This is a genomic window from Amycolatopsis sp. PS_44_ISF1, assembly GCF_032335455.1.
GTDB lineage: Bacteria > Actinomycetota > Actinomycetes > Mycobacteriales > Pseudonocardiaceae > Amycolatopsis.
Genome location: NZ_JANUXO010000002.1, coordinates 171,313 through 401,998, shown reverse-complemented (window position 1 = coordinate 401,998; position 230,686 = coordinate 171,313). Strand labels below are relative to the sequence as shown.

Annotated in this window: 190 protein-coding genes, 2 pseudogenes and 1 riboswitch (1 of these 193 cut by a window edge); of the genes and pseudogenes, 77 read left to right on the top strand and 115 right to left on the bottom strand. The window is 72.9% G+C overall.

The annotated features are described in order from the left end of the window. Both NYF13_RS16585 and NYF13_RS16580 read right to left on the bottom strand, forming a co-directional pair. A protein-coding gene (locus NYF13_RS16585) for a cytochrome P450 (RefSeq protein WP_315657875.1) crosses the window boundary here: on the bottom strand, window positions 1-924 show its 5' portion. The gene continues 291 nt to the left of window position 1, outside the view; the window shows 924 of its 1,215 coding nt (coding positions 1-924); the start codon lies at window positions 922-924; its stop codon lies beyond the left edge, outside the window. Continuing rightward, entirely contained in the window at window positions 921-1,448 is a 528-nt protein-coding gene (locus tag NYF13_RS16580; RefSeq protein ID WP_315657874.1) for a PadR family transcriptional regulator, read from the bottom strand. Before NYF13_RS16580 ends, NYF13_RS16585 begins: the two co-directional genes overlap by 4 nt. 587 nt (window positions 1,449-2,035) lie before the next feature. Here NYF13_RS16580 and NYF13_RS16575 point away from each other — a divergent pair. Next, on the top strand, window positions 2,036-2,458 hold the full coding sequence (locus NYF13_RS16575) for an STAS domain-containing protein (RefSeq protein WP_315657872.1): 423 nt from the start codon (window positions 2,036-2,038) through the stop codon (window positions 2,456-2,458). Between the two features lie 226 nt (window positions 2,459-2,684). Here NYF13_RS16575 and NYF13_RS16570 read toward each other — a convergent pair whose 3' ends face one another. Further along, window positions 2,685-3,458, bottom strand: a complete 774-nt coding sequence (locus tag NYF13_RS16570; RefSeq protein WP_315657871.1) for a DUF899 family protein — start codon at window positions 3,456-3,458, stop codon at window positions 2,685-2,687. Window positions 3,459-3,835: 377 nt separating this feature from the next. On the opposite strand from NYF13_RS16570, the gene NYF13_RS16565 reads away from it, so the two are divergent. Further along, a complete protein-coding gene (locus NYF13_RS16565; RefSeq protein ID WP_315657869.1) occupies window positions 3,836-4,189 on the top strand; it encodes an STAS domain-containing protein in 354 nt (117 codons plus the stop codon). A 171-nt stretch (window positions 4,190-4,360) separates the two neighbouring features. Here NYF13_RS16565 and NYF13_RS16560 read toward each other — a convergent pair whose 3' ends face one another. The 4 genes from NYF13_RS16560 to NYF13_RS16545 all read right to left on the bottom strand — a co-directional run bounded on the left by NYF13_RS16560 (window position 4,361) and on the right by NYF13_RS16545 (window position 7,860). Next, window positions 4,361-4,912, bottom strand: coding sequence for a bifunctional nuclease family protein (locus tag NYF13_RS16560; RefSeq protein ID WP_315657868.1), 552 nt, complete (start codon window positions 4,910-4,912; stop codon window positions 4,361-4,363). 129 nt (window positions 4,913-5,041) lie between these two features. Beyond that, window positions 5,042-5,593, bottom strand: coding sequence for a hemerythrin domain-containing protein (locus NYF13_RS16555; RefSeq protein ID WP_315657867.1), 552 nt, complete (start codon window positions 5,591-5,593; stop codon window positions 5,042-5,044). 81 nt (window positions 5,594-5,674) lie between these two features. Further along, the gene (locus tag NYF13_RS16550; RefSeq protein ID WP_315657866.1) at window positions 5,675-6,406 is read right to left on the bottom strand and encodes a GAF and ANTAR domain-containing protein; all 732 of its coding nucleotides are present in this window, start codon (window positions 6,404-6,406) and stop codon (window positions 5,675-5,677) included. Between the two features lie 461 nt (window positions 6,407-6,867). After that, window positions 6,868-7,860: a Clp protease N-terminal domain-containing protein gene (locus tag NYF13_RS16545; RefSeq protein WP_315657865.1), complete on the bottom strand. Its 993-nt coding sequence runs from the start codon at window positions 7,858-7,860 to the stop codon at window positions 6,868-6,870. Between the two features lie 68 nt (window positions 7,861-7,928). Between NYF13_RS16545 and NYF13_RS16540 the strand changes: the two genes are divergently transcribed. Continuing rightward, window positions 7,929-8,288, top strand: a complete 360-nt coding sequence (locus NYF13_RS16540; protein WP_315657863.1) for an excisionase — start codon at window positions 7,929-7,931, stop codon at window positions 8,286-8,288. Window positions 8,289-8,454: 166 nt separating this feature from the next. Here the strand turns inward: NYF13_RS16540 and NYF13_RS16535 are convergent, their stop codons facing one another. Beyond that, complete coding sequence (locus NYF13_RS16535; protein WP_315657861.1) at window positions 8,455-9,420, bottom strand: TIGR03557 family F420-dependent LLM class oxidoreductase; 966 nt, start codon at window positions 9,418-9,420, stop codon at window positions 8,455-8,457. A 112-nt stretch (window positions 9,421-9,532) separates the two neighbouring features. On the opposite strand from NYF13_RS16535, the gene NYF13_RS16530 reads away from it, so the two are divergent. The 5 genes from NYF13_RS16530 (at window position 9,533) to NYF13_RS16510 (ending at window position 13,803) form a co-directional block, all read left to right on the top strand. Continuing rightward, on the top strand, window positions 9,533-9,988 hold the full coding sequence (locus NYF13_RS16530; RefSeq protein ID WP_315657859.1) for an ATP-binding protein: 456 nt from the start codon (window positions 9,533-9,535) through the stop codon (window positions 9,986-9,988). After that, window positions 9,985-10,773: a SigB/SigF/SigG family RNA polymerase sigma factor gene (locus tag NYF13_RS16525; RefSeq protein WP_315657858.1), complete on the top strand. Its 789-nt coding sequence runs from the start codon at window positions 9,985-9,987 to the stop codon at window positions 10,771-10,773. Before NYF13_RS16530 ends, NYF13_RS16525 begins: the two co-directional genes overlap by 4 nt. A gap of 102 nt (window positions 10,774-10,875) precedes the next feature. Next, the gene (locus tag NYF13_RS16520; protein WP_315657857.1) at window positions 10,876-11,286 is read left to right on the top strand and encodes a VOC family protein; all 411 of its coding nucleotides are present in this window, start codon (window positions 10,876-10,878) and stop codon (window positions 11,284-11,286) included. 139 nt (window positions 11,287-11,425) lie between these two features. Then, window positions 11,426-12,475, top strand: coding sequence for an LLM class flavin-dependent oxidoreductase (locus NYF13_RS16515; protein WP_315657856.1), 1,050 nt, complete (start codon window positions 11,426-11,428; stop codon window positions 12,473-12,475). Window positions 12,476-12,600: 125 nt separating this feature from the next. Then, entirely contained in the window at window positions 12,601-13,803 is a 1,203-nt protein-coding gene (locus tag NYF13_RS16510; RefSeq protein WP_315657855.1) for an SGNH/GDSL hydrolase family protein, read from the top strand. Here NYF13_RS16510 and NYF13_RS16505 read toward each other — a convergent pair. From NYF13_RS16505 to NYF13_RS16490, 4 genes are all read right to left on the bottom strand, one after another. After that, entirely contained in the window at window positions 13,790-15,124 is a 1,335-nt protein-coding gene (locus NYF13_RS16505) for an MFS transporter (protein ID WP_315657853.1), read from the bottom strand. The genes NYF13_RS16510 and NYF13_RS16505 overlap by 14 nt on opposite strands. A gap of 199 nt (window positions 15,125-15,323) precedes the next feature. Next, complete coding sequence (locus tag NYF13_RS16500) at window positions 15,324-15,896, bottom strand: YbaB/EbfC family nucleoid-associated protein (RefSeq protein WP_315657852.1); 573 nt, start codon at window positions 15,894-15,896, stop codon at window positions 15,324-15,326. Between the two features lie 163 nt (window positions 15,897-16,059). Then, complete coding sequence (locus NYF13_RS16495) at window positions 16,060-17,865, bottom strand: hypothetical protein (protein WP_315657851.1); 1,806 nt, start codon at window positions 17,863-17,865, stop codon at window positions 16,060-16,062. Window positions 17,866-17,917: 52 nt separating this feature from the next. Beyond that, window positions 17,918-18,772 (bottom strand): ESX secretion-associated protein EspG, encoded by an 855-nt coding sequence (locus tag NYF13_RS16490; RefSeq protein ID WP_315657849.1) that lies wholly within the window; start codon window positions 18,770-18,772, stop codon window positions 17,918-17,920. Window positions 18,773-19,059: 287 nt separating this feature from the next. On the opposite strand from NYF13_RS16490, the gene NYF13_RS16485 reads away from it, so the two are divergent. Beyond that, the gene (locus tag NYF13_RS16485) at window positions 19,060-19,536 is read left to right on the top strand and encodes a DIP1984 family protein (protein ID WP_315657848.1); all 477 of its coding nucleotides are present in this window, start codon (window positions 19,060-19,062) and stop codon (window positions 19,534-19,536) included. 325 nt (window positions 19,537-19,861) lie between these two features. Here NYF13_RS16485 and NYF13_RS16480 read toward each other — a convergent pair whose 3' ends face one another. Continuing rightward, window positions 19,862-20,626, bottom strand: coding sequence for a sulfite exporter TauE/SafE family protein (locus tag NYF13_RS16480; protein WP_315657847.1), 765 nt, complete (start codon window positions 20,624-20,626; stop codon window positions 19,862-19,864). 148 nt (window positions 20,627-20,774) lie between these two features. Here NYF13_RS16480 and NYF13_RS16475 point away from each other — a divergent pair, with 148 nt between their 5' ends. Continuing rightward, the gene (locus NYF13_RS16475) at window positions 20,775-23,921 is read left to right on the top strand and encodes a discoidin domain-containing protein (protein ID WP_315657846.1); all 3,147 of its coding nucleotides are present in this window, start codon (window positions 20,775-20,777) and stop codon (window positions 23,919-23,921) included. 51 nt (window positions 23,922-23,972) lie between these two features. Here the strand turns inward: NYF13_RS16475 and NYF13_RS16470 are convergent, their stop codons facing one another. Both NYF13_RS16470 and ribA read right to left on the bottom strand, forming a co-directional pair. Continuing rightward, on the bottom strand, window positions 23,973-28,652 hold the full coding sequence (locus NYF13_RS16470) for an RHS repeat-associated core domain-containing protein (protein ID WP_315657845.1): 4,680 nt from the start codon (window positions 28,650-28,652) through the stop codon (window positions 23,973-23,975). A 174-nt stretch (window positions 28,653-28,826) separates the two neighbouring features. Continuing rightward, window positions 28,827-29,516 carry a GTP cyclohydrolase II gene (gene ribA, locus NYF13_RS16465; RefSeq protein WP_315657843.1) on the bottom strand — a complete coding sequence of 230 codons (690 nt, stop codon included), beginning with the start codon at window positions 29,514-29,516 and terminating at the stop codon, window positions 28,827-28,829. 101 nt (window positions 29,517-29,617) lie between these two features. On the opposite strand from ribA, the gene NYF13_RS16460 reads away from it, so the two are divergent. Further along, complete coding sequence (locus NYF13_RS16460; RefSeq protein WP_315657842.1) at window positions 29,618-30,091, top strand: MarR family transcriptional regulator; 474 nt, start codon at window positions 29,618-29,620, stop codon at window positions 30,089-30,091. A gap of 69 nt (window positions 30,092-30,160) precedes the next feature. Here NYF13_RS16460 and NYF13_RS16455 read toward each other — a convergent pair whose 3' ends face one another. Further along, complete coding sequence (locus NYF13_RS16455; RefSeq protein WP_315657841.1) at window positions 30,161-30,952, bottom strand: FHA domain-containing protein; 792 nt, start codon at window positions 30,950-30,952, stop codon at window positions 30,161-30,163. After that, window positions 30,949-32,772 carry a serine/threonine-protein kinase gene (locus NYF13_RS16450; RefSeq protein WP_315657840.1) on the bottom strand — a complete coding sequence of 608 codons (1,824 nt, stop codon included), beginning with the start codon at window positions 32,770-32,772 and terminating at the stop codon, window positions 30,949-30,951. The genes NYF13_RS16455 and NYF13_RS16450 overlap by 4 nt, the downstream gene beginning before the upstream one ends. 301 nt (window positions 32,773-33,073) lie before the next feature. Here NYF13_RS16450 and NYF13_RS16445 point away from each other — a divergent pair, with 301 nt between their 5' ends. From NYF13_RS16445 to NYF13_RS16425, 5 genes are all read left to right on the top strand, one after another. After that, window positions 33,074-33,343, top strand: coding sequence for a DUF3040 domain-containing protein (locus NYF13_RS16445; RefSeq protein ID WP_315657839.1), 270 nt, complete (start codon window positions 33,074-33,076; stop codon window positions 33,341-33,343). Window positions 33,344-33,403: 60 nt separating this feature from the next. Next, window positions 33,404-34,426, top strand: a complete 1,023-nt coding sequence (locus NYF13_RS16440; protein WP_315657837.1) for a DNA polymerase IV — start codon at window positions 33,404-33,406, stop codon at window positions 34,424-34,426. 45 nt (window positions 34,427-34,471) lie between these two features. Then, entirely contained in the window at window positions 34,472-35,251 is a 780-nt protein-coding gene (locus tag NYF13_RS16435; RefSeq protein ID WP_315657836.1) for an ANTAR domain-containing protein, read from the top strand. A 437-nt stretch (window positions 35,252-35,688) separates the two neighbouring features. Continuing rightward, complete coding sequence (gene ahcY / locus NYF13_RS16430; RefSeq protein WP_315657835.1) at window positions 35,689-37,194, top strand: adenosylhomocysteinase; 1,506 nt, start codon at window positions 35,689-35,691, stop codon at window positions 37,192-37,194. Window positions 37,195-37,376: 182 nt separating this feature from the next. Then, window positions 37,377-37,532, top strand: a complete 156-nt coding sequence (locus tag NYF13_RS16425; RefSeq protein ID WP_315657834.1) for a DUF6131 family protein — start codon at window positions 37,377-37,379, stop codon at window positions 37,530-37,532. Window positions 37,533-37,764: 232 nt separating this feature from the next. Here NYF13_RS16425 and NYF13_RS16420 read toward each other — a convergent pair whose 3' ends face one another. Both NYF13_RS16420 and NYF13_RS16415 read right to left on the bottom strand, forming a co-directional pair. Next, window positions 37,765-37,977, bottom strand: coding sequence for a hypothetical protein (locus tag NYF13_RS16420; protein ID WP_315660335.1), 213 nt, complete (start codon window positions 37,975-37,977; stop codon window positions 37,765-37,767). A gap of 175 nt (window positions 37,978-38,152) precedes the next feature. Further along, on the bottom strand, window positions 38,153-39,034 hold the full coding sequence (locus tag NYF13_RS16415) for a Ku protein (protein ID WP_315657833.1): 882 nt from the start codon (window positions 39,032-39,034) through the stop codon (window positions 38,153-38,155). A gap of 203 nt (window positions 39,035-39,237) precedes the next feature. Between NYF13_RS16415 and NYF13_RS16410 the strand changes: the two genes are divergently transcribed. The 3 genes from NYF13_RS16410 to NYF13_RS16400 all read left to right on the top strand — a co-directional run bounded on the left by NYF13_RS16410 (window position 39,238) and on the right by NYF13_RS16400 (window position 43,957). Next, window positions 39,238-39,882, top strand: coding sequence for a TetR/AcrR family transcriptional regulator (locus tag NYF13_RS16410; protein ID WP_315657832.1), 645 nt, complete (start codon window positions 39,238-39,240; stop codon window positions 39,880-39,882). A gap of 83 nt (window positions 39,883-39,965) precedes the next feature. Then, entirely contained in the window at window positions 39,966-41,699 is a 1,734-nt protein-coding gene (locus NYF13_RS16405; protein ID WP_315657830.1) for an ABC transporter ATP-binding protein, read from the top strand. 221 nt (window positions 41,700-41,920) lie between these two features. Further along, window positions 41,921-43,957, top strand: coding sequence for an ABC transporter ATP-binding protein (locus tag NYF13_RS16400; RefSeq protein ID WP_396287384.1), 2,037 nt, complete (start codon window positions 41,921-41,923; stop codon window positions 43,955-43,957). 119 nt (window positions 43,958-44,076) lie between these two features. Here NYF13_RS16400 and NYF13_RS16395 read toward each other — a convergent pair whose 3' ends face one another. After that, entirely contained in the window at window positions 44,077-45,825 is a 1,749-nt protein-coding gene (locus NYF13_RS16395; RefSeq protein ID WP_315657828.1) for a pyruvate dehydrogenase, read from the bottom strand. Between the two features lie 174 nt (window positions 45,826-45,999). Between NYF13_RS16395 and NYF13_RS16390 the strand changes: the two genes are divergently transcribed. After that, the gene (locus NYF13_RS16390; RefSeq protein ID WP_315657825.1) at window positions 46,000-47,037 is read left to right on the top strand and encodes a DNA polymerase ligase N-terminal domain-containing protein; all 1,038 of its coding nucleotides are present in this window, start codon (window positions 46,000-46,002) and stop codon (window positions 47,035-47,037) included. A gap of 80 nt (window positions 47,038-47,117) precedes the next feature. Here the strand turns inward: NYF13_RS16390 and NYF13_RS16385 are convergent, their stop codons facing one another. The 8 genes from NYF13_RS16385 to NYF13_RS16350 all read right to left on the bottom strand — a co-directional run bounded on the left by NYF13_RS16385 (window position 47,118) and on the right by NYF13_RS16350 (window position 56,165). Then, window positions 47,118-47,504 (bottom strand): RidA family protein, encoded by a 387-nt coding sequence (locus NYF13_RS16385; protein WP_315657822.1) that lies wholly within the window; start codon window positions 47,502-47,504, stop codon window positions 47,118-47,120. Between the two features lie 100 nt (window positions 47,505-47,604). After that, the gene (locus NYF13_RS16380) at window positions 47,605-47,997 is read right to left on the bottom strand and encodes an SPW repeat protein (RefSeq protein ID WP_315657819.1); all 393 of its coding nucleotides are present in this window, start codon (window positions 47,995-47,997) and stop codon (window positions 47,605-47,607) included. 325 nt (window positions 47,998-48,322) lie between these two features. Then, window positions 48,323-49,279, bottom strand: a complete 957-nt coding sequence (locus tag NYF13_RS16375) for a hypothetical protein (RefSeq protein ID WP_315657817.1) — start codon at window positions 49,277-49,279, stop codon at window positions 48,323-48,325. Between the two features lie 208 nt (window positions 49,280-49,487). After that, window positions 49,488-50,165, bottom strand: a complete 678-nt coding sequence (locus NYF13_RS16370; protein ID WP_315657815.1) for a trypsin-like serine protease — start codon at window positions 50,163-50,165, stop codon at window positions 49,488-49,490. Between the two features lie 198 nt (window positions 50,166-50,363). Further along, window positions 50,364-50,837 (bottom strand): DUF4190 domain-containing protein, encoded by a 474-nt coding sequence (locus NYF13_RS16365; RefSeq protein WP_315657812.1) that lies wholly within the window; start codon window positions 50,835-50,837, stop codon window positions 50,364-50,366. A gap of 156 nt (window positions 50,838-50,993) precedes the next feature. After that, the gene (locus tag NYF13_RS16360; protein ID WP_315657810.1) at window positions 50,994-51,506 is read right to left on the bottom strand and encodes a hypothetical protein; all 513 of its coding nucleotides are present in this window, start codon (window positions 51,504-51,506) and stop codon (window positions 50,994-50,996) included. Between the two features lie 128 nt (window positions 51,507-51,634). After that, window positions 51,635-55,345, bottom strand: coding sequence for a BTAD domain-containing putative transcriptional regulator (locus NYF13_RS16355; RefSeq protein ID WP_315657808.1), 3,711 nt, complete (start codon window positions 55,343-55,345; stop codon window positions 51,635-51,637). A gap of 118 nt (window positions 55,346-55,463) precedes the next feature. After that, window positions 55,464-56,165 carry a DJ-1/PfpI family protein gene (locus NYF13_RS16350; protein ID WP_315657806.1) on the bottom strand — a complete coding sequence of 234 codons (702 nt, stop codon included), beginning with the start codon at window positions 56,163-56,165 and terminating at the stop codon, window positions 55,464-55,466. Between the two features lie 98 nt (window positions 56,166-56,263). On the opposite strand from NYF13_RS16350, the gene NYF13_RS16345 reads away from it, so the two are divergent. Together NYF13_RS16345 and NYF13_RS16340 are read left to right on the top strand one after the other, a co-directional pair. Continuing rightward, on the top strand, window positions 56,264-57,289 hold the full coding sequence (locus NYF13_RS16345; RefSeq protein ID WP_315657803.1) for a GlxA family transcriptional regulator: 1,026 nt from the start codon (window positions 56,264-56,266) through the stop codon (window positions 57,287-57,289). A gap of 705 nt (window positions 57,290-57,994) precedes the next feature. Further along, complete coding sequence (locus NYF13_RS16340) at window positions 57,995-59,461, top strand: YibE/F family protein (protein WP_396287685.1); 1,467 nt, start codon at window positions 57,995-57,997, stop codon at window positions 59,459-59,461. Window positions 59,462-59,640: 179 nt separating this feature from the next. Here the strand turns inward: NYF13_RS16340 and NYF13_RS16335 are convergent, their stop codons facing one another. Continuing rightward, the gene (locus NYF13_RS16335) at window positions 59,641-60,285 is read right to left on the bottom strand and encodes a hypothetical protein (RefSeq protein ID WP_315657799.1); all 645 of its coding nucleotides are present in this window, start codon (window positions 60,283-60,285) and stop codon (window positions 59,641-59,643) included. After that, window positions 60,282-60,875 (bottom strand): MBL fold metallo-hydrolase, encoded by a 594-nt coding sequence (locus tag NYF13_RS16330; protein WP_315657797.1) that lies wholly within the window; start codon window positions 60,873-60,875, stop codon window positions 60,282-60,284. The genes NYF13_RS16335 and NYF13_RS16330 overlap by 4 nt, the downstream gene beginning before the upstream one ends. Before the next feature lie 135 nt (window positions 60,876-61,010). Between NYF13_RS16330 and NYF13_RS16325 the strand changes: the two genes are divergently transcribed. Then, entirely contained in the window at window positions 61,011-61,904 is an 894-nt protein-coding gene (locus NYF13_RS16325; RefSeq protein ID WP_315657795.1) for a peptidylprolyl isomerase, read from the top strand. 85 nt (window positions 61,905-61,989) lie between these two features. On the opposite strand, the gene NYF13_RS16320 is transcribed toward NYF13_RS16325, so the two are convergent. The 12 genes from NYF13_RS16320 to pdxT form a co-directional block, all read right to left on the bottom strand. After that, window positions 61,990-62,769: an enoyl-CoA hydratase-related protein gene (locus NYF13_RS16320; protein ID WP_315657793.1), complete on the bottom strand. Its 780-nt coding sequence runs from the start codon at window positions 62,767-62,769 to the stop codon at window positions 61,990-61,992. A gap of 133 nt (window positions 62,770-62,902) precedes the next feature. Then, window positions 62,903-65,263, bottom strand: a complete 2,361-nt coding sequence (locus NYF13_RS16315) for a bifunctional (p)ppGpp synthetase/guanosine-3',5'-bis(diphosphate) 3'-pyrophosphohydrolase (protein ID WP_315657791.1) — start codon at window positions 65,261-65,263, stop codon at window positions 62,903-62,905. 142 nt (window positions 65,264-65,405) lie between these two features. Further along, window positions 65,406-65,924, bottom strand: coding sequence for an adenine phosphoribosyltransferase (locus tag NYF13_RS16310; protein WP_315657789.1), 519 nt, complete (start codon window positions 65,922-65,924; stop codon window positions 65,406-65,408). A gap of 5 nt (window positions 65,925-65,929) precedes the next feature. Then, window positions 65,930-67,102, bottom strand: coding sequence for a protein translocase subunit SecF (gene secF / locus NYF13_RS16305; protein ID WP_315660333.1), 1,173 nt, complete (start codon window positions 67,100-67,102; stop codon window positions 65,930-65,932). 172 nt (window positions 67,103-67,274) lie between these two features. After that, entirely contained in the window at window positions 67,275-69,011 is a 1,737-nt protein-coding gene (gene secD / locus NYF13_RS16300; RefSeq protein WP_315657787.1) for a protein translocase subunit SecD, read from the bottom strand. Window positions 69,012-69,191: 180 nt separating this feature from the next. After that, entirely contained in the window at window positions 69,192-69,617 is a 426-nt protein-coding gene (gene yajC / locus NYF13_RS16295) for a preprotein translocase subunit YajC (RefSeq protein ID WP_315657784.1), read from the bottom strand. 177 nt (window positions 69,618-69,794) lie between these two features. After that, entirely contained in the window at window positions 69,795-70,871 is a 1,077-nt protein-coding gene (ruvB, locus tag NYF13_RS16290) for a Holliday junction branch migration DNA helicase RuvB (RefSeq protein WP_396287684.1), read from the bottom strand. A gap of 45 nt (window positions 70,872-70,916) precedes the next feature. Next, a complete protein-coding gene (gene ruvA, locus NYF13_RS16285) occupies window positions 70,917-71,522 on the bottom strand; it encodes a Holliday junction branch migration protein RuvA (RefSeq protein WP_315657783.1) in 606 nt (201 codons plus the stop codon). Next, entirely contained in the window at window positions 71,519-72,169 is a 651-nt protein-coding gene (ruvC, locus tag NYF13_RS16280) for a crossover junction endodeoxyribonuclease RuvC (protein WP_315657780.1), read from the bottom strand. The genes ruvA and ruvC overlap by 4 nt, the downstream gene beginning before the upstream one ends. Before the next feature lie 184 nt (window positions 72,170-72,353). Continuing rightward, entirely contained in the window at window positions 72,354-72,890 is a 537-nt protein-coding gene (locus NYF13_RS16275) for a DUF4262 domain-containing protein (RefSeq protein WP_315657777.1), read from the bottom strand. Window positions 72,891-73,059: 169 nt separating this feature from the next. Continuing rightward, window positions 73,060-73,815, bottom strand: a complete 756-nt coding sequence (locus NYF13_RS16270; RefSeq protein ID WP_315657774.1) for a YebC/PmpR family DNA-binding transcriptional regulator — start codon at window positions 73,813-73,815, stop codon at window positions 73,060-73,062. Window positions 73,816-73,874: 59 nt separating this feature from the next. Further along, entirely contained in the window at window positions 73,875-74,522 is a 648-nt protein-coding gene (gene pdxT / locus NYF13_RS16265) for a pyridoxal 5'-phosphate synthase glutaminase subunit PdxT (protein ID WP_315657772.1), read from the bottom strand. A 435-nt stretch (window positions 74,523-74,957) separates the two neighbouring features. Between pdxT and pdxS the strand changes: the two genes are divergently transcribed. Beyond that, the gene (gene pdxS / locus NYF13_RS16260; protein ID WP_315657769.1) at window positions 74,958-75,899 is read left to right on the top strand and encodes a pyridoxal 5'-phosphate synthase lyase subunit PdxS; all 942 of its coding nucleotides are present in this window, start codon (window positions 74,958-74,960) and stop codon (window positions 75,897-75,899) included. A gap of 169 nt (window positions 75,900-76,068) precedes the next feature. On the opposite strand, the gene NYF13_RS16255 is transcribed toward pdxS, so the two are convergent. Next, entirely contained in the window at window positions 76,069-77,202 is a 1,134-nt protein-coding gene (locus tag NYF13_RS16255; RefSeq protein ID WP_315657766.1) for an NAD(P)/FAD-dependent oxidoreductase, read from the bottom strand. Between the two features lie 196 nt (window positions 77,203-77,398). Here NYF13_RS16255 and NYF13_RS16250 point away from each other — a divergent pair, with 196 nt between their 5' ends. From NYF13_RS16250 to NYF13_RS16240, 3 genes are all read left to right on the top strand, one after another. After that, window positions 77,399-78,004, top strand: a complete 606-nt coding sequence (locus NYF13_RS16250) for a TetR/AcrR family transcriptional regulator C-terminal domain-containing protein (protein ID WP_315660331.1) — start codon at window positions 77,399-77,401, stop codon at window positions 78,002-78,004. 187 nt (window positions 78,005-78,191) lie between these two features. Continuing rightward, window positions 78,192-78,851, top strand: a complete 660-nt coding sequence (locus NYF13_RS16245) for a response regulator transcription factor (protein ID WP_315657764.1) — start codon at window positions 78,192-78,194, stop codon at window positions 78,849-78,851. Further along, on the top strand, window positions 78,848-79,945 hold the full coding sequence (locus tag NYF13_RS16240) for a histidine kinase (RefSeq protein WP_315657761.1): 1,098 nt from the start codon (window positions 78,848-78,850) through the stop codon (window positions 79,943-79,945). The genes NYF13_RS16245 and NYF13_RS16240 overlap by 4 nt, the downstream gene beginning before the upstream one ends. A 24-nt stretch (window positions 79,946-79,969) precedes the next feature. Here the strand turns inward: NYF13_RS16240 and NYF13_RS16235 are convergent, their stop codons facing one another. The 3 genes from NYF13_RS16235 to NYF13_RS16225 form a co-directional block, all read right to left on the bottom strand. Beyond that, window positions 79,970-80,779 carry a BPL-N domain-containing protein gene (locus NYF13_RS16235; RefSeq protein WP_315657759.1) on the bottom strand — a complete coding sequence of 270 codons (810 nt, stop codon included), beginning with the start codon at window positions 80,777-80,779 and terminating at the stop codon, window positions 79,970-79,972. A 279-nt stretch (window positions 80,780-81,058) separates the two neighbouring features. After that, window positions 81,059-81,496 carry an SRPBCC family protein gene (locus NYF13_RS16230; RefSeq protein ID WP_315657757.1) on the bottom strand — a complete coding sequence of 146 codons (438 nt, stop codon included), beginning with the start codon at window positions 81,494-81,496 and terminating at the stop codon, window positions 81,059-81,061. 180 nt (window positions 81,497-81,676) lie between these two features. Next, entirely contained in the window at window positions 81,677-82,255 is a 579-nt protein-coding gene (locus tag NYF13_RS16225) for an XRE family transcriptional regulator (RefSeq protein WP_315657755.1), read from the bottom strand. A 55-nt stretch (window positions 82,256-82,310) separates the two neighbouring features. On the opposite strand from NYF13_RS16225, the gene NYF13_RS16220 reads away from it, so the two are divergent. Then, entirely contained in the window at window positions 82,311-83,018 is a 708-nt protein-coding gene (locus tag NYF13_RS16220; protein WP_315657753.1) for an AzlC family ABC transporter permease, read from the top strand. Then, on the top strand, window positions 83,018-83,338 hold the full coding sequence (locus tag NYF13_RS16215; RefSeq protein WP_315657750.1) for an AzlD domain-containing protein: 321 nt from the start codon (window positions 83,018-83,020) through the stop codon (window positions 83,336-83,338). The genes NYF13_RS16220 and NYF13_RS16215 overlap by 1 nt, the downstream gene beginning before the upstream one ends. A 313-nt stretch (window positions 83,339-83,651) precedes the next feature. Here the strand turns inward: NYF13_RS16215 and NYF13_RS16210 are convergent, their stop codons facing one another. Further along, on the bottom strand, window positions 83,652-84,614 hold the full coding sequence (locus tag NYF13_RS16210; RefSeq protein ID WP_315657747.1) for a DUF5937 family protein: 963 nt from the start codon (window positions 84,612-84,614) through the stop codon (window positions 83,652-83,654). Between the two features lie 316 nt (window positions 84,615-84,930). On the opposite strand from NYF13_RS16210, the pseudogene NYF13_RS16205 reads away from it, so the two are divergent. Next, a pseudogene (locus NYF13_RS16205) lies at window positions 84,931-87,031 on the top strand (elongation factor G-like protein EF-G2). A gap of 21 nt (window positions 87,032-87,052) precedes the next feature. Here the strand turns inward: NYF13_RS16205 and NYF13_RS16200 are convergent. From NYF13_RS16200 to NYF13_RS16150, 11 genes and pseudogenes are all read right to left on the bottom strand, one after another. Continuing rightward, window positions 87,053-87,559: an XdhC family protein gene (locus NYF13_RS16200; protein WP_315657745.1), complete on the bottom strand. Its 507-nt coding sequence runs from the start codon at window positions 87,557-87,559 to the stop codon at window positions 87,053-87,055. Between the two features lie 19 nt (window positions 87,560-87,578). Continuing rightward, entirely contained in the window at window positions 87,579-88,076 is a 498-nt protein-coding gene (locus tag NYF13_RS16195) for an NUDIX hydrolase (RefSeq protein WP_315657744.1), read from the bottom strand. Between the two features lie 40 nt (window positions 88,077-88,116). Next, window positions 88,117-89,262 carry a glycosyltransferase family 4 protein gene (locus NYF13_RS16190; protein ID WP_315660330.1) on the bottom strand — a complete coding sequence of 382 codons (1,146 nt, stop codon included), beginning with the start codon at window positions 89,260-89,262 and terminating at the stop codon, window positions 88,117-88,119. A gap of 28 nt (window positions 89,263-89,290) precedes the next feature. Further along, window positions 89,291-90,217, bottom strand: coding sequence for a phosphatidylinositol mannoside acyltransferase (locus NYF13_RS16185; RefSeq protein ID WP_315657742.1), 927 nt, complete (start codon window positions 90,215-90,217; stop codon window positions 89,291-89,293). Between the two features lie 152 nt (window positions 90,218-90,369). After that, window positions 90,370-90,984: pseudogene (gene pgsA / locus NYF13_RS16180) on the bottom strand (phosphatidylinositol phosphate synthase); the annotation flags it as partial. Between the two features lie 100 nt (window positions 90,985-91,084). Next, window positions 91,085-91,627 carry a MarR family transcriptional regulator gene (locus tag NYF13_RS16175; RefSeq protein ID WP_315657740.1) on the bottom strand — a complete coding sequence of 181 codons (543 nt, stop codon included), beginning with the start codon at window positions 91,625-91,627 and terminating at the stop codon, window positions 91,085-91,087. 74 nt (window positions 91,628-91,701) lie between these two features. Beyond that, window positions 91,702-92,250, bottom strand: coding sequence for an HIT domain-containing protein (locus tag NYF13_RS16170; RefSeq protein WP_315657738.1), 549 nt, complete (start codon window positions 92,248-92,250; stop codon window positions 91,702-91,704). Next, complete coding sequence (gene thrS / locus NYF13_RS16165; protein ID WP_315657736.1) at window positions 92,247-94,274, bottom strand: threonine--tRNA ligase; 2,028 nt, start codon at window positions 94,272-94,274, stop codon at window positions 92,247-92,249. The genes NYF13_RS16170 and thrS overlap by 4 nt, the downstream gene beginning before the upstream one ends. Window positions 94,275-94,432: 158 nt before the next feature. Continuing rightward, complete coding sequence (locus tag NYF13_RS16160; protein ID WP_315657733.1) at window positions 94,433-95,047, bottom strand: malonic semialdehyde reductase; 615 nt, start codon at window positions 95,045-95,047, stop codon at window positions 94,433-94,435. A 108-nt stretch (window positions 95,048-95,155) separates the two neighbouring features. Continuing rightward, the gene (locus NYF13_RS16155) at window positions 95,156-96,673 is read right to left on the bottom strand and encodes a sugar transferase (protein ID WP_315657731.1); all 1,518 of its coding nucleotides are present in this window, start codon (window positions 96,671-96,673) and stop codon (window positions 95,156-95,158) included. 330 nt (window positions 96,674-97,003) lie between these two features. Further along, window positions 97,004-98,266 (bottom strand): NAD(P)/FAD-dependent oxidoreductase, encoded by a 1,263-nt coding sequence (locus NYF13_RS16150; protein WP_315657729.1) that lies wholly within the window; start codon window positions 98,264-98,266, stop codon window positions 97,004-97,006. A gap of 88 nt (window positions 98,267-98,354) precedes the next feature. On the opposite strand from NYF13_RS16150, the gene NYF13_RS16145 reads away from it, so the two are divergent. Together NYF13_RS16145 and NYF13_RS16140 are read left to right on the top strand one after the other, a co-directional pair. Continuing rightward, window positions 98,355-98,786, top strand: a complete 432-nt coding sequence (locus NYF13_RS16145) for a MarR family transcriptional regulator (RefSeq protein ID WP_315657727.1) — start codon at window positions 98,355-98,357, stop codon at window positions 98,784-98,786. Then, entirely contained in the window at window positions 98,783-99,400 is a 618-nt protein-coding gene (locus tag NYF13_RS16140) for a VC0807 family protein (RefSeq protein WP_315657724.1), read from the top strand. Before NYF13_RS16145 ends, NYF13_RS16140 begins: the two co-directional genes overlap by 4 nt. Before the next feature lie 38 nt (window positions 99,401-99,438). Here the strand turns inward: NYF13_RS16140 and NYF13_RS16135 are convergent, their stop codons facing one another. The 15 genes from NYF13_RS16135 to NYF13_RS16065 all read right to left on the bottom strand — a co-directional run bounded on the left by NYF13_RS16135 (window position 99,439) and on the right by NYF13_RS16065 (window position 122,317). After that, complete coding sequence (locus tag NYF13_RS16135) at window positions 99,439-101,841, bottom strand: condensation domain-containing protein (RefSeq protein WP_315657722.1); 2,403 nt, start codon at window positions 101,839-101,841, stop codon at window positions 99,439-99,441. After that, entirely contained in the window at window positions 101,838-103,001 is a 1,164-nt protein-coding gene (locus NYF13_RS16130; RefSeq protein ID WP_315657721.1) for a 3-deoxy-7-phosphoheptulonate synthase, read from the bottom strand. The genes NYF13_RS16135 and NYF13_RS16130 overlap by 4 nt, the downstream gene beginning before the upstream one ends. A gap of 61 nt (window positions 103,002-103,062) precedes the next feature. Next, window positions 103,063-104,322 (bottom strand): MFS transporter, encoded by a 1,260-nt coding sequence (locus tag NYF13_RS16125; RefSeq protein ID WP_315657720.1) that lies wholly within the window; start codon window positions 104,320-104,322, stop codon window positions 103,063-103,065. Window positions 104,323-104,372: 50 nt separating this feature from the next. Beyond that, complete coding sequence (locus NYF13_RS16120) at window positions 104,373-105,356, bottom strand: prephenate dehydrogenase dimerization domain-containing protein (protein ID WP_315657718.1); 984 nt, start codon at window positions 105,354-105,356, stop codon at window positions 104,373-104,375. Continuing rightward, window positions 105,343-107,421 carry an aminodeoxychorismate synthase component I gene (gene pabB, locus NYF13_RS16115; RefSeq protein ID WP_315657716.1) on the bottom strand — a complete coding sequence of 693 codons (2,079 nt, stop codon included), beginning with the start codon at window positions 107,419-107,421 and terminating at the stop codon, window positions 105,343-105,345. The genes NYF13_RS16120 and pabB overlap by 14 nt, the downstream gene beginning before the upstream one ends. Next, entirely contained in the window at window positions 107,418-107,756 is a 339-nt protein-coding gene (locus NYF13_RS16110) for a chorismate mutase family protein (protein WP_315657714.1), read from the bottom strand. The genes pabB and NYF13_RS16110 overlap by 4 nt, the downstream gene beginning before the upstream one ends. A 5-nt stretch (window positions 107,757-107,761) precedes the next feature. Continuing rightward, window positions 107,762-110,077 (bottom strand): FAD-dependent oxidoreductase, encoded by a 2,316-nt coding sequence (locus NYF13_RS16105; RefSeq protein ID WP_315657713.1) that lies wholly within the window; start codon window positions 110,075-110,077, stop codon window positions 107,762-107,764. Window positions 110,078-110,120: 43 nt separating this feature from the next. Then, window positions 110,121-111,668, bottom strand: a complete 1,548-nt coding sequence (locus NYF13_RS16100) for an amino acid adenylation domain-containing protein (RefSeq protein WP_315657711.1) — start codon at window positions 111,666-111,668, stop codon at window positions 110,121-110,123. 70 nt (window positions 111,669-111,738) lie between these two features. Next, complete coding sequence (locus NYF13_RS16095) at window positions 111,739-112,899, bottom strand: pyridoxal-phosphate dependent enzyme (protein ID WP_315657709.1); 1,161 nt, start codon at window positions 112,897-112,899, stop codon at window positions 111,739-111,741. Window positions 112,900-112,959: 60 nt separating this feature from the next. Then, window positions 112,960-113,649, bottom strand: coding sequence for a hypothetical protein (locus NYF13_RS16090; RefSeq protein ID WP_315657707.1), 690 nt, complete (start codon window positions 113,647-113,649; stop codon window positions 112,960-112,962). A 91-nt stretch (window positions 113,650-113,740) separates the two neighbouring features. Next, entirely contained in the window at window positions 113,741-118,690 is a 4,950-nt protein-coding gene (locus NYF13_RS16085) for a non-ribosomal peptide synthetase (protein WP_315657705.1), read from the bottom strand. A 50-nt stretch (window positions 118,691-118,740) separates the two neighbouring features. After that, window positions 118,741-118,944, bottom strand: coding sequence for an MbtH family protein (locus tag NYF13_RS16080; protein ID WP_315657704.1), 204 nt, complete (start codon window positions 118,942-118,944; stop codon window positions 118,741-118,743). 47 nt (window positions 118,945-118,991) lie between these two features. Continuing rightward, window positions 118,992-120,116, bottom strand: a complete 1,125-nt coding sequence (locus tag NYF13_RS16075; protein ID WP_315657702.1) for a KR domain-containing protein — start codon at window positions 120,114-120,116, stop codon at window positions 118,992-118,994. A gap of 45 nt (window positions 120,117-120,161) precedes the next feature. Then, window positions 120,162-120,965 carry an HAD-IIA family hydrolase gene (locus tag NYF13_RS16070; protein ID WP_315657700.1) on the bottom strand — a complete coding sequence of 268 codons (804 nt, stop codon included), beginning with the start codon at window positions 120,963-120,965 and terminating at the stop codon, window positions 120,162-120,164. Between the two features lie 896 nt (window positions 120,966-121,861). Next, window positions 121,862-122,317 (bottom strand): MarR family winged helix-turn-helix transcriptional regulator, encoded by a 456-nt coding sequence (locus NYF13_RS16065; RefSeq protein WP_315657698.1) that lies wholly within the window; start codon window positions 122,315-122,317, stop codon window positions 121,862-121,864. Between the two features lie 120 nt (window positions 122,318-122,437). On the opposite strand from NYF13_RS16065, the gene NYF13_RS16060 reads away from it, so the two are divergent. Beyond that, window positions 122,438-123,364, top strand: a complete 927-nt coding sequence (locus NYF13_RS16060) for an alpha/beta hydrolase (RefSeq protein ID WP_315657696.1) — start codon at window positions 122,438-122,440, stop codon at window positions 123,362-123,364. Between the two features lie 40 nt (window positions 123,365-123,404). Here NYF13_RS16060 and NYF13_RS16055 read toward each other — a convergent pair whose 3' ends face one another. From NYF13_RS16055 to NYF13_RS16045, 3 genes are all read right to left on the bottom strand, one after another. Then, window positions 123,405-123,695 carry a hypothetical protein gene (locus NYF13_RS16055; protein WP_315657694.1) on the bottom strand — a complete coding sequence of 97 codons (291 nt, stop codon included), beginning with the start codon at window positions 123,693-123,695 and terminating at the stop codon, window positions 123,405-123,407. Window positions 123,696-123,778: 83 nt separating this feature from the next. Continuing rightward, window positions 123,779-124,549 carry a PRC and DUF2382 domain-containing protein gene (locus NYF13_RS16050; protein ID WP_315657692.1) on the bottom strand — a complete coding sequence of 257 codons (771 nt, stop codon included), beginning with the start codon at window positions 124,547-124,549 and terminating at the stop codon, window positions 123,779-123,781. A gap of 56 nt (window positions 124,550-124,605) precedes the next feature. Further along, the gene (locus tag NYF13_RS16045; RefSeq protein ID WP_315657690.1) at window positions 124,606-125,202 is read right to left on the bottom strand and encodes a hypothetical protein; all 597 of its coding nucleotides are present in this window, start codon (window positions 125,200-125,202) and stop codon (window positions 124,606-124,608) included. A gap of 384 nt (window positions 125,203-125,586) precedes the next feature. Between NYF13_RS16045 and NYF13_RS16040 the strand changes: the two genes are divergently transcribed. Together NYF13_RS16040 and NYF13_RS16035 are read left to right on the top strand one after the other, a co-directional pair. Next, complete coding sequence (locus NYF13_RS16040; protein WP_315657688.1) at window positions 125,587-126,186, top strand: DinB family protein; 600 nt, start codon at window positions 125,587-125,589, stop codon at window positions 126,184-126,186. Between the two features lie 84 nt (window positions 126,187-126,270). Next, a complete protein-coding gene (locus NYF13_RS16035) occupies window positions 126,271-126,681 on the top strand; it encodes a RidA family protein (protein ID WP_315657687.1) in 411 nt (136 codons plus the stop codon). A 117-nt stretch (window positions 126,682-126,798) separates the two neighbouring features. Here NYF13_RS16035 and NYF13_RS16030 read toward each other — a convergent pair whose 3' ends face one another. The 3 genes from NYF13_RS16030 to NYF13_RS16020 all read right to left on the bottom strand — a co-directional run bounded on the left by NYF13_RS16030 (window position 126,799) and on the right by NYF13_RS16020 (window position 130,922). Further along, the gene (locus tag NYF13_RS16030) at window positions 126,799-127,788 is read right to left on the bottom strand and encodes a zinc-binding alcohol dehydrogenase family protein (protein WP_315657685.1); all 990 of its coding nucleotides are present in this window, start codon (window positions 127,786-127,788) and stop codon (window positions 126,799-126,801) included. A 38-nt stretch (window positions 127,789-127,826) separates the two neighbouring features. Continuing rightward, a complete protein-coding gene (locus NYF13_RS16025) occupies window positions 127,827-128,804 on the bottom strand; it encodes an Acg family FMN-binding oxidoreductase (protein WP_315657682.1) in 978 nt (325 codons plus the stop codon). Window positions 128,805-129,206: 402 nt separating this feature from the next. After that, window positions 129,207-130,922, bottom strand: coding sequence for a GAF domain-containing sensor histidine kinase (locus NYF13_RS16020; protein ID WP_315657681.1), 1,716 nt, complete (start codon window positions 130,920-130,922; stop codon window positions 129,207-129,209). 164 nt (window positions 130,923-131,086) lie between these two features. On the opposite strand from NYF13_RS16020, the gene NYF13_RS16015 reads away from it, so the two are divergent. Next, window positions 131,087-131,953, top strand: coding sequence for a hypothetical protein (locus tag NYF13_RS16015; RefSeq protein WP_315657679.1), 867 nt, complete (start codon window positions 131,087-131,089; stop codon window positions 131,951-131,953). A 50-nt stretch (window positions 131,954-132,003) separates the two neighbouring features. Here NYF13_RS16015 and NYF13_RS16010 read toward each other — a convergent pair whose 3' ends face one another. From NYF13_RS16010 to NYF13_RS15995, 4 genes are all read right to left on the bottom strand, one after another. Then, window positions 132,004-132,666 carry a response regulator transcription factor gene (locus NYF13_RS16010; RefSeq protein WP_315657677.1) on the bottom strand — a complete coding sequence of 221 codons (663 nt, stop codon included), beginning with the start codon at window positions 132,664-132,666 and terminating at the stop codon, window positions 132,004-132,006. 74 nt (window positions 132,667-132,740) lie between these two features. Further along, window positions 132,741-133,421: a CBS domain-containing protein gene (locus NYF13_RS16005; RefSeq protein WP_315657675.1), complete on the bottom strand. Its 681-nt coding sequence runs from the start codon at window positions 133,419-133,421 to the stop codon at window positions 132,741-132,743. A gap of 208 nt (window positions 133,422-133,629) precedes the next feature. Then, window positions 133,630-135,696 carry a phosphocholine-specific phospholipase C gene (locus tag NYF13_RS16000; RefSeq protein ID WP_315657673.1) on the bottom strand — a complete coding sequence of 689 codons (2,067 nt, stop codon included), beginning with the start codon at window positions 135,694-135,696 and terminating at the stop codon, window positions 133,630-133,632. Window positions 135,697-136,108: 412 nt separating this feature from the next. Further along, a complete protein-coding gene (locus NYF13_RS15995; RefSeq protein WP_315657671.1) occupies window positions 136,109-136,723 on the bottom strand; it encodes a GNAT family N-acetyltransferase in 615 nt (204 codons plus the stop codon). A 292-nt stretch (window positions 136,724-137,015) separates the two neighbouring features. Here NYF13_RS15995 and NYF13_RS15990 point away from each other — a divergent pair, with 292 nt between their 5' ends. The 7 genes from NYF13_RS15990 to NYF13_RS15960 all read left to right on the top strand — a co-directional run bounded on the left by NYF13_RS15990 (window position 137,016) and on the right by NYF13_RS15960 (window position 146,721). Further along, window positions 137,016-138,416 (top strand): aminotransferase class I/II-fold pyridoxal phosphate-dependent enzyme, encoded by a 1,401-nt coding sequence (locus tag NYF13_RS15990; protein ID WP_315657670.1) that lies wholly within the window; start codon window positions 137,016-137,018, stop codon window positions 138,414-138,416. 512 nt (window positions 138,417-138,928) lie between these two features. After that, window positions 138,929-139,462: a hypothetical protein gene (locus tag NYF13_RS15985; RefSeq protein WP_315657668.1), complete on the top strand. Its 534-nt coding sequence runs from the start codon at window positions 138,929-138,931 to the stop codon at window positions 139,460-139,462. Between the two features lie 99 nt (window positions 139,463-139,561). Then, window positions 139,562-140,752, top strand: coding sequence for a cytochrome P450 (locus tag NYF13_RS15980; RefSeq protein ID WP_315657666.1), 1,191 nt, complete (start codon window positions 139,562-139,564; stop codon window positions 140,750-140,752). A gap of 349 nt (window positions 140,753-141,101) precedes the next feature. Next, window positions 141,102-143,045 carry a family 20 glycosylhydrolase gene (locus NYF13_RS15975; RefSeq protein WP_315657664.1) on the top strand — a complete coding sequence of 648 codons (1,944 nt, stop codon included), beginning with the start codon at window positions 141,102-141,104 and terminating at the stop codon, window positions 143,043-143,045. Window positions 143,046-143,219: 174 nt separating this feature from the next. Then, window positions 143,220-143,741 (top strand): PadR family transcriptional regulator, encoded by a 522-nt coding sequence (locus NYF13_RS15970; RefSeq protein WP_315657662.1) that lies wholly within the window; start codon window positions 143,220-143,222, stop codon window positions 143,739-143,741. After that, entirely contained in the window at window positions 143,741-144,430 is a 690-nt protein-coding gene (locus tag NYF13_RS15965; protein ID WP_315657661.1) for an ABC transporter ATP-binding protein, read from the top strand. The genes NYF13_RS15970 and NYF13_RS15965 overlap by 1 nt, the downstream gene beginning before the upstream one ends. Next, a complete protein-coding gene (locus NYF13_RS15960; RefSeq protein WP_315657660.1) occupies window positions 144,430-146,721 on the top strand; it encodes an FtsX-like permease family protein in 2,292 nt (763 codons plus the stop codon). The genes NYF13_RS15965 and NYF13_RS15960 overlap by 1 nt, the downstream gene beginning before the upstream one ends. 103 nt (window positions 146,722-146,824) lie before the next feature. On the opposite strand, the gene NYF13_RS15955 is transcribed toward NYF13_RS15960, so the two are convergent. Continuing rightward, window positions 146,825-147,589, bottom strand: coding sequence for a DUF3472 domain-containing protein (locus tag NYF13_RS15955; protein ID WP_315657657.1), 765 nt, complete (start codon window positions 147,587-147,589; stop codon window positions 146,825-146,827). Between the two features lie 65 nt (window positions 147,590-147,654). Further along, on the bottom strand, window positions 147,655-150,729 hold the full coding sequence (locus tag NYF13_RS15950; RefSeq protein WP_315657656.1) for an alpha-N-acetylglucosaminidase: 3,075 nt from the start codon (window positions 150,727-150,729) through the stop codon (window positions 147,655-147,657). Window positions 150,730-150,975: 246 nt separating this feature from the next. On the opposite strand from NYF13_RS15950, the gene NYF13_RS15945 reads away from it, so the two are divergent. Continuing rightward, window positions 150,976-151,191: a hypothetical protein gene (locus tag NYF13_RS15945; RefSeq protein ID WP_315657654.1), complete on the top strand. Its 216-nt coding sequence runs from the start codon at window positions 150,976-150,978 to the stop codon at window positions 151,189-151,191. 175 nt (window positions 151,192-151,366) lie between these two features. Next, a complete protein-coding gene (locus NYF13_RS15940; RefSeq protein ID WP_315657651.1) occupies window positions 151,367-152,965 on the top strand; it encodes an alkaline phosphatase D family protein in 1,599 nt (532 codons plus the stop codon). Between the two features lie 385 nt (window positions 152,966-153,350). Here the strand turns inward: NYF13_RS15940 and NYF13_RS15935 are convergent, their stop codons facing one another. The 6 genes from NYF13_RS15935 to NYF13_RS15910 all read right to left on the bottom strand — a co-directional run bounded on the left by NYF13_RS15935 (window position 153,351) and on the right by NYF13_RS15910 (window position 158,860). Then, window positions 153,351-154,052 (bottom strand): type 1 glutamine amidotransferase domain-containing protein, encoded by a 702-nt coding sequence (locus tag NYF13_RS15935; protein ID WP_315657649.1) that lies wholly within the window; start codon window positions 154,050-154,052, stop codon window positions 153,351-153,353. Next, the gene (locus NYF13_RS15930; RefSeq protein ID WP_315657647.1) at window positions 154,049-155,071 is read right to left on the bottom strand and encodes a cupin domain-containing protein; all 1,023 of its coding nucleotides are present in this window, start codon (window positions 155,069-155,071) and stop codon (window positions 154,049-154,051) included. The genes NYF13_RS15935 and NYF13_RS15930 overlap by 4 nt, the downstream gene beginning before the upstream one ends. After that, window positions 155,037-156,554, bottom strand: a complete 1,518-nt coding sequence (locus NYF13_RS15925; RefSeq protein WP_315657645.1) for a pyridoxal-dependent decarboxylase — start codon at window positions 156,552-156,554, stop codon at window positions 155,037-155,039. Before NYF13_RS15925 ends, NYF13_RS15930 begins: the two co-directional genes overlap by 35 nt. Continuing rightward, window positions 156,547-156,858, bottom strand: a complete 312-nt coding sequence (locus NYF13_RS15920) for a hypothetical protein (RefSeq protein WP_315657643.1) — start codon at window positions 156,856-156,858, stop codon at window positions 156,547-156,549. Before NYF13_RS15920 ends, NYF13_RS15925 begins: the two co-directional genes overlap by 8 nt. A 4-nt stretch (window positions 156,859-156,862) precedes the next feature. Further along, window positions 156,863-157,678 (bottom strand): hypothetical protein, encoded by an 816-nt coding sequence (locus NYF13_RS15915; RefSeq protein ID WP_315657641.1) that lies wholly within the window; start codon window positions 157,676-157,678, stop codon window positions 156,863-156,865. Between the two features lie 225 nt (window positions 157,679-157,903). Then, window positions 157,904-158,860, bottom strand: a complete 957-nt coding sequence (locus tag NYF13_RS15910; RefSeq protein ID WP_315657639.1) for a DMT family transporter — start codon at window positions 158,858-158,860, stop codon at window positions 157,904-157,906. Window positions 158,861-158,933: 73 nt separating this feature from the next. Here NYF13_RS15910 and NYF13_RS15905 point away from each other — a divergent pair, with 73 nt between their 5' ends. From NYF13_RS15905 to NYF13_RS15880, 6 genes are all read left to right on the top strand, one after another. After that, window positions 158,934-159,824, top strand: a complete 891-nt coding sequence (locus NYF13_RS15905) for a LysR family transcriptional regulator (protein WP_315657636.1) — start codon at window positions 158,934-158,936, stop codon at window positions 159,822-159,824. A 49-nt stretch (window positions 159,825-159,873) separates the two neighbouring features. Beyond that, a complete protein-coding gene (locus NYF13_RS15900; RefSeq protein ID WP_315657634.1) occupies window positions 159,874-162,165 on the top strand; it encodes an ATP-binding cassette domain-containing protein in 2,292 nt (763 codons plus the stop codon). Continuing rightward, complete coding sequence (locus NYF13_RS15895; protein ID WP_315657633.1) at window positions 162,162-162,515, top strand: hypothetical protein; 354 nt, start codon at window positions 162,162-162,164, stop codon at window positions 162,513-162,515. Before NYF13_RS15900 ends, NYF13_RS15895 begins: the two co-directional genes overlap by 4 nt. A gap of 115 nt (window positions 162,516-162,630) precedes the next feature. Continuing rightward, the gene (locus NYF13_RS15890) at window positions 162,631-163,179 is read left to right on the top strand and encodes a hypothetical protein (protein ID WP_315657630.1); all 549 of its coding nucleotides are present in this window, start codon (window positions 162,631-162,633) and stop codon (window positions 163,177-163,179) included. Between the two features lie 194 nt (window positions 163,180-163,373). Further along, on the top strand, window positions 163,374-164,453 hold the full coding sequence (locus NYF13_RS15885) for a glycosyl hydrolase (protein WP_315657629.1): 1,080 nt from the start codon (window positions 163,374-163,376) through the stop codon (window positions 164,451-164,453). 737 nt (window positions 164,454-165,190) lie between these two features. Next, window positions 165,191-165,826: a MerR family transcriptional regulator gene (locus NYF13_RS15880; RefSeq protein ID WP_315657627.1), complete on the top strand. Its 636-nt coding sequence runs from the start codon at window positions 165,191-165,193 to the stop codon at window positions 165,824-165,826. Here NYF13_RS15880 and NYF13_RS15875 read toward each other — a convergent pair. The 7 genes from NYF13_RS15875 to NYF13_RS15845 are packed head-to-tail and all read right to left on the bottom strand — an operon-like array spanning window position 165,810 to window position 172,240. Continuing rightward, the gene (locus NYF13_RS15875; protein ID WP_315657626.1) at window positions 165,810-167,339 is read right to left on the bottom strand and encodes an FAD-dependent oxidoreductase; all 1,530 of its coding nucleotides are present in this window, start codon (window positions 167,337-167,339) and stop codon (window positions 165,810-165,812) included. The genes NYF13_RS15880 and NYF13_RS15875 overlap by 17 nt on opposite strands. Next, the gene (locus NYF13_RS15870; RefSeq protein WP_315657624.1) at window positions 167,336-168,043 is read right to left on the bottom strand and encodes a class I SAM-dependent methyltransferase; all 708 of its coding nucleotides are present in this window, start codon (window positions 168,041-168,043) and stop codon (window positions 167,336-167,338) included. The genes NYF13_RS15875 and NYF13_RS15870 overlap by 4 nt, the downstream gene beginning before the upstream one ends. Further along, on the bottom strand, window positions 168,040-168,357 hold the full coding sequence (locus tag NYF13_RS15865) for a lycopene cyclase domain-containing protein (protein WP_396287354.1): 318 nt from the start codon (window positions 168,355-168,357) through the stop codon (window positions 168,040-168,042). Before NYF13_RS15865 ends, NYF13_RS15870 begins: the two co-directional genes overlap by 4 nt. Further along, window positions 168,357-168,704: a lycopene cyclase domain-containing protein gene (locus tag NYF13_RS15860; protein ID WP_315657622.1), complete on the bottom strand. Its 348-nt coding sequence runs from the start codon at window positions 168,702-168,704 to the stop codon at window positions 168,357-168,359. The genes NYF13_RS15865 and NYF13_RS15860 overlap by 1 nt, the downstream gene beginning before the upstream one ends. Window position 168,705: 1 nt before the next feature. Continuing rightward, on the bottom strand, window positions 168,706-169,653 hold the full coding sequence (locus tag NYF13_RS15855) for a phytoene/squalene synthase family protein (protein ID WP_315657619.1): 948 nt from the start codon (window positions 169,651-169,653) through the stop codon (window positions 168,706-168,708). Continuing rightward, window positions 169,650-171,164: a phytoene desaturase family protein gene (gene crtI, locus NYF13_RS15850; protein ID WP_315657618.1), complete on the bottom strand. Its 1,515-nt coding sequence runs from the start codon at window positions 171,162-171,164 to the stop codon at window positions 169,650-169,652. Before crtI ends, NYF13_RS15855 begins: the two co-directional genes overlap by 4 nt. After that, on the bottom strand, window positions 171,161-172,240 hold the full coding sequence (locus tag NYF13_RS15845; RefSeq protein WP_315657617.1) for a polyprenyl synthetase family protein: 1,080 nt from the start codon (window positions 172,238-172,240) through the stop codon (window positions 171,161-171,163). The genes crtI and NYF13_RS15845 overlap by 4 nt, the downstream gene beginning before the upstream one ends. Before the next feature lie 140 nt (window positions 172,241-172,380). Between NYF13_RS15845 and NYF13_RS15840 the strand changes: the two genes are divergently transcribed. The 14 genes from NYF13_RS15840 to NYF13_RS15775 all read left to right on the top strand — a co-directional run bounded on the left by NYF13_RS15840 (window position 172,381) and on the right by NYF13_RS15775 (window position 187,728). Continuing rightward, window positions 172,381-173,451, top strand: coding sequence for a DUF5914 domain-containing protein (locus NYF13_RS15840; RefSeq protein ID WP_315657614.1), 1,071 nt, complete (start codon window positions 172,381-172,383; stop codon window positions 173,449-173,451). A gap of 523 nt (window positions 173,452-173,974) precedes the next feature. Next, entirely contained in the window at window positions 173,975-175,201 is a 1,227-nt protein-coding gene (locus NYF13_RS15835; RefSeq protein WP_315657612.1) for a cytochrome P450, read from the top strand. A gap of 66 nt (window positions 175,202-175,267) precedes the next feature. Then, a complete protein-coding gene (locus tag NYF13_RS15830) occupies window positions 175,268-176,797 on the top strand; it encodes an MFS transporter (RefSeq protein WP_315657609.1) in 1,530 nt (509 codons plus the stop codon). Window positions 176,798-177,047: 250 nt separating this feature from the next. Next, on the top strand, window positions 177,048-177,605 hold the full coding sequence (locus NYF13_RS15825) for a hypothetical protein (protein ID WP_315657607.1): 558 nt from the start codon (window positions 177,048-177,050) through the stop codon (window positions 177,603-177,605). A gap of 93 nt (window positions 177,606-177,698) precedes the next feature. Next, on the top strand, window positions 177,699-178,997 hold the full coding sequence (locus tag NYF13_RS15820) for a SidA/IucD/PvdA family monooxygenase (protein WP_315657605.1): 1,299 nt from the start codon (window positions 177,699-177,701) through the stop codon (window positions 178,995-178,997). Next, complete coding sequence (locus NYF13_RS15815; protein WP_315657603.1) at window positions 178,994-180,349, top strand: diaminobutyrate--2-oxoglutarate transaminase family protein; 1,356 nt, start codon at window positions 178,994-178,996, stop codon at window positions 180,347-180,349. Before NYF13_RS15820 ends, NYF13_RS15815 begins: the two co-directional genes overlap by 4 nt. 19 nt (window positions 180,350-180,368) lie before the next feature. After that, a complete protein-coding gene (locus NYF13_RS15810) occupies window positions 180,369-180,728 on the top strand; it encodes a cupin domain-containing protein (RefSeq protein WP_315657602.1) in 360 nt (119 codons plus the stop codon). Further along, window positions 180,725-181,981 (top strand): cytochrome P450, encoded by a 1,257-nt coding sequence (locus NYF13_RS15805; protein ID WP_315657601.1) that lies wholly within the window; start codon window positions 180,725-180,727, stop codon window positions 181,979-181,981. The genes NYF13_RS15810 and NYF13_RS15805 overlap by 4 nt, the downstream gene beginning before the upstream one ends. Next, on the top strand, window positions 181,978-183,102 hold the full coding sequence (locus NYF13_RS15800) for an FAD-dependent oxidoreductase (protein ID WP_315657599.1): 1,125 nt from the start codon (window positions 181,978-181,980) through the stop codon (window positions 183,100-183,102). Before NYF13_RS15805 ends, NYF13_RS15800 begins: the two co-directional genes overlap by 4 nt. A gap of 22 nt (window positions 183,103-183,124) precedes the next feature. Further along, the gene (epsC, locus tag NYF13_RS15795) at window positions 183,125-183,778 is read left to right on the top strand and encodes a serine O-acetyltransferase EpsC (RefSeq protein ID WP_315660328.1); all 654 of its coding nucleotides are present in this window, start codon (window positions 183,125-183,127) and stop codon (window positions 183,776-183,778) included. Beyond that, window positions 183,775-185,406, top strand: a complete 1,632-nt coding sequence (locus NYF13_RS15790; RefSeq protein ID WP_315657598.1) for a class I tRNA ligase family protein — start codon at window positions 183,775-183,777, stop codon at window positions 185,404-185,406. Before epsC ends, NYF13_RS15790 begins: the two co-directional genes overlap by 4 nt. A gap of 4 nt (window positions 185,407-185,410) precedes the next feature. Continuing rightward, the gene (locus NYF13_RS15785; RefSeq protein ID WP_315657596.1) at window positions 185,411-186,565 is read left to right on the top strand and encodes a hypothetical protein; all 1,155 of its coding nucleotides are present in this window, start codon (window positions 185,411-185,413) and stop codon (window positions 186,563-186,565) included. Continuing rightward, window positions 186,537-187,277, top strand: coding sequence for a hypothetical protein (locus NYF13_RS15780; RefSeq protein WP_315657594.1), 741 nt, complete (start codon window positions 186,537-186,539; stop codon window positions 187,275-187,277). The genes NYF13_RS15785 and NYF13_RS15780 overlap by 29 nt, the downstream gene beginning before the upstream one ends. Before the next feature lie 40 nt (window positions 187,278-187,317). Next, window positions 187,318-187,728 carry a hypothetical protein gene (locus NYF13_RS15775; protein ID WP_315657592.1) on the top strand — a complete coding sequence of 137 codons (411 nt, stop codon included), beginning with the start codon at window positions 187,318-187,320 and terminating at the stop codon, window positions 187,726-187,728. A gap of 19 nt (window positions 187,729-187,747) precedes the next feature. Here the strand turns inward: NYF13_RS15775 and NYF13_RS15770 are convergent, their stop codons facing one another. Continuing rightward, entirely contained in the window at window positions 187,748-189,028 is a 1,281-nt protein-coding gene (locus NYF13_RS15770) for an amino acid permease (RefSeq protein ID WP_315657590.1), read from the bottom strand. Between the two features lie 89 nt (window positions 189,029-189,117). On the opposite strand from NYF13_RS15770, the gene NYF13_RS15765 reads away from it, so the two are divergent. Together NYF13_RS15765 and NYF13_RS15760 are read left to right on the top strand one after the other, a co-directional pair. Beyond that, window positions 189,118-189,657: a CGNR zinc finger domain-containing protein gene (locus tag NYF13_RS15765; protein ID WP_315657587.1), complete on the top strand. Its 540-nt coding sequence runs from the start codon at window positions 189,118-189,120 to the stop codon at window positions 189,655-189,657. After that, window positions 189,654-190,037 carry a hypothetical protein gene (locus tag NYF13_RS15760; protein WP_315657585.1) on the top strand — a complete coding sequence of 128 codons (384 nt, stop codon included), beginning with the start codon at window positions 189,654-189,656 and terminating at the stop codon, window positions 190,035-190,037. The genes NYF13_RS15765 and NYF13_RS15760 overlap by 4 nt, the downstream gene beginning before the upstream one ends. Before the next feature lie 198 nt (window positions 190,038-190,235). On the opposite strand, the gene NYF13_RS15755 is transcribed toward NYF13_RS15760, so the two are convergent. From NYF13_RS15755 to NYF13_RS15745, 3 genes are all read right to left on the bottom strand, one after another. Next, on the bottom strand, window positions 190,236-190,901 hold the full coding sequence (locus NYF13_RS15755) for a TetR/AcrR family transcriptional regulator (RefSeq protein ID WP_315657584.1): 666 nt from the start codon (window positions 190,899-190,901) through the stop codon (window positions 190,236-190,238). 72 nt (window positions 190,902-190,973) lie between these two features. Continuing rightward, window positions 190,974-192,311 carry a lipase family protein gene (locus tag NYF13_RS15750; protein WP_315657582.1) on the bottom strand — a complete coding sequence of 446 codons (1,338 nt, stop codon included), beginning with the start codon at window positions 192,309-192,311 and terminating at the stop codon, window positions 190,974-190,976. 228 nt (window positions 192,312-192,539) lie between these two features. Continuing rightward, a complete protein-coding gene (locus NYF13_RS15745) occupies window positions 192,540-193,403 on the bottom strand; it encodes an alpha/beta fold hydrolase (protein WP_315657580.1) in 864 nt (287 codons plus the stop codon). 117 nt (window positions 193,404-193,520) lie between these two features. Here NYF13_RS15745 and NYF13_RS15740 point away from each other — a divergent pair, with 117 nt between their 5' ends. Both NYF13_RS15740 and NYF13_RS15735 read left to right on the top strand, forming a co-directional pair. Then, on the top strand, window positions 193,521-194,645 hold the full coding sequence (locus NYF13_RS15740; RefSeq protein WP_315657578.1) for a helix-turn-helix domain-containing protein: 1,125 nt from the start codon (window positions 193,521-193,523) through the stop codon (window positions 194,643-194,645). A 195-nt stretch (window positions 194,646-194,840) separates the two neighbouring features. Further along, the gene (locus NYF13_RS15735) at window positions 194,841-196,070 is read left to right on the top strand and encodes an FAD-dependent monooxygenase (protein ID WP_315657575.1); all 1,230 of its coding nucleotides are present in this window, start codon (window positions 194,841-194,843) and stop codon (window positions 196,068-196,070) included. A 131-nt stretch (window positions 196,071-196,201) separates the two neighbouring features. On the opposite strand, the gene NYF13_RS15730 is transcribed toward NYF13_RS15735, so the two are convergent. The 3 genes from NYF13_RS15730 to NYF13_RS15720 are packed head-to-tail and all read right to left on the bottom strand — an operon-like array spanning window position 196,202 to window position 197,470. Beyond that, window positions 196,202-196,828 carry a hypothetical protein gene (locus NYF13_RS15730; protein ID WP_315657573.1) on the bottom strand — a complete coding sequence of 209 codons (627 nt, stop codon included), beginning with the start codon at window positions 196,826-196,828 and terminating at the stop codon, window positions 196,202-196,204. After that, window positions 196,828-197,151, bottom strand: a complete 324-nt coding sequence (locus tag NYF13_RS15725; RefSeq protein ID WP_315657571.1) for a hypothetical protein — start codon at window positions 197,149-197,151, stop codon at window positions 196,828-196,830. The genes NYF13_RS15730 and NYF13_RS15725 overlap by 1 nt, the downstream gene beginning before the upstream one ends. Window positions 197,152-197,167: 16 nt before the next feature. Further along, the gene (locus NYF13_RS15720; protein WP_315657569.1) at window positions 197,168-197,470 is read right to left on the bottom strand and encodes a hypothetical protein; all 303 of its coding nucleotides are present in this window, start codon (window positions 197,468-197,470) and stop codon (window positions 197,168-197,170) included. Window positions 197,471-197,566: 96 nt separating this feature from the next. Here NYF13_RS15720 and NYF13_RS15715 point away from each other — a divergent pair, with 96 nt between their 5' ends. Beyond that, on the top strand, window positions 197,567-198,109 hold the full coding sequence (locus NYF13_RS15715; protein WP_315657566.1) for a hypothetical protein: 543 nt from the start codon (window positions 197,567-197,569) through the stop codon (window positions 198,107-198,109). A gap of 9 nt (window positions 198,110-198,118) precedes the next feature. Further along, window positions 198,119-199,336 carry a serine/threonine protein kinase gene (locus tag NYF13_RS15710; RefSeq protein WP_315657565.1) on the top strand — a complete coding sequence of 406 codons (1,218 nt, stop codon included), beginning with the start codon at window positions 198,119-198,121 and terminating at the stop codon, window positions 199,334-199,336. 210 nt (window positions 199,337-199,546) lie between these two features. On the opposite strand, the gene NYF13_RS15705 is transcribed toward NYF13_RS15710, so the two are convergent. From NYF13_RS15705 to NYF13_RS15685, 5 genes are all read right to left on the bottom strand, one after another. Beyond that, window positions 199,547-200,473, bottom strand: coding sequence for an oxidoreductase (locus NYF13_RS15705; RefSeq protein ID WP_315657563.1), 927 nt, complete (start codon window positions 200,471-200,473; stop codon window positions 199,547-199,549). Between the two features lie 39 nt (window positions 200,474-200,512). Further along, window positions 200,513-201,103, bottom strand: a complete 591-nt coding sequence (locus NYF13_RS15700; RefSeq protein WP_315657560.1) for a TetR/AcrR family transcriptional regulator — start codon at window positions 201,101-201,103, stop codon at window positions 200,513-200,515. A gap of 156 nt (window positions 201,104-201,259) precedes the next feature. Further along, window positions 201,260-201,442 carry a hypothetical protein gene (locus tag NYF13_RS15695; protein ID WP_315657558.1) on the bottom strand — a complete coding sequence of 61 codons (183 nt, stop codon included), beginning with the start codon at window positions 201,440-201,442 and terminating at the stop codon, window positions 201,260-201,262. A gap of 30 nt (window positions 201,443-201,472) precedes the next feature. Further along, entirely contained in the window at window positions 201,473-202,129 is a 657-nt protein-coding gene (locus NYF13_RS15690) for an NAD(P)-binding domain-containing protein (protein WP_315657557.1), read from the bottom strand. Between the two features lie 101 nt (window positions 202,130-202,230). After that, a complete protein-coding gene (locus NYF13_RS15685) occupies window positions 202,231-202,971 on the bottom strand; it encodes a glucose 1-dehydrogenase (RefSeq protein ID WP_315657556.1) in 741 nt (246 codons plus the stop codon). A gap of 87 nt (window positions 202,972-203,058) precedes the next feature. Between NYF13_RS15685 and NYF13_RS15680 the strand changes: the two genes are divergently transcribed. Further along, window positions 203,059-203,667 carry a TetR/AcrR family transcriptional regulator gene (locus NYF13_RS15680; RefSeq protein ID WP_315657555.1) on the top strand — a complete coding sequence of 203 codons (609 nt, stop codon included), beginning with the start codon at window positions 203,059-203,061 and terminating at the stop codon, window positions 203,665-203,667. A gap of 140 nt (window positions 203,668-203,807) precedes the next feature. Here the strand turns inward: NYF13_RS15680 and NYF13_RS15675 are convergent, their stop codons facing one another. From NYF13_RS15675 to NYF13_RS15665, 3 genes are all read right to left on the bottom strand, one after another. Further along, a complete protein-coding gene (locus tag NYF13_RS15675) occupies window positions 203,808-204,500 on the bottom strand; it encodes an SDR family NAD(P)-dependent oxidoreductase (RefSeq protein ID WP_315657553.1) in 693 nt (230 codons plus the stop codon). A gap of 56 nt (window positions 204,501-204,556) precedes the next feature. Next, window positions 204,557-204,949 carry an ester cyclase gene (locus NYF13_RS15670; RefSeq protein WP_315657552.1) on the bottom strand — a complete coding sequence of 131 codons (393 nt, stop codon included), beginning with the start codon at window positions 204,947-204,949 and terminating at the stop codon, window positions 204,557-204,559. A gap of 297 nt (window positions 204,950-205,246) precedes the next feature. Next, the gene (locus tag NYF13_RS15665) at window positions 205,247-205,483 is read right to left on the bottom strand and encodes a DUF2180 family protein (protein WP_315657551.1); all 237 of its coding nucleotides are present in this window, start codon (window positions 205,481-205,483) and stop codon (window positions 205,247-205,249) included. 298 nt (window positions 205,484-205,781) lie between these two features. Continuing rightward, a riboswitch (Fluoride riboswitch) is annotated at window positions 205,782-205,849 on the bottom strand. Between the two features lie 206 nt (window positions 205,850-206,055). Between NYF13_RS15665 and NYF13_RS15660 the strand changes: the two genes are divergently transcribed. Next, a complete protein-coding gene (locus NYF13_RS15660) occupies window positions 206,056-206,754 on the top strand; it encodes a type II CAAX endopeptidase family protein (RefSeq protein WP_315657550.1) in 699 nt (232 codons plus the stop codon). A 20-nt stretch (window positions 206,755-206,774) separates the two neighbouring features. Here NYF13_RS15660 and NYF13_RS15655 read toward each other — a convergent pair whose 3' ends face one another. Together NYF13_RS15655 and NYF13_RS15650 are read right to left on the bottom strand one after the other, a co-directional pair. Next, window positions 206,775-207,500, bottom strand: coding sequence for a MerR family transcriptional regulator (locus NYF13_RS15655; RefSeq protein ID WP_315657549.1), 726 nt, complete (start codon window positions 207,498-207,500; stop codon window positions 206,775-206,777). Between the two features lie 134 nt (window positions 207,501-207,634). Beyond that, on the bottom strand, window positions 207,635-209,137 hold the full coding sequence (locus tag NYF13_RS15650; protein ID WP_315657547.1) for an alpha/beta hydrolase: 1,503 nt from the start codon (window positions 209,135-209,137) through the stop codon (window positions 207,635-207,637). Between the two features lie 540 nt (window positions 209,138-209,677). On the opposite strand from NYF13_RS15650, the gene ccrA reads away from it, so the two are divergent. The 4 genes from ccrA (at window position 209,678) to NYF13_RS15630 (ending at window position 230,158) form a co-directional block, all read left to right on the top strand. Then, window positions 209,678-211,012, top strand: a complete 1,335-nt coding sequence (gene ccrA / locus NYF13_RS15645; RefSeq protein WP_315657545.1) for a crotonyl-CoA carboxylase/reductase — start codon at window positions 209,678-209,680, stop codon at window positions 211,010-211,012. A 20-nt stretch (window positions 211,013-211,032) separates the two neighbouring features. Next, a complete protein-coding gene (locus NYF13_RS15640) occupies window positions 211,033-212,730 on the top strand; it encodes a 3-hydroxyacyl-CoA dehydrogenase family protein (protein ID WP_315657543.1) in 1,698 nt (565 codons plus the stop codon). 108 nt (window positions 212,731-212,838) lie between these two features. Further along, window positions 212,839-223,971, top strand: a complete 11,133-nt coding sequence (locus NYF13_RS15635) for an SDR family NAD(P)-dependent oxidoreductase (RefSeq protein ID WP_315657541.1) — start codon at window positions 212,839-212,841, stop codon at window positions 223,969-223,971. A gap of 40 nt (window positions 223,972-224,011) precedes the next feature. Beyond that, a complete protein-coding gene (locus NYF13_RS15630) occupies window positions 224,012-230,158 on the top strand; it encodes a type I polyketide synthase (protein WP_315657539.1) in 6,147 nt (2,048 codons plus the stop codon). Window positions 230,159-230,686: the final 528 nt, after the last annotated feature.

The window sequence follows — 230,686 nt, the reverse complement described above, 5'->3', positions numbered from 1 at the left end:
GATGGTCACCCCGCCGACCTCGACGTCGGCGTGGGCGTAGCGGAGCAGGCCCAGCCCACCCGGCGCGGACATCCGCAGGATCTCCTCGACGGTGTTGTGCACCCGGCCCTCGGGGTCGGCCACCAGCGCGTCGCGCCGGTCCGGGTCGGTGAGCAGGAGCAGCACCCCGAGGTCGATGCGGTTGGAGGTGGTCTCGTGCCCGGCGAAGAGCAGGCCCGCGGCCAGGCGGGCGAGGTCGCCATCGGTGAACGCCGGGTCCTCGGCCTGCGCGGCCACCATGTCGGAGACGACGTCCTGGCCCGGCTCGATCCGCTTCGCCGCGGCCAGCCCGCCCATGTAGTCCGCGAACTCTTCCATCGCCACCTGGGCGTCACCGTCGCTGTCGAGCACGCCGATGCGGTCGGACAGGTCGCGGAACCGGGCGCGGTCCTCGTACGGCACGCCGAGCAGCTCGCAGATCACCAGCACCGGCAACGGGAACGACAGGTGCTCGTGCAGGTTCACCGGCTCGCCCGCCGCCGCCTCGTGCGCCGCCGCGAGGTCGTCGAGGCAGCGGTCGGCCAGCTCCTGGATCCGGTCGCCGAGGCGGCGCATGCGGTTCGCGGAGAAGGCGGGCACCAGCGTCTTGCGCAGCCGGGAATGGGCCGCTTTCTCGGTGTCGTAATCACCCTGCGGACCGGACATCACGGCGGCGCCGGAGATCATCGACGCCTGCTCCGGAGCCGGGTGCGAGCGGCCGAAGCGCGGATCGCCGAAGATCTCCCGCGCCTGCTCGAAGGCGGTCACCAGCCAGGCCGGGTCGCCGGCCGGCGTGGTCACGCGCACCAGCGGGCCCTCGCGGCGCAGCACCCGGTACAGCGGCGCGATGTCCAGCACGTTCGGCCGCTCGAACGGCAGTTGGGGCGCGCGCTCCGTGGTCGTCATCGAAGTTCCTCCTCGGATAAGGGTTCTCCCGCCCGCACACGCACCGTGGCGAGCCAGTCCTGTTCGGCGGCCAGCCGGCGGCCGACCTCGTCGAGCACCAGCCGGCTCCACGGGTCCGGCTGCGCCGCGGCCAGCTTGGCCATCCGCTCGGCCTGCGCGGTCAGCGCGGCGGCGCGGGCGTCGAGCACCGCGGTGCGCTCCGCCGGGGCCAGGAAGCGGAAGCTGGCCAGCCGGGCCAGGAACTCCGCGGAATCGCCGGCCAGCTCGGCCGGCAGGTCGGCGAGCAGGTCGTGCAGCAGCTCCCGGCCGATGTCGGTGATCGTGTAGATGTGCCGCGGCGGCTTGCCCGCCTGGGGCTCGGCGGCGTGGGTGACCGCCCCGGCCTCGGCGAAGCGGCGCAGCGCCGGGTAGAGCGAGTTGTTGGACAGCGCCCGCCCGGTCGATTCTTCGACCTGCTTGCGCAGTTCGTACCCGTGCAGCGGCTGCCGGGCGAGCTTGGCGAGCAGCAGGATTTCGATCCACACATAGGTCAACGTAACTTAGGTCTCGGTGACCCAGCAACCACTCGAAGGTGGAGACCGGGTGGAGATTTCCCCTCGCCGAACCCGCGGTGGACGGAGCGGTCGAACCGCCGCGCTCCACGGTTCGGCGGGACCAGTGGCCGCCCACGGGAAGGTCGCGTCCAACGTTTCCGCCAGCGGTGTCGTTGCCACAGCCGTCCCGGTTCTGCGACGGACGGCCTTGGCCACCCGGGCGGGGCTCCGCGAATCGGCCGACGAGCGCCGTGCGGTGACACTGGAAACCGCTGCACCACAACCGATTCCGAGCCGGATCGGGGTACCGGCCCTCACTCGCGAGGGCTTCTCCCCCGGGCCCCGGACGAGCCGGGGATGACCCGGTCGAGGGAGGCGTTCGTCCAGTTCGACTCGCTGGAGGTCGTCGGCGCCGGCTCGCCGTGAGAGGAGGAGAACACTCATGCTGCCCACCGGGAGTGCGGCTGTTAACGTCTGGGGTACCGCGGTTAAGAGGTTAGCCGTCACCATCCCGTGTCCCCCGCCGTTGGCGCGCCGGGGATCAGGCCCGTGCCGGCGTGTGACGCAGTCGGGCCCGCATGCTTTCCGAAAGGGCCACCGTGACCGAAGACCTCAAAACACCCTCGACGACCGGAGCGGGCCGGCGGTGGCACCCGGCGATCGCCGTGACCGTGACCGCCACCTCCGGCGCGACGGTCGTCAAGGTCTCCGGCGAAATCGACGCCGCCGTCTCCGGCGAGCTGCGCGAACGGCTCTCGGTCGAACTCGACGTCGGACCGGAGGCACTGATCGCGGAGCTGGCCGAGGTGCCGTTCTGCGACTCCAGCGGGCTGGCCGTACTGCTGGACACCCGTACGCGAGCCGAGGAGTCGGGCGTCCCGTTCCGCATCGTCACCGAACAGCGCGCGCTGCTGCGCCCGATCAGCCTGCTGCACCTGGACGCGGTGCTGGAAGTCCACCCGACGCTGGAGTCGGCGCTGGAAAGCCTCCGCCCGGAGTAGCGGGATCGCGGCGCTCTCCGGCGCGAGACTGCGAGACGCTGTCGCCGAAGAATGGCCGGGAAACGCATTCCCGGTCGCCCGGTCTTCCCTTGACTTCGGAATCGCGGCATTCCCCGCTCGTGAAATCCGGCCAAGCCTGGGTAACCGAGCAACGCGGGCAAGCCATTCATCGCCGTCAGCACCACTCCAGCGTCAGCACCACCCCGCCATCAGCACCACCCCGCCGTCAGCACATGGGCCCGTTCCGGCCGAGGTCGTCCACCGGCGTCGCTCCGGGGCGGGTCCACTGGGCCACCGGGCGGCTGGTCGGGCCCCAGGTCGCGGTGCCGTCCGCGGCCGAGCGCCAGTACCAGCACGGGTGCCGGCCCTCGGGACGGTCTTCGGGGTGGTCCTCCCAGGCTTCGCCGCGGCCGAAGGGCGTGGCGTCGAGCAGGGCGAAGGTCCCGTTGAACGGCTCGATGCCCCGGCCCGTGGTCGAGTAGGTGAGGAACACGCGCTCGCCCGAGCGGAGGAAGACGCTGAGGTGGCCCATGCGGTCGCCGATCGGCGCCGGTACCTCGCGCACCGAGTACCACGGCTGGCGGTAGCCCATGAACTCGACGAACGGCGCCACCTCGTCCCATCGGCCCGCGGTCAGCATCGCGAAGGAAACACCGCGGGCGTTGAGGTAGGTGGCGTCCTGCAGATTCCAGGCCGCGAAAGTGCAGCCCTCGCACTGACCTTGCAGCGGTGCGCCCTCGTGCCACATGTGCTGGTAGGTGATGAGCTCCTCGCGGCCCTGGAACAGCTCCAGGAACGGGACCGGGCCCTCGGAGCCGGTCACCTCGACGGTTCCGTCCAGCTCCACCATCGGCAGCCGCCGGCGGGCCGCGGCCAGCGCGTCGCCCGCACGGGTGTGGGCCTTCTCGCGGAGCAGCAGCTCGTCTCGGGCAGCCTGCCAGGTGGCGAGGTCCGCCACCGGCGGGCGGCCCGGTACCTCGATGATCGGCTCGGTGGTCATGGCTGCCTCCGCGTCTCTTCCGGCCTCGTGTCTCGTTCGGTCTCGATGGCCGACCCTAGGACACGGCACCGACAATTCGGCGAAAACGCGCAGTACCCTGCGCCGCCGGCCCTTCCGCCCCGAACCCGGTCCGCGTAACCCGCACGGGGCCGGTTGCTGGCCGCCGCCGGGCCGATGCATTAGGCTGAAAGTGGTTGAGCCATCAGCCGCCGTGTTTTCCCGCGGGCCGGGACGGCCGGTTCCGCTGCCTGAGGTCTTTGCGCTCCGGCCGGACACCGCCCGGTGCGTGGCCGAAGAGAGGCGGGCCGCGAATGAGCGCCCAACGCCAGCTGGAGAATCGACGCACACCGGCTCCCGAAATCGCCGGGGGCCTTCACTTGCACGTACACCGCCTGGCCGAGGGCGCCGCCGTGATCGAGGTGAACGGCGAGGTGGATCTGTACACCGCCCCGCGGCTGGCCGAAATCGCCGAAGCGCGGATCCGCAGCACCATCGGCATGGTGATCATCGACCTCGGCCCGACCACGTTCCTGGCCGTCAGCGGTCTGCGGACCCTGCACCACCTGCAACTGCTGGCCCGCGTCCACCAGGTCGAGTTCTACGTCGACCCCGGCGAATCCCGCCCCGTGCGGCGGCTGCTGGAAATCCTGCCCCTGCCCTGCGCGCGCCCGGGCATGGTCGCGAGCCTCGGCCTCAGCCGGCTGCCTTCACCGCGCGGCACCGGGAACTGAGCCGGGCGGTCCATTTCAGACGGAGGACACCCGTCCCCGGAAGCGAGGATGCCCCCGGCCGGAACCCGACCGGGGGCATCGCCTCGTGGTCGTGGCGGGCTCGTCCAGGGCGTGGATCTCGGAAACCCGCCGTCCGCGGCAACGGCCACCGCCCGAGACCGGCACTCGCGCTCAGGTCGGACCGGGGTCGCGAAAATCGTCCGGGCTGACCTCGTCGAGCAGGTCGCGGAACTGGCGGATCTGGTCCTCGCTGGTCTCCGGCGACTCTTCGAGCGCCCCGCCATCCAGGTCCGCCCCCAGGACGTCGCCCGCCTCTTCGGCGTTGGCCACGGTCACATCGACGGCGGCTTCTTCCAGCACCGCCTCGGCCACTTCGATCGGCGCCTCCGCGCGCAGTCCCACCGCGATCGCATCGCTCGGGCGCGCCGAAACGCGCACCCCGTCGGCCAGCACCAGGTCGGCGTGGAAGATGCTGTCGCGCAGCTCGGTCACCTCGATCTGCACCACCCGCTGGCCCAAGGCCGAAACCACGTCGAGGAGCAGTTCGACCGTGCCCGGCCGCGGGGAAGCCGTCCGCTCCTGGGCCGCGGCCAGCTCCTGCGCCTCGGGCGCACCGATCGTGATGGCCAGCCAGCGCCGCAGGCCGGCTTCCTCCCGCAGCAGCACCACCGGCGCCACTTCCTGCGCGACGACGGCCAAGCCCTGGACCCGAACCTGCACCATGTGGTTCACCCGCTTCCGAATGAGGTCTTGCCGAAGTGGACTGTTCAGCGGCCCCCGCTCCGGCCCCCAGTTTATTCGCCCGGCGGGAGCTTCGTGCCGGGCCCGGCCGGCCGGAGCCCTCCCCCACCCTCAGCGACGGTCTTTCAGGCTGCCGATGCCGAGCGAACTGTCCGGCGGCGTCTTGCCCTCGATCTCGGCGACGTAGCGCTCCGGGTCGACGTCGCTGGTGTCGAGGTCACGGGCGCCCGCGTGCTTCTTCTTGAACTCCAGGAACCTCCGGCCCAGCTCGTCACGAAGGGCGGCACCGGCGTTGCGGCGGAAGTCGGCGAGTGCGTCGTCCTCCTCCTCGGCCATGTGCTCGCTGTTGGCCTCCCGGGTCCGCCGGACCGCGGCCAGCCACGGCGCACTGCCGACCGGGTGCAGTGCGGCGTCGCGGACGCCGTCGCGGATGTCGTTGTGGTCACCGACGGCGTCGACGGTTTCGTCCTCCGCGTTGTCCCCGCGCGGGATCAACTCGGGGTAGAAGATTTCTTCTTCGGCGGCGGCGTGCACGTCGAGCAGGTCGGCCAGCCGCTGCCACACCTCGGCCATCCGGGCCGGGTCGTCGAGGTCGTCGAGCGCGGCGAACTGCCGGCGAAACCAGTCGTGGTCGTCGAGGATCAAGCTTGTGATGTCCGGCATGCCCTTGACTTACCCCGGACCGCACCCGGGGGAAACCCGGACCCCCCGCGGCGGTGCCCGCGAGTTCCCCGGGTGGGAGGGCTAGGTGAACTGCGAGACCGCCGCGACGAACTCGGCCGCCACGTCGTAGAGCTTCTGGTTGCCGTCCTGGGAGCGTTTCACCAGGCGCCGGAAGGCTTCCTCGGCGTCGATCCGGTGCGCGGCCATCAGGATGCCCTTCGCCTGATCGATCACCGCCCGCGTCTCCAGCGCGCGGTTGAGCTGCGCGACGAGCTCCTTGGCGTCGAAGTACCGGCGCGCGCTGCGGAGCCCGAACACGACCGCCGCCGTGTACAGCTCGAGGACCTTCACCTCCAGCTCACCGAACCCGTGCTCGCCGAAGCCGAACAGGTTCACCGAGCCGCTCATGTCCTCGTCCACGGTGAGCGGCGCGGCCAGGAAGCTGGACACCCCGAGGTCCCGCGCGGAGGAGGCGAACTGGGGCCACTGGTCCGCCACCGCGCCGACCCCGACGCGTACGGGCGTGCCCGTCCGGGCCGCCTGCAGGCAGGGCCCGTCGCCGAGGCGGTACTGCTCACGGTCGAAGTTGACCGCCCGCTGATCGGTGCTCGCGACGGTCTCCGCGGCCCCGTCGCGCACCAGGGTGATGCTGGCCATGTCGGCCCCCGCGACCACCCGCACGACGTGCTCGCACACCGCTTGCAGCATCTGCCCGAGGTCGAGCTCGTGCTGATCCAGCATCGCGGTCAGCGACTCCATCGCCGCGGTGACCTCGTCGAGCCGCGCGGATAGCCGTTCCCGGCCGCCGGTCATGGATTGGGTGCCCCTTCTCGTGGTAACCGAAGGGCGCTGCTGACCAGGCAAGACCCGGGCGCGCGCCAGTAGTGGCCGCTAGCGCTTTAACGGGTCCGCGAAGACATTACTGCATCCCGGCGGCCTGGCCGCCGGGCCCCACCACCGACACCCCGGCGAAATTCGCACCCGTCGGCCCGGGCCGTCCGGGGTCCCCGCGCGGCGGCCGAAGACCGGGATGGCCGGACCCGGCCGCCGCTTCCGCCGGACCGGAAAACGCGAGCATCGTCCGGCAGATCCTGCGTACGGACGGGCCTTTCCGTTCGCATTCCCGGACCACGGCCGGAGAGAGGACGAGCGGAGCGCCGTCGAGCAGCGCCAGGCGGCACTGCGGCCCTCGGCGGAGGTGAACTCGACGCCGTTCACGTGCGGCGCCCGCGCCGGGGCCAGTCCGCTCAGACCGGCCCCGGCGATTCCCGGGGTCAGCCAGCCCTTCGGCGCAACCGCGGCGCGAGGACCGAGCGCACCGCCTTGGCCACGGCGTCGGTGTCGTCGGTGGACACCTCCTCTTCTCCCGACTCCGGCTCCACTGTGCGCCGGAGTTGTTGCAGCACCTGGTTGGTGGCGCGCCAGAGCGGGACGAACAGACCGGCGACCGGGCCCGCGCCCTGGATCGGCCCGCCGGACAGCTCGGTGACGGACCGGGCCAGCGCCAGGGTGGCCGGGTCGCGCAGGACCAGGTGCACCTCGTCGCCGGTCAGCCGGATCTCCATCCGGCGGGCGGCGGTCTCCTCCGGGTTGGCGTCCGTGGTGGTCTCCGGGTCCAGCTCGTCGATCTTGGCGGCGACCGCGGCCGGGTCGACGCCGAGTTCGCGCAGCACCCTGGCCGCCATGCTGTTCTCCGCCCGCAGCATCGCTTCGAGCAGGTGGTGGCTGCCGACCGGGGCGCCGCCGGCCAGCGCGCTGGCGGTGGAGACCGTGACCTCGGTGGCCTCCGTGGCCGGGGTGCCCGCCGGCCACGAACCGCCCGGCGCGCCGGGCGACTCCTCCAATGCCGCCAGCACCGCGGCCCGGACGCGGCTCACCGGGTTGATCCGCTCGGCCAGCACCTTCGGGCCGGCGCCCTCGCCTTCGGCGAGGAGGGCGAGCAGGATGTGCTCGGTGCCGATGTAGTCGTGGTGCAGCTGCACCGCCTCGCGCAGGGCGAGTTCGAGCGTCTTCTTCGCCCGCGGGCTGAACGGGATGTGGCCGCTCTTCTCTTCGGTTCCGGGTCTGACCACCGCGGCGACGTCGGCCCGCGCGGTCTCCCGGTCGTAGCCGAGCTGGTGCAGGACTTTCGCCGCGACGCTGTCCGACGGGTCGAGCAGCCCCAGCAGGATGTGCTCCGTGCCGATGTGGCCGTGCTTGAGCAGCCTCGCCTCTTCCTGCGACGCGACGACCACCTGACGAGCCTTGACGGTGAATTTTTCGAACATGCTTCCATGGTTGCAACCCTGTCAATACACTGGTACTGACAGGGTCACCGTGACGAAGGAGGGGTGGGGTGGAGACACCTTCGGACTGGGACGACCGGCTGGCGCGCTGGCAGAACGAGCTGGAGCTGTTCGAGCGGCTGGAGGAGACCCCGTGGGTGACCCTGGCCAAGGCGGAGATCGAGACCGGCGTGTCCCGTTCGGCCCTGCGGTCCTGGTACCGCAACGGCGAGATCGAGTCCCGGCTGGTGGACGGCCCGAACGGTCCGCAGCGCCTGGTCCCGCTCGAAGCCGTGGTCAAGCGCGCCGCGGAATCACCCCGCATCCAGCGCCGGGCGGAACGGGAGGTCAGCCTGGAGGCCCAGGTCACCCTGCTGCGCCACCGGGTCGATCAGCTCGAGCTCAGGCTGGCCGCGCTGGAGCGGAAGTGAGCCGCCGAAGGGCGCGGTGAATCGCGTGGCGCAGACGGGCCCACCCCGTCCGAACTCATCCCACGGCTCGGTCCTTGTCGACGGCGGCCCTACCGCCGTCGCGTGCTACAGCTCGCATTCCGGCGTCCGGCCCGAAGTGACCGGACGCCGGGAAACGAGCATCGGCCTAGATCTCGCGCAGCGCCGGGAGGAGTTCCTTCTCGGCGAAGTCCAGGAAACCGTCCTGCTGGTCTCCCCCGATCTGGACCAGGGCGACGTCGGTGAAACCCGCCTCGGCGAACTTGCGGACGCCTTCGGCGATCGGCTCGATCCCGGGGCCGCAGGCGATGCCGGCGGCGACGTCCTCCTCCCGCACGTACTGGGTGGCGGCCGCGAAGCCGGCGACCCCCGGCAGCTCCGCGTTGACCTTCCAGCCACCGGAGAACCAGCGGAACTGCTCGTGGGCGCGACGCACCGCGGCTTCCCGGTCGTGGCCCCAGGAAACGGGTAGCTGCGCGATCTTGCGGGCCGGCGGGCCCGGCCGGGTGGCGTCCCACTCGCGGCACAACTCGGCGTCCGGCTCGACCGCGACCATCGCGTCGGCCACGGCGGCGAAGCGCTGGATCGACTGCGAACCCGAGACCGCCACGGCGATCGGCACGCGCCGCTCCGGCAGGTCCCACAGCTTCGCGGAGTCGACCCGGAAGTGCTCGCCCTGGTAGTCGAAGTGCCCGCCGTCGAACAGGCCGCCGATGATCTGCACGGCCTCCGACAGCAGTTCGTGGCGGACGTTCGCGGACGGCCAGCCGCGGCCGATCACGTGCTCGTTCACGTTCTCCCCGGAACCGAGGCCGAGGGTGAACCGGCCGTCGGACAGCACCTGCGTGGTCGCGGCCTTCTGCGCGATCACCGCCGGGTGGTAACGCAGGGTGGGGCAGGTGACGTAGGTCATCAGCTCCACCCGCTCGGTGACCTGGGTGACGGCGCCCAGCACGCTCCAGGCGTACGGTGCGTGACCCTGCTCGGAAAGCCAGGGCGAGTAGTGGTCACTGCTGACCTCGAAGTCGAACCCGGCGGCCTCCGCGACCGCGGCGTGCCGCACCAGCTCCTTCGGCCCGGCCTGCTCGGTCATCAGGGTGTAGCCGATCCGCATCCTGCCTCCTTGGTTGACGCTCCCGCGCGAGTGCTCCGACTACCCGGCGCGACGCCGGGCCAATCGTTCCCGGCCAGGTGTCATCCCCCGCCCGAGTGGGTAGACGAAGCGCATGGACAACGAGGGAGCCGGCAGCTCGCCCCGGGGCGGGCTGCCCGCGGTGGACCGGCTGCTCGACGAAGTGATCGAGCTACGGGTACCCGCGGACGCGAGCCAGATACCGCTGATCCGGATGCTGGCGCAGGCGGTGGTGGTCCGGGCGGACTACGGGCTCGACGCCATCGCCGACGCGAAGATGGCCGTGGACGAGGCGTGCGCGCAGCTGGTGGAGCTGGCCGAGCTGGGCGCGACGATGACCTGCCGGTTCCGGGTGGCTCCCGAAGGCATTCACCTGACCGTGGAGACCCTTTCGCGGCACAGCCAGCCCCCGAGCGAGCGGACCTTCGGCTGGCACGTGCTGACCACGCTGGCCCAGTCGGTCCGGGCCTGGTGCGCCCCGGTGCCCGGCGACACCGTGAACACGCTGTCCATCGAACTCGAGCTGGGCGCCGGGCGGGCGACGGGGTGACCACGAACCAGCCAGCCACCCGCCGCCGGGACGAATACGCCCACACCGCCCCGTTGTTCGGGGAAATGGCGGCGCTCGACGCGGGGGACCCGCGCCGGTCCCGGCTGCGCGACCGGCTCGTGACCGAGTTCCTGCCCGTGGCCGAGCACATCGCCACCCGGTTCACCGGACGGGGCGAGCCACGCGAAGACCTGGTGCAGGTCGGCCGGATCGGGCTGATCAACGCGATCGACCGGTTCACCCCCGACCGCGGGCCGGACTTCCTGTCCTTCGCCGTGCCCACCATCATGGGCGAAATCCGCCGGCACTTCCGCGACACCGGCTGGTCGGTGCGCGTGCCGCGCCGGCTCAAGGAACTGCACCTGGCGCTGAGCCACGGCTCCAGCACGCTTTCGCAGACCCTCGGCCGCGCGCCGACGCCGACCGAGCTTGCCGAGCACCTGAACCTGGAAATCGCCGAAGTCCACGAAGGACTGATCGCGGGCAACGCGTACCAGACCCTCTCGGTGGACAAGCCGGTGCACGACGACGCCGAGCCGCTGTCGCTGGCCGACACCCTCGGCGAGGAGGACGCGGAGCTCGAGCAGATCGAGAACCACGAGGCGCTGCAACCGCTCCTGGCCGAGCTGCCCAAGCGCGAGCGCGACATCCTGGTGATGCGGTTCTTCGGCGGGCTGACCCAGACGCAGATCGCCGACCGCGTCGGCATCTCGCAGATGCACGTGTCCCGCCTGCTGTCGCAGACCCTCGAACAGCTGCGCGGCAAGCTCGGCGGCGAACCGTGAGGCCCTGAGCGAAGCCCCTCCCCCGGTCGTGGCGGATTCGTTGTCATCCAGCTCGCTGATCTGCGACGATGCGATTCCGTTCACGACTCCCAGGAGCCACCGATGCCCTCTCGGCTGAACCCCTACCTCTCCTTCCGCGACTCCGCCCGCCCGGCGCTGGAGCACTACCGCGACGTGCTCGGCGGCGAGCTGACCGTGTCCACCTTCGGCGAGTTCGGGATGCCGGACGCCGCCGCCGACCTGGTCATGCACGGACAGCTCGACACCCCGGCCGGTTTCACGCTGATGGCGTCCGACACCCCGCCGGGCATGGAGTACCACCCCGGCGCGAACGTCTCGGTCTGCCTCAGCGGTGACGACGCCGAGCAGCTGCGGGGCTACTGGGCCAAGCTCTCCGACGGCGGCCAGGTCACCTTGCCGCTGGAGAAGCAGATGTGGGGCGACGAATTCGGCCAGTGCGTCGACCGGTTCGGCATCGCCTGGATGGTGAACATCGCCCAGCCCCAGGGCTGAGCCGGGCGGCCGCGAAGTTCCCCTGCCGTCGCCGGTCACGCACAAGGGCGATCCCGTGACCACGGACACGGTTCCCGAAAGATGTTGACGCATCATCAACCGTGCTACTTTCGCGGTCAGGACCAGCGAGGAAGTGGACATGGAACTCGGGATCTACAGCTTCGGCGACCGGCCGCCGGACCCCCTGACCGGCGTGCAGGTGCCGGTGGCGCAACGGCTGGCGGAGACCGTCGAGCGGATCAAGCTCGCCGACGAACTCGGCCTCGGCTTCTACGGACTGGGCGAGCACCACCTGGAGAACTACGCCATCTCCACCCCGGCCACGGTGCTGGCCGCCGCGGCGAGCGTCACCGAGCGCATCACCCTGTCCAGCGCGGTCACCGTGCTCTCGACCGAGGACCCGGTGCGGGTCTACCAGCAGTTCACCACGCTCGACCAGCTCAGCCGGGGCCGGGCCGAACTGCTGGCCGGGCGCGGCTCGTTCACCGAGTCCTTCCCGCTGTTCGGCGCCGACCTGGGCGAGTACGACGCGCTGTACGAGGAGAAGCTCGCGCTGCTGCTGCGGATCGACCGCGAGGACCCGATCACCTGGTCGGGCCGGTTCCGCCCGCCGCTGGAGAACGCGCACGTCTACCCGCGCCCCTACGGACGGCGGCTGCGCATCTCGGTCGGCACCGGCGGCAACCCGGAGTCCTCGATCCGGGCCGGTCTGCTGGGCCTGCCCGTGGTGTACGCGGTGATCGGCGGCGAGCCGGAGCGCTTCGCCCCGCTCGTGGACCTCTACCGCCGCGCGGGCGAGGCCGGCGAGCACGCCCCGGAGGATCTGAACGTCACCATGAGCGCGATCGGGCTGATCGCCGAAACCTCCCAGGAGGCCAAGGAGACGTTCTACCCGTACTGGCTGGAGACGATGAAGTACGGTGCCCGGGCCCGCGGCTGGGCCATCCCGTCGAGAGCCGAGTACGACGCCTACACCGACCGGGCGAAGGCGCTGTTCACCGGCAGCCCGGCGGAGATCGCCGACCGGCTGATCACCGTGGGGAAGCTGACCGGCGCCGACCGGTACGCGATGCAGATGGACTGGTCCGGAGTGCCGCACGCCAAGGTGATGAAGGCGATCGAGCTGCTGGGCACCGAGGTGCTCCCGGCCGTGCGCAGCGAATTCCGGCAGGTGACCAGCCCGGGATGAATCCGGGCGGGCGAAGCAGTCCACAATAGACAGCGCGCCCGGGTGTCGCTTGTCCGCTGTTTTGTCCGCTCCCTCACCTGATCAGCGGTCACCGGACCCCGCGGCGCGCCCGCACTGTGAGCTGCATGAGACGGCTACTGGCGGTGGGTACGGCGGTCCTGGTCACCTTCGGCGCGCTCACGGCGTCGAGCACCGCGCAGAGCGGGCCGACGTCCGGGGGGTGGGTCGGCAGCTGGGCCGCCGCGCCCGCGGCCGGGGTGCCGAACACCCCGCAGGGTTATCCGAACTACTCGATCCGCAACGTCGTGCACACCAGTGCCGGCGGCAGCCGGGCCCGGGTGCGCCTGTCCAACACCTTCGGCACCGGGCCGCTGGTCTTCGGCCACGTGACCGTGGCGGTGGCGGCGGCGCCCGGCCGGCCAAGCGCGGTGCCCGGCTCCCTGCGGACGCTGACCTTCGGCGGGGCGGCCACCGTGGTCGTCCCGGCCGGGGCCGAGGTGCTGAGCGACCCCGCGCCGGTCCGGGTGCCCGCGGACGCCGACCTGCTGGTCACCACGTTCGTGCCCAGCCCGTCCGGTCCGGTGACCTACCACCCGGCGGCCCAGCAGACCTCGTTCTTCACCCGCAACGGCGACTTCGCCGCGGAGGAGTCCGGCGCGTCCTTCACCGAGCAGACCACGGCCTGGCACTACGTCAGCGAAGTCGACGTCGAGGGCACCGCGCCCGGCGCCGTCGTCACGCTCGGCGACTCCATCACCGACGGCGTCGGTTCGACCCCCGGCGCCGATCACCGCTGGCCCGACTACCTCAGCGACCGCCTGCACGGCCGCCTCGGCGTGCTCAACGCCGGCATCAGCGCCAACCGGCTGCTGCTCGACGTCCCGGGCGACGGCGCCGGGCGCAACGCGCTCGCCCGGTTCGCCGACGACGTGCTCAGCGTCGGCGGGGTGCGCACCCTGATCGTGCTCGAGGGCATCAACGACATCCAGCAGAACCCGCACCAGACCGATCCGGCGATGATCATCTCGGCCCAGCGGCAGCTCGTCGCCCAGGCGAAGGCGCGCGGTATCCGCGTGATCGGCGCGACGCTGACGCCGTTCAAGGGCTGGCCGGTCTACGACGAGACCCTGGAGCGCACCCGCGAGGCGGTGAACGCCTTCATCCGCACCAGCGGGGTGTTCGACGGAGTGGCCGACTTCGACGCCGCCATCCGCGATCCCGCCGACCCGCAGGCCATGCTGCCCGCCTACGACTCCGGCGACCACCTGCACCCCGGCGACGCCGGGTACGCGCGGATGGCCGCCGCGATCGACCTCAACCGGCTGTGACCGGCGTCCGGCGCAGCGCCAGCACGGCCACCAGGCTGATCAGCCCGACGCCCACCATGTAGAGCGAGACCGAGAACGAGGTGCCGGTCGAGGTCCGCAGCGCCGTGGCGATCAGCGGGGCGAAGCTGCCGCCCAGCACCGCTCCCGCGGCGTAGGCGAACGAAGCGCCGCTGTAGCGGAACTGCGGCTCGAACAGCTCGGAGAACAGCGCCGACTGCGGACCGTAGGTGGCACCGAGGCCGAGGTTCAGCACCACCACGGCGACGAGCAGCAGCGCCGGCTGGCGGGTGTCGACGAGCAGGAAGAACGGGACCGGCCAGACCACCAGCAGCACGGAACCGGCCAGGTACACCGGTTTGCGGCCGACGTGGTCGGACCAGACGGCCGAGCCGACGATGGCGGCCAGCCAGGTCACGCTGCCGGCGATGACCACCACGAGCATGGTGTCGCTGCTCAATTTCAGCACCGAAGTGCCGTAGGAGAGCAAGTAGGCGAAGAAGATGTAACCGATGGCGGTGTTGGCGATGAAGCTCGCGGCGGCCACCAGCACCTCGCGCGGGCGCCGGCGCAGCACGTCCACGATCGGCACCCGGCTGCGCTCGCCCGATTCCCGCAGCCGCGCGAACACCGGGCTCTCCTCCACCCGAAGCCGGATCGCCAGCCCGACGGCCACCAGGACCAGGCTGGCCAGGAACGGCACCCGCCAGCCCCACGAACGGAATTCGGCGGGGGAAAGCGCCGAGCTCACCGCAAAGAACACCAGCTGGGCCAGGATCAGCCCGGCCGGCACCCCGATCTGCGAGAACGAACCGTAGCGTCCGCGACGGCCCGGCGGCGCGTGCTCCACGGCCATCAGCGCGGCCCCGCCCCACTCCCCGCCGGCCGAGATGCCCTGCAGCAGCCGCAGCACGACCAGCAGCACCGGAGCGAGCACGCCGGCCTGCCCGAACGTCGGCAGCGCGCCGACCCCGGCCGTCGCCAGACCCATCAGGACCAGCGAAAGCACCAGCATCGTCTTGCGCCCGGCCCGGTCACCGAAGTGGCCCCAGACGATCCCGCCGATCGGCCGTGCGACGAAACCCACCCCGAGCGTCGCGAACGCGGCGAGCGTGCCCGCCGAGGGCGACAGCGAGGGGAAGAAAGCCCGGTTGAACACCAGCGCGGTGGCGGTGCTGTAGATGAAGTAGTCGTACCACTCGATCGTCGTGCCGATCGCACTGGCCAGCGCGACCCGCCGCACCTGGGCGGCCGGGCCCGGCCGGTCCGCGCGGCCCGCCTCGCCCGCCGGCCCTGCCGCCCGCTCCGGTACCTGCCGCGCCATCGCCGTCTCCCCCGCTCCGTCCGACCGGCGGATCATGATGCCACGACCCCCGCGCGGGGTCGAGCGATCCCGGGCCGCCCGAAACCCGCCCGGGCGCCGGGGCCGCCGGTCTCCGGGGCCGCCGCGGAAGCAGGACCGGAAACGCCGAAGGCCCGCACCACCGGGTGCGGGCCTTCGGAAACCGGTGCGGCCGGACGGCTCACCAGGGGTTGTTGTCCTGCTCGTCCGGGTCGACCCGGCCGGGACGGCGGACCGGCGGGGCGGACGGCGGCGGGGTCGCGGACGGGGGCGAGGCCGCCGCGCCACCGGCGGGTGGGACGGGCTCCGGGTCCGGGTCGTCGCCGGGCTCGGGCGGGCCGTCCTCGGGCTCGTCCGGGTCCGGGAAGCGGTCGCGCAGCGAGCCGAGCAGCAGGCCACGGGTTTCCTGGTCCTCGTCGCCGAGTTGCTCGGTCATCACCTCGGCCACCCGTTCGGTGATGCCGGACTGGGCCCGGCGCATGGTCTCCAGCACCATCCGGGACAGCTCCTCCGGCGGCATCGTCCGCGTCTTCGAGCTGAAGACGAGGTCGGACACCACCCCGTCGGCCCCGACGGTCACCCGGACCGTGCCGTCCGGGCTCGACGCGGTCAGCCGCAGCCGCTCGGTCTCCTCCTGCGCCGCCGCGTACCGCTCCGCCTTGCGGGCGAAACCGGCCGCCCACTCGTCCATCCGCCGGATCGCCTCGTCGGGGTCCCGCATCAGGTCCCCCAGGCCGCCGCCAGCACTAGTCATGCTCGTCGTTCTCCTCGAATCCTCGTCACTGCACCGCACCGGCCGGGGGTCCGCGACCCACGCGACCGGCGCCCACCCTCACGACGGCGCGGAACCGCTCCGCCACCGCCGACCCGGTCACGAGCCGGGCCGTGCGCCCCGGGCCCGGAGCGCGCCCGCCCGCTCACTTCCAGTCCGTGTTCCTCCAGTCGCCGATCACCGGCGGCGCGACGACCTCGTCCGGGGAGAAGAACGACGGATCGTCGGACTCCAGGTAATCGGCGATCTTGTGCTCCTTGTCCTCCGGGCCCTTGCCGCCCTTGTTCGCCGCACCCATACCGCCCAGGCCCGGCGAACCGGGCGCACCCTTGCCGCCCGCCCCGGCCGCACCACCGCGCGCGGCCGGCTCCTCCCCGGCCGCCGCACCGCCGCCCGAGCCGGTGGGGCCGCCCGGACCGGAGCCCCGGGCGCCGCCACCCAGACTGCCACCCCCGGGCCCGGAGCCGCCACCGAGGCGGCTGCCGGCGCCTTCACCGTCGATCCCGCCGCCGCGGCCGGTCGCCGGGATCCGCCCGCCGGGGCCGGAACCAGCGCCGGAACCGGAGCCGCCCCAGGCCGGACCGCCGCCCGGACCCGGGCCACCGCCGGGTGGGGTGAACGGGGGCGGGGAGTAGCCGGATCCGCTGCCGCCACCGGGACTCGCGCCGCCCGGACCGCCGTGGACACCGCTTCCAGGGACCGGCCCCCCGATCGGGGGCAGGTGCGCCGGTGCGCTCCCCTGGATGCGGGTGCCTTCCCCGGAAGTCCCGCCGGGCTGCGAGCCGGACCACGGGTGGCCGCGGCCCGGGCCCTCCCCGGAAGAGCGGTGCGGATCGCCCCCGCCCGGTCCATCGGAGCCGGATCCGGGCGAAGCGCTCGTGACGAACGCCGACCGTTTCTCACCGCCGGCGCCGCCCGAGCCGCCCCCGGGACCGCCAGCCGGTCCACCACCAGCGCCGCCAGTGCCGACAGTTCTGCCAGAGCCATCAGTGCCAGAAGTGCGCCCGTTCGCCCCGTCCGTTCGCGGAAGCTGCCCGTCCGACCCCGGGCGGCCCGGCGAGCCCGCGCCGCCCGCCGGGCCGGTCAGCGCGGGCGGGGCCGGGAACCGGGGGGTCACGACGGCCGAGCCGATCGTCCGGTCGAACTGCGTCATCGTCTGCGCGGCCTGCTCGCGCGCGGCCTGCTGCTCGCGGTAGACCGCCGTGGCCTGACCGGCCTGCTGCGCGTAGGCGACCGGGTCCTTGATCTGCTGCAGCCGGGCGTTCGACTCCTGCACCGAGAACGGGATCGGCGGATTGGCCGCCATCGCCTTCTGCGTCTCGTTCAGCGTCTGCGAATGGATCTCCTGCTGCCGCCCGGACAGGGTCGCGCCCTGCGCGGTGGCGCCGAGCCACTGGCCGACGTTCGCCAGGTGCTCGCGCGCGGCGTCGCCCCCGCCGCCGGACCAGTCGGACGTGCTCGCTTCGATGGCGCGCGCCAGCGTCCGCTGGTGCGCGGCCAGGTCGTTGCCGACGCTCACCCACTCTTCGGACGAGGCCGCGACCGTGGCGGAATCGGCGTTGCGGGTGATCGCCTGCTGCATCTGCTCGTGGGAGGCGTGGGACCAGACCGTGTGCGGGGCGTCGCCGCCACGGCGCAGTTGCAGGCCCTCGTCGAGGCGCTGCCTGGCCTCGTCCAGGCGCTGCTGGTAGAGCTCCTGGATCTGCCGGTCCCGCACCTTCGCGTCCACCACCGGGCCGAGCCAGCCGTCCTTGATCTCCTGGTCGACCTGCTCGGTGGCCGCCGCGCGGATCTGGTCGCCGGAGAGCACGTCGTCGGGCTTGATCGGGCCCACGTAGTACTTCGACGACGGGTCGGCGGTCGTGTCGTACGCCGGGCTGCGCGGGTCGTAGTCCGGCGACGACGGGTCGGAAACCGAGGAGGCGGGCAACGTCGGGTCGGTGACGGACACGGGTTTCCCTTCTGCTCCGGCGATGGCTCTGCTCCGCGATGGCGGGCAGCGGTCAGTAGATCGCGGCGATCGCGTTGCGCACGGCCCGGGCCACCTCGGCCCGGCCCGCGGGCACGTACTTCGCGCTCAGATCGCCGGAGTCCCCGGTGCTGGTGTGCACCAGGTACCGGCCGTCCTCGGTGTCCAGCCAGCTGATCGGGTCGCCGGCCAGGCGCTCGCCGTGGCGGCTCCAGGCCGTGACGGCCAGGTGGCCGCCGCCGAGCCGCGGCGCGGCCAGCACCCGCTCCAGCACCTCGACGCCGCCCTCGGCCGACGGGGCCGCCCGGCGCTCGCCGCCCGGGCGCGGCCGGACCACCCCGCTGACCTCGATCATCCCGAAGGCGTCGGTCTCTTCCTCGTCCTCCGCGGCCTCGGCGCGGCGGCGCGCGGTCATCTTGGACACCGACTGGGCCGCCTTCTGGTGCACGGTGTGCGCTCCGGTGGTCGCCGCGCGCGCCGGCGGCAGCACCCCGGTGACCACCTCGACCAGGTCCTCGTCGTCGAACAGGGAGAACAGCAGGTCCTCCGACTGCGGGTCCTGGGTGATGCCCAGTGCCTGGCGGCCGTCGGTGAGGGCGAGCACGGCGATGTCGGCGCCGAGCCCGTCCATCCCGGCCACCGCGACCGAGACCCGGTGCTTGGCCAGCAGCGCGAACGCGGTGCGCACGTGCGGGTGCAACTCGCCGTGCACCGACAGCCTGCGGTCCTCCATCGCCTGGTAGACCTGGGTGGCCACGCGGATGAACCGCACCGGGTCGGCGGGTACCGTGCCGATCCGCAACGGGTACTGCCGGATGTCACCCCCCGTCGCCTGGCCGACCACGAGAGCTTCGACCGCGTCGAGCACGAACTCGAACCTGTCCGCCATACCCGAAAGCATCCTTCCCCACGGCGGTGCCCGCCCGGCTTCGACCGGACCCGACACCCGCGCGCACAGCCCGTCGGCTGATTTTGCCTCGCTACAGAGCGTATCAGTCCTGGTCCAGGTGGAAAATCACCACACGGACCGGTGGGCCGCGCGGTGGACCGGCGCGGTTTTCCGGCCCGGATCGCCCGGCGGTTCGGCCGGACCCGTCGCCGCCGCGGCACCGTCACCCCGGGCCGATGCACCGGAATCTGCTCGTCCTCGACCGGTGGTGCGGAATACTGGTGATCATGAGCGGGGAGATGAAACTGGCGGAAGCGCTCTCGCTGCGCTCCGACGCGATGAAGCGGGTCGAGCAGCTGCGCGCCCGCATCGTCGCGAACGCGCGGTACCAAGAGGGTGAGACACCGGCCGAGGAGGCCGCCGAACTGCTGGCCGAGGCCGATTCGACGCTGACCGGGCTGGAAGCGCTGATCCGCCGGATCAACCGCACCAACTCGGCCACCCCGCTGGGGTCCGGCACGGTGACCGACGCGCTGGCCCGCCGGGACGTGCTCCGCCTCCGCCACGGCGTGCTCACCGCGGCCGCCGACGCCGCGGCCGGGAATTCCCGCGGCGCGGGCCGGCAGCTGCGTTCGGAGCTGCGGTACCTGGCCGCGCTGCCGGTCGCCGGGCTGCGGGCGCAGGCCGACCGCGTGGCGGCGGAGCTGCGGCAGGCCGACGTGGACATTCAGCGCACCAACTGGGAGGCCGACCTCCTCGACTGAGCTCCGGCACGGCAGAAGCGGGTAACCCGCCCCGGGAAAGCGAGCACGAAGCCGAGAGCCGGCGGTTCCTTCCGGCTCACCCCCCTGGCGACGCGGTGGGCAGCGTCGGGGTTCGATTCCCCGCCGACAGCGCAGCCCAGCACCGGGCACAGGAGACCGCGTACGCGGTACACCTCACCACCACGTGCTGGTTCCCGGAGCGGGTGAGGGCGGGTCAGGGGATTCTTCCGTGCCGCAGGCGGCGTCCCCCCGGTTTCCCGACCGGGGGGCGCCGCGCTTTTCTTCCGGCTACCGCGAAGCTTCGGCGTGGGCTTCGGTGCCCGGCTCAGCCCGTGAAGGCGGCCCGGCCGAGCACCACCGCGAGCACCAGCCCGCCGATCCCGATCGCGATCCGCAGCGGGTTCGCGGGCAGGTACCGCACGAGCACCGAGCCGAGCCACGAGCCGCCCACCGAGCCCAGGCCCAGCACGAGCGCGGCGGGCCAGTCCACCTCGCCGGTGAAGCCGAAGACCACCGCGGCGATCAGGTTCGCGGCGCCGGTGGCGACGTTCTTCGCGGCGTTCGCGCGGGCCAGCGGCTGGTTCCAGGCGGTGGTGAGCAGCGCCAGCATCAGCACCCCGGCCGCCGCACCGAAGTACCCGCCGTAGACCCCGACCAGGAACGCCGCGCCGCCGGTCACCGGGCCGATCCCCCGGTGCCCGGCGTGCGCAGCGCGCCGGCGCAGCCGGGGACCGGCCATCAGCACCAGCGACGCGCCGCCGATCAGCCCGGGCACCACCTGGGTGAACGCGCCGGACGGGGTCAGCAGCAGCACCAGGCTCCCGCAGCCGCCACCGGCGGTGGTGATCAGGCCCAACGGCAGCAGCCGCCGGGCCTGCCCCTTCAGCTCCGGGCGCGCGCCGGTCGCCGCGCCCACGGTCGTGCCCAGCATCGCCACGGTGTTGGTCATGTTCGCGCTCAGCGGTGGCAGCCCGGCCGCGAGCAGTGCCGGGTAGGACACCAGTGAGGCCAGCCCGGCGGTCGCGCCGGTGAGCCCCGCGCCCACCCCGGCCAGCAGCAGCAGGGCGAGCTTCCCGGAGTCGATCGGCACGCCGTCATCAGACCACGCCCGGCCGGGCCGCCCGCCGGGTCCCGGTGTCCGAAAACGGACGGATTCGGCCCCGGCCCTTGCCCGGCGCCGAGCTTCGTGACCACAATCGCGCCGACACGATGACAAGGTTGTCAGCGAGGTGACGGTTGTGCATGGACCTGAAGGGCTGAACCGGCGGCAAGCCCTGCGCGTACTGGGCGCGGGCGGAGTGGCGGTGCTGGCCGCAGGCCTGGTGACACCGATGGCAGCGGCGGCCGGGACGACCCCGGCCGCAGGCACCGGAGGAGCCGCCGCCGGCCCACCCGACGACGTGGCCGCGACCTACCTGCGGGTGCTGCTGCGGCACACCCGCTGGGCCGAGTCCCAGTTCGACGCGGCCCAGGGCATCTACCCGGCCCAGGACTTCACCTTCGCCGTGGTGCTGGGCAACGCGGTGCTGCTGACCCGAGGCGGCTACGACGCTTCGGTGACCGGCGTGCCGCACGAGGTGCTGCACCGGCACACGGTCGACACCATCCGGCACTTCGCGGCGTCGAACCGGCTCACCGGCGGCACCGAATGGGGCCGGCGGCTGTTCTTCGACACCACGTTCCAGTCCTACTTCCAGCTCGCCGCGCGTCTGCTGTGGACGGACCTGGACGACGCGACCCGGGCCGACGTCACGAAGATCGCCGTCGAGCAGGCCGCCTACACCACCGCGCTGGGCACCGGTAACGACCCGCTGTCCGGCGACTGGACCCCGCACGGGCTGACCGGCGGGCACGTCGGCGACACGAAGCTGGAGGAGATGGGGGTCTACGCCCAGTCGCTGGCCCCCGGGCTGGCGTGGGCGCCCGGTGACCCGCGCGCGGCCGCGTGGCGCGCCTCGTTCGGAGCCTGGAGCCGCAATGAGGGCGGCCTGCCCGCCGCCGACCTGGCCAACCCCCGGCTGGTGGACGGGGTCGCGATCTCGGCCAACACCGCGACCAACCTGTACGACACCTTCCTGGTGGAGAACCACGGCTCGTTCGGGCCGCACTACCAGGAGGAGCTGTGGCGGACCTCGGGCCGCAACGCGATGCACTTCCTGCTGGCCGGGCGGCCGCTGCCCGAGGTGCTCACCGCGCAGCCGAACGGCGAACTGCTGTGGCGCACCATGCTGCTGATGACCAGCGACGCGGGCGAGCCGCTGATGCCGATGGTCAACGACCGCGAACACCTCTACGGCCGCGACGTCATCCCGCTCGCCTTCCGCGCGCAGGTGCTCGGCGACCGGTACGCGGCGCGGGCCGAAGCGGACCTCGCCGCGCGCCTGGAGCCGTACCAGGCGTATCCGCCGGTGGACCGCGTCACGAAGTTCTCCGGCGAACCGAAGTACGAGCCGGAAGCGCGGGCGGAGATCGCGATCAGCTACCTGCTGCACGAGTGGCGCGCCCGCCACGGCGGCGTGGTGCGGCCGGCGAGCGTGGCGGAGTTCGACGCGCACGCCACCGGGGTCGCCGACTTCGGCCCCGGGCCCGGCCTGGTCGCGCACCGCTCCCCCGCGGCGTGGGCCGCCACGGTGACCAAGCCCGGGTTCGTCAAGTTCGCCTGGCAGCCGCACCACGACGACTGGCTGTTCGGCCTGAGCGGCGCGACGCCGATGTTCCTGCCCTCGACCGCGCTCGCCGTGCGCGAGCGGCACACCAAGACGTGGACGAAGGTCCGCGACGGCTTCGACGGCAGCGTCGGTGTGTTGAAGTTCGACAGCGGGTACGCAGGCTTCGCGACGCTGCCGACCGGCGCCGCCGTGTACGCGAGCACGGGCGTGGCGGACGGCGAAGGCGTTGTGTCGGTGTACAACCTCGACATGCCCGGCGTGCCCGGGCTCGACGGCGACCGCACCTACCGCACCGCCGAGGGCACCGTGACCGTCCCGGTCGCGAAGGCCCCTCCGGCGGGCGGACGGGTCGACGACCTCGTGTTCCCGGAGGTCACCGCCCGGTACGTCCGGATGCTCGGGGTGCAGCCGGACCCGGCGTACGGCTACTCGGTGTTCGCGTTCGAGGTCCGCGCGGGCGGTTCGGGACCCGACCTCGCCCGGGCCGGGACCGCGTCGGCCTCGTCCGCCGCGGCGGGCCGGGAGGCGAAGTTCGCGAACGACGGCGACCCGGCGACGCGCTGGGCGGTCTCGGTCGCCGACCGCCCGCGCGCGGACAGCTGGCTGGCGGTGGACCTCGGCGCGCCGCGGGCGTTCGACCGCGTCCGGCTCGCCTGGGAGTCCGCCGCCGGGCGGAAGTACGCCGTGCAGACCTCGGCCGACGGCGTGACGTGGGCCCCGGTGGCGACCTACCCGACGCCCGCGCTCAGCAGCGAAGGCGGCTGGCTGGACGTCGACGGCCGGGCCGGGTTCGCCGTTTCCGGGTCCGGGCGGCCGATCACCGTCTCCGGCGACCGGATCGTGCTCGCCGACGGGCCGGTCGCGCCGATGCTGGTGGAGTGCTATCCGGACTCGCGCGGCCTGGCCGCCACCGCGCGCCGGGCGCGGCCGGCCGTCAGCGCGCCGGCCGTGCGGGCGTCCGTTGTGGACGGTCACCTGGTGCTGCTCAACCTTTCCGGCGACGCGGCCCGGTCCGTGGTCTCGCTGCCCCCGGCCGGCGGCGCCGTCGCCCTCTACCGGGGTGAGCAGGTGACCACCGCGGCCGGATCCGACTACACCGCGGACCTTTCGGCCGCGCAGGGCCGGGTCGAGCCCGCGCGGTTCACCCTGCGCGCCACCTTCGGCCGCGCGGTGCCGGCGCGGCTGCGGGCGACGGTGACCCACGCGGCCGAGCTGAAGCTCACCGCCCCCGCCGGTCTGCCGGTACTGGTGACCGTCGAGCCGGCCGGCGAGCCCGCGCGTCCGGTGGTGGTCCCCGGGGGCCGCACGATCACCGTCGCCGCGTGGTGGACCCGGCCGTACCCGCTGGACGACCTGGCGCTGGGCGCCGTGGTCTTCCCGGCGGAACCGCTGCCACCGGGCCTGTCCTCCCCCGCCGCGGCCGTCGACGACGATCCGGCCACGGCGTGGCGCCCCGGCCCCGGCGGCCGGATGGTGGCCGACCTGGGCGCGGTCGGGCCGGTCGGCTCGGTCGAGCTGGCCTGGGCCGGGGGCCGGGTCCCCGCTTCGGCGGTGGAGTACAGCACCGACGGCCGGACCTACACCGCGGCGGCCGTCCCCGGTCGCGGTCGCACGGTCTCGGTGCCGGTGCGGGCGCCGGCGCGTTACGTCGCGGTGCGCGTCACCGGCTCCCGGCCGGGTGACGCGGGGCTGACGCGGCTGAGCGTGCGCGCCTGACGCCGAAACCACCCGGCGGCCACCGTTGCGCGGTGGCCGCCGGGGGCCGGTTCACGGCCGGGGGTGCACCATCGACATCGCGTCCACCGGCACCGTGCCGGTCAGCAGGACTTCCTGCGAGTCCTTGCCGTAGTTCTCCGCCCGCATGCCCCACCCGCCGCCGAACCACTTCGTGGCGAAGTCCTGCCCCTCCTTGGTCGAGACGTCGATGACGTTGCCGAAGCCCGGGTTGGCCCGCCGGTGCACGTCGAGGTCGATCGCGACCATCCGCTGTCCCGGCCGCCGCCACTGCTCCGCCACCTCCAGGCTTTTGGTCGTCGAGATGAACCGGTCCGCGAAGTTCTTCTTGCTGCCGCTGCCGACGTGCCCGGACGGAACGCCCAGCTTGTCGTAGTTGATCTCGCCCTGCGGGTAGTGCTCCGTTTCCTTGGCCTCCTTGCTGGGGGCCTTGCGCATCGGGCCGCCGTTGGGGAGCTTGCCCTTCATCGGGTTTTTCGCCACCAGCCCCAGCCTCGGGTCCTCCGGGCCACCGTCGTCCTCCTTGTCCCGCAGGTTGCGGTAGACGATGTTGCGGGAGCCGCTACCGCACCCGCCCGGCGAGCCGGTCAGGCCCAGCGGGTCCGCCCAGGTGACCGGGTTGGGCACGTAGGCCGCGGGGTTCGGCGACGGGGCCAGGCCGAGCGGGTCGTTGCTGGTGAACCGGGCCGTGGCCGGGTCGTAGTACCGGTGCAGGTTGTAGTGCAGCCCGGTCTCGGCGTCGAAGTACTGGCCGGGGAAGCGCAACGGCGTGCCCGCCGGGCCACCGGCCGCGGGCAGCGGCTCGCCCCACAGCGTGGACCGCGCCTGCCACACCAGGTTCCCCCGCACGTCCACCAGCTCCGTCGGGGTGCCGATCAGGTCGGTGACGATCGAGTAGAACTCCCCGTCCACCCACTCCGCCGCCCCGGTGCGCACCCGTTCGGCCTGGGTGATCGGGACCCCGGCCCGCTCCCGGTGGTTCCAGGTGGTGGCGTGGCGCCCGTCGTGCACCTGCTCCACCAGGGTGACGTCGTCCCAGGTGAAGTCGATCTGCTCGGCGACGCCCGTGCCGTCCGGGGTGAGCCGCTGCTTCGACACGCGGCGGCCGAAGGCGTCGTAGCGGTAGCGCCAGCGGGTGCCGTCGGGGGTGACCACGCCGGTCATCCGGTCGCCGGCGCCCCAGCTGAAGTGCCAGGTGTCGGGCTTGCGGGACAGGCGTTTGCGCTGCCGCGTGACCACCCGGCCCAGCGCGTCGTACCGGTAGGCCAGCCCGCCCGCCGCCTGCAGCCGGGTGCCCTGGTACTCGCGCGGGCCCTGGGCGTCGGGCTCGGCGGCCGGCCACGCGGCGTCGACCACGTTGCCCACGTGGTCGTAGGCGTAGCGCTCGGACCGGCCCGCACCGCGCACGCCGATCACCCGTCCGGTGGCATCGAGGTCGAACGCGCGGTTCCCGGCGAGCCGGTCTTCGATGGCTTCCACGTTGTCGTCCGCGCGGTAGCGGTACTGCCGCTGCTGGATCTGCTTCACCTGGGTCCCGCCGCCGGCGACGGCGGACACGTGCTGCTCGGTCAGCCGACTTCGCGCGTCCCACCGCTGGGCCAGCACGACGCCGGTGTCGAGCAGCCGCTCCACCTCACGGCCGGCCAGGTCGGTACCGAAGCTCAGGGTCCGCCCACCCGTGCGCAGCCCGGTCGGCTGGTGGTCGGCGTCGTAGGCCCAGAAGCTCTCCGCACCGGACGGGGTCCGCCGGTAGACCCGCCGGCCGGCGGCGTCGTAGCGGGACTCCAGCACCCGGCCGTTGACGGTTTCGCGCAGCTCCTGGCCCAGCACGTCCCGCTCGATGACCACCTCGGCGTCGGCGTTGACGGCGCGCACCAGCCGCCCGGCCGGGTCGTACTCGAAGGTCGAGACCGAGTCCCCGGTGTGCTTCTCCACCACGTTGCCGAGCAGGTCCCGGACGTACCGCGTGACCTCGCCCGCCGCGTTCACCTGCTCGACGAGCTGACCGGCCGCGTCGTAGCGGTAGCGGGACTCGCGGCCGTCGAAGTCCGTTTCCGAGACCAGGCGCCCGGCCGCGTCGTAGCGGAACTGCCAGCTCATCCCGTTCGGTTCGCGGACCGCGCTCAGCCGCAGCATCCGGTCGTAGTCGTACTCCAGGCTGGTGCCGTCGGAGCGGACCTGCCGGGCGGGCAGGTCGAAGTGCGTGGTCTCGGTGTGGGTCAGCCGGCCCTGGGGGTCGGCGTGCTCGACCTGGTTGCCCTCCCCGTCGTACCGCCACTGCTCGGTGCTGCCGTCGGGCAGCGTGACCGAGCGCAGCCCGCCCTCCACCGTCCACCGGAACGTGGTCAGCTCGCCGAGCGGGCCGGTGGTGGTGACCACGCGGCCGAGCTGGTCGCGGGTGTAGCGCGTGGTGCCGCCCAGGCGGTCGGTGACGGCCAGCGGCCGGCCCGCGGCGTCGCTCTCGGCCCGGATCACCCCGCCGAGCGGATCGGTGACCGCGGTGAGCCGGCCGCGGTCGTCGAAGGCGTACTCGATCCGGCCGCCCGCGGGATCCACGGACGAGGCCGGGAAGCCGCGCTCGTCGTAGGTGTGGTGCCAGACCGCGCCGTCCGCCTCGACCACGGTGGTGAGGCGGTCGTGCTCGTCGTATTCGGCCAGCTCCTGGCGGCCGTCCGGCCGGGTCAGCACGGCCAGCCGGCCGGTTTCGGTGTAGGCGTAGCGGTGGGTACGGCCCAGCGGGTCGGTGCGCGAGAGCAGCCGGTTGTACTCGTCCCACTCCGACACGGTGACGTGGCCGAGCGGGTCGGTTTCGCGGACGAGCTGGTGCGACTCGTTGAACTCCATGCGCGTGGCGTGGCCGGCCGCGTCGGTGTAGGTGGTCACCGGGCCTTCGTAGACCCACTCACCGGTGAGCGCGCCGCCCGAGCCTTCGGTCCGCACGACCCGGCCCGCGGCGTCGTAGTGGTACCCGTGCCACTGGCCGTTGCGGTCCTCCCAGCGGGTGACCCGGCCGGCGAGGTCGTAGCTGTAGCGCATCGGGCGCCCGGAGGAGTTGAGGACCTCGGTCAGCCGGCGATCGGTGTAGGAGAAGCGGACGAGTGGGATGGTCTCCTCCCCGTCGCGCAGCCGGAACCCGGTGACCAGGCCGGCCTCGGCGGTCACTTCGATGTGGTGCCCGCCGGAGTGCCGGATCCCGGTGAGCTGCCGCCCGGGGCCGTAGTCGAAATCGATCCGGTCCCCGTTCGCGTCCACCACGGCGGAGATCGGCGCGAGGCCGTCGGCCGCCGTCGCGAAGAGGAAGGACTGGCGGGCCAGCGGCTGCCGGATCCGGTACCCCCCGGGGATGCGCGACAGCGGCCACCGCGGCCCGGCCACCGGCTGCACCTCGCTGCCCGTCGCCGGCGGCTCGGGGTAGACCAGCAGCGTCCCGTCCTCGGCCGCGAACACCACGCCCTCCGCGTCGAACTCCAGCCGCTGGTCCACAGTGGACGCCCAGGTGCGGCCGAACGAGCGGCCCGCCCGGTAGGAGGAGATGTGGCTGCGGGACAGGATCAGCGCCAGCGCCGCCTCGATGTGCACGTCGGTCTGGGAATCGAACATGTCCCCGGTCGCCGGGTCCACCGGGTCGCCGGAGCCGGGCTTGCACACCTTGTCCCGCCCGGCGGTCTCCGGGTCTCGGGGGCGGGAGCTGTCGGAGTTGCTGATCTCGGTGCGGGAGTCGGGCTCGCTGCTCCTGCCGCCGGTTTCGTGGCCCGGGCCCTCCCTCGAGCCACCGCCGTCCGGGCTGCTCTTGTCGCCCGAGGGGACGGTGTGGTCGCCTCCACCGGGGCCGCTCCGGTCCCCCGTGGGGCCGGAATGGTCGCCGGCCGTGGTCGTCGACCCGTCGTCCTTGGGCTTGGGCTTGTCCGCCGACGGCTTCACCTCGATGTCCTTGGGCTTTTCCGGGGCCTTGACCTTGCCGCCCTTGAGGCCCTTCAACGCCTTCCCGGCGTCCTCGAACAACGAACCGGCCTTCTTCAGCAGCGGCATCAACGCCTTCATCGCCTTCACCAGCTTGGTCGTGACACTGGTGATCTTCGACGCCGTCTTCGCCACCGCCGTCACCACCTGCGGCACCACCCACGCCATCCCGATCCCCAGCGTGAACACCACCTGCAACGCCCACGAAATCAGATGCCCCACCAAATCCGCGATCGTGTCCCGCACCAGCGACCGCACCGCCGCCACGATCTCCCCCGCCGTCTTCACCCCACTGCCCGCACCCTCACACCCCTTCTGCGCACTGGAAATCAACTTCGACACATCATCAGCCTGCGCCCGATACGCATCCGCCGCGTCACCCGACCAGCTCTGCAGATCCTTCTTCACCACATCGGACAACTCCGCGGCCACACCCTCGAGCTCCTTCGCCACATTGGCCCAGGTCTCAGCGTGCGCCTCGATCTCATCCGCATTACCGGTCAGCGCGTCCAACGCCTCCTTCAACGGACCGACGTGCTCCATCAGCCAGCCCACCCCCGCCGCGAAAATCGCCCCGAACGGGTCCAGCACCGCAGTCAGCACATCCAGCGCAGTACCAACCGCACCAATCGCGACCGCCGCCCAATTCTTGCTCTCGATCGCCGACTTCAACCCCGTCGCATCCTCCAGCAACGGCACCCCCGACGCCGCCGTCGTCGAATCCTTCACCGGGGCGACCAACGGATTACTCACGATTCGAAACACTCCTGCCCGGCAACACTGATCAAGATCTTTCCCGCCCCAGGCTAATCGCCCCGGTCGCGCACCCGCACCCCAGGCGCGACCATCTGCCTGAGCACCGCGGCAGGTTGCCCGAAAACACCGGGCGGGACGGGACCGGGCGGGACGGGACCGCGCGCCGCCGGCTCAGCTGGCGATGTGCCCCAGCCCGGCGGGCAGGGCGAGGCTGTGCCCGGTGTGCTCGACCTTCGCGCGCAGGTACCGGACGTTCGTCTCGGTCGCGAACACCCCGGTGGGCACGCGATCGCGCACGGCGACACCGCCTTCGGCCAGTTGGGCGGCTTTGTCCGGATTGTTGGAGAGCAGATCGGCTCGCGTGACGCCGAGGGCCAGCAGCATCTGGGCCGCGGCGGTGTAGTCGCGGGCGTCTTCGGGCAGTCCGAGGGCGGCGTTGGCCGCGTAGGTGTCGAGACCGCCGTCCTGCAGGGCGTAGGCGTCGAGCTTGTTGTACAGGCCGATGCCGCGGCCCTCCTGGCGCAGGTACAGCAGATAGCCGCCGGTCTCGGAGATGCGGGCGACCGACTCGCGCAACTGCGGGCCGCAGTCGCAGCGGGCCGAGCCGAACACGTCGCCGGTCAGGCACTCGGAGTGCATGCGCACCAACGGGACCGGTCCGGGGTCGCCGAGCACGAACGCCAGGTGCTCCAGGCCGTCGGACAGGCCGTGGAAGGTGACCGCTTCCGCCTCGACCGCCAGCGGGGCCGGATCGCCTTCGAAGGAGCTGCCGGGGTGACCGCCGAGCGCGCCCGGGCCACCGTCGAACCGCAGCGGGATCCGCACCCGCGTACGCACCTCCGCCGCTGCCACCGTGGTCATCGACCAGCTCCGTTCCCACCCGGTGGTTCAAATTCAAACCACTTCTCCGCCGACCCTACAATATTGTTCACAATGGAACAACCTGCGTTACCCTGGGTCCCATGGCCGAACCCCGAGGGCTCACCGAACGCGAGCGGCGGACCTGGCAGGCCTTCCTGGAGGTGAGCTCGCGGCTCGACCGGCGCGTCGAACAGCGGCTGCGGGACGACGCGGGGCTTTCGCACCCACAGTACGAAGTTCTCGCCCGCCTCGCCGCCGCCGGCGGCGCGCTGCGGATGACCGAGCTCGCGGACGCGGCGCTGACTTCGAAGAGCGGGCTGAGCTACCAGGTCGGCCAGCTGGAGAAGGCGGGGCTGGTCGGCCGCCGCTCGTGCGAGTCCGACGACCGCGGGGTGCTCGCCTTCCTCACCGAAACCGGCTGGTCACAGCAGCGCGCGGCGGCCGCGGGGCACGCCGGGCTGGTCACCGAGCTGGTGGTCGACGCGCTGGGTCCGGAGCAGTTCGCCGCCTTCGGCGCGGCGCTGGAAACCCTCGCGGCGCGGTTGGACGAGAAGCCGCACCCGTCGGCCGTGTGACGCTCTTCACCGGCCCCGCAGCGGGCTCCCGATGGCCGCCCGGCGCCTTTCCACCCGCCCGCGTCCGGCTCAGCGATCCTCGTCGACCTCCAGCAGGGCCAGGTCCGGCGGCACCAGCGAAGTGGACAGCAGCAGCTCCTTGACCAGGTTGTCGTTGAGGGAATTGCCCACCGGCTCGCCGACCTCCTCACGCGTCAGGCCCGCGACGCCCGCGCGCGCCAGCCGGGCGCGAACCCCCACCACGAGGTGCTCCACGCGCTTCGACGTCCAGCCCGCCGCCGGGTCGAGCTCCGCGAGCTGCTCGGCGACCTGGCGCCAGGCCATCGGCTGCGGGTACGGCTGCTGCAGCAGGTACCGCTGCGCCAGCGACACCACCGCCAGCCGTTCCTCCGGGCTCAGCCGCCACATCCGCGGGGGCTCGGTGACCTCCTGCGGCCGCGACCGCGGCCTTCGCCCGTCCGCGCCCGCGACGAACAGCTCCAGCAGGTGCTCGCGATCGGACGAGCCGCGGACGAACACCGCCGTGTAGCCCTCCGGCAGCGGCACCGGCTCCTCCTCCGGGAAGAGCAGGCGCGCGCCGGGCAGGCGGATCGGCAGCCGCCCGGTGTTGCGCATCCACCACGAGTCTTCGCGGCGCAGCAGGAAACCCTGGCGGCGGCTGACTTTCCGGTCGTCCTCGCCGACGCACACGTGCACGTCCTCGCGGTTGCGTCCGAAGAGGACCCTCCGCCCGTCGCGCGGGGGCATCCGGACACCGCCGGTCACGGCGAGGGCGAACACCGTGCCGGGCACCGCCGGGGGCACCCCGAAGGCCAGGCTGCCGTGGTCGGCGCCCAGCGGTTCGGCGCCCCGGGAGGTCACGGCTTCGGCAGCTTCGCGACGACGTCGCCGGCCAGCGCGGTGGCCGGGGTGCAGAGCCGGGACGAGGGCGGGTCGCCGTGCACGACCACCTTGATCTGCTCGACCGCGGCCTCGCCCTGGGCGTCGGTGTACTGCCGGTACACCAGCAGGGCCTGGCAGGTCTCGGGGGCGAAGTCGTCGATGCTGGTGTGGACCTCGCGGCCCGCGACGCGCGCCAGCCGCCCCGAATCCGGCCCCGGCGGCTGGTCGCGGTCGAACATCACGGTGACCGCGCGGGTGACCGTGTCGCTGTCCCAATCGCAGCTCCAGTGGCCGAACCCGGGCCGCACCCGCACCGGTGCGGTGACCCCGGCGGCCCCGGCGAGCCCGGCCGGGTCCAGCAGCGCGCACGCGTTCAGCCGGGCCAGCGAAGCCGCCGGGTACGGCGTGGAACGCGTCGGCACGCCCGCGGCGGCGAGCACCTCCGTGGCCGAGGCGACGGCGAGGTCGGCCACCCGGCACACGTCGAGGTCGTCCCCCTGGTCGTCCTCGACCTCGATGCGCACCAGGTACCGGTCCTGCAGTTGCACCAGCCGGGTGCACGCGCCGTCCTGCGCCGGATCGCCGAACACGGCGAACGGGCCCGAGCGGGTGCGGCGGCCGGCCGGTGCGCCGTCACCGGACGGGTCCAGCAGCTCGACCTTCACGTCGGCCTGACGCTCCTCGCCGTCGCGGCCCGCGCCGCGCGGGATGATCACGTCGCAACGGTCGAAGTTGCCGTAGTCCGGGTCGACCGCGGCCGGGCCGAACGCCTTCAGCGGCGTTGCGTCGACCAGCCGGCACGGATCGGCTTCGACCGGGTTCCCGCCGATGCCCAGCACCGCGGGCTTCACCGGCACGGCGGGCGGAGCCGGGGTGTCGCGGGTGCGCGCGAACAACAGGAACGCCGCGGCGAGCACCACCACGACGACCGGCACCGCCCCGGCGACCACGGCGCGGCGGAGGCGCGGGCCGGGCCGCCGGCGGGGCGACGGCGCGGACGGAAGTCCTTCCAGGCCACCGGCCAGCAGCTCGCGGGCCACGCTCGCGGTGGGCCGCTCGGCCGGGGCGAACGCCATCAGCGCGCTCAGCACCGAGGCCAGGACGCCGGCGTTGCGGGCCTGCGGCACCGGACCTTCGGCCGCCTTCCGGATGGTGGCGTACTCGTTGCCGCCGCCGAACGGGGGCGTGCCCTCGACCGCGGAGAAAAGCGTGGCACCCAAGGAAAAGACGTCCGAAGCGGCGGTCGGCGGATGGCCCTGGGCGACTTCCGGCGCGAGGTAGCCGGGGGTGCCGCCGATCAGCGGCGAGTCGGTGATCGTCTCGTCGGCGCGGACCGATCGCGAAAGGCCGAAGTCGGTGAGCTTGGCCAGGCCCTCGTCGGTGATCAGCACGTTGCCGGGTTTGACGTCGCGGTGCACGATGCCGCGTTCGTGCACCGCGGCCAGCGCGGCGGCCACCTGCACGCCGATCCCGGCCACGGTGCGCGCCGGCAGCGGGCCCTCGGCGGCGAGGACCTCGGCCAGGCTGCGCGAGGGCACGTACTCCATCACGATCCACAGTTCGTCGCCCTCGGTCACGACTTCGTGGAAGGCGACGACGTTCGGGTGCCGCAGGCCGGCGGCGAGGCGGGCTTCGCGGCGCAGCGTGCGGCCGCTCACCGCGTCGGACCGGCGGGCCTGCTTGAGGGCCACCACCCGGTCGAGCCGCTCGTCGCGGGCCCGCCAGACCACGCCCATGCCTCCGGTGCCGGCCCGGCCCAGCAGCCGATACCGCCCGGCGATCCGCTGGTCACCCTGCACCGACGCTCCCCTCGGCGTGGCCCGGCCCTCTGGCGTGACTCGCAGTGACGATACGGCATCCCCCCGGGCCGGGACCATCCGCGGGCGGTCACCCGGCGGCTCGATGAGCGTCACGGCCGGTTCGCCCGACCGGCCGATCAAGTGTCCACTGTGCCCGGTCATGACCGCCGGACGGTCACCGAGCCGCGGTATAGGGCGTTATACGGTTTGCGACGGCCAGGTGAACCACCGGTGACGTGATTGGCCGGATCCGGTCCGGGGAATCCGGTCAGCGGCGCCGGCCGGTGCGAAGGAGATTCCCGTGCTCAGTCACCATGATCGCCGCGAGCTGGAAAAGATCGAGCGCTGGTTCGAGGCCAGCGACCCGGAGCTGGCGGCCGCATTGCGCGAGGGGCGGCCCACCCGCTCCCGCCGGTTCCTCACGACCCTGCTGGTGACGTTCGACGTCACCGCGGGCGTGCTGCTCGTCGCCGGGCTCGCCACGGCCAGTCCCGCGCTCACGCTGTGCGCGCTGCTCGCCGCGGCCGGTGGGGTGACCGCGCACCTGGTCCGGGGCCACCACCGGCGCTGAAGACCCGGCCGGGGCGCCCGCGGGGTCGCGGGCCGGGCCGCTCCCGCGCACACTGGCCCGGTGTCCGAGTGGGTTCTGCACGTCGATCTCGACCAGTTCATCGCCGCGGTCGAGGTGGCTCGGCACCCGGAGCTGCGCGGGCGCCCGGTGGTGGTGGGCGGCCACGGCGACCCGGCCGGGCGCGCGGTCGTGGCCACCGCCTCCTACGAAGCCCGCGAGTTCGGCGTGCACTCGGGGATGCCGTTGCGGCTGGCCGCGAAACGCTGTCCCGAAGCGGTCTTCCTCCCCAGCGACCCGCCCGCGTACCAGGAGGTCTCCGACCGCGTGATGGCGCGGCTGCGCGAGTTCCCGGTGGTGGTCGAAGTGCTCGGCTGGGACGAGGCGTTCCTCGGGGTGGACACCGCCGAACCGGAGGCGTTCGCAGCCGGGGTGCGGCGCGGGGTGGCCGAAGCGACCGGGCTGTCCTGCTCGGTCGGCGTCGGGGACAACAAGCTGCGCGCCAAGCTCGCCACCGGGTTCGCCAAGCCGGCCGGGGTGTTCCGGCTGACGCGGGCGAACTGGTGGGAGGTGATGGCCGAGCGGCCGGTCGACGCGCTGTGGGGCATCGGCCGCAAGACGGCCAGGAAGCTCGAAGCCGAGGGGTGGACGACCGTGCTGGAGCTGGCCGGGGCCGACCCGGCCGGGCTGGCCGCGCGGTTCGGTCCCCGGCTCGGCCCGTGGTACCGGCTGCTGGCCGGCGGCATCGGGGACGCCGAGGTCACCGCCACGCCCTCCGCCGCCCGTTCGCGCAGCCGTGAGACCACGTTCCCGGCCGATCTCACCGACGGGGACGCGATCGCCGAGCAGATCGGGGTTCTGGCCCGCCGGGTCGCCGAGGACGTCGCGGCCGAGGGGCGCCCGGCGGCGCGGGTGGAGGTGAAGGTCCGCTTCGCCCCGTTCCACACCCACACCCACGGCCTGACCCTGCCCGAGCCGACGGCCGACGCCGAGGCCATCGGGCGGGCAGCCCGCGAGGTGCTCGGCCGGTTCGAGCTGGGCCGCCCCGTACGGCTTCTGGGCGTGCGCGCGGTCTTCCCGCGATGAAGCGCATCCTGTTTCGCCGGCCTCGGCGGCGGGGTACCCGTCTCGGTGACCATCGACGAGCAGAACGCGACGCTGCCCGCCCGCGCGCCGGAGGACCGGCTGGCGGTGCTCGGGGACGAATTCGGCCGGCTGACCCGGACCCTGCTGGCCGCGGACACGGTCGGCGAGGCGATGCAGCAGCTCGTCATCGCCGCCGTCCGGCTGATCCCCGGCGCGGCGGTCGTCAGCATCACCCTGCGCGGACCGGACGGCGCCTTCTCCACCCCGGTCGAGACCGAGGGCATCGCCGCCCGGCTCGACCGGATCCAGTACCGGCTGGGCGAAGGCCCGTGCGTCAGCGCCGCCCACCCGGACGGTCCCGCCCACGCCGAGAGCCAGGACCTCGCGCGGGGCATCGAATGGCCGGGCTTCGGCCCGGCCGCGGCGGCGCTCGGCATGGGCTCGGTGCTCGCCACCGCGCTGCTGCCCGACGCGCGCCCGCCGGAGCTTTCCGGCGCCCTCAACGTCTACGCCCGCGAGCGCGCCGCCCTGACCCCGCAGGACCGCGACATCGCGTTGCTCCCGGCGACCCACGGCTCGCTCGCGCTGGCCACCACCCGGGCCCGCGACCTGGCCGGGATGCAGGAGGCCCACCTGCGGGAGGCCATCGATTCCCGGGACGTGATCGGCCAGGCCAAGGGAATCCTGATGCAGCACCGCGGAATCGGCGCGGACGAGGCGTTCGACCTCCTGCGCCGCACCTCCCAGGACCTCAACGTGAAGCTGGCCGAGCTGGCCGGCACCCTCGCGACCCGGCACACCGAGATCGACCTGCCACCCCGGTGATCCCCCGGCCCGCTTGACAGCGCCGCGGGCCGCTTGCCAGAGTGGGAACCGAAATCCTGCTGCGCCCGTCCGGGCGCGTTCGGGGCCGAGAGGCGCTGCGACGGGGTCCGCGATCCCGCCACGCTCGGCCCACGATCACCGAGAGAAGGGCGCCTCCTGCGAAGGAGGCGCTTTTTTTGTCGGCCCTTTTACCGGTCTCTTTTCCGGCCACTCCGTCGGCCCCTTTGCCGGCCCTTTTGCTGGCCACCGGGCAATGCCCCGCGCCGGACCGCGTCCGCGCCCGCTGATCCCCCCGGGCCCGCCCCGGCGTCACCACCGGTGGCGCCGTGCTCCGTGGTGCCCGCAAAACCCCGGTAGCCGGAAACCCCGGTGCCCGGAAAACCCCGTGCCCGGAAATCGTTGTGCCCCTTCAATTCCCGAGGAAGTGAGCAGCCGAGATGAGTCCCACCCTGCAGAACCGCAACGGCGTCGAGTTCGCCGTGGCCGACCTCACGCTGGCCGAGGCGGGCCGCACGCAGCTGCGCCTGGCCGAGCACGAGATGCCCGGCCTGATGGCGATCCGCCGCGAGTTCGCCGGAGCCCAGCCGCTGAAGGGCGCCCGCATCGCCGGCTCGCTGCACATGACCGTGCAGACCGCCGTGCTGATCGAAACCCTGGTCGCGCTCGGCGCCGAGGTGCGCTGGGTGTCCTGCAACATCTTCTCCACCCAGGACGAGGCCGCGGCCGCCGTGGTGGTCGGCCCCGGCGGCACGCCCGAGCGGCCCGAGGGCACGCCGGTGTTCGCCTGGAAGGGCGAAACCCTGGACGAGTACTGGTGGTGCACCGACCGGCTGTTCCGGTTCGCCGGCGGCCAGTCCCCCACCATGCTGCTCGACGACGGCGGCGACGCCACCATGCTGCTCCACGAAGGAGTGCGGTTCGAGGCGGCGGGCGTGGTGCCGCAGCCGGGGCCGGACGATCCGGAGGAGCACGCGATCGTCCGGCGGACGCTGGCCGAAAGCCTGGCCGGGGACCCGCAGCGGTTCACCCGGATCGCCGGTGAGGTCCGCGGCGTCACCGAGGAGACCACCAACGGCGTCAAGCGGCTCTACAAGCTCGCCACCGAAGGGGAACTGCTGTTCCCGGCGATGAACGTCAACGACTCGGTGACGAAGTCCAAGTTCGACAACAAGTACGGCATCCGGCACTCGCTGGTGGACGGGCTGAACCGGGCCACCGACGTGATGATCGGCGGCAAGCTCGCCGTGGTCTGCGGATACGGCGACGTCGGCAAGGGCGCGGTCGAAGCACTGCGCGGGCAGGGCGCGCGCGTGGTGGTCACCGAGATCGACCCGATCTGCGCGCTCCAGGCGGCGATGGAGGGCCTGGAAGTGGTCGAGCTGGACGACGTGGTCGAGCGCGGCGACATCTTCCTCACCACCACCGGCAACCTCGGCGTCGTCTCCGCGGCCCAGATGGCGCGGATGAAGCACAACGCGATCGTCGCCAACGTCGGGCACTTCGACCACGAAATCGACATGGCCGGTCTGGCCAAGGTCCCCGGCATCACCAGGTTCGAGATCAAGCCGCAGGTGCACGAGTGGCGCTTCCCGGAAACCGCGTCCGCCGGGGATTCGGAGACGGGCTCCCGGCGCATCGGGCCGCATTCGATCATCGTGCTGTCCGAGGGGCGGCTGATGAACCTCGGCAACGCGACCGGGCACCCGTCGTTCGTCATGTCGAACTCGTTCGCGAACCAGGTGATCGCGCAGATCGAGCTGTTCACCAAGCCGGGTGAGTACCCGGTCGGCGTGCACCGGCTGCCGAAGCACCTCGACGAGAAGGTCGCGCGGCTGCACCTGGACGCGCTCGGCGTCCGGCTGACCAAGCTGACCAAGGAGCAGGCCGAGTACGTCGGGGTGAGCGTGGAAGGCCCGTACAAACTGGACCACTACCGGTACTGAGCCACCGGCGGCGGGACGCGGCGGACCCCGCCGCGTCCCGCCGCCGCATTGCGCCGAACGCGAGCCGCAATGCGCCGATCGCACCGTTTCACCGCTCGCGGAAAAGGCCATTCCCCTGGTGGACGCGCTGATAGCCGGGCAGGTCGCCGGGCGGGGCGGGCGCGCGAAGGAGAGTGCTGACCGTGATTGTCCTCGGAATCATCCTGCTGATCATCGGATTCGTCGCGAGCATTCCGATCCTGTGGACCATCGGAATCGTCCTCGCCGTGGTGGGCGTGGTGCTGGCCGTGGTCGGCAGCACCGGCCGGCGCATCGGCGGGCGCGCGCACTGGTTCTGAGCACCGGTCCTGCTCCCCGCCCGGCCGTCCGCCGACGAAAAGGGTCCTCCGGCTCCGAGGGGGAGGGAGAGCCGAAGGACCCCGTTAGTGTTAGCACATCGTCAAGCCGGATGTACACAACTGTTTACACGATCGGGTAAGGATTTCCGGACCGGACCGGTCATCGCCCCAGCCCCCTCCCCCGGTGTGCGCGGGTGAGGGGGCTGGGGTGGTTTCCGGGCCGCGGGAGGGCTCAGGAAGCGTGCTGGAACACCGCCGGCCGCTCGGCGGGCAGCACGCACGAGCAGCCGCGATCGAGGGTCTGGCAGTCGATGATCAGCCCGTGGCGGATCCGGTCCAGATCCGTGCAGCCGGCTTCGGCGCACTCGGCGAAGCCGCCGTCGGGGTGAACGATCAGGGTTCCGTGACAGTGGTCGATGCCGCTGGTGCAGAACGCGCACTCCATGCCCACGCCGCCTTCCGCGATGATGCCGGGGTCGTCCCCGAGCAGGGGTTTCTCATCGGACGTTCCCTTGGTATCACCGGGAAGGGCCGGAGCGCGGCATACCGGCGGCGTGTCGCCCTCGCCCGGTCCGGTGATCAGGACCGAGGTGCTCCCCGACCACGCGGGCGAGCCGGGTTCAGGCGCTCTTCGGCCGCCGGGAGCGGGCGGGCGGCTTCTTCGCGGCAGCCTTGCTCTCGACCGGCCCGGCGGGTTCTTCCCCGGCCGCCTTGCCCGGTTTGCGGGTCTTCTTCGCCGCCGAAACACTCGCCTCCAGCGCGGCCATCAGGTCGAGCACGTCGGCTTTCGCGCCGGCCGCGCCGGGCTTGGCCGTCTCGTTGCCGGCCACCTTCTCCTCGATCATCGCTTCGAGGGTCTCGCGGTAGTGGTCGGAGTACTTTTCGGACTCGAACACCGGCTCGGCCAGCGAATCGATCAGGGAGCCGGCCATGGTCAGCTCCTGCGGGCGCACCGGGGGCGGGTCCTCGCGCAGGAACGGGAAGTCCGGGGTGCGCACCTCGTCCGGCCACAGCATGGTGGTCATCACCAGCACGTCGCCGTGCACGCGCAGCAGGGCCAGGCTCTCGCGCTGCCGCACCGCCACCTTGGCCACCGCCACGTGGCTCGCCTTGTGCAGCGCGTCCCGCAGCACCAGGTACGGCTTCACCGCGTTCTTCTGCGGCTCCAGGTAGTAGGTGCGGTCGAACTGGATCGGGTCGACCGACTCCAGCGGCACGAACTCGAGCACGTCGATGGTGCGCTGGGTGGACAGCGGCAGCGCGGCCAGGTCGGCGTCGGTGAGCACCACCATCTCGCCGTCGGGCAGTTCGTAGCCCTTCGCGATCTCGGCGTAGGGCACCTCCTGGCCGTCCACCGTGCAGAACCGCTTGTACTGGATCCGCCCGCCGTCGGCCTGGTGCACCTGGCGCAGCGTGACGTTCTTGTTCTCGGTGGCCGCGTAGAGCTGGATCGGGATGCTCACCAGCCCGAACGAGACCGAGCCCTTCCACATCGCCCGCATTCCGCGCACCTCCGCCGCTGGCCGGAACGTACTCACGCTCGGTGACAACGGTAGCCCGGATCGGCCGGTCACGACAGCCGCGAGCCCCCGATCGGGTGGCCGCACCGGCCTTACGGCCACCGATCGGCTACCCGGACCGTGTCCGAAAAGTGCGGGGCGCGCAGATTTTTGCCGGACGCGCAAGATTTTGCTACTTTGGGATCGTGCCCCCCGAACCCCGGCCCGTGATGGGCCTGCGCGAGCGCAAGAAGCGCGCCGCGCGCCAGGCGCTCGCGAGCACCGCGCTGCGCCTGGCGATGGAGCGCGGCATGGACCAGGTGCGGGTCGAGGACATCGCGAACGAGGTCGGGGTGTCGCCGCGCACCTTCAACAACTACTTCGCGAGCAAGGAGCAGGCGGTCTGCTCGTTCATCGTCGAACGTCAGGAGCGGGTCCGGGACGCGCTGCGCGCCCGCCCGGACGGCGAGCCCATCTGGGACGCGGTCATCAACTCCGCGCACGAGCAGCAGGCCCGCGAGCCCGAGGCCCGCCGCGAGGACGTGCACCGGATCCGCGACCTGCTGCACGACCACGGCCTGTTCGGCGAGATGCTGCGGGCGCACGCGGACTCCGAACGCCTGCTGGCCGAGGCGCTGGCCGAGCGCGCGGGCCCGGGGGTAAACCCGTTGCACGCGCGCATGCTGGCGGGCATCGTGCAGAACGCGCACCGGATCGCGTTCCAGACCTGGCTGCACGACGACGAGGACGGGACCTACCTGCCGCTGTTCGCCGAGCTCCTGCGCGAGGCCGCGGCGGGAATGCCCGGGCTGACCTCGGCGTCGGAGGGGGCCTCCGCCACGGCGTCCTGAGCCCCGGCCCCGCGCCCGGCCCGAACCACCGAGCACCACCCCGAACCGAACCGGACCACCACCACCTGGGGGAGCACCCGCCCGTGTTAATCCGTCTGCTGCGCAGCCATCTGCGCCCCTACCAGGCCACCCTGTGGCTCGTCGTGCTGCTGCAGCTGGTGCAGACCGCCGCGACGCTGTACCTGCCGACCCTCAACGCCGACATCGTCGACAACGGCCTCGTGAAGGGCGACACCGGCTACATCGTGGGCGTCGGCGGCGTGATGCTGCTGATCACCCTGGTGCAGATCGCCGCTTCGATCGGCGCGGTCTACTTCGGCGCGCGGACCGCGATGGCGCTGGGCCGGGACGTGCGCGCCTCGGTGTTCCACCGCGTGCAGGACTTCTCCGCGCGCGAGGTCGGCCACTTCGGCACCCCTTCGCTGATCACCCGCACCACCAACGACGTGCAGCAGATCCAGATGCTGGTGCTGATGACGCTGACCCTGATGGTGTCGGCGCCGATCATGTGCGTGGGCGGCATCGTGCTGGCGCTGAACCAGGACGTGCCGCTGTCGACCCTGCTGCTGGTCGCCGTGCCGGCGCTGGCCATCGCGGTCGGCATCATCATCTCCCGGATGCGCCCGGCGTTCCGGAAGATGCAGACCCGCATCGACAAGATCAACCAGGTGATGCGCGAGCAGATCATGGGCATCCGGGTGATCCGCGCGTTCGTGCGGGACCAGCACGAGCGGGAGCGCTTCGGGCGCGCGAACGACGAGCTGCTCACCGTCTCGCTGCGGGTGGGCCGGCTGATGGCGCTGATGTTCCCGACCGTGATGCTGGTGGTGAACGTCTCGAGCGTGGCGGTGCTGTGGTTCGGCGGGCACCGGATCGAAAGCGGCTCCATGCAGATCGGCGCGCTGACCGCGTTCCTGTCCTACCTGCTGCAGATCCTGATGTCGATCATGATGGCCACCTTCATGTTCATGATGGTGCCGCGCGCCGAGGTCAGCGCCGAGCGGATCAGCGAGGTGCTGGACACCGAGTCCAGCGTCCGCCTGCCCGCGCGGCCGGTCTCCCCCGGCCCCGTGCGCGGGCACCTGGAGCTGTCCGGGGTGGAGTTCCGCTACCCCGGCGCGGAGAAGCCGGTGCTGCAGGACATCTCGCTGCTGGCCCGGCCCGGTGAGACCACCGCGGTGATCGGCAGCACCGGCAGCGGCAAGACCACGCTGCTCAACCTGATCCCGCGGCTGATGGACGCCACCGAGGGCACCGTGCGGGTGGACGGGGTCGACGTGCGCGAGCTCGACCCCGGGGTGCTCGCCTCGGCGGTGGGCATGGTGCCGCAGAAGCCCTACCTGTTCGCCGGGACGGTGGCGAGCAACCTGCGGTACGGCAAGCCGGAGGCCACCGAGCAGGAGCTGTGGCACGCGCTGGAGGTGGCTCAGGGCAAGGACTTCGTCGAGCGGATGCCCGAGGGCCTGGACTCGCCGATCGCCCAGGGCGGCACGAACGTCTCCGGCGGTCAGCGCCAGCGGCTGGCCATCGCGCGGATGCTGGTGCACAAACCGGGCATCTACCTGTTCGACGACTCGTTCAGCGCGCTGGACTACGCCACCGACGCGGCCCTGCGCCGCGCGCTGGCCGACGAGACCCGCGAAGCGACGGTGGTCATCGTCGCGCAGCGGGTCAGCACCATCCGCAACGCCGACCGCATCCTCGTGGTCGACGGAGGCCGCGTCGTCGGCACCGGAACCCACCACGAGCTGATGGACGGCAACGAAACCTACCGGGAGATCGTCCTTTCGCAGCTGACCGAGGCGGAGGCGGCGTGAGAACACAATCGGCGAAGCCCTTCGCACGGCGCCGACTGGGTGCGGGTATCCCGCAAGGAACAGGGGCGGCGTGAATACACAATCGACGGAGCCCTTCTCACGGCGCCGACTCGGTGCGGGTATCCCGCAGGAAACAGGGGCGGCGTGAATACACAATCGGCGAAGCCCTCTCCACGGCGCCGACTCGGTGCGGGTATCCCGCAGGAAACAGGGGCGGCGTGATGAGCGAGCGAAAATCCACTGAGGACGGACCGGTGACCGGCGCCGGTGTGGCAGGTGTGGCCGAAGAGGTCGGTGAGCGGCCGACCGCGGCCCGCACCAGCCGCCCCGGCACGCCCACCTCGGGGCCGGGCCGGTTCATGGGCGGCGGCCCGGCGGAGAAGGCCCTGGACTTCAAGGGTTCGCTGCGCCGGCTGTTGCGGCTGCTTCAGCCCCAGCGGGCGGCGCTGGCCGGTGTGCTGCTGCTGGGCACCGCCAGCGTGGCGCTGACCGTGGTCGGGCCGAAGCTGCTGGCCCGCGCCACCGACCTGATCTTCGCCGGTGTGATCGGCAAGAGCCTGCCGGCCGGGGTCGGCAAGGATGCCGTGATCGCCGGACTGCGGGCGCGGGGCAACACCACGCTCGCGGACATGTTCACCCGGGTCGACCTGGTGCCCGGCCGGGGCATCGACTTCGACGCGGTCGGCCAGGTGCTGGTGCTGGTGCTGGTGCTGTACGTGATCGCCTCGGTGTTCGGCCTGCTCCAGGCCCGGCTGACCACCCGGCTGGTGCAGAACGCGGTGTACTCGCTGCGCCGCGACATCGAGGAGAAGTTCGCGCGGCTGCCGTTGCGCTACTTCGACCGCCAGCCGCGCGGCGAGGTGCTGTCCCGGGTCACCAACGACATCGACAACCTGGCGCAGTCGCTGCAGCAGACCCTTTCGCAGATCGTCACCTCGCTGCTCACGGTGATCGGCGTGCTGGTGATGATGTTCCTGATCTCGCCGCTGCTGGCGGTGATCGCGCTGCTGACCGTGCCCGCTTCGGCGTTCGTCGCGGCCAAGGTCGGCCAGCGCGCGCAGCCGCAGTTCATCAAGCAGTGGGCGACCACCGGGCGGCTCAACGCGCACATCGAGGAGATGTACACCGGGCACTCGCTGGTGAAGGTGTTCGGCCGGCGCGCCGAGGCCGAGCAGGTGTTCAAGGAGCACAACGACACGCTGTTCACCGCCAGCTTCCGGGCGCAGTTCATCTCCGGCACGATCCAGCCGGCGATGATGTTCATCGGCAACCTCAACTACGTGCTGGTGGCGGTGATCGGCGTGCTTCGGGTGGCTTCGGGCCAGCTCTCGCTGGGCGACGTGCAGGCGTTCATCCAGTACTCGCGGCAGTTCAGCCAGCCGGTCACGCAGATCGCCAGCATGGCGAACCTGCTCCAGTCCGGCGTGGCCTCGGCCGAGCGGGTGTTCGCGCTGCTGGACGCCGAGGAGCAAGCGCCCGAGCCGGCCCGCCCGGCCCGCCCGGAGGTGGTGCGCGGGCAGGTCGAGTTCCACGACGTCTCGTTCCGCTACCTGCCGGACACGCCGCTGATCGACGACCTGTCGCTCACCGTGCAGCCCGGCCAGACCGTGGCCATCGTCGGGCCGACCGGCGCGGGCAAGACCACGCTGGTCAACCTGCTCATGCGGTTCTACGAGCTCGACCACGGCCGGATCACCCTCGACGGCGTCGACATCGCGGAGATGGACCGCGAGGAGCTGCGCGACAAGACCGGCATGGTGCTGCAGGACGCCTGGCTGTTCGGCGGCACGATCGCGGAGAACATCGCCTACGGCGCCGACGAGGTCACCCACGAGCAGATCGTCGAGGCGGCGAAGGCCACCCACGTCGACCGGTTCGTGCGCACCCTGCCCGAGGGCTACGACACGGTGATCGACGACGAGGGCGGCACGGTCAGCGCCGGGGAGAAGCAGCTGATCACGGTGGCGCGGGCGTTCCTGGCCAAACCGGTGATCCTGATCCTCGACGAGGCCACCAGCTCCGTGGACACCCGCACCGAGGTGCTCATCCAGCGCGCGATGAACACGCTGCGGGCCGGGCGCACCAGCTTCGTCATCGCGCACCGGCTGTCCACCATCCGCGACGCGGACGTCATCCTGGTGATGGAGTCCGGGCACATCGTGGAACAGGGCGACCACGAGACGCTGCTGCACTCCGGCGGCGCCTACTCACGGCTGTACGCGGCGCAGTTCGCCGAGGCGATGGCCGAGACCGACTGACCGGGCCGCCGGACACGGGAAACGCCCGGGCTCCCCCTGGGGGCCCGGGCGTTTCCCGTGCGACCGGCGCGACCGGGGCGCCGTGTGGTCAGAGCGCAGTGCGGTCAGGCGCCGTGCGGTCAGGGGCGCGGGATGTTGCGCAGGTTGGACTTGGCCAGTTGCAGCATCTTCCCCACCCCGCCGCCGAGCACGGTCCGGCTGGCGGCCAGCGCGAATCCGCGGACCTGCGAGGCGGTGATGTTCGGCGGGATGGACAGCGCGTTCGGGTCGGTGACCACGTCGAGCAGCGCCGGGCCGTCGTGGGCCAGGATCTCGCGGAGGCCATCGCGCACGTCGGCGGGCTTCTCCACGCGGCGCGAATGCAGGCCGGCCGCCTGGGCCAGCGCGGCGAAGTCCACCTGGTCGTGGTCGGTGCCGAAGTCCGGCAGCCCGTCCACGAGCATCTCCAGCTTCACCATGCCGAGCGAGGAGTTGTTGAACACCACGGCCTTCACCGGCAGCGCGTGGGTCTTGAGCGTGAGCAGCTCCCCCAGCAGCATGGCCAGCCCGCCGTCGCCGCACATCGCGACCACCTGGCGGCCCGGGGCGGCCGCCTGCGCGCCGATGGCGTGGGGCAGCGCGTTGGCCATGCTGCCGTGCACGAACGAGCCGAGGATCCGCCGCCGCCCGTTCGGGGTGAGGTAGCGGGCGGCCCACACGTTGCCCATGCCGGTGTCCACGGTGAACACCGCGTCCTCGGCCGCCTCCTCGTCCAGGAGGTCGGCGACGTACTCCGGGTGCAGCGGGACCTGCTGGGTGACGTCCTTGGTGTAGGCGTCGACGGTGCGCTGCAGCCCGCGTTCGTGCTTGCGCAGCATGGCGTCGAGGAACGAGCGGTCCCCGCGCCGGTCCAGCCGCGGCAGCACCGCCCGGATGGTCGCGCCCACGTCGCCGAGCACGCCGAACTCGAGCACCGAGCGGCGGCCGATGCGCGCGGCGTCGATGTCCACCTGCACCGTGTTGCGCTGCGGGAGGAAGGTGTCGTACGGGAAGTCGGTGCCGAGCAGCAGGACCAGGTCGGCCTCGTGCATGGCCTCGTAGCAGGCGCCGTAGCCGAGCAGCCCGCTCATGCCGACGTCGAACGGGTTGTCGTACTGCACGAACTCCTTGCCCCGCAGGGAGTGCCCGACCGGGGCGCCCAGCGCGTCGGCCAGCGCGAGCACGTCCGCGTGCGCGTCGCGGCAGCCCGCGCCGGCCATGATCATCACCTTGCCGGCCCGGTTGAGCCGCTCGACCAGCCGGTCGACGTCGGCCGCGGCGGGCACGACCGCCGGCGGGCTGGGCAGCGACCAGGACTCGCCGGTGGGGTGCGCGGCGGACTCGTGCGAGACGTCGCCGGGCAGCACCAGCACCGCGGCGCCCCGGCGGCCCACGGCGTTCTGCACCGCGATGCGCGCCAGCCGCGGCATCTGCTCGGGTGAGCTGACCATCTCGCAGTAGTGCGAGCAGTCGGCGAACAGCCGCTCCGGGTGGGTCTCCTGGAAGAATCCGGTGCCGATCTGCGCCGACGGGATGTGCGAGGCGATGGCGAGCACCGGCGCACCCGAGCGGTGCGCGTCGTAGACCCCCTGGAGCAGGTGCAGGTTGCCCGGGCCGCAGCTGCCCGCGCACACCGCGAGGGTGCCGGTCAGCTGGGCCTCGGCGGCCGCGGCGAAGGCCCCGGCCTCCTCGTTGCGCACGTGGATCCAGTCGATGCCGCCCCGGTCGGAGCCGCCGCTGCGGCGGACCGCGTCGACCACGGGGTTGAGGCTGTCGCCCACCACCCCGTAGATCCGGCGCACCCCGGACTGGACGAGGACGTCGATGAGCTGCTCGGCGACGGTCGGCATGGTGGCAGGTCCCCTCTTGATCGGTCGGGACCCAGTCTCGCACCGATCCGGGAGCGGCGCCGGACCCTTGACCGTTGCTGTCGTCAAGGGTCCGGAGACAGTACCCGGTCGAGGTGCCCGGCGGTCCTTCGGCGAGCTAATCTGGCGGCTCCCGAACGTGGACGGGGGTGCGGCGTGATCGACGAGCTGGCCGAGTACCGGCGGCGCCGGACGCTGGAACCGACGCCGACACCGACACCGACACGATCGGGGGCGGGCGGCGGCCGGTTCGTCGTCCACGAGCTGCGCGTTCCGCAGCCGCACTGGAATCTGCGGCTCGAACACGAGGGGGTGCTCGCCTCGTGGACCGTGCCTCGCGGGGTACCGCGGGCGCCCGGCGAGGTCCGGCTCGCGGTGCGGATCGACCACCGGCCGCCGGGTTACACCGACGGTGAGGTGTGGGACCAGGGCGGCTACCAGGCCCGGCACTGGAACGACCACCGGGTGGAGGTGGTCCTGGACGGCGCGCGGCTGCGCGGGCGGTACGCGCTGGTGCACCGGCACGACCCGGCCGCCGAGAACGCCTGGAAGCTCACCCGGCTCGACCCGGCCGAACCCGGGCACGAGGCCACGCCCGGGTTCCTCCCGCCGATGCCCGCGCGGCCGGGGCCGCTGCCGCCGTCGGGCTCCGACGGCGACTGGGCCTACGAATTCCGGTGGTCCGGCCTGCGCGTCATCCTGCGGGTGGCCGGCGGCCGGGTGACGGCGTTCGACGAGACCGGGGAGGACGTCACCGCGAGCTACCCCGAGCTGAAGGGCCTGGGCGCGCAGCTCGGCTCGACGGAAGTGGTGCTGGACGGGGAGATCGTCGTCTTCGCCGACGGCCGCCCGGACCCGGACGGGCTCCGCCGCCGGGTGGCGGCCGGCCCGGCCGAAGCCCGCCGGCTGGTGCACCGGCACCCGGCGTTCTTCCTCGCCGCCGACGTGCTGCACCTGGACTTCCGCTCCCGGCTCGCCGCGCCCCACCACGAGCGGCGCGCCCTGCTCGACGGCCTCGCCCTGGCCGGCCCGCACTGGCAGGTCCCGCCCAGCCACCCGGGCGACGGCGCCGCGGTCGCCCGCGCCGCCCGTGACCACGGTCTGGCCGGCCTCACCGCGAAACGCCGCGACAGCCCCTACCGCCCGGGCACGCCCAACGACGACTGGATCGAGGTCTGCCCGGGCGCGGACTAGCTCCTGTCCATCGGAGGTGGAGGGGGTGAACCGTGGGAACCGGATCGCGTCCGCCGGCCGGCGTTGTGGCCAGGGGAAGCTCAGCGGGTGGCGAGCGCGTCGATCTCGACCCGGAAGCGCGGGTCCACCAGGGCGCCGACCTGGACCAGCGAACAGGCCGGGAGCCGGGCCGGGTCGAGGTACCGGTCGCGGACCTCGCGGAACGAGCCGAGGTCGGCCAGGTCGGTGAGGTACACGGTCAGTTTGACCACCCGGTCCAGCCCCGATCCCCCGGCGGCCAGCGCGGCCGCCAGGTTGTCGAACACCTGCCGCACCTGCTCCACCGCTTCGTCACCGGCGTACACCCCGGTCCCGCTGACCGGCACCTGGCCGGACACCGCGACCATCGGCCCGTCGAAGACCACCACGTGGCTGTAGCCGTTGACCGGTGGCAGCCCTTCCGGCCGCGCCAAATACTCCGTCGCCACCACAGTCCCTCTGTCCGGTTCGCAGGACCCAGCCTATCGCTGGGCGGTTCAGTTGGCTGTGCCCGCCCAGCGACGTTGTCGGCCAGGCGCAAAGCCGCCGTCAACGCTCGCTGGAAGTCCTCCGGCGGCGCAGCAGCGCGAGCCCGGCCGCGATCACCACGACGCCGGCGATCACGTTGCCCACGAGCGCCCCGGCCGAGGGAACGGTCTCGTCGCCGTAGCGCAGGACCAGCGGCGACACCGCCGCCCACAGCCCCAGCACCGGCAGTACCCAGGTGAGGGCCTGCGGGCCGGGGTCGCGCGTCCGCACCGCGGCCAGCGCGATGATCGCCAGCCCGGCGACGGTGTTGCTGACCGCGAGCTCGACCGCGCCGCCGAAGCGCGCGACCCACGGCCCGGCGATCAGGTAGAGGCCGGCCAGCACCGCCAGCCCGGCGGCACCCCCGGCCACCCATCCCGTGCGGCCGGTCGCGCTCCTGCTCCCGGTGGACATTCCGGATCACCTCGAAATCCTCGGCTCGCTTCTTGGGTCGGGGTACCCAGAACCCGGGCCCACGTCACCTGGCCGGGTGAGCACCACCCGTCCGGCCGACGGGAAAGATCGGCCACTACCTCGTCCCCCGCAGGTCGGCGCCGACCCGGTCCGGAAGTGTCTGCTCCCGGTCAATCATCCACTGTGGACTGTGCCCCGCAGGGATCTACGGTGCTTGCGGGCGTTCACCTTGGTCGGGACAGCGGTGCAGTGGACGCCGCACGACAGGTAGGCCGGCGAGCCCCCGTCCGTCGACCTTCTTGACCGCCCACGCGGCCCGGGCGGCTCAGTCCCAGAACCACCGGATGCCGAACCGTCCCGGCCCGGCGCCCGGGCCCACCGCGAGCGCCGAACCCGAGGCCCCGACGTTCAGCGAGCGCACCACCCGCGAGACGGTTTCCCCGACCGCCGAGCCGATCTGCTGGCAGAGCACCGGAATCCGGTCCCGGTCGAAGCAGACTTCCAGGGCGTAGTCCCGCACCGGCTGCCGGAACCGCCGGACGAACCGGCGCGGACCGCGGCCCGGCTCGGTCACCGGGCAGGGATTGGGCAGCTCGTATTCGATCAGCACGGCCTCGCCGCGGTGCAACGGCCGCTCGAGCACCAGCTCGGCGGCGAACGTACCGGCCGACCGGTCGGCGACCAGCGCGCCGAGCGAGCAGTTGCGGGTGCCGGTCACCAGCCGGGCGGCCCCGAAGGGCGCGCCCCAGTCGTTCACCACCGGCCAGCGGTCGGCCCCGTCACGCTCGGCCCGCAGGGTTTGCCGGCAGGCGATGGACGACAGCCGTCCGGCGGCGTCCACCCGGACCCGGTCGTGGTGGCTGAGCCGGCTCAGCCCGTCGCCGGCCGCCGAGGTCAGCCGCGGGAGCAGCGCGGCCACCCCGTCGGTGGTGGCCCACAACTGTTCCAACGACGGGAACCGGTCCGCGCTGATCCCGCGACGCCGGCCGTCGGACGGCGCGAGCAGCGAGCTCAGCGAGCGCGGCGGCAGGTTGAGCACGGTCTCCAGGTCGGCCAGCGCGGCCAGCGAGGACGACCGCTCCGGCCGGCGCCGCCCGGACTGCCAGTAGCTCAGGGTCGCGACGCTCAGGTGCACGCCGCGGCGGGCCAGCCGGTCCTGGACGCGGTCCAGGCTCAGCCCGCGGACCACGATCGCCGCCCGCAACGCCGCCGCGAACGGCCCCTGGTCGAGCAGCCGGTGCAGTTCGGCCGCGTGAACGATGCTCTCCGGCGGGCTCGCCATCCACGCCTCCCGGTCCCGGCCCCTCTCGCCGGACCGCGACGCTACGGCACGCCCCCGGACCGCCGGAACCTACGATGGACGGGTCCACCCCGCCGCCGGGCGGGCGTCCCCTGTCCGCGAAAGCCTGCGGTCCGGAGCGTCTGGGCGGACCGCTCCTTCAGCGCGAAACCGGGGCAGGGAAGCGGATGCCGGCGATCGCGCGGCCGGTTCAGACGCCGGCAGTGGCCTTGATCCACTGCCGGTGCGCCGCCAGGGAGGCGTAGTCCTTCGTGGTGTCGTCGCCCTGGCTGTCCAGGCCGACCTCGACGCCGTGGTAGACCGCCGGGCCGCCCGAATCCCCGTGCGCGGACAGGTCCGGACCGGCGACCAGGCACAGGGCCGGGCCGCTGCCGTGGTCGTGGCAGGTGGTGGCCTGCACCTTCATGTGGCCGGACTTCAGCCGGTCGGAGTGGTGCCCGCCGGGCTCGGTGTCGCCCCAGCCCCAGATCTGCACGGTCTCACCCGCGGCCGGGTCGGCGCTGCCCACGCCGAGGTAGGTCGTGGTCACCGCGGTGGACAGGTGCAGCAGGGCGACGTCGCCCTTCTTGTCCGTGTAGGACTTGTCCGAAACGGCTTTCGTGCCGGCCTTCAGCGCGGGATTTCCGATGTAGACCGTTTCCTCGTCGCCGAGGCAATGCTTGGCGGTCAGCACCCATTGCGGGGCGATGATCGCGCCCGAGCACAGATAACCGGCGCCATTCTGCTGGAAATGCACGTCCGCGGACCACGGCGCACTGTCGAATTGACCACCGATGATGTCCGGCCGCGCCTGGGCCTGCGCCACTCCCGTTCCGATTCCGGCGAAAAGCACGGCCGCCACTGTCCCGAAAACCAGTTCCCTGCGCACGATTGTTCTCCTCGGAGAGTTGTTTCGCCAGGAAGGAACTCCTGCTGATCCGAAAATAACAGGGCGGGATCGGCGCGGATAGCGGCGGATTTTAACTTAACGGGAGCAGTGGTGCGGACCGCCACGCGAAGCGCCCCCCGCGCCGGGGCGGCCGGCACGCGGGCGGCCACGGCGCGGGGGGCGTGGGGTCGGCTGGGCTCAGTTCTTGTTGCTGACGTCGTTGTTGAGCTGCTGCTGGCACTGCTGGACCTTCGCCTGGTCGCCGCCGGCCTGGTTCACGCAGTCCTGGTAGCTGCTGATCTGGTCGCCGAAGATCGCGAAGATCGAGCCGACCACCACGGCGAGGATGATGCCGATGATCAGCCCGATCACCCCGGTCACCACGCCGGCGACGGCCGCGCCCTTGTTGGTGGCCTCCCGCCGGTTCGCGCGCTTGATGCCGAGGATGCCGAAGATCAGCGCCAGCACGCCGAGCACGATCCCGCCCCAGACCGTCCAGCACAGCACGATCGCGAGGATGCCCAGCACCAGGGCGGTGACCCCGAACCCGTTGCGCGGCGCGACCGGCTGCTGCTGGTCGTACCCGACCGGCGGCGCGGGATAGGACCCGCTCTGGCCTTGCCCCTGGCCCATGGGGTACTGCTGCTGGGACTGCTCGTCCGGAGTGCTCATGGTCGGTCATCCTTTCCGTCCCGGGCCCGCCGTGATCGGCCCGACGCGCACTTAATCGACGCCGATGCCCGATTGTTACCGGTCTGCGCTCCGGGCGCATTCCGGGCCGGGTCTCACCCGCCGCCCTCGCGCGGGCGGACCCGGCCCGGTCACCGCTCAGCCGCCGCTGGTGTAGTAGGTGACGTCCCAGTGACTGCCCTCGTCGCAGTAGAGGTTGCCGGAGGCGGCCTTCCACTGTGGATAGCCGTCACCGCGAAGACCGATATAGCCGAAGGTGTTCTTCACGTAACCGTCGATGCAACTGTTGTGCGATATGTCCACTTTGTAGCCGTTGTAGTGCGAGTACGTGCCCGAGGCGTGGCCGACCTCGGTTCCGCCGGTGATGTTGAGGGCGCAGCCGCTCGCGCGCTTGAGCGTGATCACGCCGCTCACCGTGGTCTGGTTGATCTGCTCGTAGGAGGTGCAGGTGGAGTTGGACCTCGTGGTGCACCCGCCGCTGGACGAGTGGGTGACCCCGGCCGCCGACAACTGCGAAGCCGCCTGCGCCTGGGTCAGCTTGGTGACCGCGGGCGCGGCCGACGCGACGCCCGCGGTGCCCAGCAGCGCGAACGCCGCGGCGGCGGTCAGTCCGAGGGCCGCACGGGAGCGCGGCATCGGGGGAATACGCATGGACAAGCCTCCTCTTCACTAGCCTCGTCGGGATCGGCCCGGCCAGGGCCGCTCCGCCGGGCCGCAGCCAATCCGCAGCCGCCATAACTTCGCCAAACGCGCGCCGGGCCGCCGGCTCGCGGGCGGGGTCAGATCCTGATCTTCGTCAGGACTTCACGAGCCCGGTCCCGGCCGGGCGAATCACTGGACACGGCGTTCAGCTCCCGCAGCGCGCGCAACTCCCAGAACGGGAAGCCCAGCCCCTCGAACATCCCGGCGGCATCGACCAGGGCCCGCCGGGCGGCCCGGTCCGCACCGGCTTCTGCGCGCAGCCGGCCCAAGCTGAGCAGCCCGTACCCGGCGCCGCGACGGTCCCGCAGCTCGTGGAACACCCCCATCGCGGCCCGCAGGTGCCGTTCGGCGCCTTCGCGGTCAGCGCGGGCCAGCAGCGCCTCGGCCAGGCTGCGGTGGGTGTACGCGGCGGCGTGCCGGTGTCCGATCTGCTCGAACAACGCGAGCGACCGCGACAGGCAGCGCTCCCCCTCGCCGGCCTCGCCCGCTTCGGTGTGCAGGTCGCCCAGGCTGCGCAGGACATGGGCCTCCCAGTGCCGCGCACGCCCGCGAACCGCGCCGTCGAGCGCGCCGGCCAGCAGGTCGGCCGCCCGGCCGGGGTGGCCGTGGCGACGCAGGACGTCGGCGTAGCGCTTGGCCACCTGGTCGTGCCCGCACCCTTCGGCGAGCATCAGGGCTGCTTCGAAGCTCTCGTGCGCGCGCCGGAGGTCCCCGAGGTCTTCCGAGAGGGCGCCGAACTGGGCCGCCGCCGTGGCCTGGCCGCGGCTGTCCCCGCACTCGCGCAACAGGTCCAGCGCCTCCCGCAACTCCTCCAGGGCGAACGCGGCCTGCCCGGCGTCGGCATCGATGTCGGCGAGCACGACCAGCGCCGCGCCGGTGCCCCGAGGGTCCCCGAGCGCGCGGAACCGGCGAGCCGCCATGGCGAAGTACACCCGCGCCGGCCGCGAGCGCCCCCGCTGCCAGTGCACCGACCCGAGGGCGAACAGCTGGCCCGCCTCGGCCGGCCGGTCCCCCAGCCGCCGCGCCGCGGCCAGCCCGGTCACGGACACCTCCCGCGCGAGCCCGCCCAGCCCCGGCGGACCGGCCAGCGCGAGGCAGGCGTCCGAGAGCCGCACCGCGAGTTCGGGCCAGCCGTGCACGCCGGCCAGCCGGACGGCGGCGGCGACCAGACCGGTCTCGGTGTCCCGCCAGGCGTGCGGGTCGGCGACGGCCGCCCGCAGGACGACTGGTTCCGGGTGGGCCAACGGTTCCCCGGACGGGGTGAAGCCGTTGTCGAGCAAGGAAAGCACTCGCTCGGACACCGCCAGCACGACTTCGAGCGCCCGGCGCAGCCCGCCCCGTCCCGACCCCGCCGACGGCCGACCGGCGGCGGCGCCGGACCCGGCCCGCTCCGACCCGAACCGATCCGGCCCGAACCGATCCGGCCCGGACCGCCCTGACCCGGCCCCGCCCGATCCGACGCGGCTCGACCCCGCCCCATCCCATCCGACACCGCTGGATCCGCTGCCATTCGACCCGCCGCGATGAGGTCCAGCGCCATTCGACCCGGTGCGGCTGGGTCCAGCACCACTCGATCCAGCGCTATTCAACCCGGCACCACTCGACCCCACGCTATTCAACCCGGCGCCGCTCGATCCTGCGCCATTCAATCCGGCGCCGCTCGACCCGGCGCCATTCAACCCGGCACGATTCGATCCAACACCGCTTGATTCGGTGCGGTTCGGTCTGGCGTTATTCGACCCGGTACCACCCGACCCCGCGCCACCCGACCCCGCGCCATTCGACCCGGCGCGGTCGGTGCCCCGGTCGGGCCCCGGAACATAGGTGGGTCCGTCGTGACCCGGCCCACCCCGGTCCGGCTCGCCGATGGCCGGGCCGTCCGGATTGCGTGCGGCCCGATCCGGCGCGGCCCGATCCGGTCCGGACCGGCCCACCTCGGCCGTGGCCGGACTGCCTGCACCTCGGCCGGGCCCGACCGGCTCGCGGGCCGGGGGCGCCGGAGCGACGGCCTGGTCCGGTCCGTGGCCCGGCTCCCGCGTCGGCCCGGGCGCGGTTCGGCTCCGTCCGGGGCGGTCCGGCAGCCGGGCCAAGGCGAGCCGGACGAACCTCGGCACCGCGTAGCGGTCGTGCTCGTCCGCGGTGAGCAAGTGGGCGTCCACCAGGGGGTTAAGCCGTGCGGCGGCCTCGGGGGCGCGGCAGCCCAGCAGCACCGCGGCGCACCAGTCCGGCACCGGGTGGCCGAACCCGCCCAGTTGCCGCAGCAGTTCGTGCTCGACGGGTGGGCGGCCGTGCAGCATCGCCAGTACCACCGCGCGCACGCTCAGATCGCCGGCCACCAGCTCGTCCAGGGCCCGGTGCCCGTCGGCGAGCCGCGCGGCCAGTCCGGCGACCCGCAGGTGCGGCCGCGCGGCCAGCCGCAGCCCGGCGATCCGCACCGCGAGCGGGAGCCCGGCGCAGTGGGTGGCGACCACGTCGGCGGCCTCGGTCTCGGCCGCCAGCCGGTCCGGCCCCGCCACCGCCGCGAGCAGCGCCCGACTGTCCGCCGCGGACATCGGACCCACCGGCACCGCACGGGCGGATTCCAGCCCGGCCAGCGAGTTGCGCGACGTCACCAGCACAGCGCAGCCCGGACCGCTCGGCAGCAGCGGCCGTACCTGCGCCTCGGTCCGCGCGTCCTTCAGCACGACCAACAGCCGCCGGTCCGCGGTGTGGCTGCGCCAGAGCCCGGTCAACCCGGGCCCGCCGGCCGTCAGTTCGGCCGCCGACGCGCCGAGCGCGCGCAGGAACCCGGCGAGCACGTCGTGCGGCTCGGCCGCGGCCAGGGTGGCGAAGAGCTGGCCGTCCGGGAACCGGCGACGGGACCGCCAAGCGGCCTGCACGGCGAGCACACTCTTGCCGGACCCCGGCGCGCCGTGCACGACCACCGGCGCGGGCGAGCGCAGCCGGCGGCCGATTTCCGCCAGCTCGGCCGCTCGTCCGGTGAAGTCGGCGGCCGGTGCGGGCAGCTGCGCGGGCGGCCCCGCCGTCGTCCACTCGGCGCCCGCGACGCGGCGGTAAACCGCCTCCAGTTCCGGGCCCGGGGTCACGCCCGCCTCGTCCCAGAGCGCACGGCGGGTCCGGCGCAGGAGGTCGAGCGCCGAGTCCCGGCGGCCGAGGCCGGCCAGCGCGTCGGCCAGGCGGGCGGCCAGCCGTTCGTCGGCGGGGTGGGCCGCGACCGCCGGGGCGAGCCGGTGGACCACCGCCCGCCGATCGCCGCCGGCCAGCAGCAGCTCCACCAGTTGCGCCAGCACCGTGCGGCGCCGGTCTTCCAGCCACAGCTCGTGCGCCTCCACCAGCGGCCCGGTCTCGACGTCGCAGAACGCCCCGCCCCGCCAGCAGGCGAGCGCGCGCTCCAGCAGCCCGCGCTTGGCCCCGGCGTCCTCGGCGGCCAGCCCGGCCGAGGCGAGGGCGACGAACTCGGCCGCGTCCAGCTCGCCCTCGCCGACGGCCAGGGCGTACCCCCGGGGCCCGGACCGCAGCCGCTGCCCCGGATCGTCCGAAGCCAGCCCCGGCGACAACGCCTTGCGCAGCTTCGACACGGTCACCTGGACGATCGCGGCCGCGCTCGGCGGCGCCCCGGCCGGCCACAGCTCGTCGACGATCGTGGCCCGGCCGACGAACTCGTTCGGCCGAGCCAGCAGCAACGCGAGCAACCGGCGCGGCTGCGCGGCCGAGGGCAGCGGCACGGCCGCCCCCGGTGGATCCGCCACCACCGTGGCCGTCAACGGGCCGAGGACCTGGAACCGCACCACGAAGCTCCCCAGCCGCTGGATGACGCCCGTCCGAGTGGCCCGAAGGTAACCGCGGGGCCCGGGCCGCCCGGCGGTTCCCGGCGGGCTCACCCGGATGGCTCAGCCCGTTGGTGGGTCAGGCGCGGGCGAGCAGCTTCGCGCGCAGCTCCGGCCGGCCGGCCAGCCCCTCGCGGAGGACCAGCTCGCGCAGTGACCCGAGGTCCTCCGGGACGTCCGACCAGTCCAGCGGGCCGAGCGGGGGCTCGGGGTCGTATTCGATGCCGAACTGGACCCGCCGGGCCGCCTCGGTGCCGGCGAACCGTTCGACCAGGTGCAGGGCCAGGTCGATGCCCGCCGAGACACCGGCCGCGGTGATCACCGGGCCGTCCTCGACCCAGCGCTTGGCCACCGGGGTCGCGCCGAAGGCGGGGAGCAGGTCGCGGAACAGCCAGTGCGTGGTCGCCTCGCGGCCGTTCAGCAGCCCGGCCTGGCCGAGCAGCAGCGAGCCGGTGCACACCGACGCGGCCAGCTCGGCCGTCTCGGCGGCCCGGGCGAGGTAGCCGATCAGCGTCCGGTCCGCGAGCGCCTGCAGGGTCGGGACGCCGCCGCCCGGCACGATGATCGCGTACGGGTCGGTGACCGCGTCAAAGGTGTGGCTCGGCGCGATCCGCAACGGTGAGTCGGTGGTGACGGGTTCGAGCGTCTCGCCCACGACCACCGTGCGGAATTCCGGCCCGGCCGCGTCCAGCGCGCTCAACACCTGCAGGGGGCCGACCAGGTCGAGCGAGGTCAAGCCCGGGTAGACGACGAAGGCGAGGGTCTTCTGTGGCTCGGTCATGCCGCCACCGTGGCCCGGCCCGGCCGCCGGGGCGGCGGCGTTGTCCGGATTCCTGCGAACCGTGTCCGTCGGCCGGTCGAGCTGGTAGCTTCCCGCTCATGCCCGGTCCCCCGCGGCCGTTCGTGATCGTCGCCTACCCCGACGCCGAACTGCTGGACGTCGCCTGCGTGTCCGACGCGCTCGACGCGGCGAACCGGCTCGGCGCCCGCCCGCCGTACGAGGTCCGGCTGGCCACTGTGGACGGTCACCCGTTCCGCTGCCAGTCCGGGCTCACCCTGACCCCGCACACCCGGCTCGACCAGGTGCCGGGCGAGCTCGACACGGTGATCGTCTCCGGCGGCCACGGCCACGTGCGGGCCGCCGCGGACGAACGCCTGCTGGAGCACGTGCGACGGCTGTCCCGGACCAGCCGCCGCACGGCGTCGGTCTGCACCGGCGCCACCGTGCTCGCCGCGGCCGGCCTACTGAGCGGCCGCCGCGCGACCACGCACTGGGCGTACGCGTCGCGGTTCGCCGAGCGGTACCCGGCGGTGACGGTGGACCCGGTCCCGCTGTTCGTCCGCCACGGCGACGTCTACACCTCGGCCGGGGTGACCAGCGGCCTCGACCTGACCCTGGCGTTCATCGAGGCCGACCACGGACCGGCGCTGGCCCGCGAGGTGGCCCGCATGCTGGTGACCTACCTGCAGCGGCCGGGGAACCAGGCCCAGGTGAGCATGTTCCTCTCCGCGCCGCCGCCGGAGCACGGCCAGGTCCGCGACCTGACCGCGTACGTGGCCGAGCACCTCGCCGGCGACCTCGGCACCCCGGTGCTGGCCCGCCACGCCGGGATCAGCACCCGGCAGCTCACCCGCCTGTTCGACGCGCACCTGGGCACCACCCCGGGCCGGTACGTGCGGACCGTCCGCGCCGAGCACGCCGCGCGGCTGCTGTCCGGCACCGACCTGCCGCTGGCCGCCATCGCCCGCCGCTGCGGCTTCGGCTCCACCGAAACGCTGCGCCAGGCCTTCCTCGACCACTTCGACACCCCGCCTTCGGCCTACCGCCGCGTGCACGTGCGCCAGACCGCGGCCGAGGCCGAAACGCCGGTTACGACCGGGTTCTCCCCCACCCGATACGGGTGAGGCCGGGGCGGGGAGTGCAGGATGTGCGCCGTGGCACCGCACGACTACCCCGACGACGACACCGGCCCGATCCGCCGGGTCCCCGGCGAACCCCCGTCCGCGGCGCCCGCCCCGTCCCGCCCCCGGCGGCCCCGAGCGACGCCTCCGCCGGCCGCCCCGGATGCCGAAGCGGGGTGGCCCGCTTCGGACCCGGCCGATCCTTCACCGGCCGATTTTTCCCCGCCCGGCCCTTCCTCAGGCCGTCCGTCCTCAGCCACTCGGACAAGCAGTGCTTCGCCGGGCAGCTCCTCTTCGGGCGAACCATCCGCCGGCGACGCCTGGCCGAGTGCCGACGCCCCGGGCGCGGACACCTCCTGGCCGGACGCCGGCGCCGTCTGGCCCGCCGCGCGGGACCAGCGCCCGCGCCGCCCCCGCCCCGAACGACCCGACCGCCGCCGGACCGGGGAAACCCCGCCGCCGGACCACCGCCGCCCTCGCACCCCCGACCGCCGCCCGGACAACGACGACCCCCGCCCCGGCCCCTCCAGCAGCCGTCCTGGGACTGACGACCCCCGGCTTCACCCCTCTGACAGCCGTCCAGGCATCGACGACCCCTCCGACCGTCACCCGGACATCGACGACCGATCCCGCCGCCCACGCCCCGCGGGTGAGCCCACCCGGCCCCGGCGAGGTGAACTTCCCGCCGGCGCACCCGGTTCCCGCCGTCTGCCCCGCACCACCGGCGATCGGGGGGCCGAAGACACCGAGTCACCCGCCGAGACGACCGGGGGCGGGGCGGGAACGCCCGCCGTCGGCCGTCGCAGGCCACGGGACGGGACCGCCGGTGCGCCCCGAGGCGCCGAGGAGCCGCCGGCCGGGACCCGCCGGGCCGTGCGGCCCCGCGGGCAGGCGTCCGCCGAGGGCCGGGACGCCGAATCCTTCGACCGCCCTGGCCCGAACGCTGCCGCCGGGCACGGCCACGGGCACGGCCACGGTCCCGCCGCCCCGGCCTCCCGGCGGGTGCGGAACCTGCTGGTCTGGCTGCTCACCCCGCTGGCGCTGGCGACGGTCGTCGGGATGATCGTGCTCTACCCCTGGGGCAAGCCCACCCCGAAGAGCGCCGTCCCGCAGGGCACCCCCGTGCAGGCCTCGATCACCGCGACCGCCACCGGGCCCTGCCTGGCCACCGGGCAGGTGCAGGTCGGGGCGCAGCCGGACCCCGACCAGAAGCCGTGCCTGACCGTCGACCTGACCATGACCGACGGGCCCGGGAACGGACGGCCGCTGAAGCTGATCGTGCCGATCGAGCCCAGCACCCCGCGCTTCTCCACCGGTGACGCCGTGGTGCTGGCCTACAACGGCGGTGACCCGGGCGACCCCTCGTCGTTCCAGCTCGTCGACTTCCAGCGCGGCACGCCGCTGGTGGTGCTGGCCGCGCTGTTCGCGGTCGCGGTGCTGGTGCTCGGGCGGTGGCAGGGGCTGGCCGCGCTGGTCGCGCTGGTGCTGAGCTTCGTGGTGATCGTGCTGTTCGTGCTGCCCGCGATCCTGGCCGGGCAGAGCCCGCTGGTGGTCGCGATCGCGGGGGCGGGCGCGATCATGTTCGTCGCGCTGTACCTGACCCACGGACTGTCCGCGAGAACCTCGGTCGCGGTGCTCGGCACGCTGGTCAGCCTCGCGCTCATCGGCGTGCTGTCCGCGATCTTCTCCGCCACCGCGTCGCTGACCGGCCTGGACGACGCCACCTCCACGCTGATCGGCTCGCTCGGCCACGGCATCGACGCCCGCGGGCTGCTGCTGGCCGGTGTGGTGATCGGCGCGCTCGGGGTGCTCGACGACGTCACCATCACCCAGACCAGCGCGGTCTGGGAGCTGCGCCGGGCCAACCCGTCGCTCGGCTGGCGCGAGCTGTACCGCTCCGGCCTGCGCATCGGCCGCGACCACGTCGGCTCGGCGGTCAACACGCTCGTGATGGCCTACGCCGGCGCCGCGCTCCCGGTGCTGCTGTACTCCTCGATCTCCGGCGTCGGGCTCGGCGCGCTGCTCGGCAGCGAGGACATCGCCTCGGAGATCATCCGCACCCTGGCCGGCTCGGTCGGCATCGTCGCGGCCGTCCCGGTCACCACGGTGCTGGCCGCGCTGATCGCCGCGCGCGAACCGATCGACCACCTCGTGGGCACCGCCGATACCCCGTAGTCACACCGGTGACGCGATCCCACCCCGGCGGCCCGCGCATGCGGCACGAAGTCCGCACCGGGAGCACCAGGGCTGCCCACCCGCCCGGCCCAACCCGACCGGCATCTCGCCCAGCCCGACCCCGCCTGCGTCGCGCCCGACCCCGCCGAAGCCACCACCGCCCGAACCCGAGCGGAACTTCAGCCCAGTGTCGCCACGAACCGGCTGACCGCCTCCATCGGGAACCGCTGCACGTACCGGCCGGCCGGGGCGGCCGAGGCGAGCTGGTACAGCGGCCGCTCCGCCGCCGTCCCGCCCCGCGCCTCCGAGCGCAGCTCCGCCACCAGCAGCTCCGAGAACACCAGCCCGTTGGCCTCGGTGTTGTTCAGCAGCGCGTCGGCCAGTCGGCGCAGTTGCAGCGCGCTCAGCTCCCGGCCGCCGGCCCCGGAGAACACGGCCAGGTCGACCTTCACCGCCTTGCGCCGCCGTCCGGCGTTCACCAGCAGGCTCACCGTGCGCGTGCCCCGCACGTCGCTGATCACCACGTCGAGCCGGCCCGCCTCGACCAGGTCGATCCGCCGCACGCCCCAGGTGCGCACGAGCAGGGTGGTCCCCTCGATCCAGATCCGGCGGCGGACGCTGTAGAGCACCACGTAGACCAGCGGCAGCGCGATCACCACGGCCACGATCAGCCCCGGGAGCTGCCCGGCGAACAGCCCGGTGATCCCGCCGGCCGCCGCGCCGAGGATCACCGCGCCGAGGATCCCGGACCAGCCCCGGCGGCGGCGCAGGCGCGGTTCGTCGGCGAACAGCGGCAGCCGCTCGGCGCCCCCCGGCCCGGTCACGCCTGCGCCCCGGTGAGGAACGGGTTCCCGGCGAGTTCCCGGCCGATGGTGGTGGCCGGCCCGTGGCCCGGCAGGACCACGGTGTCACCGGCCAGGGTGAGCAGCTTCGTGCGCAACGATCTCTCCAGTTCGGCGCCGGCGTCGCGGTCGCCGCAGCGGCCGATCGACCCGGCGAACAGCGTGTCCCCGGTCAGCACCAGCCTGCCACCCTCGCCCGCCGTCGCGGTGAACGCCACCGAGCCCGGCGTGTGGCCGGGCAGGGCGAGCACGGTGAGCTCGAGCCCGGCCACGCTCAGCGGGCCCTCGGCGAGCGCCTCGAACGGGCCGTCGTAGAAGCCCGAGTCGGCCGGGTGCAGGTGCAGCGGGATGTCGTGGGCCCGCGCCAGCGCCGCCGCCGAGCCGAGGTGGTCGGGGTGGCCGTGCGTGGCCAGCAGCGCGACCGGGGTCAGCCCGTGTCCGGCCAGCGCCGCGGCGAGGGGTTCGCCCACCTGTTCGCCGGGGTCCACGATCACGCACGCGCCGCCCGCGGACGGCGCCAGCAGGTAGCAGTTGGCCCGCAACGGCCCCGCGGCGAACCCGGCGACAAGCACGAAACCCTCCCCGGGAAGCAGCCCTGATCACGATCGGGTCGAGACTAGCCGCCCCTGTACAGAGTTCTCACAGGCTGTGCCCATACACTTGCCGCTAACTCAGACGTGTGACACCGAGCGGAAACTGGAGGGCGGGTGGCGACCAACCAGCAGCGCCGTGAAGCCGCGAAGCGGAAACTCGAGCGGCAGCTCGTGCGCCGGGCGGAGCGGGCGAAGCGACGCAAGATCGTTGGCGCTGGTGTGGTCGGCGGTGTCGTCCTCATCGTGGCCGGTGTGGTGGTGTGGGTGGTGAACAGCGGGGGCAGCGGTGACGACACGGCGGCCGCCTCGCCGCCGCCGTCTTCGTCGAGCTCGGCGCCCCCGGTGCCGACCTTGACGAACATCCCGACCCAGCGCACGGCGATGCCGAAGCGGCCGCAGCCGGTGGCGAACCCGACTTCGTGCACCTACGCCGCGGACGCGCAGAGCCCCGCCGGCTCGAAGAAGCCGGCCGTGCCGGAGGGCAAGAACGTCTCGTCCACCGGGACGGTCAACGCCACCTTCAAGAGCACCGCGGGCGACATCCCCGTGACGCTCGACCGGGCGCTGGCGCCGTGCACCGTGCAGGCGATCAAGAGCCTGATCGAGCAGGGCTTCTACACCAACACGATCTGCCACCGCCTGGGCGTGACCGATCTGCAGATCCTGCAGTGCGGCGACCCGAACGCCAAGGGCAACGTGGAGACCGACGGCCAGGGCGGACCCGGGTTCACCTTGCCGGACGAGTACTTCGCCGGGGAGAAGTACGGCCGCGGCATCCTGGCGATGGCCAACACCAGCCAGCCGAACTCCGGGGGCAGCCAGTTCTTCATGGTCTACGGCACCGCCGAACTGCCCGCGACCTACACCATCTTCGGCAGCATCTCCGACGATGGCCTCAAGGTGCTCGACCAGATCGCGAAGACCGGGATCGGCACCGTGGGCCAGGACGGCGCGACCGGCGAGCCCAAGAACCCGGTCAAGTTCACCGCGGTGACGGTCGCCGCTTGAGGCGCCTTCCCCGCCAAAGCTGAACCGGCGCACCGCCCGGCCCGGACCCACCTCGCTGTGCGGGTCCGGGCCGGGCGGTGCGCGCTCAGCGGTAGGTGAACTTCGGTGTCCGCCGGTGGAGGAACGCGTCGACGCCCTCCGCGTAGTCCTCGCCGTGCAGGGCCCCGAGCCGGAGGGCCTCGACCTCGTCGTCGGTGTGCTCCTGCCCCGCCACGATCTTTTCGATGATCCGGTTCATCCCGCGGACCGAGGCCTGCGAGCGTGAGCACAGCGTCGCGACGAACGCCGCCGTGGCGCCCGCCAGCCCCTCGGCCTCGAAGACGTCGTTGACCAGCCCGAGCTCCCGCGCCCGCCCGGCGCTGACCAGCTCACCCGAGAGCAGGAAGTACTTGGCGTTGGCCGGGCCGACGAGCGAGACGAGCTGCCGGGTCGAGTCGAAGTGGTAGACGATGCCGAGCTTGGCCGGGGTGATGCCGAACCGCGCGCCGGCTTCGGCGAACCGGAAGTCGCAGGCCACCGCCACCTGGCAGCCGCCGCCGATGCAGTTGCCCTGGATCATCGCCACCGACGGCTTGCGCATCGCGCTCAGCGCGCGCACGGCACCGTCCACCGCCTCGTCGTAGGTCGCCGCGCCGTCGGCGGTGGAGCGCAGCTCGCGGAACTCGCTGATGTCCGCACCGGCCGAGAAGTGCCGGCCCGCGCCGTCGAGCACCAGCACCTTGAGCGCCGGGTCGGCCTCCACCCGGGCCACGACGTCCGGGATCGCCGACCACATCCCGTAGGTGATGGCGTTCATCTTCTCCGGCCGGGAGAACGTCAGCCGGGCGACCTCGCCGTCGCGGGTCAACTCGAATCCGTCGGTCATGCCCCGAACCCTAATCGGCCCGCCCCGCGCGAAACCCGTGGCACCAGGCCCCACCCGCGGGTGCCCGCTGCCCGCAGCACCCTCTGCCGCCGACCCGGCGCCGCGGGAACCCCGGACCGCCGCGATCCCCCGGCTAGGAAGCCGAAGTCACCCGGTAGACGTCGTACACGCCTTCCACGCCCCGAACCACCTTCAGCACGTGCCCGAGGTGCTTCGGGTCGCCCATCTCGAACGAGAAGCGGCTGACCGCGACCCGGTCGCGGGAGGTGGTGACCGAGGCCGACAGGATGTTGACCTTCTCGTCGGCCAGTACCTTCGTCACGTCCGAGAGCAGGCGGTGCCGGTCCAGGGCCTCGACCTGGATGGCGACCAGGAAGACCGAGGAGGCCGACGGCGCCCACTCGACCTCGACCAGGCGCTCCGGCTGGGCGCGCAGGTCGTCGGCGTTCGTGCAGTCCGTGCGGTGCACGCTCACGCCGCCGCCGCGGGTGACGAAGCCGAGGATCTCGTCGCCCGGCACCGGGGTGCAGCAGCGGGCCAGCTTGGCCCAGATGTCGCTGGCGCCCTTGACCACCACGCCGACGTCGTTGGAGCCGCGGCGCCGGGTGACGGTGGACGGGGTGGCCCGCTCGGCCAGCTCCTCCTCCGCCTCGTCGACGCCGCCGAGCAGCGCCACCAGCCGCTGCACCACGTGCTTGGCGCTGGTGTGGCCCTCCCCCACGGCCGCGTACAGCGAGGAGATGTCGGCGTGGCGCAGCTCCTTGGCGACCGAGCCCATGGACTCGGCCGAGACCAGCCGCTGGATCGGCAGCCCGACCTTGCGGACCTCCTTGGTGATCGCCTCCTTGCCCGCGTCGATCGCCTCGTCGCGGCGCTCCTTGGCGAACCACTGCCGGATCTTCGCGCGGGCCTTCGGCGAGCCGGCGAACTGCAGCCAGTCGCGGCTCGGCCCGGCGCTCTCGGCCTTGGAGGTGAAGATCTCGACGACTTCGCCGTTCTCCAGCTTCCGCTCCAGCGCGACCAGGCGGCCGTTCACGCGGGCGCCGATGCAGCGGTGCCCGACCTCGGTGTGCACGGCGTAGGCGAAGTCGACCGGCGTGGAATCGGCGGGCAGCGTGATCACGTCACCCTTCGGCGTGAACACGAAGATCTCGCGCGCGGCCAGCTCGTAGCGCAGGGACTCGAGGAAGTCGCCCGGGTCGGCCGCCTCGCGCTGCCAGTCGAGCAGCTGGCGCATCCAGGCGATCTCGTCGACGTCGACCGAGTTGCCCGCCCCGTTGCCCCCGTGGGTGCCCTTGGTCTCCTTGTACCGCCAGTGCGCGGCGATGCCGTACTCGGCGGTGCGGTGCATCTCGTAGGTGCGGATCTGCACCTCGAGCGGTTTGCCGTCCGGCCCGATCACGGTGGTGTGCAACGACTGGTAGACCCCGAACCGCGGCTGCGCGATGTAGTCCTTGAACCGCCCGGGCACCGGCTGCCAGAGCGCGTGCACCACGCCCATGGCCGCGTAGCAGTCGCGCACGTCCTCGACCAGGATCCGCACGCCGACCAGGTCGTGGATGTCGTCCAGGTCGCGGCCGCGGACGATCATCTTCTGGTGGATCGAGTAGTAGTGCTTCGGCCGGCCCTCGACCTTCGCGGTGATCCGCGAGGACACCAGGTTGCCCGTCAGGTCGGTGATCACCGAGCGGAGGTAGGTGTCGCGCGAGGGCGCGCGGTCGGCGACCAGCCGCACGATCTCGTCGTACTTCTTCGGCTGCAGGATGGCGAAGGCCAGGTCCTCCAGCTCCCACTTCACCGTGGCCATGCCGAGCCGGTGGGCCAGCGGGGCCAGCACCTCCAGGGTCTCGCGGGCCTTGCGGGCCTGCTTCTCCGGCGGCAGGAACCGCATGGTGCGCATGTTGTGCAGGCGGTCGGCCAGCTTGATGACCAGCACCCGCGGGTCCTTGGCCATGGCGATGACCATCTTGCGGATGGTCTCGGCCTCGGCCGAGGTGCCGAGCTTGACCTTGTCCAGCTTGGTCACGCCGTCGACCAGCTCGCCGACCTTGTCGCCGAAGTCGGCCTTCAGCTCCTCGAGGGAGAAGCCGGTGTCCTCGACGGTGTCGTGCAGCAGCGCCGCGACCAGCGTCGTGGTGTCCATGCCCAGCTCGGCCAGGATGGTGGCGACGGCGAGCGGGTGGGTGATGTACGGGTCGCCGGACTTGCGCCGCTGCTCGCGGTGCAGTTCCTCGGCGACGTCGTAGGCGCGCTGCAGCAGCGACAGGTCCGCGTTCGGGTGCAGCTCGCGGTGGATGACGGCGAGCGGTTCGAGCACCTGCTTGACCGGGGCGGCGCGCTGGGCGGTGATCCGGCGCGCGAGGCGGGCCCGGACCCGGCGGGTCGCGGACGGGGTGGGCGCCGCGCCGTTGGGCTTCGGCGGCGGCACGGCCTGCGCGCCCTGCCCCCCGGCGGCGTCCTGGGCGGGCGACGCTGCGTCGAGCTCCTGGCTCACCCGCACCTCCTGCTGCTCGTGCGGCCTTCGAGCCCCCAGGGTAGCCGCTGGGCCGCGCGGGCTCTCGGCCCAGGCCCGTTCGGAGGGTCACCCGGAGGTCTGAACCGGGGCGCACCGCGAGCAGAGCGCCCGGCCGGGGGGATCAGCAGCTCTGCAGCGAGTGCACCGGGCGGCCGCCCAGAACCGCACGCCCGCCGAGCCCGGCGAGTTCGAGCACCACGGAAACGCCCGTGACCACGGCCCCGGCGTCCTCCAGCAGTTTCCCGGTGGCCGCGACCGTGCCGCCGGTGGCGAGCACGTCGTCGAGCACGGCGATCCGCTGACCGGGCCGGACGATCCCGGCGGGCAGCTCCACGCTCGCCGTGCCGTACTCCAGCGCGTAGTCGACCCGGCCGGCCACCGAAGGCAGCTTGCCGGGCTTGCGCACCAGCACCACGCCGAGGCCGCGGGCGTACCCGACGGCCGCGGCCAGCAGGAAGCCGCGGGCCTCCACGCCGGCCAGCAGCTCGACCCCGGGGTCGAGGGTGCCGGCCAGCGCGTCGGTCACCGCCGCGAACCCGGCGGCGTGCGCGAAGAGCGGGCTCAGATCGCGGAACAGCACGCCGGGCTCGGGGAAGTCCGGCACCTCGGCGATCAGGCCGAGGGCCTGGTCCAGGTCCATCCGGCTCAGCGCTTCCGCTTCGCCGAGGGCGCCCCGCCGCGGCGCGGCTTCGCCTTCGGCGTGCGGGCCGAGACGCTGGCCGCTGCCGCGTAGGCCTTCTCCTTGCGGAGCTCGGCCTCCAGGGCATCGTCGTCACCGGCGTCGAAGCCCTCGACGCCGGCCGCGCGCGAGGCCGTCTTCTTCTCCTGGCTCGCGCGGCGGGCGCGGACCCGATCGGCCTGCTGCCGGTACTGCGGGTCGCGCATCTTGAAGTCGACCAGCAGCGGCGTCGCCAGCGCGACCGAGGACAGCACGCCGACCAGGGTGCCGGTGAGCTGCACCAGCGCCAGGTCCTGCAGGGTGCCGGAGCCGAGCAGGATGTACCCGACGATCAGCAGGCCCAGGATCGGCAGCAGCGCGATGAACGCGGTGTTGAACGAGCGCATCAGCGTCTGGTTCAGCGCCAGGTTCGCCGCCTCGGCGTACGTGCGGCGGGTCAGGCCCAGCAGCCCGCGGGTGTTCTCGCGGACCTTGTCGAACACCACCACCGTGTCGTAGAGCGAGAAACCGAGGATGGTGAGCAGGCCGATCACCGTGGCCGGGGTGACCTCGAAGCCGGCCAGCGAGTACACGCCCGCGGTGACCACGATGTCGTGCAGCAGCGAGACCAGCGCGGCCAGCGCCATCCGGGTGTCGAAGTAGATGGCCAGGAAGATGACCACGGCCACCAGGAACACCAGCAGCGCGATGACCGCCTGCCGGGAGATCTCCCCGCCCCAGGACGCGCTGACCGCGCTGTCGCTGATCGCCTGCTCGCTGGCCTGCCCGTTGCTGCCGATCGGCTTGAAGTCGGCGAAGAGCTGATCCTTGACCTTCGCGACCTTCGCCGCGTCGAGGGTCTCGGAGCGGATCTGGATCGTCGCGGCGTTGCCGGTGCCGACCTTCTGCGTCTCCGCCGGCTGCTCGCCGAGCGCCTTGGTGAACGAGCCGATCACCTGCTGGCTGGTGGCCTCGCCGTTCGCGCCGCGGGCCGGCATCTGGATCTGCGTGCCGCCCTCGAACTCGATGCCGAAGCTGAACCCGCGGAACACCATCGAGGCCAGGCACACCAGCACCAGCGCCGCGAAGAAGAGGTACCAGCGCTTGCGCACGCCGATGATGTCGAACGCGCCCGTGCCGACGTAGAGCCGGTGGAACACGCTCTCCTTCTTGGCCTTGCCGCCCCGGACCGCTGTGGCCCGGGCGGCGGTGCCCGTGGCGTCGGTACCGGTGGCTCCCCCGGTTCCAGCGGTTTCGGGGGTTTCGAAGGCTCCGGTGGCCCCGGTCGCGCCGGTGGTCTCGGGGACCTTGCCCTGGTCTTCCTCGCCCACGTCAGGCCTCCTTCACGTTCGAGCGGCCGACCGAAGGACGCGCGGCCTTGCGCTGCGAGCCCAGCTGCTGCACGGCGCCGAGGCCGAGGTGCCGGGGATTGGACAGGAACGCCGACTTCGACGTGGAGAACAGCGACACCAGCGGGTGCGTGACCAGGTAGACGACCACCAGGTCGAGCACCGTGGACATGCCCAGGGTGAACGCGAAGCCCTGCACGTCGCCGACCGCGATCACGTACAGGATCGCCGCGGCCAGGAAGCTCACCGCGTCCGAGGCCAGGATGGTGCGCCGGGCGCGGACCCAGCCGCGGCCCACCGCGGACCGGAACGTCCGGCCCTCCCGGATCTCGTCCTTCAGCCGTTCGAAGTAGATGACGAACGAGTCGGCCGTGATGCCGATGGCGATGATCAGGCCGGCGATGCCCGCGAGATCGAGCGTGTAGCCGATCCACCGCCCGAGCAGGATGAGCACCGCGTACACCAGCAGCCCGGACAGGACCAGCGAGAAGATGGTCAGGATGCCCAGCAGCCGGTAGTAGAACAGGCAGTAGACGAACACCACGATCAAGCCGATCGCACCGGCGATCAGGCCGGCCTCCAGCGAGGCCAGGCCGAGCGTGGCCGAGACCGTGGTCGCGTCCGAGGAGCTGAACGACAGCGGCAGCGAGCCGTACTTCAGGATGTCGGCCAGGTTCTTCGCGTCGGACTGGGTGAACTGCCCGGTGATCTGGGTGTTGCCGCCGAGGATGGCCGACTGGATGGTCGGCGCCGAGACCACCTGCGTGTCCAGCACGAACGCGGCCTGCGAGCCGACGTTGGCCGAGGTGAAGTCCCCCCAGATCTTGCTGCCGGAGGACTTGAACGTCATGTCCACGGTCCACTGCCCGCGCGTCTGGTCGTAGCCGGAGGAGGCGGTGGAGATGTCCGTCCCGGGCAGGAACTCCGGGCCCAGCACGTACTTCGTCGCGTCCTTGTCCCCGCAGGCGACCAGCGGCTTGGCCGAGTCGTCGTTGCCCTCGAGCGGGTCCTTGACGTTCGGCGCGCAGGTCAGCGAGGCCAGCGCGGCCTGCTGCGCGGCCTGGGCCTTGGCCTGGTCGGTCGAGGCCAGGTCGGCGTTCTGCCGGACGGCCTGGGCCTGCTCGATCGGGGTCGGCTGCTTCTGCGCACCGGACGGCGGGGCGGGCGGGGCGCTGGGGGTCTGCGCGGGCGCGCCGGCCGCGCCGCCGCCACCGCTGGCCGGGGGCGACGAGGGCCGGCCCGAAGCCGGCGGGGGCGCCGAAGCGCCGGAGGACGGCGGGGTCGACGCGCTGCCCGAAGGCGGCGTCGAGGGCTTGCCCGTGGGGGCCGTGACCGGGGCGTTCGGCTGCGAGGTGATCACCTTGCGGAAGCCGAGCTTCGCGGTCTGGCCGAGGGTCTTCGCCTGGTCGCCCTGCTCACCCGGCACCGTGATGACGACGTTGCTGCCGTCCAGCAGGACCTCGGCCCCGGCCACACCGATCCCGTTGACCCGGGTCTCGATGATCTGGCGCGCCTGGTTGAGCTGATCGCGGTTGGGCTGGCTGCCGTCGGGCGTGCGCGCGGTCAGCGTGACCCGGGTGCCGCCCTGCAGGTCGATGCCGAGCTTCGGCGCCGGCTTTCCGCCCCCGGTGAAGAACACCAGTGCGTACAGCACGATCACGATCAGGGCGAAGAAGGCGAGATAGCGTCCCGGGCGCAGGTGCCCGGCCGATGGTGCCACGGTGCTTCGGTCTCCTCGGACTGGGTGTGCCCCACTGGTTACGGTGAGCGAGCCGGGAGGGTTTTCCCGGACGCTGCTGGGCATGACTATGACGGCGGACACGCACGCAGCACCGAGAATGTACTCGGTGCTGCGTGAGTCCGGCGTCCACCCGTACCGACTTTCGTCGGTCGCGAGCGGCTACTTCTTGCCGTGCTCCAGCGGCGGCGCCACCTGGGCGCCGGACTTGTCGTCCTCCACCGCGGAGATGGTCTCCTGGGCCGGGGCCTGCGAAGAGACCGGGGCCACGCCGCCGACCAGGGCGGGATCGGTGTCGGCCACCACGTCCTCGTCGGTCTCGACGACCGGCTCGATCTTCTCGCGGACGGCCTGGCGCAGCCAGGTGGTGACCACGCCCGGCGCGATCTCGATGTCGATCGTGGTCTCGCTCGAAGCGTCGGCCACGTTGCCGTAGAGGCCCGACGTGGTCATCACACGGTCGCCGGGGGCCAGGTTCTCCAGCAGGTCCTTCTGGGCCGCCTGCTGCTTCTTCTGCTTGCGGGTGCCCATGACGAGCGGCACGGCCACCACGAGCAGCAGCAGCAACGGCAGCAGTAACTGGTTCATGACTCTCCATTCGACGGACGCCGCGGAAAAGCGGCCGGCGTCCGGTTTTGGCGGATGTGCTGTCTTCGAGTGTGCCAGGTGCCAGCGCAAACGCCAGCACCCACTCCTCTGTCCCGGGCGGGGGCACCGCCGCCGGACCGTCTCGCCGGACCTGCCCGGTCCCGCTCCGGCCCCCGGTCAGCCCTGGTCGAACAGGCTCGGGCTCCCCGGGTCGGCTCGTCCCGGATCGGCCGGGGGGACCAGGCCGAGGTGCTCCCACGCGCCCGCGGTCGCGACCCGGCCGCGCGGGGTCCGGGCGAGCATGCCCGCGCGCACCAGGTAGGGCTCGCACACCTCTTCGACCGTGCCCGGCTCCTCCCCCACCGCCACCGCGAGGGTCGAGACGCCGACCGGTCCGCCGCCGAACGAGCGGACCAGCGCGCCCAGCACCGCGCGGTCGAGCCGGTCGAGCCCGAGCTCGTCGACGTCGTAGACCTCGAGCGCGGCGCGGGCGACCGCGCGGGTCACGTTGCCGTCCGCGCGCACCTCGGCGTAGTCGCGGACGCGGCGGAGCAGGCGGTTCGCGATCCGGGGCGTGCCCCGCGAGCGGCGGGCGATCTCCGCGCCGCCCGCCCGGTCGATCGGGATGTCGAGGATCGTCGCGGCGCGCCGGACGACCAGCTCCAGCTCGGTGTCGGTGTAGAACTCCATCTGCCCGGTGAAGCCGAACCGGTCGCGCAGCGGGCCGGTCAGCGAGCCGGACCGGGTGGTGGCCCCGACCAGGGTGAACGGCGCGATCTCCAGCGGGATGCTGGTCGCGCCCGGTCCCTTGCCGACCACCACGTCGACCCGGAAGTCCTCCATGGCCAGGTACAGCATCTCCTCGGCGGGCCGGGCGATGCGGTGGATCTCGTCGATGAACAGCACGTCGCCGGGAGCCAGGTTGGACAGCATCGCGGCGAGGTCGCCGGCCCGCTCCAGGGCCGGGCCGGAGGTGATCCGGATGGCCGCGCCCAGCTCGGCGGCGACGATCATCGCCATGCTGGTCTTGCCCAGCCCGGGCGGGCCGGACAGCAGCACGTGGTCGGGCGGCACGCCGCGGCGCCGCGCGCTCTCCAGCACCAGCTCCAGCTGCTCGCGCACCCGCGGCTGGCCGACGAACTCGTCGAGCTTGCGGGGCCGCAGCGTGGTCTCGAGCTCGCCCTCGCCGTACTGCGACAGGGCCGACAGGGTGCCGTCGTCCACAGTCCCGTCGTGCGCTGTCCCGTTGGGCACAGGCCCGTCGTGCGCTTCGAATTCGGTCACCTCGTGGTCCACCGGCTACTGCTTGCGGCCGAGGGTGGCCAGGGCGGCGCGCAGCACCGTGGCCGTGGTGTGCCCGTCGCCCTCGGCGAGGACGCGGTCGACCGCCTGTTCGGCCTGCTTCGCCGGGAAGCCCAGCCCGGCCAGCGCTTCCACCACCTCGGCGCGCAACGCCCCGGGCGCGGAGACCACCGGCGCGTCACCGGCCCCGCCGAGCCCGCCGAGCGCCGAGACCTTGTCCCGCAGCTCCAGGCTGAGCCGCTCGGCGCCCTTGCGGCCGATGCCGGGCACCTGGGTCAGCACGGTGATGTTGCCTTCGACGACCGCGGCGCGCAGCTTGTCCGGCTCCAGCACGGCCAGGGTGGCCAGCGCGAGCCGCGGGCCGATCCCGGACACGGTCTGGAGCAGGCCGAACAGCTCGCGCGCGTCCGCGTCGGCGAAGCCGAACAGGGTCAGCGAGTCCTCCCGCACGATCAGCGCGGTGTGCAGCCGCACCTTCTCCCCGCGCCGCAGCGTCGAGAGCGTCGCGGGGGTGGCCTGCACGGCGAAGCCGACGCCGCCGACCTCGACCACCGCGTGGTCCAGGCCGACCGACAGCACTTCACCGTGTACCGAGGAGATCATCGAGGGGCTCCTGTGTTGTCCTGCTGGGTCTTTTCCCGGGCGGCCGGTCTCGGGGCGGTCCGGACGCGCCGGTCCGCGGGGGCGCCGGCCTGCTTCGCCGCGGCGGCGAGGCGGGCCTTGTGCGTCCGGGCCAGCTCGGCCGCGCGGGCTTCGGCCTCGGCCAGGCGGACCCGCATCGGCTCGCGCCAGAGGTGGCAGATGGCCAGGGCCAGCGCGTCGGCCGCGTCGGCCGGGTGCGGTTTCACCTCGAGGTTGAGCAGGCGCATCACCATACCGGTGACCTGGGCCTTGTCCGCGCGCCCGGAGCCGGTGACCGCGGCCTTGACCTCGCTGGGCGTGTGGAACACGACCGGCAGGCCCCGGCGCGCCGCGGCGAGCGCGACCACCCCGCCGGCCTGCGCCGTGCCCATGGCGGTGCGGACGTTGTGCTGGGCGAACACCCGTTCCACGGCGACCGCCTCGGGCCGGTACCGGTCCAGCCAGGTCTCGACCTCGTCGGCGATGCCGAGCAGCCGGCGGGCCAGGTCTTCGCCGGCCGGTGTGCGCACCACCCCGACCGCGACCGCGCGGACGGTGCGGCCGAGACCGCCGTCGACCACCCCCAGGCCGCACCTGGTCAGACCGGGGTCGACCCCGAGCACCCGCACACGCTCTCCTTCACACCGGACGCGAACATTCGTTCGAGGTGCAGGCTACTGGGCGGGACCGCGGCCGGAGGGGAGCCATGCCGGAGCCGGAGGAATTCATCGGTCGCCGAGGTCCCGAACCGCGGCCGGTGGTGGTGCCCGCCGGGCACCCGGCGGTCGACGGGCCCGGAACCGGTGGAACGGCTCAGGGGCCGTCGACGCCCGGGGTCCAGCTCTCCGGCCGCCCGGATTCGGTGAGCACCGGCTGCCAGTCGGCGAAGCCCCCGGGCGCGTCGGCCTGCCACGGGAAGTGCCCGTCGACGGTGGCGACGAGGATCTGCAGGGCCGGGAAGTCGCCGTCCGGGTAGACCAGGAACGCGGAGCCGAAGTACTCCGGGTAGTGCCCCTTGGCCACCCGCTCGAACACGACCTGGCCGCCCTCGAAGAAGTCGCCGTAGGACTTGCCGACCTCGAAGATCTCCCCGTTGGCGGCGCGGTCGACGTACGCGTCGAGCAGCGTCGGGCCCATGTCGCCGGGCAGGCCCACGACCACGGCCTCGGGCACGCCGTGCAGCGCCCAGGCGCAGGCGGTGAAGCTGTAGCCGGCGCCGGTCTCGTCGTCCGGCACCGCGATGACCGCGTTCCCCCGTTCCCGGGCCTGCGTCTCGATCCACTCGATCAGGCGCTGCTCTTCGGGGGCGGGGACGGCGGGGGCGGGGGCTCGGGTGGTCACGGCGCACATTGTGCCGTACCCGCACGGCTGAGCCCAGGCCCGACGCGCGCGAATTTTCCCGGGCGCGCCAAGGGATCCGGCTACCCGCCGGTTCGATCGCGGCGGAAGTCCGGCCACCGGGCGGAAAAAACCGCGCGACCCGAAACCGGGCCGCGCGGTTCTCCGTTCGGGAAGCCGTTCAGTCGATCTCGGCCATGACCTCGTCGGAGACGTCGAAGTTCGCGTAGACGTTCTGCACGTCGTCGCAGTCTTCGAGGGCGTCGATGAGCCGGAAGACCTTCTTCGCGCCTTCGGCGTCGAGGTCCACGGTCACCGACGGGAGGAAGGTGAGCTCCGCCGACTCGTACTCGAACCCGGCCTCCTGCAGCGCCTTGCGCACCGGCACCAGGTCCCCGCCCTCGGAGACGATCTCGAAGTTCTCGTCGAGGTCGTTGACCTCCTCGGCGCCGGCGTCGAGCACCGCCATGAGGACGTCGTCCTCGCTCGCGTCGCTCTTGGGCATGATCACCACGCCCTTGCGGGTGAACATGTACGCCACCGAGCCCGGGTCGGCCAGCGACCCGTTGTTGCGGGTGAGCGCGGTCCGGACCTCCATCGCGGCGCGGTTCTTGTTGTCGGTCAGGCACTCGATCAGCACGGCCACGCCGTTGGGGCCGTAACCCTCGTACGTGATGTTCTGCCAGTCGGCACCGCCCGCCTCTTCACCGCCGCCGCGCTTGCGCGCGCGCTCGATGTTGTCCTGCGGGACCGAGTTCTTCTTCGCTTTCTGGATGGCGTCGTAGAGCGTGGGGTTGCCGTCCGGGTCACCCCCGCCGGTACCGGTCCGGGCGGCCACCTCGATGTTCTTGATCAACCGGGCGAAGAGCTTGCCACGCTTCGCGTCGATGTTGGCCTTCTTGTGCTTCGTCGTCGCCCACTTGGAGTGGCCGCTCATCTCTCCTCCATCTGTTCCGCGTCCGCCCGGTGCTCACGCCACGGACGCCGCCCTTCTGCTCAGGCTTCCCGCACGAGCTCGACGAACAACCGGTGCACCCGCTCGTCCCCGGTGATCTCCGGGTGGAACGCCGTGGCCAGCACCGACCCCTGGCGGACGGCGACGATCCTAGTCCCCGCGTCCCCGGGTCCCGGGTCACCGTCCTGCGGGCCCGGGGACGCGACGGTGGCCAGCACCTCGACCCCCGCGCCGGCCTTCTCGACCCACGGGGCGCGGATGAACACCGCGTGCACCGGCCCGCCCGCCACGCCGGCGAAGTCCAGGTCCACCTCGAACGAATCGACCTGGCGGCCGAACGCGTTGCGCCGGACCACCACGTCGAGCCCGCCGAGCTGCTGCTGGTCCGGGCGCCCGTCGAGCACCTGGCGGGCCAGCAGGATCATCCCGGCGCACGAGCCGAACACGGGCAGCCCGTCCCCGATCCGCGCGCGCAGCGGCTCCAGCAGCGCGAAGCTCTCCAGCAGCCGCGACATCGTGGTGGACTCGCCGCCGGGCAGCACCAGTCCGTCCACTTCGGACAGCTCGGCCGCCCGCCGGACCGGCACGGCCCGCGCACCGGCCCGCTCCAGCATCGCGACGTGCTCGCGCACGGCGCCCTGCAGGGCGAGCACGCCGACCACCGGCCGCGCTCCCGAAGCTCTCGCCACCCGACCTCCCGAAAAACGTTCCACCCAGCTTAGGGGGGCCGCCCCCGGCCGGTCCCGCCAGGTCAGGCCGCCGCCGCGCCGTCACCCGCACGAGGGCCGCCCGGAACCGTTCCCCCGCTCCCCCGCCGCTTCCGCCGCCTCGACCGCCCGCCACGGTTCTTCTCCGGCCCAGCCGACCTTCCGGCCAGCTCCGGCCGCTCTCCTGCCCTACGCAGTGGACTGCTGGAACCACTGCCGAGTGGCTACTCCGGGAGGGCTGTTCGCGCGGGTCCGCCGAGGTGACCCGGCCGACACCGGTCGCGCGCCGCCGGAATCCCTGGTGGCGTCCGAGGGGAAAGTGGACTGCCGAGATACCCGTCCACTGGCCTGCCTCACCGGTCCACCTCGGACCTACCCTCGAAAGCGACCAGCGAGTTCCGCGAGAAAGGCCCCGAGTTGTCCGAGCAGCAGCCCAGTCCCGCACCCCAGTCCGCCACCGGCACCGCCAAGGTGAAGCGCGGCATGGCGGAGATGCTCAAGGGCGGCGTGATCATGGACGTGGTCACCGCCGAACAGGCCAAGATCGCCGAGGACGCCGGCGCGGTCGCGGTGATGGCGCTCGAGCGCGTGCCCGCCGACATCCGCGCGCAGGGCGGCGTCGCGCGGATGAGCGACCCGGACCTGATCGACGGCATCATCGAGACCGTGTCGATCCCGGTGATGGCCAAGGCCCGGATCGGCCACTTCGTCGAGGCCCAGGTGCTCCAGTCGCTCGGCGTCGACTACGTCGACGAGTCCGAGGTGCTCACCCCGGCCGACTACGCCAACCACATCGACAAGTGGGCGTTCACCGTGCCCTTCGTCTGCGGCGCGACCAACCTGGGCGAGGCCCTGCGCCGGATCACCGAGGGCGCGGCGATGATCCGCTCCAAGGGCGAGGCCGGGACCGGCGACGTCTCCAACGCCACCACCCACATGCGCAAGATCCGCGCCGAGATCCGGAAGCTCGGCGCGCTGCCCGAGGACGAGCTGTTCGTCGCCGCGAAGGAACTTCAGGCCCCGTACGAGCTGGTCAAGGAGGTCGCGGAGCGGGGCAAGCTGCCGGTGGTCCTGTTCACCGCCGGCGGCATCGCCACCCCGGCCGACGCGGCCATGATGATGCAGCTCGGCGCCGAGGGCGTGTTCGTCGGCTCCGGCATCTTCAAGTCGGGCAACCCGGCCCAGCGCGCCGAAGCGATCGTCAAGGCCACCACCTTCCACGACGACCCGGACGTCCTGGCCAAGGTCTCGCGCGGCCTGGGCGAGGCCATGGTCGGCATCAACGTGCCCTGGTCCAAGACCGACGGGCAGGAAGGTACGCAGTACGGCACCGAGTTCACGCGGTTCCAGGACCGCTGACCGGCCTTTGCGGCGGGAACCGGCCCCGCGGGCCTCGGTCCGCGGGGCCGGTCTCCCCCGGACCCCGCAGTGGCAGCCGGGCAGGTGACGATCGGGGCGGGTTCCGCGAGTCGCGACGCGGACGACGGCCTCGATCCGGAACCGGGTCCGGATCGGCGCGGCCCGGGGATCACGCGTCCGGTCCGGCGCCGGTCATCAGGGCGAGCAGGCCGTGGGGCGCGTGGTCGTCGATCAGGGCCGCGTAGAAGCCGTCGTCCTCGGCCTCGACGGCCGCGGCGCGGGCGAACATGGCGTCTTCGTGCGCGGCGAGCGCAGTCTCCACGTCATCGGGGTGCGCGGCCAGCGCCCGGCCGAGTTCGGCGCCGTCGAGCATGGCCAGGTTGGCGCCCTCGCCGTTCGGTGGCCGCAGGTGGGCGGCGTCGCCGAGCAGGCTCACCCCCGGCACGCGCGCCCATCGGTGCCCGGCCGGTAGGGCGAAGACCGGCCGCAGCACCGGTGGGGTGCTGCTTTCGGTGATCAGGGCGGTGAGCGCGGGCGACCACCCGTCGAACTCCTTCACCACCCGCGCGGTCAGGCCGGCGGCGTCGGTGGGGTCCAGCGCGGTGAACCAGTCCCGAGGCTTCTTGAGCTGGGCGTAGCTGTGCAGGGTCCCGCCGCCTTCACGATGGGCCAGCAACCCCCGGCCCGGGGCCAGCGCGAACAGCGAGCCGGCCCCGACCGCCTCCGCGGAGGCGGGATGACGGGCCTGCGCGTCGAAGAGGAAAGTCTCCACGCTGCACACGCCGAAGTACTCCGGAGTGGCGGGCGAAAGCAGCGGCCGCACGCGGGACCAGGCGCCGTCGGCCCCGATGAGCAGGTCCGAATCCACGTCGGCGCCGTGGGCGAAGCCGATCCGGTGGCGGCCTCGGCCGAGGGGCCACACCGCGGTGACCTTGCCGCCCCAGCGGACGGTCCCGGCGGGCAGCGAGTCGAGCAGGAGCTGCCGCAGCGCGCCGCGCGGCACCTCCGGACGCTCACCGGTGCCCGCGTCGAGCCGGTCGAGCAGCAGCTTCCCGGTCCGGTCCACCACCCGGTACGCCTCGCGGCCCGGCAGGATCAGCTTGCGGAAGCCCTCGCCCAGCCCGGCCAGCTCCAGCGCGGCCTGCCCGTGGCGGGGGTGGAGGTCGAGCAGTCCGCCCTGGCGGCGGGAGTCCGGGCCGGGCTCGGCTTCGTAGACCGTCGCCGGGATGCCCTGCAGGTGCAGCACGCGGGCCAGCGTCAGGCCGCCCAGTCCCGCTCCGATGATCGTGGCGGAGATCGCCATCGTGCCCTCCTGGATTCTCGACGGGACGCGACCCGGTCTTTGGATCGCCACTCCAATCAAGCTAGCACGAGTTGGAGTGGCGATCCATCCATGCGATGCTGAACCCGTGGAGGACGACACGGAAAGCAGGCCCGCCCGAGCCCCGCGGCGGGCGGACAGCCTGTCGAGGGACCTGATCATCCGGACCGCGATCGAGATGCTCGACGGGGGCGGCGAGAAGGCGCTGACCCTGCGCGCCCTCACCGTCCGCCTGAGCACCGGTTACGGGGCGATCTACCACCACGTCGCGGACAAGGGCGATCTGCTCGCCGCGGCCGCCGACGAGGTCATCACCGGCGTGCGGCCGGGCGGGGCCGGCGAGCCGGATCCCCGCGCCGCCCTGCGCGCCCTCGCCCTCGGCCTGTTCGACGCGATCGACGCCCATCCTTGGGTCGGCGCGGAATTCTCCCGTCAGCCGTGGCGGCCCGCACTGCTGGACTTCTACGAAGGCGTCGGCCGACTGCTCGACGACCTCGGTGTCGCGGACGAAGCGCGCTTCGACGCGTCGGGAGCGCTCGTGAACTACGTCCTCGGCGTTGCCGCGCAGAACGCTTCGAACGCGCGACTGCGTGCGAGCAGCGACCAGGACCGGCAGTCCTTCCTGGACGACGCCGCCGCGCGATGGGCGCAGGCCGACCCGGACCGCTATCCCTTCGTGCGGGCGGCCGCGTCCCGGTTGGGCGAGCACGACGACCGCGAGCAGTTCCTCGTGGGGGTGGACATCTTTCTCGCCGGAATCGCCGCCCTGCACCGGAAACCCTGACGCCCGCCGGTATCGCCGGGCCGGACACAGCCGGTGCGGCGCCCTCGTGTCGATCCGGGCAGGCTGCCCGGTGCCGAAGCTGGCCTTCGCGTCGGGGACCGGGTGTTCGTCCACCCGCGCCGATACCGATCGCGCCCGGTCCGGGCCCAGGTGGCAACGGCCGGCGAGCGGCAGCGAAACTGGGGCCATGATCAGAGTGGTCGTCGTCGACGACGAGCAGTTGATCCGCTCCGGGATCGGTCTCATCCTGCAAGCGGCCGACGGCATCGAAGTGGTGGCGACCGCGACCGGGGCCGACGCGGTGCAGGAGATCGGCGCCCACGAGCCCGATGTCGTGCTGCTCGACATCCGCATGCCCGACGTCGACGGGCTCACCGTCCTGCGCCGGGTGCGCGAGCGGCCGGACGCTCCCGCGGTGGCGATGCTCACCACCTTCTCCTCCGACGACTACATCGCCACCGCCCTGCGTTCCGGCGCGGCGGGCTTCCTCCTGAAGGACACCGCACCCGAGTTGCTGGCCCAGAGCGTCCGCACGCTGGCCGCCGGCGGCGTGGTGCTCTCCCCGGAGGTCACCCGCACCGTCGTCGACGGTTACCCGGACCCCGGCACCACCGGCGCGGCGGCCGGGCTGATCGGCCGGCTGTCCGAACGCGAGCGCCTGGTCCTCGTCCGCCTCGCCGGCGGTTCGTCCAACGCCGACATCGCCGGCCGCCTGCACCTGAGCCTGGGCACGGTCAAGGACCACGTGTCCGCCGTCCTGGCCAAGCTGGGCGTCGCCACCCGCGTCGAGGCAGCCCTGCTGGCTCAGCAGGCCGGCTTGCTCAGCGACCGGGCGGAGCCGTCGTGAGACGGCTGCGCCCGGTGCTCGTCGACGCCGGGCTGATCGCCGTCGCCGCGGTCGACGCGGACCTCGCCCACCTCACCCCGGCGGTGGCCCTCGGCGCCGCCGCGGCGGCCCTCGTCGTGATCCCGCTCCGGCGGTGGTGGCCGATCGCCGTGTTCGTCGTTTCCCTGCCCGCGCTGGCCATCGCGGGCTCGGTCGTCGCGACGCTCATCGCCCTCTACACCGTGGCGCGGCAACACCGGGACCGGCGGCTGCTCGCCGCGTGCGGGGTCCTGGCCGCGGCGGGGTACGCGTTTCCGGGCTGGGGTGCGCAGTTTTCCCGGAGCGACCTCGCCACGACCGTGCTGTACGCGGTGATGACCGCGGCCGCGCCGATCCTGCTCGGCACTCTGGTGCGGACCCGGCGGGAGCTCTCGCTCCGCCTCCAGGAGATCGAGCGGGTCCGCGAGCACGAACGCGAGCTGGACGCCCAGGTGGTCCTGGCGAAGGAACGCAACCAGCTCGCCCGCGAAATGCACGACGTGGTCTCCCACCAGGTCAGCCTGATCGCCGTGCAGGCGGGCGCGCTCGGCGTGTCCACCGCCGACCCGGCGGCGCGGGAGGTGGCCGAGACCGTCCGCCGCCTCTCGGTGGACACCCTCGACGAGCTCCGCCACATGGTGACGCTGCTGCGCGGCTCGGGTGATCCGGCCGCCGGGCCGGCGCCGCAGCCGGCGCTGTCCGGTCTGGACCGGCTGATCGCCACCAGCGGGATCACCGTGCGGCTGACCGGTTCGGCCCCGGCCGGCCTCGGCCCCGCCCACCAGCGCACGATCTACCGCACCGTGCAGGAAGCGCTGACCAACGTGCGCAAGCACGCGCCCGGCGGCCACGCCGACGTCGAGATCTCCCACGACGGGGTTGAGCTCACGGTGAGCGTCGGCAACACCCCGGCCACCCGGCCCGCGCCCGCGCTGCCCGGCTCCGGGCTCGGCTTGACCGGCCTGGGTGAACGGGCCGCACTGCTCGGCGGCACGGTGGAGGCCGGTCCGCTGCCCGGGGGCGGCTTCCGCCTGTGCCTGCGGCTGCCCCTCGGCGGACGCGGGCCTCATTCGTGAGCACCCGGCCCGCCGCCCCGGCCGTCAGCGGGCCAGGGTGCGCTCGATCAGCTCCCGCGCGAGGTCGAGCCGGACGCCGTCGGGGTTGACCAGTCCGTGCTCGTCGTACCAGGACTGCTCGGCTTCCGGGTGCGGGCCGCTGACCCCGACCCGGCCCTGGCCGTAGGGGGCGACGACGACCGCGGCGGCCCCGGTGGAGTAGGTGGCCAGGACCTCGGCGCCGGCGCCGGGCCGCAGCTCGACCGCCGGGCCGTCCTGGAAGTACAGGTGCCGGGCCCGGCCGCGCCAGGACACCTCCACCACGGTGTGCCGCCCGTCGGGCACCTCCGCGCCCGGCGAACCGGCGTAGCCGTAGGTGTCCCCCGGCACCAGGCCGAACCCCGGATCGTGACCGGCCAGGTAACCGCCGAAGCACAGCCCCAGGTAGCTTCCGCCGGCGCGGACCCAGTTCCGCACCGCGTCGGCGGACCCGGCCAGGTCCCGCCAGGTCCCGGCCAGGTCGTCCCCGCCGCCGGGCTGGACGTAGAGCTGGGCCCCGGCCAGGGTGGCGGCGGTGAGGGGCCGGCCCGTGCCCGGCCCCACGTATTCGACCTCGACCGGCCGCGGCAGCGAGCGCAAGGCCCTGGCCACCGCGGGCGCGCAGTCGTCGCAGCCCTGCGGTCCGTTGTAGACCAAGGCCACGATCTTCGGTTCGCCCGCCGGGCCGTGGGGCTCACCGGTCTCCCCCCGCGCCTCCCGGGGCGCGCAACCGGCGACCAGCAGCACCACGGTCACCAGCGCCGTCAGCGCCGTCAGCGCGGTCGGCCCGGCGCCGGGCCGAGCCCGCCGCCGCACCGGTGCGGTCGTTCCCGGACACACGTTCACCCTCGGTCTCCCCTCGTCCGGTCCGGCGGGATCACCCGAGCGGGACTCGGCCACCGGAGGCGCCGATCACGCCCCGGATCCATGATCGGGTCCACGAGCACGGGACCGCATCGGCGCCCCGGCCGGATCTTCCGGTCGACCGGCTGGATCCGGCCGGTCGATCGGCTGGAGCGGCACCCCGCCACCCGCCCTGTCCCCCCGGCCGCGGTGAGCCCGGTGAACGGCATCCGGGCCGGCCGGACCGCGCGTTCAGGCTCGCTTCTCCAGCGCGGTGGTCAGTTGCGGGACCAGCCGGTCGCCGATCCGTTCGAACTCCCGGACCAGCAGGGGGCCGAAGAGCTTCGCCGTGCGGTGGAACCGGACCTGCGAGTGGTAGGTGATCGAAGTGCGGCCGTCGTCGAGGCCGGCGCAGGTGATCGTGTCGGTCGAGGTGGCCCCCCGGTTCCGTCCGGAGAACACGAACCTGCCCTCCCGGGCCGGTTCCCGGCGGAAGACGACGGTGACCCGCCGGCCGAGCAGCCTGAGGACGTTGCGCCACTCGGTCCCCACTTCGACGGGCCCGTCGCCGATCTGGACGCAGCTGATCGTGCCGGGGTCCCATTCGCGCGAGTTACCCCAATCGGCGAGGTAGTCCAGCACCACCGGCAAGGGGGCGCGGACGGCGAAGGTGCGGGAGATTTCGGCCACGGGGCAGTGTCCCACGCCGGTTCAGCCCGGCCCCGGGCGACGCGATCGTGGGCCGGTCCGGTGCAACCTCGGCCGGGGTGAGCGGAAGCGCCGGGAAGGCCCACGCGATCCGCCTCGGTGAACCGGCCGTGCCGACTGCCGCTGATGCTCGGGAACTCCTTCTCCGCGGCCGTCGAAGCCTCAGGAATACTCCGAAACCTCCACCCCGAACGTGCCCGGCTCCAGGGCCTCGAAGATGTGCCGGACGTCGCCGGGGTAGGAGATGTAGTCGCCGGCCCGGAGTTCGACCGGGTCGTCGGCCACGCCGACGCGGGCGCGGCCGGCGCAGATCACGATGTGCTCGACCACGCCGTTCATGTGCGGGTCCGACCGGCGCGGGGTGCCCGGCTCCGCGCGGATCACGTACAGGTCCCGGCGGGCCGAGGGCGGGCACGCCGACAGGAGCGTGCAGGCGTAGTCGGCGTGCTCGGCGAACACCGTCGGGCCCTTGCCCGCGCGGACCACGCGGACCTGGGTCCGTTCGGGCTCCACCAAGCGGGAGAACGGCACGTCGAGCGCGACGCCCAGCGCCCACAGCGTCTCCACGCTCGGGTTGCCCGAGCCGGATTCCAGTTGCGAGAGCGTGGACTTCGCGAGACCGGCCAGCCGCGCCAGCTCGGTCTGGGACAGCCCGGCCCGGGTCCGCTCGCGGCGCAGTGACGACGCGATGATGTCGAGCGGGGCACTCCCGCTGTCGTGCGGCATGTGTGTTCGCTCCATCAGTCTTCTCGTTCGCCTTGACGAACAGGCGAGGGTGTGTTCAGTATAAGGCACTATGCGTTCGATATGGCGAACACTCGATCCGGCGCTGGCCCGGGACATCGGCCTGGTCTGCCTGGCCGACACCCTGGTGGGCGTGTCCTACGGGGCCATCTCGGTGAGCTCCGGCTTCCCGTTCTGGGCCCCGATGCTGCTGTCCCTGCTGGTCTTCGCCGGCGCTTCGCAGTTCATGTTCGTCGGCATCGTGGCGGCGGGCGGCAACCCGCTGGCCGCCGTCGTGGCCGGCCTGCTGGTGAACGCACGGCACGTGCCGTTCGGCTTCGCGATCGGCGACGTGCTCGGCCCGCGCTGGGCGAGCCGGATCGCGGGCAGCCACCTGATGATCGACGAATCGGTGGCGTTCGCGCTGGCGCAGAAGGATTCCGACCGCAAGCGCGCCGCGTACTGGGCCTGCGGCGCGGGCCTGTTCGCGTGCTGGAACCTCGGTGTCGCACTCGGCGCCTTCGCCGGGACCGCGATCAGCGACACCGACGCGTTCGGTCTCGACGCCGCGTTTCCCGCGGTGCTGCTGGCCCTGGTGCTGCCATCCCTGCGCGACCGGGCCACCCGCCTGCCGGTCCTGCTCGGGGTGGTGGCCGCCCTGGTCGCGACGCCGTTCCTGCCCGCCGGGCTGCCCGTGCTGTTCGCGCTGGTCGGCGTGGTCGCGGGGGCGGCGGCGAAGGAGCCGAAACCCCGTGAACCACAACCCGAAGGGGCCTGCTGATGGATGCCGCCGAACTGGTCGTCGCGGCCGTGGTACTGGGTGCGGGCACGTTCGCGTTCCGCTTCGCTGGACCGGTGCTGCGGACGCGGGTGAAGCTGTCCCCGCGCGCGGAACGGCTGATGGCGCTGGCCGCGGTCGTGCTGCTGGCCGCGCTGGTCGCCACCAGCGCGCTGACCGAGGGCCACGGGTTCGCCGGGTTCGCCCGCCCGGCCGGGGTGCTGGCCGGCGGGGTGCTGGCCTGGCGCAAGGCCCCGTTCGTCGCGGTCGTGGTCGCCGCCGCGGCGACCACCGCCCTGCTCCGGCTGGCCGGAGTGCCGTGACCACCGCGGCGGCGGCCGGTCGGCCCGGCCTGGCTTCACTGCCGTGACCACCAGTGCCCGGCCCGGCCGGGACTGCCGCCGCTTGGCCCGGGCCGAGTGCCCTGCCCACCGCTCACTCGGCCCCAGTGGCCCTGACCACCGCCGCTGAGACCGGCCCGACCCGGCCACCAGCCGGCCCCGCCGGGGCGTCCTGACCACTGCCCGCCCCGGCCACCAGCCAGCCCCGCCGGGGCTTCTGACCACTGCCTACCCCGGCCACCAGCCGAGCCCGGCCGAGTGCCGTGACCACCCGGGCGGGGACCGCGGGCAATCCTCACTCCCCGGCCGCGACCAGGTCGTCGGCGGCGGAGGTGCGGACGTGCACCCCGTCGGGAGTGGTGGTGAGCAGTCCGGCGGCCGACAGCAGTTCCAGGTGCTTGGCCACCACCGCCGCCTTCAGGCCGGTGCGCCGGGCCAGGCCGGCCGAATCGGCCGGGGTGGCCAGGGCGGCGAGCAGGATGCTGCGGCTGCGCCCGAGCACCCCGCGCAGCGCGGCCGGCGACTGCGTGCCCCCCGCCTCCCACAGCCCGGCCAGCCCGCGGGCCGGGTACCGCAGCACCGGCTGCGAACCGGCGTGCGTCCGGGAAACCACGCGCGGCCACACGAAGACCGACGGCGCCAGCACCAGCCCCCGGCCGTGTGAGGCACCCGGCGCGGGCACCCGCTGTCCGGCGACAGCCACTCCGCCGTCCGCCCATCGGACGGCGGGCGCCAGGTCGGCGAAGACGTCCTGGGCCGCGCCGTCCGCGAGCAACCGGGAGCGGTGCAGGACGTCGCCTTCGAGCAGCGCGCGCATGCGCGGCCACGCGGGCGCGAGCGCCACCGCCCAGTAGCGCTCCATCAGGTTGGCCAGCCGTTCCAGCCCGGCCTCCGGGTCGCGGTGCAACCGGGTCAGCGCGGGCGGCCACGGCGGGTCCGTCCGCTCCAGCTCGCGCCGGACCGCGCGGGCCGGGACGTCGCGCAGGTCGGCCAGCTCGTCGGCCAGCTCCGGCACCGGCGACGCGGGCACCGGGGCCAGGAAACGCGGCACGGGCCGCCCGGCCACCAGCCCGGCCAGCGGGGTGAGGTCGATCCCGGCCTGGTCCAGCGCCACCGAAGCGCGTTTCACCCACGGCAGGTGCAGCGCGTGCTCCCCCGGGTGCCGCAGCACGCCGGCGCTGGCCACGATCTCCCACAACGGCGAGAACGCCAGCCGCGTCCGCGCGAGCTCGTCCACGGTCCAGGCCACGTCCTGCACCGCGCCACCTCCTCGGCTGCCGGGAATCCGTCGAGTGTAGACGGTCCGTTGTGGACAGTCCGGCCCGGACCGGGAGGCCACCGCCCGTCCGGGTCGCCCTCGGTGCGCGAGCCGGCCGGAGCGGGGCATCCGGTCCCGCGGGCCGCGTCGCCGGGAGGCCGCAGGAACTTTCGTCGGTTCACCTCCGGCCGCGCGTTCACCCCACCGGGCCCGGGGGCAAACGGCTGGTCCGGTGCCCGCGGCTTGTCCCAGACCCGGTGACGGGTGTGTGATCGAGGACACACCTCATGCGCCCGTCGTCCGCAGAGGAGCCGTCATGGCCGACAAGCCGAGCAGGAGCACCGGGGCCGCCAGGGCCGCCGTCGCGGTGGCCGACCCCGCCCGGGTCCGCAACGTGGTGCTCGCCGGGCCCTCGGGAGCGGGCAAGACCACCCTGGTCGAAGCCCTGCTGGCCGCGTCCGGCACGGTGGCGCGGGCCGGCCGCGTGCTCGACGGGACCACGGTCGGCGACCACGACCCGGCCGCGGTCCGCCAGCAGCGCTCGGTCGGCCTGTCCGTCGCCCCGATCCTGCACCGGGGCGGCAAGATCAACCTCATCGACACCCCCGGGTACGCCGATTTCGTGGGCGAACTGCGCGCCGCCGACGCGGCCCTGTTCGTGGTGTGCGCGGCCGAAGGAGTGGACGCAGCCACGATCGCGGTGTGGCAGGAGTGCGCGTCGGCCGGCCGGCCGCGCGCGGTCGTGGTTTCCCGCCTCGACCACCACCGCGCCGACGTGCTCACCGCGATCGCCGCGGTCCGGGCCGCGTTCGGGCCCGGGGTGCTGCCGCTCTACCTGCCGGTTCGCAACGGGCTGGCCGGCCTGATCTCCCGGCGCTACTTCGAGCACTCCGCCGGCCACCCGCCGCGGATCGGCGAGCTGGAAGCGGCCGAGCTGGCCGGGACCGCCCGCGCCCGCGACGAGCTGATCGAGGGCATCATCGCCGAAAGCGAGGACGAGACCCTGATGGAGCGGTACCTCGGCGGTGCGGAGATCGCCGAGGACACGCTGATCGCCGATCTCGAAACGGCGGTCGCGCGCGGTGCGTTCCACCCGGTCGTCCCGGTCTGCGCCACCACCGGGACCGGGCTGGCCGAGGTGCTCGACGGCATCGTCCGCTTTCCCCTCGCCGCTGGAGCACCGGCCGCCCGAGGTGACCACGCCCGGGGGCGGCCCGCACAGCGCGCTGTCGGCCGATCCGGACGGACCGCTCGCCGCGGCGGTGGTGCGCACCGCGGCCGATTCCTACGTCGGGCGCGTTTCGCTGGTCCGCGTGTTCTCCGGGACGCTGCGGCCGGAGCACGCCGTGCACGTCTCCGGCCACGGCCTGGCCGAACGCGGGCACGAGGACCACGACGCCGACGAACGGGTCACGCACCTGTATTCGCCGTTCGGCGCGAACCTGCGCGAAGTGCCGTACTGCGTGGCCGGCGAACTGTGCGCGCTGACCAAGATCGGCTCCGCGGAAACCGGCGACACGGTGTCTTCACCGGAGGACTCGCTGGTGATGCGGCCCTGGCCGATGCCCGAGCCGCTGCTGCCGGTCGCCGTGGTCGCGGGCACCCGCAGCGACGAAGACTCGTTGTCGCGCACCCTTTCCCGGCTCGTCGCGGCCGATCCGGCACTGCGGCTGGACCGCAACGCCGAGACCGGCCAGCTCGTGCTGTGGTGCACGGGCGAGGCGCACGCCGACGTGGTGCTGTCGCGGCTGCGGGCGGGCGGGGCGGAGGTCGGCACCGAACCGGTGCGGATCAGCCTGCGCGCCACCTTCGCCCGGCCCGCGCGCGGGCACGGGCGGCACGTCAAGCAGTCCGGCGGCCACGGCCGGTTCGCGGTGTGCGAACTGGAGGTGGAGCCGTTGCCGCGCGGCAGCGGCTTCGAGTTCGTGGACGCGGTGGTGGGTGGGTCCGTGCCCCGCCAGTTCATCCCGAGCGTGGAGAAGGGCGTGCGCGAGCAACTGCGGCGCGGCCTCGGCGACGGGCCCCCGGTGGTGGACGTGCGCGTGACCCTGGTCGACGGCAAGGCCCACAGCGTCGACTCCTCCGACACCGCCTTCCAGACCGCCGGCGCGCTGGGCCTGCGCGAGGCCGCGGCCGCCGCCGAGCTCACCCGGCTGGAGCCGCTGGACGAGGTCGAGGTCACCCTGCCGGACGAGCACCTGGGCCCGGTGCTGGGCGACCTGTAGTCCCGGCGCGGCCGGGTGCTGGGCACCGAAACCGGCACGGCCGGGGTCACGGTGATCCGCGCCGAGGTCCCGGCCGCCGAACTGGTGCGCTACGTGGTGGACCTACGCTCGCTGTCTTCGGGCACGGCCGCCTTCACCCGCCGCCCGGCCCGGTTCGAGCCGGTGCCCGAGGGGACCGTCCTCCCGGGCTGAAGCGCGCTCGCCCCGGCGGCCTCACGGGAAGTCGAAGCCGCCGGGCCGGTCGTTGCGGTCGGCCAGCAGACCGGCCAGGGTGGCGATGGCGATCTCCGGCGGGGTGCGCGAGCCGATGTTCAGCCCGACCGGACGGTGCACCCGGGCGATGTCCGCCGCCGGCACGCCGAGCGCGGTCAGCGCCGCGACGTGCGGGCCCGGATGGCGCGGGTTGCCGAGCACGCCGATCCAGCGCGGGGCGCCGGCCAGCGCCGCCCGCAGCACCTCGCCCAGCTCGGGCCGGTGGTGGTCGGTGACCACGACGTCGGTGCCCGCGTCCAGCTCCGGTAGCGCGGTGCGGAGGTCGCAGCCTTCGGCGGTGCGCGCGAGGTCGGGCTCGAACAGCACCGTGCGGTAACCCGTGTCGGCGGCGTAAGCCAGCAGGTAACGCGAGACGGGCGACGCGAACACCGCGACCAGCGTCCGTCCGGGCGGCTCTTCCTCGGTTTCGCCGTGCGCCACGGCGCAGGCCCCGGGTTCTGCGGTCATGCCGCCCAGTCTGCCACCGCTACAGGTCCGGCTCGGCGAACTCGAAGTACTCCGGCAGCGGTGCGGTGCCGGCGAGCTTGAAGTACCGCACCTTGCGGCGGCGGCGCAGCGCCAGGGTGTCGCGGACCGCGTCGTTGTGCACCCGCCGGGCGATCACGACCCGGTGTTCGGCGTCGGTCAGCTCCCCGGCCAGCACCGCGGGCAGCCGGGACCGGTCGACGCGGGCCAGCACCAGCGTCAGCTCGTTCTCCTCGGCCTCACGGTCGGGGCGGGCCGCGCCTTCGGCCCGCTCGGCCACCGCGCGCAGCCCGGAGCCGTCCCCGCCGTCCCCGCCGAGCAGCGCCGCGGCGGCCCGGGCGACCACCGCGCGCCGGGCCAGCGCCGCGTCGAGCGCGGCCCAGCCCGCGTCGGTGCGGACGTGGAGCCGGTCGAGCCGGTTCGCCGTGGCCACCAGGAAGAGCCCGCCCAGCACCAGGACCACGGCGATCGCGGGCAGCAGCCAGTCCAGCACGCTCACGCGGGCACCCCGGTCACGAACGGTTCACGGGCCTCGGCGCTCACCGGGCCGGCTCCCGCTCCGCCGCCACGACCCGCCGCGGGTCGGCGGCGATGGCCGTCTCGTACACCCGCAGCACCTGCGTGACCACCACCGACCAGTCGTAGGCGGTCACCCGCTCCCCCGCCGCCGCGGCGAGCGACGCCCGCCGCGCCGGGTCGCCGAGCAGTTCGCGCAGCCCTTCGGCCAGCGAAACCGGGTCGGCGGTCTCGGTGAGCAGACCGGCCTTGCCGTCGTCGAGCACGCGGCGGAACGAGTCGAGGCCGCTGGCCAGCACCGGGGTGCCCGCGGCCATCGCCTCGGTCAGGATCATGCCGAAGCTCTCGCCGCCGGTGTTGGGCGCGCAGTAGACGTCGACGCTGCGCAGGGCACGGGCCTTAGTCGCGTCGTCCACCTGGCCGAGCAGCTCGATGTGCGGCCACAGCCGCGCTCCGGCCATCCGGCGCAGCTGCTCCGGCTCCCCGCGCCCGACCACCAGCAGCCGCAGCTCCTCGAACTCGGGCAGCAGCCGCCGCAGCGCCGCCAGCAGGACCTCCATGCCCTTGCGCGGCTCGGTGAACCGGCCGACGAACCCGACCGTGCCCCCCGCCCGGGGATAACCCGGCAACGGCTGGGCCCGGCTGAAGAACTCCACGTCCACGCCGTTGGGGATCTCGACCGCGTCCCCGCCCGCGTGCTCCACCTGGACCCGGCGGGCCAGCGCCGAAACCGCGATCCGCGCGGTGATCTTCTCCAGCAGCGGCCGCAGCACCGGCTGGAACGCGGCGAGCGTGCGCGAGCGCGTGGTCGCGGTGTGGAAGGTGGCGACGATCGGCCCGTCGGCGATCTTCAGCGCCAGCAGCGACAGGCTCGGCGCGGCCGGCTCGTGCAGGTGCAGCACGTCGAAGTCGTTGTCCCGGATCCAGCGGCGCACCCGCGCGTAGGACACCGGGCCGAACTGCAGCCGCGCCACCGAGCCGTTGTACCGGACGCCGAGCGCCTTCCCGGCCGGGTGCACGAAGTCCGGCAGCCCGGCGTCGTCGTCGGCCGGCGCCAGCACCGAAACCCGGTGGCCGCGCCCGATCAGCGCCCGGGCCAGATCGATCACGTGCCCCTGGACCCCGCCGGGCACGTCGAAGGAGTAGGGGCACACGATCCCGATCTTCAGCCCGCGCGCCTGGCTCGCCGTCACCGGTTCAGCTCGCCTCTTCGAGACCGGCACCGTCGGTGCTTTCGCCGGCCTCGAGGTCGGACAGCCAGAACTTCTGCAGCATGTGCCAGTCCGCCGGGTGCGCGGCGATGTCCCCGGCGAACACGTCGGCCAGCGCCTGCGTGGCCGCCGGTACCTCGGCCCGGGCGGTGACCCGGATCCGCGGGTGCACGCGCATCTGCCAGCCGTCCTCGGTGAACCACGAGCCGACCGGCAGCAGGGCCGCCCCGGTGGTGGCCGCGAGCCGCGCCGGGCCGGCCGGCATCCGCGCGCGGTCGCCGAAGAACTTCACCGGCAGTCCGCTCGCGGTCAGGTCGCGGTCGCCGACCAGGCAGATCACCTTGTTCTCCCGCAGCCGTTTGAGCAGCACGCGCATCGCGGCGCTGTCCCCGGTCAGCGGAACGATCTCGAACCCCAGCGACTCGCGGAAGGAGACGAACCGCCGGTAGACCGACTCCGGCTCCAGCCGCTCGACCACGGTGGTGAAGCCGCCCAGGTGGTGGGCCAGCCAGACGCCCGCGGCGTCCCAGTTGCCGCTGTGCGGCAGGGCGCACACGGCGCCGTTGCCCTCGGCCAGCGCGGCGTCGAGGTTCTCGACGCCGGTGATGTTGGCGTCCACCTTGCCGATCACCGCCTCGCGGTCCATCGCGGGCAGGCGGAAGGTCTCGAACCAGTAGCGCGCGTACGAGCGCATGGCCTGGCGGACCAGCTCGTCCAGCTCGGTCTCGTCGGCCTGCGGCACCACCCGCGCGAGGTTGGCGCGCAGCTGCCGCACCCCGGCGCCGCCCCGGCGCACGGCCACGTCCGCGCCCAGCCCGAACAGCAGCGAGCCCATCGGCTCCGGCAGCCGCCGGGTCAGGCTCCAGCCCGCCGAGTACCCGAGCTCCCCGAGCCGCCGGGACAGCGCGCTCACGGCTGCGCCCCGCCCGGGCGCGCGTCGCCGGGCCGCGGGGACGGCCCTCCGGCCTCCGGCTCCGCAACCCCGGTGGTCCCCGTGATCCCGGTAGTCCCGGTGTTCTCCGTAGCCGGGCGGGCGGCGACGGTAGTCCCGGTGTTCTCCGTAGCCGGGCGGGCGGCGACGGCCCGCGCGGCCCGGGCGACCGCCGCGGCCCGCTGGATCAGCGTGACCGCCGAGAGCACGGCCAGCAGCCAGAGGCTGATCTCCACCGTCCACGGCACGCCGAGGCCGTGCAGCCCGGTGCCGACCAGCGCGATGATCAGCCGTTCCGCGCGTTCGACGAGCCCGCCGTCGGCCTCCAGCCCGGAGGCTTCGGCGCGCGCCTTGACGTAGGAGATGACCTGGGCGAGGACCAGGCAGATCAGGGCCGCCGCGGCGGCCCGGTTGTCGTGGTCCCGCACGAAGCACCACCAGGCGATGGCGGCGAACAGCGCGCCGTCCACCAGCCGGTCGCAGGTGGCGTCGAGCACGGCGCCGAACGGGGTGCCGTAACCACGGGCCCGGGCCATCGCCCCGTCGAGCAGGTCCAGCATGGCGAACCCCCACACGGTGAACGTCCCCCACAGCAGGAGCCCCTGCGGGAAGAAGGCCAGCGCGCACGCGACAGCGCCCGCGGTGCCGATCACGGTCATCGCGTTGGGGGTCAGTCCGGCCCGGACCAGCGTCCGGCCGATGGGATCGGTGACGCGGGAGACTGAGGCACGGGCGAAAATGTTGAGCATCTCGTCGTCTGGTGCACCTGGCTCGGGGGCGGGTGGGCGTCGAAAGCCTATCGACCCGCCCCGCGGGCCCCGACGTCCCGCCCCGCGACCCGCCGGGGGATCAGCCGGATTCCGGCGGTTCGGCGCCCGCCGGGGCCGGTTCGGGGGTCAGCCCGGCCGCCTCTTCGGCCGCCGCCGCGGCCGCGCAGCGCGGCCTCAGGCCCGCCAGGATCGCCGCGCTGATTTCGCCCAGCGCGGCCACCTGCGCGGCGTCCAGCGGGTCGAACAGGCTCTCGCGCACGGCGCCCACGTGCCCCGGCGCGGCCTCTTCCAGCGCGTGGAAGCCCTCGTCGGTGAGCACGGCCCACGCCCCGCGCTTGTCGGTCGGGCACGACTCGCGCCGGACCCAGCCCTTGGCCTCCAGCCGGGTGACCGCGTGCGAGAGCCGGCTGCGCGAGGAGCTGCGCACCGCGGCCAGCTCGCTCATCCGCAGCCGGCGGCCCTCGGCCTCGGACAGCGAGACGAGCACCTCGTAGTAGGTGTGCGGCATGCCCGAGTCGTGCTGGAGCTGGCCCTCGAGGTGCGCGTGCAGCATGGCCGTGGCCTGGGCGAAGTCACGCCAGATTCGCTGCTCGTCGTCGGAGAGCCATCGCGGTTCGGACATGACTTCATCCTACGCTGATTGAGGACTCAATCAGCCGCTCACGCGGGGCGGGAACCGCTTCGGGCGCACCGGGTTCACCAGGCGTCGGCCAGCAGCTTCCGGGTCTCGCCCAGCAACTGCGGCAGCACCTTGGTGTGCCCGATCACCGGCATGAAGTTGGCGTCCCCGCCCCACCGCGGGACCACGTGCTGGTGCAGGTGGGCCGCGATGCCGGCGCCGGCGATCACGCCCTGGTTCATGCCGATGTTGAACCCGTGCGCGGCCGAGACCGCCCGCACCACGCGCATCGCGTGCTGGGTGAGCTCGGCCAGCTCGCGGGTCTCCTCCGCGGTCAGCCCGGTGTAGTCCGCCACGTGCCGGTAGGGCACCACCATCAGGTGCCCGGGGTTGTACGGGTACAGGTTCAGCAGCGCGTACACCGTCTCGCCGCGCGCCAGGATCAGCCCCGTCTCGTCGTCGAGACCCGGGATGCGGCAGAACGGGCAGCCCTCCGCCGCACCGTCCTCCGGCTTGTCCTGGCCCTTGATGTAGGCCATCCGGTGCGGGGTCCACAGGCGCTGCAACGCGTCCGGGACCCCGGCCCCGTCCTGCCCGACGAGCTCGGGACCGTCCGGGGCGCTCACCGCAGGATCGCCTCGACGGCGGCGGCGCCCGGGGACGCGTTCTCCCGCCGGGCCACCCACTCGGCGATCGCGGCGACGGCGGCGTCCACCGCGACCCCGTTGATCTGGCCGCCGTCGCGGAACCGGAACGACACCGCGCCCGCCTCCGCGTCCTTGGCCCCGGCCAGCAGCATGAACGGCACCTTCTGCGTGGTGTGCGTGCGGATCTTCTTCTGCATCCGGTCGTCGCTCGCGTCGGTCTCCACCCGGATCCCCTTGGCGCGCAACGCCTTCTCCACGCCCTGGAGGAACTCGACCTGGTCGGCGGTGATCGGGATGCCGACCACCTGCACCGGGGAGAGCCAGGCCGGGAACGCGCCCGCGTAGTGCTCGGTCAGCACGCCGAAGAACCGCTCGATCGAGCCGAACAGCGCCCGGTGGATCATCACCGGCCGCTGACGCGAGCCGTCCGGGGCGGTGTACTCCAGCTCGAACCGCTTGTTCTGGTTGAAGTCCAGCTGGATCGTGGACATCTGCCAGGTGCGCCCGATCGCGTCCTTGGCCTGCACCGAGATCTTCGGCCCGTAGAACGCCGCGCCGCCGGGGTCGGGCACCAGCTCGAGGCCGGAGTCCACGGCGGCCTGCCGCAGCGTCTCGGTGGCCTCCTCCCACTCCCAGTCCTCGCCGATGAACTTCGCCGAGTCGCCGCGGGTGGACAGCTCGAGGTAGAAGTCCGAGAGGCCGTAGTCGGCCAGCAGGTCGAGCACGAACTTGAGCAGCGACCGCAGCTCGCCCGGCATCTGCTCCTTGGTGCAGTAGATGTGCGAGTCGTCCATGGTCAGCCCGCGCACCCGGGTGAGCCCGTGCACCACGCCCGACTTCTCGTACCGGTACACCGTGCCGAACTCGAACAGCCGCAGCGGCAGCTCCCGGTAGGACCGGCCGCGCGAGCGGTAGATCAGGTTGTGCATCGGGCAGTTCATGGCCTTGAGGTAGTAGTCCTCGTCGTCGAACTTGACCGGCGGGAACATGGTGTCCGCGTAGTAGGGCAGGTGGCCCGAGGTGTGGAACAGCTCGCCCTTGCTGATGTGCGGGGTGTTCACGAACTCGTAGCCGGCCTCCTCGTGGCGGCGGCGCGAGTAGGTCTCCAGCTCCCGGCGGACGATGCCGCCCTTGGGGTGGAACACCGGCAGCCCGGAGCCGATCTCCTCGGGGAAGGAGAACAGGTCCAGCTCGGCGCCGAGTCGGCGGTGGTCGCGGCGCTCGGCCTCGGCGATCCGCTCGAGGTAGGCCTCCTGCGCCTCGCCCGATTCCCAGGCCGTGCCGTAGATCCGCTGCAACTGCGGGTTCTTCTCGCTGCCGCGCCAGTACGCGGCGGCCACCCGGGTGAGCTTGAACGCGGGGATGAACTTGGTGGTGGGCACGTGCGGCCCGCGGCACAGGTCGCTCCACACGCGATCCTTGGTGCGCGGGTCGAGGTTGTCGTAGCTGGTCAGCTCGCCGCCACCGACCTCCATGACCTCACTGGTGTCCACTTCGGACTTGAGGTCGACCAGTTCGAGCTTGAACGGCTCGCCGGCCAGCTCCTGCTTCGCCTCCTCGACCGAGCCGAACACGCGCCGCGAGAACTGCTGGGCGCCCTTGACGATCTGCTTCATCCGCTTCTCGAGCGCCTGCAGGTCTTCCGGGGTGAACGGCTTCTCGACCGCGAAGTCGTAGTAGAAGCCGTCGCGCACCGGCGGGCCGATGCCGAGCTTGGCGTCCGGGAACTCCTGCTGCACGGCCTGGGCCAGCACGTGCGCGGCCGAGTGCCGGATCACGCTGCGGCCGTCTTCGGTGCCGGCGGCGACCGCCTCCACCTGGGCGTCGGCCTCGGGGACCCAGGCCAGATCGCGCAGCCTGCCCTCGGCGTCGCGGACCACCACCACGGTGTCCGGGCCCTTGGTCGGCAGGCCCGCTTCGCGAACCGCGGCTCCCGCCGTAGTGCCCGCCGGCACCACCACGCGCGGGGCGGGGGCTGAGGCGGCTGACGGCGGATGCGACACGATCGTGCTCCTTCTCGGGGGATGGCTGACCAGCGTGACCGGAATGACTTTCGTCGATGCTAGTCGCCGGCCTCCGGCGGCCCGACAGGCGTCGGCGCAAAACGCGGCACGGGCCGCCTCGCCGGGACGAGGCGGCCCGCATCGGCCGGGTGGTGGTTTCAGAGGGTCTCGACGACCTGCTCGAAGTCGAGCCGCGGCAGGCGGTCGAACCACGGGTTCTCGCCCGGCTTGCCGACGTTCACCACGACCAGCGAGCGCCGGTTGCCGTCCCCGAAGAACTCACGGTCGACCGCGGCGGCGTCGAACCCGGTCATCGGGCCGGCGGCCAGGCCCGCGGCGCGCACGCCGATGATGAAGTAGCCGACCTGCAGCAGCGAGTTGAGCTTCGAGAACTCCACCCGGCCGGACTCCTCGGCGAACAGGTCCTTCACCCCGGGGTTGTGCGGGAAGACCTGCGGGATGTGCTCGTGGAAGTCGACGTCGGCGGCGAGGATCACGGTCAGCGGCGCGCTCGCGGTCTTGGCGCGGTTGCCCTCGGACATCAGCGGCAGCAGCCGGCGGCGCGCCTGCTCGGTGCGGAGCACCAGCGCGCGCAGCGGCTGGGTGTTCATCGAGGTCGGGGCCCACTTGACCAGCTCGTAGATCGCGCGCACCTGCTCGTCGGTCACCGGCTCGTCGCTGAAGCTGTTGGCCGTGCGCGCCTCCCGGAACAGGAGGTCCTGGACCTCGGCGGGCAGCTGCAGATCCTTGGCGGGCTCAGCGAATGTGGTCATCGGTTCGGCTTCCTTCCGTGCGTGACGCCTTCCCCGCCTCCAACCTTGTTGAACGCTTGACTATTTCGCAGAGGACTGTGCCTCGCGCCACAGCCGCCGATCGGCGGATCAGTAGGCGCCCTGGCCCGCGAGCACGGCACGCAGGGTCTTCCAGAGGATCAGCACGTCGAGGGCCAGCGACCAGTCCTCCACGTACCGCAGGTCGAGCCGGACGCTCTCGGCCCAGGTGAGGTCGCTGCGGCCGGAGACCTGCCACAGACCGGTCAGCCCCGGCTTCACCAGCAGGCGGCGGCGCGCGTCCGGGGCGTACTCCCGCGTCTCCTCCGGCAGCGGCGGCCGGGGCCCCACGAGCGACATCCGCCCGCCCAGCACGTTGAACAGCTGCGGCAGCTCGTCGAGGGAGTACCGGCGCAGCAGGCCGCCGACCCGGGTGACGCGGGGGTCGCGCTTGAGCTTGAACAGCGGTCCGGCGCCTTCGTTGTCCCGCTCCAGCCCGGAGCGGATCCGGTCGGCGTCCGGGACCATGGTGCGGAACTTGAGCATGGTGAAGCTCGCGCCGTCCTTGCCGACGCGGCGCTGCCGGTAGACCACGGGCCCGTGGTCGCCCAGCTTCACCGCCAGCGCGATCACCAGCAGCAGCGGGGACAGCAGGGCCAGCAGGAAGGCCGCGCCGCAGCGGTCGACGACCTCCTTGACCAAGCGGTGGCCGCCGGTGAACACCGGCGCGGTGACCCGCAGCAGCGGCAGGCCGAGCACCCCGGTGACGTTCAGCCGCGGCCCCGCCACCTCCATCAGCACCGGCGCCACGACCAGTTCGGCCGCCGTGCCCTCCAGGTCCCAGGCCAGGCGCTGCACCCGCTGCGGCGTCCAGTACTGGTCACCGGTGACGGCGACCACGCGGTAGCCGCCGCGGCGCACGTGCCGGGACAGCTCCTCGAGCCGTCCCACCACCGGCACGCCGTCGATCTCGCCGCTGTCACGGCCGGCCCCGGTGCCGGTGAACGTGCACACCGCCTCGACCCGCCAGCCGACGTGGGCCTCGGACCTGGTGCGCGCGATCAGGTCGGCCACCGTCGCCGGGCTGCCCGCCGCCATCACCGGCAGCAGGCAGAGCCCGCGACGGCGGCGGCGGTGCAGCACCTGGCGGAGCAGGTACCGCTGGGGGAAGGCGAAGAGCGCGATCACCGGGACCACGATGAACACCCACGGCTGCACGTCGAGGGCCCGGAAGAGCAGCCCGCCGAGCGCCACCAGCACTGCGGCGGCGACCAGGGCGCGCCCGAGCGTGCGGTACTCCTCGGGTCCCTCGCCCAGCACCCGCGGGCTCCAGGCCCGGCTGACCGGCAGCGCGCAGAACACCGCCAGCGCGGTGCCGAACGCGTGCATGTCCTGCGGTGCCACGCGCCCGATGACGAAGGCGCTGACCCCGATGACCAGGAGCGCGGCCACCACGTCGCTGGCGATCACCCAGGCCCGGTACCGCCCCTCCCAGGCCGCCGGGTGCGTTCTGGCCGTGGCCGGCTCGGCGGGTCCCGGGGCGGGGGCGGGCGGAGGCGCCGGGATCGCCCGGAGGTCGATGTGCGGCGGTGGCTCACTGACCGTGGACGGCCGCACCGACTCTTCCATCAGACCTCCAGCAGCAGGGGACCAGGACCACCGGCGGCACGCTGAGTCAGCAAGGTTGATTGCGGAGAGTCACCGCAGTCCCCACCCGATCCAGTCACCGCAGAAGTGACACTTGCCCAGGTATCGGTCACTCTCCGGGCATCGTTACACGGATTTTCCGCGACGATCTCGGTCTATTCCTGGAGAATGATCGACGAGTTGATAACGGGAGGATGACTATGCGTGATAGGGCGTATACAACCTCTATCTACTTTGTGTAGTCATTATTCGTCGACTATCACCCCTTGATGCCGACGTGCCTCGAACGGCCCAACCCGGCGCTGCGGGCGCTCACTGCGGCCCGCCGTCCGGAGCCCGGCGCCGCATGGCGGCCACGGCGCCCGCCGCCGCGCCGGCGACCGGCAGCAGCGCCCGCAGCAGGGGACGTCCCGCTCGCGAGGTGAGCCGCCGCTGCCAGTGCAGCGGCGCCACCGATGCCCGGATGACCGCCGGGGCGTAGGCGGCCATCCCCTGCTGGAAATCGTGCAGGGCCAAGGGCACCGCGGCGAAGCCCGGGGAGCCGAGCAGATGCGTGGCGAGCAGGTCGGCGTCGCGGATAGCGGTGGCGGCACCCTGCCCGCCCGTGGGCGGCACGGCGTGCACGGCGTCCCCGAGCGCGGTCGCGGCCCGCGCCGGCCACGGGGTGAGGCCGGCGCCGGGATCGGCCGCGTAGTACGGGAACTGCGCCACCGTCCCGAGGTCCGACGCCTCGAGCAACCCCGTGAGCCAGCCGGCCCACCCCCTCAGCCGGGTCCGGGCCACGGCCAGCGCGTCCACCCCGGTCAGCCCGGCGCCGATCACCGGCGCCGGATCGACGATGCCCCACACCACGTACGGTGCCTCGATCCGCGCGGGCACGTCGCCGCAGGCGTCCGGGGCGATCGCAGCGGTGGTCGCGTCGTGCAGCGACAGGAAAACCACGGTGCCGTCGGGCCCGAGCACGAAAGCCGGACCGGCCGAAAGATCGGCCGGCAGCCCGGTGCCCAGCTCCGGCGTGAGGCCGGCGCGTCCGGCCAGCCCCGAGGACGGCAGCGGGCGGGCGGTGGGGTGCCCGGCGAGCGCGGCCGCGACGCGCGAGCGCGCCCCGTCGGCGCCGACGAGCACATCGGCGGTCTCGCTGGTGCCGTCGGCGAAGGTGGCGGTGACCGTGCCGTCCGCGTTGTGCTCCAGCGCCTCGAACGTCGAGCCCGGCACCAGGGTGCCGGCCAGGCCGTGGCCCAGCAGCAGGCGCAGCGGGATCCGGCCGATCAGCACGTGCTCGCCGTCCCCGCCGCGCGGGATCCGGGCCAGGGTGCGCAGGCGGTGGTCCAGCAGCGCGAACTGGCGGAACGAGGCCGCGGGCGCGGCACTGGCCACCAGGGCTTGGTAGATCGCGACGGGAAGGCGGCGCCGCAACGCCGCCAGTGCTCCCGGATCCAGGTGCAGCCGGTACCCGCCGGTGCGGGCGAGGTCGGTGTCGCGCTCGTGCACCGACACCCCCACCCCCGCCGCCCGGAGGCCCTGGGCCAGGACCAGCCCGCCGATCCCGGCACCGATGATCACCACTCGCGACATGCTCGAAGTATCCACAAGCTGATACTTAAAGGCAAACGTCCGGCATTTATTTGCTTCAAGGTATCCCAAATCTGATAGAGTCACGGCCGTGTCCGAGCTGAACGATCTGCCGACCTGGGCCGTGGTGCAGGCCTACCACGCGGTGTCCCGCGAGCTGTACGAGCTGTTCGCCGGGCACGGGCTGACCCCGGTTCAGTTCGGGGTGCTCGCCCAGCTGTCCGCCGCGCCCGGGCTGACGCAGGCCGAGCTCGCCCGCCGGGTGCTGATCCGCCCGCAGAGCATGACCGCGGTCATCACCCAGCTGGCCGAGCGCGGCCTGCTGGAGCGGCACGGGCCGGGCGGCCGCGGGCGGCCACTGCCGGTGCGGGCGACCGAAGCCGGGCGGGCACTGCTGGCTTCGGCCGAAGCCGATCTGCGGGCGGCCAGCGAACCCGCCGCGCTGGGCCTGGCGACGTACGAGGCCGGGATGCTCACCGCCCTGCTGCACAAGCTCGTCGCCGCGCGCACCACCGCCCCGTGAACCGGTCGTGGGTGCGGCTGCTCGCCGCCGTGGCCGAGAACGTCGGCGTGCCCGTCGGCGCCTACCTGCTGCTCACCACCATCGGGTGGTCGCCGGTGTGGGCGCTGGTCGGCGCGGCCGGGGTGTCGGTCGTCGTGCTGGCCGCGCAGTACGTCCGCCGCCGTGAGCTGACCGCGCTCGGCGTGCTGGTCCTGGTCCGGTTCGCCCTGGGCGTGGCGGTGGCGGTGATCACCGGCGACCCCCGGCTGGAGTTGTCCAAGGACTTCGCCGTGACCGCCGCGATCGGCCTCTTCGCCGCGGTATCGCTGGCGGCCCGGCGGCCATTCATCGCGCGGATCCGCCGTGACCTCAGCGGCGACCCCGAAGACTTCGACCACCGCTGGGCCACCGACCCGGGGTTCGAGGCCCTGCACCGCCGGCTCACCGTGCTGTGGACCGCCGGGCTGCTCGTCGAAGGTGCCGCGGCGATCCTGCTGATCTACGTCCTTCCGCTCACCGCCGCGGTCGTGGCCACCAATGTGCTGGCCCCGGCGACCCTGCTCGGGCTCATCAGCTTCACGGAATGGCGCGCCCGCCGCTACACCGCAACCCACCGGGCACGGATCGCTGCGTAGCGAAAAGCGGATGCCGCGGGCGCCGGCAAGCCGCCTCCCTAGCCGGTGGTGCCCTCCAAGCACGTCACGACCGCTTCGGCGATCCGGGCGGCGAACGGGGCCTTGACCGCTTCGTAGTGGTCGGCGGCCACCTCCAGCAGGACCAGGCCGGGGCCGAGCAGTGCCGTCCACCGGGCGACGGCCGCTTCCGGCAGCTCGGCCGCCACCAGCACCGAGGGGACGTGCACCGGTTCGTCGGAAACGTACTCGCCGAGGGCCGCCCAGTGCCGCCGGATAGCCTCGAACCGGCTCCGGAGCGCATCGAGCGGCAGGGCGGAGTCCACAGTGACCAGCAGGGCCGCCAGGACGCCGAGGCCGAGTTCGGTGTCCTCGGGTGGCAGCCGCAGTTCGGCCGGCACCAGGGCCGGCGCGTCCACTGCGCGCAGAACCGTGGAGAAGAAGGAATCCAGCTCGCGCCCGGCTTCGGTCGAGCTGCCGTCCGGGGCGGGCGGGTCGATCAGGAGCAGGGGTGGCGGGGTGGCGCCGCTCTGTCGCAGGCGCTTGGCCATCACGTAGCCGATCAAGCCGCCGAGGGACCAGCCGCCCAGCACGTCGGGCATCCCGGCGGCACGCAGCTCGTCCAGGTGGTGCTCGGCCAGCCCCGGCACGGTCTCCTGATCCCCGTCGGGGGACATGGTCACCCGCCAGCCCGCCGGCAGCGCGTTCGCCAGGTCCCGGTAGGTCGACTGGTCGGCCCCGCCCGCGGGGTGGATGAGGTGCAGGTGCGGCCCGCCCGGCTCGCCTCGCCTCAGCAGCACGCCGTGCGCACCCGGTGGTTCGGTCGCGGCCGTCTGCTCGGTGAGCTGGATCAGCCGGCCCAGGGTCGGGGTGTCCAGCCAGTCCAGCAGGTCCACCGGGTTCCCCGCGACCGCCTGCACCTGCTCGAACAGCTCGAACACCTGCAGGGAATGGCCGCCGAGGGCGAAGAAGTCACCTTCCGCCTCCGCCGCGGGCAGCCGGAGCGTCCGGCACCAGATCTCGCGGACGGCGCCGGCCGGTCCGGTCTCCTCCGCCGCGAGGGCCGGAGCCCGCTGCTCGCCGGCGGGAGCGGTTCGCATGGCCGCGGCGGTCGTGGTGCGGGACCGGACGTCCAGGGAGCCGATCGGCACGCCGGGCCGCACGCCCGCCTCCAGCACCCGTTCGAGGTCCGCGAGCAGCCTCGTCACGGTGGCTTCGTCGAACCGGCTCGTGTCGTAGCCGGCCTCGATCACGGTCGCCTGCGGCTCTTCGTAGATGCCCAGCGTCACGTCGTTGTCGGTGCTCGTGTCCGGGCTGGCCTTCAGCCGGGTTTCCCGCTCCCCCAGCCGGACACCGGCGCCGAGGTTGCCGTGGTAGGTCAGCATCACCGCCGGGACCGCCCCCAGCCGGCTCCGGTCTTCGACCGCCAAAGCGTTGTGCACCAAGGAGAACGGGACGTGCTGGTGCGGCAGCCCGGCCCAGAACCCGTCCCGGGCCCGGGCGACCACGTCGTCCAGGGTGTCGCCCGCCCGCAGCTCGCCCGCCGCGACGACGACGTTGGCCAGGTAGCCCACGCAGGCGGTGTCGCGCTCGCTGAACCGATTGGCCACCCCCACGGCCACGGCGAACGTCCCGCCGGCGCCGCCGCGGCCGAGCACCGCATACAGGGCGGCCAGGTAGCCCGCGAACGGGGTCATACCCCCGCGGTCGGTCAGCGCGGCCACGCCTTCGGCCGCCTTCGGGCTGAGCGGGTGCCGCAGAACGGCCCCCGGCGCGCCGGGGGTCTGCCGCGACTGCGCGCGATCGGGCACCAGCGTGGCGCTCTCGACCCCGGCCAGGGCCTTCACCCAGTAGGCGAGGTCTTCCTGCCAGCCGCCGTCGGAGACGGACTGGCGGGCCTTGACCGCGTACTCGGTGTACGGCACCGGGGGTTCGGGAAAAGCCGCGCTGCCCGGCTGCGCCAGCTCGGCGTGGTAGGCCGCGGCCAGGTCGCGCACCAGCAGCCGCATCGACCAGCCGTCCGCCACCGCGTGGTGCGCGGTCAGCACCAGTTCGCCGGCTTCGCCCACGGTGATCAGCGTGAGGCGGGCGAGCGGGGCTTCGCCCACGTCGAACGGGGCCTGGTGGAGGCGTCCGGCCACCGCGTCGAACAGGTCGTGGCCCGGCCGGACCGCGTCCTGGGCCTCCGGCGACCACCTCAGCACGGTGAGGTCGACCTTCGCGCTCTCGCGGACCTCCTGCCAGACCGCGCCGTCCTGGTAGACCAGCGCCGTGCGAAGGACCTCGTACCGGTCCACCACGGCCTGCCACGCCCGGCCGAGCGCGGGCTCGTCCAGGCGGCCGACCGCCATCCGCCAGGTCACGTTGTAGAGGTCCGGGTAGGACGACCGCTGCTGGATCCACCACAGCGCCTCCTGCTGCGGGGCCGAGACGTGCCGGGTCATGGCGTTCCTCCACGGGTCCGGGCCAGGCACCTCGCCCATTCGGTGACCACCAGCAGGGCCTGGCCGGGGTTGAGCCGGGGGTCGCAGAACGTCGTGTAGCACTCCCCCACCAGATCGAGCTGCCCCGGCTCGTACACGCACTCGGTGACGTGCTCCGGCGTGATCTCGAGGTGCAGGCCGCCGGCCACGCCTCCGGCCCCGCGGATGGCCGCAGTCGCCTGCCGCAGTTCCGCGGTGACGTCTTCGACGAACCGCGTCTTGAGCGCGCCGGGGGTGGTCACCGTGTTCCCGTGCATCGGGTCGATCAGCCAGATCACCGGGTGGCCGGCCCCGCGCACCGCCGCGGCCAGCCCGGCCAGCTCATCGGCGGCCCGGCCCACGCCCATGCGCGCGATGAAGGTCAGCCGGCCGGGTTCGCGGCCGGGGTCCAGCCGCCGGCACAGGTCGAGCAGCTCGGGCTCGGCGGTACCGGGACCGATCTTGCACGCCACCGGGTTTTCGAGCTCCGCCAGCAGCGCGACGTGCGGGCCCCCGGGCGTCCGGGTGCGGTTCCCGATCCACGGCCAGTGCGTCGAGGCCAGGAACTTGCGGCCCCGCTCGTCCAGCCGCGTCATCGGCGATTCGTAGTCGAGCAGCAGGGCCTCGTGGCTGGTCCACACCCGGGGGCCGCGGTCGAGGTGGGTCATGATCTCCCGCGCCGCGAGGTAGCCCTCCAGCATCCGCCGGGGCTGCGCCTGCCGCAGCAGCGGATCCGGTACCGGGCTGTTCACCATGTGCCCGCGGAACACCGGCAGTTCCCGGCCGCCGAGCCATTCGCTGGGCCGGGATCGCGGCTTGGCGAACTGACCGGCGATGCGGCCCACCGGCGTGACGTCCAGCCCGGTGAGGCCCGCGACGCGCTCGGCCAGCTGGCCGAGCAGCGCCACCTTGCCCCGCACCTGCGCGGCGGTCCGCTCGGCCGGGTCCTCGGCGCAGTCGCCCGCCTGGACCACCACCCCGTGGCCCACGGCCACGTTCGCGAGCACAGCTCGCAGTTCCCGCACGGCGGTCGCGGTCACCAGCGCGGGACTGGCCGCCAGCCGGGCGGTCACCTCGGCGAGAGCGGCGCGGTCACCCCACTCCGGCTGCTGCGACGCCGCACGGGTCAGGACCGCGGCCATGAGCGCTTCCCGGCCGTTGTGGACGAGCTTTCCCCAGACACCAGTTCCCCGCTTCCGAAACCTATTCCGCACCCGATGGGGATGCTTGCGCCGCCGCGTTCCCGGCGTTCAACCGGCGCTCGCCCCACTTCGCCGCCGGGACCATGAGGAAACTCGCCCCGACGAACAGCGCGCCGAGCAGGATCCACCCGGGCGGGCCCCAGTAGACGAGCAGCCCGGTCAGCACGAGCGGGCCGATGAGTTCCGCCACCGTGTGACCGGAGCCGAAGAACGCCTGGTACTGCCCGTGCCGGCCGTCGGGGGTGAGACCGAAGCTCAGCTCCCAGGTGCCCGCCGACTGCATCATCTCGCCCACGGTCTGCACCGCCGCGGCGGCCAGGAGCAGCAGCGCCGCGGACCACATCGAACCCCCGCTGCCCGAAAAGGCGAAGATCACGCAGCTCAGGCCGAGCACCACGCCACCCCGCACCACGTACCGCCCGGCGCTGGTCAGGTCGGTCACGCCCCGCGCCACGCGCACCTGAAACGCGACGACGGCCAGGGTGTTCAGCACGAACATGGCCGCCAGGACCCATTTCGGCGCCTCGGTGTGGCCGACGATCCACAGCGGCAGGGCCACGTCGATCAGCGGACCGTGCAGCACCAGGATCAGGTTCAGCACGCTCACGGCGACGTAGGGGTGGTCCTTGAGCACCGACCGGGGCTTTCCGCTCTCCGCCCCCGGCGGGGTCGCGACGACGGTGGGCACCCTCGCGAGAACCACGGCCGCCGCGAGGAAGAAGACCGCGTTGAGCGCGAACGCCGCCAGGTACGCCTCACGGGTGTCGAACAGCAGCACCACGCCGCCCAGCGCGGCGCCGAGCGCCAGCCCGGCGTTGCTCGCGGCCTGCAGGAACGCGCGGACCTGAGTGATCTTCTCCTTCTGCACCACCCCGGCCAGCAACGCCTGCTGGGCCGCGGAGCCGCTGCGCTGCCCGATGGCGTACACCGTGGCCGACAGCACGAACAGCGGGAAGAAGCGGACGAAGACGTAGGAGCCCGCGGCCAGGGCCGCGCAGCAGAAGAAGAAGACCGCGGTCTCCCGGGGGCCGAGCCGATCGGTCAGGTGGCCGAGCGGCACGCCGACCGCCAGCGCCACGGACCAGGCGATGGTCAGCCCGAGACCGAGTTCGGCCGGCGACAACCCGACGACCTGCGTGAAGAACAGCGCCGACGTCACGTAGTACGCCCCGTCGCCGGTCTTGCTGATCAGCTGGCCCACCGCGAGGATCCGGGCCGGACCGCGCAGCGTGGTCCTCAGCGTTGTTTTCAGCGCTTTCATGCGTCTCTTCCCGTTGCGTTCTCGTCAGTCACCGAACACCACGCGGATCTTCACCGGTCACGCTCGCCCGTGGAATCGTCCGGGGCGACGGGCGTGGTGTTCGCGAAGAGCCGGGCGCACATTTCCCGCAGATCCGGCCGCCGCCCGCCGAGAACGCCGGCGACTTCGAGCAGCAGCCGTTCGAAATCCGCTTCACGGCCGCTCCGGACGATTTCGCGCACGTGCTCCACTCCGCCGGCCAGTGCCGCGTGCGCTTCCGGTACGAGCGAATTCCCCGACTGGACGTCCCAATACACTTCGGGGGCTCCGGAGGAGATGCGCGCCAGCAGCGCCAGCAGTGTCGCGTGGGGCGGGGGCGCGACCGCGATCAGCTCCTCGATGTCCGCACCGAGGGTGTGCAGCGCCTTCCCGAAGGCCAGCACGGTGGCGTGGGTCAGCGCCTGCGAGACCGCGGCCAGCCGGTCGTGGCGCACCGCGTCCATGCGCACGACCCGGCCGCCGGCCCCTTCGACCAGCGCCAGCAGGTCCTCGACCAAGGGCCCGTCGTGGAACACCACGGCCACCACCGGACGCCCGGGCATCCCGAGGGCCGGAGCGAACATCGGGTTGAGCGAAACCGCCTGCCGGTGCGGGAAGCCGCGCACGACCGCCGCCATGCGTTCCTTCACCGACAGGGTGTCGGCCAGCAGCGCCTCCGGGGGCAGCCGATCGGCCAGCACCGGTACCGCCTCGACCGCCACCGGCTCCGGCACCGCGAGCAGCAGCAGATCCGCCTGCGCCACCTCGGCCTCAACAGTGCTGCCAGTGCTGCCAGTGCTGCCAGTGCTGCCGGGGCCGCGGGAGGCGCGGATGTCGCCCTCGACCCAGCGGGCACCCGGCGGCATCGACGCGGGAGCCACGGGATCGACCACGCACACCGGGACGCCGGCTCGCGCGAGCACCGCGGTGAACATCGCCCCGACGGCACCGGAACCGCCGACGACGACAGCGCGCTTGATGCCCCCGGGACGAGCCGCGAGCTCAGAGCTTTCCATGCCGCTCTTCGCTTCCGTTGAGCGGCGACGCCGAGCCGGTGATCGCCTTCGTCATCGCCAGGGACTTCACCACGGTCTCCTCGAACTCCTCGACCGGGTCGGAGAGGCTGACGATCGCGCCGCCCACTCCGAACGACACCCCCTCGGGGGTGGCCACGATGGTGCGGATGACGATGCTGAGGTCCGCGGCCCCGCTCAACGAGAACCAGCCGAGCGAACCCGAGTACACCCCGCGCGGCCCGCCCTCCAGCCGGCCGATGATCTCCATGGTGCGCAGCTTCGGCGCCCCGGTCATGGAGCCGCCGGGGAAGCAGGCCCGAACGCACTGCACGGCCGAAACCCCGCGCCGCAGCCGGCCGCGGACGGTGCTCACGAGCTGGTGCACCGGTGCATAGGTCTCGACGTCGAACAGCTTCGGCACGTGGACCGAGCCGACCTCGCACACGGCGTTGAGGTCGTTGCGGAGCAGGTCGACGATCATCAGGTTCTCCGCGCGGTCCTTTTCGCTTTCGCGCAGTTCTTCCCGCAACGCCGAGTCTTCGGCCTCAGTGGCCCCTCGTGGCCGGGTGCCCTTGATCGGCTTCGATTCCACGACCCCCTGGGCGTCGATGGAGAGGAAGCGTTCCGGTGACGCGCTGAGCACGGCCACACCGGGGAAGTCCAGCAGCGCGCCGTAGGGGACGGGGCTGATGTCCCGGAGCAGCCCGTAGGTGTGCGCCACGTCGGGCACCGCGTCCGCGGTGACCATGTTGGTCAGGCAGATCTCGTACGATTCACCGTTCTTGATCTCTTCGAGGCACGCGTCGATCCGCGCCAGGTACCGCTCGCGATCGTGGCGCGGGACGAAGTTCTCCCCGAGCGCCGCGGGGGTCACCGGCGGGTGCCGCCGGCGAGTCTCCGCGGCGGGCAGCAGTTCGAGGCGGTGCGCGGTCCGGTCGAGCCACTTCACCGCGTCCGGGTCGTGGGCCGAGGTGCCCAGCGCCAGCAGGTAAGCGCAGTTCTCGACGTGGTCGACCACCACCGCCCGGTCGGCGAACAGCAGGGCGGCGTCGGGGGTCGGCGAGGGGTACTCGGCCGGCGATCCGACCTCGGCTTTGAGTTCGTAGCCCAGGTAGCCGACGTAGCCGAGGGCGAAGTCGAACGGGAGACCGTGGCCGGCGGGCAGTTCCCGGGCCCGCAGCTGCTCGTCCAGGTACTCGAAGATGCCCCGGCCCCGGTGCTCGACCACGCCCTCGGCTCGTTCCACCCGCACCGTGCGGGTCGCCACCTCGTAGGTCACGTACTCGGCGAGCGGACCCGTGCCGTCGCCCAGGATGGAGAAGCGGGAGTTCGCGTCGTCCGCGCCGCTGTCGAGCCAGAAGCTGCACCGCTTGCCGGAGAAGAGTTCGGCGTGCGCGGTGGCGGTGTCGGGCGCGAAGTCCAGCCGGCGGACGTGCAGCAGGTCCTGCGGCGCCGGCGAAGGGCCGCGCTCCCGCGCCCGGTGGTCCAGGGTGAGCTCGGTGAAGTTCGCCAGCAGTTCGCGACCGTACTGGCTCAGGATGGACTCGGGGTGGAACTGCACCCCCCAGATCGGTTTGCTGTGGTGCCGCAACGCCATCAGCACCCCGTCCGGCGTCCACGCGGTGCCGATCAGCTCCTCGGGCAGCTCGGTGACCGCGAGGGAGTGGTACCGGACCGCGGAGAACGGCGACGGGAGCCCGGCGAAGAGGTCCTCGCCGTGGTGGTGGATGCTGGAAATCCGCCCGTGCATCGGTTCGGGCGCGTGCCGGACCGAACCGCCGAACAGCTCCGCCACCCCCTGGTGCCCCAGGCAGATGCCGAGCACCGGCAACCCGGAGTCCAGGATCGCGTTGGCGCTGATGCCGAAGTCCCGCTGCTGGCCCGGGTGGCCCGGGCCGGGCGAGATCACGATGTTGTCGTAGTCCCCGAGGTGCAGGGAAGACCAGTCGACGTCGTTGCGCAGCACCGTGGGCGGCTGCCCGTTCACCTCGCCCAGCAACTGGTAGAGGTTGTAGGTGAAGGAATCGTAGTTGTCGACCAGCAGCGTGCGGACCGGGCCACTCATCGCGAGGCCCCGGAAGCGGACTCCCCGTCCGGGCTGCCCTGCTCGATCACCAGGGTTTCGACCCGGCAGGTCTCCTCGATCATCAGGTCGTAGAGACGGGACAGGAACGCTTCGCTGACCCCGTTTTCGGCGCCGAACTCCGCGGCGCGGCGCTGGACGGCGTCGATGCGGTGCGGCTGCATCATCGGCACCGCGTGCTCCCGCTTGTGGTCCGCGATGCGCACGCAGCACTCGATGCGGTCCCGCACCGCGGCCAGGAACCGGAGATCGATGCGGTCGAGTTCGTCACGCAGCCGGGCCAAGCCGTCTTCTTCACCGGTGGGCGTTGCAGTCATCACAGTCACTTCCTGAGGGCGGTAGTGTAGCGCGGACGGTCCTCTTGGTCCCGGTGCCCCGTGGCCGCCCCGAACAGGCCGGACTCCGCCAGCAGGGCCGGTACGACCCCGATCTGCGGATCGTCGTGCTCGATCGCCACCGCGCCCCCCGGCCGCAGCAGCCGGCCGGCGGTCGCGATCACCCGGCGGATCACCTCGAGGCCGTCGGCGCCGGAGAAGATGGCCCGGGCCGGGTTGTGCGTCGCGAACTCCGGCGCGAGCTGCGTGCCCTCGGGCACGTACGGCGGATTGGCCAGCACGAGATCGACCTGGCCGCCGAGGTCGCCCAGCAGGTCCGGGTCGGCGACGTCGCCCGCGTGGACGGCCACCGGGGTGTCCCCCGCCGCCGTCCGCATCGCCGCGTTGCGGCGCGCGCACTCCAGGGCCTTCTCGTCCACGTCGACCGCGTGGACCCGGGCGTCGGGGCGGGCGTGGGCCACGGCCAGCGCGACCGCCGCCGATCCCGTGCACAGGTCGACCACGACGGGCTCGCCGATCCCGGCGATTGCCGACAGACCCCACGCCAGCAGGCGTTCGGTGGGGAACAGCGGGGCGAAGACGTCCTCGGTGACCGTGACCACGAGCCCGCCCAGCCGGGCGTACCCGAGGATGTGGCCGATCGGGACCCGCTCGGCCCGCCGGGCCACCAGCGCCCGCACTTCGCGGGCCTCCTCTTCGGACACGCGGCGCTGGGGCTCGTGCGAGCCCAGGACGTGGACCAGCAGCTCATCGGCGTCCTGGCGCGGGTACGGTACGCCGCCGCCGGTCAACGTGCCCACCGCTTCCCGGCGGAGCTGTTCCACCGTTTCCCGCCGGGCGGCGGGCGGGCGGCCGGCCGCCTCGGTGCGGCTGGCCGCGTAGTAGTCGCGCAAACCCTTTTCCAGCACCGGGTTCGTGCGCACCGCCGCCAGCAGTTCCGGTGGCGGCGTGAAGTCCGGGTCCAGGTCCTGGGCCCGCTGCGCGTACGCCTCGCGCAAGTAGTGCTCCATGGTGGCGGGCCAGTAGAGGGGAACGTCCCAATCGGACTCGTAGCCGGTGGCCAGCATGTGCTGGACGGTGGCCTCCACCACCTCCTCCCGGCCGGCCGGCTGCACGGGCGGCCGGACCGGCCGGAACGGCTCGAGGTCGACGGTGGCCTCCTCCTCCAGCAGCAGCGCGGCCATTTCCCGGGCCAGCAACGGGGAGAGCGTCAGCCCGTCCCGGTAGGTGCCGGTCATCATCCACAGGCCGCTCAGGCCCGTCTCGCCGATCAGCGGCATCCCGTCCAGCGACACCGGCCGGTTGCCGACCTGGATCCGGCGGAGGCCGCTGTCGGCCAGACCGCGGCGGACCTGGCGGTTGCCGCAGTCGAGCAGGAAGAGCACGTCCGAGATGAGCGGGGTCTCCCGCGGCTGCATCGAAATGATGTTCGTCGCCCCGACGTAGACCTGCCCGTGCGGGCGCGGGACGACGTGCAGGCCACAGGCGAAGGCCCGGTTGGGCGTGCGGATCACGCTCGGCGGGCCGGTGCCGTCGGCCGTGTCCACCAAGGCCGACACGCCGTAGCCGCTGACCAGCCGGGGAATCCGCACCGCCTGTTCGGGCACGGTGTCCAGCACGTCCTGGGAGAACGCCCCCGCGGCCAGCACGGTCTTGCCGGTGCGCAGGACCGTGCCGGACTCCAGCGCGATCCCCCGCACCCGGCCGTGGGCGTGGTCGACCCGGATCGCGCGCTCGGCGATCAGCACCCCACCGGCCGCCAGGAACGCCTTCTCCAGGCGCAGGACCAGCTCGGTGGCGTTCACCGCGTGCTCGTCGGGCAGGAACATCGCCCGCAGCGGACGGGCCGTGGGTTCGGCGTCCAGCCAGTCGATGGCCTCGGGATCGACGTCCTCGAAGTTCTCGCCGTATTCGACCAGCGAATCGCGGATGGCCCGGTAGTTCCGCGTGTCGAGCTCGGGCAGGCCGACGGCGTTGAGCATCACGAAGGTGCCCTTGGCCGTGAACAGCTCCGCGTCGGTCGAATCGCGGGGTAGCTCGCCCACCCACTCGGGCCACAGCTTGCTCGCCCGGTGGGCCAGCCGGTGCTTGGCCCGGCCGCTCTCGCTGTTCATCAGCTCGGCGGTGACCTCGCCGAAAGCGCCGAGCATCGCGCCCGCGGCCATCGACGCGGCGCCCGGCCGGTGCGGCGGCCCGAGCACGGCCACCCGCACCTGGCGCCGGGCGAGTTCCAGGCCGAGCGAGAGTCCCAGCGAGCCGTTGCCTACCACGACGACTTCGTACGGGTGGTTGCCCCCAGACATCAGCACGTCTCCTTTTCGAGTCGGATCTTCCCGGCCGGGCCGCTCATCGGGGCAGCGCCTCGGCCAGCCGCCGCCGGTCGACCTTGCCGTTCGCCGTGAGCGGGAACTGTTCGAACGCGGTCAGCGAAGCGGGGACCATGTACGCGGGCAGCTTCTCCCGGAGGGCCTGCCAAAGGTCTTCGGTGCCGCCGCCCCGGCCCGTGTACGCGGCGGCCAGCACCGCGTCGCCGCTCGTGGCCGGCCGCGCGAGCACCACGGCGTCGCGCACCCCGGGCTGTTCCCGCAGCACCGCCTCGATCTCGCCGAGCTCGACGCGGTAACCACGCACCTTGACCTGGTGGTCGAGGCGTTCGCAGTAGAGGTAGCCGTCCGCGCCGGCGCGGACCCGGTCACCGGTCCGGTACCAGAGCTCGTCGCCGATCGGGGCCGCCGGATCGGGCGGGACCGCCCGGTGCCCGTCGTAGACCAGGAACCGGCCCTCGTCGTGCGCCGGGTCGAGGTACCCCTCGAACCGTTGCGGCCCCCGGACGCACAGCTCCCCCTCCGCGGCCGGCCGTCCGTCCGCGTCGAGGACGACGTAGTCCAGGGAAGGGAAACCGGGCCCGATGGGCACGGTCCCGTTGGGGGTCCGCGGCCACTGCGCCACCGGCCCGGGCAGCACGTACTCCGCGCAGACGATGGTGAGCTCGGTGGGTCCGTAGGCGTTCTCCACCACTCCGTTCGGCGCCGCCGCGTGCCAGGCTTCGGCCTGCTGGAGCGTGAGCGCCTCGCCGGCGAACACGCTGCGCCGCAACGTGGGCATCGATCCCGGCCGCAGCGGGTCGACCCGTTGGGTCATGGAGATCAGCGACGGCACGGAGAACCAGTGCGTGAGCTCGCGGCGCCGCACGAACCGGGCGGCCGCGAGCAGATCGTTGCGCCCGGGCACCACCAGCGTGGCACCGGAGCCGAACGCGGCGAACGTCGTCAGCACCGAGAGGTCGAAGGTCAGCTCGAACGACTGCAGCACCCGGCATCCCGGTCCGAGTTCGTAGTGCCCGATGCTGTGGTCGAGGCAGGCCGAGACGTTGCGGTGCCGGATGGGCACGCCCTTGGGCTCACCGGTGGAGCCCGAGGTGAACAGGATGTAGGCCAGGTCGTCCGGCCGGGCCGTGCGGGCGGGCGGCGCGCTCCCGCCGGCGGCCCGGGGGCCCGCCGGATCGGCGGGGTCCACGGCCAGCACCCGGGTGGCCGGGCCGGCGCCGATCTCCTCGCGTTCGGCCAGCACCAGGTCCAGACCGGCGGCCCGGATGATCGCCGCGGTGCGGGCGGCGGGGAAGGCCGGGTTGAGCGGCACGACCGTGGCACCGATGCGCAGGACGGCCAGGTAGCCGGCGTAGGCGAGCACCGTGTTGGCCGCGGCCAGCAGGCCGACGCGCCGGGGGGCGGCGCCGTCCGGGGCGGCCGTCAGCCGGGCGGCGAGGTGCTCGGCCAGAGCTTCGAGTTCCGCGTAACCGAGCACCCGGTCCGCGATCTCCAGCGCGGGCCGGTCCGGGTGACGCTTCGCCGACGCGGCGAACCACTCGTACAAAGGAATGCTTTTGGTGTCCATGGCAGCGGCTTGGCCCCTCCGAACGGTCTTCTTCGTCCTCTCGCGGCCGGGAACGGCCGCGGGTAGCGGGCTAGGGCAACTGGTTCTGCGGCCGGGAGCCGCTCACGATCATGACGACGCGGTCGTCCGCGGACAGGCGGCCGGACTCGGCGGCCTGGCGCAGCCCGCCCCAGCAGATGAAGGCCGACTTCTCCAGCTCGTAGGCCAGCGGGATGCCCAGCTCGGCGCAGGCGTCGATCAGCGCCGGGGCCTCCGCCTCCACCCGCGAGGGCTCCACCGGGTCGATGCACGCACCGGTCTCCGCCACCAGCCGGCGGACCAGCGGCAACGTGCGGTTCGGATTCGTCGACTGGAGCGTGGGCTCGAACGCGTCCTCCGGCGCCACCATGTCACCCAGGTCGATCTCGTCGCGGCCGTCCCGCAGCGCCGCGCCCAGCAGCCCGGCGTCCGCCGCCTGGAACAGGTGGTAGGTGTACTCGCCCGGCGCGGTCAGTCCCGCGGCCCGGGCGCGGCGGATGCCGCGCTCGAAGCCGAGCGGGCCGTAGCCGCTGGCGATCGTCACCGCGATGAGGGTGGCGTCGGGGCACCGCTCGGCGATGGCCAGCCCCACCGGCACCTTGCCCTCGATCTTCCACTGGCTCGGGGTCAGCCGGAACGCACCGTGTTCCTTGCTGTGCGCGATGGCCGCGTCGGCCGCGTTCACCATGTTGCCCGGCACGGCCACCACCCGCGACTTGCCCATGGCGGTGGTCGGGCACTTGTACGCGGAGGGCTGCGGCACGAAGGCCGTGCACGCCACGCCCAGCCGTTCCATGTAGTACTGGTAGGACCGCGCCGTGTTGCCGGAGCTGTGCATGCACACCGAGGACAACCCCCACTCGACGCACTTGGCCGCCAGGAGCACCCCCTCGTTGTCCTTGAACGTGCCGGTGTCGTTGAGGGTCTGCGGCATCAGCCGGACGGACGCGACCCCGAGGGCGGCGGCGAGCTGCGGGCTTTCCACCGGGATCAGCGCTTTCTCGCTGCTGCGCAGATCGTCCGGTGCGGACACCGGCAGGAGCGCGGCGTACCGGCCGACGCCCGGCGTGTCGGTCACCGCGTCCGCCCAGCTCCGGACTTCGGGCAGGGATTCGGTCAGCGCCCCGTCGCACCGGGTGCACCGCCATTCGCTGGGGCCGTCGACGGAGCCGGACTCGGGCCGCTCGGAACAGTTCTCGCAGATCAGCTTCATGGGTTTCTTTCTCGGTCGTCGAGATGAGCGTTCTCCACCCCCGAAGGGCGGAAAAGGCGCTCAGCGGGCGTCGGAGGCGTGCCGGGAAAGCCGGAGGATTTCGGTGACCCGCTCGGTCACCGAGTCCGGGTCGTCGTGCCGGTCCGCGAGGGCGGCGCCGCCCATGGTGAAGCCCCAGGCGCCCGCGCCGGCGATATCGGCGATCTGCTGCGCGTCGCGCACCCCTCCGGCGATGAGCAGCGGCACGGCCGAGGCCTCGGCCGTGCGCTTCATCAGCAGCGTGGGGTCGTGGGCGGACTGCCGGTAGGGCATGAGGACCAGTCCCCGCACCCCGTCCGTCCCGCTCAGCCGCTCCGCCTCGGCCGCCAGCTCGCCGGGCGAGCCGGTGAGCACCAGCGGGCTGCCCGACAGCGAACCGACGAACGGCCAGTACTCGGGTTTCCCGCTGCCCGCGAACTCCTGCGCCACCTCCGGCCGCCACGTCCCGACCACGCGGTCCACGCCGAGGTCCAGCGCGAACCGGTAGCCGCGTTCCTGCCCGGCGTCGCTCGTGTCGGCCAGCTCCAGCAGGACCGACCGGCCGTCCGCGTGCGCGGCCTCGGTCAGGTCCTCGGCCAGGTGCGGATCGATGCCCACGTCCTTGAACGCGAGGGTCCGGAGCCCGTCGGCCGAGAGCTTCTCGTACACGGTGACCGCGTCCGGAATGGTCACGTCCTTTTCGGTCAGCATCAGCACAAAGTTCAACGCCACATTCTCACATCCTAATGATGCACGAGGGAGGTCCATCTGCGGTCAGCCGCGGTCCTGCGTTCGTTCTTCCACCCCGATCCCGGTGGCCGGTTCACTTCGGATCCGCCCGTTCGCGGAGTTCCTTCGCCATCCCGTGCGGGGTCGGGCTGCCGAACAGCACCGGCAGCGGCAGGTCCACCGCGAATTCCCGGTTGATCCGGGTGATCAGCCGGACGGCGAGCAGCGAATGCCCGCCGCTTTTGAAGAAATGGCTGTGCACACCCAGGCTTCGATCGCCGAGCAGCTCCGACCACAGGGCGGTCAGCCGGCTCTCGATTTCGTCGCCGGGCGCTGCGGCCGGTCCTGCGCCGGAGCCGGCGGGCGACGCCTCCGGCAGCGCGGACCGGTCCACCTTGCCGTTCCTGGTCATCGGGAACGCGTCGAGCCGGAGGAGGGCCGCGGGGACCATGTACTCCGGCAGCCGGGTGGCCAGGGCCCGCAGGACGTCTTCCTCGGTCACCGCCGGAGGAGCCGCGAAGTACGCGGCGATGCGCTGGCCCCCGGCGGCACCGTCCTGCAGCATCGCCACGCAGGCGGTGACACCCGGCTCACGCAGGATCGCTTCTTCGATCTCCCCGAGCTCGATCCGGTACCCCCGCACCTTGACCTGGTTGTCGCGGCGCCCGATGAACTCCAGGGCGCCGGTCGAGGTGTGCCGGACGATGTCGCCGGTGCGGTACAGCCGGCGCCCGGGCCGGCCGGTGAACGCGTCGGGGACGAAGCGCTCGGCGGTGAGCGCCGGCCGGTTGTGGTAGCCCCGCGCGATGCGGCCGCCGCCGATGACCAGTTCCCCGGCCACGCCCCGCGGCACCGGCTCACCGGACGCGTCGACCACGAAGGCGTCGTACCCCGGGAGCGGGACGCCGATGCTCAACGGCTCCGCCGGGTCGATGATCGTCATGGTGGCGGCGTGGGTCTCGGTCGGGCCGTACAGGTTGTAGGCCGGCCAGGGGCCGTCGCCGAGCGCGCGCCACAGCTTCTCGCTGACGGCCTCGCCGATGACGAGCAGCTTCGTCCGGGCCGGGATGGCGCCCAGCACGCCCAGGCTCGTCGCCATGTCGAGCTGGGACGGGGTGACGTCCATCAGGTCGATGTCGTGGCGGATCAGCAGGTCGACGAGCAGCCGCGGATCGCGCCGCACGTCCTCGGGCACGATCACCAGGCTCGCTCCGCCCGCCATCCAGCCGAACTGGATGACGTGGCCGTCGAAGAAGACCGGGGAGTTGAGCGCGACCGCCTCCGGGCGGGGGCCGGCGCCGATGATCTCCTCTGCCAGGGACACGGTGAGCCAGTGGATCCCCCGGTGGCTCATCGCGACGGCCTTGGGCAGTCCGGTGGAGCCGGAGGTGTAGATGAGGTAGGCGAGGTCGTCGTGGTGCCCGCCGACCGCCGGGCGATCGGCCGGGTACGGGCGCCAGGTGTCTTCGTCGTCGAGGCGGAGCACCGGGCCCCGGCCCTCGACCTGGGCCGCGCAGTGCCGGTCGGTCAGCACCGCGGCGCTGGCCGCGTCTTCGAGCATGTAGTGGATCCGCGCGGGCGGCAGCGCGGGGTCGAGGGGCAGGTAGGCGGCGCCCGACTTCAGGATGCCGAGCACCCCGGCGACCAAGTGCGCGGACCGCCCGGTGCACAGCGCCACCACCCGCCCGGGTCCGACGCCCTGCTCGCGCAGCCTCCAGGCGACGCGGTTGGCCCGTTCGTCCAGCTCGCGGTAGGTCCACGCGAGGTCCCCGGACCGGACGGCGATCCCGTCCGGGGTCCGGTCCACCTGCGACTCGAAGTCCTCGTGCAGCCCGGAGTGCTCCGGCCACGCCGGCTCCGGTGCGGTGCCGGCCGCGAGGATCCCGGCGCGCTCGGCCGCGGGCAGCAGGTCCACCCGGGACAGGCGCAGCACCGCCGGATCGTGCCGGGTCATCGAGTCGAGGACGGTGAGGTAGTGGCCGATCATCCGGCCGACGGTCGCGGCGTCGAACAGGTCCGAGGCGTAGGTGAAGCCGCCGGCGACGCCACCGGGTCCGTCGACCAGGTCGACCACCAGGTCGCACACGGCGAAACCGTTCTCCAGCCGGGAGAACTCGAGGCCCACGTCGTGCAGGGCCTCGACCCGCGACCCCGCGACGTCGAACCCGAACAGCACCTGGACCACCGGCGACCGGCTCAAGTCGCGCGAGGGCCGCAACTGCTCCACGACCCGTTCGAACGGCACGTCCTGGTTGGCGTACGCCCCGAGGCAGGTCTCCCGCACCCGGTCCAGCAGCTCCGACACGGTGGGGTCGCCGCCCAGGTCGGTGCGCAACGCCAAGGTGTTGACGAGGAACCCGATCACCGGCTCCAGCTCGACCCGGTTGCGGTTGGCGACGGGCGTGCCCACCACGACGTCCGTGACCCCGGTGTGGCGGGCGAGCAGCACCTCGAACCCGGCGAGCAGGGTCATGAAGAGGGTGACGCCCCGGCGGCGGCCGAGGCGGCGGAGCCGGTCCACCAGATCCGCCGGGACCAGCACCGGCGCGAACCCGCCCCGATGGGTCTGCACGGCCGGGCGGGGCCGGTCCGCCGGGAGGTTCAGCGCGGCCGGGGCGCCGGCCAGGCGGTCCCGCCAGTACCCGAGCTGCTCGGCGGCCGGGCCGCCGGCCAGCCAGTCCCGCTGCCAGGCGGCGAAATCGGTGCTCTGCAACGGCATCGCCGGACGGTCCGGCGCGGACCGGTGCACCCGGGCCCGGTAGCAGCGGGCCAGTTCCCGGGTCAGCACGGTGGCGGACCAGCCGTCGAAGACGAGGTGGTGGACGGTCAGCACGAGGAGGTGCTCGTCCGCGCCGACGCCCAGCAGCCGGGCGCGGATCAGGGGTCCCGTGGCCAGGTCGAACGGGGTGCGCACCACCTCGTCCACGAGCGCCCGCACGGCGTCCGCGGACCGGCCCCGCAGGTCGTGGAACTCCCACGGCAGGTCGATCCGCTCCAGGACGCGCTGCTCCGGGCGCTCACCGCGGGTGGGGAAGACGGTGCGCAGGGCGTCGTGACGATCGACCACATCGGACAGTGCGGCCCGCAGCGCGGCCGGGTCCAGCGCGCCCCGGAGCCGGTACTCCACGGCGGTGGTGTAGGTGGTGGTTCCCGGGCGCAGTTGCTCGAGGAACCACAACCGCTCCTGGGCCGGCGACAGGGCCAGGGGGCCTTCGCGTTCGACGGGACGGATCGGCGGCCACGGCGTGGTGCACCGGGACTCGCGCACCTTCGCGGCCAGGCCGGCGACCGTCCGGCCTTCGAACACGTCCTGCGGCTTCAGCGCCGCGGCCAGGGCCCGGCCCACCCGCGCCACCAGCCGGGTGACCAGGAGCGAGTGCCCGCCCAGGTCGAAGAAGTCGTCGTGGGCACCGACCCGGGCCAGGTCGACGCCCAGGACTTCGGCGACGAGCTCCGCGAGGAGCTGCTCCACCGGGTCCCGCGGGCCGATCCGGTCCGCACCGGCCGCGGCCGGCTCCGGCACCGGAAGCGCCGCGCGGTCGAGCTTGCCGCTGGAGGTCAGCGGGAGCTTGTCCAAGCCGACGATCACCGACGGCACCATGTAGTCCGGCAGGCGGGCGCTCAGCGCGTCGCGCAGCCCCCGGGGGTCCGCGGCCGGGGTGACGTAGCCGATCAGCCGGGTCCCGCCGGTCGGGTCCGGGACCGCGGTCACCGCGGCGGCGGTGACCCCGTCCAGCCCGGTCAGGGCCGCTTCGATCTCCCCGGGTTCGATGCGGAAGCCACGCAGCTTGACCTGGCGGTCGAGGCGGCCGAGGAACTCCAGGTCCCCCGTCGCCCGCCGGCGGACGAGGTCGCCGGTGCGGTAGAGCCGGGCGCCCGGGGAGCCGAACGGGTCCGGGATGAACCGTTCGGCGGTCAGTCCCGGCCGGCCGAGGTAGCCGCGCGTGACCCCGGCCCCGCCGATCAGCAGCTCCCCGGGCACGCCGGGAGGGACCGGGTTCAGCGCCTGGTCCACCACGTGCGCGCTGGTGCCGCGGATCGGCGAACCGATGGGCAGCGGCCCCGGCTCCCGGTGGGCGGAAGCGTGGTAGCAGGTCGAATTGACGCAGGTCTCGGTCGGGCCGTAGAAGTTGGCCACCAGGATGCCGGGGACCTGCGCCCGGCACTCGGCGACCTGGGCGGGGTCGAGCGCTTCTCCCCCGCACATCAGCCAGCGCAGGCCCGTTCCGGCCAGGGCCCGCGCGGCGAGGGCTTCGCGCAGCACCGGCGGCGTCACCCCGATCACCTCGATCCGCTCGTCGATGATCAGCTTCCGCAGCTCGTCCAGGTCGATCCCGGTCCGGCTCGGGGTGAGCACGACCGTGCCGCCGGAGGTCAGCGGGGCGTAGATCTCGAGGTTCGAGGCGTCGAAGCTCAGCGACATGCGGTGCAGGAACTTCAGCCGGCGGCCCTGCCAGAGGTCGGACACGGCCCAGACGGTGTGGTTGACGATCGCGCGGTGGGGAACCATGACGGCCTTGGGCCGGCCGGTGGAACCCGAGGTGTAGATGAGGTAGGCCAGACCGCCGGGGTCGACCGCGACGCCCGGGCGGCCGCCGGAGGGCCGGGTCCAGGTCTCCGCGTCGTCCAGGACGAGCGTGTCCAGGTGGCTGACCGGCGCGGCGGTGGTGTGGTCGGCGAGCCGGACCGCGGCGCCGGAGTCTTCGAGCATGTGCTCGATGCGGGCGGCGGGCAGCGCCGGGTCGAGGGGCAGGTAGGCGGCCCCGGCTTTCAGGACGCCGAGCATCCCCGCGAACGCCGCCGGCGAACGCCGGGTGTGCAGCGCGACGATGTGCTCCGGCCCGACCCCCTTCTCCAGCAGGCGCCACGCGATCCGGTCGGCCCGGTCGTCGAGCTGCCGGTAGGTCCACGCCTCGGTGCCCAGGACCAGCGCGGTGCCTTCGGGCGTGCGGTCGGCCTGGGCTTCGAACAGTTCGTGGAGACAGGCGCGGTCCACTTCGGCCGGGAACACCTGGTGCACGGTGGAATCCTCAACGCTGCTCAAGTCTTGCCCCCATCGGATCGCGGCCGGAGCTTCCCGGACGAAGGTTCGGCTCAGGCGCCCCGGCGCGCGCTCAGCGGCCGCAGGTCGGTCCAGGCCTGTTCGATGTAGCGGAGGCAGTCCGCCTGGGGGCCGGGCTCCCCGACGGCCCGCCAGCCGGCGGGGACCTCCCGGTCCTCGGGCCAGGTGCTGTACTGCTCCTCGTCGTTGACGACCACACGGTGGGGTGTGGCCGGGCCCGCGTCGTCCTCCGGCATGGTGGCTCCTCCCAGGGTTCGGATGGCGGTGCATGTGGTCTGAACCATTAGCTCAGCCGGCGGTCGAGGCGCCCGGCCCGCTCCGCCAGCCCGGCGACCGGGAGCGGTTCGGCGAGCCCGGGGTCCACGCCGGCGACCGCGGCCCGGGCCGCCGCGGTGAAGTGCACGGTGCCGTCGTCGTCGATGCGTTCCACCCCGTCGGCGCGCGCCTGCGCCTCGTTGAACGCGATCGCCTCGGCTCGATCGGCTCCGGGCGGGAGGTCGAGGGTGATCGCCCCGGTTCCGAGGCGGCGGTCGATCCGCACCGGGTACCCGCCGGGCAGTCCGCCGGGGGCCGCGGTCGAGCAGCGCAGGGGGGCCGCGCCGGGCAGGAGAGCGCACAGCACCGGCATCGAGGCGGCGGCCGTGAGCTCGTTGCAGCGCGGGGAAAGCGGGACCGCCGGAGCCCGGTAGGCGAGTTCGTCCGCGCGCCGGCCGTCTTCACCCAGGAAGACCCGGCAGCGGTCGGCGGGGTCGGCCGGTTCGCGGGAGAGCATCACGCCGAGCAGCCGGGAGTGGTGGCCGAGCACGCGGACGAGCGGGGCCTCCGGGCCCGGCCCGGCGGCGCGCAGGGCGGCGCGCACCCGGAACTCGATCATCGCGGCGTTGCCGAGCCCGAGGGCCGGGGCCAGCCCGAGGCGGGCGAGCACCGGACCGGTCACGTCGGGGAACGAGAGGTTCGCGACCGGCCCGGTGCAACCGGCGTCCCGGGCGGCTCGCATGACGGCCAGCGGGATCGGGAGCTGGTAGGGCAACTGCAGCGCCAGACCGCCCCCGCGGACGGCCGCGGCCGCCGCGTCCTCCCGCCCGGACAGCGTCCAGGGCCCCCGCACGGCCGCGCACTGCACGACCAGGTCGGGCCGGGTGCGGGCGAGAAGGTCGGCGACTTCGTCCGGCCGGGTCGCGTTCACCACGACCGGTTCGACCGAGCACGCGGAGAGGCTGGCGGCCGTGCCGGCAATGGCTTCGACCGTCCCGGCGGACCGCCCGGCCAGCACCAGGCGCCGCACGCGCCCGCTGTCGGCCCAGCGGTACGCGAGCCGCTCCCCCAGGTTGCCCATCCCGATGACCAGCACGGTGCTCTCGGGAGCGGGTCCGGGGAATTTCGGTCCGGGGAATTTCGAGGAGGCCATGGGTTCAGGTGCCGTTCTGCCCGGGAGCCACTGCCCTGCGCCGGATCACGAGACCGCGGATTCGGCGAGCAGGTGCGTGATGCTCTCACCGACGTGGGTGGGCCGGACGTGCGCTCGGGCCATCGCGGCCCGGTCCGTCACGCCGGTCAGTACCAGCAGCGTGTCGAACCCGGCCCGGAGCCCGCCTTCGATGTCGGTGTCCAGCCGATCCCCGATCACCAGGGGTTTCCGGGCGTCGAAGAGCTCGGCCTGCTGCCGGAACATGGTCGGTTCGGGTTTGCCGGCCGACAGGTCCGGCCGGCGGCCGGTGGTGGTGGTGAGCACCGCCATGAGCGCGCCGTTGCCCGGGACCACCCCGCGTTCGGCGGGCCAGGTGTCGTCCAGGTTGGTCGCCACCCACAGGGTTTCGGGGCGGTGCAGGACGAGTGCGGCTTCCGCGAGCACGGGCCAGCCGATCGCGGGGTCGAAACCCTGCACCACGGCCTGCGGTTCGTCGTCCGCGGAGTCGACGGGCCTCAGCCCGGCGGCGGCCACCTCGTCCCACAGGGCGCCCGAGCCGACGACGAGGACCGCTGCGCCGGGCGGGAGGCGGTGGGCCAGCGCGGCCGCGGCGATCGCGGAAGGCGTCGTCACTTCGTCGGCCCGGGCTCCGATACCGGCGTCGTTCAGCATTTCCGCGACCTCGCCGGGGCGGCGGCGCGGGCTGTTGGTGGTGAACCGCAGCGGCACCCCCTTGGCCCGGATGGCGGCGATCGTCTCCGCCGCGCCCGGAATGGGCTGCCGGCCGAGCACGAGGACACCGTCGACGTCCAGCAGGATCAGATCGTGACGGTCGAGGAGGCGGCTCACCCGGCCGCCCCCGCTCCAGCCGGGGTGCTCCGGGAAAGAGCCGGACCCATCTCGCCCCACGATTGCGGTCCCCGCCGGAAAACGGCACGAAGGCACAAAAAATTCAACCCGACCCCCATTGATGCCGGTGGAGAAAAAACGCGATACCCGAATTCGGGCTCACGCAACCCCTGTTTCGAGGCCCGTGCTGCGGAATCTTTTCCGACCATACATCGAGCATTAGCGCCGGACAACTCTGCGATCCGCCCGGGAATTTCGCCGTCCGAGATCATTTTTTGCCGTCGCGAAATCCCGGTTCGACGAAGGCGAACCGGCGCACCGAGAAGAGCCGACCGGACGCCGGAACACGCCCGGGACCGCGCGACCGCGAACCGGATCCGGTAAGACCCGGCTCACCCGGCTTTCCACGTCTCACCAGCGGAAATGCCCGCGCGAAAGCCGTCCGCGCTCGCCCTGAACCCCTACGCCAGCGCGCAGGGACCGTCAGCGGTTTCGCTGATCATTCACCCCGGCGCCGGGTCAGCACCGGCCACCGCGCGTTCCCGCCCGGCCCGGCGCCGGGACCATAGTCGGCACCGCCCCGGCAGTCAACGGAACATTCAGGTGGGATCTTTTCCTCACCGCGGACATGAACGCTGTTTCCCCAGTATCCACCACAGCACCCCAGATATTTCAGTCCGGTAGACGGAAGTACATCTGGCCGTCGACTCTATAGGCAAGCGGACCTCCTATCAAGCGAGCGCACACACCCGGTTCCGTTTTCACCCACGTTCGCAGCACCGGACCACCGGCCGCCCACCCCGCACCCCGCCCGGCCACCGCGCGCAGGTCCGCGGCCCCGATGAGGCGCACCTCGGCTCGATGCGAGTCCCGTTCGCGCCCACGGACCGGTGTCGCTAGTCCGCGCCGTCCACCGGACCCGAGGCGCGTGTTCCGGCCGCGCCGCGCAGCAGCGACAACGACTTCGCGAACCGAGCCGCCGGTGCGTCACCGAGGGGGTCGATCAGCCACCGCGCGATTTCCCCGTCGACCACATCCCTCCCCGCGGCCAGCCGGTCCAGTCCGGCCGAGGTGAGTTCGAGCAGGGAAGACCGGCGATTGGCCGGGTTCGGCCGGCGCAGGAGAAGTCCCTGAGCCTCGAACCGGTCCACCGCCTGGCTGGCTCCGCCGACGGTGATCGCCAGCGCGACCGCCAGGTCGTGGACGCGGCAAGCGCTCGCCCGGTCGACCACCGTCAGCGCGTTGAACGCGCCGAGGCCGATCCCGCACCGGTCGAGCAGCGCCGCGTCGAGGGCGTTCCACATCATGGTCTCCAGCCGGACCAGGTCGTCGAAGACCTCCCAGTGCCGCACGGCGTGCCTCCTCGAGCGATCGTGGTGGCCCTCACTCTAGCCGGTAGGTTGTCAGCCCTAAAGTAATTAGTGCTAATGTACTTACCGTTGATGATCGCCGCAGCCACCAGGAGTGACGACATGTCCCTACCCCAGCGCACCGCCGTCGATACGCTTCTGCGCCACGCGCCCATCGATTTCAGCGGCGACGTCGCGGAGCAACGCGTGGTGCTGGACCGCGTGCTCACCGCCCAGCCCCGGCCGGCCGACGTGGTTGTCACCCCGCTCACGCTGGGCGACGTGCCGGCCCTGGCCGTCGAGATCGACGGGCAGGCGCCGAGCGGCACCGTCCTGTACTTCCACGGCGGCGTCTTCGCGCTCGGATCGGCGCACGCCTCGGTCGGGCTGACGGCCGAACTGGCCCGGCGGGCCGGCCTGCGGGTCGTCACCGTGGACTACCGGCTCGCCCCGGAACACCCCTACCCGGCCGCGCCGGATGATGCGCTGAGCGCCTACCGGGCTCTGCTGGAACTCGAAGGCGGCCCCGGATCCCTCGCCATCGCCGGTGAATCGGCCGGGGGGAACCTGGCCGCGGTGACGCTGGTCAACATCCGCGACGCCGGGCTGCCCCTGCCCTCGGCGGGACTGCTGCTGTCCCCCTGGGCCGACCTGGGCGTCACCGGGGAAAGCGTCAAAAGCAAAGCGGCCGTCGATCCCGCTCTGACCGCCGACGCCCTACGGGTCCGGGCTCGCGATTACCTGCGGACAACCGACCCGGAATCGCCGGCCGCCAGCCCCATCCACGCCGATCTCCGCGGCCTGCCCCCGCTGCTGATCCAAGCCGGCACCCACGAAATCCTGCTCGACGACGCGGTGCGCCTGGCCGCCCGAGCCGCCGCCGACGACGTCAGCGTGACGCTCGACGTCACGGCCGAAGTGCCGCACGTGTTCCAGGCTTTCGCCGCAATGCTGGACGAAGGGGCCGCCGCGCTCGACCGAGCCGCCGCTTTCCTGCGCGACCGCCTCCGCGAGCCCGCCGCCCCTGCAGCGGCACCGCAGAACCCCTGACCCGAACCGGCAGAGTCCACTCAGGACACCGTTGCCGAATTCACGCCCGCGACTGCCAGACCGAGATTTCCTCGTCGGTGGGGATACCCACGCGCACCGGGTGGCGGTGTTCGGCACTCATGGCCCACCGCCAGGTCAAGGGCGTGGTGTGGCCGACCTCGCCGCACCGGCGGGCCCAGACCCAGCCGTGCTGGAAACGGGCCAGGAACCAGCGTGGGGCGCCGGTTTCGTCGCGCTGGACCAGGAGCCGGATCTGCGGGCCGGGCTCGCAGTCCCCGGTGCTCCACCCCTGAAGGCCGGCCGAAGCGATGGCGGCGTTGGCGATGGGCATGACATGGCCTCGTTTCCCGGTGGTGGCGGTACGGCACCGAGGCGGGAGCAGGCCCGAAGACCCGCCCCCGCCTCGGATTCCGGTCAGCGGCGGGTGTCGTCGGTGACGTCCACCTGCTCCTTGCGGACCTCGCCGCGCACCGTGTGCTCTTCGGTCACCTGCTGCTTGTTCAGGCGGATCTTCTCCACCGGCACCGTTTCGGTGCGCACCACCGGCTTCTCGGCGTACAGGGTCACGTCCTGCTCGGCCTCCTCGATGCGGCCCTGCCCCGGGGCACCGTTCTCGATCGGCTCGCGCTGTACACGGACTTCCTCGTGCCGCAGCGGAACCTTCGCTTCCTGCTGCTCGGTGACGACGTACTTGCGCAGCCGCACCCGTCCGGTCGGCACCGCCTCGGTGCCCACCCTCATCCGCTCCTCGGAACGAACGACCTCGGCCTGGTCGCCGCGACCGGCGCGCCGGTCGTCCCGCCCGCCGCGCCGGTCCGCCGCGGGGGCGGCGGTGGCGCGATCCCGGCGCTCGGCCCGCGGCGGGCCGGCCTGCTGCTGAAGGCCGTAGTAGCGGTAGAGCTCGTCGTTCTGCTCGGGCGACAGGTGCCCGTCCGCGTCGACGCGCGGTGCGTCGGACACCTTTTCCTTGGCCACCGCGGTCACGACCTCGTGCTCCCGCAGATCCGCCCCGCCCAGCGGGACGAAGCTCTCCTTGAGGCCGAACAAGCCGGTCTTGACCGTCACCCACTCCGGGTGGCCGGTCTCGTCGGAGAGGTAGACCGAACCGATCTTCCCGAGCTTTTCGCCGTGGCGGTCCACCGCGGTGCTGCCGATGAGCTGCTCGGGATCGAGGGTGCGGGCCATGGGACTGGTTCCTTCCTGGTGGGACGGAGCTGGACGGCGACGACGGTCGGGGCCGGTCATCGGGTGCCGACGACGGTGGGCTGGCTGTTGGGCAGTTCGATGTGCACGCCCTGGCGGTCGAGCTGCTGGGCGTCCGCGTCCGGTGCCACCTTCTGCGAAGCGGCGAAGTTGTCACCGTTCTTGACGAACGTGCCCTGCAGGTCCAGCAGCTGGTCCTTCTTCACGTCCACCGGGGAGCTTCCCTGCGGCAGCAGCTTCACCCAGACCCGGTCTTCCTGGTTCTGTCCCACCCAGAACCCTTCCGGGGCGGGCACCGACTGCACCGGGATGGCGTGCGCGGTCACTTCCTTGCCGGCCAGCCCGGTCAGCGATCCGTCCGTCCCGGCCACGGCGCTCAACGGCAGCAGCGCCCTGCCGTCCGCGCTCAGCTGCCCGGCCGCCACGCCGGGCCGATCGGCCGCGTTGACCCCGGACGCGGGATCGGGTGCGGCGCTGGGCGCGGGGGCCGGAGCGGGCGGCGGGTTGCCGTTGGCCCCGTTGTTCTGGTTGCTGCCGCTGCACTGGGTCAGCACGATCGCGAGCACGATGGCCGCGACCACCGCCAGCAGCAGCAGCCACAACCAGCCGCGCCGGCGCGGAGCCCCCTCCCGCACCTCCGTGGCTCCCGCGGCACGGGACGCTCGAGCGCCGCGGCCGGGAGGGGTTTCGTTTCCCGGGGCGGGGTGTTCGGTGGGTCGGCTCATCGCAATCGTCTCCTCGCAGCGAAGTGGTGCTGTGCGGTTACCCACCCAGCACCGGCTGGCGGAGTTCTTCAGCACAACAGGTGAAAGGGGTCTCGCACGACACCAGCACCAGCCCGCTCCGCCGCCACGGACAGGTGAACAGATATCGGGCGCCCCGCCGCCGGAAACCACCAGCGGTGGCGGTGGTCGATCGGCGTTCGACCCGGCTCACCCGCGAGCGGGTCGCTGCCCGCGTTTTTCCGAGACACCGTTTTTCCCACGACACCGTGGTGGGCCGGTTGGTAGCTTCCCCCCATGACCGACTCCGATCCCCGGGACGATCTGCGGCGATACCTGCAGATCGCGCGCGAGGCGCTGGTGTGGAAGCTCGACGGACTGTCCGAGTACGACCTGCGCCGGCCGATGACGACCACCGGGACCAACCTGCTCGGCCTCGTCAAGCACATGATCGGGGTCGAACTCGGTTACTTCGGCGACACGTTCGGCCGGAAGTTCCCGGAGCCGCTGCCGTGGTACGACGCCATGGACGACGATCCCGGAATCGACTTCTGGGCGTCGGAGGACGAGTCGCGCGACGACCTCGTCGGGCTCTACCGGCGGGTTTGGGCGTTCGCGGACGAGACCATCGAATCGACCCCGCTGGACGCGGTCGGTGAGGTCCCGTGGTGGCCCCCGGAGCGCCGCCGGACGACGCTGCATCGGGTGCTGGTGCACGTGATCGCCGAGATCAACCGGCACGCCGGCCACGCCGACATCGTCCGTGAGCTCATCGACGGCGCCATCGGCCTGCGGGCCGACGCGTCGAACCTGCCCGATCTGGGCGCGGACACGTGGGCGCAGTACCGGGAGAAGCTGGAGCGGGTGGCCCGGGCGGCCGGGCCGGCGCAGCCGTAGCGACACCGGCCTGTCTCGATCGACGCCCTTCTCCTGTCGCAGAACCCGGTGTGCTCGCGGCGGCGGTGGGGCATGCTTTGCCGTATGCCCTCGAAGATCACCCGCATCAACCCGGATCTCCTGCACACGCCTCCGGGCTACCACCACATCACCGTGGTCGAGCCGGGCCGGATGGCCTTCCTGGCCGGGCAGTGCCCGATCGACGTCACCGGCGGCCTGGTCGGGGCCGGCGACCTCGACGCCCAGCTCGACCAGGTCGTCGCGAACGCCATGACCGCGCTCGGCGCGATCGGCGCCGAGCCGGAGGACGTGGTGCGCACGGTGGTCTACCTCGTCAGCGAGGACTCGGACGTGCTGAGCACCGCGTGGGAGCGGCTGACCCGCTCGCCCCTCGGGCCGGCCTTCACCACCGCGAGCACCTTGCTGGGGGTCGCCCGGCTCGGGTTCCGCGGGCAGCTGATCGAGATCGACCTCACCGCGGCGTTGCCCGGGTGAACGAGCGCTCGCGCCGCTGATCGGTCGTCGAACGCGCCCGCTCCGCCCCGGGATCCTTCGGTCACGACGCGGGGGTCAGGCAGGAATGCGCGCAAGTGCTCTTCCTGCGACGAGCAGTCACATTTCCAGCAGGACCCGGCCGAAGGGACCGCCTTCCTTCAGGTGCCGCGCGGCTTCCGCGGCCCGGTCCAGGGGGAACACGCGGTCGACCACCGGGTCGATCCGGTGGTCTTCCACCAGCTCCAGCAGGGTCCGGTTGACCGTGTTGACCTGCTCGGCCGTGAATCGGGCGAACTGGAAGCCGTGGATGGAGGCGCTCTTCCAGATCAGGTCGGTGACGTTGATCATCGCGTGCGGTCCGGCGGCGTAGCCGATGCTGATCAGCCGGCCGCCGCGGGCGAGGACGCCGAGGGCTTCACCGGTCAGCGGGCCGCCGACGCCGTCGAGGACGATGTCGACGCCCGATCCACCGGTCAGCCGCGCGACACCCTCCTTCAGCGACTCCTGGGACAGGTCGATCACCTGGTACCCCCGGGCTCGTCCTTGTTCCGCCCGGGCCGCGCTGGTGGCGGTGGTGATGGCCCGCTCCGCACCGAGCACGGCCGCGACTTCGACCCCGCCCTGCCCCACCGCTCCCCCGGCGCCCGGGGCGAGAACCGTGGCCCCGGGCGTGAAACCGGCCAGTCCGGTCAGCGCGAGGTACGCGGTGAGGTAACCCGCGCCGGTGGTCAACGCGGCCGCGGCGAGGTCCCCGACCGCGCCGGGAACCGCCACCAGGTGAGCCGGGTCGAGCGCGACCAGTTCGGCCCAGGTGCCGTCCACACCGACCCCGTACCGGCCCCCGCTGACCACGACCCGGGTTCCGGGCGGCAGCGCGGACCCCCCGGGCTCCTCCACGACCCCGACGCCGAAACCACCGGGGCGGATCGGGAACGCTTTCACCACCCCGGCCGGCAGCTCACCCGACCGGACGGTGTTGTCGAGCGGGTTGATCCCCGCGAACACCATCCGCACGACGGCCTGGTCGCCGGCCGGTGCCGGATCCGGCACCGTGACCGGCTTCAGGGTGTCGTAACCACCGAACCGGTCGTACTCGATCGCACGCATACCTGAACTCTCCTCGATTCGACACGTACTCCGCCGGGTCAACTGACGATCAGGTGCCCCTCCGCCACCACGCTCTCCACCGGCCGGCGGGAGGTGGGCGGGGTGCGATAGCCGTAGCCCAGGCGAAGCAGGGTTTGCGGGCACCGTCCATCCGGGAACAGCCGATCGAATTCCCGCCGGATCGCGGGAATTTCGAAAGGCTGGGTCAGCAGCGACGCCGACAAGCCCGCCACGGTCACCGTGAGCAGCACGCGCTGAAGCGTCATTCCGGCCTCGACCTCGGCTCCCGGCCCCACCTCGCGGGTCAGCACCACGGCCAGTAGCGGCTCCTGCTCGTAAACACGCGGCGACAAGCGTGGATTCCGGTGCGAGGCGCGCACCGGGGCGACCGGGAGCGCGCACGCAGGTGGCCCGGCCGCCGTGCGCGGCACACCGTCGAGGCAGCCGGGCCGGCGATCGGTCCAGTACGCGGCTTCGGCGTCGAACGCCGGCTCGCTCGCCTGCTGGGCCTCGGCCCGCCGGATGAGCGACACCGCCTGCGCGTACCGGCCGGGAGCCCGCAGGTACTTCAGGTACCCGCCTGCGCTTCGGGCCGCGGACCGGAGCCTGGCCAGCACCGCCGCCGGCACCTCCTGGTCGAGGAAGGGAAACCGGTTGGTGCGCCGCTGGAAAACGGCCCGGGCGAGCTGGCCGTCCTCGGCCGTGGCTCGGTGCTTCCCGTCCAGCCGCAGCGTCGCGAGCAGGTCGGGCCGGGCCCGGTCCGGCCGGATCCGGGTCTCGACCTCCACCCCGCCCGCCCGCAAAGCGGTGACGGCATTGAACACAGCGGCCCCGCAAGCCAAGCGCGCTTCCCCCGCCCGCGGATCGGCCACAGCGAGCACACGGTCCCGGTCGAGCCACACCTGCACCAGATCCGGCTCCACGACGAAACGCCAGGGCTGGGTGTTGTACAGGGAAGGCGCACGCACAGCGGAAGCCAGCGCCTGCTCCCACACCAGCGGCAGTGCTCGGCTCATCATCGGCTCCCGGGCTCCCGTCGATCGGACTCATCCAGCATCATCGGCGATCGTGGCCGGGACGAGGGCCAGATGGCCTCCGTCCGGATGACCAAAGACCCCACGTTCGCCGGACGGGCAAGGGCGCACCCGCTCCCCGAGGCCGCGGTCCGAGGAGACCGGCTCACCCGGACGCGAGCGCGGTGGACGCGGATCCCGCCCGAGCCGGAAACCGCGTCCACCGCGGGGATGCGCGCCGCGCGCCCGGTCTCCACCGCCTCCCGATCGGCGCAGACGGCGGGCGCAGGGATCTCGACCTCCTTCCCCGAAGTGGCGGCGACCCGTTCAGCCCAGCGCAGACCGGCCGGTCGCGATACCGCCGGAGGACCCGGATCGGCCGGGACCGAGGACCTCGGCCCGGCGTCAGGCGAGGGGGGCCGACCACTCCACCTTCAGGCCACCGTCTTCGCCGGAGCCGAGGGTGAACGCACCGCCGGCCGCTTCGGCCCGGTCGCGCATGTTGCCCAGCCCGCTGGGCTCGACGTCGGGGGGCAGGCCCTTGCCGTCGTCGGCGACGGTGATGTGCAGGCGCCCGTCCTGCACCGCGACGGAGACCGCGACGGTCGAGGCGTCCGCGTGGCGCACGGCGTTGCTGACCGCTTCCCGGACCACCGCTTCGGCGTGTTCGGCCAGCTGGGCGGGCAGGGTGTCGAGGGTGCCGGCCAGGGTGATCGTGGGGTGGATGGCGACGTGGCCGGTCAGTTCGGCGACGACGTCGTGCAGCCGGTGCCGCAACTGGGTGCCGCCGGTGGCGCCGCCGTGCAGGTCGAAGATGGCGGTGCGGATCTCGTGGATGATCTGGTGCATCTGCTCCAGGCTCTCCTCCAGCCGCCGGCGCAGTTCGGGCGACTTGGTGCGGCGCTGGGTGCTCTGCAGGGACAGCCCGATCCCGAACAGCCGCTGGATCACCTGGTCGTGCAAGTCGCGGGCGATCCGGTCGCGGTCGCTGAGCACATCCAGTTCCCGCGCGTCCCGTTGCTGGGCCGCGAGCCGCAGCGCCAGAGCCGCCTGGTCGGCGAACGACGCGACCACGGGCAGCTGGGCGGCTTCGAACGCCGCGGCCGCGGTGGCCCGGGCGGCGATGAGGACGCCGGTGGTGCGTTCCCCCGCGCGCAGCGGCACCAGCAGGGCGGGGCCGAAGTGGTGTCCGCCCAGCTCGAGCGTTTCGACGCTTCGGGGGGTCCGGTCCCGGTACACCGCGGCCGCGACCCCGGCGCCGACGCGGGTACCCGGCAGTTGCGCCACCCGGGTGCCCGCGCAGACGGCGATGGTCAGATCTCCGGTCTCGTCGCCGGAGTCCTCGTCGGCGTCCAGCCGCCCGGAGTTCGGCAGGGCGAGCATCGTGACGTCCGAGCCGGTCAGCTCCAGGGCCCGGCTCGCGATGAGGGTGAGCGCCTCGGTGGGGTCGGTGCCGGCCAGCAGTTCGGTGGTGACCTCGCTGGTGGCGGCCAGCCACTGCTGCCGCCACCGGGCCTGCCGGTAGAGGTGGGCGTTTTCGATCGCGATCCCGGCTGCGGCGGCCAGGGCCTGCACCACGGCTTCGTCCTCGTCGGTGAAGGGTTCGCCGTCGTTCTTCTCCGTGAGGTACAGCCGGCCGAACACCTTGTCGCGCACCCGGACCGGGACACCGAGGAACGTGCGCATCGGCGGGTGGTGCGCGGGGAAACCGACCGAGGCCGGGTGCACCGAGAGGTCGTCGAGCCGCAGCGGCTTCGCTTCGTCGATCACGACCCCGAGTACGCCGCGGCCCTGCGGCAGGGCGCCGATGCGGCGCCGGGTGGCGTCGTCGACCCCGACGTGGATGAACTGGGCCAGGCCACCGTGCTCGGCGAGCACGCCCAGCGCACCGTAGCGAGCCTCGCCGAGATCTATCGCCGCTTGCACGATCCGCCGCAGCGTGGCGTCCAGGTCGAGCCCGGAGGCCACCGTGAGCACGGCGTCGAGCAACGCGTCGGTCTTGTCCCGCGTGCGGATCAGCAGCTCGATCCGCTGGTGCAGGTCGCCCAGCGCCTCCCGGAGCCCCAGCCCGGCCCGAGCGCCGGCCGTCCGGCGCGCTCCGGTGTCGTCGGTCTCCGCCACGTACCCGACCTTCCTCCGCCACGGTGTGGTCCCCGGTGACTTTTTCCTCTGGTGGAAGGGCCGCGCGGGGAGGGACCGTCACCGCAGGCCACCGCGACACCGAAACCATGGTCCGCACCGCGGTACCGAAACCATCGTCCGCACCGCGGTACCGAAGGGACATCATGACACCACCGATCACCGCGATCGGCTTGTTGACCGCCGATCAAGTGAAGGACGTGCTCGGCGCCGCGACGCGGGCGTCCTCGACCCGCCCCACCCCGGCTTGGCGAGTGCGCTGCACTCCCGCCGGATTCGAACTGCACACCGACCCGCGGTGCGCGCCACCGCCCGCCGGCCAGCGCGAACTGCTGCTGTCCGGCGGCGCGGCGCTGTTCAACCTGCGCACCGCCATCCACGTCCTCGGCGCGCACCCGGCCACCAGCATCCTGCCCGACCGCGACGCACCGACGCTGCTCGCGCTCGTACGGCCCTTCGCCGCGATACGGCCCGACCCGCGGCTGGTCCGGCTCGCCCGCGCGATCGCCCACCAGGACACCGGCCACGCCCCGTCCGGCCACCCGAAGGCCCCCGAGACCGTGCTCACCGAACTACGGCACGCCGCCGAAGTCGAGCAAGCCTGGCTGCACCGGCCCGGACCGGACCACCTCACCCGGCTGAGCGAGCTGACCGGCCACCACCACCCCCCGCAGCCGCCCAGCCACCACGACCGTGCCGCCGCACCCCCACACGACCGGGCGTGGATCCGGCCGAGCCCCGACCCGGACCGCCGAGCCCGCCCCGACGAACCCCTGATCGTGGTCATCGGATCCCTCGACGACACCCGGGAAGACCGCATCCGAGCCGGTCAAGCGAGACAACGAGTCCTGCTGACGGCCACCGCAGCCGGTCTCCACACGACCTTCCTCGCCCCGCCGGTCGAGGTGCCCGCCGCGCGAGCCCGGCTGCGGACCCTGCTCGGCAAGGGCCTATGGCCCCAGGCTGTCCTGCGCCTCGCACGCACCGCACCCGGACCGCAACCCACCGCTTGAACCGCGCCCTGCTCGCTCCGGCCCGGCTACCGCGAAACTCCCGGCCGGTTTCACGCGTACGGGTGGTGCTCGGTGCGCAGCTCGGTGGCCAGTACCGCGGCCTGGGTGCGCCGTTGCAGCCCGAGTTTGGTCAGCAGCCGCGACACGTAGTTCTTGATCGTCTTCTCGGCCAGGAACATGCGCTCGGCGATCTGCCGGTTCGTCAGCCCCTCGCCGATCAGCTCCAGCAGCGTCCGCTCCTGATCGGACAGAGCACCCAGCGGCCCCTTCCCCGACTGGCCCTCCTTCAACTTGGCCATCAGCGCCGCCGTCGCGTGCGCGTCCAGCAACGAGCGCCCCGCCCCGACCTCCCGCACAGCCGACACCAGATCGACACCCTTGATGTCCTTGATCACGAACCCACCGGCCCCGGCCAGCACCGCGTCCAGCATCGCCTGCTCATCGGTATAGGAAGTCAGCATCAAGCACCGCAACGCGGGCAGCCGCGCGCGCAACTCCCGGGCCAGCTCGATCCCGTTGCCGTCCGGCAACCGCACATCGAGTACGGCAACATCCGGGGCCAGGGCCGGGATCCGGGCCAGAGCCTGGGCGACACTGCCGGCCTCGCCGACCACCGTCAGCTCCGGATCCTCCTCCAGCAACTCGGCCACACCCCGGCGCACCACCTCGTGGTCATCGACCAGGAACACCCGCACCCCGCGTCCCCCTCCCACCCCGACGCACCCGCACCCCGAGCCTACGACGACCCGCCCCGGCCGACCGGACGATCCGAACCCGCGGCACCCGATCAGGAGGACTCAAGAAGCCGCCGGTGACGCGAACCGGCCCCCGAGCGGCCCGGGCCGACGTCGTCCCACACGTAGTCCAGGCGATTACGCGCCTCGACCACACCGGACACATCCTCGATCAACTGCGTCACCGGCGGAATGTCACTGCGCCGCTCCACCCGGCCCACCACCGTCACCACCCCGTCCCGCACCTGCACCCGATCCGGCCCCAGGTGCAACCGGTCCCGCAGGACGCGGTGATCGACCTCCCGTTCCAGCTCGGCGTCGCTGCGGGTGAACACCCGGATCAGATCACGACGAGCCACCACCCCGACCAGCTTCCCCCGGCACAGCACGAACATCCGCCGCACACCACTACGCCCGATCCGCGCCACGGCAACCTCGACCGGATCATCGGCGTCCACCGTCACCGCCGGCGCGGTCATCAGGTCCTGAGCGAGGCAAGCGTGGGCTTTACCGATCAGCTGACGGTGCGGCCACCGGTGTGCCCGGGCATGCTGTAGGTGCGGCAGCAGATCGGCCTCGGATATAACCCCGAGCAGCGCACCCGTCTTGTCGACGACGCCGACCGCGCTGATTCCGTGCGCGGTGAGCAGCCCGGCGATGTCCTTGAACGACGTACGCGGGCCCACCGTGATCGGATCTGCGGTCATCACCGCGGACACCGGAATCGTCTTCATCGCTGTTCCCTTCCCGATCGGGCCTTCTCCGCCCGGGCCGCCCTCCGCGGCCCCGCGCGCCCACTTCGACCGTAGGGAACCGGTCCGCCCCCGCACCGGAGTCCATCGTCACCGGTCGCGGTGACCAAGGTCCGGTTCTGCCACCGGAAAACCGACGACGCGAGCGCCCGCCGTCGCCAGTGCGACGGCGGGCGCTCACGCGATCCGGTCAGTGGGTGATCAGGGCCGGGTCGCTGCGGCCGGTGGCGCCGGTCTCGACGTGGCCCGCCAGGCGCCGCAGGTAGCCGGGCTGGTCCTCGGCGGTGATGCTCAGGTCGTACCAGCCCGCGCTCGCGGACAGGCGCACCGTGCGCCGGACCGTGTCCGCGGCGGCGACCCGGACGTTCCCGCTGTTGCGGCCGTAGCCGTCGGTGAGGACGAAGGTGAGCACGGCCCCGGTGGGATTGTGCAGGTCCAGCAGCAGGTTCCCGGTTCGCGGGTCGTGGCGGGCGGTGACCTCGGGGGCGACCGCGGTCCCCGGGCCCCGGAAGGTGCGCAGGAACCCGTTCGGGCCGTGGACCTCCAGGTCGTAGGTACCGCCCGAGTAGGCCGTGTGCCACGTGTCGGTCAGGGTGGTGGCCGCGGCGGTGGTGTAGGTCCACGGCCCGTCGTCGCGGTTGACCGACCGGACCAGGAAGCAGGCACCGGCCCGGTCACCACTGCTGAAGGTCAGCGACACCGCGCCCGCGCCGGTGGCCTCGGCATCGACGTAGGGCTGGTAGCGCAGCGGCCGCGTCGGGCGCTGCCCGCGTTCCTGCTTCGGCAGGGCCGCGACGGAGGGCGGTGGGGGGACGTAGTCCTCCGGGTTCTGCTCGTGCTCGGGCGGTGGTTCGTACTGCCCGGTCCCGGGCAGCGCGGCAGGCCCGGGGTTCGTGCGCGTGAAGTCGAAGGCGGAGGTCAGATCGCCGCACACCGCCCGCCGCCACGGGGTGATGTTGGGTTCGTGCACGCCGAAGCGGCGTTCGAGGAACTGGATGACCGAGGTGTGGTCGAACGTCTCGGAGCAGACGAAACCGCCGGTGCTCCACGGGGACACCACCAGCATCGGCACACGCACCCCGAGGCCGAAGGGACCGGCCGGATAGCCGGCGCTGCCGGGGTAGCGTTCGAGCGTCACGTCCACTGTGGACTTTCCGCGCGCGTCGCTCTCCGGGGGGAACGGCGGGACGACGTGGTCGAAGAACCCGTCGTTCTCGTCGTAGGTGATCAGCAGCGCGGTTTTGCTCCACACCCGGGGGTCGGCGGTCAGGGCGTCGAGGACCCGGGCCACGTACCAGGCGCCGTAGTTCGCCGGCCAGTTCGGGTGCTCGGTGTAGGCCTCGGGGGCGACCACCCAGGAGACCTGCGGCAGGGTCCCGGCCCGGACATCGGCGGCCAGCTCGTCGAAAAACCCTTGCCCGGCCGAGACATCGGTGCCGGTGCGCGCCCGATCGTAGAGCGGCTGCCCGGGTTCCGCGTCGCGGTAGGCCCGGAAGTTCAGCAGGGCGTTGTCCCCGTAGTTGCCGCGGTACTTGTCCCCGATCCACCCCCAACTGCCCGCCGCGTCCAGGCCGTCGCCGATGTCCTGGTAGATCTTCCAGCTCACCCCGGCCTCCTGCAGCCGCTGCGGGTAGGTGGTCCAGGGGTGACCCGCGCTCGGCGTGTCGTTGGTGATGACCGGCGTGGTCCCGTCACCGAGGTTGCCGACGCACCCGCTCCACAGGTAGTACCGGTTCGGGTTGGTCTCGCCCAGCAGGGAGCAGTGGTAGGCGTCGCAAATGGTGAACGCGTCCGCCAGCGCGTAGTGGAACGGGATGTCCTCACGACGCAGGTAGGCCATGGTCGTCGGGGTCTTCGCCGGGATCCACCGGTCGTAGTTGCCCCGGTTCCACGCCTGGTGCGTGCCACTCCAGTTGTGGTTGAGGTCCTGGATGAAGTGCAGCCCGAGGTCGTCGACGTCCGGGCGGAAGGGCAGGACGGTCTCCTCGCCGTCCTGCTGGTGCCAGACGCTGCGGCCGCCGGGCAGCGTCGCGGGGCGAGGGTCACCGAACCCGCGGACCCCGTTGAGCGAGCCGAAGTAGTGGTCGAACGACCGGTTCTCCTGCATCAGGACCACGACGTGCTCGATGTCCTCGATACTGCCCGTCCGCCGAGCCGCGGGAACGGCGGCGGCCCGGGCCACGCTCTGCGACAGCATCGGCAGCACCGACGCGGCGCCCGCTGCCTGCATGAACCGGCGCCTGCTGAAACTGCTCATGGGGTCACGTCCTTCATCGGAGACTGCGCGCTCTTCGTCGAACACGGATGCTCTTCACCCCGACCATCCGATCCCACCACCGCGGATGACGACTGAACTTGCAGTTAACCGGCATCGAAAATGCAGGTTCAGTCAGTTTCGGTGCTCAATGATGCGTGCCTCGTCCACCGGCTGTCAACGAACTCCGGTACGTGACCCGCGGACACGGGCAGTCACCGGCCATGGCCCCCGCCGACGAGGAGGCGGTCGCGGCCCGGCGGGGACGGCCGCATCGGGCAGGCCGGAGTGGAACGCGGTGTCCAAGCACGTCACCACCGGCACGGCCAGAAGTCGTTCACGGGCATTCCGTGAGGGACGTCGACACCACACCTGCGCGGACGCTGTTTTCCCGATTGTCAAGGCGCGGGGGCGTTCACCGGCTCGGATCGCGCCACATGGGCCACATCACCGGGCCACCGGGAAGTGCAAGTTCGGGGCCGTGGAGGCGAAAGCCGAAGCGTTCGGCCAGGCGGCGACTGCGGGTGTTGCTCGCCTCCAGGTACGCAGCAAGGCCCTTACCGTCGCACTGTTCGAGCGCGCAGGTAAGCAGCGCCGAGGCGAGGCCCGCGCTCTGCAACGAAGGCGTCACTCCGATCATCGTGAAATAACAGTGCGCCGGCGTCGGCGGATGCGCGGTGGCGAGAACGCGGTCCAGGAGTTCGACGCGTTCGTTACCCGGGTCCACGGCCTCGCGCAGGCGAGCCGGCGCATCGACCCCGAAACCGCTTTCCCGCCCGTCGAGGCGCGAGTCGGCCTCGTGCACCGGAACCTGCAGAAGCGCGGCACTGACATTCACGGTGACATCGATGAAACCCCCTTCCAGCGCCCGATCGACGAACGCCGCCATCAGACGCCGGTGCCGGGCCGCGCGGTGGCTCACGGCGGGAAAAACCCAGCAACTCACCGGATCCTCGCGCAAGGCCCGGTCGAGCAGGCCCACCACCGCCTCCCGGTCCGGCTCACCGGCTCGGCGCACGGTGCGGTCCACGGGCGTCCTCCCCCCATCCGGGCTCCGAGTATGGCACGGGGCAAGGACTGCGCCCGGCCGCCGTTTTCCGACAACGACCCTTGTGGGTGTTGCGCCCACGACCGCGCGAGCGACACCCTGATACTCGGTGCCGGCCGATGCCGGATCACCGTGGCACGAGTAGCTACGCTCGGCCGGTGGACCGCTTTTTCCTCGGCCCCTCAACGAATTTCACCGCCCAGAGTGGTTCGGCACGGCGGAAGGTCCTGATCGGCACCACATTTCCGCGTCAGACCTGGATCCGGGGAGCGAAATGGAGCTGAGTCCGTGGCTGGAACGGGCGACCGCGGAGATCCGGGACTGGGCGAGCAGTCACGGTCCGGTCGCGGTCCACCCGTCCCTGGACGTGGACGAACCGGCCCTGCGGGAAGCGCTCGACGTCCTCGTCGCCCGGCTTCGCAAAAGCTACCCCTTCTTCCACCCGCGTTACGCCGGGCAGATGCTCAAGCCGCCCCATCCGGTGGCCGTCGTCGGCTACGTGGCGGCGATGCTGATCAACCCGAACAACCACGCGCTGGACGGTGGTCCCGCCACCTCCGCGCTGGAGACCGAGGCGGTCGGACGGCTGGCGGCCATGTTCGGCCTGGACGACCATCTGGGTCACCTCACCAGCAGCGGCACCATCGCCAACCTGGAAGCCCTGTTCGTCGCCCGTGAGTGCCACCCGGGTGCGGCGGTGGCGCTCAGCACGGAGGCGCACTACACCCACGCCCGCATGTGCCACCTCCTGGGACTGCCCACCCGCGCGGTGGCGGCGGACGCGCACGGCCGGATGGACCCGGCCGCCCTGGCGGAGGTACTGGCCACCGGCGACGTGGGGACCGTGGTCGCCACGGCCGGAACCACCGGGCGGGGCGCGGTGGACCCGGTGCACGAGATCCTCGCTCTCGCCCGCGGTCACGGTGCGCGCGTGCACGTCGACGCCGCCTACGGAGGGTTCTTCACCCTTCTCGCCCAGGACGATCCCGACCACGGCCCGGCCCTGGTGGACCCGCGGCCCTGGCGCGCGCTGGCCGGCTGCGACTCCCTGGTCGTCGACCCCCACAAGCACGGCCTGCAGCCCTACGGCTGTGGTGCGGTCCTGTTCGGCGACCCGGCGGTGGCCCGCTTCTACCGGCACGACTCGCCTTACACCTACTTCAGTTCGTCCGCTCCGCACCTCGGTGAGATCAGTCTCGAGTGCTCCCGCTCGGGCGCGGCGGCCGCCGCCCTGTGGCTGACCCAGGAACTGCTGCCGCTCGACCGCGGTGGTCTCGGGGCCGTCCTCGCCGCCGGCCGCCGGGCCGCCACGAACTGGGCCCGGATGATCCAGCAGTCGCCGCACCTGGAGCTGTTCCAGCCGCCGGACCTCGACATCGTGACGTACTTCCCCCGGTCCCCCACGCCGTGGACCGGTACGGCCGCCCTCAGCGCCGCGAGCACCGATGTCCTCGACCGCGGCATGAAGGCCGAGGACCCCGTGTACCTGAGCACCCTGCGGGTCGAGGCCGGCGCCTTCGCCGCCCGCCACCCCGCGATCCCGGTCGACGGCAGCGAGGTGACGGTGCTGCGCAGCGTCCTGATGAAACCCGAGGCCGAGCCCTACCTGGATCACCTCCACCAGCGGGTGGAGCACCTGGTGCGGCAGCACCACCAGAACCCGGTGAAACCGTGAACCCGCCCGCGGAACCCCACCCGGTCGGCCTTCCCGAGCATTCCCGGGTTCGACCACGCAACCTCCCCACCTGCCCCCGGGCCTGTCCGGCACCCTCAACGCCGAACGCCTGCGGGCCGCCCGACGGCCCCTCACTCCTGCGCTCGACCCGGACCCGCCACACAGCCACGGGCGGCAGCCGGGAATGACCCGCGCACCGTGAGCGACGACGCACCGGGCCCGCGCCCGGAGCGCCGTTTCCGATTTCACCCGAAAAGACCTGCGCCCCGCACGGTGCGCTGAAAAAAGCGTTTCTTTTTCAGCCGCGGCATTCTTCCGTGAAACCTGAAAAGAATATTCGGTTTCCCGGCGCCGCCGGCCCTTCGACCGGCCCCACCGAATACGCATCCATTGGGGTATTGCCGTTGTCCGGAGGCGGGAGGAATCTGGGGTTGGCCCGAACCGGCCTTACCGCCCCCTTCGGGCTGCCGCCGCTTCCCGCTCGTTTCCTCCGCCCGAACAGGAGTACACCCATGCATCGCACCGCCCGCCGGTCCGCCGCCGGCCTGAGCGCCCTCGGCCTGGCCGCCGCTGCCGGGATGTGGGTCTCCCCCGCCTCGGCCGCCCCCACCGCGCTGTCCCTGCTGAGCTGCACCTCCCACGGCACGGTGACCTTCCACCCCTCGATCACCGTCGGCAGCCAGTCGATCACCTACACCTACACCGCAACCTCCTTCACCGGCTGCACCGGCACCACCGCACTCCGGCCCACCTCCCTCACCGCCACCGGCACCGAACACGCCCAGTGCACCGGCGCGACCACCGATCACACCGGCACCGCGCGCTACAAGTGGTCCGACGGAACCACGAGCACCGCCACGGTCGGGGAAACCGCCGAAACCAAGACCGGCGGCTCCGGCACCGAAGACCTCCCCGCCACCATCACCTCCGGCACCTTCGCCGGCCACACCACCACCTTCGCCGGCACCACCACCGACGCCACCACCTGCTCGGCCTCCACCCCCGAACCGAACGCCACCGTCGACGCACTGCTCACCATCATCTGACCACCACCACCCAGCCCGAACCCCGGCCGGGCGGCAGCCACGCCCCCCGGCCGGGAACCCGGCACCCACCGGCGCACCCCTCCCCCAGCGAGGTCGGAGATGACCACCCCAGAACCAGGCCCCGCGCCCTACCCCTTCGACCACAACCCCGGTCTCCGCATCGCCGGCGACTACGCCCGAGCCCAGCAACGCGACGGACTGCTACGCGTCCGTCTGGCCCACGGCGAACCGGCCTGGCTGGTCACCCGCTACACCGACGCCCGCCGGGTCCTCGGCGACCGGCGCTTCAGCCGCTCCGACGCGCAACACCCCGGCGAACCACGCACCTCACCGGTACGGCGCCGAAGCGGCCTGCTGGGCGTCGACCCACCCGACCACACCCGGCTGCGCACCCTGATCACCCCAGCGTTCACCACGCGCCGAATCGAAAACCTCCGCCCCCGGATCCGCCGCATCGTTCACGAATTCCTCGACCGGATGGACACCACCGGCCCACCGGCCGACCTCATCGAACACTACGCCCTGCCCATTCCGGTCACCGTCATCTGCCGCATCCTCGGCGTCCCCGAAAAGGACCACCCCCGCTTCCGGCGCTGGAGCGAAGAAGCCCTCACCACCAGCGGCATGACCCAACCCGAATACGACACCGGCCAAAACGAGCTCCACGCCTACATGTCCGAACTGATCCACCACCGCCGCCGCCACCCCCGGCCCGACCTGATCACCACCCTCACCGACGCCCACGACACCGGCCACCACCTCAGCGAACCCGAACTCGTCGACCTGTGCGTCAACCTGCTCGTGGCCGGACACGAAACCACCGTCAGCCAAATGGCCAACTTCGTCCACGTCCTGCTCGACCACCCCGCCCAAGCCCGCCGCCTCCGCGAAAACCCAGCCCTCATCCGCACCGCCGTCGAAGAACTCCTGCGCTTCGTACCCCTCACCAACGCCGCCAGCTTTCCGCGCTACGCCACCGAAGACATCACCATCGGCGGCACCCTCATCCACGCCGGCGAACCCGTGCTCGTCGCCTCCGGAGCCGCCAACCACGACCCCCGCCACTTCACCCAGCCACACCACCTCGACCTCACCCGCACCGAAACCCCCCACCTCGGTTTCGGCCACGGCATCCACCACTGCATCGGCGCCCCCCTCGCCCGCCTCGAACTCACCGAAGCCCTCCCCGCACTACTCACCCGCTTCCCCCACCTCCGCCTCACCGGCGACACCACCTGGCGCAACCAAGCACTCGTACGCGGACCCCGCACCATGCCCGTCACCTGGTGAACACCGAACAACCGGTCCCCCGACCCTTCACACAAGCCCCCTTCCACCCACGACCCGAGCCACAGCGCGCTCCTCGCCGCACCCCGGATCGCGCCAAACCAGGGATACCCCCGGGCACGGTGATCCACCGGCCCCCTCCTCCGCAGCGCGATCCTCGGCGAACGGGGTACCGCCGCCGCGGCTTTTCTCCGCGCGAGCGCGAGCTTTACCCGCCTGATCGGCAACCACGGATCGATCCTGCTCGAAGATGATCCAAAACCACAGATTCCCATCATCTATTGACATTTATCCTGCAAGTGAGGTGCACTGGAGTGGTCTGGACCACACCCCACCGAGCTCGGGAGCCGCCATGACGCCGCTGCGCCAGCTGTTCAGATCCGCGACCGTCGTCCTCCTCGCCGGCGCGGTGGGGGTCCTCACCGGGGTCGTCGCCCCTGCGGCCGAGGCGGCCGGCGTCGCGCCGAAGACCATTCCGGCCCTGCGGAACTGGACCGGGAGCAGCGGCAGCTTCACCTTCACCGCCGGCACCCGCATCGTGCGCAACACCGCCGATGCGGCAGCGCTCGCCGGTGACAGCGCCACCTTCGCCGAAGACCTCGGCGCGTTGAGCGGACACGCTCCCCGCCAAGTGACCGGGACGGCCGCGTCCGCGCACCCCGGAGATATCTTCCTTTCACTGGGCAGCACCGACCACGACCTCGGATCCGAGGGCTACGCCCTGGCCATCACCGACCGGATCAACATCACCGCCCGCACCGAAGGCGGGGTGTTCGAAGGCACCCGGACCGTGCTGCAACTGCTGCACCAAAGTTTCGCCGTGCCGCGGGGCCGGGCCCGCGACTGGCCCAGCTACCCCGAACGCGGACTGATGGTCGACGCCGGGCGCAAGTACTTCACCCCCGCCTGGCTGGCCGCCGAGGTCAAGGAACTGGCCTACCTCAAGCTGAACGTGCTGCACCTGCACCTGTCCGACAACCTCGGCTTCCGCATCGAAAGCAGCAGGCACCCCGAGATCGTCTCCCCCGACCACCTGACCAAGCAGCAGGTCACCGCGCTGATCGCCCTGGCCGCCCGCTACCACATCACGGTTATCCCGGAGATCGACATGCCCGGTCACCTGGACACCGTGCTGGCCGCGCACCCCGATCTGAAGCTGACCGGCCGCGACGGCACCGTCAACAACGGCTTCATCGACCTCTCCAACGCCGCCGCCTACCCGCTGCTGAAGGACCTCATCACCGAGTACCTGCCGCTGTTCCCCGCGCCCTACTGGCACATCGGCGCCGACGAGTACATCACCGACTACGCCAACTACCCCCAGCTCCTGACCTACGCCCGCGCCCACTACGGCGCGAACGCCACCGCCAAGGACACCTACTACGGCTTCGTCAACTGGGCCGACGACATCGTCCGCGCCGGCGGCAAAACCACCCGCATGTGGAACGACGGCATCCGTTCCGGCGACGGCACCATCACCCCGGACCGGGACATCACCGTCGAATTCTGGTACGACTACGGCCTTTCCCCGCAACAGCTCGTCGACGCCGGGCACACCGTCGCCAACGACAGCTACTCCCCCACCTACTACGTGCTCGGCGGACCGAAGCCGGACACCACCTGGGGCTACGAAAGCTGGACGCCCAACACCTTCCAGGGCGGCCAGACCCTCACCGACCCCAGCCGCAACCGCGGCTCGCTGATCCACGTGTGGGCCGACAACCCCGCCGCCGAAACCGAAACCCAGATCGCCGCCGGACTTCGCGACCCGCTGCGGATGCTGGCCCAGCAGGTGTGGGGCTCGCCCAAGCTCGTGCCCACCTGGTCCGCGTTCACCGGCGTGATCGGGGCGGTCGGGCACAACCCGGACTGGCCGGTCACCGCCCAGCCCGGGAACCTCGCCTTCGGCCGGCCCACCACCGCCTCCAGCACCGAGACCGCCGCGTTCCCGGCCACCGACGCCACCGACGGCGACTACGGCACCCGCTGGTCCAGCGCCCACACCGACGACGAATGGATCCAGGTCGACCTCGGCCGCCCCCGCCCCGTCGACCGCGTCAAGCTGTCCTGGGAAGCCGCCTACGGCACCGGCTACGAAATCCAGACCTCCACCGACGGCACCGCCTGGACCACCGTCTACCGCACCACCACCGGCGACGGCGGCACCGACGAGGTCACCGGCCTGTCCGCCACCGCACGCTACGTGCGCCTGCAGGGCACCGCCCGCGCCACCGGCTACGGCTACTCCCTGTACGAGATGGAGGTCTACTCAACGGCCACTTCCGGCGCCGCCTGAACGGTCACCGGCGAAGCCCGGGACGACCTCGCTGCCGCTTCCGGGCCCGGCCCGGAAGCGGCAACCGGCGCTGGCTCCGGCCGCCGCTACTACGCCGGTGTATACACACACGGTATACGCGTCGGGTATAGTCCTCTTCACGCCCGGAATCCCGGGATCGAGGAGGGACCACGGATGTCGGTTTCACAGACCTTGCTCGCGTTGCTCGAACCGGGCCCGCGACACGGTTACGACCTGAAACGAACGTACGACCAGCGGTTCGGGCAGGGCCGCCCGCTCGGCTACGGCCAGGTTTACGCCACGTTGTCGCGGCTGCTGCGCAACGGCCTGGTCGAGGTGGCGGGGGTCGAGAGCGGCGAGGGGCCGGAGCGCAAGCGCTACACCATCACCGACGCGGGGATCACCGACGTCGACCGGTGGCTGCGCACTCCGGAGGACCCGCAGCCCTACCTGCAGAACTCGCTCTACACGAAAGTGGTGCTCGCGCTGCTGTCCGGACGCAGCGCCTCCGCCGTGCTCGACGGGCAGCGCAGCGAGCACCTGAACGTCATGCGTTCGCTCACCCGGCGCAAGAACCAGGGCGACCTCGCCGATCAGCTCGTCTGCGACCACGCGCTGTTCCACCTCGAGGCGGACCTGCGGTGGCTGGAGCTCACCGCCGCGCGCCTCGGCGAACTCGAGAAGGCGGTGCGCTGATGACCGAGCCGGGAACGCCGTTGCTCGCGGGCGACGGGATCCACAAGTCGTTCGGTCCGACGAAGGCGCTCGACGGGGCCGCGCTGTCGGTCTCGGCGGGGGAAGTGCTCGCGATCATGGGCTCGTCCGGGTCGGGCAAATCGACGTTGCTGCACTGCCTCGCCGGCATCGTCCGGCCGGACGCGGGCACCATCACCTACTCCGGCACCGACCTCGCCGGGCTGGACGACCGGAGACGCAGTGCGCTGCGGCGCACCGAATTCGGGTTCGTCTTCCAGTTCGGGCAGCTCGTGCCCGAACTGTCCTGCCTGGAGAACGTCGCCCTCCCGCTCCGGCTGACCGGGTCCAAGCGGAAGCAGGCCGAAGCCGAGGCGACCGCGTGGCTCGCCCGGCTGGAGGTCGACGGGCTGGCCCGGCGCCGGCCCGGGGACGTGTCGGGCGGGCAGGCCCAGCGGGTCGCGGTGGCGCGGGCGCTGGTGACCCGGCCGAAGGTGGTCTTCGCGGACGAGCCGACCGGCGCGCTCGATTCGCTCAACGGCGAGAAGGTCATGCGGCTGCTCACCACCGCGGCGCGGGAAACGCACGCCGCGGTGGTGCTGGTGACCCACGAGCCGCGGGTGGCGGCCTACTCCGACCGCGAGATCGTGGTGCGGGACGGGCGCACGGTCGACCGGGAGCTGGTCGCGTGATGCGGGATCTGACGCTGGGGCTCCGGCTGGCCGTCGGGGGCGGCCGGATGTCCGGCGCGGCGCTGCTGCGCCTGGTGATGACCGCGTTCGGGATCGCGCTCGCGGTCACCGTGCTGCTGTCCGCGGCGGCGGCCCGGCACGTGGCCGATGCGCAGGCCGAACGCGCGGCGGCGCTCCATCCGGTCACCGAGCCGCGCGCGGGCACCGACCCGCTGCTGACCCACGACTGGTATCTCGCCGTCGACGACGACTTCGTCACGGTGACCGCGGTCGCGGCGACCGGTCCGGGTTCGCCGCTGCCCCCGGGCCTGGACCGGCTGCCCGCGCCCGGTGAGCTCGTCGTCTCGCCGGAGCTGGCCGCGAAGCTGACTGAGGCCGGCGGCGCTTCGATGCAGGCCCAGCTACCCGGGCACGTCGTCGGCCGGCTTTCGCAGGACGGGGTGGCCTCCGCCGGTGACCTGCGCGCGTACTACGGAGCGCCCGCCGTGCAGATCCAGGCCGAAGGCGACGCGAACTCCGCGGTCTACGCGTTCGGCCGGCCCTACACCGGACTCGGGCTGCCGGCGGCCACGCTGGCCCTGATCGTGCCGATCGTGGCGGTGCTGCTGCTGCCCTTGCTGATCTTCGTGACCACCGCGTCACGGATGGGCGCGGCGCAGCGGGAACGCCGGCTCGCCGCACTGCGGTTGCTCGGCCTCGGCTCCCGGCAGGTCAAGCGGGTCGCCGCGGCCGAGTCACTGGCCGGGGCGGTGATCGGGCTCGCGGCCGGCATCGCGTTCTTCGCGGTGCTGCGCCCGATCATCGGCGACCACCTGCCCCTCGGCCTGCGGGTCTTCCCGGCGGACTTCGTTCCGTCGTGGCCGCCGGTCGCGGTGATCGTCCTGCTGGTGCCCGGGCTCGCGGTCGGTTCGGCGCTGTTCGGGCTGCGCCGCACGATCGTGGAACCGCTCGGCGTGGTCCGCCGGGGCAAGCCGGTGCGGCGGCGGATGGGGTGGCGCTGGACGCTCACCGCGATCGGCGCGCTGCTCCTGGCCGCCACCCTGCCCCTCGACCGGGGGGCGGGCGAAATCGTCAGCGGGACGGCGCTCGCGACCGGTAGCGTGCTCCTGCTCGTGGGCGTGACGGCGCTGCTCCCGTGGCTGGTCGAGCGGCTCGTGCAGCGGCTGCACAGCGGTCCGCCGTCCTGGCAGCTCGCGATCCGGCGGCTGCAACTGGACAGCGGCACCGCCAGCCGCGTGGTGTCCGGACTGGTCGTGGTGCTGGCCGGGACGATCCTGGTCCAAGGCGTGCTCACCTCACTCGGCGGCGCCGACCGGCCGCAGGGGTCCCCCCGCGGGGTGGCGGGGGCCCCGGTGCGGGTGGCGACGAACACGGCGCACGAAGCCGAAGCCGCCGAACTGGCCGGGTCGGCGCCCGGAGTCACCGGAACGCACCCGGCCCGCTTCCTTTCCATCCGCTCCGGGACCGAGACGAGCTCCGGCACGGTCGGCGATTGCGTGGCGCTCGAGACCGTCGCCGACCTCGGCGACTGCGCCGACGGTGACGTCTTCTACCTCGCGTCGTCGCCGAGCGCTTCGGCCCCGACCGGCCCGGTGCAGTTGCAGAGCCCCCTGTACTACGACCACGCGCAAGGTCCACAGTGGACTATCCCGGGCCCGGTGAAGTCCGTCCGGTCGGACGACCCGGCCCGCTCGACCGACAGCACGCTGCTGATCACGCCGGGCGCGCTCGGCGGTCTCGCCCTGCCGGAATCCTCGGTCGAGGTCTACGTGTCGGGTACCGGGGACCCGCAAGCGCTGGCCGACAACGTCGCGCGGGCGGTCAAACCGCTCACGTGGAACGCCACGACGGCCCGAACCGACTACCTCGACGGCTTCCGCCTCCGCGACCGGCAGATGATGGATCGGTTCCGCGCGGTGCTGATCACCGCGTCGCTGTTCGTGTTCGCGGTGGCCGCGATGAGCCTGCTGATGCTGTCGATCGAGCAGATCAGCGAACGACGGCGGCCGCTCGCCGCGCTCTCCGCGGCCGGCGTGCCGATCGGGGTACTGGCCCGCGGATCGCTGTGGCAGACCGCGATCCCGGTCGTGGTCGGCGTCGGGCTGGCGGTCGCGGCGGGACTCGGGCTGACTGCGCCGATCCTGCGGCTGGCCGACCGGCCCGTCCTGATCGACGTGCCGGTGCTGCTGGTGCTGGCGGGCGCCACGGTGGCCACGGTCCTGCTGGTGACCGGGCTGAGCGTACCGTTGCTGCGTCAGGCGACCCGGCTGGACGCACTGCGCACGGAATGACCCGGCCCACGGAATGACCCGGCCGGCGCACCGGCGCCTTGCGCCGCGCGGGCAGGACGGCGGTGGCGGCCGTTTCCGCGGAAACGGCCGCCACCGCCTCGGCTCACCGGCCCGTGGTGACCCGCAGACCACCGCTGACCGCGGTGTAGGTCACCGGGGTGAGGCCCTTGCAGGTTCCGTAGGCTTCGCCCGCGGTGCTGGTTCCCGGTCCGGCGTCGGACGAGCTGACGTCGCCGAACACCGCCGCGCCGAGCGGGACGGCTTGGCAGCTCGAAGCGGCGGCGTAGTACTCGACGAAACCGTTCCCGCTGGCCTGCAGCGATCCCCAGGAACCGGGCACGGACCAGGACCCGATGTGCGTGCGTGCGCCCGTGCTCGCGTTCAGCACCGTACCCGCCCAAGTGGTGCCCGAGGTGTGGTCCACGAGCAGGCGGTAGGTCTGGCCCTTGGTGTAGGCCAGGGAGACCGCGCAGCTCACGCCCGCCCCGCCGTCGGCCCCGTCGGAGCACTGCGCATCGGTGGTGGTGGGGCCGGAGCCGAAGACGGAGAACAGGAACCGGCCGCCTCCGCCCGGCTGGACGCCGGTGTAGCCGAGTTCTCCGTTGGCGAAGTAGAACTGCTGGGCCCAGTAGTACGGAGTCCGGCCGCTGTCCTGCTCGACGGTGAAGGGGAAGGACAGGTGGTTCACCGCCCCCGAGGAACCGGAATCGTCCAGCTGCCAGTCGACGCCGGCGAGCCCTCCGGGGGTCAAGCCGGCGCCGGGGCTCGGCGTAGCGGCCGCCGGGCCCGGGCTGCCGATCGCGGCCAGGGCCACGGCCGCGGCCAGGACGAACCGGACCTTGAGCCGCTTTCCGTGCTTCGTCTTCATCGGACCACCACTCCTTCGAGGATGACTTCGCCTGTTCTCGGTCACTTACCGGTTGCGACGGCCGATCACCGGCTCGGGGCGATCGCCCAGTGGCTGAAGGTCGCGGTGAAGCGATCCGACGCGCCCGAATTGGCGGCCGAGGCGAAGACGCCAGCGTCCGGCGTGGGGGTCGTGCCGGCCGGCGCGGCGGTGCCGACGGTGGTCCAGTTCGTGCCGTCGGAGCTGCACTGACCGGTGAACGAGGTGCCGTGCCGGATGAGGCGCAGCCACACCGGCGCGGTCACCCCGGAAACGTCGCGGTGGGTGTCCAGCGCTCCGGTGGCGGTCGCCGCCCAGCTCAGGACGCAGCCGTTCCCGGGGGTCACGGCCAGGTTCACCAGGCCCGCGGGGGCCGGCCCGGACAGGTCCGCGCCGACCAGGAGTCCGGCGCGGGCCCACGGGCGGGCGCCCGCGCTGTCGATCGAAGCCACGCGGACGGTCAAGGCGGTGCCGTCCGCGAACGTGCCCGGCTGGTAGATCGCACCGTACTGCCGGACCTCGCCCCACAGGTCGGCGCCGGAGGTGTCGATGGCCAGCTCGTCCCCGGCTGCGGCGAAGGCGGCGTCACCGGTGTTCGCCAGGTGCCACGGCAACGCGGGCCGGTGGCCGGACACCAGGTTCAGGGTCGCGGTGGCGTCGGCGGCGGTGACCGTGACGGCGGTTCTGATCGGGGTGGCGGTCTTCAGCCGGACCGTCCAGCGGACGGTGGCCTCGGCGCCCGGCGCCAAGCGGCCCGGGCGGGTGGGGGTGTCGGCGGTCGCGGTCAGACCGGCGGGCACGGTGATGCCCACGGTCCCGGCGTCCGTGCCCGGGGCCAGCGCGTTCAGATTGCGGATCTTCGCGGTGACGGTCACCGGGGTGTCCGGGGTGACCACACCACCCTGGGCCGTCACCGACACGGCCAGCGTGGACGAACCGGTGCGCAGTTCGCCGGCCACCCGGCGGGCGATGGCGACGGTGTCGCCGCGCGGCCGCGTCGGAAAGGCGTGTGGGGCGGTGCTCCACGCCGAACCGTAGGCGTACCAGTCGATCGGCGCCGGCGCGGTGCCGGTGCGCAGGGCGGTCTCCAGGCTGGCGAAGTACTTCTGCCAGCGGCCGGCGTAGTAGTCGCCGACCAGGCCCTGCCACTCGCGGTTGGCGTAGTCGCCGAGGCCCGCGTCGAACCCGGGCCGCGAACCCCAGACCGTGTCGATCCCCAGCAGGTCCGCGCACAGGGTGGCCGCCTCCGCCGGGCTGTGCGCCGCGGCGGTGGCCTCGGCCAGGCGCGGCCCGAGCAGGAAGGCGGCGTTGCTGCCGGCGAGGTCGTCGAGATCGGCCAGCAGGCGCATCCACTGGTTCGCCAGCGCGCGGAACCCGGGCAGGTCGTGTGCCCGGTAGGCGGCGTCGAGCTTCGGCAGCAGCACGCGGCCGCGGTTGTCGACGACCTGGCGGGCGACGTCGAGGAGGTCGTAGGCGTAAGCCTCGGGCTGGCGAGCGGAACCGGCCGCGGCGAGCAGTTGCGGCAGTGCGGCTTCGAACGCCACCGGGTCGTAACGGACGTAGCCCGGCGACCATTCGGCGGCATTGGTGGCGGTCAAGCTCGGCTCCGCGGCGAACAGCCCGTCCTGGGCTTCGCTCCATCCGTCCGCGGGCATGGCGTAGGCCGTGGCGGCCAGCGTGCGCCAGGCCGGGGCGGCCGCGCTGGTGCCGTACCGGCCGAGGGCGTAGTCGCCGAGCCAGTCGCCCAGGCCGAAAGCGCTCGCGTGCCACGGGAGCTCGGCCAGCAGTTCGAAGGCCGCGGGGTTGTTGTCGAACCCTTCCGGCATGACCGCGATCCCGTTCATCGCCGACCCCGGCTTGGCCCGCTGGGTGAAGTAGCGGCCCGGCCACACCCCCAGGTTCGCCCCGAGGGTGGTGTGCCCGCCGAAGTCGTAGATGGACCCGAAGGCGTAGGGCACCCCGCCCCAGTCCGCGTCCCGGTGCCAGTCCGGGTAGCGGTCGGACAGGCCGTCGACGATGAACATCCGGTCCTTGTGCCGGACCCCGGAGAGCAGGGCCGGTGCCGGGTTGCTCTGCCAGCCGAGGATGGCCCAGGTGGCGCCCTCGTGCGCGGTCTGCAACGCCGTTTCGATCGCCGTGGCCGCGGCGGGCACGCTCACGTTCCCCGGGTTTCCCCCCTCGTGCAGAGGATCCATCTTGTACATGGTGGACGGTCCGAGCACCGCGTCGCTGATGCGGTAGTAGTCCGCGGCGATCGCGGCGAAGTCCGGCGTGGTCGGGTCCAGCCAGCCCGGCCGCCGGTAGCCGACCCAGGTGCCTTGCGGCACGACGTTCGCGCCGGGATCACGGGTGCCGAAGTCGGCCGGAACGGTGCCGAAGTAGCCCGGCAGCACCGGCGTCATACCCAGCTCCCGGACCCGGTCGGTGATCCGGCGGCCCAGGCGGGCCCGGTCGTCGATCAGCTTCTGGGTCAGCGGCGCCTGGTCGCTGGACAGGTTCTGCAGCAGCCACCACGGCTGGTGCGCCGGCTGCGGGATCCACGCCCGCAGCTGCGCCGCCGAATAGCCGTGCGCGGTGAACAGCCGCTCGTAGACCGCTTCCACCCCCGGCGTCACGTAGACCTCGTTGATGCCGTGCAGGGCCAGGACGTCGAGGCGGTGCTGCCACTGGTCCCAGGAGACATACGGGTCGGTGTAGCCGTCGTTGGTGTCGTTGAGCGCGAAGCGGTTCGACGCGTTCGCGGACTGGGTGATCGGAGCGCGCGGCGCCGGCAGCCGTCCCGGCAGCCGGGGTGTGCCGGTGCCCAGGTTGACGTCCGCGTGGGCGACGTACTTCAGGTACCAGCCCGCCCCCATCAGCAGCGCGCTGCGCGTGTTCGCCCGGACCTGCACCGCACCCGCCCGGCCCGAGATCGTGAAGCTCTCCGCGCCGCGGCCCGGCACCATCGCGAGGTGGAGCTGACCGGCGGCTCGTGCGCCGATCGTGCGCGTCAGCACCGCCGTCGCCGCCGCGTCGCCCGCGTCCGCCCGCGCCGGGACCACCGGCACGGCCAGCACGGCCAGCACGGACAGCACCACGGCGGCCACCACCACCAACCCGGACCAGGACCTTCGCACACCCATGCCGATCACTCCATCCGGAGAAGTGGTTCAGACCACGGAGAGTATCGAGGTGGACAGTACCGAGATGACTAAAAATGCGCAATAGTCGGCTTTTCGATCACTTTCGATCATTTACGCTGTGCGTAATCCGGTCGGCCCGCAAACCGCTCCCCCCACCCGCCAAGGCCCGCCGATTGATCGACGGCGCGTTCGGGTAGCTGGCAGTGTCGGGAAGCGACGGGCCCGGCGATGAGGGGGATGTGGGGGATGGTTACGACCAAACGGGGTGGGGGCTCCCTGCCGGCGAAGGTGGCGCTGATCCTCGCGGTGATGTGGGTGCTCATCGGGGGCGGCTGGCTCTATCTCGGACTCGGCAGCGGGCCGATGACCGGGAAGAGCTGGCTCGACGTCGGGATCGGCGTGTTCTTCATCCTGAGCAGCGGCTACCACTGGGTCTTGTTCCTGCGGCGGCGCCGTTCCTGAAGTTCGCCCGGTGTCGGGCCGGGTCGGGCTGGAGGCCGACCTCGCTGGACCGAGCCGGTCGCCGAGCCCGGCCGCCGGACCGGCCCGATTGACCCGCTCGGGTGACGGGATGCGAGCATTCTCCCGATTCTTCGGGCGAGTTCTGGGAGGCAACTGTGCGAGACGGCGGCGTCGAGTGACCGAACTGCTCCTCGGTCCGCTGCTCCGGCACGTCGACGCGACCTCGGCCACCATCTGGGTGGAGACCGGGCAGGCCTGCGAGGTCGAAATCCTGGGCCGCACCACTCCGACGTTCGAGGTCGCCGGGCACTTCTACGCGCTGGTCGTGCTCACCGGGCTGGAACCCGGATCGAGCATCCTCTACCAGGTCCGCCTCGACGGTGAGCCGCACTGGCCACCGGCGGGCAGCACGCTGCCGGCGAGCCGGATCCGGACCCTGGCCCAGGGCGGCGAGTTCCGGCTGGTGTTCGGTTCCTGCCGCAAGGCGCGCGAAGAGGACGCCGCCGGACCCGACGCGCTGATCGCCTACGCCCGCCGCATGACCACCCTCGACGAGCGGGAGTGGCCCGAGTCCCTGCTCCTGCTCGGCGACCAGGTCTACGCCGACGAGACGACTGCCCAGACGCAGGAGTGGATCGCCCGGCGCCGCGACGTCGAGCAGGGCCCCGGCGCCGAGGTCGCCGACTTCGAGGAGTACACCCACCTCTACCGGGAGACCTGGAGCACCCCGCTGCTGCGCTGGTTCATGTCCACCGTGCCCACCTCGATGATCTTCGACGACCACGACGTCTGCGACGACTGGAACACCTCCCGGTCCTGGCGCGAGGACATGGCGCGCACCCCGTGGTGGCCGGAGCGGATCCGCGGCGGGCTGGTGTCGTACTGGGTCTACCAGCACCTCGGCAACCTGGGGCCGGCCGAACTCGCCGAAGACGCGCTGTTCGCCGAGGTCACCACCTCGGGGCGGGACAACGAGAGCCTGCTGCGGGATTTCGCGGACCGCGCCGACGCCGAGGCCGACGGCGCCAAGGGCACCCGCTGGTCCTACCGCCGCGACTTCGGACCGGTGCGGCTGCTGGTGATCGATTCCCGCGCCGGGCGCATCCTGGCCGGCCCGGTCCGGTCGATGGTCGGCGAGGCGGAGTTCGCCTGGATCTCCGACCAGGCCGAGGGCGACTACGAACACCTGCTGATCGGCACGACGCTGCCCTGGCTGATGCCGACCGCCCTGTCCCACCTGCAGTCGATCAACGAACGGGCCTGCGATCGCGGCGGGCGGCGCGGCCGGTTCGCCGAATGGCTCCGGCGGGCGCTGGACCTGGAGCACTGGCCCGCCTTCCGGGCTTCCTTCGATCAGCTCGCCGGCCTGATCCGCGAGGTCGCCGACCGCGGTTCCCGGTCGGTCAGCGTGCTCTCCGGCGACGTGCACCACGCCTACGCCGCCCGTGCGCGCTACCCGGACCAGCCCGCCGCGCCGGTGCACCAGCTCGTGTGCTCCCCGCTGCACAACTCGGTCCCCCGGATCATGACCCTGGTCTTCCGCGCCGGGTGGTGGGCGCCGCTGGCCGCGCTTTCGCGCTGGTGGGCCCGGCGCGCGGGCCTGACCCTGCTGCCGGTGGCCTGGGACCGCATCGCCGGTCCCTTCTTCGGCAACGCGGTGATGACCATCGACGTCGACGGGGAGACCGCCTCGGCCACCCTCGAACAGTCCCGCGAGACGGGACTGGTGGCGATGGAACCGTTCACCCTGTCCACGCCCACGCGCGAGGACTAGGAAGACGGCCCGGATCACCACCACGCCGGGGACGGGCTTGCGCACCTCTCCCCCACCTGCGCCGTGGCCGATGCTCACGATCCGGCAAGCGAGGAACCCGCCCCCGGGCGACGCGGTAGAGGTACCCCGAGTACTCCACCACCCAGTTGATACCGGTCATCCCCAGCAGCGCGGCACCGACGACCAAGGCGGTACCGAGCAGCGCCAGGCCGACCGCCACCACGACGATCCCCGCCGACCGATATTCCTGACTTCCAGCGGACAATACAAGCGACGCTACGGGAAACTTCGGCGCTTTCGAGGGAAGGGCTGATCGCGCAGGAGTCCTCCGGGCACCGTCGAGGCGGGCACGGGAACCCGTGCCCGCCTCGGCGGCCGATCGGAACTAGCCGAGCTGCTCGATCAACGCAAGGGCCACCTGGTCGGCCGATGCGGGGTTCTGTCCCGTGATCAGCTTGGGGTGCTCCAGGACGTGCTCCGCCCACGGGGGTCCGCTGCGGTACTCACCGCCGGCCCCGGTGAGCGCGGCCTGCAGCGTCCAGGCCAGCTTCCCGGCCATCCCCACCGTGTCCTCTTCGGCGTCGGAGAAACCCGTCAGCGCCTGCCCGGCGAAGGGCCAGCGGTGGCCGGGTTCGTGCAACGACAACAGGGCCGCTGTGCCGTGGCACACGGTCGCGATCGGACGGCCGCCGTCCAGCGCCGCACCGAGCAGGGTCTTGACCGCGGGGTGGGTGTGCAGTTGCGCCAGCGGGGCATAGCCCCCGGGGACGTAGAGACCGTCCACGGTGGACACATCGAGCTCGTCCGCGCGCCGGGGAGCCCCGAGTTCGCGGGCGTGCCGGTCCAGGAAGTCGCTCAAGCGGCTGCACTCTTCGGGGCTCAACGAAGCCGTTTCCGGCACCAGGCTGGCCTTTTCCACCGGCGCCGGCGCTCCATCCGGAGTGGTGACGACCACTTCGGCGCCGTGCTCGGTGAACCGCCGCCACGGTCCCACGACCTCCTCGGCCCAGAACCCGCACGGCCGGCTGGTCCCGTCGGCCAGGAGCAAGGCCTCCGCGGACGCCAGCAGGATGGCGATCCTGGTCATCTGTTCTCCTCGGTCTCGGTTCGATGGAGCCCGGCGCCCCGCATCAGCGGGGTTTCGTCGTAGGCGAACACCACCGCCGGTTCGGCCCCGGCGTTGCCGAGCGACCACCACGCCCACGAAGGCACCGCGACCGTGTCACCGCGCCGCGCGGCGAACGTCGTCTCCCCGACCACGACCGTCACCGCGCCGGCCGCCACGATCAGCACCGCGGCCCCGGTGTGCCGGCGGGCGGGGGTGGTCGTCCCGGGTTCGACGGCGAGGAAGCGCGCCGCCACCGTCGGGCTGAGGTCCGGTGCGCCGTGCGGGCCGCCCAGCCGCAGTTCGGCCCAGCCGCGGCCCGCCGCGCCGAGATCGGCCAGCGCGGCGCGCACGTGCTGCCACCGGTGCAGCAGTGTCCCCGCTTCATGGCCTTCCACGGCGGGCAGCACCGGCGCGGGGTCCCCGGTACCGGCCGGGGCGAGGTGGCTGCGCACCGGGAAGAGCTCGAAGTGGCTGGCGGCCAGCGCGGTGACCAGGGGATCGTCCGTGCAGTCCTGCCAGACGACCGGACCGCGGCCACCGTTGCCGTGCTCGTGCCACTTCAGCGCCGGCGTCAGCACCACGTCACCGGGACCGACCGGCATGCGCTCCCCGTCGACCGCGGTCCAGCCCCCGTCGCTTTCGTGGACGAAGCGCACCGCGGTGGGGGAATGCCGGTGGCTGTGCATGTCCTCCCCCGGCACGAGCACCTGCAGACCCGAGTACAGGTGCCCGGCCGTCGCTTCCAGCTCGGGGTGGCCCGAGTTGAGCAGGGTCAGCACCCGCAGCGCCCCGGCCTCGCCCCGGACGAAGCCGGTGGCTTCGAGCGCGAGTGCGCGCAGGGTGCGGTAGTCCCAGTGCTGCGGCGTGGAACGGGGTTCAGGCCGCCACGGCAGGTTCTCGTTCGCCGAGGACCAGCGTCCGACCACGCCCGCGTGGGCGGCCCGCCGCTGGTAACCGGCGACGTCAACCGAGGACGGGTTCGCGGTCGTGACTTCCACTGCCGACTCCTTCCAGCACGTTCTGCTCCGCTCGCCGGATCGATTCCCACAGGGACTCGACGTGCCGGTGGGCGGTGTGGATGTTGCCGATGGACACGCGCAGCGCGTAGCGCCCGCCGTACCGCGTGTGGGAAATGGCGCTCGTCCCCTCGGCGTTGACCAGCCGCTGCACCTGCTCCGCGACCCGGTCGCTCCGCTCGGGCCCCAGCCCGGGGTCGTCGTAGACCAGCGTGACCAACGGCAGCGGAGAACGGTGCGCGAGCCGCCAGTGCGGGTGCTCGGCCACCTTCTCGATGAGCGTTTCCGCCAGGTGCACGGCGAACCGCAAGCGGCTGCGCAGCCCCGCCCGGCCGAAGGACTGCAGCACCCACCACACCTTCAGCGCCCGGAACTGACGGCCCAGCTGCAGCGAGTAGTTCATGTGGTCGAGCCGGTCCTCGTCGGTCGCGGTCCTCAGGTACTCCGGCACCAGGGAAAAGGTCTCCCGCAGCGCGCCCGGGTGGCGGACGAACAGCGCGGACGCCTCCATCGGGCAGAACAGGACCTTGTGCGGGTTGGCCACCACCGAGTCGGCCCCGGCCAGGGAGGGGAGCACTTCGGCGATTTCCGGCACGATGCGCCAGAAGCCGCCGTAGGCCGCGTCCACGTGGAGCCAGAGCCCCTCTTCGCGGCACACCTCGGTGATCTCCTCGACCGGGTCGACGGCGGCCACGTTGGTCGTGCCGAAGTTCGCCACCACCGCCAGCGGGAGGAAGCCGCGGGAGCGGTCCGCGCGGATGGCCCGGCGCAACCGGGACGGGGACAGGATCCCGTCGTCCGCGGGCAGTTGCACCACGTTGTGCGTGCCGATGCCCAGCGCGATCGCGGCCTTGCCGATCGAGCTGTGCGTCTGGTCGGTGCAGTAGACGCGCAGCCGGGGGCCGCCCGCCGCTCCCTCCTCCCGCCAGTTGTGGGTGTCCAGGCGCTGCCGGGCGGCGCACAGGGCGTAGCAGGTGGCCAGCGAGGCGCCGTCGACCAGGATCGAATCCGCGTCCGGCCAGGGCAGCCCGCACAGGTCCGCGAGCCAGCCGAGCGTCTGGCGTTCGACCGCCGCGGCGGCGGGAGCGGATTCCCACACCATCACGTTCACGTTGAACGCGGCGGTGAACAGCTCCCCCAGCATCGCCGGCCCGGAGGAGCTGTTGCTGAAGTAGGCGTGGTGACCCGGGTGGTTCCACTGCGTGAGCCCGGGGACCACGTCACGCCAGGTCCGGTCGAGCAGGGCCCCGAATCCGGTCGCCTGCTCGGGCAGCGGGCCGAGGAACGGCGCCGAGATCCGGTCCTCGGACAGGTCCACCGGCCGGACGCGTTGCGCGTCGAGGGAACCGAAGTGCGCCGACAGGCGGTCGAGCAGGGCGATTCCCTCGTCGTGCAGCTTCCCGGGGGACCAGTCCCCGAGGCCGGCCGCGGGTTCCCCGGTGGGGTCCTCGGTGGGGTCATACATCGACCGGCAACTCCTCGGCGTACTCGACCTCGCGGTCCGCGGCGCAGTACTGCGCGACGAAGTCGGTCAGCAGGGGCTCTTCGGAGCTCAGCAGGCGCTCGTGGTCCTCGCGGTTGTCCCAGGCGTAGATCATCATGACCCGGCTGGGGTCCCCACCGAGCTGGAAGAACCGGGCGTGGCCGGCCCAGCCCGGGCTGTCGTGCGCGTTGTCCTCCAGCAGATCGTCCATTTTCTGCATCAGGGAGAACGCCTCGCCGGTGAACTCCCGCTTCAGGCGCCAGTGCTCGATCACGGTAATGGCCATGGATTCATCGTCCTTTCTTTTCGGTGAAATGCTGCTGGAGCAGTGATGAACCGCCGGGGACGAACTTCTCGCAAATCAGCTTGTGCTCCCGCCGGTTCCTCGATTGGGCTTTCCACAGCGCCCGGGCCGTTCTGGCCGTCTCGGCCGGCATGCCCCGCTCCGCGGCGCGTCCGCGCAACCGGGGTTTCAGGGTGGCGAGGCGGTCCAGCAGCACCTCGTGCTCGCGGTTGAACACCCCGGAGAATCCCGGCGGCATCCACGGTGGCTCCATGGTCGGGCGCACGGCCGCCTCGTAGGCCGTGGCGGGGAAACCGGCTGCGTAGTGCATGGTCGCGGTGGCGGCGTCGTAGAGGGCGGTCAGCTCCCCCAGCAGGAGGCGCACGGCGATCCAGTCGGAATCGCCGAGCGCGTCGCCCAAGCCGTCGGTGTGCGAGTTCATCAGGGACAGCATGTGGTGGAACAGGTGATGACCGAGCTTCCACCGCCGTGCCGCGGTCCCGTCCCCCGGCGGCTCCGCCGGACCGGCCGGTACCGCCGCGCCGCCACCGGCCCGCACCGCACCGCCGGCCAGCAGCAGCCGGCTCACGCCGCCGAGCAGGTCGGCCTGCAGGTCCTCGTCCAGCTCCGCGGCCGGCAGGTCGTCGATCACCAGGCGGGCGACCCGCTGGGCCCCCGACCACCAGGCGACGGGGTCGTCGGTGCGATCGATGCGGAAGTAGTCGTCGTAATGCCGCACATCGGCGGTCGCCGAAATAGGTGCGCGCGCGTCGTTGCGGAGCGCGATAATGTCGATCGGATCGGCTTTCGTCTCCGGATTCAAGGTCGTAGCTCTTCCCAGTCGGTTTGTTTCCGATGAGCTGCAACGCCAGTACATCAGCGGCAGTTTCGCGCAGCTACCGCCAAAAGGCTCAAGAACAACCGATCGCCGACCACCGGAATTCCAAACATAATAAATATGGTATGTGACCCGGATAACAGCGAAAAATTGCGCCGAAAACGGCCCACCGCGAGGTGGGCCGTGAAGGGAAGGGCGTCCGCGTGGCGCTCAGCCGCGGCGGGGCCGCGACCACACGCGGTTGGCCACGGCGACCGAGGCGAGGACCAGGACCATCCCGCCCACCTCGAGCGCGGAGGGGACCTCGGCCAGCACGAGCAGGCTCAGCACGACGGTCGCGACCGGCTGGGTCAGCAGCAGCGCGGCGGTCTGGTTGGCCGGCAGCAACGGGGAACCGGAGTTGATCAGCAACCACGCCAGCACCTGACCCAGCACGGCGAGACCGATCATCGCCAGCCAGGAACCCGGTCCGATCGAGCCCAGATGGATCCCGCTGCTGAGCGGGGAAAGCGCGGCGGAGGTGGCCGCGGCGCTCGCGGTCGACACGGCCAGGGAGGTGGTGGTGCGCCCCGGCTCGGCCTTCCCCTGGCGCCGGGTCAGGTAGAGGTACAGCGCGTAGGCCGCGCCCGCCAGCACGCCGAACACGGTGCCGCGCACGGTGTTCGAGGCGGAACCGTGCTCCTCCAGAACCCCGCTGATCAACACGATGCCGGCCAGCATCACCGGGCAGGCCAGCACGAAGCGCCGGCTGGTGCGTTCGCGGTCGATCAGGAGTCCCAGCAGGGGCAGCACGATCACCTGGACGTTGATCAGAACGGTCGCGATCCCCGCCCCCACGTCGAAGATACTGCGCGTCCACATCACGTAGTCCGCGCCGAGGGCCACCCCGGCGATGAGCGCCACCACGACACCGCGGCGAGAAAGCGGACCCGAGCGGTGGTACTCGCGCCACGCCAGCGGAGCGAGCACGACCAGCGCGATGGCGCAGCGCAGGAACGCCGACGTGGCCGGGTCCACCGCCGCCACCTTGACCAGCACGGCCGAAGCGGACAGGCAGCCGGCGCCGGCCAGTACCCGCGTGGCGGGGCCCCAGGTGCGGGAACGCCGCTCGGTGCGCGGCCGGCCGCGTTCGTCGGGGGTCGTGCCGGGTCGGGTGTCGGTTGCCACGGGGTTAGTGTGGTCGGGTGATCGACAGCGAGTCCAGGTCGTATTCCTTCCGGGTACTGCTAAGCAGGAGTACATGAACAACTGGACGTGGGACCGGTTGCGGGTCTTCGACGCCGTCGCCCGGACCGGATCGGTCGTGGCGGCCGCGCGGAGCCTGCGCATGACCGGCCCGGCCGTGTCGCAGCACCTGCGCCGGCTGGAGGCGGAAGTGGGCGCCGTGCTGGTCGAACGGGCCGGCCGGGGCCTGCGGCTGACCGGCGCGGGGCACGTGCTCGCCGGGCACGCCCGGACGGTGGCGCGGGTGGTGGAGCACGCCGAACGCGAGCTCGCCGGCCGCACCGGTGAGCTGCACGGCACCGTGCGGGTCGGCGCCGTCTCCTCGGTCATCCGGGGTTTCCTGCTCCCGCGGGTGCGCGAGTTCACCGAAAACCACCCCCGGGTGCGGGTTTCGCTGTGCGACGGCGAAACCGTCGACCACCTGCGCGCGCTGCACGAGGACGCGCTCGACGTCGTGCTCGCCGAATCATGGCACGACCTGCCCTCGACGCTCGCGCGCGGAGCGGACATCACCCGGTTGCTCACCGAACGCGCCCGCCTGGTGCTGCCCGACGGGCACCGGCTGGCCCATCGCCCGACGGTGCCGTTTTCCGAGCTGACCGGCGAGATCTGGACCTCCTGCCCGCCGGGTTCCGACGCGCACGCGGCGCTGGCGCAGCTCGTGCGCCGGGCCGGAGCGGAGCTGCGGGTGGGGTTTCCGGTGGCGGACCACTCGACCCAGCTGGAGGTGGTGGCGAACGGGCTCGCCGTGGCCTGCGTCCCGGAACTCTCGCTGGCGGCGGCCCCGCCCGGAGTGCGGGTCGTCGACACCGATCCGGTCCCCCTGCGCAGCATCGAGCTCGTCACCCAGTCGGAGGTACTTCCGTTGGCGGTGAACGAATTCGTGGCCACGCTGACCGGAGTCTGAGGACGACGCCGGCGAGCCGGGCCGCCCGTCGCGCTCTAGGGTGGGCCCCATGCCTTCGAACACCATCAGCCTCCGGGGCGTGCGCACCCACAACCTCGCCGATGTGGACGTCGACATCCCGAAGCACCGGCTGGTGGCGGTCACCGGGGTGTCGGGGTCGGGCAAGTCGTCGCTGGCTTTCGCGACGCTCGCCGCGGAATCGCGGCGGCAGCTGTACTCGACGATGCCGGCGTTCGTGCGCAGCAAGCTCCCGCACGACCCGCAGCCCGAGGCGAGTTCGCTGCGGGGGCTGACCACCGTCGTCGTGGTGGACCAGCGCCCGCTCGGGACGAACTCGCGCTCGACCGTCGGCACCGCCACCGAGGTGTGGACGATGCTGCGGATGTTGTTCTCCCGCCTGGGGGAACCGTCGGCGGGCTACTCGCCGGCCTACTCGTTCAACGACCCGTCCGGGATGTGCCCGGTCTGCTCGGGCCTGGGCACGGTGACCGACATCGACGGCGAGCGCATGATCGACCGCGACCGCACGCTCAACGACGGCGCCATGGTCTTCCCGAGCTTCGCCGTCGACTCGTGGATCTGGAAGCGCTACGTCTACTCCGGATTCTTCGACAACGACCGGCCGCTGCGCGAGTGGCCCGAGGAGCTGGTGCAGTTCCTGCTGCACGGCCCGACGCAGCGGCCGCCGGACCCGCTCCCCCGCTTCCCCCGCAGCGCCAAGTACCAGTCGATGGTGCCGCGGATCCGGCGGCTGCTGATCGAGCGGGAGGCCAAACCGGGCCCGGCCGTGCGGGCCGCGCTCGCCGAGGTGACCCGGCAGCGCCCGTGCCCGGACTGCGGAGGCAGCAGGCTCGCCGCCGCGGCGCGCGAGAGCCGGGTGCACGGTGTGTCCATTGTGGATCTGGGCTACCGCGACGCGGCCGGTCTGCTCGAGTTCTGCGCCCGGGTGGACCACGCCTGGGCGCGGCCGCTGGTGGCCCAGCTGCGGCTGCGCCTGGAGTCGATGATCACCCTCGGGCTCGGCCACCTGCACTGCTACCGCGCGACGCCGACGCTCTCGGGCGGGGAGTCGCAGCGGCTCAAGCTCGTGCGCCACCTGGGATCGAGTCTCACCGACCTGACCTACGTGCTGGACGAGCCGACCGACGGGCTCCACCCGGCCGACGTCGCGTCCCTGGTCGACGTGCTGCGCCGGTTGCGCGAGCACGGCAACACCGTGCTCGTGGTCGACCACCACCAGGCCGTGGTGGAAGCCGCGGACCACGTGATCGACCTCGGGCCCGGGGCCGGCGAGGCCGGGGGCCGCGTGGTGTTCCACGGCTCACCCGCCGCGTTGCGGAAAGCGGACACGACCACCGCGCGGGCCTTGCGCACGGGCGTCCGGCTCAAGGACGGGCTGCGCGAACCGGACGGCTGGCTGCCCCTGCGCGGGCTCGACCGGCACACCCTCGCCGGGATCGACGTGGACGTGCCCACCGGGGTGCTTTCGGTGATCACCGGAGTCGCCGGATCGGGGAAGTCGACCCTGGCGCGGGAAATCATCGAGCGGCACCCGTGCTTCACCATGGTCGACCAGAGCCAGATCGTGGCGACCTCGCGCTCGACCGTGGGCACGTGGCTGGGCCTGGCCGATCCGGTCCAGCGCGCGTTCGCGGAGGCCAGCGGGCAGCCGCCGAAGCTGTTCAACCCGCGTTCGCAGGGCGGGTGCCCGTTCTGCCACGGCACGGGCGTGCGGCGGACCGACCTCGCGTTCCTGGAGGACGTGGACACCCCGTGCGAACACTGCGACGCCACCGGGTTCCGCGCCGAGGCCCGGGGGCCGAGGCTCGACGGGCGGACCGTGGCGGAAGTCCTCGACACCCCCGTCTCGGCGCTGACCCGCTACGTGCCGCACCCGGCGGTGGAGCGGCTCGCCGCGCTGCTGGAGGAACTGGGGCTGGGGCACCTGGCGTGCGGCCGCACGCTCGACACGCTCTCCGGTGGCGAACGCCAGCGCCTGAAACTGGCCCGCCAGCTCGATGCGACCGACGACGATCTGCTGGTCGACGAGCCCACGGCGGGCCTGCACCCCAGCGACACGACGCGGCTGGTCGCGCTGCTGGAGCGGCTCGTCGACCACGGCCGCACCGTGGTGGTCGTCGAGCACTCGCTGCACGTCGTGGCGGCGGCGGACTGGGTGGTCGACCTCGGCCCCGGCGCCGGCGAAGACGGCGGGCGGGTGCTCTACACCGGCACGCCGAAGGGGCTCGCGGAGTGCGACAGCCCGACCGGCCACTACTTCCGCACCGCACTGAAGACGGCCGCGAGCCGAATGCCCGCCGAAGAAGGGAAGGCCGGATGAGCAGACCACTCCTCGCGATGACCACGGCGTCCGCACGCGACAGCCTGCGGCAGGCCGTGGGACAACCGTGGCGTGAACCCGCCGAGATCGGGACGGCCCTGGCGAACATGTCGGCCTCGATCACGGCGATCGACCAGGTGCTCGCCGGTCTGGCCCTGCGCCTGCTGCAGCCGGGCACCGAAGTCGAGTCCGTCGACGGGCCGTTCCGCGGGGACACCCCCGCCGCGGCGGCCACGACCGGGCTCTGGCTGGCCCGGGCCGCCGGGTTGTCCTCGCAGTTGCGGGCTTGTCTGGACAACGCCCACATCGCGGCCGCGGGCCTCGCCGCCCCGACCGAGCGCAGCGGGTGACCCGGGCCGCCCGACCAGGACGAGGTCGTGACCACCGGCCCGCGGCGAACCTGGAATATTCCCGATCCGGTAGCTTCGGGTGCGGCGCCTGTCGCGCACCGTGAACAATCACCCCGTGCCCCCTTCCGCCCCGCACGACGACGTGCCGGCCGCGCTGACCCGGCTCGCCGAGACGCTGCCCACCCTCGACCCCGCCGCAACGGCGCACATCGTGCTGACCCTCTGGGAAGGCGTCGGACTCGCCCGCGCGTGCGGAGTCATCGCCGCCACCCAGGAACCCGCCGACCCCCCCGGACGCTGGACCCGCCGCCGGCGCAACGCCGAAACGGTCGAATACCTGCTCGCCCAGCAACTCACCCGCACCGCGGCCGCCAAGAACCACCAGCTGCAGCTCTACACCCCCCACCCCCACCCCCGCACCGGCCACCCCGACACCGCCATCACCGCGGTCCTCGCCTTCACCGACACAGCCGGCCCCGCCGCACAAGACGCCGCCGCCGCCGCAGACACCTGGGACGACCGCCGCAGCCTCTCCGCCTGCACCACCCTCACCACCGAACTGGCCGCCTGCTGGCGCGGACAACGCCCCGCCTACCAGCTCCGCCTCGACCCACCCGCCCCACCCTGGTGGACCGGCACCACCCCCGGACCCGAACCACGCTGACCCGGCCGGACCGGGTCGCACGGCTCGGCCGGCGAACACAATGAACACAATGCCGTCGGCCGTTGTGCTCGCCACCGGAAATCCGCACGATGTCGTCGAGTGACCTCCCGGTCACCAGCAGTGGCATCGGAGCCGGTGAGCCGCCACCCATCGTCCGAGCCGATCGCCCGAGGGCAGTGAGGAGCTGGACAGCGATGACAGTGTGGTGGAAGCGGCTGACCGCCGCGGTGACGGTGACCGTGGCGGCGACGGCCGGGCTCACCGGGCCGGCCGGCGCGGCGAGCGCGTCGAACATCCTCTACGGCGTGTTCCCGGGCTACACCAGCCCGGCGTCGATCGCGGGCTGGCTGGGCAAGACCCCGGCGGTGCAGGTGAACTTCCACAGCTTCAACCCCGACGACCTGAACGCCGCGCGCAGCGACCTCACCGGTGCCTGGAACAACGGCAGCGTCCCGCTGCTGACCTGGGAGCTGTACCTCAACTCCAACACCCACACCTCGACCAGCTCCATCGACGTGTCGATCACCCAGGGCAAGTACGACGGCTACATCGCCCAGTACGCCGACATGCTCCACACCTGGGCCGCCGGCGCGGACGGAAGATACGGCACCTCCGACGACCGGAAGCTGTACCTGCGCTTCGGTCACGAGATGAACGGCAACTGGTACCCGTGGTCGCGCAGCGACCGCCAGAGCCCGGCCGACTACGCCGCGGCCTGGCGCCGGGTGCACGACGCGTTCACCACCCACGGCCTGGACTCCGCGCACGTGCAGTGGATGTGGATCCCGATGAGCTGCGTCAGCATCAACGGCTGCGGTGGCGGCAACGCCGCGGACTACTACCCCGGTTCGTCCTATGTGGACTGGGCTGGGGTCGACGCCTACAACTGGGGCACGGCGCACTCCTCGGGCTGGCAGCAGCCCGGCACGATCCTGGACCAGGCGCTGCGGCAGGTCGCCGCGATCGCCCCGGGCAAACCCCTGGCCATCCCGGAAACCGGTTCGAGCAGCAGCGGTGGCGACAAGGTGCAGTGGATGCGCGACCTCGGCGGCTTCACCAGCTACTTCACCGCCCCCGGCGGTGAGCGGGTGAAGATGCTCGACTACTTCAACATCGACAAGGAAACCGACTGGGCCGTACTCGGCGGCAGCGGCGGTGACTCGACCTACCAGGGCATGAAGACCTACAGCACCTTCCGTGGCTTCATCGGCTCATCGAACTACGTCGGCGCTTCCGGGCACCTGACCGATGCCCAATTCCGCGGTCAGCTCTGACCGGAGGGCGGGTCGCCGCCCCACCTCGAGACCGTGGGAATGGCGAACCACCGGGGTTGTGTCGCGCAGTTCGCCGGGGTCGGCCCACCCGGCGAGAGGGTCACTGGAACAGCGGCGGCCGAAGGTGTGCCCCTGCAGGTCCAGAAGCAGGTTTTCCTTGCGGGGGAAGTAGTTGGTGACTGTGGACTTCGGCGGCCACGGCGGTCTCCGCGATCGTGACCGCCGCGAAACCGCGGTCGGCGAACAACCGGGTCGTCACGTCTGAGATGCGCCGACGGGCTTGGAGCTTCTTCCGCTCAGCGGCGGCGGTATCGGCTCCTGCCGTTCGCCGGGCCGACCGTGGTCGGAGCGGGGCACAGCCTGGCGTACGTCCGGTCGCCGTGCCACTGGTGCTCCGGGCTCGACCTCGTCGCGGCGGCCGGGTTCCTCCGAGCCGGGGGCGCACCGGGCCGAATGCGAGTGAGCCCGGCCGTCGTAGTGGGGGCCGACCTGGCCCGCTGACTCGCCCCCCACTGATCCCGGACTCCACCGCCAGCACACACCGCACCGCAGGGCAAGGCGGCCGGTGCCTGGCGAGGGGAGGCCGACCGCCCGGGCAGCTGAGCACCGGTGCGCCGGTTCCGCCACACTGTCCCGATGGAATCGCCCGGCACCGCCGGTACGACCTCCCCCTTTCCGCACCGCAGACCGGCGCGCACCGCCGGTACGGCAGCGCCGACGTCCGCGCGCTGGTGCGGATGAAGCACCTCATCGACCAGGGCTTCAGCACCGGCACCGCCGCCTTCCGCGCCTTCGACCCCGGCCGCGGGGCCGACGTGGGGCTGCTGCTGGACGCCGTGACCCGGCTGGACACCGAGACGTCGATCGCCCTGCTCGAAGCCCAGCTGAGCGCCGAAGGCGTCGTCGCCACCTGGGACGGCCTCTGCCGCCCGGCCCTCGGCGCGCTCAGCGGCCCGGCCACGGCCGATCCCGACCACTGCATCGATCTCGTGCACTTCCTGACCTGGGCGATCACCGTCGCCCTGCACCGCGTCCCGGCACCGGTCGGCACCGGGACCACGGTGGTGCTCGCCTGCGCCGATGGCGACCGGCACACGCTGCCGCTCGAAGCCTTGCGCGCGGCCCTCGCCGAAAATGGCCGCGCCGCGCTGTTGCTGGGCGCCTCGATCCCTGAAGGCGCCCTCCGCGACGCGATCCAGCGCACCCGTCCCACGGCCGTGGTGGTGTGGAGCAGCCAACCGGCGCAGCCCCCGCGACTGCGCGGCAAAGCCCGGCTGGTGCTGACCGGGCCCGGATGGCCGGCGCGCCGGCCGGGGGTGAGGCGCCCGGAATCGCTCGGCGACGCGGTGGCCCTGCTCACCGCGCCGGAGTAGGCCCTCCGCTGCGGGCGGCGAGCCGGTCGAGCACCGCCATCCGCCCGTGGTTCGGCACCGAGCGCAGCGGGTGGCCGGCCAGCCCCCACCGCCGCAGCAAGGTGTTCGCGGCGCTCCAGCCGGTCGTGGCCGCGCGTTCCATGAGCGCGACCGGCAGGTCGATCCGGATCGCGTCCCCGGCCAGCACCAGACCGGGCTGCGGAGTCACGACCGCGGGCCGGCGGGCGAAACCGCCGACCGGGAACAGCGGGCAGTCCTGCCGCACGAGCGTGACCGCCCCGACCACACCGGCGTCGGCGGTCTCGGGATAGAGCCGGTGCAGCATCCCGTCCAGTTCTTTCGCGACACGGCCGGTGTCCGCACCGGCAGCGTAGGCGTGCAGCTCGACGACCGAGCCGCGATGCCGGTGGGCCCACCGGCGCGCCTCGCCTTCGTAGCGGTCCAGGACGCTGATGTTGTCCAGCGGAGGCAAGCCGCCCGTCCCCAGGAACGCGGGGCGCTCGGCGTCGACCGGGCGGTCCAGCCACAGCCGGCGGACGACGAACGGCGGTGCCGTACGCAGATCCGCCACGGACGCACGCCAGTCCGAAGGGCCCAGCCCGGCGGAAGCCGCCGTGACGCGTTGCAGACCCGGCACGTCACCGGCGAGCACGACGGCGTCGAAGAATTCGCCGTCGACCCGGAACCCCTCGGCCTCGGGCTCGACCACCGCGACCGAAACCCCGGTGCGGATGTCGGCGCGTCGCGCGGCCAGGTACTCCCCCAGCGGGTTCCACAGGGCCTGCGGGAACGGTTCGGCCGGGACGTCGAACAGCAGACCTTCCGCCGAGCCGAGGAAGTACAGGTGGAACATCGTCGCCAGCTCGGCCGCCGACAGCTCGCCAGGGTCGGCGAAGAAACTCCGGGAGAACACGTCGAAGGCGAGATGCCGGGCCGCGACGGGGAAGTTGATCGCGGCGAGGAACGCCGCGGCGTCGATGCGGTCGAGCTGTTCGTAGATCCGGGGCACGGCGACCCCGGCCAGTGGCAGCGCCCGCCGTCCGTCGAGCCGGAGCAGGTCCCGCGCCCGGAACGTGGGGCTGCGCAGGGCGAAGGCGAGCGCGTTCAACGGCGGGGTCAGCGGCAAGCCGGCGAAGGTGTCCGTGCGGCCCTGCGCGTCGACCAGCGGGTAGTCCGCGACCGCGGTGAGCCGGTCCAGTCCGGGGTCGGTGCGGGCGAGCAGCGCGCGGAGGTTGTAGTACTGGCGGAAGAACGCGTGGAAACCGCGGCTCATCGTGACCGCGGTACCGTCCGGTAGCCGCTCGGCCCAGCCGCCGGCCCGCCCGCCCAGGTGCCGCTCGCGCTCGAACACCGTGACCTCGACGCCGCGTTCGGCCAGGCCGGTGGCGGCGGTCAGCCCGGCGATCCCGCCTCCGACGACGGCGGCCCGCGGCCGGCGCCCGAGCCGCCCGGCGTCGGTCAGCCCGGCGGGCGCCGGGTGGGTTTCGACCCGCCGGTCGCGTCCCGGCTTCACGGGCGGGCGCCCAGGACGGTGTGCACGATCCCGCGCTGCCAGCCGGGCACGGTGCCGGTGCGGACGTCGGTGAACCCGGCGCCGGTCAGCCGGGCGCAGAGGTCGGCGACCCCGTCGAAGGCGAGCACGCTGCGGCGCAGGTGCCGGTACAGCGTCGCGTCGCCGGTGGCGAGCCGGCCCGCCGGGATCACGATCGCGCCGCAGACCGCGTTCCACCTCCACCGGGCGCGCCGGGAGTCCCGCACCGAGTACTCGTGCACGGCGATGCGGCCACCCGGCCGCAGCAGATCGTGCAGTTTCTTCAGCTGGGTGTCGGGATCGGCGAGGTTGCGCACCAGGTAGGCGGCGAAGATCGCGTCGAACGGGCCCTCGTCCGCCAGAGCCTCTACGGGGGTGGGCACGAAGTCCACCGTGGCCGGCCACTTCTTCCTCCGCGCCCGGGCGAGCATCTCGGCGGAGGCGTCGATCGCGGTGATCCGGGCGTGCGGGAGCGCCGACAGCAGCGCCGCGGTCGAGGCACCCGTGCCGCATCCGGCGTCGAGGACGCGCGAGCCGTCGGCGGCCCCGAGGCGCCGCGCGGAGATCCGCAGGTGCCGATGGTAGCCCGGGTTGATGCCGACGAGCCGGTCGTAGGCCGCGGCACCGCCGTCGAACGCGGCCGGTACCTCGCCCCGGGGCAACCCGGTGCCGGACAACGAGCTCATGCACTGTCCTTTCGCGACTTCCCGCGTTCCCACAGCAGCAGGACCGCGGTGACGAGGGCGTAGCCGAACAGGAAGTCCTCGACGGGGATGTCCCACGGGAACCGCCAGCCGGTGATGCCCCCGGGCGCGTACCGCACGATCGGGGCCGACAGCTTCGTCAGCCACCCGTCCACCGGCACCTGGAACGCGGTCACGATGGCCATCGTGACCCAGTAGGCGGGCCGGCGCAGCAGCCCGGTGCGCAGCACGAGCAGTTCCGCCGCGACCACCACGACCACGGCGGCGACGGCGGGCACCGTGTAGCCCCACGGCATCAGTGCGGCACCCGCGACCGGCGCCGCTGCGCGCGCGCCACCAGCCGGCCGGTGAGCTGCACGCTCTCGTAGGTCAGCAGCCCGCAGACCGGGACGACGACGAAGAACAGCACCTCTTCCAGCGGGATCCCCAGCGGCGCACGCAGCCCGGTGACGAACGCCGGGTCGAAGTCCCAGACCCCGGCGACGACGGCGACGGCGTCCCAGACCAGGAACACCGCCGCGACCGGCAGCACCGCCCGGGCGAGCCGGCGCGGCCGCCGGTACACCCGCGCGCCGGCCAGTTCCAGCGGCAGCGTCACGGCCACGCACGCGGCGAGGACGAACAGGTACTCGAACCTGGCCACCTCAGGCCACCGCCACCGGGTGACGGCGCCGGGCCCACCGGGCCCGGACCAGGGCGTCCCCGGCCGCGAGCAGCCGGCGGTGCCGCGGCACCCGGGCCCGGCCGGCGAAGACGTTGTGGTCCGCGGCTTCGATGCGGTCGAGGATGCCGCCGTAGAGCGTGAAAGCCGTCCGCAGGCACGGCCGGGACGCGGGGTGCAGCATCGGGATGCCCGGGCGGGCCTCGGCGTAGATCCGCCGGGTCCGCGCGACCTGCTCGGCCAGCGCCCGCCGCACCGCCCGGTCGGCTCGGCGGGTGCGCGCGCACCAGGCGAGCCGGTCGCGGTCGACGCCGTGGGCGGCGAGTTCGTCGGCCGGCAGGTAGACCCGGCCCCGGCCGAGGTCTTCGGCGACGTCGCGCAGGAAGTTGGTCAGCTGGAACGCTTTCCCGAGGGCGGCGGCGTGCGGGGCGGCCTCCGCGCGCGGCACGACGGTGCCCAGCACCGGCAGCATCTGCAGGCCGATGACTTCGGCCGAGCCGTGCACATAGCCTTCGAGCGCGGCCCGGGTCGGGTAGGCGGTGACGGTGAGGTCCATGCGCATGGACGTGAAGAAGGCCGAGAAGTGCGGCTCGGGGATGTCGTACCGAGCGGCGGTGTCGATCACGGCGGTGCGCAGCGGGTCGTCGCTGTGCCCGGCCGCGAGTTCGGTGCGGAAGTGCCGTTCGACCTCGTGCAGCGTGGCGGCGAGACCTTCCGGGGTGGCGCCGGGTGCCGGTTCGTCGACGAGGTCGTCGAGGCGACGGGCGAACGCGTAGAGGGCGTGCACGGCCGGGCGCTGGGCGGGCGAAAGCAGGCGCGTGGCCAGGAAGTAGGTCCGGCCGTGCCGGGAGTTGACTTCGCGGCAGCGCCGGTAGGCCTGGCGCAGTCCGGGTTCGGTGATGCCGGCGGCGTCGAGTTCGCGGCTGGTCAACGGTGGTCCTTCGCGGCGAGGTCGAGGGTGGTGGTCGTGGTGCGGACGCTGCCGGTGATCCGGTCCGCGGCGAGCCGGCCCGAGAGCAGGACCGTCGGGACGCCCACGCCGGGGACGGTCCCGCCGCCGGCCAGGACGACGTTCTCCGTGCCGGCCGGCCGGTTCCGCGGCCGGAACGGTCCGGTTTGGACGAACGAGTGCGCGTAGCTGAACGGTGTGCCGGCCACCAGGCCGCGGCGCCGCCAGTCGGCCGGGCTCAGCACGTGGGACAGTTCGGGGGTGAAGCCGGGCAGCAGCCGGGTCCGGACGTGCTCGAGGATCTCTTCGGCATACGGCGCGGCGTCGGCGTCCCAGTCGCGGGGTCCGCGGTCGAGGTTCGGCACCGGCGCCAGGATCGAGTACAGGTCGCGCCCCGGCGGGGCCAGGGACGGGTCGGTCGCCGTCGGCCGGGTGATCAGCAGCGACGGGTCGCTCATCCGCATCCCGTCGGTGATCAGCTCACGGAAGGTCGACGCCCAGCCGTCCCCGAAGGAGATCGTGTGGTGCCCGAGCGCCGGCTCGGCGCGGCCGCCGGCGTGCAGGACCAGCGCCGAGGGCGCTGCGCGCAGCTTCACCGGGCGGCGGGGCGCGCGGCCGAGGAGCCGGTAGCTCTCGTGGGGTTCGGTGGTCAGCACGACCGCGTCCGCGGCGATCCGGGCGCCGTCGTCGGTGTGCAGCGCGGTGATCCGGCGTCCCCGGCGTTCGAGGGCCGTGACCGCCGTGCCGAAGCGGAACTCGACCCCGGCACCGGCGGCCGCTTCCGCCAGGGCCCGGGGCACGGTGGCCATCCCGCCTCGGGGGAAGTAGACCCCGCCGACGGTGTCCATGTAGGAGATGACCGCGTAGAGGGCGAGCGCGCGCATCGGTGACTCCCCCGCGTACAGCGCTTGGAAGGTGAAGACGCGCTTGAGCCGTTCATCGGTCAGGAACGCGCCGATCCGCGGGTCCAGGCGACGGAACCCGCCGAGCGCGACCAGCCGGGCCAGGTCCGGGGTGAGCAGCCCGAGCGGCGAGTCGAAGTTCGCCGCGACGAACCGGTCGAACTCGGCGCGGTACAGGCGGGTCAGCCAGTCGCGCAGGCGCCGGTACCCGGCCGCCTCCGCCGGCCCGGCGAAGTCCCGGACGGCGTCGGACATGCGGTCCGGGTCGGTGTGCACCGGCAGGACCGAACCGTCGGCGAACCGCGCGGTGTAGGCGGGTTCGAGCCGGGTCAGCCGCAGGTGCGCGGCCGAGTCGGCGCCCACGGCGGCGAAGGCGTCGCCGAGGATCGAGGGCATGGTCAGGACCGTCGGGCCGGTGTCGAGGTGGTAGCCGCCGAGGTCCACGCGCCCGGCCCGGCCGCCCGGGCCGGGGTCCCGTTCGACGACCACGACCGAGCGGCCCCGCCCGGCCAGGTGCAGGGCGGCGGAGAGCCCGGCCAGGCCGGCGCCGACCACGACCACGCGGTCGGTGCGCCCGGTGACCGTCTTCACCGGACCCGCTCGGTGCACCGCAACGCCAGCGTGGCGAGGGCGTCCGCGGGTTGGCGCGGGAGGTCGGCCAGGTCGGTCACCTCGAGGGCGTGGCGGATCCGTTCGTCGATGAGCTTCTCCAGCTGGTCGCGGGCGCCGGTGGCGGTGATCAGCCGCTGCCAGCGCTGCACGGCGGCGGGGTCGACGAGACCGAGTTCGAGCAGGCCGGCCAGCTCGGCGCGCTGCCCGCGGTCGGCCAGCTCGGCGGCGAGCACGACCACCGTGGTGGCCTTCCGCTGGCGCAGGTCGTCCCCGACCGGCTTGCCGGTGACGGCGGGGTCGCCGAACACCCCCAGCAGGTCGTCGCGGAACTGGAACGCCTCGCCGACCAGGCCGCCGTAGGTGCCGAGGGCGTGCACGACCTGCTCGTCGCAGCCGGCGAGAGCGGCGCCGAACTCGAGGGGCCGCCGCACGGTGTAGTTGCCCGACTTGCGCCGGACCACGTCGAGGACGTCGTCCCACGCGGGCCGCGCCCGGGTTTCGTTGACCAGGTCGCCGAGCTGACCGACGGCCAGTTCGGAGCGCAGGTGGTCGTAGACCGGCCAGCCCCGGGCGAGGACCTCCGGCGGCAGCCCGCTGCCGCGCAGCAGCTGCTCGGACCAGACGAGGAACAGATCACCCGCGAGGATCGCGGCCGACTCGCCGAACCGCCCGGCGGACCCGCCGAGGCCCTCGGCTTCGTGCCAGCGCGCGAATCTGACGTGCAGGGCCGGGCGGCCGCGCCGGCGCTCGGAGCCGTCCATCACGTCGTCCTGGGCCAGGGCGAAGCAGTGCAGCAGTTCGAGCGCGGCCGCGGCGCGCAAAGCGGCCTCGTCGTCCGGTCGGCCGCAGCACCAGCCGGTGTAGGCGAACAGGGGCCGGAGGAACTTGCCATCGGCCACGAACTCCGGCAGCACGGTGCGCGCCGGAGTGTCGGCGGCTCGTCCGGTGAAGTGCTCCCGCACCCGTTCGGTGACGAAGCCGTGGACGTGCCCGGCGCACCGGCGGCGCAGCTCGTCGAGCCGGGCCGCCGGGGCGGTATCGGGGATGACTGCCATCCGGGCTCCTCCGTCGTGGCCGCATTCGATGTCCAAACGATGCACCGTGTGACTTCACCCTGCACCACGAAGGGCCGACCCGCGACCGATGCGGATCGGCCCGCCGTGCGCGTTCGCCGCCGGTCCCCGACGATGGGCGGATGAGCGCCAGCCAGCACCTCGCCGGGCTGTGGCCGCGGCGATGGCCCATCCAGCCGTTTCGCGAGCCGCGATGGGCAAGCCAGGAACCGACCTATCAGGACTGTCCGCCCGCGCTCATCGAAGCCGCGGGCCGGCGGGCTTCGGCGCGGCGGTCGGGCAACTGGTTCGTGATCGGCGCCAGCCGGTCGGTGCGAGCCGACCGTCCTTTCGGCACGACCGTGGGCGGGACGGAACTCGTCGCCTGGCGCGGCGAGGACGGCGCGGTCCGGATCGGCCCCGGTGCCTGCCCGCACCTGGGCGCTCCCCTGGCCGACGCCCGGACCGACCGGGGCGGCCTGCTCTGCCGGTGGCACGGCCTGCGGCTCGACGGTGAACGCCGCGGCGGCTGGTCACCGGTCCCGGCCCACGACGACGGCGTGCTCGTGTGGGCCCGCCTCGACTTGCTCGGCCGCGAGCAGCCGACGGACCGGCCCGTGGTGCCCGAACGGCCCGGCGCGGCGCGCCTCGACGCCGTCGCGACGCTCACCGGGATCTGCGAGCCCGAGGACGTCGTGGCCAACCGGCTCGACCCGTGGCACGGCGCCTGGTTCCACCCCTACTCCTTCGCCCGCCTCCGCGTGCTCGAAGCGCCGAGGGGCCCGGATGTCCGCGACGAGGAGGACCGCTTCCTGGTGGAGGTGACGTTCCGGCTGGCCGGGCGGTGGGGCGTGCCCGTCCTGGCCGAGTTCGTCTGCCCCGGACCTCGGACGGTCGTCATGCGGATCGTCGAGGGTGAGGGCGTCGGCAGCGTGGTCGAGACGCACGCGACGCCCCTGGGCCCCGGCCTCGACGGACGTCCGCGCACCGCGGTCGTCGAAGCGACGATCGCGTCCTCCGAACGTCCTGGCTTCGCGGTGGCCGCCAAGCTCGCGCCGGTGATCCGGCCCCTCGTACGGCGCACGGCGACCAGGCTCTGGCGCGACGACCTCGCCTACGCCGAGCGACGCTACGCGTTGCGGTCGGGCCACCGAGCCGATGCGGACCACCCGCCGGCCGCGAGTACCGGAGCCGGGTCACCTCCTCGTCCCTGACGTCCTTGAGATCGACCCGCCCCACCGGATGCGGGGGCGGCGCACCGCGCTGCCCGCGATCGTCTTCGGGCAATCAAATTAAATCAACTGATTGACTTAAGACCTGGCTCGTGATCGACTGCCTCCAGACCGGAACGGAGGAGCACCATGACGAGGATCTGGCCGGCCGAGTCATTCGGCCATTCCCTCGCTTCGCCCGCGGCGCTGGAACCGCCCGCCGAGGGGGCGGATCCGCGGCGAGGATGCCCGGCGGCCCCGGTTCGACGCCGAGCTCCGGATCCACGGTCTTCGCACACCGCAGGCGCAGGCCGAGATCGCCGAGGATCGCTTCACCGGCCCCGGGGGGGACCGAGGCGGTTCTCGACTGGAACACGCCCCGGCCAGCCCGGCTCCCGCGCGCCGAGCTGACCGCGCAGTACGCCTCCCCCGCGAAGACACCTCCCCCGCGAAGACGCCGTCGTCCTGACCCTCGCCGTTGCCGTGCCACGGCACCGTCCCCGTCTGCCCGAACCGGAGCCCCACCATGCCTGCCCAGCCCGAGCCCGCCCGAGCCCTTCCCGATTTCCCGCCGCCGCGCTCGGCGGAGTGCCCGTTCGCGCCGTCACCCGAGCTGCGGGCGCTGTCCGGGCGTGGACCGGTCAGCCAGGTCCGGTCCTGGGGCGGTTCCACCCCGTGGGTGGTGACCGGGCACGCCGAGCAGAAGGCGCTGCTGATCGATCCGCGGTTGAGCGTCGACTTCGCCGCACCCCGCTTCCCCAGCCCGATCGATCCGGCCCACAGCCACGGCGGGGGCACCGACCTGAGCTTCGTCGGCATGGACGACCCGGAGCACGCCCGCCTGCGCCGGATGGTCAGCGGGGCCTTCACCATCAAGCGCGTCGAGGCGATGCGCCCCACCGTGCAGCGCCGGGCCGGCGAGTTCGTCGACCGGATGCTGGCCGGGCCCCGGCCCGCCGACCTCGTGCAGGCACTGGCGCTGCCGCTGCCCTCGCTCGTCATCTCCGACCTGCTCGGCGTCCCCTACGAGCACCACGAGTTCTTCCAGGGCAACAGCAAGGTGCTGGTCTCGGCCACCGCCGGCGCGGCCGAACGCGGTTCCGCGCACGCGGCGCTGTCGGGCTACCTCGGCGACCTGGTCGCGAAAAAGATCCGCGAGCCGGACGACGACCTGCTCTCCACGCTGGGCGCGCAGGTGGTCGCAGGCGAGCTGACCGCGCGCGAAGCGGCCACGATGGGCGTGCTGCTCCTGCTCGGCGGCCACGAAACCACGGCCAACATGATCAGCCTCGGCACCCTCGCCCTCCTGCAGCACCCCGAGCAGCTGGCGCTGCTGCGGGACACCGACGACCCGCGAGTGGTGACGAACGCGGTCGAGGAGCTGCTGCGCTACCTGTCGATCGTCCACCTGGGCCGGCGGCGCACCGCGGTGGCGGACATCGAGGTCGCCGGGCGCACCATTCCCGCGGGCGACGGCGTGATCCTGCTCGGCGAGCTCGCCAACCGCGATCCCGGGGTCTTCCCCGACCCCGATCAGCTCGACCTGACCCGCAATGCCCGTGGTCACCAGGCGTTCGGCGGCGGCACCCACCACTGCGTCGGCCAGCCGCTGGCCCGGATGGAACTCCAGGTGGTCTACCCCACCCTGCTCCGGCGCATCCCCACCCTGCGCGCCGCGGTCGGGCTGGACGAAGTGAAGTTCAAGTACGACGCGGTGATCTACGGGCTGCACGAGCTGCCCGTGACCTGGTGACCGGACGGCGCACCGGCAGTTCCGCAGGATCCGAAACCAGTGCCGAACGAGAAGGGCGGCTCACCCATGAGCTCCGGAGCAGGCGCGAAGACCGAACGCGGACCCGGCGTGATCGTCGGAGTACTGGCGCTGGCCGGCGTCGTCGTCTCGCTCATGCAGACGATGATCATCCCGCTGGTGCCGAAACTCCCGTCCCTGCTCGGTTCCACCGCTTCCGAGACCGCGTGGGCGGTGACCGCGACCCTGCTGGCCGCAGCCGTGGCGACCCCCACGATGGGCCGTCTCGGCGACATGTACGGCAAGCGGCGCCTGCTCCTGGTGAGTCTGCTGCTGCTGATCGCGGGCTCGGTGGTCGCGGCGCTGAGCGAAGACCTCGCGCTGCTGGTCGTGGGCCGCGTGCTGCAGGGCCTCGCGGCCGCGGTGATCCCGCTCGGCATCAGCATCATGCGGGATGCGTTGCCCCGGGAGCGGCTCGGCCCGGCCACCGCCATGATGAGCGCCTCGCTGGGGATCGGCGGTGCACTCGGCCTGCCCGCGTCCGCCCTCCTGGCGGAAAAGGCCGACTGGCACCTGTTGTTCTGGACCTCGGCCGGGCTGGGCGTGCTCGTGCTGGCCCTCGTGCAGGCCCTGGTCCCGGAGTCCGGCGTGCGCGCGGGCGGCCGCTTCGACCTGCTCGGCGCGGCCGGGCTGTCGGCAGTGCTGGTCGCGCTGCTGCTGGCCGTGTCGAAGGGATCGACGTGGGGCTGGGCCAGCGGCCTGACCCTGGGCCTGCTGTCCGGAGCGGTCGTGGTCGCGCTGGTGTGGGGGAAGTGGGAGCTGCGGGCCCCGCACCCGCTGGTCGACCTGCGCACCACCGCGCGCCGCCAAGTGCTGCTGACCAACATCGCCTCCGCGGTGTTCGGCTTCGCCCTGTTCGCCATGTCGCTGGTGCTGCCGCAGCTGCTGCAGTTGCCGGCGGCGTCCGGCTACGGGCTCGGGCAGTCGCTGCTGGTGGTCGGGCTGGTGATGGCACCGAACGGGCTCGTGATGATGGCCGTGGCGCCGAGCTCGGCCCGGATCTCCGCCGCGCGGGGACCGAAGGTGACGCTGATGCTGGGCGCGCTGGTGGTCGCGCTCGGCTACGGGCTCGGCCTCTTCATGATGGCGACGGTGTGGCAGCTGGTGCTGGTCTCGTGCGTGATCGGCGCGGGCATCGGGCTGGCCTACGGGGCGATGCCCGCGCTGGTCATGGGCGCGGTACCGATCTCGGAGACCGCGGCCGCCAACAGCCTCAACACCCTGATGCGCTCGATCGGCACCTCGGTCTCCAGTGCCGTGACCGGGGTCGTCCTCGCCCAAATGGTGATCGGTGCCGGTACCGCAAAGTTCCCTTCGCAAGGCGCTTTCCGGCTCATCCTCGGCATCGGCGCCGCAGCCGCGCTCATCGCGCTCGCCGTGGCCGCCTTCATCCCCGGCCTCCAGCGTTCCCCGGCCACCGGAGAAGAACGCGCCTCGGCAACTCCCGCTTTCCCCGCGCCCGGCACCACCGAACCCCCAACGCACAGCGCTGCCGTGACGAGCACTCCGGGCCGGTCCGACCGGCCGCAGCACCGGTAACCGGAACCGGGTGGCCGACCGGGCGGGGGCCGAACCGGCCGGGATCGCCATGGTGGTCGCGGCGCGGCCGGCCACCGCGCCGGCTGCGGAAAGAGCGCTGTAGCGTCCGGTTACGGCCATGTTTCGGGCAAGAAACGTCCGTATTTCTCTGGAATCTGCACTCTCACGCCACCGAATAGCACGACGTGTTTTCACCATTAACCACCGGGGTTACCCTGGTGCTTACCGTTGGTGATGCTGGTCTTTCCGGGTGAACGCGATGCGGGACCTTGTCCCGATCATGAGCTCGGCAGTACCGTTCGAGGCGAACTGGGGAGTTGCCATTATGATTGATTTCCGGGCACCAGTATTGTCTGATTGCGGGAAAGTCCGGCGTATCGCAGGACAGTCCGAACTCATCGAACAGAATTCTTTTGAATACTACGCAGCTTACGTCCGGGATTTCTCCGATACGTCCTTGATCGCGGTTTCCGGAGTGCAGCCGGTGGGTTTCGTTCTCGGCCACCGCAGCCCGGCGGCGCCGGAAGAGTACGTGGTGGCGCAATGGGCCTTACTGCCGGAGTTCGACCGGGCCGGCGCCCGGGCAACGCTGCTCCTGGCGGCCGTACGGCCCCAGGTCCGATCGGGTGCCCGGCAGCTCGAAGTCGTGGCCGCCGAACGCGATGAAATGACCTTGGCGGCCCTCGAGCGCGTGGCCGCCCACCAGGGCGCCGTCCTGCGCAGCGAAGCGCCAATGGGTGAGGGAATACCACCGGATGCCCCGTGCGCGCTCTACCGAATAGGCCCTCTTTCGCCCGCTTACGCCTGATTTTCCCGAAGTCCCGGTTGTTCGGACCGGTGGCACAAACGTGTCCAGAGGAAACTTTTCCAAATCGAGTGAGGGGTGCGCAGCACTGTGGAAGTGGACGTTCTCGGAATCGGTTTCGGACCGGCCAACATCGCGCTCGCGATCGCGCTCGAAGAATTCGGTGTGGATGTTTCCTCCGTCTTCCTGGAGCGTCGCGGCGGACCCGGCTGGCAGGCCGCCATGATGCTGAACGGCAGCGACATCCAGCACAATGCGGTCCGGGACCTCGCGCTGCCGAGGAACCCGCGCAGCCGGTACACGTTCCTCAACTACCTGTTCGAGCACGAGCGGCTGTTCGAGTACCTCAACGTCGGGCTGCCGTTCCCGTTGCGCAAGGAGTACGCCCGCTATGTGGTCTGGGCCGCCGAGCAGTTCGGTGGCGCGGTCCGCTACGGCACCGAGGTCGCGGCGCTGAGCACGGTGACCGACGCCGGACGCGACCTCGTCGAGGCCACCTTGGCGGACGGTTCGGTGATCCGGGCCCGCGCCGCGGTGATCGCTCCCGGACGGCCGCCGCGCATCCCGCCGGCGTTCCGGGAGGTCGACGATCCCCGGGTGCTGCACCTGACCGAGTACCTGAACCGAATCGGCGACCTGGTCCCGGGCGAACGGCCGCGGGTCGCTGTCGTCGGGGGTAGCCAGAGCGCGGTCGAGCTCACCATCGACCTCGACCGCCGGCTGCAGCACGTGCCGGGGGCCGAGGTGCACAACATCATGCGCGGGTTCGGCTACCGGCAGAAGGACCTCAGCCCGTTCACCAACGAAGTCTTCTACCCGGGCTTCATCGACTACTACTACGACAGCAGCGAGCAGTCGAGGCGCGAGCTCGACCGGGAACTTCGCTACACCAACTACTCCGCGGCCGACAGCGACGTCATCCAGGCGCTCTACACCACCATGTACGAGCAGGGCCTCGATGGCGAGGGCCGCATCAAGCTGGTCCGCAACACGGAGATCGAGTCGTGCACCGCGGCCCCGGAGGGCATCGTGCTCCGCCAGCGCGAGGTGCACCGTGACACGGTCAGCGAGACCCGGTTCGACGCGGTGGTGCTCGCCACCGGCTTCCTGGACCTGACCCCGGACGGCGGTGAGCAGTTCCTGCCCGCCATGCTCGCCGGCGTGGCGGCCAAGGTCGGGCGCACCGCTTCCGGGCACGCCGCGGTCGGACGGGCCTACGACCTCGGAGCGGCCACCGGGGCGACACTGCCGCCGATCTACCTCAACGGGCTGTGCGAGACCACCCACGGTCTCGGCGACGCCGGGTCGTTCAGCCTGCTGTCGCTGCGGGCCGCGACCATCGCCGAAAGTCTCGCCAAGGTCTTCACCCCGATCACGACGGCGGCGGGCGCGTGAGCACGGCGTTCGGGACGAGTGCCCGACCGGACGTGCGCACGGGCCTTCCGGGACCGAAGTCGGCGGAGTACCTGGCGCGGCAGGATTCTCGCGAGTCCAACGCCCGCACGTACCCGCGGCGGCTGCCGGTGGCGCTCGAACGCGGCGAAGGCGCGTACGTGGAGGACGTGGACGGGAACGTGTTCCTCGACTTCCTGGCGGGCGCCGGTGTACTCGCGCTCGGGCACAACCACCCCGAGGTGGTCGCGGCGGTCGAGCAGCAGCTCGGGAAGCTGGTACACGGGCTCGATCTGCCGACGCCGGTCAAGGACGAGTTCACCGAAGCGCACCTGGCCCTGCTGCCGGAGCCGATGCGGGCCCGCACCAAGGTGCACTTCTGCGGTCCCACCGGTGCGAACGCGGTGGAGGCGGCGCTGAAGCTGTGCAAGTCCCACACCGGCCGCCCGGATGTCATCACGTTCCAGGGCGGCTTCCACGGGTCGACGCACGGCGCGATGGCGGTCACCGGGTACGTGGCGCCGAAGGCCGCGGTGCCGGGCGGGATGCCGGACGCGCACTTCTTCCCGTACTCCTACTGCTACCGGTGCCCGCTGGGACTGGACGCGAGCGGCTGCGACACCAACTGCGCCACCTACTTGGAGAACAGTCTCCGCGACACGCACGGCGGCATCCCGAAACCGGCCGCGGTGCTGCTCGAACTCGTACAGGGCGAGGGTGGGGTGATCCCCGCGACGCAGGAGTTCGCCACGCGGGTCGCCCACCTGGCGAAGGAACTCGGCGCGCCGCTGATCGTCGACGAGATCCAGACCGGCTACGGCCGTACGGGCTCGTGGTTCGCCTTCGAGCGCTACGGCCTCGAACCCGACGTCGTCGTCGCTTCCAAGGCCGCCGGTGGGATCGGTCTTCCGGTTTCGGTGATGTTCTACGACCGCGCGCTCGACACCTGGGGGGCCGGGGCGCACATCGGCACCTTCCGCGGACACCAGCTCGCGTTCGCCGCGAGCGTGGCCGCCCTCCGGGTGATGCGCCGTGACGACGTGCTCGGCAACGTCGCCGCGCGCGGCGCGCAATTGCGGGCGGGGCTGGACCGGCTCGCCGAGACGGACGCCGCGCTCGGCGATGTCCGAGGTGCCGGGCTGATGCTCGGGGTGGAGATCGTCGACCCGGCGACCGGGGCCCCCGATCCCGCCCGCGCGGCCGGGATCCAGCGGTCCGCGCTGAACCGCGGGCTGATCGTCGAACTGGGCGGCCGCGCCGACGCGGTCGTGCGGTTGCTGCCCCCGCTGACCATCGACGCGCCGACCGTGGACCTGGCGCTGGAGATCCTCGCCGGAGCCGTGGCCGCCGGCTGACCACAGGAAAGGAGCGCCCGTGCTCGTCGACCAAGGGGCCGTGACCGGCCTGACCTACCAGAACGACTACAACGTGCACGCCCAGCGGCTCACGCGGCTGCGGAACGAACCCTACGAAGGCGGTGCCTGGGTCCGCGTCGACCCCGGCGACACGATGACCGAGCACGTCAACCCCGGCGGGGAGACCGAGATCTTCTACTTCTTCGAGGGCACGGGACGGATGACGGTCGCCGGGGAGACCACCGTCGTGGCCGCCGGGGACACCGTGCTCGTCCCGCCGGGTGCGCGGCACCTGCTGACCAACCACGGCGGGACACCCCTGTTGTGCCTCGCGCTCTGGTGGGGCGGGGAAACCCATCTCCAGGAGGGAACCGCATGAGCGCGGCGACGAACGACCTCGACGACCTGCTCGCCCCGGAGCTGATCCCCAACCCCTACGCCGTCTACGACCGGTGGCGCGCGGACGACCCGGTGTACTGGAACGCCCACCTCGACGCGTGGCTGGTGCTCGGTCACGACGACGTGCACCAGGCCCTCGGCGACCACGGGCTGATCTCCTCCGACCGCACGGTGGCCTTCACCTCGCATCTGTCCGAGCCGGAGAAGGAGCACTTTTCGCTGTGGATCGAGATGCGCAAGCGGATGCTGCTCTACAACGACCCGCCCCGGCACACGATGCTGCGCCGGCCGGTGCACAAGGGCATGACGGTGCGGCTGGCCAACGCGATGCGGCCGAAGATCGAGCAGATCACCGGGGAGCTGATCGACGGGTTCGCCGAGCGCGGCGAGTTCGACGGCATCGCCGACTTCGGCTCGCGCATCCCGGTGATCGTCAACTCCGAGCTGATCGGCATCCCCGCCGAGGACCGCGACCGGGTCAAGAACTGGACCTCGGACTTCATCAGCGCGATCAACGCCGGCGGCGCGAACATCGCCAGCAGCGCGCTGGAACGCGGGCAGACGGCGGTCGCGGGGATGCGCGAGTACTTCCCGCGGCTGGCCGAGCGCAAGCGCTCCGAACCGGCCGAAGACCTGCTCTCGGCGCTGGTGGCGCAGCGGGCCGAGGGCAGCGAGGCGCTGTCGGAGGACGACGATCTCGTCGCCACCTGCATCGTCCTGCTGTTCGCCGGGCTGGAGACCGCGCTCAACCTGATCGGGAACGGGTTGCTGGCGCTGTTGCAGAATCCGCAGCAGCTCGAGCTGCTGCGGGGTGATCCGTCCCTGCTGCCGGGTGCGGTCGAGGAGATCCTGCGGTACGACGGCCCGCTGCACCTGGTCGGGCGGCGGGCAACGCGCGACTTCACCCTGCGCGGCAAGGACATCGCGAAGGACGACAAGGTCCTGCTGATGCTCGGTGCGGCGAACCGGGACGGCGCCGCGTTCCCGGACCCGCACCGGCTGGACATCACGCGTCCGGCGCGGCAGCACGTCGCGTTCGGCTACGGGGTGCACTACTGCCCCGGCGCGGAGTTGTCCCGGATCATCGGGGAGACCGCGTTCGGCACGGTGCTGCGCAGGCTGCCGGACCTCGCGCTGGCGGACGGGCCGCTGAGCTGGCAGCCGAACCTGTCCTTCCGCGGGCTGACCACGTTGCCGCTGCGGTTCACCCCGGTCCCGCGAGAGCGTTCGTGACCACGGCGGACGTGCTCGTCGCCGGGGCGGGCGTGGTGGGCGCGAGCATCGCCTTCCACCTGGCCGGCCGCGGCGTTCGCGTGGTGGTGTGCGACGAGGGTGGCGGCCGGGGCGCCACCGCGTGGTCGGCCGGGCAGGTGCGCCTGGCCCACAGCGACCCGGCCGACGCCCGGCTCGCCGCGCTCAGCCTGCCCGTGTTCGAGCGGTGGGCCGAGGCGGTGGGCGGGGACTGCGGGTTCCGCGCCACCGGCTTCGCGCTGCTGGTCGACGAGGACCGTCGCGAGGCGGCCGTGACGACGGTGAAGGAGCTGGACGCCTTGGGGGCCGAGGCGGTGCTGCTCACTCCGGAGGAGTACGCGCGGCGGCGGCCGGGGCTGCGTACGGACGGGGTCGCCGCGGTGCTGTTCGAGCCGCGGTCGGGTTACGCGGATCCCGGGGCGACCACCCGGTCGTTGCTGGAGCGCGCCGCCGCGCTCGGTGCGGAAGTCCGCACGGGGGCCCGGATCGACCGGCTGATCGTCCGCGGGGGCGCGGTGCGGGGCGGCCGCGTCGGGGACGAGGTCGTCTCCGCGGCGGAGGTGGTCCTCGCGGCCAACACCGGCGGACCGGCCCTGCTCGAGGGCACCGGCGTCGAGGTACCGCTGACCACTGCGCGGATCGGCTGGGCCGCGGTGCAGGCCGCGGACCTGCCGCAGGTGGACGTGACCATCGACGACACGATCGGCACCTACTTCCGGCCGTGGCGTGAGCGTGGCGTGCTCTACCGGGTGCCGATGGGCGACCGCACCGGCGGCCCGGCCGGACCGGAACTGCTGGACCACGCCCGATCCCTGGTGGCACAACGGGTTCCGGTGCTGGCCGGGCACCACGCCACGACCTCGGGCGCGGCGCTGGAGACCCACACGCCCGACGGCAAGCCGGTGTTCGGCCGGGCGGGGGTACCCGGTCTCTACCTCGCCCTGGGACCTTCGGGCGGCGGATTCAAGTCCGCGCCCGCGGTGGGCCGGGCGGTGGCCGCCGAACTGGACGGTGCCGGCCCGGCCGGTGAGCTCGAGCCGTACCGGCTCGCCCGCTTCACCGGGGCACCGCGCCGGGCGGTCCGCCACTACCGGCACATGTGAAGCAGAAAGGAGGGCCGCGGTGATGAACTTCCCCGGCAAAGCGACGCTGACGCGGGCCCGCGAGGACATCCAGGTCGTCCGCGCGAAGGACCCGGCCGTGACCTCTACCTTCGAGGTCCTGCTCTACCCGCACCTGCACGCGCTGTGGCTGCACCGGCTCGCGCACCGCTGCTACCGCAGGCGGCGGTTCGCCCCGGCGCGCGCGATCGCGCTGTTCGCGCGCGTCGTTTCCGGCGGCATCGACATCCACCCCGGCGCCCGCATCGGCCGCCGCTTCTTCATCGACCACGGGGCGGGCGTGGTGATCGGGGAGACGGTGGAGATCGGCGACGACGTGATGCTCTACCACCTGGTCACCCTCGGCTCGGTGGGCTGGTGGCGGGACTTCGCGCGCGCCAAGGGGGCCAAGCGCCACCCCACGCTCGGCGACGGCGTGGTTCTCGGCACCGCGGCCACGGTCCTCGGCCCGGTCGTGATCGGCTCCGACAGCCGGATCGGCGCCCACGCCGTGGTCCTGCGCTCGCTGCCCGCGCGGACGCGGATCGGGCCCGGGTGCGTCGTGTCCGCGGGCGAAGAGGCGCCGGCGGCGGCCACCGGGAACGGAACCGCTCCCCGCTCGTCCACCGACGAGGTTTCCCCCGACGACGCGGACGCCCACGAGGAGGCATGGAAGTGACCACGACGACCGGCCGGGTGCTGATCACCTGCGCACCCCCCAACCCCAACGGAGACCTGCACCTGGGCCATCTCTCCGGGCCGTTCTTCGGTGCGGACGTGCTGCGCCGCCACCTGGTCTCCCGCGGGGCCGAGGTCAGCTACGTCAGCTACACCGACGACCACTCGTGCTACCTGCCGCGCCGCGCGGCGGAGATCGGCCGCACCCCGCACGAGACGGCGTTGCACTACACCCGCCGGATCGAGCAGTCGCTCGCGCTCGCCGGGATGCTGCCTGACTACTACGAGCACCCGCATCGCGAGACCCGGCACGACCAGGTCGTGCGACGCGAGTTCCTCAAGCTGTGGGAAGCGGGGATGGTCGAGGAGCAGGAGTTGCCGACGGCCTACTGCGAGCAGTGCGCGGTCTTCCGGTACGAGGCCCAGCTACGCGGCAACTGCCGGTTCTGCGCCTCGCCCTCGGACGGCACCTACTGCGAGGAGTGCGGGCTGCCCCAGGACATCGGCGGCCTGAACGAGGCGAAGTGCACCACTTGCTGGAACCCGGTGACCACGCGGCTGTCCCGGCGCCTGGTGTTCCCGCTCGCCCGCTGGGCGAGCCGGCTTTCGGCGCTGTACGCGCACCAGCCGTGGCGGCGCAGGGTGCTGGACTACTGCGAGAAGATGGTCGCGGCGGGGCTGCCGGACACCCCGATCAGCCGGATCGACCCGTACGGCATCGAGGTGCCGCTCCCCGGCTGGGAGGGGCACATCCTCGACACCTGGTTCAGTGGCATCTTCGGCTACCTCGCCGCGACCGAGGCGCACGCCGCCGCGCTCGGCGACCCCGGGCTGGCCGAGCGGTCGTGGACCGACCCGGACACCACGCTGGTGCACTTCATCGGCTTCGACTGCTCGTTCTCCCACGCCGTGCTGTGGCCGGCGCTGCTGATGGCGCTGGACCGGCCGGTGCTGCCGCGGCACGTGATCTCCAACGAGTTCTACGCACTGGAGGGCGGCAAGTTCTCCACCAGCCGCGGCTGGGCGATCTGGGCCTCGGACTTCCTGCGCGAGGTGCCCGCGGATGCGGCGCGGTTCCACCTCGCGCTGACCAATCCGGCGACCGAGCGCACCGACTTCCGCCGCGCCGAGTTCGACCACACCGTCCGTACCGTGCTCGGCGAACACCTCGACGGCTGGGCGGGCGCGGTGCTGGACGGTCTCGCGGCCCAGTGCGATTCGGTGCTGCCGGAGGAGCGGGCGGCGGCCCCGCGCGAACGCGCGGCTGCGCTCGCGGCGGCGGTGGCCGAGGCGCTGGACCCGGCGGTGTTCCTGCCGCGCTCGGCGGCGTCCGCAGTCGCCGAATCCGTGGCGTGGGCCGCCGGTGAGCTGAAGGCCGCGCTCGCCGCCGAAGGCGCAGAGCCGCGCGCCGTGCTGGGCGGGCACGCCGAACTGCTGGCCACGGTCGCCGCGGTGGCCGCGCCGCTGCTGCCGAACTGGTCCCGGCGGGTGGCGGGGCTGTTCGAGCTGCCGGTCACGGGCTGGGACGAACTGCCGGTGTGGCCCGAAGACGGCGTGGTGGCCCTGCCCGGCGGACAGCGGATCGGCACGGCCTACCCGAGGGTGTTCGCCACGCGGTCCGCGGCCTGAGCCGGTGGCGGGCGAGAGCGGTCCCGGCGCGGCGGTCGCGCTGGCCGGTGGGGTGGTCGGGGTCGGGGCGCTGTTCCTGCCCTGGCTCACCGTCGCCGGGCACGGCCGGATTTCCGTGCTGGCGTGGTGCTTCCACATCGTGGTGGGTGCGATGCTGGTGCTCGCGCTCGGCGCGCGCGGTGCCGCGGCAGGGCCCGCGCGCACCGGGCCGCTCGCCGTGGCCCGGTGTGCCGTGCCGCGTTACTACCTGCTCGGCGTGACCGTCGGGCAGGCCGTGGTGGCGTCGGTGGCGGGCGGGTTCCTGGCCATCGCCGCCGGGCGGGCCGGTGCTTGGCCGATGTTCGCGCTGGCGGTGCTGGTCGTGGCCGGCCTCGTCGGCACCACCGGCCGCCGGGGACCCTCGTGGGCCGGGCCGGGGCTGTCCGCCGCGATCGTGGTGGTGGCGGCGCTCACGATCACCGGCGGGGTCGAGCCGGGCCGGGATCTCGTTTCCGGAGCGGGGAAGGCGGCCTTCATCATGCTGTTCGCCTTCGTCGGCTGGGAAGGCGCCGCCCGGCTGCGCGGGGTCCACCCGGGCTGGCTGGCGGCCGGTGCGGGTCTGACCGGCCTCGTGTACGTCGGCTTGGCCCTGTCCGCCGGAGGAAACCCCGCTGGAGAAACCACCGCCGGGACCCTGCCCTTCGTCATCGCCCCGCTCACCTCCGGCGGATTCGGGCGGAGCGTCGCCGCAGTGGCCGGCCTGCTCTGCGCGATCGCCTGCGCCCGCAACCTGGCTCTGGTGAACGAGCTGGCGCGCAAGGAGTTCACCTGGCTTCACCGTCCGTTGTGGACATCCGGCGTCGCCGCCGTGATCGCCGGAGCCGGGGTGGTGCTGCTGCACGCGGGCCGGCTGCGGCTGGAAGACCTGCTGAGCGTGCCCGATGCGATGGCACTCGCGGTGTTCCTCACCGCGGCCGCCGGCGTCCTGTGGGAAGGGCACGGCGCCGCCAGGTGCGCCGCCGGTGCCGCTCTGCTGGGCTACGCGATGCTGATCCCGTTCGCGGGACTCGCGCTCGTCTGGCCGGTTGCGGTGCTGCTCGCCACCGCCCTGATCCCATCCCGTCCGACCCCGTTCCGGAGGAGGAATTCCGATGCCCCTGATCAGTTCCGGAGCCTATGACCGGTTCAGCGCCACGGCGAGCGGTCCCGCGGCCACCGAATACGGCCTGGACGACGTGCAGTCCTTCGCGGTTCTGCGCGAGGTCACCCGGCCCCTGCAACCGGTGCCGCTGTCGTTCGCCGCGACGGCCGAGCCGGTCGGGCTCGACCTCACCGAGGTGCACCTCACCAGCGGGTGCCGCGTGATGCTGCGCCGCGTCGGCGATCCCGAGCTGCCGCTGCACGTGCTGGCGTGGTGGTGGGACCTCGGTGGCGGCGGTCCCCACGTGGTCGGCGCGCGCGATGCCGCCGATGAGCCCCGGTGGTCGCTGGAGGTGGCGGCGGACGGCACCCGGACCGGCACCACCGAACTTCCGCTGGTGCCGCCCCGCCGGCTCGTCGGCGGTGTCGCCGTGCGGGTGATCCTGTGGCAGACGACACCGGCGGTCCCCGCCGCGCGGATCACCGGGGAGGTCGAGGAAGCCATGCGGCACACCAAGCTCAACGGAATGCTCGACCTGCTGCGCGACCGGTCCGGCACGTCGATGCACACCGTCGGGCTGGTCCGCGAGGCCGCCACCGCGCTCGGCGGGGAGATCGCCCCGGTGCTGCGCGGGCTGTGCACCGACTACCTGGACTTCTACGAGGGCCTCTACCCCGTCGCGGAGCTGACCGCGCGGGAGTGGACGGTGCCGGGGTTCCACAGTGGACTGCGGATTCGCCGCACCGGCTGAGGCCGCCCGGGTCCGGCGCGGGAAACACCGAGGAGCAGCTGTGCGCTTTGCCAACTTGCGCGCCGAGGGCCGCAGCCACGTCGTGGTCAATACCGTGGACGCCACCGCCGGCGGCTGGAAGCAGCTGGCCGTGGCGGTCTGCGGGGAGGGAACCGGGCTGTTCGCCCACCGCCTCGCGGTGCTGTCCCACCGGGGCCGGGGCACCTTCGACCTGCGGTGCTTCCGGCCGGACGGCTCGGCCGGGGAGCCGGACGTGCCGCTGCTGGCGTGCGCCGCCCGGGCGGTCCAGCGTCGTTACGGCTACCGGCGCACGCTCCTGCGTTCCTCCGGCCGCGTCCACCTCGCCGAGCTCACCGGGGATTCGGTGTCCGTGCGGCCGTGGCCGGAGGACGCGCCGCCCGGCGTGCCGGTGCCGGTGACGTACCTCTTCGACGGTGAGCTCCTCCCCTGACCGCTCACCCGTCGACCGCTCACCCCTTGACGCGGTCGAATTCCGCGCGCCGGCCGGCCGGGCGCACGCGTTTGAGGTAGACCAGCGTGATCAGCCCGACCCCGGCCGGGATCAGCAGCGCCCAGCCCGCGAACGGCAGCAGCGCGAGGCACAACACGGCCGCGACCACGGCGAGCACGCGCCGCGCGCCGGTGAGCAGCTTGACCCCCGCGGCCATCGCGGAGATGTAGGTGAGGATCACCAGGGCGTTGGGCACCACGAGGATCTGCTCCGGCCCCCAACCCGCCAGGTAGCTGGCCAGCAGGCACACCCCGGTGTATCCGCCGACCACGAGCACCGACGGCAGCGGCACGCTGCGCCGGTTGACCGAGCCGAGGAGTTTCGGGGCGACGCCGTCGCGCGCCAGCGCGTACCCGAGCCGCGAAGTCGCCGCGACGAAGGCGTTCGCGGTGCCGAGGGCGATGAACAAGGCGATCGCGGCGGCGGTGACGCCCGCGGCACGGCCCAGCGAATCTCCGAGCAGGCGGGCGATCACGGTGCGGTTGACCTCGTCGCTGCCGAAGGTACCGGTGCCGACGGTGACCACGACCACGCCCGCGAACAGCGCGGTGATCAGGCCGACGGCGATGATCGTGCTGCGCGGGACGTCGCGGGCCGGGTCGCGGAACTCCTCGCTGAGATGGGTGATCGCCTCCCAGCCGAAGAAGGCGAAGAAGACCAGGACCGCCGCGCGGCCGATCGCGCCGACGCCGTGCGGGGCGAACGGCGTCCAGTGCGCGGCGGTCATGTGCGGCACCGCGACCACGATCGCGAGGACCAGCAGCAGCGCCACGGCGGCGCTGAACAGCAACTGCAACCGGCCGCTGACCTTCAGCCCGCGGGCGTTCGACGCGGTCGCGATGACGAGGATGACCGCCGCCAGCCCGAACACCTCGCCGCGGCCCAGGCCGAGGTAGGGACCGGCGTAGTAGGCGCCGGTGAGCGCCACGGCCGTCTGCGCGGTGGCCGCGCCGACGAAGTAGAACCAGCCGACGATGGCGCCGGTCGTCTCGCCGAACGCGCGCGCGGCGTAGGTGGCAGCCCCGCCCGCGTCCGGGATCCGGCTGGCCATCCCGGCGAAGGTGAGCGCGAGCGGGATGCCGAGGACCGAGTTGAACGTCCACGCGACCAGCGCCGCGGGACCCGCCACGGTGGCGCTGGCCCCGGGCAGGATCAGCACTCCCGCACCGATCACCGCGCCGAGGTACAGCGCGACCCCCTGGGGGAGCGAGATCGTGCGGCTCAGCTGCTGATCGGCCATCCGGCCCTCCTCGTCCCCTCCGCCCGCGGCGCCACTCGGTCGAGGACACTTACTAACGCTTTTAGAGGGTGTTGCTCTATCGTAGAGGGATGCCGTCGATCCTGGAAGAGCCCCCCGAGGTGAAGCTGGTCCACGACTTCGTCAACACCCTGGACCTGCGCACCTTCCGCTACCGCGGGCACTCGCGCGGCGGCGGGGACGTGTTGTCCGAGCCTGCGGGCTTCGAGGCGTGGCTCGGGGAACGTGGTCTCGGCCAGAGCCGGGTCGTCGAGGCCGACCTGGTGCTCGCCCGCGCCACCAGGGCCTCGCTGCGGGCCTCGATCACCGGTGAGGGCACCGATCCCGGGACATCCCGGCTCGTCGGGGTGAGGCTGGCGGCCGGCGAGCCGCCCCGGCTGGTGCCGGTCGAGGCGGGCATCGCGGGAGCGCTGGGGAAGATAGTGGTCGCCTCGGCGGTGGTCGCGCAGCAGGGCCTGTGGCCCCGGCTCAAGCAGTGCCCGGCCGAGGATTGCGGGTGGATCTTCTACGACCGCACGAAACCGGGCCGGGGCCGCTGGTGCGATCCCGCGTTGTGCGGGAACCGGATGAAGACCCGGGCCTACCGCGCCCGTCGCGCCACCACCGGATGAGGTCCCGCGACGGCGTCGTCGGGTCCGCGGCCCCCGGTGCGCCCGCACTCCCGGCGCAGATCAGCATCCATGCGTTCACCACCTCTCACGCCGACGACGTGGCCACCCTGGTCGAGCTGGGTGAGCTTCGCATCGACGACGCCCTTTCGGGTGAATTGCTGCTGGGCGTGGTCGACCACCGGGTCGTCGCGGTCCTCACCGGCGACGGAACACTGGTGACCCACCCGTTCCATCCCGCGGCGGACACGTGCGAACTCCTGCGTTTGCGCGCCCGGCAGTGCGGCCGCCCGCTGAGCCCGGACGAGCGCACGCCAGGGCGGAACCGGCCTGCGCTGTGGCGGAAATGGCGCGAGTGGTACCGCCGCGGCCGGGTCGGCTGACTGGCGGGTTTCCGGCTCTGCGTCGACGGATTCGATCTCGCCGACCGGCCGCCCGGGATCGAGGAAGACCGGATCGGCAAACCGTTCCGGCCGCCGGTGACCTCGCCGAGCCGCGGCGCCCGGCCCCCCTCACCTTGGGACACAAGCCATCCGGCTGGTGCCGTGCGCCGGGTTCGGGTGCCGGACCGGGCGTGCCGGTCAGGCGGGGATGTCGCGGTGGCCGAAGAGTCCGAGCAGCCAGGTGTAGCGGATGGCTTCGCGGGTTTGGGTGTACACGGCGTCGGTGCCGTGCCAGATGGCCTGGGTGAGCAGCTCGATGGTGGCGGCGATGACGGTGCGCGCGGTGAACGACGGGGGCGTGGCCAGGGTGGGGTCGGTGGTGCGCAGCCAGTCGGCGGTCCGGTTGAACACCGCTTCCCCGCGGCGCAGGGTGCGTTCCCGGGCTTCGAGGCCCGCGTCGCCGAGGGCGTGGATTTCCAGCAGCGCGGCGCGAACGGCCGTGGGGTGGCGGTGCACGTAGCCGACGAGCTGGTCGGCGCACGCGGTGACCGCTTCCAGCGGGGTCGGTGCGGCCAGGGCCACGGCGACGCCTTGGTCGATGAACTCCGTGGTCAGCACGTCGTAAGCGGCGAGGAAGGCGTCCTGCTTGCCGGCGAACTGCTCGTAGAACGACGTGCGGGACACCCCGGCCGCAGTGGTGATGTGGCCGACGGTGGTGTTCGCGTAGCCGCGCTCGCCGACCTTGGCCAGCACCGCCTCGACCAGCCGGGCGCGCTGGGCGCCGGCCACCTGTTCGCGGCTCAGGCTGTGGGGTCCCTTCGGCAGCCGGTGTCCGTCCGGGCGGGTGTGGTCGTGCGCTCTCACGGCGGCACCGTACCGCGCCGGAGGAAGCGGAAAGCCACCGTGCCCGGGCCGGGCACGGTGGCTTTGCCCCGGTCAGCCCGCCGGCGGAACGAGTTGCTCGGGGGCGAGGGAGTTGCCCGGCGCGATCTGCCCGCAGCTGGACGGGGCCGCGTGGCCCGCGAACCGGTCGACGAGCCAGCCGATCGCCGACGGCGCCCACGCCGCGGCGCCCCCGACGTGGCCGAGCAGGTCGTACTGCTCGTACTTGATCGAGTGGTTGCCCGTCGCGCAGTACTGCCGCGCCAGGGTCCGCAGGTCACCGGCCACCATCACGCCGTCGCCGGTGCCGATGCCCGGCGGGTGGGCGACGGTGCCCTCCAGGAACCCGGCGTTGCCCTGGGCGAGGAACCCGGGGACCGACGGCGTGGCGGCCGAGCCGAGGTTGACCTTGTTGACCGCTTCGACGAACGGCGGCACGGAGTCGGGGTTCCCGTACTGCGGTTTGACGAGCTGCTTCCAGGTCAAGCCGGGATAGTGGCCCACGGCGCCGATGATCGAGGCGTGTTCCACCTCGCTCAGCACCTTCAGGCCGTAGTCGTTCGCATACGGCTTCAGGTCGATGCCGTAGCTGCGGGAGACACCGACCAGCGCCATCGGGACGACGCCCGACCAGATGGGACTGCCGTCGACGTACCTGAGGTTGTGCGCGGGGTCGACGAGGACGCCGCCTTCGGTGAACCCGACCAGGTGCTGGTTGACCTCGGGCGCGTACCCCGGGGCCAGTGCCGCCGCCCAGCCGGTGGCGATGGCGCCGCCCGAATAGCCGATGAGGCCGAACCGGGTGTCACCGGTCAGGCCGGTGGCCGGCGACTTCGTCGCGGCCCGGATCGAGTCGAGGGTGGTGATGCCGTACTCCGGCCCGGCCGCGAAATCGGCGGTCGGCCCTTCGGTGTCGGGAATGACCACGTTGTAGCCCAGCAGGAGGGCGGGCACCAGCACCAGGGCCTCGGCGTTGGGCAGCAGTCCGCCCAGGGTCACGTCGCCGGCGATCGCCCGGGACGGCGAATCCGCGGGATCGAGCGAGTCGTAGGCCGACTGGTACGACACCGCCTTGGTGGTGTCCCCCTGGGGACTGCGCACCACCGAGGTGACGTTGGCGGTGGGGCGGCCCAGCGCGTCGGTGGTCCGGTAGAGCAACTGGGTGGCGCGCACCGGGGTCGCGATGCCGAGGACGTGGTAGCTCAGCGTCCGGGTCTTCAGCACGGTCCCCGGCGCGAAGGACGACAACGGCTCGCCGCCGTCGTAGGAGTAGAAGGAATCGGTGGCCGGAGTGGGTACGGCCGCCGCGGCGGCCGTACCCACTCCGGCCGCGGCGAGCGTCAATGCGAGCGCGGCCGCGGTGGCCAGCAGGCGAACAGGCTTACGGGTCATGTCTCCCCTTCCAGTTCGTGAAGTGGATCACACTGTGACCCGAGAAAGCTACCAGCCAGTAAGTGTTATGTACAAGTCCGTACATCATTCGGTTTCCGAAATTTTTAACGCCTCTGCGCGAACCGGAAGCGCTCGCTTGGAGAACCAGATCGGGTCGGCGAAGCCGGATCGGCAAAGAAATGTTCGGCGATGGTGCGGCGTCGGCTGATCGCGCAGGCGCCGGAGAGCTCACAGCGGGGCGCCCGCCGGGGCACAGAAAGGGAGCGGGCCGGTGTGCTCCGGGTCGAGGGCCTTGCGGATCATGTACCAGACGTTGAGGTCGTAGGCCTCGCCGATGTGCCCGACCGAGTCCTTCGGGCAGAGGTCCTGGACGTACTGGTTCTTCACTCCCGGCTCGCGAACGAACGAGGTCTCGGTCGGGGTGACCAGTTCGTCGCTGCGTGAGGTGATGATCGTGTAGTCGATGCCGGGCCGGGCGACGGGACCGGTGCTCAGCGCGACGACCGCCGGGCCGCCCTCCACCAGGTCGGCCCCGACCGGCAGGCCGATCGCTCGGGCGATCCGCTCGAAGGTGTCCCGGCCGACCACCTTCAGGGCCAGCGAGAGCAGACCGGCCAGGGTCGTGCCGTGCGTCGGCGGCGCGAGCGCGACCACCTTGCCGATCTCGAGCTGGATGCCCGCCAGCTTGGCCAGATAAAGGGAAAGGAAGGCGCCCTCGGAGTGGCCGGCGACGTCCACCTTCGCCGCGCCGGTGGCCGCGCGGACCTTCTCGACGAAGTTCTTCACTTCCAGCGACGAGTCGGCGATCGCCTTCAGGCCGCCGACGAAGGGGAAGTTCGGGTAGGCGCCGTAGGTGGTCGAGAATGTGCAGTAGCCGCGGTTCGCCAGGTCGCCCTGCAGGAAATTGAGGTCTTCGTAGAACGTCGCGCCCAGGCCGTGAAGCAGCACGACCGGCTCGGGGTGCGCGGCGCTCGGCCGGCAGGCGAAGTCGTTGAGGCCGCCGGAGGCGGCCTGGGCCGGTGCCGTCAGGCCCAAGGTGAGGGTGGCCACCAAGGTGACACCGGTCAACCACCGTTTCGTCGTGCTCCTCATTGGTTAACTCCTTTCAAGCTGTTGGTTTGCACAGCATGGCGCCTCACGCCCAACGCTGTCTCCTGGCAGAACCGGTAGAAACTTGCCGCGGCCGTTTGTGCGTGGTGACAATGGGGCATGGACCCGGCGATCGAACTGCTGCCGCGGGCCGGCGAGATCGCCGCCGCGATGATCGCCCGGTGCGCCGCCGAGATCACCGCGTACCGGCTGCTGCCGGCGACCGTGCTGGAAGGCGATCTGGTCGCCAATGCGACCGCGGTGCTCGAGCTGTTCCTCACCACGGTCGCCGAGGACCGGCGGCCGACCGAGGACGAACTCGCGCTGCCGATCGCCTGGGGCGCGGAGCGGGCCCGGGACGGCCTGCCGCTCGAAGCCGTCCTGAAGATCTACCCGCTCGCCGCCGAAGTGGCGTGGGAGCAGGCCGCGCCGATCGGCGACCCGGTGGCGCTGGGCACGCGGATGCTCGCCTTCCTGGGCGAGGTCATGCCGCGCGTCGCCGAGGCGTACCTGCGGGAGCGCGAGGACCTGGACTGGGAGCAGCGCGAGGACCGCCAGAACCTCGCCGCCAGCCTGCTCGCCGACCGGCCGGCGCGCCGCCGGGAACTGGCGGACCGCTACGACGTCGTCGTGTTCCACCTCCCGGTGCTGCCCGCTTCGTCGGGAAACCGGGCGTCCACGGACGTCTTCCGGGCCATCCGGTCCGATCTGGACGGTCAGCCGGGGGTGCTGGTGACGGTCAAGGGCGACGGCGGCGTGCTCCTGGTGCCGGCCACGGTGCCGGCCGGCGCGGTGGCGGCCCGGGTGGACCGCGTCTGCGGCCGCCACTGCGTCGCGGCGGCGGCCCGCGCCGAGACGCACGCCGACATTCCCGCCGCGCACGCCGAAGCGGTGGAAGTCCTGGCCCTGGCGGAGGACCTGCGCCGGCCGGCCCGGCTCTACCGGCTCGCCGACCTGGCCGTCGAGTACCAGCTCGCCCGGCCGGGACCGGCGCGGGAAGCGCTCGCCGCGGTACTGGCGCCCCTCGAAGACCACCCCCACCTGATCGACGCCCTGCGGGCATTCGTGACGTCGGGCTACAACCGCGGCGAAGCGGCGACGGCGCTGAACATCCATCGCAACACGCTGACCTACCGCCTGGGCCGGATCCAGCTGATCACCGGCTTCGACGCGACGCGGCCCGCGGACGCCCGCCACCTGGCCGCCACGGTGACGGCGTACGACACCGCGCACCGGAACGCGTGAGGTCCGCCGGGAACGGTGCTCGGACCGAGGGCGGATGCGGTGCAGCGCTTCGGAAGTCTTCTCTCCGACGGTACCTGGCCACGGTGGACACCGGGCCGCAGACCAATCAGGACAGTGGGATCTCCACCGACGATCGGGGTCGCGGTTTCGCGGTAGGATCCGGGCCGTTGTCCGGACGGGTGGGCAGGGGGCACGGTGAGCGGTATCAGGGTGCTGGTGGCGGGGGCGAGCGTCGCGGGGCCGGCGCTGGCGCACTGGCTGCGCCGGCGGGGGGCCGAGGTGACCGTGGTGGAACGGGCCAGCGAGTTGCGGGCCGGTGGACAGGCGGTGGACGCGCGCGGGGTGGCCAAGGAGGTCATCCGGCGGATGGGGCTGGACGCGGCGGTCCGCGCGGCCCGCACCGACACCGCCGGCGCGCACACCGTGGACGTGGACGGGAAGGTGCTGGAGACCTTCCGCGCGGAGGACGACGGCGGCGACGGGTTCATCGCGGAGATCGAGGTCCTGCGCGGGGACCTGTCCCGGGTGCTCTACGGCGACACCCGGGGCGGTGTCGAATACGTCTTCGGCGACCGGATCGCCGCGCTCACCCAGGACGCGGACGGGGTCGACGTGACCTTCGCGGGGGGTGACCGGCGGCGCTTCGATCTGGTGGTCGGGGCGGACGGGCTGCACTCGGCGCTGCGCGAGATGGTCTTCGGGCCGCGGCAGCGGTTCGTCCGCCACCTCGGGCTCGTGCTGGCCTTCTACAGCGTGCCCAACGAATTCGGGCTGGACCGCTGGCTGATCGACTACCAGGATCAGGAGACCGGCCGCTCCGCCGGTCTGCGGCCCGTCCCCGACGCCACCCGGGCGATGGCCGTGTTCTCCTTCCCCGCGGCCGATCCCGACGTCGACCACCGTGATGTCGGAGCCCAGAAACGGTTGCTGCGCGAACGGATGGCCGGCCTGGGCTGGCTGACCCCGCGCATTCTCGCGCACCTGGAGGACACCCCGGACTTCTACCTCGACCAGGTCGCGCAGGTGGTGATGGACCGCTGGTCGAACGGGCGGGTGGGGCTGCTCGGAGACGCGGCGTTCAGCTCGTCCCCGATGTCCGGCGGGGGCACCGGGCTGGCCCTGGTCGGCGCCTACCTGCTGGCCGGCGAGCTGGCCGCCGCCGGATGGGACCCGGAAGCCGGATTCGCCGGCTACGAAGCGCGGATGCGCTCGTTCGTCGAAGCCAACCAGGAGATCGGCCGACTGCACGTGCACAGCCGCGACGTCCCCCAGCCCGACGCCGAACCGAGCCCCGATTTCGAGAGCGAGTGGTTCGCCGCGCTGATCGACCGCGCGATCAACGGACCCGAACTGCCCGGCTACGCCGGGGTGCCGGACTCCGGGCCCGCGGCCGGACCGCCGATCACTCCGTCAGCCACGCCGTAGGCCGGCCCGGCAACCGTCCCCTCGGCGGCACGAGCGCGGGTCGACGGTTAGCGGCCTCTCGCCCGATTACTGAGCTGGGTCCAACTCATCGGTGCCTGTACCGGCTCTTCACGAACCGGTACAGGCACCGCTCACCGACAAGCCGCCAGGTGCATCGCTTCGAGGTAGCCCCAGCGGCCGGACGCCGGGGCGTAGCCGAGGATCCAGGCCGTCGGAGCGTGCGCTCCGCAGTGCGCGGTGGTGATGCGGAATTCGTCGCCGTCGCGGACGTTGCCGATGACGAACGACTGCGGCGCACTGCGTAGTGAGCCGGCGCTGGTCGCGTGGATCGAAGCCACCGAGTCGCCGTCGTGCGCCGGCTGGAACGGGATCGGGACCACCGCGTCGTGGCTGTCCAGCCCGTGCAGCTCCGGGATGCGGGCGCCGTGGACGTCCTCGGCGTAGCCGGGGTCGAGGCAACTGGTGCGCATGAAGCCCCAGTGGATGCCCGCGTCGGAACGGGCGTAGTCGAGGACGAGCGCGTAATCGTTGACGGTGTAGCGCACCCCGACGCGGTAGGGCGCCCCGTCCGCCGCGGTGCGGGCCTTCGTCCAGTGCCGGTCCGGCACGCCGGGCTTCGGGTAGTTCTCCTGGACCGGGCAGGACGCCTGGGTCAGCGTGGCCGACGTCGTGTAATGCGTGTCGTCCGCCGCCTGCGCGGCCGGGGCCGCGGTGACCAGACCGGCCGCGAGCGCGGTGACGACGAGCGCGGCGCGCATCAGTCCTGCGGTCCGGTGCAGACGTAGTCGTGGTCGACGTAGCCGTCGATGCGGCCGTGCTGTTGGGCGGCGGGGCCGTCGAGCACGGCCGGGGCGTAGCCCTTGATCCAGCCGCCCGGTGTGGTCGGTTCGAGGCGGTGGAAGGTCTGGCTGTGGAAGATGGTGCCGACGATCTCACCGACCGGCTGCGAGCGGACGTAGGTGTCCTGGGCGTGGCAGACGTAGAGGACGTCCTCGCTGGCCAGCGCGGCCGGGGCGGTGAGCAGCGTCGCGGCCAGCCCGGTGGCGACAGCGGCGGCGGTGATCAGGTTGGTGCGGGTCATGACGGGGTCCCTTCGATCAGCCGAGGCAGGCGCGAGTCGTGAAGTACCACTGGTCGACGTGGAAGACCACGACCCCGCGGGGTCCTTCGAACGGGCTCTTGATCCGGCGGTTCATGGTGGCGCCGCGGGCCGCGGTGTCGGCCTGCTCGCCGTAGAACTTGTCGTTGGCCTGGTCGTAGTTGGCGTAGTAGTGCGCGAGGTCGCAGTGCACGGCGACCGGTTCGGTGATGGCTTCGGCCGAAGCCGCCGGAAGGGGACCCAGCAGCCCGAGCCCGGTCGCGATCGCGGCGGTACCGCCGAGGATACGTCGTAACGTCATCTTGCATGCCTCCCTGAGTTATCTTTGATGACGCTCTGACCGTAAGACGTGTCATCGCAAATAGCAAGGTATGACTTCTACGGCTACAGTGGTCGCGTGACACCGGAGGGCCGCGCGCCGCGGCGGGAGTACTACGGCCTCGCCGAGATCGCCGACGCCCTCGGGCTCGCCCGTCAACTGGTCACCGTGTGGCGCCGCCGACGCAGTCACGGCATCCCCGACCCGACCTGCGAGCTCGCCTCCGGTCCGATCTGGCGGGGCGCCGAGATCGAGCCCTGGATCGACCGGATGCGCACCGAACGAAGCGCCGGCGACGTGGAGCCGCTGACCCCGGACCTGGCCCTGCGTCTCGCCCGGCGCACGCTGCGACTGCTCGCGCTCGTCCTGGAACCGAACCCCCGGCCACAGCTTCTGGCCCAGGCCGTCGCCGCGGTCCGGGATCTGCGGCCGGGCGTCGAGGCCACCGGGCCCGACGAGCCCGGACGGCTGGCCCGGACGGTGCTCGCCGCCACCGGCCCGGCAACCGACGGCGGCCCGGACGCCGTTCGCCGACGGCTCGTCGAAGCCCTGCCCGCGATCGCCGAATTGATCACGACGGCGAATTCCGGCTCGGCAGACGAAATCCCGCCGAGCGGATAGCCTTCCCCCGTGCCCGCATCGCCGCACCCCGAGATCACCGGCTACCGCCTCGACCGCGAACTCGGCCGAGGCGGCACCGGAGTGGTGTATGCCGCCACCCGCCTGGCCGACGGGTGCGAAGTCGCGCTGAAGGTCCTGCGCCCGCAACTGGCCGCCGACCCGGGATACGGCGAGCGCCTGCGCGCCGAGGCGGACCGCGCGAGCCGGGTCGAGCACCCGGGCGTGGTGCGGATCCTCGAGGTCGACCCGGCGGCCGGGACCTGGCTGGCCATGGACCGGATCGACGGGCCCGATCTGCAACGACGCCTCGACTGCGGGCCGCTCGACCCGGCCACGGCGGTGGCCGTCCTGCGGCAGGTGGCGGACGCGGTCGCGGCCCTGCACGCCGCCGGCCTCGTCCACCGCGACCTCAAACCGGCCAACGTGCTGCTCACCGACGCACCCGGCGGCCCGCGAGCACACGTCACCGACTTCGGCGTCGCCACGGCCGGCGCGACGGTCGAAGGAACGTTCGGCAACTCCCCCGGTTCCCTTCCGCCGGAAGAATGGCTGCACACCTTCGGCCCCCACGGCGACCACCCGGCGGACCTCGTCGGCACCGTGACCTACATGGCACCCGAGCAGTGGCGCGGCGAGCCGTCGACCCCGCGCACCGACATCTATGCGCTGGGCGGGCTCACCTACGCCGCGTTGACCGGACGCTGCCCCTACCCGCAGCCCACCCTCACCGAGCTCGCCCTCGCCGTGGCGATGGAACCGCCGCCCGCCCCGAGCGCGGCCGGTGCGCCCAGCAGCTTCGACCACGTGGTGAAGCGGGCCATGGCCAAGGATGCCGCCCACCGCTTTGCCGACGTCCCCGAATTCATCGAAGCGCTCACCGCGGCCGGCGACGGCAAGGCGATCGTTCTCGCTTCACCCCGCCGATCCCGCCGCTGGTGGATCGCGGGCGGCGTCGGGCTGCTCGCCGCGGCGGCGGTCGGCGGCTACGCCCTGTCGCGCCCGGCGCCGGCGCCGTCCACCACGGTGACCAGATCGGAATGCGCGCAATCGGCCACGCTTCGCGACCAGCCCGGTGGCCGGGGCCGGCAGATCGGCGTGGTGCGCCAGGGCGAAGTCGTCACGCTCGACCACCACGAGGATTCCGGGCCCTGGTCCTACATCCACGCCCCCGACGGCCACAGTGGCTGGACTCTCAACGAATACCTGCGGACGAACTGCGAGAACTGACCGGGATCTTCGGTACCGCGAGTCCGCACGGGCACGACACAGCGCCACTCGCCCACGCCGGTCGAGCACCGTACGCCAGTTCACGATCGAGGCTGCAACCGGGAAAGCCGAGCCACGACCTCGTGGCGGGTGGCGTCGCTGTCGGTCGTCGGCGGGCGGCCGGGTGCGCGGTGTCTGACCCGGCGCTCCACCGAGGCGTGAGGGTTTTGGCTATTCGGCCGCCGCCGGGTTCGTGGCGGGGCGGGTGAGCGCGGCCGCCGGGAAGGTGGTGCGGGTCAGCTGTTCGGACAGCTCCCACAGGCGTGCGGCGGTCTCGGGGTCCCGGGCCTTCTTGGAGCGCCCGATGAGTTCCGCGCCGCCGCGCATGTGCAGCAGATGCCGCGGGCCGGTGAAGCTGTCTGCGGGCAGATCGGCCGTGGCGGCGTGGAGAACGGGCAGTGCGCCGGCCTCGGGTGCCTGCGCGAGCAGGCGGAGCAGGAGGCGGGCGAGGACGCCGGTCGAGCCCGCGGTCATGGAGCTGACCACGAAGCCGGGGTGGGCGGCCATGGCCAGCACCGGCGATCCGGCCGCGGTGAGGCGCCGCTGCAGTTCGGCGGTGAACAGCAGGTTGGCGAGCTTGGTCGCGTTGTAGACGCGCTGGCCGTGGTAGGTGCCGCGGGCGTGGTGGAGGTCGTCGAGATCCAGCCGCGCGGCGCGTTCGGCCTGGGAGGCCAGGGTGACGACCCGGCCGCGGACGCGGGGCAGCAGCAGGTTGGTCAGCGCGAAGTGGCCCAGGTGGTTGGTGCCCATTTGCAGCTCGAACCCGTCGCGGGTGTGCCGGCGCGTGCTGCTCGACACGCCGGCGTTGTTGATGAGCAGATCGATCGGGCCGGTCCAGGTCTGGGCGAAGGCCCGGACGGAGGCCAGATCGGCCAGGTCCAGGGACCGGACCTCGGTGCAGCCGGGCCGGGCGGCTTCGGCGGCTCGCCGTCCGGGATCCGCTTCGCCCTTATCGACGTCTCGGACCGCGTACACGACGTGAGCGCCGAAGGAGGCCAGCGCGGCCGCTGTGGCCGCGCCGATACCACTGCTGGCACCGGTGACGACCGCGACCCGGCCGGCCAGGGAACGGGAAGAGGGTTGTGAGAGTGCGACCATGAACCCCAAAGTAGTCATCGACTACAAAGTAGTCAATGACTACTTTTGAGCGTCCGCCACGCCGAACAGCGATCCGGCGTCCTCGATCAGCACACCGACCTGCGCTTCGCCGATCCGGCCGGTCCCGGCCAGGGAGGCGATACCGTGCAGGGTCGCGGCCAGGAGCAGCTGCAATCGGCTGCGGTCCGGGATCCGGACCGCCGAGTCCGGGGCGACCTGCTGCAGCAGTGACCCGGTGACGGCGAAGAAGCGTTCGGCCGCCCCGGCGACGTCCGCGGCGGCTTCGTGGTTCTTGGCCGAGAACATCAGGTTCATCAGCGCCGCGTCGCCCCGGGCGAAATCGACGTAGGAGCGGGCCACGGCGCGGAACACCGCGTCCGCGCCGCCACCGGACCGGTTCACGCTCTCGGTGATCGTCGCCGTGAGCTCGGTGAAACCCTGTTCGGCCAGGGCGAGCAGCAACTGCTGGCGGTCCGGGAAGTGCCGGCGCGGCGCGGCGTGGCTCACCCCCACGTCCCGGGCCAGCTGCCGCAGCGACACCCCCTCCTCGCCGGTCTCGCGCAACGTCACGCGGGCCCGCTCGAGCAGTTCCGCGCGCAGGTTGCCGTGGTGGAAAGGCCTCGATGGCATCGGTCCATCTTAGACAACCCCACCGGCAGGCGTCACGGATCAGCGGTGAGCCGGTGACCACGACGGTGGCGGTATGAGCGCGGTCCAGGCACAGCACGATCGTGCGCGGTGCCGGGCCGGATGCGCCGCAGCAGCACAGGGCCGGGCCTAGTTCCGTTACTGAGACTTCGTGGCGTCGAACTTCTTCAGCTCTTGCGCGGTGAAGTAGTTCTGGGTCGCGCCGCCGATTCGGACGAGGTATTTTCCGGTTTTCTCGTCCAGGTGGACAACCGTTCCGACGTTTCCCTTCATGATCTGGGCCGTGATCTGGACTGTGTCGCCGATGGCAAATTCAGACATGGATCGATCCTAGTGGGTTCGGGGGATGGTTTACGGTCTCGTGCCGGGTCGAGCCCGGGCCAAGTTGCGGACGAGGTCCTCGCGGCGTTGGCCCGTGTCGTGGAACTGCCACATCACCGTGCCGGGCGCGGACCGCCAGGATTCGCTCAGCGGGCTGTTGTCGACCGTGTCGAAACCGAAGGCGTCGTACAGGCGCGTCACCAGTTCGACGGCTTCGGGATGATTGCTGGACACGGCCAAGGCGAGACGGGCCGGGTCGTCCGCATTTTTGGCCAATCGGAACAGGTTCGGTGCCTGGAGGTGGGTGAACGCCTTGGCCAGCTTCGACTTCGGCAGCTGCGCCTGGCGCAGCTCGTGCTCGGTCTGCTCGCCCGAGTCCACCACGGGGTGATGGCCGTCGCGCCAGGCCATGTAGTTGTTCGTGTCCAGCACGATCTTCCCGGCGAGTTCGTCGACCGGGAGATCGTCGTCCGGCCGGTACGGGAAGGCGATGATCGCGAAGTCGGCGGCCGCGGCCGCCTCGGCGACCGGCGCCGCCCGCGCGGATGGGCCGAGCTCGTCGACGAGCGCGGTCAGGGTCTCCGGGCCGCGTGAGTTGGCGAGCACCACGTCGTGGCCGTGCGCGACGGCGGCGCGGGCGAGCTGGCTGCCGACCTCGCCGGCGCCGAGGATGCCGATTGTCGCCATGGGTGGAACTCCGGTCTGTTGGTGGTGGGGGCGTGTGGGTCAAGGATGGGAACCAAGCCGCGATCCGACGCGGACGGACGTACAAGCGAGCGGAGAGCGCCTCAGACCTGCGCCAGCCCGCCGTCGACCGGGAGGTCGGCGCCACGGACGAACGTGCTCTGGGGCGAGGCGAGGAAGAGCACGGCGGAGGCGACGTCGTCCGGCACGCCGACCCGGTGGGCGGGCAGGTCGGCCGCGAACTTCGCCCGTGTCTCGTCGGCGCGGACGCCGAAGACCTCGTCGAACATCGCGGTGTCGATGGGGCCGGGCGAGACGGTGTTGACCCGGATGCCCCGGGCGCCGAGCTCGCGCGCCCAGGTGCGGGCGTAGGCCCGGACCGCCGCCTTGGTGGCACCGTAGGCCCCCATCCGATCGACTCCGGTCACGGCCGCGGTCGAGCCGGTGAGGATCACCGAGGCGCCTTCGTTGAGCAGCGGGAGGGCCTTCTGCACGGTGAGGACGGTGCCCTTGACGTTGATGTCGAAGATGTCGTCGTGGTCGGCCTCGGTGAGGTCCTCCAGCCGGGCGAGACTGTTGATGGCCGCGTTGGCGAACAGCACGTCCAGCCCCTGGCCGCGCTCGCGGACCCGGTCGTAGAGGCGATCCAGGTCGGCGGCGACGCGGACGTCGCCCGGCACCGCCGTGGCGTCGCCGATCCGGGCCACCGCCTTCGCGAGTTCGGCCTCCCGGCGTCCGGTGACGAAGACGTGCGCTCCCTGCTCGGCGAGCCGTTCCGCCGTCCGCAAGCCGATCCCGGCGCTCCCGCCGGTCACCACCGCCGTTTTCCCGTCGAACTGACCCATTGCCGATGACCTCCGCTTATTTATGTTCCGAACGGTACGGAACAAAAGTAGCACGAGGTCGGAGCGCAGGCGACTATGCTGGTCGGCATGACGCAGACGCAGCGGGCGAGGATCGGCCGGCCCCGGGAGTTCGACGCCGAGGTCGCCCTCGAGCGTGCGATGAGCGTGTTCTGGGAGCACGGCTACGAAGGGGCGAGCCTCGCCGACCTGACCGCGGCGATGGGGATCACCCGCACGAGCATGTACGCCGCGTTCGGGAACAAGGAGGCGCTGTTCCGCAAGGCGCTGGAGCGTTACTCGGCCGGTCCGGGGTCCTACGGGGAGCGGGCGCTCGCCGAGCCGACCGCCCGGGCGGTCGCCGCCGCCATGCTCCACGGCGGGGTGGACACCACGACCGGAGCGGACCGGCCGTCCGGCTGCCTCGGCGTGCAGGGGGCGCTGGCCGTGGCGGCCGGCGACCGGACGGTCCGGGAGTTCGCCTCCGGCTGGCGGGAGGAGGTGTACCTCCGGTTGCGTGACCGGTTCCGCCGCGCCCAGGCCGGCGGGGACCTGCCCCCGGCTTCGGATCCGGACCTGCTGGCCCGGTTCGTGGTCTCGGTGTCCGCCGGTCTCGCCGTCCAGGCGGCGGGTGGCGTCGGCCGGGACGAGCTCCACCGGGTCGCCGACGCCGCCCTCCGGGCCTGGCCGCCGGCCTGACGGAAACGCCGCCCGGGGGTTCCGGGCCGGCCGGTGGACGACCGCGCCGCGGTCACCGCGCATCGATCGTGACCGCGGGCGGCCTGCGGCCGGGGTGGCACGGCCGAGGACGACCGGGCGGCGGACCCGGTCCGGGAGCATCACCACGCAACGGTGCCGTGCTCGTCGGAGAAGGTGCCGGTCGGCCCGTCCGGGCCGAGCGTGGCCAGGCGGACGACGACCTGTGCGCTCTCCCGGGCCGAACGGCCAACGCCGAACGCCGCGGTCAGATCGGTGGCGGTCGTTCCGGGCTCGACGGCGTTGAACCTGATGCCGGGGTGTGCCTTGGCGTACTGGACCGTGAGCATGGTGACCGCGGCCTTGGACGCGGAGTACAGCAGGGTCGGCAGGCCGGACTCGGGACGCTCCGGGTTGGTGACCGCCCAGAACGACCCGGCGCTGCTCGACACCATGACGACGGCCGGGTTGGCCGAGCGCCTCAGCAACGGCAGCGCCGCCTCCGTGACGCGCACGACCCCGACGGCGTTGGTGTCGAAGACCCGCAGGGCCGTGGGCCCGTCCGGGGACCCGCCGTCGAACCCGAGGATGCCCGCGTTGTTCACCAGGACATCGAGCCGGCCCTGCTCCGAGGCGACGACGCCCAGCGCGCGGCGGACGGACTCGTCGTCGGTCACGTCGAGCTGGACGGCGTGCGCACCGAGCTCCGCCGCGGCCTTCTCCCCTCGCACGCGGTCCCGCGCGCCGAGGTAGACGGTGTGGCCGCGATCGATCAGTCCGCGGGCGGTCTCGTACCCGATGCCCTTGGTGGCGCCGGTGATGAGCGTGATGGTCATGCTTCCCCCTCCGGGGCTCGAGGATCGACTGCGGTGACGCGGGGTGGACGCGCTCGTCACGCGGCGAGCTGGCGGCGCAGTCCGGCCCCGTCGTGCAGCGCGGTCATCTGCACGAACCGCCCGTCGCGAATCCGGTAGATCGCGTACTCGACGATGTCGAACGAGGCACCGGCCGGGGCCACGCCCAACCACTCCCGGACCGGGGTTCCGGTGTTGCGGAGCCGGACGGCCAGCCGGTCGCGATCGACGAGCAGCTCGTCGACGACCCAATGCAGGTCCGGGACCGCGGTGACGTCCTGCTGCTGCACCGCCAGAACGTCCTCGCGAGTGCCGGGCTCACCGTTGAGCACCACGTGGTCGCCGATGAAAGCGTCCATGCCGTCGAACTCGTGCGCGTTCAGCGCCGAGATGTAGCGGAAGTACCACTCGCGGAGGGCGTCGTCGGACATCAGGGCCTCGGTTCCCGGCGGTCCACCACGGGGCCGCCGCTTTGTCGATCAGGGCACCTCGACCGTAGCACTGTTCGGTACCGATCGATACATAAGTTTTCGCAGCGAGAGGGCGGTACCAGGTGGGACGGCGGCGGGCTCTCGAAGTGGACGTGGTCCGCCCGCACCCGGGCGAGGGGCCCGGCCGGGTCACGCGCGGGGTGGGGCCCGCTGTTCGCGGCCGATGTCTCGATCCGTCCAGCTCAGGAGTCGTTGGGCGCCGGATGGGCCCTCTCGCGGGCCCCTGGGTTCACCCGGCTAACCACCCAGGTCGGCCAACGCGCCCTGATGCGCGGAAATCGCGCTGTGGCAAGGGGTGCAGTGCAGTTCGCGGGTGGTGGTGATCGCCAGCTCCGCCGAGGAAAAGCCCACCGCGTGCCGGATGTCCCGGGTCGTCGGCCGGACGCAGTCGAGACAGGCGCCGGCGCCACAGGTGGTGCAGACGGCCACCGAAGGACGGGTCTCGCCGCGGCCGGCGCATTCGAAGCAGTTCATGTCGGTTCTCCTCCGGTCGGGTGTTTCGGTTCGGTACCGGGATCGAGGCCAGTGCGGCGTTTCGCCGTCGCCGGACGCCTTGACCCGAACGTGGAGACGGCACTCGCGACGACCGCGAAAGTCCGAAAAGGACACACAGCTCGGACGCGGGGAACGCAGGATCGGCCGTCACCACGGCCGGTCACGACGGAGGGAAACTCGGCGGCTTCGTGACGATCAAGAGCACCGCTGGCGACGGCCAGATCGCTCATCGGCGCCTCCTTCTACCGGCTCTGCTGGCGTGCGCGAGCACGACAGTGGTGCGGTAGAAGCCATCAGCGGACGTCACGTCCGCGGTCGAAGGCGGGCCTCATCGCCTGTGCCCGCCCAGTGTGCGCCGGGCCGCCATGACTACGCAACCGCCGCTTTCGCCTCCGACCCGGCGACCGCGGAGTCAGCCGCACTTCGGCCGGTAACGCCCCGTCGGCCGCAGCACCGTCCCGACCCCGCCGAAAGGGCACCGGCACTGCCGCGGCCCGAGGTGAACGGACGAGCTTGACCCTGCCCCTGGGCCACACCCGACACTGGCGGCCATGAACACGAGCAACGACGTCAGCCGCGAGCCGGACCACCGCCGGCCGGGCTGGCCTGAACTCGGCGCAGCGATTCTCACCGCCCTCATTCTGTACGCGACCGGCGCAGTCATCGCGGCCCGGCTACCGGCGGGCTTTCCCCTCTCGCCCGGCCAGGCCAATTTCCTCGTCTCCGGTATCGCCCCGCTGGGCGCGTTCGCCGTCGCCGTGCTCGTCCGTATCCGCGACGTCCGCGCTTTCGGAATGCGACGGGTTCATCCCGGCTGGCTTCTCGTGGCCCTCGCGGCCGGTCTCGTGTGCTTCGGGTTGAGCTGGCCGGTCTCGGCGGTGTTCGACCCGCTCTTCCCCCACTCGGAGGGGGTCCAGCAGAGCTATCGCGATGCCGCGGATGCCGGAGTGCTCTCGCTCGTGGTCACCGTGGTGCTCGGTGGCCTGCTCACCCCCCTCGGTGAGGAGGCGCTGTTCCGGGGCGTTCTGGCCGGCTTCCTGTTCCGATGGGGTCCCTGGATCGGGGTGCCCCTCAGTGCGGCGGTCTTCGCCCTGGCGCACGGACTCAACGCCGTCATGCCGCTCGCGTTCGTCGTCGGGCTCAGTACCGGGCTGCTGCTGCGGTTCTCCGGCTCCCTCTGGCCGGCTGTCGTCGTCCATGTCGTCTACAACAGCGCAGGCATCCTCTACCACGGCGTCACCGGGGGCTGAGGAGGCCGCCGCCGGTTCGCTCACCGGTCTTGCGCCGCCAGCTGCGCATGGACGAGCGCGAGAGCCTTCAGCTGAGCGGCGTTGAACCGCTCGACGACCGCAGATCCCATCGCGGTCTCGGCGAACTCCCGGCCTCGCGTTCCGGCGGAGCCGGGGTCGGCCATCCACGGGAAGCGGGCGTGACTGCGCCGGACCGACTCGGCCAGCCGGCCGGCGATGTCTTCGATCGTCGCGTCGTCGGCATCTTCGGCCAGGCGGTCGAAGTCTTCGTCGGTCCCCCGGTCGGTGGGCTCCGCGATCAACTGGCGGAGGTCGTCGAGGGCGTGGTCCGGCAGAGAGCCGGAGACCACGGTCAGCATCGCCCGGTCTTCCTCCGACAGCCCGCCGGCGACGCTCCCCAGCCGCGCCGGGGAATCCAGCGGGGCGCCGTGCTCGCGCAGAACGGCGAGCTCCCCGCGAATCCGCTGCAGACGATCGGCCCTGGCCGCCAACTCGTCTTCGAGCGCGCGAACGGTTTCGCCCGGGTCGCCGTCACCGGCACCCATCGCCCGAATCCGAGCGAGCGAAAGACCGAGGTCGGTCAGTCTTTTGATCCGCAACAACCGGACGAGGTGCGTCATCCGATACTGCTTGTACCCGTTGGCCGTCCGATCGGGCAGGTCGAGCAAGCCCATCCGATGGTAGTGCCGCACCGTTTTGACGGTGGTTCCCGCCAGCTCCGCCAGCTGGCGCGTGCTCCACACCATGCCCTGCCCTCGTTTTGCCGCTGCCACACGGACACTTTAGACACCTCCGCCCGCGGAAGCTCGTCGGCGTTGCCGCGGATCGGCGAACCCGAGGGCGCGGGGCGGGTTTCCGTTCTTCGGTCCTTTGTGGTGGGTCAGTGGGTTTCGGCGGGGCAGAAGGTGTCTTGGGGGGCGAGGCGGCCGGTCACCAGGTAGTCGGTCACGGTGGTGTTGCCGCAGCGGTTGCCGGCGCCGTAGGCGACGTGGCCGCCTTGGTCGATGGTGACCATCCGGGCCCGCTCGCCCAGGGCTGAGCGCGTCCGGAGCGCGCCGGGCAGCGGGGTGGCCGGGTCGCGGAGGTTCTGCACGATCAGGACGTCGGCCGGGCCCGGGCCGCCGAGGGACACCTTCGGTTCCGCCGGGGCCGGCCAGAACGCGCAGGGCCGGATGTTGGCCGTGATCGGGCCGTACATCGGGTAGCGGAGCCGGTCCACTTCGACGTCGTGCTGGTAGGTCCCGACCGAGGTGGGCCACGAGGAGTCGTTGCACACCACGCTGAGGTAGCCGACGGCGAAGCTCCCACGGTCGCTGAAGCCCGCGCCGCCCGCGCCGTCCGAGCCGTCCGAGCCGTCCGGGGCTGCCGCGGCGGGAAGGGGCTGGCCCGAGTCGAGGGCCTGCCAGATCGAGGCGAGCTGCGGGAACTCGTCGTCACGGCGCAGCAGGCCGGAGGTGAGGTTGCGGAAGCTCGTGCCGTCGAACCCCTGGGCCGGGGCGTGGTCCAGACGGCCGGCGAGCTCGTAGTACTTCGCGGTCACCGCCGCCGGCGTACTGCCCAGTCCGTACCGGGTGGCCTCGCCCGCCGCGAACAGCGCGAAATCGGGGAACCGGGTCTGGAAGCCCAGCGCCTGGCTGCGCAGCGCGTCGAGGTCGTAGCCTTCGGGCGGGAGGCTGCTGTCGAGGACGAAGCGGTCGCTGTGCTCCGGGAAAAGCGTGGTGTAGACCGCGCCGAGGTAGGTGCCGTAGGACTCGCCGTAGTAGGACATCTTCTCCTCCCCCAGCGCCGCCCGGATCGAGTCCAGGTCGCGCGCGGTGTTCGCCGTGGTGACGAACGGCAGGACGTCCGCGGTGTCGGAGCTGGTGCACTGCCGGGCGATGACGGCGGCGGTTTCGGCGGTCCGGGCCACGTCGGCGGCGTCGCGCGGATAGGGCGGAGTCGCGGCCACCGCACTCTGCGCAGGGGTGAGACCGCAGGTCAGCGGGGCGCTGCGGCCGATCCCGCGTGGGTCGAACCCGATCACGTCGTAGCGGTCGCGCACCGGCTGCGGCAGTCCCATCGTGGGCGTGGCCAGCGACCCGGGCAGACCGGGGCCGCCCGGGTCGACCAGAAGCACCCCCCGGCGCTTCCCCTGGTCCGCGCTCGCCAGCCGCGACACCGCGAGATCGATCTTCCTGCCCTCGGGATGCCGGTAGTCCAGCGGCACCGCAAGCGTCGAACACCGCAGCGCAGGATCGGCCCCGGACGGACACGCACCCCACTTCAGGGAGTCCGCCGGCCCCGGATCCGAGGCACCGGCCAACGGCACCACCACCACCACCACCGCGGCCACCGCCACGACCGGCCACACCCACCGCATCGACTTCATCATGCGCCACAGCACACCAGCCCTCCCCCCGCTGCACCCCTGCCATCTGTCACCCCCCGTCCATCGTGGACGGGCCTTAACGTGACCGCTCCGGGCGGGCGAGTACGGAAAGACGGCCGCGGCAGATGGCCTGCATCGCCCACGACACAGCCCGGTCACCGCGCCCGGGACTCGCGGTCCACTTCGGACCGCGAGCCCGACTCGCGCCATACCCGCGATGCGCGCTCGGCGCTCTCCGACGATCGCCGGCGCGGGTCGGACGTTTCGGCACACTCCTCGCCGCCACCGTGATCACGCGCGTGATGCCGTGATCGGACCGCTCAGCCTCCCTCGCCGCCGCGCTGCGGGTCGCTGCCCGCGGGATCGGCCGCAGTCCGGGTCACGTCACCCCCCTCCTCGGCTCCGCCGGTCACCGTGGCGCCGCTACCGGGCCCTCCCCGGATGTAGGGGGTGGAGCCCGGCGATTCGGGGTTCAGCCGCCGTCCGGCGCGGCTAACTTCGCGCCGACCCGCTTCATCGGCGGCGGGATCGCCCCGTCGACGCCCGGAGGGCTGCATGCAGGACATCGTCGAAACGATCGTTTCCGGAGAGACCTCACCAGCCGCGTTCGCTTCGCTGCCGGTTCCCGGCAGCTACCTCGGCGCGCTGGTCCACGCCGACGAGACGGCCATGTTCGACGGGATGGCCACCCGGGACAAGGACCCCGCGAAGTCCATCCACGTGGACCGGGTGGCGACCCCCGAGGTCGGGCCGGACGAGGTGCTCGTCGCCGCCATGGCCAGCTGCGTCAACTACAACACCGTCTGGACCTCGATCTTCGAGCCGATGCCGACCTTCGGCTTCCTGCGGCGGTACGCCCGGTCCGTGCCCGGCGCCGAACAGCACGACCGGCCCCACCACGTGCTCGGCTCGGACCTGGCCGGCGTCGTCCTGCGGGTCGGCGCCGCCGTGCGGACGGTCAAGCCCGGTGACCGGGTCGTCGCGCACTGCCTCAACGTCGAGCTGGCCGCCCCGGACGGGCACGACGACACCATGCTCGACCCCGAGCAGCGCATCTGGGGGTTCGAGACGAACTACGGCGGGCTCGCGCAGCTCGCGCTGGTCAAGGCCAACCAGCTGATGCCGAAGCCGGCCCACCTCACCTGGGAGGAGGCCGCCGCCTCCGGGCTGGTCAACTCCACCGCCTACCGGCAGCTGGTCTCGCGCAACGGCGCCGACCTGAAGCAGGGCGACGTCGTGCTCATCTGGGGCGCCGCCGGCGGGCTCGGCTCCTACGCCACCCAGCTCGTGCTCAACGGCGGCGGCATCCCCGTGTGCGTGGTGTCGAGCCCGCGCAAGGCCGAGCTGGTCCGCTCGATGGGCGCGGAGCTGGTGCTCGACCGCTCGGCCGAAGGCTTCCGGTTCTGGTCCGACGAGCACACCCAGGACCAGCGCGAGTGGAAGCGCTTCGGCGCCGCCGTGCGCGAGCTGACCGGCGGCCACGACCCGGACATCGTCTTCGAGCACCCGGGCCGGGAGACCTTCGGCGCCAGCGTCTACGTCGCCCGGCGCGGCGGCACCGTCGTCACCTGCGCGTCGACCACCGGGTACGAGCACGTCTACGACAACCGGCACCTGTGGATGCGGCTGAAGCGGATCGTCGGGTCGCACTTCGCCAACTACCGGGAAGCCTGGGCAGCCAACCGGTTGATCGCCACCGGCGCCATCCACCCGACACTGTCCACAGTGCACCCACTGGCCGAGACCGGCCAGGCCGTCGCCGAGGTGCACGCGAACCGGCACGACGGCAAGGTCGGCGTGCTCTGCCTGGCCCCCGAGCCCGGCCTCGGCGTCGACGACCCGGAAATGCGCGAACGGTACCTGCCCCAGCTCGTCCGGTTCCGGAACTGACCTCGAAGGAAGGGCCTGACATGACCGGAGAACGACCGACGACCATCGGTGTGCTCGGCCTCGGGTCCACCGGCGGCGCGTGGGCGGACCTGCTCACCGCCGCCGGTGTCCCGGTCATCGCCGTCGACGCCGATCCCGCCGTGGTGGCCCGGGGCCGGTGGCCGGGCGCCACGGTCACCACGCGGCTCGAAACCCTCGCCTCGGCCGACGTCGTCATCGAGGCCGTCCCCGAAGACCTCGAGCTCAAGGGCGCGGTCCTGCGCTCGGCCGCGGCGGTGTGCGGACCCGGTACCGCCTTCGCCAGCACGACCGCCTCCCTGTCCTTGACCACCCTCGCCGTCGCCTCGGGCCGGCCGACGCGGCTGGCCGGGCTGCGGACGCTGCTGCCGCCTCCGGCCGGCGGCGTCGAGCTGATCGGCACGAGCATGACCGACCCGGCCACGCTCGCCGCGGTGCGAGCGGTGCTCGACCGGCTGCCGGTCCGGCTCACCGAGCTCGGCCCGGCGGGGGGCGCGACGCGGCGGATGCTGCTCGCCTACCTCAACCGCGCGGCCGCGCTGGGCGAAACGGGCGAGTCGAGCCGGGACGACATCGACACCGCGATGCGGCTGGGGTGCGGGCTGCCGCACGGGCCGTTCGAGCTGCTGGACCGGATCGGGATCGACGCCGCCGTGGCCGAACTGGACGCGCTGCACCGCGAAACCGGCCGTGCGGCTTTCGCACCGGCCACGCTGCTGCGCACGATGGCCGCAACCGGTGCCCTCGGCCGGAAAGCCGGGCACGGTTTCTACCGCTACGACCGCGAAACCGCGGATCCGGAGCCGGCCGCGGGCCCCGGCGGGACCACCCGGCCGGTCCGCCGCGTCGGCGTCGTCGGCTCCGGGATCATGGCCCGCGGGATCGCCCAGGTCACGACGTCCCACGGCCTGCCGACGGTGCTCGTCGCCCGCAGCGTCGAGAAGGCCGAAGCCGCGCGCGCGGCGATCGACGCATCCCTCGAACGCGCCGTGCGACGCGGCCAAGCCGGCGCGGAACAACGGGAAGCGGCGCTGACGGCACTGGTCGTGACCACCGACGTCGCCGAACTCGCCGACTGCGACATCGCGATCGAGGCGGTCAGCGAGGACGAGCAGGCCAAGGCGGCCGTGTTCGCCGACCTCGACCGCGTGTGCCGGCCCGGCGCCGTCCTGGCGACCACGACGTCCAGCCTGTCGGTCGCCGACTGCGCGAAGGCCACCCGGCGCCCGGCCGACGTCGTGGGGCTGCACTTCTTCAACCCCGCCCCGGCGATGCGCCTGGTCGAGGTCGGCCGGACCGGCTTCGTCGCCGACGACGTCGTCGCGACCGCGCACGCCTTCGCGACCGCGCTCGGCAAGACGCCGGTCGGCTGCCCGGACCGCAGCGGCTTCCTCGTGAACCACCTGCTGTTCCCCTACCTGAACGACGCGGCCACGCTCGTGGAGAACGGGGTGGCGACGATCGAAGAGGTCGACACCGCCGTCGCGCAGGGGCTCGGCTTCCCGATGGGGCCGTTCGCGTTGCTGGACGCCATCGGCCTCGACGTCGGCGAAGCCATCCAGCTGCGGCTGCACGAGGCGAACGACGACCCGGACGTCAAGCCGACGGCGATGCTCAGCCAGCTGGTGGCGCTGGGGCGGCTGGGCCGCAAGGCCGGGGCCGGGTTCCACTCGTACTCGGTGTGGCGGGTGACCGCCTGAGCCCGGGCGGGGTTAGGGGGCGGCGGCCCGCCGTTAAGGGGGGCGCGGCGGGCGAACCTGCCTAGGGTCCGAACCGATGTGCGCGACCGGCCGAGCGGCGAGGTAACCGTGACCAACGAAAAGCAGCTTGTCGACTACCTCAAGCGGATGACGACGGACCTGCGCAGCGCCCACCGCCGGATCCGGCAGCTGGAGGACGCGCGGTCCGAACCGATCGCGATCGTCGGCATGGCCTGCCGCTACCCGGGCGGGGTCACCACGCCCGGGCAGCTGTGGGAGCTGGTGCGCGACGGCCGCGACGCGGTGTCGGCCATGCCGGCCGACCGCGGCTGGGACGTCGCCAGCCGGCACGCCCCCGGGTCGGACCGGCGCGGCACCTTCGCCACCGCGGAAGGCGCGTTCCTCGACGACGCGGCCGGGTTCGACCCGGGGTTCTTCGGGCTGTCGCCGCGCGAAGCGCTCGCCATGGACCCGCAGCACCGGCTGCTGCTGGAAGCATCCTGGGAGGCGGTGGAAAACGCCGGCCTGCCCGCGGAGTCGTTGCGCGGCAGTCGCACCGGCGTCTTCAGCGGCCTGATGTACCACGACTACGCCGGGGATCCCGCGACCGTCCCGGACGAACTGGAGGGCTACCTCAGCACCGGGGTCGCGGGCAGCGTGCTGTCCGGCCGGGTGTCCTACGTGCTCGGTCTGGAAGGTCCGGCGGTCACCGTGGACACGGCGTGTTCGTCTTCGCTGGTGGCGTTGCACCTGGCCGGGCAGTCGCTGCGGGACGGAGAATGCGAGCTGGCGCTGGCCGGCGGCGTGACGGTGATGTCGACGCCGGGGGTGTTCGTCGAGATGTCCCGCCAGGGCGGGCTGGCCGCCGACGGCCGCTGCAAGTCCTACGCCGAGGGCGCGGACGGCACCGGGTGGGGTGAAGGTGTCGGCGTACTGGTCGTCGAACGGCTTTCCGACGCCCAGCGGCTCGGGCACCGGGTCCTGGCGGTGGTGCGGGGCTCGGCGGTCAACCAGGACGGCGCGTCGAACGGGCTGACCGCACCGAACGGTCCCTCGCAGCAGCGGGTGATCCGCTCCGCCTTGGCGAACGCGGGCCTGCAACCGTCCGATGTGGACGTCGTGGAAGGCCACGGGACCGGGACCTCGCTCGGGGATCCGATCGAAGCGCAGGCGCTGCTCGCCACGTACGGGCAGGAGCGGGAAACCCCGTTGCTGCTGGGGTCGGTCAAGTCGAACATCGGGCACACCCAGGCCGCGGCCGGGGTCGCCGGGATCATCAAGATGGTCCTGGCGCTGCGGCACGGGGTCGTGCCCGCGTCGCTGCACGCCGAGGTGCCGAGTGCGCAGGTGGACTGGACGGCCGGTGCCGTCGAAGTGGTCGCGCAACGCCGGGAGTGGCCTCGCGGTGACCGGGTGCGGCGGGCCGGGGTGTCGTCGTTCGGGATCAGCGGTACCAACGCGCACGTGATCCTCGAAGCGCCCGAGGAAGCCGAGGTGCCCGCGGCGGCCGGGTTCACCGGGCCGGTGCCGTTGGTGGTGTCGGGTCGTGGGCCGGCGGGGGTGCGGGCCCAGGTGGATCGGCTGGTGGGTTTCCTGGGCCCGGAGCCGGTTCCGGCCGACGTGGCGTGGTCATTGGTGTCGTCGCGGGCTCGGCTGGATCACGGGGCGGTGGTGCACCCGGATGGATCCTTCGTGGGCGAGAGCCTGGTCGAGGGTGGTTCGGGATGGATGTTCACCGGCCAGGGGGCCCAGCGCCTGGGTATGGGTGACCAGCTTCGGGAGACCTATCCGGTGTTCGCGGAGTCCTGGGACGGGATCACCGCGCACTTCCCGGATGTCACCGGGGATGTCGACCAGACCGGTGTGGCGCAGTTGGTGTTGTTCGCGTTCGAGGTGTCGCTGGCGCGGTTGCTGGAGTCGTGGGGTGTGCGGCCGGAGGTGGTGGTCGGGCATTCGATCGGGGAGCTGGCGGCGGCGTGCGTGGCCGGGTTGTGGTCGGTGCCGGATGCGTGCCGGGTGGTGGCGGCTCGGGCGTCGTTGATGCAGGCGTTGCCCTCCGGTGGGGTGATGTGGACGGTCGGGACGAGTGAGGCCGAGGTCGCGGACCTGCTGGGTGACGGTGTGTCGCTGGCGGCGGTGAACGGGCCGTCGTCGGTGGTGTTGTCCGGGGACGCGGAGGCGGTCGGCCGTGCGGTGGAGGTGCTCCGGGAGCGCGGGGTGTGGGTGCGGCAGTTGCGGGTGTCGCACGCGTTTCATTCGCCGTTGATGGCGCCGATGCTGGATGGGTTCCGGGCCGTGGTGGAGTCGGTGGAGTTCCGGGAGCCGGCCATCCCCATGCTGCCCACGGGTGGCGGTCGCACCGATGTGCTGAATCCGGACTACTGGGTGGCGCAGGTGACCGGGACCGTGCGGTTCAGCGTGCCGGATCTCGGGACGTGGCTGGAGGTCGGTCCGGCGCCGGTGCTGACGACGATGGTCGACGGCGTTCCGGCGGTGAAGGGTCCGCAGACCGAGGCGACCGACCTGATGGAAGCGGTCGGGCGGCTGTGGCTACGCGGGCACGACGTGGACTGGGCGGCCGTGCTGCCCGGACGTCGCCGGGTCGACCTGCCCACCTACGCCTTCCAGCACGAGCGGTTCTGGCTCCCCGCCGGCAAACCCACTCCCCTGCGGCCCGCGTCGCACCCCCTGCTCAGCGGTTCGCTCGCCCTCGCCGGAGCGCCGGCCCACCTCCACACCGGGCACCTCTCCCCCGCCGACCAGCCGTGGCTCACCGACCACCGGCTCACCGGCACCCCGATCGTCCCCGGCACGGCGTTCGCCGAACTGGCCCTGCACGCCGGTGCCCGCGACGGTTTCGCCACCCTCGCCGAGCTGGTCCTCCACGAACCCCTCGCCGTGCCCGGCGACGGCGCCATCGAGCTGCAGCTCACCGTCACCCCCGGCGCCGACGGCACCGCGGCCGTCGCCGTGCACGCCCGCGCCGACGCCGACCGGCCCTGGACCCTGCACGCCAGCGGCTCGCTCGCCACGGACCCGGTCCCGTCGCCCGCCCCCGCCGGTGCCTGGCCGCCGCCGGGGGCGGAACCCCTCGCCGTCGAAGACCTGTACGACACGGGTCACGGAGGCGTCGAGTACGGCGAAGCGTTCCAGGGACTGCGAGCGGCTTGGCGGCTCGGCGACACCGTGTTCGCCGAGGTGGCCCTGCCGCCCGGAACTTCGCCGGGGGCCTTCGGCCTTCACCCCGCGCTGTTCGACGCCGCCCTGCACGCGGCCGTGTTCCTCGACGGCCCTTCGGTGCCGCGGGTGCCCTTCAGCTGGAACGGCGTTTCCCTCGCGGCCCGTGGCGCCGACGCCCTGCGCGTGCGCGTCAGCCCGACCGGGCCGGACGCCTTCTCCGTCTTCGCGACGGACCCCGGCGACCACCCGGTGTTCCAGGTCGAGTCCCTGACGCTGCGCGAGATCGCGGCCGCCGCCCCCGATCCGTTGCGGGACGCGCTCTTCGAGACCGTCTGGCGTCCCCTGGCCGAGCCACCCCGCACCACCGAGCGGTCCTGGACGACCGTGCCGCACCACGCCGTGGCGGAGCTGCGGGACGTGCCGGACGTGGTGTTCGCGACCATCTCGGCCGACGCGGCGGCCGGCCGCGTCGCCGCCACCCACCAGGCCGTCACGGAAGTCGCCGAACTCGGCCGGACCTGGCTCACCGACGACCGGTTCGCCGGTGCCCTGCTCGTGCCGGTGCTCCCCGGCGCCACCGGCGCCGACCCCGTGCTGGCGGCCTGCTGGGGCTTCCTCGGCGCCGCCCAGGCGGAGAACCCGGGCCGGATCGTCCTGGCCGACGCGCAGCCGGAAGACCTCGCCGCCCTCGTGCCGGTGCTGGACGCCGACGAACCCCGTCTGGCCGTGCGTGACGCGACCGTGCTCGTGCCGCGCCTGGCCGCCGTGACCGCCGAGCCCGGCGAACCGGATCTCGGCGAGGGCACCGTGCTGGTCACCGGCGGCACCGGCGCCCTCGGCGCGCTGCTCGCCCGCCACCTCGTGACCCACCGCGGCGTCCGGCGGCTGCTGCTGACCAACCGCGGCGGCCCCGGTGAACCGCGCGCGACGGCCCTGCTCGCCGAGCTGCGCGCCCTGGGCGCGGACGTCGACGTCGTGGCGTGCGACCTCGCCGACCCGACCGCCGTCGCCGCGCTCGCGACCCCGGACCTGTCCGCCGTGCTGCACCTGGCCGGCACGCTCGACGACGGCCTGGCCACCTCCCTCACCCCCGACCGCATCGCCCGCGTGCTCACGCCGAAGGTCGACGGCGCCTGGCACCTGCACGAGGCCACGAAGCACCTCGGCCTGCGCGCGTTCGTGCTGTTCTCCAGCGCGTCCGGCCTGCTGGGCGGCGCCGGCCAGGCCGCCTACGCCGCCGCCAACGCCTACCTCGACGCGCTCGCCGCCGGGATCGGGGCCCAGTCCCTTGCCTGGGGTGCCTGGGCCGCGGGCGGTGGGATGGCCGCGTCGGTGTCGCCGCTGGCCACCCGGCGGATGGCGCGGGCCGGGCTTCGAGAGATCGGTGACGCGCAGGGCGCCGCCCTCTTCGACGCCGCGCTCGCGCTCGGCACCACCGGCCTGGCCCCGGTCGCGCTCGACCGGTCCCGGCTGCGCACGTCCGCCGCCGACGGCTCGCTGCCCCCGATCCTGCGCGACCTGGCCCCGAAGCCGGCGCGCACCACCACGACCGGCTCCGCGACGTCTCTGGGGTCGCTGTCCCCGGCCGACGCCGAACGGCAGCTACTCGACGTCGTGCTCAGCACCGCCGCCTCGGTGCTCGGGCACCGCAGCGCGGCCGACGTCGAGGCGCGGCGCAGCTTCCAAGAGCTGGGGTTCGACTCGCTGGCCGCGGTGGAGTTCCGCACCGCCCTCGGCACCGCGCTGGGCCGGCGGCTGCCCGCGACGCTCGTGTTCGACCACCCGACGCCGGTCGCGCTCGCCCGGCACCTCCTGGCCGGCTCGGGCCCGTCGGACCGGGTCACCCCGGCCGGGCCCCGCAACGATGACGACCCGATCGCCGTGGTCGGGCTGGGCTGCCGGTTCCCCGGCGGCGTCCACACCCCCGGGCAGCTGTGGGACCTCGTCACGGGTGGCACGGACGCCATCTCGGAGATGCCGGCGAACCGCGGCTGGGACCTCGGCGACCTCTACGACCCCGTCCCCGGCGCCGCCGGCAAGAGCTACACCCGCCACGGCGGGTTCCTGCACGACGCCGACGAGTTCGACGCGGAGTTCTTCGGCATCTCCCCGCGTGAAGCCGCAGCGATGGACCCCCAGCAGCGCCTGCTCCTGGAGGTGGCGTGGGAGACCGTGGAACACGCCCGCGTCGCCCCGGCTTCCTTGCGCGGCAGCCGGACCGGGGTCTTCGCCGGGGTCATGTACAACGACTACGGCTCCTGGCTGCACGACCCGTCGTCCGAGACCGGCGGCTACGGCGGGCTGGGCACCGCGGGCAGCGTGCTGTCCGGCCGGGTCGCCTACGTCCTCGGCCTCGAAGGCCCGGCGGTCAGCATCGACACGGCGTGCTCGTCCTCGCTGGTCTCGCTGCACCTGGCCGCCCAGGCCCTGCGCGCGGGCGAGTGCGACCTGGCGCTCGCGGGTGGGGTCACGGTCATGTCGACGCCCGCCACCTTCGTCGACTTCAGCCGTCAGGGCGGCCTGTCCGCGGACGGCCGCTGCCGCTCCTACGGCGCGGGCGCGAACGGGACCGGCTGGGGCGAAGGCGCGGGCTTGGTGCTGCTGGAACGGCTTTCGGACGCCCGGCGGCTCGGCCACGAGGTGCTGGCGGTGGTCCGCGGGTCCGCGGTCAACTCCGACGGCGCGTCCAACGGGCTGACCGCCCCCAACGGCCCCTCGCAGCAGCGGGTGATCCGGTCCGCGCTGGCCGGCGCCGGACTGTCCCCATCGGACGTCCAGGCCGTCGAGGGGCACGGCACCGGCACCACGCTCGGCGACCCGATCGAGGTGCAGGCGCTGCTGGCGACCTACGGCCAGGACCGCGCCGAGCCGCTGTGGCTGGGGTCGGTCAAGTCCAACCTCGGGCACGCGCAGGCCGCCGCCGGGATCGCGGGCGTGCTCAAGATGATCCTCGCCCTGCGGCACGGCACGCTGCCGGCGACGCTGCACGCCGACGAGCCGTCGTCGCGGATCGACTGGGACTCCGGCGCGGTGCGACTGCTCACCGAGGCGCGCCCCTGGCCGGCCGGGCCGCGCCGCGCCGCGGTGTCGGCGTTCGGGGTCAGCGGGACCAATGCCCACGTGGTCCTCGAAGGCGTCCCGGCCGAAACCCCCGCCGAGCCCGGAGGAACACCGGTCCCCGGGGCGGGCGTGCTGTCCGGCCACACCCCGGAAGCCGTGCTGGCGCAAGCCGGAACGCTGGCCGGGCACCTGCGCGCCCGGCCGGACCTGACCCCCGCCGACGTGCTCTACACGCTGGGCACCGGCCGGTCGCCGTTGCGCCACCGGGTGCCGCTGACCGCCACCGGCCGCGACCACCTCCTCGCCGCGCTGACGGCGCTCGGCGTCGACGACGTCGTGGCCGCGGGTGAGCCGAGGACCGCGTTCGTCTTCACCGGTCAGGGCGCGCAACGCGCCGGCATGGGCCGCGGCCTGTATGCGGCGTTCCCGGTGTTCGCCCGGGCCTTGGACGAAGTCTGCGACCACCTGGACCAGAATCTCGCGAAGCCCGTGCGCCCGGTGCTCTTCGGCGACGACGGCACCCTGCTCGACCGGACCGTCTTCACCCAGACCGCCACCTTCGCCGTCGAGATCGCGCTGGTCCGGCTGCTCGAATCGTGGGGGCTGCGGCCGGACGCGGTCGCCGGGCACTCCGTCGGCGAACTGGCCGCCGCGCACGTCGCGGGCGTGCTGGACCTGGCCGATGCGTGCGCGCTCGTGGCCGCGCGCGGGCAGCTGATGGAGGCGCTGCCCGAAGGCGGCGCGATGATCGCGATCGCCGCGCCCGAAACGGAAGTCGTACCGCTGCTGGGCCCGGGTGCCTCCCTCGCCGCGGTGAACGCCCCGGACGCCGTGGTCGTCTCCGGCGACGAAGACGCCGTCACCGCGGTCGCCGAGCGCTCTGCGGCGGAGGGAAAGCGCGTGCGGCGGCTGCGGGTCAGCCACGCGTTCCACTCCGCGCGGATGGACCCGATGCTGGCCGAGTTCACAGCGCTGGCCGCGTCGCTGACCTTTCACGCACCCCGGTTGCCGATCGTCTCCAGCGTCACCGGCACCACCCTCGACGCCGCCAAGTGGGCGGACCCGGCGTACTGGGCCCGGCAGGTGCGCGACACCGTGCGGTTCGCCGACGTCTGCGAAACCCTGCGCGCCGACGGGATCGGGCTCTGCCTCGAAGCCGGGCCGGACGCGTCCCTGACCGCGAGCGCGCCCGGCGACCTCCCGCACGTGGCGCTGCTGCGCCGCGAACAGGACGAGCCCGCCTGCCTGCTGCGCGCGGTGGCGACCGCGCACGCGCACGGCACCGAAGTGGACTGGGAAAACGTCTTCGCCGGCCGGTCCGCGCGCCGCGTCGAGCTGCCGACGTATGCGTTCCAGCGGACGCGGTACTGGCTGCCGCGCAGTGCCGCGGCCTCGGGCGCCCGCGGCGGTGGGCTGGCCCCGGTGGGGCACCCGCTGCTGGGCACGAGCGTCACGCTGGCCGGCGGCGAGGTCGTCTTCGCGGGCACGCTGTCGGCCGCCACGCTGCCGTGGCTCGCCGAACACGCGGTCGGCGGGACGCCGCTGCTGCCCGGCAGCGCGTTCGTCGAGCTGGTCACCCACGCCGCCGACCACGTCGGCGCCGGTGTCGTCGAAGAACTGCTTTTGCAGGCGCCGCTGCGCCTGCCCGAGGAATCCACTGTGGACATACAGGTCCGGGTGGGGGCACCGGAGGACGACGGGCGGCGCGCGGTGTCGGTCGACTCGCGTCCGGCCGGAGGCGGGTGGATGAGCCACGCCTCCGCGACGGTGCACGACGCCGAGACCGCGACGGAGGCACCGGACTGGGCGCGCACCTGGCCGCCCGCCGCCGAAGCCCTGGACGTCGCCTCGTTGTACCCCGCGCTGGAAGCGGCCGGGTACGGCTACGGACCAACATTCCGCTGCCTGCGCGCGGCCTGGCGCAGCGGCGACGACATCTTCGCCGACCTCGCGTTGCCGGAGACCGCCACCGGAGAGGCCGGTTCCTACGGCCTCCACCCGGCGCTGCTGGACGCGTCCCTGCACGGCCTTTCCCTGGCCGCCGGGGAAGAAGACGGCGTCCGGCTCCCCTACGCGTGGACCGGTGTCCGGCTCGCCGCCGCCGGGGCGGCCGCGGCCCGGGTCCGGCTGAGCCCGGTGGGCGACGGCTGGCGCGTCGAGCTGGCGGACTCCGCCGGGACCGCGGTCGCCACCGCGGACTCCCTGGTCCTGCGGGCGATCGCACCCGACGAGACCCCGGCCGGGGACAGCTCGCTGTTCCGCGTCGACTGGACGACGACCGTGCCCGCCGGGGAACCGCGCCGGCTGGTCGTGACCGGTGAGGACCCGTTCGGACTCGAACCCGGCAGCGGCGACGATCTCGCCGTGTTGTGCGTGCGCGGCGGGCCGGGCGACACCGCGGCCGCCGCGCACGCGAGCGCCGAACGCGTGCTGGCCGCCGTCCAGTCCACGGAGGACGGTGAGCTGGCCGTGGTGACGCGCGGGGCGATCGCAGCCGCGCCCGGCGAAGACGTGCCGGACCTCGCCGCGTCGGTGGTGTGGGGCCTGGTGCGGTCCGCGCAGAGCGAGCACGCCGGGAAGTTCACCCTCGTCGACGTCGACGACGATCCGGCGTCACTGGCTCTGCTGCCGCAGGTGCTCGGCCAGGGTGAGCCGCAGCTCGCGGTGCGCGCCGGAGTCGCCTACGCGCCCCGCCTCGCCGCCGCCGACACGGCTGGTTCACTGGTGCCCCCGGCGGGACCGTGGCGGCTGGACAGCACCGGCGGCGGCACGCTCGACGCGGTGACGCTCGTGCCGTTCCCCGAAGCCGAACGCGCGCTGGGGCCGCACGAGGTGCGCGTCTCGGTGCGGGCCGCGGGCCTGAACTTCCGGGACGTCATGGTCGCGCTGGCGATCGTGCCCGGGCTCGACGGCATCGGCGGCGAGCTCGCCGGAGACGTCCTCGAAGTCGGCGCCGAGGTCCGGGACCTCGCGCCCGGGGACCGCGTGCTGGGCCTGTGCCCGGCGGCGTTCGCGCCGGTCGCGGTCACCGACCACCGCTGGCTGACCCGGCTGCCCGCGGGCTGGAGCTACGAGCAGGGCGCGGCGGTCCCGGTCGCGTTCCTCACCGCCTACTACGGCCTCGTCGACCTCGCGGACCTGCGCCCGGGCGAGTCCGTGCTGGTGCACGCCGCGGCGGGCGGCGTCGGCACGGCCGCCGTCCAGCTCGCCGGGGTGCTCGGTGCCGAGGTCTACGCGACCGCCAGCCCGGCCAAGCAGGACACCCTGCGCGCCCGCGGCCTCCCCGACGGCCGGATCGCCAACTCGCGGACCCTGGACTTCGAACCGGAGTTCCTCGCGGCCACCGGCGGGGCCGGGGTCGACGTCGTGCTCGACTGCCTTGCGGGCGAGTTCGTCGACGCGTCGCTGCGGCTGCTGCCGCGCGGCGGCCGGTTCCTGGAGATGGGCAAGACCGACATCCGCGACGCCGAGCGGGTCGCGGCCGAGCACCCGGGCGTGCGGTACCGGGTCTACGACGTCCAGGACGCCGGTCACGACCGCACCCGGGAGATGCTCGACGCGCTCTCGGCGCACTTCGCCGACGGAACCCTGACGCCGCAGCCGATCACGGTGTACGACCTGCGCCGCGCCCCGGACGCGTTCCGCGCGCTGAGCCAGGCCGCGCTCGTCGGCAAGGCCGTGCTCACGCTCCCCCGCACCCCGGACCCGGCGGGCACGGTACTGATCACCGGCGGCACCGGCGCGCTGGGCGGCCTGCTGGCCCGGCACCTGGTCGAGCGCCACGGCGCCACCCGGCTGCTGCTGACCAATCGCAGCGGACCGGACGCGCCGGATGCGCGCAAGCTCGCCGAGCAACTGGGCGAGCTGGGCGCCGACGTCACCGTCGCGGCCTGCGACGTCGCCGACCGGGCGGCCGTCGAGGAGCTGCTGGGCTCGATCCCGGCGGAGCACCCACTGACCGCCGTCGTGCACGCGGCGGGCCGCCTCGACGACGGCCTTCTGGCCACGATGACCGAAGCGCGGCTACACGGCGTGCTCGCCGCGAAAGTCGACGGCGCCTGGCACCTGCACGAGCTGACCCGGGACCTCGACCTGGCCTCGTTCACGCTCTTCTCCAGCGCGGCCGGGTTGTTCGGCAACGCCGGGCAAGCCAGCTACGCGGCCGGCAACACCTTCCTCGACGCGCTCGCCCACCACCGCCGGGCGCACGGCCGGCCGGGGCAGTCGGTGGCCTGGGGCGCGTGGACGGCGGCCGGCGGCATGGCCGGGACGCTCGACGAAGCCGCGGTGCGCCGGATGGCCCGGACCGGGTTCGCCCCGATCACCGAGGAAGCCGGGCTCGCCCTCTACGACGCGGCGGCGAACCGGGACTTGGCCCTGGCCGCCGCGGTCCCGCTCGACACCGGCCGCCGGCCCGGCGCGGACGAGGTCGTACCACCGCTGCTGCGCGGACTGCTGAAGACCGCAGCGCGCCGCGTCGCGGCGAGCGGGCCCGGGAGCGGCGAATCGCTGCGCGACCGGCTGGGCGCGGTGCCGGCCGACGAAGGCGTCCGGCTGCTGACCGACCTGGTCCGCACCGGCGCCGCCCGCGTGCTGGGCCACCCCTCGGCGGCGTCGGTGCCCGCGGACCGTGCGTTCAACGACCTCGGCTTCGACTCGCTCACCTCGGTCGAGTTCCGCAACCACCTCAACCGGCTCACCGGGCTGCGGCTGCCCTCGACGCTGGTGTTCGACCACCCGACGCCGGAGCTGCTGGCCGCGCACCTGCGCGCCGAGCTGGCGCCGGCCGAGGTGTCGGCGCTCGAAGCGGGGTTGGCGGCGCTGGCGCAGGCCGAAGCGCTGCTCGCCGCGGTGCCGGAGGACGCCGACCGCGAGCGCGTGACCCGGCGGCTGCGGGCGCTGCTCGGCGCGTGGGCGGACGACCCGGGCGAGGCCGGGTTCGCCGACGCCGGCACCGACGACCTGTTCGCCATGATCGACCAGGGCTACGCCGGGCCCTGACCCGCGGCCCGCCCCCGGAACGAGCGAGGAGCCACCCCGAATGTCCGAAGAGGACAAACTGCGCGAGTACCTGCGCCGCGCCGTCGCCGACGCCCACCGGTTCCGCCGTCAGCTGACCGAAACCGAGGAGAAGGCCCGCGAGCCCATCGCGATCGTCGGGCTGGGCTGCCGGTTCCCCGGCGGGGTCACGAGCCCGGACGACCTGTGGCGGATGGTCCGCGACGGCGTCGACGGCCTCACGCCGTTCCCCGCCGACCGTGGCTGGGAAGTCGCCGACGTATACGGCGAGGACGCGGGCGCCCGCGCCGCGCTCGGCGGGTTCCTCGACGCCCCCGGCGACTTCGACGCCGGGTTCTTCGGCATCTCCCCGCGCGAGGCCCAGGCCACCGACCCGCAGCAGCGGCTGCTGCTGGAGGTGTCGTGGGAGGCGCTGGAACGGGCCGGGATCGACCCGCACACGCTGCGCGGCAGCCGCACCGGCGTGTTCTTCGGCGGCACGTCGCAGGAGTTCGGCGGCCTGCTCGCCGCGTCCGAGCACGCCCAGGACGGGCACCTGCTGACCGGGACCTCGGCCAGCGTGCTGTCGGGCCGGGTGGCCTACGTGCTCGGGCTGGAAGGCCCGGCACTGACCGTCGACACGGCGTGCTCGTCGTCGCTGGTGACGCTGCACCTGGCCGCGGAATCCCTGCGGCGCGGCGAAGCGAACCTCGCGCTGGTCGGCGGGGTCACCGTGATGGCGACGCCCGCGGCGTTCGGCGAGTTCTCGCGGCAGGGCGGGCTGGCCGGCGACGGCCGTTGCAAGGCGTTCGCCGAGGCCGCCGACGGCACCGGCTGGGGCGAAGGCGTCGGGGTCGTCGTGGCCGAACGGCTGTCGGACGCCCAGCGGCTCGGGCACCCGGTGCTGGCCGTGCTGCGCGGCAGCGGGATCAACTCCGACGGTGCGTCCAACGGCCTCACCGCACCCAACGGGCAGTCGCAGCGGCGGCTGATCGAGCAGGTGCTCGCGGCGTGCGAGCTGACCGGCGCGGACGTCGACCTCTTGGAGGGGCACGGCACCGGCACGACGCTGGGCGATCCGATCGAAGCGCGGGCCCTGCTCGCCACTTACGGCCGAGACCGGGCCGAGCCGGTATGGCTGGGGTCGGTGAAGTCCAACGTCGGCCACACGCAGTACGCGGCGGGCATCGCGGGCGTGCTCAAGGTGGTCCTGGCGCTGCGGCACGCTGTGCTGCCGAAGACCCTGCACGTCGACGAGCCGAGCCGGCACGTCGACTGGACGGCCGGCACGCTGCGGCTGCTGACCGAAACGATCCCCTGGCCGGACGCCGGACGCCCGCGCCGCGCCGCCGTCTCGTCGTTCGGCGTGAGCGGCACGAACGCCCACGCCGTCTTCGAGCAGGCGCCCGAGGCGGAGATTCCGGCGGCCACGCCGCAGGACGGGCCGCTGCCGTTCGTGCTCTCCGCCCGCACCGCACCGGCATTGCGCGCGCAGGCGGAGCAGCTCCGCGCGTGGTTGTCCGAACAGGACACTCCCCCGGTCGATCTCGCGCATTCCCTGCTGCGCCAACGATCCCGTTTCGAGGAGCGGGCCGTGGTCGTGGCTTCCGGCGCCGAAGAACTGGCCCGGCGTCTCCAGCGGCTGGCCGACGGCGCACCCGATCCGTCCGTGGTGACCGGCCGCCGCCGCGAGGGGCGCGCGGTGTTCGTCTTCCCCGGCCAGGGTTCGCAGTGGGCGGGCATGGGCCGGGCGCTGGCCGCCGAGTCGTCCGCGTTCGCCGAAGCGCTGGACGAGTGCGCGCAGGCCCTCGCACCGCTGGTCGACTGGTCGCTGACCGACGTGCTGGCTCGGGACGCCGACGACCCGCTGCTGGCGCGCGTCGACGTCGTGCAGCCCGCGCTGTGGGCGGTGATGGTGTCGCTCGCCGCGTGGTGGCGCTCCTGCGGGGTCCGGCCGGCCGCGGTCGTCGGGCACTCCCAGGGCGAGGTGGCCGCGATGTGCGCCGCGGGCGGGCTTTCACTGACCGACGGCGCGCTGATCGTCGTCACGCGCGCGAAGCTGGTGCGGGCGAAGCTGTCCGGCGCCGGCGCGATGATCTCCGTCGCGGCCGACGCGGACACCGTGGCGAAGCTGCTCGAACCGTGGGCCGGACGGCTCGGCATCGCCGGGCGCAACAGCCCGAGCAGCACGGTCGTCTCCGGCGACGCCGACGCGGCGGACGAGCTGCTCGCGCACTGCGCCGGGACGGACGTCCGGGCCCGGCGGATCGCGGTGGACTACGCGTCGCACTCCCCGCACGTCGAGGTCCTGGAGGCCGAACTGCGGGACCTGCTGGCCGGGATCAAGCCGGTCACCTCCGCGGTGCCGTTCCTTTCCACGGTCACCGGCGAGCTGATGGACACCGCACGGGCCGACGCCGGTTACTGGTACCGCAACCTGCGCGAGCCCGTGCGGTTCGCCGACGCGGTGCGGACGCTGCTGGCCGAAGACCACCGCACCTTCGTGGAGACGAGCCCGCACCCGGTGCTCACCTCGGCGGTGCACGAGACCGCGGACGACGCCGATACCGAGGTCTGCGCGGTCGGGACGCTCCGGCGCGGCGAAGGCGACCTGCGCCGGGCGCTGCTGTCGCTGGCCGAGGCGCACGTGACGGGCACCCCCGCCGAGTTCCCGGTACCGGCCGGGCGGCGGGCCGACCTGCCGACGTACCCGTTTCAGCACCAGCGGTTCTGGCTCGACGCGCGGCCGGGTACCGGTGACGTCCGCACGGCCGGTCTCGACCCCGCCGACCACCCGCTGCTCGGTGCTTCGCTGGAGCTCGCCGAAGACGGTGGCCTCGTCGCGACGGCCCGGCTTTCGGTCGCGACGCACCCCTGGCTGGCCGACCACGCGGTGGCCGGCCGGGTGCTGCTGCCCGGCGCGGCGCTGCTCGAACTGAGCTGCTGGGCGGGCTGGCAGCTCGGCTGCGACGTCGTGCGGGAGCTGACCCTGCGGGCGCCGGTGCTGCTGCCCGAAAGCGGCGCGGTGCGCTTGCAGCTCGCCGTCGGCGCGGCGGACGAGCACGGCGAACGGGCGATCACCGTGTCCTCGCGCCCGGACCGCGCGGGAGAGCCGTGGACGTCGCACGCCACCGGTGTCCTCGCCGGCGATCCGGCGTCCGCGCCGCCACTGGCACCGCGGTCCGCCGACGCCGAGCCGATCGACGTCACCGGGCTGTACGAGCGGCTGCGCGCGGGCGGGCTGGAGTACGGGCCCGCGTTCCAGGGGTTGCGCCAGGCGTGGCGGGACGGCGACGACGTGCTCGCCGAAATCGTCCTGGCCGCCCCGTCCGACGACGGTTACGCGGTGCACCCGGCGTTGCTGGACGCCGCCCTGCACGGCCTCGCCCTCTTCGACGGGCCCGGGGGCGCGGCGATGCCGTTCGAGTTCACCGACGTCCGGATCCACTCCGCGGGCGCGCGGGCGCTCCGGGTCCGCCTCAGCCGCGGTGCGAACGGGCTGCGCGCCGAAGACGCGTCGGGCGCACCGGTGTTCAGCATCGGCGGGGTGACGCTGCGCCCGGCGACCGCGCTGCCCACCTCCGACAGTGTGTTCCAGCCGGACTGGGTGCTCACCGGCGCCGTGGTGCCCGTCCCGGGCGACGCCGTCGTGGCGTTCGCGCCCGAGCCCGGTGGCGACCCGGTCGCGGACGCGCATCACGCAGCGGAGTGGGCGTTGCACCAGGTGCAGGCGTGGCTCGCTTCGCCTTCGGGACCCCAGCTCGTCGTCGTCACGCGGTCGGCCACCGCGGTGACCGCGGGCGAGGCGACCGACCCCGCGCACGCGACCGTCACCGGGCTGATCCGCAGTGCCCAGGCGGAGAACCCGGGCGGGATCGTCCTGGTCGACACCGACGACCCGGCGGCCCCGCTCGTGCTGGCCGAGGGTGAGCCGGAAGTCGCCCTGCGGGCGGGCCGCGCCCACGTGCGGCGGCTGCACCGCTTCACCGGACCGGCGCTGACCGTCCCGGACGGCGGCTGGCGGCTGGACACCACCGCGCGCGGCACGCTCGGCAACCTCGCCGCGGTCGACGCGCCGGAGGCCGCCCGCGAGCTGGCCGAGGGCGAGGTCCGGATCGCGGTGCGCGCGGCCGGGCTGAACTTCCGTGACGTGCTCATCGCGCTCGACATGTATCCCGGCGAGGCGAACCTGGGCAGCGAAGGCGCGGGCGTCGTGGTGGAAACCGGCCCGGGTGTGACCGCCTTCGCACCCGGTGACGCCGTGCTGGGCATGTTCGACGGCGCGTTCGGTCCGCTCGCGGTCGCCGACCACCGCCGGGTCGCGCGGATCCCGCGCGGGTGGTCGTTCGAGCGCGCCGCGGCCGTGCCGATCGTGTTCCTCACCGCGTACTACGGACTGGTCGACCTGGCCGGGCTGCAGGCCGGGGAAAAGGTCCTGGTGCACGCGGCCGCGGGCGGGGTCGGCGGCGCCGCCGTCCAGCTCGCCCGGCACCTGGGCGCCGAGGTGTTCGGCACGGCGAGCCCGGCCAAGCACGCGCACCTGGCCGAAGCCGGGCTCGACCCGGCGCACGTGGCGAACTCGCGCACGGCGGACTTCGAGACGGCGTTCGCGCCCGGCGTCGACGTCGTGCTGAACTCGCTGACCGGGGAGCTGCTGGACGCGTCCCTGCGGCTGCTGCCCGGTGGCGGCCGGTTCGTCGAGATGGGCAAGGCCGACCCGCGCGAACCGGGCGAGGTCGCGGCCGCGCACCCGGGCGTGGTCTACCAGCGGTTCGACCTGGCCGACGCGAGCCCGGAGCGGATCGCGGAGATGCTGGCGACGCTGGTGGAACTGTTCGAAGCCGGCGTGCTGGCACCGCCGCCGGTCACGGTCCGGGACGTGGGCGAGGCGCCCGAGGCGTTCCGCGTGCTCAGCCAGGCGGGCGTGGTGGGCAAGATCGTGCTGCGGATCGACCCCGCGTTCGCCGAGGACGAGACGGTCCTGATCACCGGCGGCACCGGCACGCTGGCCACGCTGCTCGCGCGGCACCTGGTCACGGAGTCCGGCCTGCGGCACGTGACGCTGCTGAGCCGCCGCGGCGGTCCGGTGCCCGAGGAACTGGCCGGGCTGGCCGACGTCTCCGTGGTGGCCTGCGACGTCGCCGACGAGCCGGCGCTCACCGCGGCGATCGACGGCATCACGAGCCGGCACCGGCTCGCCGGCGTCGTCCACGCGGCGGGCGTCCTCGACGACGGCATCGTGGAAAGCCTTACTGCGGAGAAACTGCACGCCGTGCTCAAGCCCAAAGTGGACGGTGCGTGGCCCCTGCACCGCCGTACCGAGCACCTGGACCTGCGGCTGTTCGTGCTGTTCTCCTCGGCGGCGGCGACGTTCGGCAACCCGGGCCAGGGCAACTACGCGGCGGCGAACGCGTTCCTGGACGGCTTGGCCCAGCACCGGCACGCGCTCGGGCTGCCCGCGACGTCGCTGGCGTGGGGGCTGTGGCAGGAGCGCAGCGCGATGACGACCGCGGCGGCGGGTCCCGGCCTGGCCACGGACGAGGCGCTGGCGTCGTTCGACCGCTCGTGGCGCGCGTCCCGGCCGGTGCTGGTCCCGGCGCGGCTGGACCCGCGCGGACCGGGCGGCCCGCTGGTGGCCGACCTGGTCCGTGCCCCGCGGCGCCGGGTCGCGGTGGTCGCGGAGTCCCAGGCCGACCGGCTGGCGGCGTTGCCCGCGGCGGAGCGTCAGGAGCAGCTGGTGGCGCTGGTGCGCGCCCAGGTGGCGGCGGTGCTCGGCCACGACGGCGCCGACCAGGTCGTTTCGGATCGCTCGTTCCGCGAACTGGGTTTCGACTCGCTGACGGCGGTGGAGCTGCGCAACCGCCTCGCCGCGGCGACGAAGCTGCGGCTGCCGGCCACACTGGCGTTCGACTACCCGACGCCGACGGTCCTGGCCGCGTTCCTGGCGGCCGAGCTGGTCCCGGCGGAGGCGGTGGACCGCCCGGCGGACCCGGACGAGGAGATCCGCGAGCTGCTGCGCACGATCCCGGTGGCCCGCCTGCGCGCGGCGGGGCTGCTCGACGCGCTGGTCGAGCTGGGCCGCTCGGTCACGGGCCAGACCGCGCAACCGGCGGCCCCGGCGGCGGACATCTCGAGCATGACTGCGGCCGATCTCGTACGCATGGCGATGACGGCCCGCGAGCCGCAGTGAGCGCGAAGGGCCCTTGCCATCCGGCAAGGGCCCTTCCTCGAAGCCAGAAGAGCAGGGTGGCCAGGCCGATCATGCTCCGATGGGAGGTGGTGGTCTTGTCGAAGTGAGTGGCGGTGGCGCGGAACTGCGTGAGGCGGTTGACGCAGCGCTCGACAACGTGTCGGCGTTGGCAGGCGACGCGGTCGAAGGTCGGTGGGCGTCCACCGGCCCGGTCCCGGCGTAGCCGGTTGGCTTGCTGGTTCCGGCGTTCGGGGGTGGTTGCCGGGATGTGGCGTCGGCGCAGGGCGGAGCGGATGGCCGGGCTGGAGTGGCCCTCGTCGGCTGGGTCCGGGTCGCCGGGTGGCCCTCGCTCTGCCCGCCGCAGGACCCGCTCGCCCCCTGGGTGGGGAACCGATGCACGGCGGACACCGGCGGCGTGCTGATACGCCCGCACAATGCCCGCATCCACCGGCACTTCCCGGTCGAGTTCGTCGATCGCCTCGGCGAGAACGTGCACCTTCGCCACCAGCGCGGACAGGGTCCCGGTGC

What these genes read in the sequence shown, in the direction of transcription:
- NYF13_RS16575 (WP_315657872.1), top strand. Translation starts at nt 2,036, where the DNA reads ATGCTTTCCGAAAGGGCCACCGTGACCGAAGACCTCAAAACACCCTCG.
- NYF13_RS16570 (WP_315657871.1), bottom strand. Translation starts at nt 3,458, where the DNA reads ATGACCACCGAGCCGATCATCGAGGTACCGGGCCGCCCGCCGGTGGCG.
- NYF13_RS16560 (WP_315657868.1), bottom strand. Translation starts at nt 4,912, where the DNA reads ATGGTGCAGGTTCGGGTCCAGGGCTTGGCCGTCGTCGCGCAGGAAGTG.
- NYF13_RS16555 (WP_315657867.1), bottom strand. Translation starts at nt 5,593, where the DNA reads ATGCCGGACATCACAAGCTTGATCCTCGACGACCACGACTGGTTTCGC.
- NYF13_RS16550 (WP_315657866.1), bottom strand. Translation starts at nt 6,406, where the DNA reads ATGACCGGCGGCCGGGAACGGCTATCCGCGCGGCTCGACGAGGTCACC.
- NYF13_RS16545 (WP_315657865.1), bottom strand. Translation starts at nt 7,860, where the DNA reads ATGTTCGAAAAATTCACCGTCAAGGCTCGTCAGGTGGTCGTCGCGTCG.
- NYF13_RS16535 (WP_315657861.1), bottom strand. Translation starts at nt 9,420, where the DNA reads ATGCGGATCGGCTACACCCTGATGACCGAGCAGGCCGGGCCGAAGGAG.
- NYF13_RS16530 (WP_315657859.1), top strand. Translation starts at nt 9,533, where the DNA reads ATGGACAACGAGGGAGCCGGCAGCTCGCCCCGGGGCGGGCTGCCCGCG.
- NYF13_RS16520 (WP_315657857.1), top strand. Translation starts at nt 10,876, where the DNA reads ATGCCCTCTCGGCTGAACCCCTACCTCTCCTTCCGCGACTCCGCCCGC.
- NYF13_RS16515 (WP_315657856.1), top strand. Translation starts at nt 11,426, where the DNA reads ATGGAACTCGGGATCTACAGCTTCGGCGACCGGCCGCCGGACCCCCTG.
- NYF13_RS16510 (WP_315657855.1), top strand. Translation starts at nt 12,601, where the DNA reads ATGAGACGGCTACTGGCGGTGGGTACGGCGGTCCTGGTCACCTTCGGC.
- NYF13_RS16505 (WP_315657853.1), bottom strand. Translation starts at nt 15,124, where the DNA reads ATGGCGCGGCAGGTACCGGAGCGGGCGGCAGGGCCGGCGGGCGAGGCG.
- NYF13_RS16500 (WP_315657852.1), bottom strand. Translation starts at nt 15,896, where the DNA reads ATGACTAGTGCTGGCGGCGGCCTGGGGGACCTGATGCGGGACCCCGAC.
- NYF13_RS16490 (WP_315657849.1), bottom strand. Translation starts at nt 18,772, where the DNA reads ATGGCGGACAGGTTCGAGTTCGTGCTCGACGCGGTCGAAGCTCTCGTG.
- NYF13_RS16485 (WP_315657848.1), top strand. Translation starts at nt 19,060, where the DNA reads ATGAGCGGGGAGATGAAACTGGCGGAAGCGCTCTCGCTGCGCTCCGAC.
- ribA (WP_315657843.1), bottom strand. Translation starts at nt 29,516, where the DNA reads ATGACCACGGTGGCAGCGGCGGAGGTGCGTACGCGGGTGCGGATCCCG.
- NYF13_RS16460 (WP_315657842.1), top strand. Translation starts at nt 29,618, where the DNA reads ATGGCCGAACCCCGAGGGCTCACCGAACGCGAGCGGCGGACCTGGCAG.
- ahcY (WP_315657835.1), top strand. Translation starts at nt 35,689, where the DNA reads ATGAGTCCCACCCTGCAGAACCGCAACGGCGTCGAGTTCGCCGTGGCC.
- NYF13_RS16420 (WP_315660335.1), bottom strand. Translation starts at nt 37,977, where the DNA reads ATGGAGTGCGCGTTCTGCACCAGCGGCATCGACCACTGTCACGGAACC.
- NYF13_RS16415 (WP_315657833.1), bottom strand. Translation starts at nt 39,034, where the DNA reads ATGCGGGCGATGTGGAAGGGCTCGGTCTCGTTCGGGCTGGTGAGCATC.
- NYF13_RS16400 (WP_396287384.1), top strand. Translation starts at nt 41,921, where the DNA reads ATGAGCGAGCGAAAATCCACTGAGGACGGACCGGTGACCGGCGCCGGT.
- NYF13_RS16395 (WP_315657828.1), bottom strand. Translation starts at nt 45,825, where the DNA reads ATGCCGACCGTCGCCGAGCAGCTCATCGACGTCCTCGTCCAGTCCGGG.
- NYF13_RS16380 (WP_315657819.1), bottom strand. Translation starts at nt 47,997, where the DNA reads ATGTCCACCGGGAGCAGGAGCGCGACCGGCCGCACGGGATGGGTGGCC.
- NYF13_RS16375 (WP_315657817.1), bottom strand. Translation starts at nt 49,279, where the DNA reads ATGGCGAGCCCGCCGGAGAGCATCGTTCACGCGGCCGAACTGCACCGG.
- NYF13_RS16365 (WP_315657812.1), bottom strand. Translation starts at nt 50,837, where the DNA reads ATGAGCACTCCGGACGAGCAGTCCCAGCAGCAGTACCCCATGGGCCAG.
- NYF13_RS16360 (WP_315657810.1), bottom strand. Translation starts at nt 51,506, where the DNA reads ATGCGTATTCCCCCGATGCCGCGCTCCCGTGCGGCCCTCGGACTGACC.
- NYF13_RS16350 (WP_315657806.1), bottom strand. Translation starts at nt 56,165, where the DNA reads ATGACCGAGCCACAGAAGACCCTCGCCTTCGTCGTCTACCCGGGCTTG.
- NYF13_RS16345 (WP_315657803.1), top strand. Translation starts at nt 56,264, where the DNA reads ATGCCCGGTCCCCCGCGGCCGTTCGTGATCGTCGCCTACCCCGACGCC.
- NYF13_RS16320 (WP_315657793.1), bottom strand. Translation starts at nt 62,769, where the DNA reads ATGACCGACGGATTCGAGTTGACCCGCGACGGCGAGGTCGCCCGGCTG.
- NYF13_RS16310 (WP_315657789.1), bottom strand. Translation starts at nt 65,924, where the DNA reads ATGGACCTGGACCAGGCCCTCGGCCTGATCGCCGAGGTGCCGGACTTC.
- yajC (WP_315657784.1), bottom strand. Translation starts at nt 69,617, where the DNA reads ATGAACCAGTTACTGCTGCCGTTGCTGCTGCTGCTCGTGGTGGCCGTG.
- ruvA (WP_315657783.1), bottom strand. Translation starts at nt 71,522, where the DNA reads ATGATCTCCTCGGTACACGGTGAAGTGCTGTCGGTCGGCCTGGACCAC.
- NYF13_RS16275 (WP_315657777.1), bottom strand. Translation starts at nt 72,890, where the DNA reads ATGTGCGCCGTGACCACCCGAGCCCCCGCCCCCGCCGTCCCCGCCCCC.
- NYF13_RS16270 (WP_315657774.1), bottom strand. Translation starts at nt 73,815, where the DNA reads ATGAGCGGCCACTCCAAGTGGGCGACGACGAAGCACAAGAAGGCCAAC.
- NYF13_RS16255 (WP_315657766.1), bottom strand. Translation starts at nt 77,202, where the DNA reads ATGGCGATCTCCGCCACGATCATCGGAGCGGGACTGGGCGGCCTGACG.
- NYF13_RS16250 (WP_315660331.1), top strand. Translation starts at nt 77,399, where the DNA reads ATGCTCGACGGGGGCGGCGAGAAGGCGCTGACCCTGCGCGCCCTCACC.
- NYF13_RS16245 (WP_315657764.1), top strand. Translation starts at nt 78,192, where the DNA reads ATGATCAGAGTGGTCGTCGTCGACGACGAGCAGTTGATCCGCTCCGGG.
- NYF13_RS16225 (WP_315657755.1), bottom strand. Translation starts at nt 82,255, where the DNA reads ATGGAGCGAACACACATGCCGCACGACAGCGGGAGTGCCCCGCTCGAC.
- NYF13_RS16220 (WP_315657753.1), top strand. Translation starts at nt 82,311, where the DNA reads ATGCGTTCGATATGGCGAACACTCGATCCGGCGCTGGCCCGGGACATC.
- NYF13_RS16215 (WP_315657750.1), top strand. Translation starts at nt 83,018, where the DNA reads ATGGATGCCGCCGAACTGGTCGTCGCGGCCGTGGTACTGGGTGCGGGC.
- NYF13_RS16200 (WP_315657745.1), bottom strand. Translation starts at nt 87,559, where the DNA reads ATGACCGCAGAACCCGGGGCCTGCGCCGTGGCGCACGGCGAAACCGAG.
- NYF13_RS16175 (WP_315657740.1), bottom strand. Translation starts at nt 91,627, where the DNA reads ATGTCCGAACCGCGATGGCTCTCCGACGACGAGCAGCGAATCTGGCGT.
- NYF13_RS16160 (WP_315657733.1), bottom strand. Translation starts at nt 95,047, where the DNA reads ATGACCACATTCGCTGAGCCCGCCAAGGATCTGCAGCTGCCCGCCGAG.
- NYF13_RS16155 (WP_315657731.1), bottom strand. Translation starts at nt 96,673, where the DNA reads ATGGAAGAGTCGGTGCGGCCGTCCACGGTCAGTGAGCCACCGCCGCAC.
- NYF13_RS16150 (WP_315657729.1), bottom strand. Translation starts at nt 98,266, where the DNA reads ATGTCGCGAGTGGTGATCATCGGTGCCGGGATCGGCGGGCTGGTCCTG.
- NYF13_RS16135 (WP_315657722.1), bottom strand. Translation starts at nt 101,841, where the DNA reads ATGACCCGGCACGTCTCGGCCCCGCAGCAGGAGGCGCTGTGGTGGATC.
- NYF13_RS16130 (WP_315657721.1), bottom strand. Translation starts at nt 103,001, where the DNA reads ATGGCCGCGGTCCTGACCCGTGCGGCGTCGCAGCAGCCGGAGTGGGGT.
- NYF13_RS16125 (WP_315657720.1), bottom strand. Translation starts at nt 104,322, where the DNA reads ATGAAAGCGCTGAAAACAACGCTGAGGACCACGCTGCGCGGTCCGGCC.
- NYF13_RS16120 (WP_315657718.1), bottom strand. Translation starts at nt 105,356, where the DNA reads ATGGAAAGCTCTGAGCTCGCGGCTCGTCCCGGGGGCATCAAGCGCGCT.
- pabB (WP_315657716.1), bottom strand. Translation starts at nt 107,421, where the DNA reads ATGAGTGGCCCGGTCCGCACGCTGCTGGTCGACAACTACGATTCCTTC.
- NYF13_RS16110 (WP_315657714.1), bottom strand. Translation starts at nt 107,756, where the DNA reads ATGACTGCAACGCCCACCGGTGAAGAAGACGGCTTGGCCCGGCTGCGT.
- NYF13_RS16105 (WP_315657713.1), bottom strand. Translation starts at nt 110,077, where the DNA reads ATGTCTGGGGGCAACCACCCGTACGAAGTCGTCGTGGTAGGCAACGGC.
- NYF13_RS16100 (WP_315657711.1), bottom strand. Translation starts at nt 111,668, where the DNA reads ATGGACACCAAAAGCATTCCTTTGTACGAGTGGTTCGCCGCGTCGGCG.
- NYF13_RS16095 (WP_315657709.1), bottom strand. Translation starts at nt 112,899, where the DNA reads ATGAAGCTGATCTGCGAGAACTGTTCCGAGCGGCCCGAGTCCGGCTCC.
- NYF13_RS16080 (WP_315657704.1), bottom strand. Translation starts at nt 118,944, where the DNA reads ATGCCGGAGGACGACGCGGGCCCGGCCACACCCCACCGTGTGGTCGTC.
- NYF13_RS16075 (WP_315657702.1), bottom strand. Translation starts at nt 120,116, where the DNA reads ATGGCCTCCTCGAAATTCCCCGGACCGAAATTCCCCGGACCCGCTCCC.
- NYF13_RS16060 (WP_315657696.1), top strand. Translation starts at nt 122,438, where the DNA reads ATGTCCCTACCCCAGCGCACCGCCGTCGATACGCTTCTGCGCCACGCG.
- NYF13_RS16055 (WP_315657694.1), bottom strand. Translation starts at nt 123,695, where the DNA reads ATGCCCATCGCCAACGCCGCCATCGCTTCGGCCGGCCTTCAGGGGTGG.
- NYF13_RS16050 (WP_315657692.1), bottom strand. Translation starts at nt 124,549, where the DNA reads ATGGCCCGCACCCTCGATCCCGAGCAGCTCATCGGCAGCACCGCGGTG.
- NYF13_RS16040 (WP_315657688.1), top strand. Translation starts at nt 125,587, where the DNA reads ATGACCGACTCCGATCCCCGGGACGATCTGCGGCGATACCTGCAGATC.
- NYF13_RS16035 (WP_315657687.1), top strand. Translation starts at nt 126,271, where the DNA reads ATGCCCTCGAAGATCACCCGCATCAACCCGGATCTCCTGCACACGCCT.
- NYF13_RS16030 (WP_315657685.1), bottom strand. Translation starts at nt 127,788, where the DNA reads ATGCGTGCGATCGAGTACGACCGGTTCGGTGGTTACGACACCCTGAAG.
- NYF13_RS16025 (WP_315657682.1), bottom strand. Translation starts at nt 128,804, where the DNA reads ATGAGCCGAGCACTGCCGCTGGTGTGGGAGCAGGCGCTGGCTTCCGCT.
- NYF13_RS16015 (WP_315657679.1), top strand. Translation starts at nt 131,087, where the DNA reads ATGACACCACCGATCACCGCGATCGGCTTGTTGACCGCCGATCAAGTG.
- NYF13_RS16005 (WP_315657675.1), bottom strand. Translation starts at nt 133,421, where the DNA reads ATGAAGACGATTCCGGTGTCCGCGGTGATGACCGCAGATCCGATCACG.
- NYF13_RS16000 (WP_315657673.1), bottom strand. Translation starts at nt 135,696, where the DNA reads ATGAGCAGTTTCAGCAGGCGCCGGTTCATGCAGGCAGCGGGCGCCGCG.
- NYF13_RS15990 (WP_315657670.1), top strand. Translation starts at nt 137,016, where the DNA reads ATGGAGCTGAGTCCGTGGCTGGAACGGGCGACCGCGGAGATCCGGGAC.
- NYF13_RS15985 (WP_315657668.1), top strand. Translation starts at nt 138,929, where the DNA reads ATGCATCGCACCGCCCGCCGGTCCGCCGCCGGCCTGAGCGCCCTCGGC.
- NYF13_RS15980 (WP_315657666.1), top strand. Translation starts at nt 139,562, where the DNA reads ATGACCACCCCAGAACCAGGCCCCGCGCCCTACCCCTTCGACCACAAC.
- NYF13_RS15975 (WP_315657664.1), top strand. Translation starts at nt 141,102, where the DNA reads ATGACGCCGCTGCGCCAGCTGTTCAGATCCGCGACCGTCGTCCTCCTC.
- NYF13_RS15970 (WP_315657662.1), top strand. Translation starts at nt 143,220, where the DNA reads ATGTCGGTTTCACAGACCTTGCTCGCGTTGCTCGAACCGGGCCCGCGA.
- NYF13_RS15965 (WP_315657661.1), top strand. Translation starts at nt 143,741, where the DNA reads ATGACCGAGCCGGGAACGCCGTTGCTCGCGGGCGACGGGATCCACAAG.
- NYF13_RS15960 (WP_315657660.1), top strand. Translation starts at nt 144,430, where the DNA reads ATGCGGGATCTGACGCTGGGGCTCCGGCTGGCCGTCGGGGGCGGCCGG.
- NYF13_RS15955 (WP_315657657.1), bottom strand. Translation starts at nt 147,589, where the DNA reads ATGAAGACGAAGCACGGAAAGCGGCTCAAGGTCCGGTTCGTCCTGGCC.
- NYF13_RS15950 (WP_315657656.1), bottom strand. Translation starts at nt 150,729, where the DNA reads ATGGGTGTGCGAAGGTCCTGGTCCGGGTTGGTGGTGGTGGCCGCCGTG.
- NYF13_RS15945 (WP_315657654.1), top strand. Translation starts at nt 150,976, where the DNA reads ATGGTTACGACCAAACGGGGTGGGGGCTCCCTGCCGGCGAAGGTGGCG.
- NYF13_RS15935 (WP_315657649.1), bottom strand. Translation starts at nt 154,052, where the DNA reads ATGACCAGGATCGCCATCCTGCTGGCGTCCGCGGAGGCCTTGCTCCTG.
- NYF13_RS15925 (WP_315657645.1), bottom strand. Translation starts at nt 156,554, where the DNA reads ATGTATGACCCCACCGAGGACCCCACCGGGGAACCCGCGGCCGGCCTC.
- NYF13_RS15920 (WP_315657643.1), bottom strand. Translation starts at nt 156,858, where the DNA reads ATGGCCATTACCGTGATCGAGCACTGGCGCCTGAAGCGGGAGTTCACC.
- NYF13_RS15905 (WP_315657636.1), top strand. Translation starts at nt 158,934, where the DNA reads ATGAACAACTGGACGTGGGACCGGTTGCGGGTCTTCGACGCCGTCGCC.
- NYF13_RS15900 (WP_315657634.1), top strand. Translation starts at nt 159,874, where the DNA reads ATGCCTTCGAACACCATCAGCCTCCGGGGCGTGCGCACCCACAACCTC.
- NYF13_RS15895 (WP_315657633.1), top strand. Translation starts at nt 162,162, where the DNA reads ATGAGCAGACCACTCCTCGCGATGACCACGGCGTCCGCACGCGACAGC.
- NYF13_RS15885 (WP_315657629.1), top strand. Translation starts at nt 163,374, where the DNA reads ATGACAGTGTGGTGGAAGCGGCTGACCGCCGCGGTGACGGTGACCGTG.
- NYF13_RS15880 (WP_315657627.1), top strand. Translation starts at nt 165,191, where the DNA reads ATGAAGCACCTCATCGACCAGGGCTTCAGCACCGGCACCGCCGCCTTC.
- NYF13_RS15870 (WP_315657624.1), bottom strand. Translation starts at nt 168,043, where the DNA reads ATGAGCTCGTTGTCCGGCACCGGGTTGCCCCGGGGCGAGGTACCGGCC.
- NYF13_RS15865 (WP_396287354.1), bottom strand. Translation starts at nt 168,357, where the DNA reads ATGCCGTGGGGCTACACGGTGCCCGCCGTCGCCGCCGTGGTCGTGGTG.
- NYF13_RS15845 (WP_315657617.1), bottom strand. Translation starts at nt 172,240, where the DNA reads ATGGCAGTCATCCCCGATACCGCCCCGGCGGCCCGGCTCGACGAGCTG.
- NYF13_RS15840 (WP_315657614.1), top strand. Translation starts at nt 172,381, where the DNA reads ATGAGCGCCAGCCAGCACCTCGCCGGGCTGTGGCCGCGGCGATGGCCC.
- NYF13_RS15835 (WP_315657612.1), top strand. Translation starts at nt 173,975, where the DNA reads ATGCCTGCCCAGCCCGAGCCCGCCCGAGCCCTTCCCGATTTCCCGCCG.
- NYF13_RS15830 (WP_315657609.1), top strand. Translation starts at nt 175,268, where the DNA reads ATGAGCTCCGGAGCAGGCGCGAAGACCGAACGCGGACCCGGCGTGATC.
- NYF13_RS15805 (WP_315657601.1), top strand. Translation starts at nt 180,725, where the DNA reads ATGAGCGCGGCGACGAACGACCTCGACGACCTGCTCGCCCCGGAGCTG.
- epsC (WP_315660328.1), top strand. Translation starts at nt 183,125, where the DNA reads ATGAACTTCCCCGGCAAAGCGACGCTGACGCGGGCCCGCGAGGACATC.
- NYF13_RS15780 (WP_315657594.1), top strand. Translation starts at nt 186,537, where the DNA reads ATGCCCCTGATCAGTTCCGGAGCCTATGACCGGTTCAGCGCCACGGCG.
- NYF13_RS15770 (WP_315657590.1), bottom strand. Translation starts at nt 189,028, where the DNA reads ATGGCCGATCAGCAGCTGAGCCGCACGATCTCGCTCCCCCAGGGGGTC.
- NYF13_RS15765 (WP_315657587.1), top strand. Translation starts at nt 189,118, where the DNA reads ATGCCGTCGATCCTGGAAGAGCCCCCCGAGGTGAAGCTGGTCCACGAC.
- NYF13_RS15760 (WP_315657585.1), top strand. Translation starts at nt 189,654, where the DNA reads ATGAGGTCCCGCGACGGCGTCGTCGGGTCCGCGGCCCCCGGTGCGCCC.
- NYF13_RS15750 (WP_315657582.1), bottom strand. Translation starts at nt 192,311, where the DNA reads ATGACCCGTAAGCCTGTTCGCCTGCTGGCCACCGCGGCCGCGCTCGCA.
- NYF13_RS15745 (WP_315657580.1), bottom strand. Translation starts at nt 193,403, where the DNA reads ATGAGGAGCACGACGAAACGGTGGTTGACCGGTGTCACCTTGGTGGCC.
- NYF13_RS15740 (WP_315657578.1), top strand. Translation starts at nt 193,521, where the DNA reads ATGGACCCGGCGATCGAACTGCTGCCGCGGGCCGGCGAGATCGCCGCC.
- NYF13_RS15730 (WP_315657573.1), bottom strand. Translation starts at nt 196,828, where the DNA reads ATGCGCGCCGCGCTCGTCGTCACCGCGCTCGCGGCCGGTCTGGTCACC.
- NYF13_RS15725 (WP_315657571.1), bottom strand. Translation starts at nt 197,151, where the DNA reads ATGACCCGCACCAACCTGATCACCGCCGCCGCTGTCGCCACCGGGCTG.
- NYF13_RS15720 (WP_315657569.1), bottom strand. Translation starts at nt 197,470, where the DNA reads ATGACGTTACGACGTATCCTCGGCGGTACCGCCGCGATCGCGACCGGG.
- NYF13_RS15705 (WP_315657563.1), bottom strand. Translation starts at nt 200,473, where the DNA reads ATGGTCGCACTCTCACAACCCTCTTCCCGTTCCCTGGCCGGCCGGGTC.
- NYF13_RS15700 (WP_315657560.1), bottom strand. Translation starts at nt 201,103, where the DNA reads ATGCCATCGAGGCCTTTCCACCACGGCAACCTGCGCGCGGAACTGCTC.
- NYF13_RS15695 (WP_315657558.1), bottom strand. Translation starts at nt 201,442, where the DNA reads ATGTCTGAATTTGCCATCGGCGACACAGTCCAGATCACGGCCCAGATC.
- NYF13_RS15690 (WP_315657557.1), bottom strand. Translation starts at nt 202,129, where the DNA reads ATGGCGACAATCGGCATCCTCGGCGCCGGCGAGGTCGGCAGCCAGCTC.
- NYF13_RS15685 (WP_315657556.1), bottom strand. Translation starts at nt 202,971, where the DNA reads ATGGGTCAGTTCGACGGGAAAACGGCGGTGGTGACCGGCGGGAGCGCC.
- NYF13_RS15680 (WP_315657555.1), top strand. Translation starts at nt 203,059, where the DNA reads ATGACGCAGACGCAGCGGGCGAGGATCGGCCGGCCCCGGGAGTTCGAC.
- NYF13_RS15675 (WP_315657553.1), bottom strand. Translation starts at nt 204,500, where the DNA reads ATGACCATCACGCTCATCACCGGCGCCACCAAGGGCATCGGGTACGAG.
- NYF13_RS15670 (WP_315657552.1), bottom strand. Translation starts at nt 204,949, where the DNA reads ATGTCCGACGACGCCCTCCGCGAGTGGTACTTCCGCTACATCTCGGCG.
- NYF13_RS15665 (WP_315657551.1), bottom strand. Translation starts at nt 205,483, where the DNA reads ATGAACTGCTTCGAATGCGCCGGCCGCGGCGAGACCCGTCCTTCGGTG.
- NYF13_RS15660 (WP_315657550.1), top strand. Translation starts at nt 206,056, where the DNA reads ATGAACACGAGCAACGACGTCAGCCGCGAGCCGGACCACCGCCGGCCG.
- NYF13_RS15655 (WP_315657549.1), bottom strand. Translation starts at nt 207,500, where the DNA reads ATGGTGTGGAGCACGCGCCAGCTGGCGGAGCTGGCGGGAACCACCGTC.
- ccrA (WP_315657545.1), top strand. Translation starts at nt 209,678, where the DNA reads ATGCAGGACATCGTCGAAACGATCGTTTCCGGAGAGACCTCACCAGCC.
- NYF13_RS15640 (WP_315657543.1), top strand. Translation starts at nt 211,033, where the DNA reads ATGACCGGAGAACGACCGACGACCATCGGTGTGCTCGGCCTCGGGTCC.
- NYF13_RS15630 (WP_315657539.1), top strand. Translation starts at nt 224,012, where the DNA reads ATGTCCGAAGAGGACAAACTGCGCGAGTACCTGCGCCGCGCCGTCGCC.